At 31.0% G+C, this 230686-nt stretch carries 202 protein-coding genes, 7 tRNA genes, 1 other RNA gene and 1 pseudogene (2 of these 211 cut by a window edge); 91 read left to right on the forward strand and 120 right to left on the reverse strand.

Annotation, left to right across the window (positions count from 1 at the left end; translation table 11 throughout):
- Positions 1–497, reverse strand: the start of a protein-coding gene (locus ACZ49Z_RS17920; RefSeq protein WP_464305668.1) for a TonB-dependent receptor. 1657 nt of this gene lie to the left of the window's left edge; the window shows 497 of its 2154 coding nt (coding positions 1–497); it begins with the start codon at positions 495–497; its stop codon lies off the left edge, out of view.
- Positions 498–573: 76 nt separating this feature from the next.
- On the opposite strand from ACZ49Z_RS17920, the gene ACZ49Z_RS17925 reads away from it, so the two are divergent.
- The 5 genes from ACZ49Z_RS17925 (at position 574) to ACZ49Z_RS17945 (ending at position 5530) form a co-directional block, all read left to right on the forward strand.
- Positions 574–1881, forward strand: a complete 1308-nt coding sequence (locus ACZ49Z_RS17925) for a PKD domain-containing protein (protein WP_464305669.1) — start codon at positions 574–576, stop codon at positions 1879–1881.
- A gap of 86 nt (positions 1882–1967) precedes the next feature.
- A complete protein-coding gene (locus ACZ49Z_RS17930) occupies positions 1968–2882 on the forward strand; it encodes a glutaminase (RefSeq protein ID WP_464305670.1) in 915 nt (304 codons plus the stop codon).
- Between the two features lie 11 nt (positions 2883–2893).
- A complete protein-coding gene (locus tag ACZ49Z_RS17935) occupies positions 2894–3784 on the forward strand; it encodes a tetratricopeptide repeat protein (RefSeq protein WP_464305671.1) in 891 nt (296 codons plus the stop codon).
- 65 nt (positions 3785–3849) lie between these two features.
- Entirely contained in the window at positions 3850–4377 is a 528-nt protein-coding gene (locus tag ACZ49Z_RS17940) for an IS1096 element passenger TnpR family protein (protein ID WP_464305672.1), read from the forward strand.
- A 94-nt stretch (positions 4378–4471) separates the two neighbouring features.
- Positions 4472–5530, forward strand: coding sequence for a nucleoid-associated protein (locus tag ACZ49Z_RS17945; protein WP_464305673.1), 1059 nt, complete (start codon positions 4472–4474; stop codon positions 5528–5530).
- A 160-nt stretch (positions 5531–5690) separates the two neighbouring features.
- Here ACZ49Z_RS17945 and clpB read toward each other — a convergent pair whose 3' ends face one another.
- Positions 5691–8279 carry an ATP-dependent chaperone ClpB gene (gene clpB, locus ACZ49Z_RS17950; RefSeq protein ID WP_464305674.1) on the reverse strand — a complete coding sequence of 863 codons (2589 nt, stop codon included), beginning with the start codon at positions 8277–8279 and terminating at the stop codon, positions 5691–5693.
- A gap of 214 nt (positions 8280–8493) precedes the next feature.
- Between clpB and ACZ49Z_RS17955 the strand changes: the two genes are divergently transcribed.
- Together ACZ49Z_RS17955 and ytxJ are read left to right on the forward strand one after the other, a co-directional pair.
- Entirely contained in the window at positions 8494–9420 is a 927-nt protein-coding gene (locus tag ACZ49Z_RS17955) for an archaemetzincin (protein ID WP_464305675.1), read from the forward strand.
- A gap of 183 nt (positions 9421–9603) precedes the next feature.
- Positions 9604–10002, forward strand: a complete 399-nt coding sequence (gene ytxJ / locus ACZ49Z_RS17960) for a bacillithiol system redox-active protein YtxJ (protein ID WP_464305676.1) — start codon at positions 9604–9606, stop codon at positions 10000–10002.
- A 31-nt stretch (positions 10003–10033) separates the two neighbouring features.
- Here the strand turns inward: ytxJ and ACZ49Z_RS17965 are convergent, their stop codons facing one another.
- The 4 genes from ACZ49Z_RS17965 to ACZ49Z_RS17980 form a co-directional block, all read right to left on the reverse strand.
- Positions 10034–11704 carry an IS1182 family transposase gene (locus tag ACZ49Z_RS17965; protein WP_464304835.1) on the reverse strand — a complete coding sequence of 557 codons (1671 nt, stop codon included), beginning with the start codon at positions 11702–11704 and terminating at the stop codon, positions 10034–10036.
- 104 nt (positions 11705–11808) lie between these two features.
- Positions 11809–13275 (reverse strand): N-acetylmuramoyl-L-alanine amidase, encoded by a 1467-nt coding sequence (locus ACZ49Z_RS17970; RefSeq protein ID WP_464305677.1) that lies wholly within the window; start codon positions 13273–13275, stop codon positions 11809–11811.
- Positions 13276–13281: 6 nt separating this feature from the next.
- Positions 13282–14142, reverse strand: coding sequence for a TolB-like translocation protein (locus ACZ49Z_RS17975; protein WP_464305678.1), 861 nt, complete (start codon positions 14140–14142; stop codon positions 13282–13284).
- Between the two features lie 136 nt (positions 14143–14278).
- A complete protein-coding gene (locus ACZ49Z_RS17980; protein WP_464305679.1) occupies positions 14279–15460 on the reverse strand; it encodes a hypothetical protein in 1182 nt (393 codons plus the stop codon).
- A gap of 168 nt (positions 15461–15628) precedes the next feature.
- On the opposite strand from ACZ49Z_RS17980, the gene ACZ49Z_RS17985 reads away from it, so the two are divergent.
- The 5 genes from ACZ49Z_RS17985 to ACZ49Z_RS18005 all read left to right on the forward strand — a co-directional run bounded on the left by ACZ49Z_RS17985 (position 15629) and on the right by ACZ49Z_RS18005 (position 20986).
- Positions 15629–16183, forward strand: coding sequence for a hypothetical protein (locus ACZ49Z_RS17985; RefSeq protein ID WP_464305680.1), 555 nt, complete (start codon positions 15629–15631; stop codon positions 16181–16183).
- Positions 16184–16405: 222 nt separating this feature from the next.
- Positions 16406–18184 carry a 1-deoxy-D-xylulose-5-phosphate synthase gene (locus ACZ49Z_RS17990; protein ID WP_464305681.1) on the forward strand — a complete coding sequence of 593 codons (1779 nt, stop codon included), beginning with the start codon at positions 16406–16408 and terminating at the stop codon, positions 18182–18184.
- Positions 18181–19125 (forward strand): DUF3078 domain-containing protein, encoded by a 945-nt coding sequence (locus ACZ49Z_RS17995; protein WP_464305682.1) that lies wholly within the window; start codon positions 18181–18183, stop codon positions 19123–19125. Before ACZ49Z_RS17990 ends, ACZ49Z_RS17995 begins: the two co-directional genes overlap by 4 nt.
- 173 nt (positions 19126–19298) lie before the next feature.
- On the forward strand, positions 19299–20555 hold the full coding sequence (locus ACZ49Z_RS18000) for a Y-family DNA polymerase (RefSeq protein ID WP_464305683.1): 1257 nt from the start codon (positions 19299–19301) through the stop codon (positions 20553–20555).
- Positions 20549–20986, forward strand: coding sequence for a LexA family protein (locus ACZ49Z_RS18005; RefSeq protein ID WP_464305684.1), 438 nt, complete (start codon positions 20549–20551; stop codon positions 20984–20986). The genes ACZ49Z_RS18000 and ACZ49Z_RS18005 overlap by 7 nt, the downstream gene beginning before the upstream one ends.
- A 272-nt stretch (positions 20987–21258) precedes the next feature.
- Here the strand turns inward: ACZ49Z_RS18005 and ACZ49Z_RS18010 are convergent, their stop codons facing one another.
- Positions 21259–23685, reverse strand: coding sequence for a DUF4114 domain-containing protein (locus ACZ49Z_RS18010; protein WP_464305685.1), 2427 nt, complete (start codon positions 23683–23685; stop codon positions 21259–21261).
- Between the two features lie 331 nt (positions 23686–24016).
- Here ACZ49Z_RS18010 and ACZ49Z_RS18015 point away from each other — a divergent pair, with 331 nt between their 5' ends.
- The 6 genes from ACZ49Z_RS18015 (at position 24017) to ACZ49Z_RS18040 (ending at position 32347) form a co-directional block, all read left to right on the forward strand.
- Positions 24017–25021, forward strand: coding sequence for an SAM-dependent methyltransferase (locus ACZ49Z_RS18015; protein ID WP_464305686.1), 1005 nt, complete (start codon positions 24017–24019; stop codon positions 25019–25021).
- Between the two features lie 85 nt (positions 25022–25106).
- A complete protein-coding gene (locus ACZ49Z_RS18020; RefSeq protein ID WP_464305687.1) occupies positions 25107–28010 on the forward strand; it encodes a response regulator in 2904 nt (967 codons plus the stop codon).
- 302 nt (positions 28011–28312) lie between these two features.
- Positions 28313–29065 carry a hypothetical protein gene (locus ACZ49Z_RS18025; RefSeq protein WP_464305688.1) on the forward strand — a complete coding sequence of 251 codons (753 nt, stop codon included), beginning with the start codon at positions 28313–28315 and terminating at the stop codon, positions 29063–29065.
- Positions 29066–29080: 15 nt separating this feature from the next.
- On the forward strand, positions 29081–29857 hold the full coding sequence (locus tag ACZ49Z_RS18030) for a hypothetical protein (RefSeq protein WP_464305689.1): 777 nt from the start codon (positions 29081–29083) through the stop codon (positions 29855–29857).
- Between the two features lie 106 nt (positions 29858–29963).
- Entirely contained in the window at positions 29964–31229 is a 1266-nt protein-coding gene (locus tag ACZ49Z_RS18035; RefSeq protein ID WP_464305690.1) for an OmpA family protein, read from the forward strand.
- Positions 31230–31237: 8 nt separating this feature from the next.
- Complete coding sequence (locus ACZ49Z_RS18040; protein ID WP_464305691.1) at positions 31238–32347, forward strand: hypothetical protein; 1110 nt, start codon at positions 31238–31240, stop codon at positions 32345–32347.
- Positions 32348–32405: 58 nt separating this feature from the next.
- On the opposite strand, the gene ACZ49Z_RS18045 is transcribed toward ACZ49Z_RS18040, so the two are convergent.
- Positions 32406–32846, reverse strand: coding sequence for an Hsp20/alpha crystallin family protein (locus ACZ49Z_RS18045; RefSeq protein WP_464305692.1), 441 nt, complete (start codon positions 32844–32846; stop codon positions 32406–32408).
- 166 nt (positions 32847–33012) lie between these two features.
- Positions 33013–33423, reverse strand: a pseudogene (locus ACZ49Z_RS18050) (TerB family tellurite resistance protein); the annotation flags it as partial.
- 66 nt (positions 33424–33489) lie between these two features.
- Here ACZ49Z_RS18050 and ACZ49Z_RS18055 point away from each other — a divergent pair.
- From ACZ49Z_RS18055 to ribB, 13 genes are all read left to right on the forward strand, one after another.
- Entirely contained in the window at positions 33490–33912 is a 423-nt protein-coding gene (locus ACZ49Z_RS18055) for a DUF1456 family protein (protein ID WP_464305693.1), read from the forward strand.
- 312 nt (positions 33913–34224) lie between these two features.
- The gene (locus tag ACZ49Z_RS18060; protein WP_464305694.1) at positions 34225–36153 is read left to right on the forward strand and encodes a BatA domain-containing protein; all 1929 of its coding nucleotides are present in this window, start codon (positions 34225–34227) and stop codon (positions 36151–36153) included.
- Positions 36150–37409, forward strand: coding sequence for a dihydroorotase (locus ACZ49Z_RS18065; RefSeq protein WP_464305695.1), 1260 nt, complete (start codon positions 36150–36152; stop codon positions 37407–37409). Before ACZ49Z_RS18060 ends, ACZ49Z_RS18065 begins: the two co-directional genes overlap by 4 nt.
- Before the next feature lie 9 nt (positions 37410–37418).
- Positions 37419–37742 (forward strand): DUF4870 domain-containing protein, encoded by a 324-nt coding sequence (locus ACZ49Z_RS18070; protein WP_464305696.1) that lies wholly within the window; start codon positions 37419–37421, stop codon positions 37740–37742.
- Complete coding sequence (locus tag ACZ49Z_RS18075; RefSeq protein WP_464305697.1) at positions 37743–38012, forward strand: hypothetical protein; 270 nt, start codon at positions 37743–37745, stop codon at positions 38010–38012. It abuts the gene before it with no gap.
- A gap of 137 nt (positions 38013–38149) precedes the next feature.
- A complete protein-coding gene (locus ACZ49Z_RS18080; RefSeq protein WP_464305698.1) occupies positions 38150–38698 on the forward strand; it encodes a hypothetical protein in 549 nt (182 codons plus the stop codon).
- Positions 38699–38767: 69 nt separating this feature from the next.
- Complete coding sequence (locus ACZ49Z_RS18085; protein WP_464305699.1) at positions 38768–39412, forward strand: alpha/beta hydrolase; 645 nt, start codon at positions 38768–38770, stop codon at positions 39410–39412.
- An 89-nt stretch (positions 39413–39501) separates the two neighbouring features.
- Complete coding sequence (gene tpx / locus ACZ49Z_RS18090) at positions 39502–39999, forward strand: thiol peroxidase (RefSeq protein WP_464305700.1); 498 nt, start codon at positions 39502–39504, stop codon at positions 39997–39999.
- 7 nt (positions 40000–40006) lie between these two features.
- On the forward strand, positions 40007–40381 hold the full coding sequence (locus ACZ49Z_RS18095) for a diacylglycerol kinase family protein (protein WP_464305701.1): 375 nt from the start codon (positions 40007–40009) through the stop codon (positions 40379–40381).
- Positions 40382–40413: 32 nt separating this feature from the next.
- Entirely contained in the window at positions 40414–42879 is a 2466-nt protein-coding gene (locus ACZ49Z_RS18100) for an FtsK/SpoIIIE family DNA translocase (RefSeq protein WP_464305702.1), read from the forward strand.
- Between the two features lie 10 nt (positions 42880–42889).
- Entirely contained in the window at positions 42890–43534 is a 645-nt protein-coding gene (gene lolA1 / locus ACZ49Z_RS18105; protein ID WP_464305703.1) for an outer membrane lipoprotein periplasmic chaperone LolA1, read from the forward strand.
- 7 nt (positions 43535–43541) lie between these two features.
- Positions 43542–44990, forward strand: a complete 1449-nt coding sequence (locus ACZ49Z_RS18110; RefSeq protein ID WP_464305704.1) for an LptF/LptG family permease — start codon at positions 43542–43544, stop codon at positions 44988–44990.
- On the forward strand, positions 44990–46126 hold the full coding sequence (ribB, locus tag ACZ49Z_RS18115) for a 3,4-dihydroxy-2-butanone-4-phosphate synthase (protein WP_464305705.1): 1137 nt from the start codon (positions 44990–44992) through the stop codon (positions 46124–46126). Before ACZ49Z_RS18110 ends, ribB begins: the two co-directional genes overlap by 1 nt.
- A gap of 3 nt (positions 46127–46129) precedes the next feature.
- Here the strand turns inward: ribB and ACZ49Z_RS18120 are convergent, their stop codons facing one another.
- Positions 46130–46882: a sulfite exporter TauE/SafE family protein gene (locus ACZ49Z_RS18120; RefSeq protein WP_464305706.1), complete on the reverse strand. Its 753-nt coding sequence runs from the start codon at positions 46880–46882 to the stop codon at positions 46130–46132.
- 200 nt (positions 46883–47082) lie between these two features.
- Here ACZ49Z_RS18120 and ACZ49Z_RS18125 point away from each other — a divergent pair, with 200 nt between their 5' ends.
- The 9 genes from ACZ49Z_RS18125 to ACZ49Z_RS18165 all read left to right on the forward strand — a co-directional run bounded on the left by ACZ49Z_RS18125 (position 47083) and on the right by ACZ49Z_RS18165 (position 53579).
- Entirely contained in the window at positions 47083–48105 is a 1023-nt protein-coding gene (locus ACZ49Z_RS18125; RefSeq protein ID WP_464305707.1) for a M28 family metallopeptidase, read from the forward strand.
- 161 nt (positions 48106–48266) lie between these two features.
- On the forward strand, positions 48267–49226 hold the full coding sequence (locus ACZ49Z_RS18130) for a S41 family peptidase (protein WP_464305708.1): 960 nt from the start codon (positions 48267–48269) through the stop codon (positions 49224–49226).
- Between the two features lie 8 nt (positions 49227–49234).
- Positions 49235–49768, forward strand: coding sequence for an HD domain-containing protein (locus tag ACZ49Z_RS18135; RefSeq protein WP_464305709.1), 534 nt, complete (start codon positions 49235–49237; stop codon positions 49766–49768).
- Between the two features lies 1 nt (position 49769).
- The gene (blaOXA, locus tag ACZ49Z_RS18140) at positions 49770–50612 is read left to right on the forward strand and encodes a class D beta-lactamase (protein WP_464305710.1); all 843 of its coding nucleotides are present in this window, start codon (positions 49770–49772) and stop codon (positions 50610–50612) included.
- 126 nt (positions 50613–50738) lie between these two features.
- Complete coding sequence (locus ACZ49Z_RS18145; protein WP_464305711.1) at positions 50739–51122, forward strand: hypothetical protein; 384 nt, start codon at positions 50739–50741, stop codon at positions 51120–51122.
- 37 nt (positions 51123–51159) lie between these two features.
- Positions 51160–51888 (forward strand): helix-turn-helix transcriptional regulator, encoded by a 729-nt coding sequence (locus tag ACZ49Z_RS18150; RefSeq protein ID WP_464305712.1) that lies wholly within the window; start codon positions 51160–51162, stop codon positions 51886–51888.
- Positions 51889–51924: 36 nt separating this feature from the next.
- Positions 51925–52383 (forward strand): GyrI-like domain-containing protein, encoded by a 459-nt coding sequence (locus tag ACZ49Z_RS18155; protein WP_464305713.1) that lies wholly within the window; start codon positions 51925–51927, stop codon positions 52381–52383.
- The gene (locus tag ACZ49Z_RS18160) at positions 52380–52724 is read left to right on the forward strand and encodes a DUF1801 domain-containing protein (RefSeq protein WP_464305714.1); all 345 of its coding nucleotides are present in this window, start codon (positions 52380–52382) and stop codon (positions 52722–52724) included. The genes ACZ49Z_RS18155 and ACZ49Z_RS18160 overlap by 4 nt, the downstream gene beginning before the upstream one ends.
- 57 nt (positions 52725–52781) lie before the next feature.
- The gene (locus ACZ49Z_RS18165; RefSeq protein WP_464305715.1) at positions 52782–53579 is read left to right on the forward strand and encodes an alpha/beta hydrolase; all 798 of its coding nucleotides are present in this window, start codon (positions 52782–52784) and stop codon (positions 53577–53579) included.
- A gap of 40 nt (positions 53580–53619) precedes the next feature.
- On the opposite strand, the gene ACZ49Z_RS18170 is transcribed toward ACZ49Z_RS18165, so the two are convergent.
- From ACZ49Z_RS18170 to ACZ49Z_RS18195, 6 genes are all read right to left on the reverse strand, one after another.
- A complete protein-coding gene (locus ACZ49Z_RS18170) occupies positions 53620–54525 on the reverse strand; it encodes a ribonuclease Z (protein WP_464305716.1) in 906 nt (301 codons plus the stop codon).
- Positions 54526–54599: 74 nt separating this feature from the next.
- On the reverse strand, positions 54600–54932 hold the full coding sequence (locus ACZ49Z_RS18175) for a ribonuclease Z (RefSeq protein WP_464305717.1): 333 nt from the start codon (positions 54930–54932) through the stop codon (positions 54600–54602).
- 245 nt (positions 54933–55177) lie between these two features.
- Positions 55178–55507, reverse strand: a complete 330-nt coding sequence (locus ACZ49Z_RS18180; protein ID WP_464305718.1) for a hypothetical protein — start codon at positions 55505–55507, stop codon at positions 55178–55180.
- On the reverse strand, positions 55508–56437 hold the full coding sequence (locus tag ACZ49Z_RS18185; RefSeq protein WP_464305719.1) for an aspartate carbamoyltransferase catalytic subunit: 930 nt from the start codon (positions 56435–56437) through the stop codon (positions 55508–55510).
- 19 nt (positions 56438–56456) lie between these two features.
- A complete protein-coding gene (gene pyrR / locus ACZ49Z_RS18190; RefSeq protein ID WP_464305720.1) occupies positions 56457–56999 on the reverse strand; it encodes a bifunctional pyr operon transcriptional regulator/uracil phosphoribosyltransferase PyrR in 543 nt (180 codons plus the stop codon).
- Positions 57000–57088: 89 nt separating this feature from the next.
- Positions 57089–58708 (reverse strand): ABC-F family ATP-binding cassette domain-containing protein, encoded by a 1620-nt coding sequence (locus tag ACZ49Z_RS18195; RefSeq protein WP_464305721.1) that lies wholly within the window; start codon positions 58706–58708, stop codon positions 57089–57091.
- Between the two features lie 160 nt (positions 58709–58868).
- Here ACZ49Z_RS18195 and ACZ49Z_RS18200 point away from each other — a divergent pair, with 160 nt between their 5' ends.
- Complete coding sequence (locus tag ACZ49Z_RS18200) at positions 58869–60275, forward strand: TlpA family protein disulfide reductase (protein ID WP_464305722.1); 1407 nt, start codon at positions 58869–58871, stop codon at positions 60273–60275.
- 104 nt (positions 60276–60379) lie between these two features.
- On the opposite strand, the gene fsa is transcribed toward ACZ49Z_RS18200, so the two are convergent.
- From fsa to ffs, 4 genes are all read right to left on the reverse strand, one after another.
- Positions 60380–61036, reverse strand: coding sequence for a fructose-6-phosphate aldolase (fsa, locus tag ACZ49Z_RS18205; protein ID WP_464305723.1), 657 nt, complete (start codon positions 61034–61036; stop codon positions 60380–60382).
- A 78-nt stretch (positions 61037–61114) separates the two neighbouring features.
- A complete protein-coding gene (locus ACZ49Z_RS18210; RefSeq protein WP_464305724.1) occupies positions 61115–61756 on the reverse strand; it encodes a hypothetical protein in 642 nt (213 codons plus the stop codon).
- A 5-nt stretch (positions 61757–61761) separates the two neighbouring features.
- Positions 61762–62565, reverse strand: a complete 804-nt coding sequence (locus ACZ49Z_RS18215; protein WP_464305725.1) for an SDR family oxidoreductase — start codon at positions 62563–62565, stop codon at positions 61762–61764.
- A 105-nt stretch (positions 62566–62670) separates the two neighbouring features.
- An RNA gene (gene ffs / locus ACZ49Z_RS18220) (signal recognition particle sRNA small type) lies at positions 62671–62769 on the reverse strand.
- Between the two features lie 88 nt (positions 62770–62857).
- On the opposite strand from ffs, the gene ACZ49Z_RS18225 reads away from it, so the two are divergent.
- A complete protein-coding gene (locus ACZ49Z_RS18225; RefSeq protein ID WP_464305726.1) occupies positions 62858–63934 on the forward strand; it encodes a glutaminyl-peptide cyclotransferase in 1077 nt (358 codons plus the stop codon).
- A complete protein-coding gene (locus ACZ49Z_RS18230) occupies positions 63934–64632 on the forward strand; it encodes a carboxypeptidase-like regulatory domain-containing protein (protein ID WP_464305727.1) in 699 nt (232 codons plus the stop codon). The genes ACZ49Z_RS18225 and ACZ49Z_RS18230 overlap by 1 nt, the downstream gene beginning before the upstream one ends.
- A gap of 43 nt (positions 64633–64675) precedes the next feature.
- Here ACZ49Z_RS18230 and ACZ49Z_RS18235 read toward each other — a convergent pair whose 3' ends face one another.
- The 5 genes from ACZ49Z_RS18235 to ACZ49Z_RS18255 form a co-directional block, all read right to left on the reverse strand.
- Complete coding sequence (locus ACZ49Z_RS18235) at positions 64676–65170, reverse strand: hypothetical protein (protein WP_464305728.1); 495 nt, start codon at positions 65168–65170, stop codon at positions 64676–64678.
- Between the two features lie 63 nt (positions 65171–65233).
- On the reverse strand, positions 65234–65599 hold the full coding sequence (locus tag ACZ49Z_RS18240) for a hypothetical protein (protein ID WP_464305729.1): 366 nt from the start codon (positions 65597–65599) through the stop codon (positions 65234–65236).
- Positions 65600–65688: 89 nt separating this feature from the next.
- The gene (locus ACZ49Z_RS18245; RefSeq protein ID WP_464305730.1) at positions 65689–66201 is read right to left on the reverse strand and encodes a DUF4442 domain-containing protein; all 513 of its coding nucleotides are present in this window, start codon (positions 66199–66201) and stop codon (positions 65689–65691) included.
- 4 nt (positions 66202–66205) lie between these two features.
- Positions 66206–67156, reverse strand: coding sequence for an NAD(P)H-dependent flavin oxidoreductase (locus tag ACZ49Z_RS18250; protein WP_464305731.1), 951 nt, complete (start codon positions 67154–67156; stop codon positions 66206–66208).
- Between the two features lie 78 nt (positions 67157–67234).
- Positions 67235–67861 carry a hypothetical protein gene (locus tag ACZ49Z_RS18255; RefSeq protein WP_464305732.1) on the reverse strand — a complete coding sequence of 209 codons (627 nt, stop codon included), beginning with the start codon at positions 67859–67861 and terminating at the stop codon, positions 67235–67237.
- Between the two features lie 470 nt (positions 67862–68331).
- Here ACZ49Z_RS18255 and ACZ49Z_RS18260 point away from each other — a divergent pair, with 470 nt between their 5' ends.
- The 6 genes from ACZ49Z_RS18260 to ACZ49Z_RS18285 all read left to right on the forward strand — a co-directional run bounded on the left by ACZ49Z_RS18260 (position 68332) and on the right by ACZ49Z_RS18285 (position 79080).
- Positions 68332–72024 carry a glycosyl hydrolase family 18 protein gene (locus tag ACZ49Z_RS18260; protein WP_464305733.1) on the forward strand — a complete coding sequence of 1231 codons (3693 nt, stop codon included), beginning with the start codon at positions 68332–68334 and terminating at the stop codon, positions 72022–72024.
- Between the two features lie 194 nt (positions 72025–72218).
- On the forward strand, positions 72219–74750 hold the full coding sequence (locus ACZ49Z_RS18265; RefSeq protein ID WP_464305734.1) for a zinc-dependent metalloprotease: 2532 nt from the start codon (positions 72219–72221) through the stop codon (positions 74748–74750).
- Between the two features lie 207 nt (positions 74751–74957).
- Positions 74958–76475, forward strand: a complete 1518-nt coding sequence (locus ACZ49Z_RS18270; RefSeq protein ID WP_464305735.1) for a TROVE domain-containing protein — start codon at positions 74958–74960, stop codon at positions 76473–76475.
- A gap of 91 nt (positions 76476–76566) precedes the next feature.
- On the forward strand, positions 76567–77187 hold the full coding sequence (locus ACZ49Z_RS18275; RefSeq protein ID WP_464305736.1) for a hypothetical protein: 621 nt from the start codon (positions 76567–76569) through the stop codon (positions 77185–77187).
- A 520-nt stretch (positions 77188–77707) separates the two neighbouring features.
- Complete coding sequence (locus ACZ49Z_RS18280; RefSeq protein WP_464305737.1) at positions 77708–78133, forward strand: hypothetical protein; 426 nt, start codon at positions 77708–77710, stop codon at positions 78131–78133.
- 449 nt (positions 78134–78582) lie between these two features.
- Complete coding sequence (locus ACZ49Z_RS18285) at positions 78583–79080, forward strand: hypothetical protein (protein WP_464305738.1); 498 nt, start codon at positions 78583–78585, stop codon at positions 79078–79080.
- Between the two features lie 478 nt (positions 79081–79558).
- Here ACZ49Z_RS18285 and ACZ49Z_RS18290 read toward each other — a convergent pair whose 3' ends face one another.
- The 4 genes from ACZ49Z_RS18290 to ACZ49Z_RS18305 form a co-directional block, all read right to left on the reverse strand.
- Positions 79559–80665, reverse strand: coding sequence for an AAA family ATPase (locus ACZ49Z_RS18290; RefSeq protein WP_464305739.1), 1107 nt, complete (start codon positions 80663–80665; stop codon positions 79559–79561).
- Complete coding sequence (locus ACZ49Z_RS18295; RefSeq protein WP_464305740.1) at positions 80646–81356, reverse strand: RNA ligase family protein; 711 nt, start codon at positions 81354–81356, stop codon at positions 80646–80648. Before ACZ49Z_RS18295 ends, ACZ49Z_RS18290 begins: the two co-directional genes overlap by 20 nt.
- Positions 81357–81586: 230 nt before the next feature.
- Entirely contained in the window at positions 81587–82309 is a 723-nt protein-coding gene (locus tag ACZ49Z_RS18300; RefSeq protein ID WP_464305741.1) for a sterol desaturase family protein, read from the reverse strand.
- A gap of 79 nt (positions 82310–82388) precedes the next feature.
- Complete coding sequence (locus ACZ49Z_RS18305; RefSeq protein ID WP_464305742.1) at positions 82389–82964, reverse strand: Crp/Fnr family transcriptional regulator; 576 nt, start codon at positions 82962–82964, stop codon at positions 82389–82391.
- An 87-nt stretch (positions 82965–83051) separates the two neighbouring features.
- Here ACZ49Z_RS18305 and ACZ49Z_RS18310 point away from each other — a divergent pair, with 87 nt between their 5' ends.
- Positions 83052–83567, forward strand: a complete 516-nt coding sequence (locus ACZ49Z_RS18310; RefSeq protein WP_464305743.1) for a hypothetical protein — start codon at positions 83052–83054, stop codon at positions 83565–83567.
- Positions 83568–83782: 215 nt separating this feature from the next.
- Here the strand turns inward: ACZ49Z_RS18310 and ACZ49Z_RS18315 are convergent, their stop codons facing one another.
- On the reverse strand, positions 83783–84799 hold the full coding sequence (locus ACZ49Z_RS18315; protein ID WP_464305744.1) for an alkaline phosphatase D family protein: 1017 nt from the start codon (positions 84797–84799) through the stop codon (positions 83783–83785).
- Between the two features lie 354 nt (positions 84800–85153).
- On the opposite strand from ACZ49Z_RS18315, the gene ACZ49Z_RS18320 reads away from it, so the two are divergent.
- The 19 genes from ACZ49Z_RS18320 (at position 85154) to ACZ49Z_RS18410 (ending at position 99042) form a co-directional block, all read left to right on the forward strand.
- Positions 85154–85738, forward strand: a complete 585-nt coding sequence (locus ACZ49Z_RS18320) for an aspartyl/asparaginyl beta-hydroxylase domain-containing protein (RefSeq protein ID WP_464305745.1) — start codon at positions 85154–85156, stop codon at positions 85736–85738.
- Positions 85739–85805: 67 nt separating this feature from the next.
- Positions 85806–86540, forward strand: coding sequence for a hypothetical protein (locus tag ACZ49Z_RS18325; RefSeq protein WP_464305746.1), 735 nt, complete (start codon positions 85806–85808; stop codon positions 86538–86540).
- Between the two features lie 47 nt (positions 86541–86587).
- On the forward strand, positions 86588–87262 hold the full coding sequence (locus tag ACZ49Z_RS18330; protein ID WP_464305747.1) for a hypothetical protein: 675 nt from the start codon (positions 86588–86590) through the stop codon (positions 87260–87262).
- A gap of 38 nt (positions 87263–87300) precedes the next feature.
- The gene (locus ACZ49Z_RS18335; protein WP_464305748.1) at positions 87301–87477 is read left to right on the forward strand and encodes a hypothetical protein; all 177 of its coding nucleotides are present in this window, start codon (positions 87301–87303) and stop codon (positions 87475–87477) included.
- Between the two features lie 316 nt (positions 87478–87793).
- Entirely contained in the window at positions 87794–88039 is a 246-nt protein-coding gene (locus ACZ49Z_RS18340) for a type II toxin-antitoxin system ParD family antitoxin (protein WP_464305749.1), read from the forward strand.
- Positions 88039–88332: a type II toxin-antitoxin system RelE/ParE family toxin gene (locus tag ACZ49Z_RS18345; RefSeq protein ID WP_464305750.1), complete on the forward strand. Its 294-nt coding sequence runs from the start codon at positions 88039–88041 to the stop codon at positions 88330–88332. Before ACZ49Z_RS18340 ends, ACZ49Z_RS18345 begins: the two co-directional genes overlap by 1 nt.
- A 139-nt stretch (positions 88333–88471) precedes the next feature.
- The gene (locus tag ACZ49Z_RS18350) at positions 88472–89755 is read left to right on the forward strand and encodes a methyltransferase domain-containing protein (RefSeq protein WP_464305751.1); all 1284 of its coding nucleotides are present in this window, start codon (positions 88472–88474) and stop codon (positions 89753–89755) included.
- A gap of 24 nt (positions 89756–89779) precedes the next feature.
- Positions 89780–90964, forward strand: coding sequence for a hypothetical protein (locus tag ACZ49Z_RS18355; protein WP_464305752.1), 1185 nt, complete (start codon positions 89780–89782; stop codon positions 90962–90964).
- A gap of 716 nt (positions 90965–91680) precedes the next feature.
- Positions 91681–92619 carry a phosphatase domain-containing protein gene (locus ACZ49Z_RS18360; RefSeq protein ID WP_464305753.1) on the forward strand — a complete coding sequence of 313 codons (939 nt, stop codon included), beginning with the start codon at positions 91681–91683 and terminating at the stop codon, positions 92617–92619.
- Between the two features lie 157 nt (positions 92620–92776).
- Positions 92777–93112 (forward strand): hypothetical protein, encoded by a 336-nt coding sequence (locus ACZ49Z_RS18365; RefSeq protein WP_464305754.1) that lies wholly within the window; start codon positions 92777–92779, stop codon positions 93110–93112.
- Between the two features lie 93 nt (positions 93113–93205).
- Complete coding sequence (locus tag ACZ49Z_RS18370; RefSeq protein WP_464305755.1) at positions 93206–93496, forward strand: hypothetical protein; 291 nt, start codon at positions 93206–93208, stop codon at positions 93494–93496.
- Positions 93497–93657: 161 nt separating this feature from the next.
- The gene (locus ACZ49Z_RS18375) at positions 93658–94677 is read left to right on the forward strand and encodes an RNA ligase (RefSeq protein WP_464305756.1); all 1020 of its coding nucleotides are present in this window, start codon (positions 93658–93660) and stop codon (positions 94675–94677) included.
- A 127-nt stretch (positions 94678–94804) separates the two neighbouring features.
- Entirely contained in the window at positions 94805–95512 is a 708-nt protein-coding gene (locus tag ACZ49Z_RS18380) for a DUF434 domain-containing protein (protein WP_464305757.1), read from the forward strand.
- Positions 95513–95519: 7 nt separating this feature from the next.
- Positions 95520–96197, forward strand: coding sequence for a hypothetical protein (locus ACZ49Z_RS18385; protein WP_464305758.1), 678 nt, complete (start codon positions 95520–95522; stop codon positions 96195–96197).
- A 9-nt stretch (positions 96198–96206) separates the two neighbouring features.
- On the forward strand, positions 96207–97580 hold the full coding sequence (locus ACZ49Z_RS18390; RefSeq protein WP_464305759.1) for an SDR family oxidoreductase: 1374 nt from the start codon (positions 96207–96209) through the stop codon (positions 97578–97580).
- 80 nt (positions 97581–97660) lie between these two features.
- A tRNA-Trp gene (locus ACZ49Z_RS18395) sits at positions 97661–97730 on the forward strand.
- Positions 97731–97743: 13 nt separating this feature from the next.
- Positions 97744–97814: transfer RNA gene (locus tag ACZ49Z_RS18400), tRNA-Ser, on the forward strand.
- 74 nt (positions 97815–97888) lie between these two features.
- A complete protein-coding gene (locus tag ACZ49Z_RS18405; protein ID WP_464305760.1) occupies positions 97889–98110 on the forward strand; it encodes a hypothetical protein in 222 nt (73 codons plus the stop codon).
- A 131-nt stretch (positions 98111–98241) separates the two neighbouring features.
- Positions 98242–99042 carry a TatD family hydrolase gene (locus tag ACZ49Z_RS18410; RefSeq protein WP_464305761.1) on the forward strand — a complete coding sequence of 267 codons (801 nt, stop codon included), beginning with the start codon at positions 98242–98244 and terminating at the stop codon, positions 99040–99042.
- Here ACZ49Z_RS18410 and ACZ49Z_RS18415 read toward each other — a convergent pair.
- The 4 genes from ACZ49Z_RS18415 to ACZ49Z_RS18430 are packed head-to-tail and all read right to left on the reverse strand — an operon-like array spanning position 99039 to position 101832.
- Entirely contained in the window at positions 99039–99833 is a 795-nt protein-coding gene (locus ACZ49Z_RS18415; RefSeq protein ID WP_464305762.1) for a sensor histidine kinase, read from the reverse strand. The two genes, ACZ49Z_RS18410 and ACZ49Z_RS18415, sit on opposite strands and share 4 nt — an antisense overlap.
- A gap of 3 nt (positions 99834–99836) precedes the next feature.
- Positions 99837–100427, reverse strand: coding sequence for a hypothetical protein (locus tag ACZ49Z_RS18420; RefSeq protein ID WP_464305763.1), 591 nt, complete (start codon positions 100425–100427; stop codon positions 99837–99839).
- Positions 100428–100429: 2 nt separating this feature from the next.
- On the reverse strand, positions 100430–101197 hold the full coding sequence (locus ACZ49Z_RS18425) for a hypothetical protein (protein ID WP_464305764.1): 768 nt from the start codon (positions 101195–101197) through the stop codon (positions 100430–100432).
- Between the two features lie 5 nt (positions 101198–101202).
- Positions 101203–101832, reverse strand: a complete 630-nt coding sequence (locus ACZ49Z_RS18430) for a response regulator transcription factor (RefSeq protein WP_464305765.1) — start codon at positions 101830–101832, stop codon at positions 101203–101205.
- Between the two features lie 253 nt (positions 101833–102085).
- On the opposite strand from ACZ49Z_RS18430, the gene ACZ49Z_RS18435 reads away from it, so the two are divergent.
- From ACZ49Z_RS18435 to ACZ49Z_RS18455, 5 genes are all read left to right on the forward strand, one after another.
- On the forward strand, positions 102086–103048 hold the full coding sequence (locus ACZ49Z_RS18435) for a hypothetical protein (RefSeq protein ID WP_464305766.1): 963 nt from the start codon (positions 102086–102088) through the stop codon (positions 103046–103048).
- 94 nt (positions 103049–103142) lie between these two features.
- Positions 103143–103316 (forward strand): hypothetical protein, encoded by a 174-nt coding sequence (locus tag ACZ49Z_RS18440; protein ID WP_464305767.1) that lies wholly within the window; start codon positions 103143–103145, stop codon positions 103314–103316.
- Positions 103317–103373: 57 nt separating this feature from the next.
- Positions 103374–104132, forward strand: a complete 759-nt coding sequence (locus ACZ49Z_RS18445) for a hypothetical protein (protein ID WP_464305768.1) — start codon at positions 103374–103376, stop codon at positions 104130–104132.
- A 6-nt stretch (positions 104133–104138) separates the two neighbouring features.
- A complete protein-coding gene (locus ACZ49Z_RS18450) occupies positions 104139–105443 on the forward strand; it encodes a hypothetical protein (RefSeq protein WP_464305769.1) in 1305 nt (434 codons plus the stop codon).
- 151 nt (positions 105444–105594) lie between these two features.
- A complete protein-coding gene (locus ACZ49Z_RS18455) occupies positions 105595–105888 on the forward strand; it encodes a hypothetical protein (RefSeq protein ID WP_464305770.1) in 294 nt (97 codons plus the stop codon).
- Between the two features lie 192 nt (positions 105889–106080).
- Here ACZ49Z_RS18455 and ACZ49Z_RS18460 read toward each other — a convergent pair whose 3' ends face one another.
- Complete coding sequence (locus ACZ49Z_RS18460) at positions 106081–106569, reverse strand: P-loop nucleotide/nucleoside kinase family protein (RefSeq protein WP_464305771.1); 489 nt, start codon at positions 106567–106569, stop codon at positions 106081–106083.
- Positions 106570–106818: 249 nt separating this feature from the next.
- On the opposite strand from ACZ49Z_RS18460, the gene ACZ49Z_RS18465 reads away from it, so the two are divergent.
- Positions 106819–110943 (forward strand): collagenase, encoded by a 4125-nt coding sequence (locus ACZ49Z_RS18465; protein WP_464305772.1) that lies wholly within the window; start codon positions 106819–106821, stop codon positions 110941–110943.
- 91 nt (positions 110944–111034) lie between these two features.
- On the forward strand, positions 111035–114067 hold the full coding sequence (locus ACZ49Z_RS18470) for a M43 family zinc metalloprotease (protein ID WP_464305773.1): 3033 nt from the start codon (positions 111035–111037) through the stop codon (positions 114065–114067).
- Positions 114068–114142: 75 nt separating this feature from the next.
- Here the strand turns inward: ACZ49Z_RS18470 and acs are convergent, their stop codons facing one another.
- From acs to ACZ49Z_RS18505, 7 genes are all read right to left on the reverse strand, one after another.
- Positions 114143–116050: an acetate--CoA ligase gene (acs, locus tag ACZ49Z_RS18475; RefSeq protein ID WP_464305774.1), complete on the reverse strand. Its 1908-nt coding sequence runs from the start codon at positions 116048–116050 to the stop codon at positions 114143–114145.
- A gap of 117 nt (positions 116051–116167) precedes the next feature.
- The gene (locus tag ACZ49Z_RS18480) at positions 116168–116530 is read right to left on the reverse strand and encodes a response regulator transcription factor (protein WP_464305775.1); all 363 of its coding nucleotides are present in this window, start codon (positions 116528–116530) and stop codon (positions 116168–116170) included.
- Between the two features lie 11 nt (positions 116531–116541).
- Positions 116542–119238, reverse strand: coding sequence for an ATP-binding protein (locus ACZ49Z_RS18485; RefSeq protein ID WP_464305776.1), 2697 nt, complete (start codon positions 119236–119238; stop codon positions 116542–116544).
- Between the two features lie 300 nt (positions 119239–119538).
- Complete coding sequence (locus ACZ49Z_RS18490) at positions 119539–121293, reverse strand: sodium:solute symporter family protein (RefSeq protein ID WP_464305777.1); 1755 nt, start codon at positions 121291–121293, stop codon at positions 119539–119541.
- A gap of 22 nt (positions 121294–121315) precedes the next feature.
- Positions 121316–121573, reverse strand: a complete 258-nt coding sequence (locus tag ACZ49Z_RS18495; RefSeq protein ID WP_464305778.1) for a DUF4212 domain-containing protein — start codon at positions 121571–121573, stop codon at positions 121316–121318.
- A gap of 23 nt (positions 121574–121596) precedes the next feature.
- Complete coding sequence (locus ACZ49Z_RS18500; protein ID WP_464305779.1) at positions 121597–122832, reverse strand: hypothetical protein; 1236 nt, start codon at positions 122830–122832, stop codon at positions 121597–121599.
- A 99-nt stretch (positions 122833–122931) separates the two neighbouring features.
- Positions 122932–123351, reverse strand: coding sequence for a transposase (locus tag ACZ49Z_RS18505; protein WP_464305780.1), 420 nt, complete (start codon positions 123349–123351; stop codon positions 122932–122934).
- 502 nt (positions 123352–123853) lie between these two features.
- Here ACZ49Z_RS18505 and ACZ49Z_RS18510 point away from each other — a divergent pair.
- On the forward strand, positions 123854–124750 hold the full coding sequence (locus ACZ49Z_RS18510) for a hypothetical protein (RefSeq protein WP_464305781.1): 897 nt from the start codon (positions 123854–123856) through the stop codon (positions 124748–124750).
- A gap of 495 nt (positions 124751–125245) precedes the next feature.
- On the opposite strand, the gene ACZ49Z_RS18515 is transcribed toward ACZ49Z_RS18510, so the two are convergent.
- The 10 genes from ACZ49Z_RS18515 to ACZ49Z_RS18560 all read right to left on the reverse strand — a co-directional run bounded on the left by ACZ49Z_RS18515 (position 125246) and on the right by ACZ49Z_RS18560 (position 132512).
- A complete protein-coding gene (locus ACZ49Z_RS18515) occupies positions 125246–125521 on the reverse strand; it encodes a GNAT family N-acetyltransferase (RefSeq protein WP_464305782.1) in 276 nt (91 codons plus the stop codon).
- Between the two features lie 35 nt (positions 125522–125556).
- Entirely contained in the window at positions 125557–126057 is a 501-nt protein-coding gene (locus ACZ49Z_RS18520; RefSeq protein ID WP_464305783.1) for a peroxiredoxin family protein, read from the reverse strand.
- An 85-nt stretch (positions 126058–126142) separates the two neighbouring features.
- Complete coding sequence (msrA, locus tag ACZ49Z_RS18525) at positions 126143–126682, reverse strand: peptide-methionine (S)-S-oxide reductase MsrA (protein ID WP_464305784.1); 540 nt, start codon at positions 126680–126682, stop codon at positions 126143–126145.
- An 18-nt stretch (positions 126683–126700) separates the two neighbouring features.
- The gene (msrA, locus tag ACZ49Z_RS18530) at positions 126701–127153 is read right to left on the reverse strand and encodes a peptide-methionine (S)-S-oxide reductase MsrA (RefSeq protein WP_464305785.1); all 453 of its coding nucleotides are present in this window, start codon (positions 127151–127153) and stop codon (positions 126701–126703) included.
- 18 nt (positions 127154–127171) lie between these two features.
- Positions 127172–127612 carry a peptide-methionine (R)-S-oxide reductase MsrB gene (msrB, locus tag ACZ49Z_RS18535; RefSeq protein ID WP_464308081.1) on the reverse strand — a complete coding sequence of 147 codons (441 nt, stop codon included), beginning with the start codon at positions 127610–127612 and terminating at the stop codon, positions 127172–127174.
- Positions 127613–127874: 262 nt separating this feature from the next.
- Positions 127875–128696 carry an AraC family transcriptional regulator gene (locus ACZ49Z_RS18540; protein WP_464305786.1) on the reverse strand — a complete coding sequence of 274 codons (822 nt, stop codon included), beginning with the start codon at positions 128694–128696 and terminating at the stop codon, positions 127875–127877.
- The gene (locus tag ACZ49Z_RS18545) at positions 128686–129369 is read right to left on the reverse strand and encodes an aspartate/glutamate racemase family protein (RefSeq protein ID WP_464305787.1); all 684 of its coding nucleotides are present in this window, start codon (positions 129367–129369) and stop codon (positions 128686–128688) included. The genes ACZ49Z_RS18540 and ACZ49Z_RS18545 overlap by 11 nt, the downstream gene beginning before the upstream one ends.
- The gene (locus ACZ49Z_RS18550; protein ID WP_464305788.1) at positions 129369–130313 is read right to left on the reverse strand and encodes an L-histidine N(alpha)-methyltransferase; all 945 of its coding nucleotides are present in this window, start codon (positions 130311–130313) and stop codon (positions 129369–129371) included. Before ACZ49Z_RS18550 ends, ACZ49Z_RS18545 begins: the two co-directional genes overlap by 1 nt.
- 200 nt (positions 130314–130513) lie before the next feature.
- Positions 130514–131977, reverse strand: a complete 1464-nt coding sequence (locus ACZ49Z_RS18555; protein ID WP_464305789.1) for a BCCT family transporter — start codon at positions 131975–131977, stop codon at positions 130514–130516.
- Positions 131970–132512 (reverse strand): hypothetical protein, encoded by a 543-nt coding sequence (locus tag ACZ49Z_RS18560; protein ID WP_464305790.1) that lies wholly within the window; start codon positions 132510–132512, stop codon positions 131970–131972. The genes ACZ49Z_RS18555 and ACZ49Z_RS18560 overlap by 8 nt, the downstream gene beginning before the upstream one ends.
- 516 nt (positions 132513–133028) lie before the next feature.
- On the opposite strand from ACZ49Z_RS18560, the gene ACZ49Z_RS18565 reads away from it, so the two are divergent.
- Complete coding sequence (locus ACZ49Z_RS18565; RefSeq protein WP_464305791.1) at positions 133029–133832, forward strand: helix-turn-helix domain-containing protein; 804 nt, start codon at positions 133029–133031, stop codon at positions 133830–133832.
- 447 nt (positions 133833–134279) lie between these two features.
- Here the strand turns inward: ACZ49Z_RS18565 and ACZ49Z_RS18570 are convergent, their stop codons facing one another.
- The 19 genes from ACZ49Z_RS18570 to ACZ49Z_RS18660 form a co-directional block, all read right to left on the reverse strand.
- Positions 134280–135734: an aldo/keto reductase gene (locus tag ACZ49Z_RS18570; protein ID WP_464305792.1), complete on the reverse strand. Its 1455-nt coding sequence runs from the start codon at positions 135732–135734 to the stop codon at positions 134280–134282.
- Between the two features lie 84 nt (positions 135735–135818).
- Positions 135819–136280: a carboxymuconolactone decarboxylase family protein gene (locus ACZ49Z_RS18575; RefSeq protein ID WP_464305793.1), complete on the reverse strand. Its 462-nt coding sequence runs from the start codon at positions 136278–136280 to the stop codon at positions 135819–135821.
- A gap of 48 nt (positions 136281–136328) precedes the next feature.
- Entirely contained in the window at positions 136329–137552 is a 1224-nt protein-coding gene (locus ACZ49Z_RS18580; RefSeq protein WP_464305794.1) for a bifunctional alpha/beta hydrolase/OsmC family protein, read from the reverse strand.
- Positions 137553–137608: 56 nt separating this feature from the next.
- Positions 137609–137842: a putative signal transducing protein gene (locus ACZ49Z_RS18585; RefSeq protein WP_464305795.1), complete on the reverse strand. Its 234-nt coding sequence runs from the start codon at positions 137840–137842 to the stop codon at positions 137609–137611.
- Between the two features lie 17 nt (positions 137843–137859).
- A complete protein-coding gene (egtB, locus tag ACZ49Z_RS18590; RefSeq protein WP_464305796.1) occupies positions 137860–139017 on the reverse strand; it encodes an ergothioneine biosynthesis protein EgtB in 1158 nt (385 codons plus the stop codon).
- Positions 139018–139111: 94 nt separating this feature from the next.
- Positions 139112–139687, reverse strand: coding sequence for a uracil-DNA glycosylase family protein (locus ACZ49Z_RS18595; RefSeq protein ID WP_464305797.1), 576 nt, complete (start codon positions 139685–139687; stop codon positions 139112–139114).
- 87 nt (positions 139688–139774) lie between these two features.
- Entirely contained in the window at positions 139775–140152 is a 378-nt protein-coding gene (locus ACZ49Z_RS18600) for a DUF427 domain-containing protein (RefSeq protein WP_464305798.1), read from the reverse strand.
- A 2-nt stretch (positions 140153–140154) separates the two neighbouring features.
- Positions 140155–140598, reverse strand: a complete 444-nt coding sequence (locus ACZ49Z_RS18605; protein WP_464305799.1) for a GreA/GreB family elongation factor — start codon at positions 140596–140598, stop codon at positions 140155–140157.
- A gap of 12 nt (positions 140599–140610) precedes the next feature.
- Positions 140611–141333 (reverse strand): hypothetical protein, encoded by a 723-nt coding sequence (locus ACZ49Z_RS18610; protein ID WP_464305800.1) that lies wholly within the window; start codon positions 141331–141333, stop codon positions 140611–140613.
- 3 nt (positions 141334–141336) lie between these two features.
- Positions 141337–141630, reverse strand: coding sequence for an antibiotic biosynthesis monooxygenase family protein (locus ACZ49Z_RS18615; RefSeq protein WP_464305801.1), 294 nt, complete (start codon positions 141628–141630; stop codon positions 141337–141339).
- Positions 141631–141651: 21 nt separating this feature from the next.
- Entirely contained in the window at positions 141652–142626 is a 975-nt protein-coding gene (locus ACZ49Z_RS18620) for a bifunctional methionine sulfoxide reductase B/A protein (RefSeq protein WP_464305802.1), read from the reverse strand.
- A gap of 10 nt (positions 142627–142636) precedes the next feature.
- Positions 142637–142912, reverse strand: coding sequence for a hypothetical protein (locus ACZ49Z_RS18625; RefSeq protein ID WP_464305803.1), 276 nt, complete (start codon positions 142910–142912; stop codon positions 142637–142639).
- Positions 142913–142920: 8 nt separating this feature from the next.
- On the reverse strand, positions 142921–143382 hold the full coding sequence (locus ACZ49Z_RS18630; protein ID WP_464305804.1) for a TlpA family protein disulfide reductase: 462 nt from the start codon (positions 143380–143382) through the stop codon (positions 142921–142923).
- 401 nt (positions 143383–143783) lie between these two features.
- Positions 143784–145697 carry an OmpA family protein gene (locus ACZ49Z_RS18635; RefSeq protein WP_464305805.1) on the reverse strand — a complete coding sequence of 638 codons (1914 nt, stop codon included), beginning with the start codon at positions 145695–145697 and terminating at the stop codon, positions 143784–143786.
- A gap of 12 nt (positions 145698–145709) precedes the next feature.
- Positions 145710–146615: a PorP/SprF family type IX secretion system membrane protein gene (locus ACZ49Z_RS18640; protein ID WP_464305806.1), complete on the reverse strand. Its 906-nt coding sequence runs from the start codon at positions 146613–146615 to the stop codon at positions 145710–145712.
- 19 nt (positions 146616–146634) lie between these two features.
- The gene (locus tag ACZ49Z_RS18645) at positions 146635–147291 is read right to left on the reverse strand and encodes a gliding motility-associated C-terminal domain-containing protein (protein ID WP_464305807.1); all 657 of its coding nucleotides are present in this window, start codon (positions 147289–147291) and stop codon (positions 146635–146637) included.
- Positions 147284–147472 (reverse strand): hypothetical protein, encoded by a 189-nt coding sequence (locus ACZ49Z_RS18650; protein ID WP_464305808.1) that lies wholly within the window; start codon positions 147470–147472, stop codon positions 147284–147286. The genes ACZ49Z_RS18645 and ACZ49Z_RS18650 overlap by 8 nt, the downstream gene beginning before the upstream one ends.
- A gap of 35 nt (positions 147473–147507) precedes the next feature.
- Positions 147508–148119, reverse strand: a complete 612-nt coding sequence (locus ACZ49Z_RS18655) for a hypothetical protein (RefSeq protein ID WP_464305809.1) — start codon at positions 148117–148119, stop codon at positions 147508–147510.
- Positions 148116–151271 (reverse strand): choice-of-anchor L domain-containing protein, encoded by a 3156-nt coding sequence (locus tag ACZ49Z_RS18660; RefSeq protein ID WP_464305810.1) that lies wholly within the window; start codon positions 151269–151271, stop codon positions 148116–148118. Before ACZ49Z_RS18660 ends, ACZ49Z_RS18655 begins: the two co-directional genes overlap by 4 nt.
- 498 nt (positions 151272–151769) lie before the next feature.
- Here ACZ49Z_RS18660 and ACZ49Z_RS18665 point away from each other — a divergent pair, with 498 nt between their 5' ends.
- Entirely contained in the window at positions 151770–153350 is a 1581-nt protein-coding gene (locus ACZ49Z_RS18665; protein ID WP_464305811.1) for an FMN-binding glutamate synthase family protein, read from the forward strand.
- A gap of 857 nt (positions 153351–154207) precedes the next feature.
- Here ACZ49Z_RS18665 and ACZ49Z_RS18670 read toward each other — a convergent pair.
- A complete protein-coding gene (locus ACZ49Z_RS18670) occupies positions 154208–154468 on the reverse strand; it encodes a helix-turn-helix domain-containing protein (protein WP_464305812.1) in 261 nt (86 codons plus the stop codon).
- A 270-nt stretch (positions 154469–154738) separates the two neighbouring features.
- On the opposite strand from ACZ49Z_RS18670, the gene ACZ49Z_RS18675 reads away from it, so the two are divergent.
- The 9 genes from ACZ49Z_RS18675 to ACZ49Z_RS18715 all read left to right on the forward strand — a co-directional run bounded on the left by ACZ49Z_RS18675 (position 154739) and on the right by ACZ49Z_RS18715 (position 171212).
- Positions 154739–155116 (forward strand): hypothetical protein, encoded by a 378-nt coding sequence (locus ACZ49Z_RS18675; RefSeq protein WP_464305813.1) that lies wholly within the window; start codon positions 154739–154741, stop codon positions 155114–155116.
- Between the two features lie 277 nt (positions 155117–155393).
- Positions 155394–156968: a type I restriction-modification system subunit M gene (locus ACZ49Z_RS18680; protein WP_464305814.1), complete on the forward strand. Its 1575-nt coding sequence runs from the start codon at positions 155394–155396 to the stop codon at positions 156966–156968.
- Positions 156968–158248 carry a restriction endonuclease subunit S gene (locus ACZ49Z_RS18685; RefSeq protein ID WP_464305815.1) on the forward strand — a complete coding sequence of 427 codons (1281 nt, stop codon included), beginning with the start codon at positions 156968–156970 and terminating at the stop codon, positions 158246–158248. Before ACZ49Z_RS18680 ends, ACZ49Z_RS18685 begins: the two co-directional genes overlap by 1 nt.
- Before the next feature lie 473 nt (positions 158249–158721).
- Positions 158722–159417, forward strand: coding sequence for a transposase (locus ACZ49Z_RS18690; RefSeq protein ID WP_464305816.1), 696 nt, complete (start codon positions 158722–158724; stop codon positions 159415–159417).
- On the forward strand, positions 159414–162299 hold the full coding sequence (locus ACZ49Z_RS18695; protein ID WP_464305817.1) for a type I restriction endonuclease subunit R: 2886 nt from the start codon (positions 159414–159416) through the stop codon (positions 162297–162299). Before ACZ49Z_RS18690 ends, ACZ49Z_RS18695 begins: the two co-directional genes overlap by 4 nt.
- A 203-nt stretch (positions 162300–162502) precedes the next feature.
- The gene (locus ACZ49Z_RS18700) at positions 162503–165493 is read left to right on the forward strand and encodes an RNA-directed DNA polymerase (protein WP_464305818.1); all 2991 of its coding nucleotides are present in this window, start codon (positions 162503–162505) and stop codon (positions 165491–165493) included.
- Positions 165494–165537: 44 nt separating this feature from the next.
- Positions 165538–167688 carry an McrB family protein gene (locus tag ACZ49Z_RS18705; RefSeq protein ID WP_464305819.1) on the forward strand — a complete coding sequence of 717 codons (2151 nt, stop codon included), beginning with the start codon at positions 165538–165540 and terminating at the stop codon, positions 167686–167688.
- Positions 167678–168883 (forward strand): McrC family protein, encoded by a 1206-nt coding sequence (locus ACZ49Z_RS18710; RefSeq protein WP_464305820.1) that lies wholly within the window; start codon positions 167678–167680, stop codon positions 168881–168883. The genes ACZ49Z_RS18705 and ACZ49Z_RS18710 overlap by 11 nt, the downstream gene beginning before the upstream one ends.
- Positions 168884–170345: 1462 nt before the next feature.
- Positions 170346–171212 carry a DUF808 domain-containing protein gene (locus tag ACZ49Z_RS18715; protein WP_464305821.1) on the forward strand — a complete coding sequence of 289 codons (867 nt, stop codon included), beginning with the start codon at positions 170346–170348 and terminating at the stop codon, positions 171210–171212.
- A 3-nt stretch (positions 171213–171215) separates the two neighbouring features.
- Here the strand turns inward: ACZ49Z_RS18715 and ACZ49Z_RS18720 are convergent, their stop codons facing one another.
- From ACZ49Z_RS18720 to ACZ49Z_RS18915, 40 genes are all read right to left on the reverse strand, one after another.
- Positions 171216–171536, reverse strand: a complete 321-nt coding sequence (locus tag ACZ49Z_RS18720) for a hypothetical protein (protein WP_464305822.1) — start codon at positions 171534–171536, stop codon at positions 171216–171218.
- Positions 171537–172044: 508 nt separating this feature from the next.
- Complete coding sequence (locus ACZ49Z_RS18725; RefSeq protein WP_464305823.1) at positions 172045–173592, reverse strand: T9SS type A sorting domain-containing protein; 1548 nt, start codon at positions 173590–173592, stop codon at positions 172045–172047.
- 179 nt (positions 173593–173771) lie between these two features.
- Positions 173772–174392 (reverse strand): matrixin family metalloprotease, encoded by a 621-nt coding sequence (locus ACZ49Z_RS18730; protein ID WP_464305824.1) that lies wholly within the window; start codon positions 174390–174392, stop codon positions 173772–173774.
- Between the two features lie 31 nt (positions 174393–174423).
- Entirely contained in the window at positions 174424–175242 is an 819-nt protein-coding gene (locus ACZ49Z_RS18735) for a hypothetical protein (protein ID WP_464305825.1), read from the reverse strand.
- 179 nt (positions 175243–175421) lie between these two features.
- Positions 175422–176924, reverse strand: a complete 1503-nt coding sequence (locus tag ACZ49Z_RS18740) for an FAD-dependent oxidoreductase (protein WP_464305826.1) — start codon at positions 176922–176924, stop codon at positions 175422–175424.
- A gap of 219 nt (positions 176925–177143) precedes the next feature.
- Positions 177144–178367, reverse strand: a complete 1224-nt coding sequence (locus ACZ49Z_RS18745; protein WP_464305827.1) for a sensor histidine kinase — start codon at positions 178365–178367, stop codon at positions 177144–177146.
- A gap of 364 nt (positions 178368–178731) precedes the next feature.
- A complete protein-coding gene (locus ACZ49Z_RS18750) occupies positions 178732–180879 on the reverse strand; it encodes a S46 family peptidase (protein ID WP_464305828.1) in 2148 nt (715 codons plus the stop codon).
- Between the two features lie 167 nt (positions 180880–181046).
- Positions 181047–182213: a hypothetical protein gene (locus tag ACZ49Z_RS18755; RefSeq protein WP_464305829.1), complete on the reverse strand. Its 1167-nt coding sequence runs from the start codon at positions 182211–182213 to the stop codon at positions 181047–181049.
- Positions 182214–182341: 128 nt separating this feature from the next.
- The gene (locus ACZ49Z_RS18760; protein WP_464305830.1) at positions 182342–183364 is read right to left on the reverse strand and encodes a tetratricopeptide repeat protein; all 1023 of its coding nucleotides are present in this window, start codon (positions 183362–183364) and stop codon (positions 182342–182344) included.
- The gene (locus ACZ49Z_RS18765; RefSeq protein ID WP_464305831.1) at positions 183342–184553 is read right to left on the reverse strand and encodes a hypothetical protein; all 1212 of its coding nucleotides are present in this window, start codon (positions 184551–184553) and stop codon (positions 183342–183344) included. Before ACZ49Z_RS18765 ends, ACZ49Z_RS18760 begins: the two co-directional genes overlap by 23 nt.
- The gene (locus ACZ49Z_RS18770) at positions 184528–187113 is read right to left on the reverse strand and encodes a ribosomal protein L7/L12 (protein WP_464305832.1); all 2586 of its coding nucleotides are present in this window, start codon (positions 187111–187113) and stop codon (positions 184528–184530) included. Before ACZ49Z_RS18770 ends, ACZ49Z_RS18765 begins: the two co-directional genes overlap by 26 nt.
- 5 nt (positions 187114–187118) lie before the next feature.
- Positions 187119–187820 (reverse strand): hypothetical protein, encoded by a 702-nt coding sequence (locus ACZ49Z_RS18775; protein WP_464305833.1) that lies wholly within the window; start codon positions 187818–187820, stop codon positions 187119–187121.
- Entirely contained in the window at positions 187820–188953 is a 1134-nt protein-coding gene (locus ACZ49Z_RS18780) for an AAA family ATPase (protein ID WP_464305834.1), read from the reverse strand. Before ACZ49Z_RS18780 ends, ACZ49Z_RS18775 begins: the two co-directional genes overlap by 1 nt.
- A gap of 17 nt (positions 188954–188970) precedes the next feature.
- Entirely contained in the window at positions 188971–189597 is a 627-nt protein-coding gene (locus tag ACZ49Z_RS18785; RefSeq protein WP_464305835.1) for a hypothetical protein, read from the reverse strand.
- A gap of 66 nt (positions 189598–189663) precedes the next feature.
- The gene (locus tag ACZ49Z_RS18790) at positions 189664–190617 is read right to left on the reverse strand and encodes a restriction endonuclease (protein WP_464305836.1); all 954 of its coding nucleotides are present in this window, start codon (positions 190615–190617) and stop codon (positions 189664–189666) included.
- Positions 190618–190658: 41 nt separating this feature from the next.
- Positions 190659–191162, reverse strand: a complete 504-nt coding sequence (locus ACZ49Z_RS18795) for an endonuclease V (protein WP_464305837.1) — start codon at positions 191160–191162, stop codon at positions 190659–190661.
- Positions 191163–191389: 227 nt separating this feature from the next.
- Positions 191390–191938: a 3'-5' exonuclease gene (locus ACZ49Z_RS18800; RefSeq protein ID WP_464305838.1), complete on the reverse strand. Its 549-nt coding sequence runs from the start codon at positions 191936–191938 to the stop codon at positions 191390–191392.
- Positions 191935–192186, reverse strand: coding sequence for a hypothetical protein (locus ACZ49Z_RS18805; RefSeq protein WP_464305839.1), 252 nt, complete (start codon positions 192184–192186; stop codon positions 191935–191937). The genes ACZ49Z_RS18800 and ACZ49Z_RS18805 overlap by 4 nt, the downstream gene beginning before the upstream one ends.
- 49 nt (positions 192187–192235) lie before the next feature.
- Complete coding sequence (locus tag ACZ49Z_RS18810; RefSeq protein ID WP_464305840.1) at positions 192236–194479, reverse strand: TerD family protein; 2244 nt, start codon at positions 194477–194479, stop codon at positions 192236–192238.
- A 562-nt stretch (positions 194480–195041) separates the two neighbouring features.
- Positions 195042–196139: a slipin family protein gene (locus ACZ49Z_RS18815; protein ID WP_464305841.1), complete on the reverse strand. Its 1098-nt coding sequence runs from the start codon at positions 196137–196139 to the stop codon at positions 195042–195044.
- A 605-nt stretch (positions 196140–196744) separates the two neighbouring features.
- Positions 196745–197188: a hypothetical protein gene (locus tag ACZ49Z_RS18820; RefSeq protein ID WP_464305842.1), complete on the reverse strand. Its 444-nt coding sequence runs from the start codon at positions 197186–197188 to the stop codon at positions 196745–196747.
- A gap of 379 nt (positions 197189–197567) precedes the next feature.
- On the reverse strand, positions 197568–197963 hold the full coding sequence (locus ACZ49Z_RS18825) for a hypothetical protein (protein ID WP_464305843.1): 396 nt from the start codon (positions 197961–197963) through the stop codon (positions 197568–197570).
- Between the two features lie 233 nt (positions 197964–198196).
- Positions 198197–198982, reverse strand: coding sequence for a hypothetical protein (locus tag ACZ49Z_RS18830; protein ID WP_464305844.1), 786 nt, complete (start codon positions 198980–198982; stop codon positions 198197–198199).
- Positions 198983–198985: 3 nt separating this feature from the next.
- The gene (locus ACZ49Z_RS18835) at positions 198986–199303 is read right to left on the reverse strand and encodes a hypothetical protein (protein ID WP_464305845.1); all 318 of its coding nucleotides are present in this window, start codon (positions 199301–199303) and stop codon (positions 198986–198988) included.
- Positions 199304–199405: 102 nt separating this feature from the next.
- The gene (locus ACZ49Z_RS18840; protein ID WP_464305846.1) at positions 199406–200185 is read right to left on the reverse strand and encodes an ATP-grasp domain-containing protein; all 780 of its coding nucleotides are present in this window, start codon (positions 200183–200185) and stop codon (positions 199406–199408) included.
- A gap of 201 nt (positions 200186–200386) precedes the next feature.
- Positions 200387–201208, reverse strand: a complete 822-nt coding sequence (locus ACZ49Z_RS18845; protein WP_464305847.1) for an ATP-grasp domain-containing protein — start codon at positions 201206–201208, stop codon at positions 200387–200389.
- A 4-nt stretch (positions 201209–201212) separates the two neighbouring features.
- Positions 201213–202223 (reverse strand): RNA ligase, Rnl2 family, encoded by a 1011-nt coding sequence (locus ACZ49Z_RS18850; protein ID WP_464305848.1) that lies wholly within the window; start codon positions 202221–202223, stop codon positions 201213–201215.
- A gap of 185 nt (positions 202224–202408) precedes the next feature.
- Positions 202409–202480: transfer RNA gene (locus ACZ49Z_RS18855), tRNA-Met, on the reverse strand.
- Positions 202481–202565: 85 nt separating this feature from the next.
- A tRNA-Pro gene (locus tag ACZ49Z_RS18860) sits at positions 202566–202638 on the reverse strand.
- Positions 202639–202797: 159 nt separating this feature from the next.
- Positions 202798–202869 (reverse strand) — tRNA-Glu (locus tag ACZ49Z_RS18865).
- 133 nt (positions 202870–203002) lie between these two features.
- Positions 203003–203074: transfer RNA gene (locus ACZ49Z_RS18870), tRNA-Asp, on the reverse strand.
- Positions 203075–203096: 22 nt separating this feature from the next.
- Positions 203097–203183 (reverse strand) — tRNA-Ser (locus tag ACZ49Z_RS18875).
- A 68-nt stretch (positions 203184–203251) separates the two neighbouring features.
- On the reverse strand, positions 203252–203386 hold the full coding sequence (locus ACZ49Z_RS18880; RefSeq protein ID WP_464305849.1) for a hypothetical protein: 135 nt from the start codon (positions 203384–203386) through the stop codon (positions 203252–203254).
- Between the two features lie 708 nt (positions 203387–204094).
- Positions 204095–205177 carry a radical SAM protein gene (locus ACZ49Z_RS18885; RefSeq protein ID WP_464305850.1) on the reverse strand — a complete coding sequence of 361 codons (1083 nt, stop codon included), beginning with the start codon at positions 205175–205177 and terminating at the stop codon, positions 204095–204097.
- The gene (locus ACZ49Z_RS18890) at positions 205167–205580 is read right to left on the reverse strand and encodes a hypothetical protein (protein ID WP_464305851.1); all 414 of its coding nucleotides are present in this window, start codon (positions 205578–205580) and stop codon (positions 205167–205169) included. The genes ACZ49Z_RS18885 and ACZ49Z_RS18890 overlap by 11 nt, the downstream gene beginning before the upstream one ends.
- Positions 205577–205972, reverse strand: coding sequence for a hypothetical protein (locus tag ACZ49Z_RS18895; protein WP_464305852.1), 396 nt, complete (start codon positions 205970–205972; stop codon positions 205577–205579). The genes ACZ49Z_RS18890 and ACZ49Z_RS18895 overlap by 4 nt, the downstream gene beginning before the upstream one ends.
- Positions 205956–208163, reverse strand: a complete 2208-nt coding sequence (locus ACZ49Z_RS18900; protein ID WP_464305853.1) for an NACHT domain-containing protein — start codon at positions 208161–208163, stop codon at positions 205956–205958. Before ACZ49Z_RS18900 ends, ACZ49Z_RS18895 begins: the two co-directional genes overlap by 17 nt.
- A gap of 5 nt (positions 208164–208168) precedes the next feature.
- Positions 208169–208447 (reverse strand): hypothetical protein, encoded by a 279-nt coding sequence (locus tag ACZ49Z_RS18905; protein ID WP_464305854.1) that lies wholly within the window; start codon positions 208445–208447, stop codon positions 208169–208171.
- Between the two features lie 1569 nt (positions 208448–210016).
- The gene (locus ACZ49Z_RS18910) at positions 210017–215086 is read right to left on the reverse strand and encodes a DUF5724 domain-containing protein (protein WP_464305855.1); all 5070 of its coding nucleotides are present in this window, start codon (positions 215084–215086) and stop codon (positions 210017–210019) included.
- Between the two features lie 46 nt (positions 215087–215132).
- On the reverse strand, positions 215133–215567 hold the full coding sequence (locus ACZ49Z_RS18915) for a hypothetical protein (RefSeq protein ID WP_464305856.1): 435 nt from the start codon (positions 215565–215567) through the stop codon (positions 215133–215135).
- A gap of 526 nt (positions 215568–216093) precedes the next feature.
- Between ACZ49Z_RS18915 and ACZ49Z_RS18920 the strand changes: the two genes are divergently transcribed.
- Positions 216094–216258: a hypothetical protein gene (locus tag ACZ49Z_RS18920; protein ID WP_464305857.1), complete on the forward strand. Its 165-nt coding sequence runs from the start codon at positions 216094–216096 to the stop codon at positions 216256–216258.
- Positions 216259–216338: 80 nt separating this feature from the next.
- On the opposite strand, the gene ACZ49Z_RS18925 is transcribed toward ACZ49Z_RS18920, so the two are convergent.
- From ACZ49Z_RS18925 to ACZ49Z_RS18940, 4 genes are all read right to left on the reverse strand, one after another.
- Positions 216339–216557, reverse strand: a complete 219-nt coding sequence (locus ACZ49Z_RS18925; RefSeq protein ID WP_464305858.1) for a hypothetical protein — start codon at positions 216555–216557, stop codon at positions 216339–216341.
- Positions 216558–216779: 222 nt separating this feature from the next.
- Positions 216780–218750 carry an MGH1-like glycoside hydrolase domain-containing protein gene (locus tag ACZ49Z_RS18930; RefSeq protein ID WP_464305859.1) on the reverse strand — a complete coding sequence of 657 codons (1971 nt, stop codon included), beginning with the start codon at positions 218748–218750 and terminating at the stop codon, positions 216780–216782.
- 52 nt (positions 218751–218802) lie between these two features.
- A complete protein-coding gene (gene lhpI, locus ACZ49Z_RS18935; RefSeq protein WP_464305860.1) occupies positions 218803–219759 on the reverse strand; it encodes a bifunctional Delta(1)-pyrroline-2-carboxylate/Delta(1)-piperideine-2-carboxylate reductase in 957 nt (318 codons plus the stop codon).
- A 127-nt stretch (positions 219760–219886) separates the two neighbouring features.
- Complete coding sequence (locus tag ACZ49Z_RS18940; protein WP_464305861.1) at positions 219887–220945, reverse strand: DNA polymerase beta superfamily protein; 1059 nt, start codon at positions 220943–220945, stop codon at positions 219887–219889.
- Between the two features lie 264 nt (positions 220946–221209).
- Here ACZ49Z_RS18940 and ACZ49Z_RS18945 point away from each other — a divergent pair, with 264 nt between their 5' ends.
- Together ACZ49Z_RS18945 and ACZ49Z_RS18950 are read left to right on the forward strand one after the other, a co-directional pair.
- Positions 221210–223501: an ATP-binding response regulator gene (locus ACZ49Z_RS18945; RefSeq protein WP_464305862.1), complete on the forward strand. Its 2292-nt coding sequence runs from the start codon at positions 221210–221212 to the stop codon at positions 223499–223501.
- Between the two features lie 496 nt (positions 223502–223997).
- Positions 223998–227762 carry a PAS domain S-box protein gene (locus ACZ49Z_RS18950; RefSeq protein WP_464305863.1) on the forward strand — a complete coding sequence of 1255 codons (3765 nt, stop codon included), beginning with the start codon at positions 223998–224000 and terminating at the stop codon, positions 227760–227762.
- On the opposite strand, the gene ACZ49Z_RS18955 is transcribed toward ACZ49Z_RS18950, so the two are convergent.
- The 4 genes from ACZ49Z_RS18955 to ACZ49Z_RS18970 form a co-directional block, all read right to left on the reverse strand.
- A complete protein-coding gene (locus tag ACZ49Z_RS18955; protein ID WP_464305864.1) occupies positions 227759–228520 on the reverse strand; it encodes a tRNA(His) guanylyltransferase Thg1 family protein in 762 nt (253 codons plus the stop codon). The genes ACZ49Z_RS18950 and ACZ49Z_RS18955 overlap by 4 nt on opposite strands.
- Positions 228510–228944: an AAA family ATPase gene (locus tag ACZ49Z_RS18960; RefSeq protein ID WP_464305865.1), complete on the reverse strand. Its 435-nt coding sequence runs from the start codon at positions 228942–228944 to the stop codon at positions 228510–228512. The genes ACZ49Z_RS18955 and ACZ49Z_RS18960 overlap by 11 nt, the downstream gene beginning before the upstream one ends.
- Positions 228945–228948: 4 nt before the next feature.
- On the reverse strand, positions 228949–229902 hold the full coding sequence (locus tag ACZ49Z_RS18965; protein ID WP_464305866.1) for an MBL fold metallo-hydrolase: 954 nt from the start codon (positions 229900–229902) through the stop codon (positions 228949–228951).
- 153 nt (positions 229903–230055) lie between these two features.
- On the reverse strand, positions 230056–230686 hold the 3' portion of the coding sequence (locus tag ACZ49Z_RS18970) for a hypothetical protein (RefSeq protein WP_464305867.1). 305 nt of this gene lie beyond the right edge of the window; only the last 631 of its 936 coding nucleotides appear in the window; its start codon lies beyond the right edge, outside the window; the stop codon is at positions 230056–230058.

Consider the following 230686-nt stretch of genomic DNA (forward strand, 5'->3'; position numbering starts at 1 on the left):
GTTTCATCAGACTCTCCACCACGAACAAACAATCTTCCACTCTCTCCTACTGTTTGTGTTCCTGGCAATGTTTCTAATGCTGCAATTATATTCCCAGCAGAACCCGCTGTTGTCACTATATCTAAAGGTTTTAATGCCGTGTTTTTAGAATTATCGCCTGCACTAAATGTTCCAGCAGAAACCACAACAGCATCGAGTGTATTGATGTTTTCTTTTAATACATAGGTCTTAGTCTTATAATTTTCAATCATAATTTCTTCTGTGATTGTTTCATAGGACATAAAGCTAATTTGTAAAATTTGAAGTCCTTTTTTAGTAGTTTCAAACTTAAAATTTCCATTTTCATCTGAAATTGCTCCATCATAAGATCCTTTAATATAAATATTCGCTCCAGAAAATGATGTTCCAAATTCATCTATAATCTTTCCAGAAATAGTTGTTTGCGAAAATCCTATTGAACTAAAGATTAAAACGAATAGACTAAATAATGTTTTCATTTTTTATATTTTTCTAATTTGACGAAGCAAAAATCTTTCAAAATAGTCCCTAAATAAATTTATAATTGCCGAATTGTTGAATTCTATTCCTGAAATGTTGGCTACTTTTTATAAAAAAACTATTTTTGAAAACCAAAACACTATTTTACAAGCTATTATGAGATTAAAATACTACTTATTGACTTTTACATATGTTTTCTTTTTGCAATATTCATTTTCTCAAGAGAAAGTGCTTTTTGTGGGAAACAGCATGACATATTTTAATAACATGCCTAATCTTTTTCAAGAAATTGCAAATGATAAAGGAAAAAATGTTCAAGCTGAATATTATGCCCCAGGAGGAACTGGTTTTGTGAATCATTATGTAGATAATAATGTGTTTAATCTTTTTGAAAACAATATTTGGGATGTGGTTATACTACAACCTGGAACAGGAGAATCTGCTGGTGCATCATGGCCAGTAAACACAACTATAGAAAGAGGTCAAAAATTAATAGATTCGATAAAAAAATACAGTCCTTGCGCAAAGATTTTCCTTTATGAAATTCCGTATGGCATTAAAGCAACCAATGGAATACCAGATTATAATGATTATCAAAACGTGCAAACAAAGATAAAAGATTCAATAACTAAAATGGCAAACGCACTAGAAATTCCGTTTGTTCCCGCAGGTGAAAGTGCAAGAATGCATTTAACGAGCCAACAAGATTTATTATTACATAATGGTTATAATGATGTTCATCCAAATTTAAATGGTTCTTATCTTGTTGCTAGTTCCATGTTTGCAGCCATTTATCAAGAAGAAGTTTCAGTTTCCAATTATTTAGGAGGTGTTACGCAAGCTAATGCAACCTATTTTCAAAATATAGCAGATCAAATAGTATTACCAAATAAGGGAAATTGGTTCATTAACACCTTTAATCTTCATGCCGATTTTGATACCCAAATTAATAATTTTACAGTCAATTTCACAAACAATTCAGTCAATTATGATAGCTTAGAATGGGATTTTGGTGATGGAACAATAACCACAGACGAAAATCCAACACATGTTTTCACTACAGATGGTGTTAAAACAATTCAATTGAAAGCTATAAAAAATGGCTGTGAAGAGATTATTACAAAACAAATTACAATTGGTACTTTATCTCATGTAAGTTTTAATAGAAACGAAATAAAACTATATCCAAATCCAGCAACAAATGTACTTCATCTTTCAAATAATGATTCCTTCACCTTTAAAATTATAAATTCCTTAGGACAAATTGTCTATGAAGATATTTCTAATGTTTCCGAATATAGTGTTCCAATTTCATTTTTAAATAGTGGCATCTATTTTATTATTACAAATCAAAACCAGAAAGTAAAATTCATAAAAGAATAAACTTTATTTCGTTTGTTAATAGAAAAAAAAGTATTCCCTTTTTTCAAATGTAGATTTAACTATTTTTGCTTTTAAACTAAAAGAATATGGAATACCAAAATATAATCAATGCTATTTATGATGAAGTAAAGTTGTTAAAAGACAAAGGTCATGTTGCAGATTATATTCCTGAGTTAGCAAAAGTTAATCCCTCAAAATTTGGGATTGCTTTGTTAGACAAAAAAGAACATATATATACGGTTGGAGATGCAAACGAAACATTTTCAATTCAAAGTATTTCAAAAGTAATTACTACATCACTAATTTTTTCTAAAATTGGAAATGAGTTATGGAAAAGAGTTGGTTTTGAACCTTCGGGTAATTCTTTCAACTCTTTAGTACAGTTAGAATATGAAAATGGAATTCCAAGAAACCCTTTTATCAATGCAGGTGCATTGGTTATTGCCGATATGATGTTGGAACATTTTGAAAGTCCAAAAGAATATTTGTTAAATTTTATTAGAGAACTTTCAAATAATGATGCCATTCAATACAATGAAAATGTAGCACAATCTGAAAAAGAAAATGGCTATAGAAATGCCGCATTAGTCAACTTTATTAAATCGTTTGATAATATTAAAAATAAGCCCGAAGACGTGTTAGATTTTTATTATCATCAATGTTCGATAGAAATGAGTTGTATCGATTTAGCACATCTTTTTCAAGTATTTGCAAAAAACGGCATTATTCCAAAAAGCAAAACCTCTTTTTTAACCACAAGTCAATGCAAAAGAATGAATGCATTAATGCAAATGTGCGGTTTCTATGATCAAGCTGGAGAATTCACTTTCAAAGTAGGTTTACCCGGCAAAAGTGGCGTTGGTGGAGGTGTTGTTGCAATTTTCCCAAACAATTATACGGTTGCTGTTTGGAGCCCAAAATTAAACAAAAAAGGAAACTCCTATTATGGTTTAGAAACCCTAGAAAGATTAACAACAATTACAGAAGCATCAATTTTTTAATATAAAACTAAATGAAGAAAATCATATTCATAATTTTATTCCTACCCTTAATTCATTTCGGACAAGAATTTGAGCAAGAATTCAATAAATTGATTAAACAAAAAGATAGAGATAAACTAAAAATTAATCTTTTACTAAACGAATGGCAAAAAAAATCACCGAATGATATTGAATATTATATTGCTGCTTTTAATTTTTATTATATCGAATCGAAGCAAGAAATATTATCGTTAACATCTGTAAAACCAAACAATGATGAAGAAGCATTTGTTTTAAACGATTCTTTAAACAATGAAGTTGGTTATTTATATGGAAGAGAATCAAAAAATGACTCTCTCTTTCATCTTTCACAAAAAACAATCGACAAAGGTATTGCATTATTTCCTAATCGGTTAGATTTACGCTTTGGCAAAACCCATACTTTAGGTGACTATGAAGATTATGATGCCTTTACCGAAAGCATACTCAACACAATTGACTATGGAAAAAAAATAAACCATGAATGGTTATGGTCTAAAAATAAAAAAATGGAAGAACCAATAAACTTCTTTATAGACGCCATTCAACGCTATCAAAACACCCTTTATCAAGCAGCATCAGACACTAATTTTAAAAAAGTAGCTAAAAAAATGTATGATACTTTTCCAGAAGATATTTATACTATTTCTAGCTATGGAATTACTTTTTTAATAGATAATAAAAACAAAGAAGCGCTTGAGTTATATTTAAAAGCCGAGAAAATAAACCCAGAAGATACTATTGTTTTAAACAATATTGGATTAATTTATGAACGACTACAAGACAAGAAAAAAGCAATACAATATTATAGCAAAATGTACGATGCTGGTGATGAAGAAACTAAATTGATGGCAACAGAGAAAATAAACAAATTAAAAGAATAAAACCCCATTCAAAAACGTATATCGTAAATTATGCTTACTTTTGCGTTTCCTAAAATTTCAAGATTATGATTTATAAATTCCGAGCAATACTCGATGCAGAAGAAGATATTTTTAGAGATATTGCAATTGAAAAAGAAGCTACCTTAGAAGATTTACATAATGCCATCGTTAATGCCTTTGGGTTTGATGGTACAGAAATGGCTGCTTTTTACACTTGCGATGAAAACTGGAACCAAGATGAAGAAATTCCTTTGTTCGACACAGGAGATGTTCCGGGGGAAATGAGAATAATGAACGATTTTATTTTAGAAGATAACTTAGATAAACACCAAACTAAAATCATCTATGTATATGACTTCTTTAATATGTGGACGTTTTTGGTAGAACTAGCTGCAATTGAGGAAAAAGAAGATGGAGAATCGTATCCTGCTTTATTATTTTCGCATGGAGAAATTCCTGCAATGGCTCAAGATAAATCCTTTGAAGCAGAATTTAATGAGGATTTTAATGATGATTATGACGATGAAGATTTCGATATGTTTGATGGTGACGATAGTTTTGAAGACTTCGGAATTGAAGACAATTGGAACTAAAAAATAGAACTAAGAAAAAGAAATCTAAAATTAAAAAACACAGAACATATTATGAGGCTAATCACCTTTGTTTATGTTCTTTATTCTTAAAAAAATGATAAATTTATTTAACACGCATATTGAAAACCTTTCTATTCATAGAGTTGGTAACAAAAGTAGAAACGAAGCCATATTTTTATCTGAAAATCCATATGGATTAAATGACGAAGTAATGCCTTTACTAAAAGAATATTTCTTTAAACCGTTTCGTGAGAAAGAAGAAAACTATTATCAATTTGCTCATGAAGTAGATTTAGAATATAATGAAATGTATAATTTGGCCACACAAATTTTTGAAAATCCTGACCAAATTCATGCTGTTTCAAAAAAGATTACCCATCATCTTTTTGAACAATCCAATCATCCTCACATTAAAAATGGAGAAGTTTATGTAACCTATTTTACTAATGTTTCTATTGATAATAATGTGGTTGATGCTATTGGTGTTTTTAAAAGTGAGATAAAAACCGATTTTCTTCAATTTGAAGAAAAAGGAAGCAACCTTGAAATGATTCTTCAACAAGGAATCAACTTAAATAAATTAGACAAAGGTTGCATCATCTTTAATCATAAAAAGGAAGAAGGATACAAAATACTAACTGTAGATAGTAACCGCTATGATGCTCGTTATTGGTTAGAACATTTCCTTTCGGTAGATGTTTTTCAAGATGAAAATTTTATGACGAAGAAATACTTGAAGTTTTGTCAAGATTTTGCTAAAGATGTAGTTCTTCCAGCAGAAGACAAACAACAAGAAGTATTATTTATGAATAGAGCTGTAAATCATTTTGCTAAAAATGATGAGTTTGAAGAAACCGCTTTCCTAAATGAAGTAATGCAAAATCCAGAATTTATTCCAGAGTTTAAAAATTACAAAGTAGATAAAGGTGCAAAATATAGCATTGAAGATGTTTCTAATTTTCCTATTGCAAATGCAGCCGTTACAGACGCAAGAAAGAAAATGAAAAATGTTATCGAACTTGATACTAATATTCAAATTAAACTTGATTTCATTAATACTGAAAGTGCAGAAAAATTTGTTGAAAAAGGATGGGACGAAGAAAAACAAATGTATTATTATCTTATTTACTTTAATAAAGAACAAAAAAGTTAATATTCTAAATATTCAATTTATTTAAATCCTCAATTAGAAATAGTTGAGGATTTTTTGTTGCATACTTACTATAAAAAAACACCTCACATTTTTTCACAAATGCAAGGTGCTTTCAACCAATTAACTAAATTTATATAAAAAAACTTTACTTTCTAAGTGATTATTGATTTCTAAAAACCAATTTTCCATCAAAGCTATCTAGGAGAATAATACTATCATTAGAAATAGCTCCAGAAAGAATTTCTTTCGATAACTGATTTAACACTTCTCTTTGAATTACTCTTTTTACGGGTCTTGCTCCAAATTCTGCATCATATCCTTTCAATGCTAAATAATCTATCGCTTCTGGAGTTGCGTCCATAGTGATATTTTGATGCGCTAACATTCTTATTAATCCTTTCAATTGTAAACCAACAATCTGACGAATATTATCCTTTGTTAGTGGTGTAAACATTACAATTTCATCTATACGATTAATAAATTCTGGTCGCACTATTTGTTTTAACTGTCCTAATACTTCAATTTTTGCAGCTTCTGTTACTGCTTCGATACCTCCTTTAAGATTTTCGAATTTCTCCTGTATTATATGACTTCCCATGTTTGATGTCATAATAATGATTGTGTTTTTGAAATCGGCCAAACGCCCCTTATTATCTGTAAGACGACCTTCATCAAGCACTTGTAACAAAATATTAAAAGTATCAGGGTGTGCTTTTTCAATTTCATCTAATAACACCACAGAGTAAGGTCTTCTTCTAACCGCTTCTGTTAGTTGCCCACCTTCATCATAACCTACATATCCTGGAGGTGCTCCCACCAATCGGCTCACACTGTGACGTTCTTGATATTCACTCATATCAATTCTTGTAATGGCATTTTCATCATCAAAAAGATATTCAGCCAAAGCTTTTGCCAATTCTGTTTTCCCAACACCTGTTGTTCCAAGAAACAAGAACGATCCTAAAGGTTTTTTAACATCTTGCAAACCTGCACGACTTCTTCGAACAGCATCAGAAATTGCTTCAATAGCTTCTTCTTGCCCAACAACGCGTTTATGCAATTCGTCTTCTAATCTCAATAATTTTTCACGATCACTTTGAAGCATTTTGGTAACAGGAATTCCAGTCCATTTTGCAACAACCTCAGCTATATCTTCACTAGTTACTTCTTCTTTAATTAAAGAACTTCCAGATTGATTTTCTTGCAACGTAATTTGCAAAGCATCTAATTTTTCTTGGGCTTCTTTAATTTTACCGTAACGAATTTCTGCTACTTTTCCATAATCGCCTTCACGTTCTGCACGCTCTGCTTCTCCTTTGTAGTCCTCAATTTCTTGCTTGATATTTTGAATAGCATCTACAACGTCTTTTTCCGATTTCCATTTAGCAAAAATTTCATTGCGCTCTTCTTTCAAATTAGCTAATTCTAATCCAAGCGCTTTTAACTTAGCTTCATCTTGCTCACGCTTAATCGCCTCAATTTCAATTTCTAATTGCATAATTTTACGATCCAAAACATCTAATTCTTCTGGTTTTGAATTAATCTCCATACGCAATTTCGAAGCCGCTTCATCCATTAAATCAATCGCTTTGTCTGGAAGAAAACGATTTGTAATATAGCGTTGTGAAAGTTCAACTGCCGCAATGATTGCATCGTCTTTAATACGCACTTTATGATGTGTTTCATATTTTTCTTTAATACCACGAAGAATAGAAATGGCACTTTCTGTATCGGGTTCGTCAACATTCACTTTTTGGAAACGACGTTCTAAAGCTTTATCTTTTTCAAAATATTTTTGATATTCATCTAAAGTTGTTGCCCCAATTGCTCTCAATTCTCCGCGAGCTAATGCTGGCTTTAAAATATTGGCAGCATCCATAGCTCCTTCTCCTCCTCCAGCACCAACAAGTGTGTGAATTTCATCTATGAAAAGCACTATATCTCCTTCTGCTGAAGTAACTTCTTTTACCACCGACTTTAATCGTTCTTCAAATTCTCCTTTATATTTTGCACCAGCAATTAATGCTCCCATATCTAAAGAAAAAATGATTTTATCTTTTAGATTTTCTGGCACATCCCCATCTACAATTCTATGTGCCAAACCTTCTGCTATGGCAGTTTTTCCAACGCCAGGTTCTCCAATTAACATTGGATTATTTTTTGTTCTACGTGTTAGAATTTGTAAAACTCTGCGTATTTCTTCATCACGACCAATTACTGGATCTAACTTTCCATTTTTAGCTAAATCACAAAGGTTTTTTGCATATTTATTGAGTGCATTATAGGTCTCTTCAGCAGAAGCAGAAGTTACTCTTTCTCCTTTTCTAAGTTCTGTAATAGCACTTTCTAATCCCTTTTCGGTTACGCCTTGGTCTTTTAAGATTTGTGCAATTTTACTTTTCGATTTAAAAATGGCCAATACTAAATGTTCTATAGAAACAAATTCATCATTCATTTTTTTAGCAATGATAGATGCTTCATTCAAAGCTGCACCTGCTTCTCTTGATAACAAAATTTCACCTCCAGAAACTTTTGGAAAACTTTGCAAAGTACTGTCAATTATTTTCTTGAATAAATCAACATTTACGTTTAATTTTTTTAGTAAAAAAGGTGTTACATTTTCATCTACTTCAAGTATTCCTTTAAAAATATGCTCGTTTTCTATTTGTTGATGCCCTAATCCTTGTGCATTTTGCTGTGCTTGCTGAATGGCTTCTTGGGATTTAATTGTATAATTATTAAAATTCATCTTGTTTTATTTATTTAATGTAGGTTAATATTTTTTGTGTTTGTAAATTTTATAGTGTTGTTTTAAATTTTCAATTGTATCTAGTCAATTTACGTTCCAATCCAATTTATACGTCAAAATGTCTTGCAATTATTACTTTTTTTAATATTCAGCACAAAAAACAAGTCAATTTGGCTCATTTTTTGCTATATTGTCTTAAACAATACCCCTATTTATGAAGCCAATTTTTATACTTTTATTCTTCGCTGTACTATTCTCTTGTGATAAAAAAACAAATAATACAGAAACAGTAGCAAAACATGTTAAACTTGAAAAAGGAAACTTAAAGCTACCAAATTATGAAGCGCTATTAGACTTAAATATGATATTAGAAACACCCAAACCTGGAGAATGGCTATATAGCCATTATGAAGAAGGACAATCTTATAGCGACTATTTAAAATTGAATCCTGTGGCTCCTTTTGAAGATATGAAAACAATTTATATTCAACCTATAGGAAAATTTACAGATTGGGAACAAAAAGTAATAAACTGGAATACAGAGTATATTGAACTTTTTTTTAACTTAAAAACCATTCAACTTCCTCCAATTTCAGAAAAAAGTATTCCGAAAAACAAACAAAGAATTCATTATGGAAATGAACAACTAGATGCTAGTTATATTATTAATACTATGCTTCCTAAAAAAACTCCCAAAGATGGCATCGTCATTATGGGGTTAACAGCAAAAGACTTATATCCTAAACCTTCTTGGAATTTTGTTTTTGGATTAGCTAGTTATACAAAAAGAACAGGTGTTTCATCTATTGCTAGATACTCTGAAGAAGAACTAAATGAAAGCAATTATACTAAATGCTTAATGAGACTCATGAAAACTGCTAGTCACGAAATTAGCCACATGTTCACGATTAAACATTGCACTTATGCTATTTGCTTAATGAATGGTTCTAATAATTTAGATGAATCTGATTCGAGACCAAACGCACTTTGTTCTGAATGTTTATCGAAATTATCATGGAATTTAAATTTTGATAATGTTAATCGGTTAAATAAACTAATTGCATTTATGGAGACACATCGTTTAAATGAAGATGCTTCTGTTTTAAAGAAACAAAGAGATGTTATGCTTCTTAAGCCCTAATTAAGCATTTGAATTCTATTACGAAAAATAGCTGCTTTCTATTTGCATCTATTTCTCTCATAACAAAATCTAATACCTAATTTGTGTTAAAAAATAGTTTCAGGATTTTTTGCTATATAAATATGTAAAAAAGCTAATTTAAAAGTTGTTGTATTTCTATAACTTTGTAACAAATAAATAATTATGAGTTTTTTAAAAAATATTTTTGGCGGAAATAATTCAAATGAAAAAGAAGCTAGTAAAGAAGAACCTAAGTTTTATACACTAAATGATAGTAAACAATTAGATGAAATAGATCATAATTCTAATGAACGCGTTGTAGTTCTATTTAAACACAGCACTAGATGCAGTATTAGTAGGTTTGCATTGAAACGCTTTGATGAAGCCTATAATTTTACAGATGAGGAAATGGAATGGTATTTACTAGATTTACTAAATTTTAGAGAAGTATCTAATGAAATTGCAACTCGTTATAATATTGTTCATCAATCTCCTCAAATTATAGTTATAAAAAATGGAAAAGCTATTTATACCGCTTCTCATGATGCTATTGTATTGGAAGATTTAAAACAGTTTGTATAAAAAAGGGGCTGTCCGAAAAGGACAGCTTTTTTTATGTAGCTATTTTTAAGCTATTTTGTTTTGAAGAAAAAATAATAGCAAAATAACTTTGAGTTACTTTAACAAGGCAAATTTTAGTTTTAAAATAGGCTAGATAAGTGTGAATTTTGGTTTTGAAAACAAATTTTGGCAAGTCTGTCTTGAATGCATTCATTTTTCTAAAGTTGTGTCCAAGGGCCATTAGTAAAAACTCTAATGTTACTTTTTTTAAACCCTTCATTGTGAATCGATTGAATTTATTATTGCTTTTAAGTTGACCAAAAACTGCTTCTACCTCTATTGGACGTTTACTTCGATGTTTTAGTCCTTTTTCACTCATTAGTAGCTTTCTTGCTTTTTCTTTTAATTCATTTAATCGATGATTGACTGATAAAATTCTATTACCTTTTGCTTGATGACATTGACTTCGTAAAGGACATCCTTGGCATCTTTTGGCTTGATAATATGTAATTTGTGATTCATATCCAGTACTGGTTTCACGTTTTCCTACTCCTGTTTTTTGCATAATTTGCCCCATTGGACAAACATAAAAATCGTGTTCTTCGTTGTAGAATAAGTTTTGAACAAGAAAAGGATTGTTTTTTATCTTTCTTTTTTGTTCTTGATGAAAATAGTTGTATTTAACATAAGCATCAGCCTTTTTTTCTTCAAGCATTTGATAATTTTCTTCACTGCCATAACCTGCATCTGCAACGATTTCCTTGCTCTGTTTTTGATAGGCTTTTTCAAAACCTTCAAGATGAGAACTTAAGGTTGTAGTGTCATTTGTTGTTTGATGAATAGAAACATGTGTAATAAATTGGTTTTCAGTAGATATTTGTGGATTGTAAGCAGGTTTTAATTGACCGTTTTTCATATGATCTTCTTTCATTCTCATAAAGGTAGCTTCGGGATCTGTTTTACTATAGGAGTTCCTGTTTCCCATTGTAACCAAGTCTTTTTCATATTTTTCAAGCTTTGGAAGATGTTCCTCTTGAAGTTTTTGCAATTCTCTTGCCTGTTTTTTGGTAGGTTCTTTGAGTTTTTTATTAAGAATCGAAAGCTTTTCTTTTAAACTTTCTGAATCAATCGATTTTGGTAATTCTTCTATATTTAGTTCTTGATTATCAGATTGAATACTGTTTTCAATAGTTGATAGAATATGATTAATTTTAATTTCTAGTTTTTCTTTATATTTCTCAACGGAACCTCTCCATACAAAAGTATATTTATTAGCTTTGGATTCTATTTTTGTACCATCAATATACTGAATGTCTAAGCTAACATATCCCATTTTTACAAGCATTTTTACTACTTCTGCAAAAAGAGTTTGGATATGATTTTTTAAAACTTTACCCCTAAAATCGTTTATCGTTCTAAAATCAGGAGTCGAGTTGCCCGAAATATACATAAAATGAATGTTCTCCTGAAGTGCTTTTGCAATTTTTCTGCAAGAATATACATTAGATAAATAACTGTAAAACAAAACCTTAATCATCATTCTTGGATGGTAAGCTGAAGTACCACCTCCTTTATATTTTTTCAATATTTCACTTATATCTAACTGATTAACAACTTGTTCCACTAAGTGAACTGGATGGTTTTGCGGTATTCTATCGAAAATATTGATAGGAAATAACTCTGGAGAATTGCCTGTTTGATTTTTAAAAACTATCTTAGCCATTGTGTATTTTTGTCTCAACTCTAAGATACTAATTTTAGAGAAAAAATACAAATAAAAAAGGCTGTCCTTACTTTTTGGACAGCCTCTTAGTGTAAAACAACTCTTTATTTTTTAACAAACTTCCTTAGATATTCTTTATTGTTAATCCTAAAATTTATAAAATATATCCCACTGGCAAATTCAGAAATATTTATTTTTTGTATTAATAATTCTTCGCTAGGGTTTAGTTTAACATTTTGAATGTGTTTTCCTGAAATATCATAAATATCTAAATTTACATTTCCATTTAGAACGTTATTCACTTCAAATGTAATTTCATTTGTTGCTGGATTTGGGTAAAGTGTAATTTCATTTATAAAATTAACATCTTCAACTATTCCATTTTTTGCATCACAATTTGTAGCAGTTACACTTCTATTCCCATTTGAATTATTTGTTGTTCCCGAACCGTTTTTTGCTTTAATATAATAAGTATAAACAGCACCTGCATTAATTAAATAGGTATTCAAAAATGAATTGCCTGTAACATTACTTGCATATAAATTCCCGTTTCTATAAATATCATAGGAGGTAGCTCCTGAAGAAGTCGTCCATGTAAGATTAATAGCACTCGTAGTTCCGCTACAAGTTGCGGAAGCTGTTAATGTAAAAGCACCTGGAACGCAAGAAGCTGTTCTCGTTAAAGTTCCATTAGAATTGTTAGTCGCCCCTGAGGCATTTTTTGCTTTAATAGAATATGTATAAGTAGTACCTGTAGTAACATATGTGTTCAAGAATGATGTGCCTGCAATATCACTTGCATACAAAGAACCATTTCTATAAATATCATATGACGTTGCATTGGCTGAAGAAGTCCAATTTAAGTTGATTCTACTATCATTATTAACACATTCTGGAGTTGCTGTTAATGAAAAACTACCTGGCAGAGCTACTCCACTACATGTAATATTTAAACTCGATTTTAAAGAATTAAAATAGGATAATGCAAATTTATCTCTCCAAGCATTATTATTTAGCTTTGAAGCATCGGTTGTGTTATCTACAAATCCAATTTCATTCAAACAAGCCGTTGCAGATGAATACCTTAAAACACCTAAATGATAGGATAAATAAGAATTATCTTCCACACAACGTCTATTGTTAAAAGAACCATTACTTACCATATCTGTTTGTATTTTTTTAGAGAAATTTATATCTGGTGTGGTATTAGTGTCATCATAGGTGCAATAAAAAGTCTCTGTTCCAGTTCCTCCGCCTGCATTACAATGAATACTAATAAGCCTGTCTGCATTCCAATTGTTTGCCATTTGAGCTCTTTGCGTAACAGATGTCCAACCATTTATATTTGTTGTTCTGGTCATATTGACTGTTACTGTAGCACAACTATTTTGAATTAATGCTTTTGTTTTTAAGCCTACAGCTAAAGCTGTTTCTATTTCTGTTGCAGTTCTTCCGTCTGGATTGTTACTTGTTGAAGCACCATATCCATGACCTGGATCAATAACTATTATTTGCGCATTTAAACAAAATGAAAATGCCAATAAAGCGAGTAATATATATAGATTTTTCATAGCGTCTTATTGAATGTTAAATGAATATATTCGACCTGTTTTATCATCGGAAAATAGAATTTTATTATCTTCAATGAATGATGGGAACATTTCTGAAAACACTTCTGTATTTGTAATTTTTTTTTGGTTATACTTTTCAGAATTATAAATATAAATTTCAGAATTATCTATAGTATGCCCATCAGAACTTTGATCTAAAAATCCTATCAAATAATTATCATTTGGAGACCACGATGTTGCTATACCTGTACCAATTTTTATTGCTTTTTCTCTTCCATAAATATCATATACGTATATATCTGATCCTTTATGTACTGCAACTTTTTTTGAATCATGAGATACTATTGCATTATAAAATTGTCCATCATCTTGGGTTACAACCCAATCTTTTTGAGTAATTAAATCCTTCGCATGAATTTTTAAAGTTGTTATATTAGTATAAACAATAATTTGTGATTCATCCTCTTTATTAAAACCATTAAAGGAAGGTAAGTAATTATGGTTAATTTCTGACAGTTCTATAATTTGCTTAGTATCTATAGAATAACTATATGCCTTTGAGTTTATGTAATAATCTTCTTTGTTTTTTTGTTTGAAATAGAATGATTTACTATCCTTGTTCCAACAATACCCATAACCACTTCCTTCCTTTTCAGAAATCTGATTAATTTCATGAGTACTTAAGTTTAACAAAAAAACTCCATTAAAATGTTCTTTGGTTACCAAGGCATATTTCCCGTTAGGAGATACAACAGGGTTTGTGAAATAACCTTCCATATTGATTCTTTCAAGATTTTTTAATTCCTGAGCATTGCCTAGTGTAACACTAAAAGCAAATAGAAAATAGAAAAATAGTTTTGTTTTCATGTTTGTTTGTTTTATATTATACAATTGTAAATTTAACATTTTAGCAAAAAAAATATTAAACTAAATATAAAAAAAACATTAAAACAAAAAAGCACATTATAGACATAATGTGCTTTTTACTATTAAGTTAGTTATACTATCTCCTAAACTTGTTATTAGTAATAATACTTTTCAGCTTTGCTTTAAGGTCTTCACCAGTATCAAAAATCATCTGTTCATTATTTGGAAAAGGAACTGCTCTTCTTTCAAAATACGGATAATAATCCGATTCACAAGCTCTTTTATCGCCATTATAATTAGCATAAATATAATCGAAAACAAATTCGCTACTTATTGGGAAAGTATCTATTAACTGATTGTTTCTAAAATCTATATAATCAACTTTTGCTGTTACCTGACACGATTTGAATTGTGTAAATTCATAGATACTTACAGAAATTGTTTTAAAATTATCAACTTTTATTGCATTTCCAAGACTGTCTTTTACAACATTTCCATTAGAATCTAACAAAGTTTTTGTACCATCTTTTAATTGTTTTTCTTTTATGAATTGTTTTTCACGAACTTGTTCTGGTGAAATAACAATGTTTCTAAAATTAACAATCATTCCATAATCGTATTTGATATTTTTCTGACGATTATTGTGATAAACCGTCCATTTATCATTAATTCCATAGGTACTAAAATCTAATAAATCATCTTGTAAGCGAACAGGAATAACCATATTCGTTTCATTTTTAGTATAAACATGAACAAAATCGGTTCCTTTTAATTGTGCATCATCAATTAATGAGCGAACGTCTTTATAATTTGGGTTTAATTGGTCTAAATAATTTAAATCATCAAAAGCCTGACGAAAATCTATTTTATTTTTAGAGGTCATTAATTTTTTTGCATTGCTATATAAATAATCTGATAATTTAATTTTACTACTAATAATTTCATCAGAATAATCTTCCATAGGAAAAATTGCATCTCTACCTTCTTTCAATAATGGCAAAGGCAATAACGGTCTAATTCTTTCTTGTCTATTTCTTAGTTGATTATACAAACTAAAGATACGCTCGTAATTGACTGGATTATTTTCTTTAATCAATAAATTTAGAGTCGATTCATCTCTTGCTTTTGCTTTTGCAAACGACTCTTCTAATAAATAAACATAGTCTTGTTTTCCTTTAGAAGCTTTGTTAGTCCGTAATGCATCTATTGCTTTTTCAATTGCTCCATCATAATTTCCATTACTAAGCATTGATTGTGTTTGTTTTACACCGCAACTAACAATTATAAGTGATAAAATAATTAAAGTAATTTTTTTCATAAATAAATCATTTTGACAAAGATACTATTTTTTAAAAGCAAGAAAGTGCATTGCTATATCTTTTTGTTTTTTAGTTTTAGACAAAAAGAATGCCAAAAAACAAATTAAAACAAAGAATTGGTATATTTTTTGATAACTATAAAAAAAGAATTTCAATGTTAATGTATTATGAAAAAATTAAATTTATCTATTCCAAAACCTTGTGATGAAGATTGGAATAAAATGCTTCCAGACGAAAAAGGAAAATTTTGCCAATCGTGTTGCAAGAAAGTGTTCGATTTTACCAATAGTAGTACAGAAGAAATTACAGCTATATTTTCAAATAACCCAACTGCAAAGATTTGTGGTCGTTTTAAAAAAGAGCAATTAGAAAGTATTAAAATTGAAGTTCCAGAAATTCTTTTATTTAATCAAACCACATTTAAAAAATCTTTTCTATTAGCCTTGTTTGTGGTAATGGGCACCACACTTTTTAGCTGTAAAGATGCTAATAATAATGTGCAGGCTATAGAAAAAATAGTTGTAATTAAAGATCATGTCGCTAAAAATAGTGACACTACTAATACAGTAATTATAGCAGATACTGTAATTAAAGAATGCAAAACAATCAAGCATGAAAAACAAAATATTACACCACCAGAAGAGCCTATATTAATAGAAGAGCCTGAAATTATGGGAGATATTGTGATGGGGCTACCAGTTATGCCAGAAATTGAAGATTAATCAAGAAAAAAATATTCTATTTTCAAATAATTTAAAAACACACTACTTGATTGGTCAAAATTATTCTAATTTCATCCTAATACTCCAATGCTATTAATCACATAATTCTACAGTAATATCCAAACTGATCGTTATTTTTCAAAACATATCTTTCACCTATAAAAATCAACTCCATAAGACATCATTTTGTATTTATAAATGCTATTTTTGCATTTTGATATTATGCTAAACACACTTCTAAATACAATTAACAATCCCACCGATTTAAGAACGCTTTCTGAAAATCAATTGCCACAGCTTTCACAAGAACTGAGAGATTTTATAATTGATATTATTTCTCGAAAAGGAGGTCATCTTGGAGCAAGCCTTGGTGTTGTGGAACTTACAGTTGCTTTACATTATGTTTTTAATACACCAATAGATCAATTAGTTTGGGATGTTGGACATCAGGCCTATGTTCATAAAATTTTAACCGAAAGAAAAGACGTTTTTCATACCAATAGAGAATTAAACGGAATTTCTGGATTTCCAAAAAGAAGTGAAAGTATTTATGATACTTTTGGTGTGGGTCATTCCTCTACCTCTATCTCCGCTGCATTAGGAATGGCAATGGCTTCCTTATTAAAAGGAGAAACAGAAAAACAACATATTGCTGTTATTGGGGATGCTTCAATTGCTAGTGGAATGGCTTTTGAAGGCTTAAACCATGCAGGTGTTACCGATGCAAATTTATTAGTTATTTTAAATGATAATGCCATTGGAATTGACCCAAGCATTGGTGCTTTAAAGAATTATTTAACTGCTGTTAAAGAAGGTAAAAATCCTAGACAAAATAATATTATTAAATCGCTTAATTTTGATTACTCTGGACCAATTGACGGGCATGATTTACCAAAATTAATTTCAGAATTGAAGCGATTAAAAGAAAAAAAAGGTCCTAAATTTCTACATGTTATAACCACAAAAGGGAAAGGCTTGCAACTTGCTGAAGAAGACCAAGTGAGGTATCATGCCCCTGGAAAATTTGAAGCAAAAACAGGAAAAATTTATCCAAAAAACGAAGATGGTTTACCTCCTAAATTTCAAGATGTATTTGGACATACTTTAGTAGAATTAGCTAAACAAAATGAAAAAATAATTGGCATTACCCCTGCAATGCCAACTGGTAGCTCTATGAAGTTTATGATGGATGCATTTCCTAAACGTGCTTTCGATGTTGGTATTGCAGAACAGCATGCTGTCACGCTTGCTGCAGGAATGGCAACACAAGGAATGGTCGTTTTCTGTAATGTATATTCTACTTTTCTGCAACGTGCCTATGACCAAGTGATTCATGATGTTGCTCTACAAAAATTACCTGTAATATTTTGTTTGGATAGAGCAGGTCTTGTTGGCGAAGATGGAGCAACACATCATGGTGTTTTTGATATTGCCTATCTAAATTGTATTCCCGACTTAATTATAATGGCTCCAAAAGACGAAATTGAACTTCGAAATAGTATGTACACTGCTCAATTAGGACTAAACAAACCCATTGCTATTCGCTATCCAAGAGGTAGAGGTGAAATTCAAAATTGGAAAAAACCATTTGAAAAAATAGCAATCGGAAAAGCAATAAAACTAAAACCAGGAACAGCAATAGCTGTTTTATCTACAGGGATAATGGCTACAAATGTTGAAAAAGCTATTAGTAATTGTGATCATCCTGAAAAAGTAGCTCACTATCATTTTCCTTTCATAAAGCCTATTGATGAAAATACCTTGTCTGAAATATATGCAACCTATAAAAACATAATTACAATTGAAGATGGGACGATTGTTGGAGGATTTGGATCAATTATAAACAAACACGCTCAAAATATCAATAATAAACTAAATATTATTAATATGGGGATTCCTGATAATTTTATAGAACATGGAAGTATTGATGAATTACAACAAATTTGTAAAATCGACGTTAAAAATATTATTAACCAATTAAATATCCTATTTCAACCATGAAAAAAGCCTACCTACTAGGATTTTTATTATTTATTGTTCAATACAATTTTAGTCAAATTATAAGAACTCAATTACCAGATACAATTTCATACTGGTCAAAAACAAATAAAGTGGGTTTAGATATTTCCCAAATTACTTTTGTAAACTGGAATGCAGGAGGAAACACCTCAATTTCTGGTTTAGCAAAGGGCAATTTTGTTCGTGAATATTCTAAAAAACATTTAAATTGGAAAAATGAATTAATTTTTCGTTACGGAATTAATAAACAAGAAGGGCAAGAAGTTAGAAAAACAGACGACCAATTACAGATAAACTCTACCTTCGGGTATAAAAGAGATACTGTTTCCCATTGGCTTTATAGTGGAAAACTTAGTTTTAACACACAATTTGCCAATGGATATAAATATCCAAATACAGAAAATCCAATTTCGAAACCATTTGCGCCAGCCTATTTTTTCTTAGGTATTGGTAGTGAATATTCTAGAAAAGATTTAAACCTGAATCTCTATTTATCTCCTTTAACCCAAAAAACAACCATGGTTCTAGATAGAAAACTAGCAAATGAAGGTGCGTTTGGTGTTAATGCCGCAATTATTGATCCAACAACAGGCGAGATTATTGAAAAAGGAAGAAATTTCCGCACAGAAGTTGGTATTTTAATAACCAACCAATGGGAAAAAGAAATTTACAAAAACATCAACCTAGAACATCGTATAAGTCTATACTCTGATTATCTTAATAATTTTGGAAATATTGATATTGATTGGCAATTGCAATTAAACATGACCATTAATGAATATGTGAGAGCTAATATTGGTACTCATATAATTTATGATGATGATATAAAGGCAAAAGAAGAAATAGATGGTGAACAAATTGTTGTTGGTCCAAAACTTCAATTGAAACAGCTCCTAGGTATAGGCATCGTTTATACTTTCTAAAAAAATAGAGAAATTGATTCTTTTTTTTATACTCGTATTATATTGAACTCTTTTAAAAAGGCCTATAACAAGGCTATAAAATTAAAATTTCAAGCAATATAATACGAGTTTTTTTTATTAACATTAACTTTTGATTACTTTATTTTGTTCTAGATATAAGCTAATTTTACAAAATGTATGCTTTAATCGACTGTAATAACTTCTACGCTTCTTGCGAACGTGTTTTCCAACCGCAATATAATGGAAAACCAATTGTTGTGCTTTCTAACAACGATGGTTGTATTATCTCTCGAAGTGATGAAGCAAAAAAACTAGGAATCCCAATGGGAGCTCCAGAATTTAAATATCGTGAATTATTAAAACAGCATAATGTAATTGTATTCTCTTCAAATTATCCATTATATGGAGATCTTAGCCAAAGAGTAATGAAAATACTAGAATCCTATTGTCCTTCTGTGGAAATCTATAGCATCGATGAAGCTTTTTTAGATTTTAGAGGAATGTCAATAGACAACTTTAATGACTATGGTATTCAAATTAAAAAAACAATTCAAAAATGGGTAAGCATCCCTACATCTATAGGTTTTGCACCAAGCAAAGCACTGTCTAAAATTGCGAATAAAATAGCACGAAAATTTCCAGAACACACCAAAGGTGTTTATATTATAGATACAGAAGAGAAGAGAATAAAAGCCTTAAAATGGACCAAAATAGACGATATTTGGGGAATTGGTTTTCGATTGAGTAAAAAAATGAAAGCAAAAAACATACTAACTGCTTTCGATTTTGTTCAACCCTATAATGAAGTTTTTATAAAAAAAGAAATGGGAATTACAGGTTTACGATTAAAATATGAACTCGAAGGAAAATCAGTAATCGATATTGAAGAGCCAAAAAACAAAAAAAGCATTGCTATTACACGTAGTTTTAAACAAGACATCAAGAATATTTTAGAACTAAAAGAGCGTGTTTCTACATTCGCCATGGTTTGCGGAGAAAAACTTCGAAAACAAAAATCCTGTTGCTATAACATTATTGTTTACTTAAGAAAAGATAAATACCAAAACGCTCAATATAATTTCTATAGAATGGAAACACTTCCATTTGCCACAAATTCTGGAATCACAATAAGTAATACAGCTATTAAAATGCTACATGAAATTTATCAAGAAGGAAGCATTTATAAAAAAGCAGGTGTCATTGTAACCCAAATTATTCCAGAAAACGAAAAACAATTTCATTTGTTTGAAGAAGAAAATCCAAAACACCAACTCTTAATGAAAATAATGGATGATTTTCAAGAAAAAACAGGAGAACGAAAGATAAAACTAGCCAATCAAGATTTAAAAGCTACATGGATCATGAAACAAAATCATCTCTCAAATAAATATACAACGGATATTAACGAAATATTACGAGTAAAATGCTAAATAAAAAATTAAAATTTCTCCTACCCGATTTTGAAAATAGTAATGAGTTGCCTTTTGTTCCTGAAGGTATAAAAGCAGGATTTCCTTCTCCTGCTGCCGATTTTGAAGGAACAAGAATTAGCCTAGACGCCATACTTATTAAAAATAAAGAAGCCACTTTTTACGCAAAAGCCAATGGTGATTCTATGACCGGTGCAGGCATTGACGATGGTGATATTCTGGTTATAGATAGAAGTTTAGAACCTTCTGATGGCAAAGTTGCAATTTGTTTTATTGATGGAGAATTTACTGTAAAGAGAATAAAATTTATAAATAAAATACTCTTTTTACAACCAGAAAATGAAGCATATCAACCTATAGAAGTAAAAGAAGACGATGACTTTACAGTTTGGGGAATTGTTACCTTCGTTATAAAAAAACTTACTGCTTAAAAATTGATACGTCATCAATGCCAAAACATTTTTATTATCCCATATTAGAATTTGTAGTGAGAAAAATAAATGGATGCTAAATACGATAATTTTGTTCCATAAATATAGGATTAGTTGCATTGAAAATATAAAGCTTAATAATCAAGCAAATGTAACATAACAATTTTTCATAAATTATAGTTTTAGATGTATGATTTGAAATGATATAAACTAAAAAAACTTCCTAAACTATTTTAAAAAAATTTAGGAAGCTAATCAAACAAAAAACATTATTAATTAACAATAAACTTACTAGAGTATACATTATTTGAAGATGTAATAATTTCATATAAATAAGCACCATTTGACAAATTATCCGAACTAAAAACAACCGATCTTTTATCATCATTCGTTTTTAGAATCGCATTATAAACAGGTCTTCCTAACATATCATACACACTTAGTGTTATAGATTCTGTTTCTTCTGGTGCAACGATTAAAGTCTCATTCGTAAAAGGATTAGGATAATTTATCAAACTTTCAAATGAAGAAGCAAATGTTGAAACAGGTTTTATGCCTAATGAAACTTTAGAAATATTTAAAACTGTATTTATTGAACTGGCATAATTTCCTCTAATTGAAAAAATAACTGTTCTTAAATTATCTATTCCTTGATAAGCACCCTCCAAGTTAGAAAACATTTCAAATGGAATTTCAATATTTTGAGAGATTCCATTTGTTGATGGAACAGTAAAAGTATATCTATTATTCCAATCATCAAGATTATCTGGAACGATAGAAACTTCTATAGTAGTATTACTAGTTAAAACAAAATTTAACCCTGTATAATTAGCTGCATCTAATGTTAAATCTCCTGGTAAAAAATTTCTAAACACATTACATGTTCCATATATTGACCCTTGCAAACTAATTGATCGTTCTATATCATATACCGATTCATCTAATGCATCAATTTGCTCAACAATATCAAAGTAATCGATATTTGTTTGTTCAGGAACATCATAATCAATTCCCCATGATCCGTCTGCTAAATATAATGCATCATAAATACTAGAACCGTCATAAATAAGAGCCACACCAATATCGAAAAGAAAACCTGTATTAACGACAATAGTTTCATAATAGTCCCCTGAGAGGACTATCTGTTGCGACATAGATGCTGTATCCATTTGTTCAGTTTGTCTTAAATTAGCATTCATTGTAATTGATGTTGCTCCAACTTTGTTAATAATATTCATATGAAGCTGTTGATTACGATAAAAAGCAGAACTAACAAAAACAGAAGGAACTCTTTCTATTTGGCTATTCGAAACCAATGTTTTTTCTTCTTCTAATTTAGCAAGTATATGATTAACAATATGACAAACTTGTCCCATTGACACACCCCAAACTTGAAAATTCTTAAAATTACCAGTCGGATAAGCTCCAATATTCCAAAAACTAAGCAATTCATTTTCTGTTGTCCCTTCGAGAATAGAAAAGCTAATTGCATATTCGTTATTACCATCTGGTTTTTCAATAATCGCAAAAATCATTTCATGTCCAGACAAAGTTACTGGTCTAGTATCCTTCAAAATCGAACCATTAAGGCGGTCGCAAATACTTTTCGAATGGTCATATATTCTATTTGTTGTTGTTGTTACTAAAGCGGCAGAAACTCTATCTGTTCCTAAATAATAATCTAATGAAAAAGCGTCTTCTGCATTTGCATAATTAATTAAATCTGAAGAGGTTGCAATATGTGGAAATTCGTTCGAGCCCATCCCTGTCTCTGGAAAATAGTTACCTAACGAATTTGCGTTTTTTAAATTCATTTTATCAAACTTAACTTGACGTTGTTTTTGATCGGGATAATTTTTATTTTTTAATCTATTCATGTTTCTAGCTGCAATTGCTTCAGATAGATCGCCATTACTTTCAAACCCTCCTAAATTTGACGAGAAAACATTCGTAGAAGATTCAATATTTATATTATTAACAGTCTTCATATTATTATATGAACTTGCAGTTACATAAAAAAGAGCATCATTAAAATCGTGGTCACACCAAGACATTTCTCTATTAATATCTTCAAATCCAAGCACAATTAATTCATTTACATCATCTTTAATTAAAACATTGTGCTGCCTTTTTGAAACATTACTTTCTGGATTAAAATCTGGATTTGAAAATAATTTCCAATAGCCATAACCAACAGAGTTACCATTCCAACCATTACTAATTAACACCCAGCCTATAGCAGTTCCTGCTGGAAAAACCCCTAAACTAACTTTATCACCAGGAAGCAATCCTCCTCCACTCCCTAAACGAGATGCGTTTGGAAAAATAATTGTAATATCGTTATCTAAAGGAGGAGAAGTAATTGGATTTGATGCATCATAGGTATAATAACCTAAAACATTTCTAAATCCAGCACCTTCACTAACAAAAGTTACAAAAACTTCCGACTGAGAAAGTAATACCAAATCTGTATCATAGCCCGAAGTAATATAATGTGGATTATAGGTAGGAACTTGAAATGTTTCTGATAGTGCAGAATCAATTAGTTCAAAAGTAGAGACACTAATATTATCGCCAGGAGTAACCAAATAATTAGGTGTTCCATTTGAAGAATAAGTTCCTAAATATTGAAAATTTTGAGAAAATCCTGTAAATGTTATTAATAATAACAAATATATTGTAGCCGTATTTTTTTTCATAATCTAATGCTTTTAGTCATTATTTTTACGCTAAATTATTTTGTTTTATCCCATTTTTTTATTTTTTTCGTTCAATAGAAAAAAAGTTTAGATGAAATATCATCTCCCTTTAGATAAATATCATTATGCTAAAAACAGGTAAAACTACCTATAAATAAAGCCTAATTATATTATAAATTTGTCACGAAAATAAAAAGTAATACAAATCGCAATCCCTAATTGATAGTTCCGACAAACTACTTCACAAATAAAAGCAAATAGGCAAAAGCTTAAAGGGATTGTGAATTTGTATAACCTACTTGAAAAAAAAATAGTATGTTTGAAATAAAACATGTCACACAAAGCGATACTTCAAAATATAGGGTCTATTTTCAAAAAAGAAGAAAATGATTTTCTAGAATTAACAGAAGCAATTAATAGTTATAAAGAAATCACCTATTCTCTTTCAAACCTTGACCATGAAAATGAAAACAATAAATCTAATATTTATTTTAATAACGGAGAAGCATTAGGAACAACTTGGGCCGCAATGTGCATTGAAGATATTATTAGAACAAAAATTTTTATTAAAAGTGTTTTTAATGCCCTCGAAATTTTAAAAGAAAAAGAATCCAGACCAATTCACATACTTTATGCAGGAACTGGGCCATTTGCAACATTATTATTACCTGTATTTGCGACCTATAGCCCTAATGAAGTAAAAGCCACTCTTTTAGAAATTAACCAAGAAAGTTTCTATAGCGTAAAGCAAGTAATTAGTAAACTAGGCTTTGATGAGCATATTATTTCCTATGAAAATGAAGATGCAACTACTTTCAGAATTAACAAAGAAACACCTATTGATATTATTTTAAGTGAAACATTACAATGTGGTTTAGTTAAAGAACAACAAATCCCAATTACACTTAATTTATTAAATCAAGTTCCAGAAAATACAATTTTAATTCCAGAAATGCTTGCTTTGGATATTTGTTTACTTAACTTGAATGCCTTCAATAGTAGAACAGAAAACGCACCAGAAAACGAATATTTGCTTGTTTTAGAACAACTCATAAAAATCGATAACACTAGCCATAAAAAATTCCAATTAGATACTACTTCTGAAACAAAAATCCTTTCCGAAAAAGAAATAACCATTCATCCGAAAGATACCATACAGTTTGAGACATTGGCATTGATTACTAGAATAACTGTTTTTGGAAACAATAAAATTCAAATTAACGAAAGCGGTTTAACTTCTCCTATTCTACTAAACGTTTTTAACAATTTAACTACAGAAAAAAAAATCAATATTTCCTATAAAATTGACAAAGAGCCTGGGTATGTAATTCATTAATAAGATATGTAACCTTAATTTTGTTACATTATTCAATTGCATCATTTTTATTTTTTTGTATAATTGTCATTTACAAACAATCAGCATGAAAAAAATAGTATTTTTTTTAACTCTTATTATTAGTTTTAAAGCAATTGCACAAGGAGGATCGCAAATAGATTCTATTAGACAACGCATCAAAGGATCTCAATCCGATTCTTTAAAAGCGATTGAATATTTAGAAATTGCAAATCGTCACAAACAAAAAGATTCTGTCTTTAAAAATTTATCATTAAGTCTTGATTTTGCTAGAAAAGCAAAGATTCCAAAATACATTTCAAACTCAAGAGTTAACCTTTCCAATTGGTATAACAATTATGTCTCTAGACAAGCTTCTGTAAACGAACATTTAGGTGCAATTGCAGAATTGGAAAAATTTGATTTTAAATCTGGCATTGCCAATCATTATATTCGATTAGGCTATCGCTATAACTCTACGAATCAAGACTCAGCCAATTTATTTATCAATAAAGGAGTGGTTTTAGCAAAACAAGCAAAAGATGACAATGTAATTCTTACAGGCTTGTTAGCATTAGGAAATAGAGCCTTTTATAACTTAGACTTTGAGAAAGCATTAGCCCTTTATATTGAAGGTGAAGAAATTTGTAGAAAAAATGAAAAACTAACCAATTCCATCAAACATGCTAGCTTTTTAGAATATATAGGCTATGTGATGCAACGTACCAAACAGCATCAAAAAGCCATCTATTATTTTAAAGAAAGCATGAAAATTTATGAAAAAAATGCTAATGCCAAGCATATTGCTAATATGCAGACTAATATTGCTGAGGAATATTTTCAAAAGAAAGAATATGAAAAAGTGATTCCTCTTTTAAACAAAACCATTCAATATAATAATACCTATAATATTCAAAAGAATGTCAATCTAGGTGCCTATTTAAAAAGAGCTTATTGTTATGGAAAAATAGGAAAACCAGAACAAGCAGAGAAAGATTATTTAAAAGCAATCAGTTTAGCAAAATTAGATCAAAATAGTCATCATTTAACGAATGCTTATATCAGTTTGGGTGATTTTTATAGACAGGAAAAAAAATATGCTCTTTCTGAAGAAAATTATTTACTCGCTGAAATAGAAGCCAAAAAAAGAAAGGATACCGAATCTTTAGAAAAAATATACAAAGGATTGGCAAATATTAAAGGAGCAGAAAAGGAATTTGAAACAGCACTTTCTTATGCTGCTAAGGCTTCGCAAGAGTCAGAAAAACAAAGCGAAATGAATCTAAATGAAAAAATTGTGGCTTTGGAGAAAAAATATGAATCTGAAAAAAAAGAACAAGAAATTGCTTTGCTCACTTCTAAACATCAAGTAGCAGAAAAACAAAAATATATTTATATCGTCATTTCTTTACTACTTTTAGCAACTGGATTCTTTTTGTTTTTTGGTTACAAAAATAAAATTAGAACGGCTCAAAAACTAGAAGAATTAAACACCTTAAAATCACGTTTCTTTGCTAATATTTCGCACGAATTCAGAACACCACTTACCCTTATTAAAAGTCCGGTGCAACAACTTCAAAAAAACGCAACAACTGAACAAGAAAAACACCTAGAACTAATTGACAGGAACGCGAATAGAATGCTGGAATTAGTAGATCAGTTATTAGAACTTTCCAAAATAGACAGTGGCCAATTACAACTGATAGTAAAAGAAGGAAATCTGAATAATTTTCTACATAGTATTGCTGAACCTTTTGAATATTTAGCACAAGAATCGAATAAAAAACTAGAACTTGAGTTCGATATTCCTAATGAAAATTATCCTTTTGATAAAGACGTTTTAGAAAAAATCACTACTAATTTACTTCATAATGCTATCAAGTACAGTGATGAAGCTTCAACCATTAAAGGACTATTTTCAGTTGATAACCAATTTCTTAAAGTAAGTATCAGCAATTCTAATGCAACACTCACAAAAACCGATTTACAAAAACTTTTCGAACGTTTTTATCAAAAAAACACCAATCAAACGGGTGCAGGTATTGGTTTAGCTTTAGTAAAAGAACTCATTACTTTATATGAAGGCACTATTCATACAAATTTAGAAAATGATCTGTTAACTATTACTTTTGAAATTCCATTACAAACACACCTTAAAAATGTAGTTATAGGCCATACCAATGATAATGAACCTATAAGTGCTACAGCAGTATCGAAAGAACCAAATGAAGTAAATGATGAATTGCCTATTCTATTAATCGCTGATGACAATGCTTCTATACGAAATGTTCTTAAAGATATTTTCAAAGAAGAATTTAAAATTCATGAAGCTGAAAATGGTGAAGAGGCTTTAAAAATAGCTGAAAAAGAAATTCCAGATTGTATTATTTCAGATATTATGATGCCAAAAATAGACGGTTTAGAATTTACCAAACAAATAAAAACAAATGAATTAACTTCTTTTATTCCTGTCATTTTACTAACGGCAAAAACGACTCCAGAAACAAAATTACAAGCTATAAAAAATCAAGCAGATGGTTTTTTAACCAAACCGTTTCAACATGATTTATTGAAAGAATTGGTATACCAACAAATTAACGAAAGAAAAAAATTACAGAAAAGATACAGTCAGGAACTGATTTTAAAACCAACCGAAATTGTTATCGATTCTGTAGATGAAAAATTTATTACTCGAATAGAAGAAGTAATTCATACAGAAATTACCAATCAAGATTTCAATGCGGAAGCTTTCGCTGAAAAAATGCATGTGAGTCGCATGCAATTACATCGAAAATTAAAATCATTATTTGGTGTGACCACTACCGAATTTATTCGAAATGAACGTTTAAAAATAGCAGTCGAATTATTAAAAAACGAAAAACTTTCTATTTCAGAAATTGCCTACTCTGTTGGTTTTAATGATGTCTATTATTTCTCCAAATGCTTTAAAGATTTGTATCAAAAAGCACCTTCTGAATATTATAAAAAATAAAAAAAACTATCTATAAAAACCCCGTAAAGCCTCATTTTAGAGGCTTTTTTTTGTTTGTTACAATGTTACAAAGGCCTGTTACATTATCACAAAACAACTTTTGAATTACGCTGTACTTTTGGAAAACAAACTGAGACAAAAATGGCTGATAAAAAGAAATACAATTACGAAGGTAAATTACAAAAGATACCTTCTCAAAAAATTCTAATTAACATTAACCATCTCGAAAAAGGAGAATACGAACTTAATATTATTCACAAAAATAAAGTCTTAAAAAAAACAAATTTCAAAAAAAAATGATCATGAAAACAATCCAAACATTTTTCCTAGTAAGCTGCTTTTTAGTATTATTATCCTGTAACAATGACGATGATGCTACACCACAAGATGCTTTCCCAACCGAACTTAAACTGACAGATTATACCAATGCCGTTAACAATAAAACAGTGACTCTAACTTACAATAATGATAACACTATTGCTAGTATTACTATTCAAGATAATCAAGGGCTAAAAACCAAACAATATGCATATACCAATGGGAAAATAACCAGTGTAGCCAATTCTGGTTTTCTTTCTGGACCAGAGATTCGTACGTTTGTATATAATGCTTCTGGAAAATTATCTTCTATTATTGATGATGCGAGTGGAACAACCGAAACTTTCCCGATTACATATAATTCATCTACAAATACGTATACACTTACTGATGGTGGCGATACCAATACCGTTGTTTTAGATGCTAGTGACAACCCAACCACTTACTCCAACACTTTTGTTACATCTGATTTAATCCTAACATTAGATAGTTCGAATTCAGGTATATTCAAAAATGTGACACCACAAATCGCATTGCAATTCGATTTAGGTTTATATGTTGGCCATCTCTTTTATTTTTTCAACCAAAAGCAAATCAATCATTTCCAATTTGGAGTACAAGATTTTGACTTTGTTCATACAAGAGACTCTGAAAACAATATTACAACTGTAGTGTATAACTTTAGCGGTGGTGGAAGCCAACTAGATGTTACCTACGAAAAAAGAAATCGATTCTAAATACATTAATGAGTTATGAAAAAGTATATATTAAAATCCGTTTTTATTATTGTAGCACTTGTAGTATGGAGTTGCAATAATGACGATGATAGCCAATCGATTTGGTTACCTGTAAACATGGAAATCATTTATCCAGCTTCAGCAGCCTCTTACCAAACGTTAGATATCTGTTATACCAATGAATTTTTAATTCAAAATGTAACCCGTAATCTTTCTGGAGGCACTAAAATAAGTTACGATTGTGCTTATAATGACCTTCAATTACTTTCCAATTTGAAAATTACAGACTTGCCTTCTGGAGAAGAAACCAATTATCAAATTTCATATACTAATGGAATTGTAACTAAAATTACAGTTAACCAGTCTGGTTCAAGTACAGAATATAATATTGATCATGATGCTAATACGAATCTTTATCGATACAACTTTCCTTACACTTGGAAATTCAATTCAGAAAATAATTTCGAATATTATTTTTTCTCAAATGATAAAACGCTACAAGTAACCTATGAATCGGGAAATGGCTTCAATCATTTTATGAAATCTCAACCTGCTTTAGCTATTTTAGATAGTTATTTTAGAGAAAATTTTTTTCAAGATTTGTACTTTCTAAGCACTCAAAATGTAAAAGAAACACGCTATGAAGACTTGGTATCATCAGATGTCATAGAATCGCATTTTACACATACTTTCGATACTCATAATCATATTTCTAAGACTGAAATTAGAATAAATACAGACACCAACCCTTTCATGATAAAGAAGATAACGTATCAGGAAAAGAAATTTTAATTAAGTAGAAAAATAAATCGCTTGTATGATACTTAAAGAAAAATAGTTTCATTAGTTCAAACAAAATAATGACTTTCAACCTATTAACTAAAAAAAAACTAAAATTATGAAAATTAAAAACTATAATATCGTTTTACTGCTTCTTTTAGGCACCCAAATTTGTAATGCACAATTAATTGATAAGTTAAAGAAAAAAGCGGAAAGAGCAGCGGAAAGAACAGTTGAGCGAAGAGTAGAAAGAGAAACAGAAAAAAAGACTGATCAAGCTATGGATAGTGTTTTTGGATCAGATAAAAAAAAGACTAAAAAAGAAAAAAAATCAAGTAAAGAAAGTTCCGGATCTTCTTCATCTTCTTCAACTAAAAAAGGTCAAGATATCGTTACAGGAAGTAGTTTTTTTCCAAATGGAGATATCCTATTTTCTGATGATTTTAACCAAGATAATTTTGGTGATTTCCCAGCGAATTGGGACACGAATTCGGGTGGAGAAATTATAAAAGTGGGGCAAAACAAGGCTTTCAAATTAAATCCAAACGGAACCTATGCTGCTAAAACAAATAAATTACCAGAAAATTATGCTTTAGAATTTGATTTGGTTACAGAAAATTTGGATTACAAAGGGCTATCTGGTTCTCAGTTTGGTATAAACTTTTCTAGTGAACAAACTTTAAACAGGCCTAAAAATGGTGGTAAATTTAGCTTCTCCTTGTGGAAAGGATCAACTGTTTGTAATCAAATAAATGTGCAAAATTGGGGAAAAACAAATGCCAAAATTGACAATAACATTCCCTTCAAAATGCAAGAAAAATTGAATACTTCTACACATTTTACTGTAGTTGTAAATGGGAATCGTTTGCGTGTTTTTATTGATAATGAAAAAGCAATTGATTTACCTTCTTTCTTAAGTAATAATTTTGGTAACTATATTCAATTTTATTTAAAAGGAACCGATCCAAAAGAAAACCATATTGCAGCTATTGCAAATGTAAAAATAACGGAAGAAGGAGAAGATTTACGCTCGTTAATTCTAAAAGGAGGTTTCTCAACTACAAAAATTTTATTTGATTCTGGCTCGGATAAAATCAAAAAAGAATCATATGAATTTTTAGATAAAATGGCAAAAGTACTACAAGACGACAAGACCCTTCGTTTGAATATTATTGGTCACACCGATAGCGATGGAGATTCGGTAAAAAATATGACTTTATCTAAATCGAGAGCAGCTTCAGTAATGAACTATTTTATTGATAACAAAGGATTAGACAAATCTCGCTTTATGTATCAAGGAAGAGGTGAAAACGAACCCGTTGCTGATAATAATTCTGCTGAAGGAAAAGCTAAAAACAGACGTGTAGAGTTTCAAAAAATATAATATTAGAAATGAAATTAGCAGTCAAAATTATACTCGGTCTAGGTGCAACAGCCGCATTAGGAATGGTTACAGGTGTCATTCCAAATCCTTTTGAAATACCTACAGATGTTCCCCTTCATTTACAACACGAAATGAAAGTAGTCTGGAATTATGACGGCAAACAGCAATCCGTACCCACTATTGATCAAGGTACTCCTTTTGATGATTCTAAATATTTTGATTTAAAGGCAAAAATTGCCATTAATCCTATTGAACCTCACGGTATCTTTAAGTTTGATTTTGAAATAGAACAATATATTTCCATCAACAATCAATCTGGAAATTTCACCTATAAGGTAAATAGTAATGATAACTCTATGTACATTCATGGAACAGATATTGAAAACAACGACTTGTTCCAACCGTTAAAAAACAATCCGTATGTGCAGCAGTATAAAATTAATTTTATCATTCGTAATGCTCAGAATGATTGGTATGCATTTGTAGAACATCAGGAAAAAGGAAAAATCTGTATTAAAATGCCTTCTGGTTTTACTTTTTCAAATGTATTTACAGATATGTATAGTAAAAGTTTAGAAGTTTTAAATAGTGCCAAAGCAAATGCGAACACCGTTACCAATTCTAGTCCTCTAGAACCTTACAGCGGTACATTTACAGATAATGATGGTTCTCAAAAAAGAATTACTTTTTGGTTTGCCAAAGAGGAAGCTCAATTTCCAACGGGTGTTCCTCTAATGGGATTTGGAGTAGGTGTTTTTAAAGATGTATTAGAAAAAAGACAAAAATTTTTAGCGGTAACCGAGGCTGAAGATGGCGTTTCTAAATTATTGCACCTTGAACAAATTGAAGAATGGGGAATTAATACAGACGGTTATAAAATACTATCGTTTGATTTTCATTTACCATCTGGTAAAGCTAAAACGGAGAATATTGTCAATTGGTTGAAAGGAAAACAAGATGAAATCGCACAGTTAAGAGCTGCAAGAAAAAATTGTCCACCACACCAAACAGGAAGTGATTGTAGAAAAAAATATGAAAAGAGAATTAAGGAAGTACAAGATGAAATTGCTTCTAGAGCACAAGAGTTGGCAACACAAATGATGCCTCCCATGAAGTAAAAAAAAGCCTAATGAAATGTTGTGTTCATTAGGCTTTTCACTTAAATCAATCATCTAATCAACTACCAATCGCTATATAACGTTTTGGTTTTGGTAATGCTTCTTCTTTTTTTGGAAGCGTTAGACGTAAAACCCCATCTTGATAATTAGCACTAATATCGTCTTCGTTTACCGTTTCTGGTAGAGTAAAAGAGCGTTTAAAGGATGAAAAGCTAAATTCTTTACGAGTATATTTCCCATTGTCACTTGTTTCTTCTGATTCATTTTTTCTCTCAGATGAAATAGATAACACTTTTTCATCTACTTCTATTTTAAAATCTTCTCTTTTTAAACCTGGCGATGCTAATTCAATTTTAAACTCTGTTTCTGTTTCTTTAATATTAACAGCGGGAACTGTTGAATTTGAAAAACCTTGAACACCACCCACAAAATCTGGTTTAAAAAACTCTTCCATTACTGATGGAAAAAACAATTTCGGATTTGATTTTACTAAGTTCATATCTATATTTTTATAGTTAAACATGTATTTTATTTTGACTAGTATAATACAAACTGTATTCCAAAACGAAAAAAAGTCAAAATGTCTTTACTAAGCGTTATAGAAAAGACATTTTGACCTAAATTTTAAGATTTTTTTAAAATATAACTGACTAAATTACAGTGTTTTAATTATGTTGTTCTGCAAATACAGATAACAAAGTCTGCCCATCAACCATTCGGTTTGGAGAATTTTTCATTAAATATAAAACGCGCTTCATCGCATAAGGATTTAAACCCATATTAATGCCAATTTCATTAATTTTAATTTGTTCACGATCATGCAAAACACCATCTGAGTGCATCAATAAAGCTAATCTATAAAATTGACAAATTCTATTAAATTCATCTTTAATAACCACTTTCTCCGCTTTTTTATCAAAAAGTTTTAAAAAAGTTGCCTTATCAATTTCTAATTCTTGAGAAACCATCTCAATGAAATCATATTCTCTATCATGCAGTTCTCCATCAATAAGAGCAAAAGAAATCATCTCCTGAAGCAAACTAATTTTTTCCTGATAATCTTCCATATTTCTACATTCTTTTTTGTAAAAATAATAATTCTAAATTTAATTAAATATCTTTGACCTCAATATTTTATAATCATGACAAATAACGATATTTTTAAAAAGCTAAGGGTTGCACTTCAATTACGTGATGATCAAATTGTTGAAATTTTAAAATTAGTAGATTTTAGAGTTTCAAAAGGAGAGTTAGGGAACATATTCAGAAATGAAAATCATCCTAACTATGTTGAGTGTGGAGATCAATTGTTGCGTAACTTCCTAAATGGACTTGTCATTCATTTACGAGGAACCAAAGAAGAGCCAAAAAATCCACTAGATGTTATTAAGTCACATAAAAAATCGGTTCCAACAGAAAAGAAAGAAGAGAAACCTAAATTTGATGGACAAAAAAAGTCTGCAACTACCTTCAAGCCGAATTACAAGAAAAAAAACGAACCAAAAAAAACTCCAGTTATAGAAAAAGTGAATTTTAAAAACGGAAAGAAAAAACCGAAAGAATGATTTTCATAGGCTTTATAACTCTACTTCCTTTAATTGCATTATTTTATGATGGATATTTAAAGAACGGAATAAAAGGAGGTCTTATAAATCTATTTCTATTTGGAGTAGTTTCATTTATAGCTAGTTTACTCTTAAAACAATTCCTTTTGAGTTTTGTTTTTGCAATACCCTTTCTATTCGTATTTTTAATATTACACAAAAGCACTCAAAAAAATAAATAATAACAACGCTATACTTTTAATTGAAAACCATAAGAATTTTGTATTTTTGGACGTTGATTAAATAATACATTATACATAAAAAATAAAATAAATGCAGTTTAAACATCCAGAGATTTTATACTTCCTATTTTTATTGGTAATTCCAATTTTAGTGCATTTATTTCAATTGCGTAGATTTAAGAAACAATACTTTACTAATGTAAAATTACTTCGCCAATTACAACAAAACACTCGAAAGAGTAGCACAATAAAAAAGTGGTTACTTTTAGCCACTAGATTACTACTACTTGCGCTATTAATATTTGCTTTTGCACAACCTTTTTTTAATGCAAAAGAAGCAAAAAGTAAAGAAAATGAGCTAATAATTCTAGTGGACAACTCCTTTTCAATGCAAGCTAAAGGAAGTAAAGGAGAATTATTAAAAAGAAGCATACAAGAACTACTAGAATCATTACCCGATACTCAAAGTTTCTCACTTTTAACAAATAATGAAGTATTTTGGGATGTTGATATCAAAACCATACAACGAGAACTTCAAAAAATAGACTATTCGGCACTTCCTTTTGAATTGGACTATTTATTAACGCAGGTTGCAACAAAAAAACCAAATACTCAAAAAGATTATATTATTATTACAGATGCTATTGCTACAAATTCCAAAAAAATAGCAGACATTAGTAAAAATAACGAAGTCTATTTCATACATCCACAAGCAGAAAACAAAAACAACATTAGTATAGAAAATGTGCACTTATCGCAAATCTTAGACGCTTTCTATGAAATTAAAATAGATTTAAAAAGCTATGGTGAAACAGAAGAAACTATTCCTGTAGCTGTTTATAACAATGAAACGCTAATTGCGAAATCGCAAGTTACATTTGATAAGACAGAAAAAGAATTAAAAATTAATATTCCAAAAAGTGCATTTCATGGAAAAGTAACGCTACAAGATAACAGCTTGCAATATGACAATGATTATTATTTTAGCATTTCTGAACCCAAAAAACAAAATGCCATTGTAATTGGAACAGTTGAAAAAAACAAATTCATAAATAAAATTTTAACTGAAGATGAATTTGTAATAACCAATACGGAATTAACCCAACTCAACTATAATAAAATTGACGAACAGCAAACCATAATTCTTAATGAAATTGCAGAAATTCCTCAAGCTTTAGCAACAACACTACTTTCTTTCTATAATAAAGGAGGAAATATTATCGTAATACCTTCTGAAGAAAACAGCATACAAAACATGAATGGTTTTTTAAAGAATTTTGGTTCTTTTCAATTTTTAAACAAAATACTAACCGAAAAACAAATCACAAAGATTAGTTTCAGCCATCCAGTCTATAAAAATGTTTTCGAAAAAAAAGTAACCAATTTCCAATACCCAAAAGTCACTCAATCTTTTTCAACCTCTGGAAACGGTTTACCAATATTACAATTTGAAGACAATACTAATTTTGTTGTTGGTATTACTAACAAAATCGGAAACTTATATGTTTTTACAGCACCAATAAACAAACAAAATTCCAATCTACAAAATTCGCCTTTAATTGTGCCTACCCTATTCAATATGGCTCAATCAAAAAACGCTACAAAAACGAACACTTACACCATTGGAAATAACGAAACATTAATAATTGATGCCGTTCTATCCAAAGACGAAGTAGTAAGCATAACTAAAAAAGATCATAGCTTCATTCCACAACAACAAATAATTAGTTCCAAAGTGAAACTTAATTTTGGAGATTATCCAGAACTTTCAGGGAACTATGATGTAATGCAAGCTAAAAAAAGTCTACAACAAATTAGCTTTAACTATCCAAGAACAGAAAGCGATTTGAACAACACAAACACAACACTCTTTGAGAAAGCTACAACTGTAAACAATGTATCTACTATTCTTAACGACTTACACTCTAAAAGAACAGACACAGCGTTATGGAAATGGTTTATCATTGGCACATTACTTTTCTTATTGATTGAACTACTAATTCAAAAATTCGTAAAATGACACCCGTTTTAATTAAAAAAGCAACTATAATTGACAAAAAAAGTGCTTTTCACAACCAAACAGTAGATATAAAAATTGAAAATGGCATAATTACAGAAATTGCCAAAGAAATCGCTTCAAATAATGGTTTTGAAGTTATAGAGAAAGAAAATCTGCACGTTTCACAAGGTTGGTTTGATTCCTCTGTTTCCTTTGGTGAACCTGGTTATGAAGATAGAGAAACTATTGAAAATGGCTTGAAAGTAGCTGCAAAAAGTGGTTTTACAGCAATTGCACTTCAACCTAATAGTCTCCCAATAATCGACAACCAATCGCATATTAAATTTGTTTTAGACAAAGCTAAAAATAAAGCCACCACATTATTTCCTATTGGAGCACTAACAAAAAACAGTGAAGGACAAGATTTAGCCGAACTATTCGATATGAAAAATGCAGGAGCAATTGCTTTTGGAGATTATAAAAGAGCAATACAAGATGCGAATATTCAAAAAATAGCATTACAATATGTGCAAGATTTTGATGGATTGATAATCACCTATTGTCAAGATAATTCATTAAAAGGAAAAGGGATTGTTAACGAAGGAATTGCTTCTACCCGTTTAGGCCTAAAGGGAATTCCAAGTCTAGCCGAAGAATTACACATTGCACGCAATTTATTTTTATTAGAATATACCGGTGGGAAATTACATATTCCAACCATTTCTACACAAAAATCAATTGCACTAATAAAAGAAGCAAAAGCAAAAGGACTACAAGTTACTTGCAGTGTTGCTATTCATAATTTAGTACTAAATGAGGAGATATTAACAGGTTTCGATTCAAGGTATAAAGTAGCTCCACCATTGCGCGATGAAGCAACAAGAAAAGCATTAATAGAAGCTGTTTTAGACAATACTATAGATTGTATAACCTCCGATCATAATCCGTTAGATATTGAACTCAAAAAATTAGAGTTCGACATGGCAAAAGATGGAACAATAGGTCTAGAAAGTGCTTTTGGAGCCTTATTAACAATACTACCACTAGAAATAGTCATTGAAAAATTAACCAATGCCAAAACAATTTTTGGCATAACTCAAAACACCATTGCAGTAAATACTATTGCAGAACTAAGTTTGTTCACACCAAACGAAGAAGGAACATTTACTAAAGAAAACATACTATCAAAATCTAAAAATTCTGCTTTTCTAGGGCAAAGAACCTTAGGAAAAGCATACGGGATTTACAATAACGGAAAGTTATTACTTAACAATTAATTATTTACAATGAATGATATAAATAAAGGTAAAAACGCGGCCATAGTAAGCTACTTAACAATAATTGGAAGTATCATTGCAATTTTCATGAATCAAGACGAAAACAAAAGTGAATTTGCTAGTTTTCACAACCGACAAGCATTAGGTATTTTTCTAACATGGGCAATATTAGGCTATTTTGTAGGAAACTTTGATAGCTGGATTATTTCAACAGCACTATATGTAATGATTTTTATGCTTTGGATTTTTGGATTTCTAGGCGCTTTAAATGGAGAAAGAAAATTAGTTCCAATTGTTGGTGATTTTTTTCAAAAAATATTTAAAAGCCTGTAAGTGAATAAAATACTAAACAGAAAAGAACAAAATATTGCAAATATAATAGTATTATCTATAATAACTATATCTTTTTTTTGGGGAAATAATTCTGAAATAAAACGTAAAAAAGAAGAAAGAAAACAAAAATTAGAACTATCATTTGATGGATATGTTACTAACATTATTTTAGATTCTTTAAATCATTCAAGAAAAGCAACAACAAAAACAATAATTATTAATAATAACTTATTTATTAGAGAGGAAGAAAATAGTTTTTTTTTTCAATAAAGTAAAACTTGGAGATTATTTAGTAAAAAAAGAAAACGACAGTATGGCTAGAATCAATGCTACATTTTATAACTTTTTAGAAAATTACTAATCGTATTACACATCGAAATCTAGATTTTCACTTTAAAAATTCATAAATGAACCCCTTTAAAAATAGCAAAATAAAAGCCAAGATTGATATAAGTGATCTTTTTGAACTAAAAAGTAAAGGGATTTTTATTATTGTTTTACTATTTCCTTTTGCTTTATTACTAAGTGCTATTAATACTGTTTATCATAATACACTAGATATAGCAAATGGATTAACAATGTTAATTTGTTTCTTATCATGTACAATATTGATAGGTATTCCGCTTCTAAAAAAAGGCATCACAGTAGATTATCAAAAAAACTGTTACAACTACTTAATTCTTGGTAATACTATAATCTACAAATATAACTTTATACCAAACGATTATAATAAACTAATAATTACTGAAAAAGAGTTTTCAAAATTTAATACCAATATTAACATAGATAACACAACTCCAACATTCAACTATCCAATTTATAAATTTGTTGCTCAAAAAAAAAATTCACAGAAAAATATCTTTACAGTCGATAACCAAGTAGAAAAAAACAGATTGAAAGACTTCTTAGAAAAAGAAACCAATTTAAGGTATGGCACCTCCAAGCAATTAGATTGAAAAAAAAAACATCAAACCCTTGTAAATAAAAATTTAGTAATAATTTTAAAAAAATCGAATACATCAAAAATGAAACTACACTATCTAATTAGAGAACCTAAAATAAAACAAGAACAAAATCCAGTAATCATCTTATTGCACGGTTATGGAAGTAATGAAGAAGACCTATTTTCTTTCTCAACAGAATTACCAGAAGAGTATTATATAATTTCTGTACGTGCTCCCTACGATTTAAAACCCTACGGACACGCTTGGTATGCTATTCATTTTGATGCCGATGAAAACAAATTTTCAGACGATGTACAGGCGAGAGAATCAAGAGATTTAATCGCTACATTCATTGATGAAATTACAACGAAATATCCAATAGACAAAACTAAAGTAACACTAGTAGGATTCAGTCAAGGTACCATTCTAAGTTATGCTACTGCACTATCCTATCCTGAAAAAATTGCTAGAGTTGTTGCACTAAGCGGCTATTTAAATGAGCAAATACTTGTAGAGAATTATCAAACAAAAAATAACAAGCACCTACAATTTTTTATTTCTCACGGAACAGTAGATCAGGTTATTCCTTTAGATTGGGCAAAAAAAGCCAAACCTTTCCTTGAAAGTTTAGGATTAAAAGCCGAATACAAAGAATACCCTGTCGGTCATGGAGTTGCACCACAGAACTTTTATGATTTTAGAAATTGGTTAGAACAAACAAAGTAAAACAAAATAACATTCAAAAATTAAGGTTCAAACCATAAATGGCAATTCAATAATATTTATTACTTTTGAACCTCATTAAAAAAGACACTATGGCAACAATAACATTAGGAGGGAATCCAATACATACGAACGGAGAATTACCAACTGTAGGAACAAAAGCTCCAGATTTCAAATTAACGAATACCGATTTAGGAGCTGTTACATTAGCAGATTTTGCAGGAAGCAAATTAGTTTTAAATATTTTCCCAAGCGTAGATACTGGTACTTGTGCAACATCTGTGCGAGAATTCAATGCAAAAGCTAGCCAGTTAGAAAACACAAAAGTATTATGCATTTCTCGTGATTTACCATTTGCGCAAAAACGTTTTTGTGGAGCAGAAGGATTAGAAAAAGTTGTTAACCTTTCCGATTTCAATACAGGAAGTTTTGGAAAAGATTATGGTTTAGAAATCACTGACGGACCTTTAGCGGGTTTACACTCAAGAGTAGTTATTATTGTTGATGAAAACGGAGTAGTTAAATATACAGAACAAGTGGCAGAAATTGCTAACGAACCCAATTATGAATCTGCATTAGCTGCATTATAATTAATGTATGAGTTTCGAAAAAGATAATACATTCTTTACAGGCAGATTAAAAAGCATCATTTTCGCTATTAAAGGAGCATTTAAACTGGCAACAACTGAACATAGTATTATGGTTCAGTTGTCGTTAGGTTTATTAATGACAATAGCAGGAATCTATTTTCAAATTACTAAAGAAGAATGGCTTGTTCAAACATTAGCCATTGGATTAGTACTAAGTATTGAAGGTTTAAACACAGCAGTCGAGAAAATTGCAGACTTCATTCACCCTGACTACCATGAACGCATTGGATTCATTAAAGATATAGCTGCCGGAGCAGTGTTATTTGCTGCTTTTACAGCAATAATTATTGGTGTAATAATTTATACACCCTATTTATTTTAAATTCTCTATTTTTGTAAAATAGTGTTCCCTAAATGGCAAAAAAAAGTAAACAAGATTCAAAAAAAGCAGCTTCAACAATAGAAAAGAAACCATTTCAACTATCTAGACAACAAAAATTCATTTTTGGTGTTTTGCTAGTATTGCTTTCGATTTCTTTGTTACTATCTTTTATTTCCTATTTTATTACAGGAAATCATGACCAAAGTCAAGTAACCAATTTATTAGATAGGGAAATCCAACCTGATAATTGGTTAGGAAAATTTGGTGGAAGTTTGGCTAATTTTTTTCTATATGAAGGTTTTGGCGTTGCTTCTTTCATCTTAATTCGATTTTTCACTTTAACTGGTATTTATCTCATTCTAGATATTTCATTGAACAAATTAAAAAGAATACTTTTCTGGGATTTATATCTTATTATTATCTTATCAATACTTTTCGGTTTCTTCTGGGATTTTGTACCTGCACTTTCAGGAACAGTAGGTTTTGAAATGAACTTATTTATTCAAGATTATATTGGAAAAATAGGAACACTATTCACGCTTATCTTTGGTGTAATTTTATTTTTAATATTTAAAGTAAAAATGTCACCCGATAGTATAAAAAGCTTTTTTGAAAAACCAATTCAGCCCGAGGACGAAAAACTAATTGAGAACGAAAAAATCGAAGATAACAAATCAATAATCAACAACAAGCCAGTTGAAGATGATGATTTTACCATTACAGAAGATGATGATATTATTTCAAATTTTGAAGTAAAAACAATATCTAACTTTGAAATTAATAAAGAAACATTAAAGCCTACCATATCAAACGCATCCGAATTATCATTAAATAGTAAGCCAAAAAAAGAAAATCCAGATATTGAATTAAGTACTAATATAACTCAAAAAGAAGATCAAATAATAGATAATGATTTTGTTATTGAAAAAGTAGCTGAAGAAGAAATAATTGAAGAAAATTTAGCTTCAAGATTAGTTAAAGATTTTGGAGAATTTGATCATACATTAGAACTTTCTAACTATCAATTCCCTCCAATTGAATTATTAAAAGATTATGCAACTGGTGGTATTACAATAAATCAAACAGAACTTGAAGACAATAAAAATCGAATTGTAGAAACATTAAAAAACTACAATATTGGAATTACACAGATAAAAGCTACTGTTGGGCCAACTGTAACTCTTTACGAAATTGTGCCAGATGCAGGTATTCGTATTTCCAAAATCAAAAACTTAGAAGACGATATTGCCTTATCTTTAGCAGCATTAGGTATTCGTATCATTGCTCCAATACCAGGAAAAGGAACTATTGGTATTGAAGTTCCAAACAACAAACCAACTTTGGTCTCAATGAAGAGTGTTATTTCTTCCCCAAGGTTTCAAGAAGCAGAAATGGAACTCCCTATAGCCTTAGGAAAAACCATTTCTAATGAAACATTTGTTGTTGATTTAGCAAAAATGCCCCACTTATTAATGGCTGGAGCAACAGGACAAGGAAAATCAGTTGGATTAAATGCTATATTAGCCTCTCTCTTATACAAAAAACACCCAGCAGAAGTAAAATTTGTATTAGTAGATCCTAAAAAAGTTGAACTTACACTTTTTAATAAAATAGAACGTCATTATTTAGCAAAACTTCCAGATAATGAAGATGCCATAATAACAGACAATACAAAAGTTATCAACACATTGAACTCTTTGTGTATAGAAATGGATAACCGTTACTCACTATTAAAAGATGCAATGGTTCGAAATATTAAAGAATACAATGAAAAATTCAGATTACGTAGATTGAATCCTGAAAACGGACATCGATTTCTACCCTATATTGTCCTCGTTGTAGATGAATTTGCCGATTTAATTATGACTGCTGGTAAAGAAGTAGAAACGCCAATTGCGCGTTTAGCTCAGTTAGCTAGGGCTATTGGTATTCATTTAATAATAGCAACTCAAAGACCATCGGTAAACGTAATAACAGGTATGATTAAAGCCAATTTCCCTGCTCGTATTGCCTTTAGAGTAATGTCTAAAATTGATTCTAGGACAATTCTAGATGCAGGAGGTGCAGATCAACTCATTGGACGTGGAGATTTATTATATACCAATGGAAATGACATGGTGCGTGTGCAATGTGCATTCATAGACACACCCGAAGTGGAGAAAGTTTGTGACTTCATTGGAGGTCAGAAAGCTTATCCTGATGCTTATTTACTTCCAGAATATATTGGAGAAGAGAATGGCACGAATCTTGATATAAACATTTCAGAAAGAGATACACTTTTTAGAGAAGCTGCAGAAGTAATAGTCACAGCGCAACAAGGAAGTGCATCATTAATACAACGAAAATTAAAATTAGGTTACAATAGAGCTGGAAGAATTATTGACCAATTAGAAGCGGCTGGAATTGTAGGTCCATTTGAGGGAAGTAAGGCTAGGTCTGTTTTAATATCTGATTTAGTAGCATTAGAACATTTTTTAAATAACGAACAAAATAATTAATTAATACACAATGAATAATTTTTTTAAATTAGTATGTTTTCTTTTAATCGGTTTTTCAACCCAAGCACAAGACGCTGCTAAAGCTAAAAGTTTATTAGATGATGTTACAGCTAAAGTAAAAAGCTATGACAACATAGTTATAGAGTTTAAATATGCAATTAGCAATCCGAAAGAAAATATAAACCAAGAAAGCAAAGGAAATGTAACTCTAAAAGACAACTTATATAATTTAAACTTCATGGGAGTTACCAAAATATTTGATGGTAAAAAAGTATATACAATTGTTCCAGAAGACGAAGAAATTTCTATTTCTAAATTTGATGAAAATGATGACAATGCTATTACGCCTTCAAAAATGTTAACTTTCTTCAATTCAGGATACAAGTATGCGTGGGATATTCTTCAAGATGTTAAAGGAAGAAAAATCCAATACATAAAACTAACACCAATTAGTTCTAAAGACCAAAGAAAAGAAATACTTTTAGGAATAGATGTACAAACAAAAAACATCTATAATCTGATTGAAACTGGTAAAAATGGAACAAGAACTACATTAACTGTTAATTCTTTTAAAACAAATCAACCTATTTCAAAAAATCATTTTACTTTTACAGAGTCAAAATATCCTAATTACTATATCAATAGATTAGACTAAGAACAAAGTGAAATTATTAGATAAATACATTGTCAAATCCTTCATGATTACATTTACTTCGGTATTTGTAATCCTTTTTTTTATATTCGTTTTACAAGGAATTTGGTTATTCATAGCAGAACTGGCTGGAAAGGATTTAGATTTCTTTACTGTTTTTAAGTTCCTATCATTTTATGCACCAACTATTGTACCGATGGTTTTACCACTATCTGTACTCCTTGCTTCTATCATGACTTTTGGTAGTTTTGCAGAAAACTACGAATTTGCTGCAATGAAATCCTCTGGAATTTCATTGCAAAGAGCCATGAGAATGCTAACAATAGTTATCTTCATATTAAGCATTGTATCTTTCTTTTTTGCAAATAATGTGATTCCTAAAGCACAATATAAATTTCTTAATCTGCGAAAAACTATTGTACAACAAAGACCTGCGATGGCTATTGCCGAAGGGCAATTTAATCCAATTGGAACGACAATCAACATCAAAGTAGAAAAGAAATCGGGAGATAATGGTGAATTTCTAGATGATGTGACAATGCATATTAAAAATGTGAATGCTGGTTTAGGTGCAAATACTGTTATTAAAGCCAAGAAAGGAATTCTAAAAAGCGATATTAATTCTAATTATCTTCAATTAGAACTATTAGACGGTAATTACTACGAAAATGTAATTCCAAAGAAATATGAAGACAGAGACAAACATCCTTTTGCAAAAAGTAGTTTCAAAAAATACGTTTTAAATTTAGATTTAACTAAATTAGATGGCAACACGACAGATAATAATGACATTACATCTGAAAAAATGCTAACATTAAACGAATTAAATTATACAATAGACTCCCTACAAAACAGTTACAACAAAGATGTTGTTTCATTTGCTGACAATATTGTGCAACGTAACGATTATGTTTTTCAATTAAAAAGAGAACAAAACATAGCTAAAGAAGCAATAGTAAAAGACTTACTATCAATTTTTACTCTTACGGAAAAACAAAAGATATTAGAAATGGCTAAGAGTAATACTTCTAGCAATGAATTTAGTATTAATAATAGTAAATCCGATTTAGAATACAAAAAGAAAAACATCAATGCGCATTGGATTGTTGTACATGAAAAGTTTGTAATTGCTTTTTCATGTTTACTCATGTTCTTCATTGGAGCACCCCTTGGTGCAATCATTAGAAAAGGAGGAATTGGTTTGCCTATTGTTTTTGCAATTATCATATTCATTACTTTTCACTTTATAAACACCTTTGGAAGAAAAATTGCCCAAGAAGATTCAATCACACCTTTACTAGGAATGTGGATGTCTTCAATAGTATTAACACCTTTAGCTATATTTTTAACCTATAGAGCCACAAACGACATAGGCATCATGATTAACTTTGATTTTATTGTTGATCCATTTAAAAAGCTAATTTCAATATTTTCAAAAAAAACAACCAAACTACAATAATGTCAAACAACAAAATACAACTAAATACAATAGAAGAAGCTATAGAAGATATCCGTCAAGGAAAAATCATTATAGTAGTAGATGATGAAGACAGAGAAAATGAAGGCGATTTTTTAGCTGCTGCTGAAAAATGTACCCCAGAAATGATCAATTTCATGGCTACACACGGAAGAGGCTTAATTTGTACACCATTAACTGAAAGTCGTTGCAAAGAACTCGATTTACACACAATGGTTCGTAATAATACGGATCACATGGAAACTGCTTTTACTGTTTCTGTAGATTTAAAAGGACATGGAGTAACAACAGGCATCTCTGCGGCCGATAGATCAAAAACAGTAATTTCCTTAATAGACAAAGACACTAAACCCTATGATTTAGCTAGACCTGGACACATTTTCCCATTAATTGCAAAACAAGGTGGTGTATTAAGAAGAACTGGTCATACAGAAGCTGCAATTGATTTTGCAAGATTAGCTGGTTTTAAACCTGCTGGTGTAATTTGTGAAATTATGAATGAAGATGGCACTATGGCTCGTTTACCAGAACTTGTAGAAGTCGCAAAAAAATTCGATTTAAAACTTGTTTCAATTGAAGATTTAGTTGCTTACAGAATGCAGCATGATAGTCTAATTCAGAAAAAAGAGGATTTTGAAATTCAAACCCGCTTTGGTTCCTATAGATTAAGAGCATATCTTCAAACTACAAACAAACAAGTGCATTTAGCATTAACTAAAGGAACTTGGAGTAATGGTGAAACCATCCTAACAAGGATTAATTCAACTTTAGTAAACAATGACATTTTAGGAACGTTAACCAACGATGCTGATAAAAGGCTAGACGTAATGTTTAAAAAAATTGAAGAAGAAGGAAGAGGTGCAATTATTTTTATTAATCAAGAAGTAAAATCTTTAGAATTACTAACACGATTAACAGAATTAAAAGAACTTCAAGAGAGTGGTACTTTTAAAGCTCCACAAATTAAAATGGACAACAAAGACTTTGGAATTGGAGCACAAATTCTTCATGATATAGATATTTCAAAAATTAAACTTTTATCCAACAGTTCAGACCAAACAAAAAGAGTTGGTATGATTGGTTATGGTTTAGAAATCACAGAATATGTACATTTCTAATTATTAGAAAAACCACAATTTTATAGCTAAAGATGATACTGTAACAATTAAAAACCATTTAATTACAGTATCATCTTTTTTTACAGACCAACGACTAGCAAACCAAGCACCAGTAGCATTCCCAATTGTAAGAATAAAAGCCAAAGTATAATTTATTTTATTCTCTAAAGCAAAAACAATAACTGCACCAATAGTATAGACCCAAACAACAAAAACTTTAGTTGCATTCGATTTTAATAATGATAAACCATTCAAATAAGGTAAAATAAGCAGCATTAAAAATCCTATCCCTGCATTTATAAATCCACCATAAATACCTAAGAAAAAAAACACAACAATAGCTATATATAACGATTTCCCAGTTGTTTTTTCAAAACCTTCTAAATAATTTTTCTTTGGACCAAAAACAATAGTTAATAAAACCATCATCATTATTACCGATAAAATTCTATTAAATAATTCTCCATCAATATCTACAGCCAATTTTGCACCTATAAAAGAACCCAATAACGCAGAAATTCCCAAATATAAACTAAAAGGATAAGTTGATACCCCTTTACTTTTAAATCCTCTAACCGCTGCAAAAGTTTGCACTAAAATAGCAATTCTATTAGTTCCATTTGCCACTGGTGCAGGCAAACCTAAAAAAATTAACGTAGGAAGTGTTAATAAAGTTCCTCCTCCAGCAATAGTATTTAAAAACCCAGCAACAAAACCTATAGGGATTAATAAAAGATATTCTAATTCAAAATTCATACAATAGTAAATTGGCTTGCAAAGATATACTAATCCATCAATGATTTGGTAACATTTTGAAAGTAGCATATCAAATTAACCTTCAAAAACAATAGTTATTTTGTCTAGTAGATTTTTATAAAAATTTGTTAAGAAAGATTAACATTTGCTAATAAATAACCTATTTTTACTTTTTATTGAATTTTTAACCAAATATAAGAATGAAGAAGATTTTAATTTCTGGGGCAATACTTACTTTACTTTTAGCTAGTTGTAGTTCCGTTCCAAAAGCTAAAAAAGAAGCTGATGTTTCAAAATATATGAATAGCATAACCGCTTCAGAATTGAGCACACATTTACACATTGTAGCCTCAGATGAAATGGGTGGAAGAGACACAGGAACAGAAGAGCAAAAAAAAGCAGGAAAATATCTTATTGAGCAATACAAAAAAATGGGAATTAGCTTCCCAGAAATAGCAAAAGATTGGTATCAAAAAGTACCTTCTGAATTTATGGCGAGAGGCTTTGCACCAAAATTAAATGATTCAGAAAATATTTGGGCCTTCATTAAAGGCAGTGAAAAACCAGATGAAATCCTAGTCATTTCAGCTCATTATGACCATGTTGGAACAAAAAATGGAGAAGTCTATAATGGTGCCGATGATGATGGTTCTGGAACTGTTGCACTATTAGAAATTGCACAAGCATTTAAACAAGCTGTAAAAGAAGGATATACTCCAAAACGTTCTATACTTTTCCTTCATGTAACTGGTGAAGAACATGGTTTACATGGCTCTCGATATTATTCAGAAAACCCACTATTTCCACTTTCAAATACAATTGCAGACATTAATATTGATATGATTGGAAGACGCGATTTATTGCATCCAGATACTAATAATTATGTTTATGTTATTGGTTCTGATAGATTAAGTACAGAACTACATACTATTAACGAAGAAGCTAATAAAAAATATACTCAATTAGAATTAGATTATAAATATAATGACCGAAATGATCCTGAAAAGATCTATTATCGTTCTGATCATTATAATTTTGCAAAACACGGAATACCTTCAATCTTTTTCTTTAATGGTGTTCATGCAGACTATCACATGCCAACTGATACTCCCGATAAAATTGAATATGATGCTTTAACAAAAAGAGCACAGCTTGCCTTTGCTTTAGCTTGGGAACTAGCCAATAGAGAAGAAAGAATTAAAGTGGACAGAGACGGAAAATAGTCTTGTCTTCTAGAAAAATACTGATTGTCATTCTGTACAAATTTGGAAGCTTTATTATGTTTCAATCGTTTGTCAGAATGACTTTTTTTTAGCCTTCTCTCCTACTTTTTTATATATTTGAATAAATAATGGTTTTCCTAAACTATATCATTACATATTCAATGATCAAAAATTATACTTATTTACTAACTCTACTTGTTTTTACAGCATGTTCTAAAAAAGAAACTTACAAATTAGCTCCTGAGGTAAAAGAATATTTAGATGAAGTAATTACCATTTTAGAGCATAATTCAGTTAATAAATACAACATTGAATGGCATGTTTTCAGAAAAGAAATCTATACACATGCAAGACAAGCAAAAACAATTGAGGAAACTTACCCAACAATCAATTTCGCTATAACAAAATTAAATGATAAACATAGTTATTTTGCTCCAAATAAAATTTCTGAAAAAGAGATTGAAGAAAAAGAATTGCCTGTTCTTAATGATGAAATCGTTCCTGACTCCATTGGTTACATTCGGATTCCGTTCTGTATTGGAGGAGAACAAACAATTCAAACTTATATACAAAACACAACAAATAAAATCATAAAACAAGATAGCCCCAAAATAAAAGGTTGGATTGTTGATTTAAGAGGCAATTTTGGAGGCAACATGTGGCCAATGCTCACCGCAATAGGACCAATATTAGGAAATGGGGAAATTGGTTATTTTATAAATGCCGAAAAGGAGTCTTCTGCTTGGAAATATGAAAACGGAAAAGTTTATCTACAGAATACAATTGTTGAAGAAACAAAAATTGTATATCATTTAATAAAAAAAGACCCTAAGGTAGCAGTACTTATAGACAATGTCACTGCAAGTTCCGGAGAAGCTATAACAGTAGCTTTTAAAAACAGAAAAAATACGCGTTTTTTTGGAGAACCAACTTTTGGTGTCTCCACTGGGAATAAATCCTACACTTTAAGTGATGGTTCAAGAATAAACTTAACCGAATCAATTTTTGCAGATAGAAATAAAATCAAATATGGAAAATCTATTTTCCCAGATGTAGAATGCAAAAGTAGTGAAGCAATAAATAAAGCAACACAATGGTTAAATAAAATTACGATTCAATAAAAAATATTATGCAAACATTATATCAGAAAGCCTTACTATTTGCTGCTAATAAACATACGGAAGCTAAACAATTATTAACGGGTACCCAATTACCTTATATTGTTCATCTAAGTAATGTAGCTATGGAAATACTTGTTACCTCACAGCATTCTGAAAATTTTGATATAAATTTTGCCATTCAAATTGCACTACTTCATGATACTATCGAAGATACTGCAACTACATTTAATGACATTCAAACACATTTTAATAAAGAAATTGCAGAAGCTGTTTTAGCATTAACCAAAAATGAAGATTTAGAGAAAAAAGAACAAATGATTGATAGTCTAAACCGTATAAAGAAGTTAAAAAAAGAAGTTGCAGCGGTCAAACTAGCCGATAGAATCACAAATTTACAATCGCCTCCAAAACAATGGAATAAAGACAAAATAAAAAGCTATCATAGTGAAGCACTATTAATTTTAGAAACACTCTCTGGAACCAATAAATATTTAGAAAACCGTCTTCAAGCAAAAATTGAAGACTATAAAAACTATTTTTAGCATGAATAAAATTGTATTTTTATTTTTCTTATTTATCTCTTGTAAAGAAAAACAAGTAATTAACCCAACTACTACAGTTGAAAACAGAAATGATCAAACACAAAAAATCAAAACAGATGCCTTTCAAAAAATTATTGATTCAGCAGATGTAAAAGGATCTATTCTTATTTATGATGCAAAAGAAAATAGTTACTATTCTAATAATTTTGATTGGGCTTCTACAGGAAAACTTCCTGCATCAACATTTAAAATTCCTAACTCCATTATTGCACTAGAAACAGGTATCATTGAAAGTGATAGTAGTGTTCTTAAATGGGATGGAAAAATTAGAGATATGGAAAATTGGAATCAGGATTTAACTTTAAAAGAAGCTTTTCATTATTCTTGTGTTCCATGCTATCAAGAAATTGCACGAAAAATAGGTCTAGAAAAAATGAAAAGCTATGTTAACCAATTTAATTATGGTAACATTCAAATAGATTCTACCACATTAGACAATTTTTGGCTTAAAGGAACATCAAAAATTAATCAATTTCAACAAATTGAGTTTCTAAAAAAATATTATGACAATTCACTTCCGATTAGTAAAAGAACTGGACTAATAATAAAAGATATGATAATTATTGAAAAAAACAATAACTATCAATTAAGTGGAAAAACAGGTTTTTCAATTGAGCAAGGTTATAATGGTTGGTTTGTGGGCTATTTAGAAAAAGATAATCGCGTGTATTATTTTGCAACAAATATAGAGCCTAAAACAACGTTTAACAGAGAGCAATTTGTTTCAATGCGAAAAGAAATAACAATAAAAGCATTAAGAAATTTAAAGATAATTGCTCAATAATTTTTTTTTCGAGACAACCAATCCTCTTAAATTTCAGTCCAAAAATCATAAAAATTAACTATATTTGTTCTAGCTATTACTAAACAAAAACCCAAATTATTTAACCTACTAATTGATAATAGCATCATGAAACGCATATTACAACTTGGACTGTTGTTAATGTTAACAGCATTAATGGCGTTCACTAACCCTGAAGAAAATCATTGTAAAATTGCTCATAGGGGCACATTTGTTTATGGCAGTGGCTCAACCTTTGTGAAAGTCGTTATAAATGAAAATGAACACACAGAATATCATAACAACGGGAAATACTATATTAAATCAACAATTAAGTGGATCAATAATTGTGAATTCGTAGTCAGTTTTAGAGAAATAACTGTTCCAGATTTTGAATATAGCACAGCCGATCAAATGTATGTTAAAATTAACAGTGTTGAAAAAAAAGAAATTAACTTCACTGCAACTATTAATAGAAAAAGTTGGAGTGGAAAATTAATTAAAATTAAATAGTTTTCTTTAGTTTTAACAATTCTATAATTGTCTAAAAATGGAGGAAAACGAAAAACCACGCATTGCAAGACTCACGTCTATCGTTACACAACTACAATCTAAAAAACTTGTAACCGCTAAGTCTTTGTCTGAAAAATTTAAGGTAAGCGTTCGCACTATTTATAGAGATATTCGCACGCTTGAAAATTCGGGAATACCCATTATTACGCAAGAAGGCAAAGGCTACTCTTTAATGGAAGGTTTTCAATTACCACCAATAATGTTCACCGAAAATGAAGCCAATGCCTTAATTACTGCAGAAAAACTAATCAGTCAAAACAAAGACCTCTCATTAGTTGAAAATTATACTAATGCCATTACAAAAATAAAATCGGTTTTAAGGTATTCACAAAAAGAATCTACCGACATTCTAAATGAACGCATTCTGTTTAGAACAAATGTAGAAAAAACAAGGACAAGTCATCATTTAATGACCTTACAATCGGCAATAACAAAATTACAATTAACAACAATCCATTATATATCATTACAAAATGAACACACTACTCGAACAATAGAACCATTTGCCCTATACAGTACGCAAGAAAACTGGATTTTAATTGCTTTTTGTAGGCTACGCAATGAATATCGTTCTTTTCGAATTGATTTAATTGAACAATTGAAATTAGAAAATGAAACTTTTGAATCGCATAAAATGACCCTTCAAGACTATTTTGAAATTTGCAGACAAAAATATCTAAATAGCCCTGACATACCCTTGTCATAGACCTACTCTACTTTTGTAACATTAAAATTTACAAAAATGGAAAATACAAATATTGAAACAATCCACATTGTTGGTATTGCAACGAGAACTACCAATGAGAATCAACAAGCAGCAAAAGACATTCCGTTACTTTGGGAAAAATTCATTAGAGAAGATATTGCTAACAAAATTTCCAATAAAACAAATGACAACATTTATGCAATATACTCAGATTATGAAAGTGATCATACCAAACCATATACAATCTATATTGGCTGTCCTGTTATGTCTTTAGATAATATTCCTGAAAATTTGGTATCAAAAACAATTTTTAAAGGAAATTATACTAAATTTATTGCTAAAGGAGATTATAAGCAAGGAAGTGTTTACAATGAATGGATAAAAATTTGGAACACCCCCTTAGACCGAAAATATACAACCGATTTTGAAATTTATGATGAAAAATCGAAAAATCCAGCCGAAGCAGAAATACCCATTTATATATCGATTAAATGAAAGCTTTAGAACAATTTTATTTAGCACAAGAAGAACCTAATAGAAGTATATTTTTAGCATTGAGAGATTGTATTCTTTCTCTCGATGCTGAAATATCAGAAGAATGGAAATATAAACTACCCTTTTTCTATTATAAAAAAAAGATGTTCTGTTATTTATGGAAAGATAAAAACACAAACGAACCCTATATTGGGATTGTGCGTGGAGAAGCGGTTAATCATCCATTACTTGAGCAAGGCAATAGAAAACGCATGAAAATATTTCGCATAAATACCAATGAAGATATCCCTATAGATGAAATTTCAGTAATTTTAAAACAAGCTCAAAATGCCTATAAATAATTGCATTTAAAATATCTGACTATATTTGTATTTTCTATAAGAAAACATCAGATTCAAATGAAGAAAATGCTAATTACACTATTCACCACCCTACTCCTTTTATATACTACCTCTTGTGTATTGCTCTATTTTTATCAAGAAAAAATACTCTTTTTCCCAGAAAAATTAGACAATGATTATCCATTTCAATTTCAAAATACTTTTGAAGAAATCAATATAGAAGCTAAAGATAGAAGGCTTTTAAATAATTTACTTTTTAAAGCAGATTCTACAAAGGGCGTAATTTTTTATCTTCATGGTAATGCAGGTTCATTAGCTAGTTGGGGCGATGTTGCAAAAACTTATACCGATTTAAATTATGATGTATTTATTACAGACTATAGAGGTTATGGAAAAAGTGAAGGAGAAATTAAAAGTCAAAATCAAATTTTTCAGGACAATCAGATTCTCTACAATGAACTAAAACAAAAGTATAATGAAGATGAAATAACAATTTTAGGTTATTCAATTGGAACTGGTTTTGCAAGTAAACTTGCTTCAGACAACAATCCAAAACAGCTCATTTTGCAAGCTCCCTATTATAGTTTAACCGATTTAATGAAGAATACATATTCTATACTTCCTACTTTTATTTTAAGATACAAATTAGAAACTAACGAATATTTAAAAAAATGTAAAATGCCCATAACTCTTTTTCATGGAAAGAAAGATGAAGTTATTTACTATAATTCTTCCGTGAAACTTCATGAAGAATTTAAATCAAACACCACATTAATTCCACTAGAAAATTTAGGCCATAATGGTATGACAGATAATGAGCAATATAAATTAGCTATAAAAAAGATATTAAACTAAATACAAACTATTGCAATCATAACATATAATTAAGAGACAATTAAAATTCAAATTCCTTACCATCATCTGCAAGCAGTACGTTATCAAAAACAGTTTGAGCTTCTTCTTTAAACAACTCAATATTGCCATAACGAGTAGAATAATGTCCCATCACCAAATTTTTCACATTTGCTTTTTTAGCAATAGTAGCAGCTTGAATAGCAGTGCTATGCATTGTCTTTTCTGCTAAATGCGATTCGGTTTCTAAAAAAGTAGATTCATGATATAATACATCTGAATTTTCTATTATTGGAATAATGCTTTCATCGTATAGAGTATCACTACAAAAAGCATAACTCTTCTCAGGATTAGGCGGAAAAGTTAGTTCTTCATTGGCTATTATAGTTCCATCATCTAAAGTAATATTGCCACCCGATTTTATCTTTTGATAATAACATTTATCTATATTTAAAGCTTCAACTGCAACAATATCTAATTTTCGTTGCGTATTTTTTTCTTTAAATAAATAGCCATTTGTGTAGACTCTATGTTTTAAAGGAATGGTGGTAACAATGACATTATCATCTTCAAAAACAACTTCACTATTTTGAGATTCTAATTCATGAAAAAACAAATTGTAGCCCGTGAAAGAACCAGAAGCCCTCAATTGAAGTAGAATAATTTCTTTTATCCCTTTTGGTCCATAGACATGTAGATCGTTTACACGGTTTAATAGCATAAATGTAGATATCAAACCCACTAAACCATAAAAATGATCTCCATGCAAATGCGAAATGAAAACACGGTTAATGCGGTCAAATTTTATTTTGTGTTTTCTAAGTTGAACTTGTGTACCTTCTCCGCAATCAATAAGAAACATTTGATTTTTTATTTCTAATACTTGCGATGTAGGATTTGTAATAGTACGTGGTGTGGCTGCATAACAACCCAATATTGTTAATTTCATTTATTTAGTATTCAGTAATTAATAAAAAAATCAGTTTCAGTAAAATTGTACTGAAACTGTTACTGCACACTAAATTAAAAGCCTAAATCGCGTTCAATTTCTTCCATCTCTATAATATCTTGTGCCTCTAATACAGAAGGAACCACCGTTAGATAATCGGGTATATCATTAAAATCAATATCATTAGCAACAATAACAAATGATTTTTTAGCACTAACATGTTTCTTGGATAAATCTTTAAAATTAATAATATCATTTAGAGTTACATTTTTATCATGAGAAACATCTAAAATTAGATTTTGATCCTTAAATGTTGTGTATTGGTTTGCAATATTTTCAATAAATGCAATAATATCGCCCCTTGTTTCTTTAAGAATGGTTGTGTGTCCTTTTTTATCTACTTTCATCAAAAATATTTTTTTATCTCTTAAGTTTAAAAATAAGAAAAATTAATGCAATAAAAACAATTAACAATAAAATTGTTTCCTGATATTTTTCAAAGTTGTTTTTTTTAGTTGATGGCTTTGTTCTTTAATTCACTTTTCTACCTTTAATTTATAAAATGCTTTTCAGGATTTAACTCAAATGATTTTACAATCCATTTTAAAGCATTTCCATTATCTCCCATTAACTCAATAAAGTGTACTTAAGTTCAAAGCTGTTGAATACCTATTTGGTTCTTTTTTTCTATATCAAAATACAATGACATAGCTTTTTCATATTCCTTTTGAAGTATGAATATAAATCCGACATTAGATAAGTAATTTATATCTTTTGTTTGATTATAATGATCTTGTAAATCCTTTTTAACTTTTTCAATATCAACATTAAAAAACTTAAATCCAACAGGAATACTATTTACTTCCCTATCCACATAATAGAGCTCAACACCATTTTTTAAGATTTTTGTTTCGCCATTTAAGCATCCAAAAACAATTTGAAAATGGAAAAAGAATATAATGATATATTTAAAAAAATTCACTTATTGCTTAATTTTACTAGCTAATAAATAAATAACCGCCATTCTTATAGCAACACCATTTTCAACTTGATTAAGAATGACTGATTGTTGAGAATCTGCAACATCGGAAGTAATTTCTACTCCTCTATTAATAGGTCCAGGATGCATAATAACAACTTCTTTACTAAGTGAATCTAAAAGATCTTTTGTAACGCCATATTGTTGTGCATATTCTCTTGTTGAAGGAAAATAATTCACATCTAATCGCTCGTTTTGCACACGAAGCATATTGGCAACATCTGCCCATTCTAATGCTTTTCTTAAATTGGGTTCTACTTTTACCCCCAGGGACGCTATGTATTTAGGTATTAATGTGTTTGGGCCACAAACTTTTATTTCAGCACCTTGCATTTGTAGTGCAAAAATATTTGACAAGGCCACTCTTGAATGCAAAATATCTCCAACAATTACAACTTTTTTCCCAGCCACATCTCCTAACTTTTCCCTAATAGTATAACTATCTAATAAAGCCTGTGTTGGATGTTCGTGTGCTCCATCTCCTGCGTTAACAATACTTGCATTCACATTTTGAGATAAGAAATGTGCTGCTCCTGGACTGCTATGACGCATAACCACCATATCTACTTTCATGGAAAGAATATTATTCACAGTATCTATAAGTGTTTCTCCTTTTTTAACAGATGATTGTGCAGCAGAAAAACTAATCACATCGGCAGAAAGCCTTTTTTGAGCTAGTTCAAAAGATAGTTTTGTTCGTGTACTATTCTCAAAAAAGATATTTGCAATAGTAATATCTCTTAGTGAAGGTACTTTTTTAATGGGTCTATTGATTACTTCTTTAAAATGATCGGCTGTTTCAAAGATTAAATCAATATCATTTTTATTAATATGTTTTATTCCTATTAAATGATTTACTGATAATTCTTTCATTTATATTGTTGTGTTGTTGTTATTTTTTTTGTTCTAATAAAACCAAATCTTCTCCATCATTATCTTTCCATTTCACGATAACTCTTTCATTGTTTATAGCATCTACTTGTCTTCCTCTATAATCGGGTTGAATAGGCAAATGCCGACTGAATCTTCTATCTATTAATGTTAATAATTCTATTTCTGAAGGTCTCCCAAACGATTGAATTGCAGTTAATGCAGAACGAATACTTCTTCCTGTATATAATACATCGTCTATAAAAACCACTTTTTTATCTTCAACAATAAAATTAATCTCTGTTTTATTAGCTTCTAAAGGTTTTTCACCTCTTCTAAAGTCATCTCTAAAAAATGTAATGTCTAAAAAACCAAGTTGAACTTCCTTAATACCATATTCTTGCTTTAAAATTGAAGCTAATCGCTCTGCAAGGAATTTACCTCTAGGTTGTATTCCTATTAATATTGTATTCGAAAAGTCTAGATGATTTTCAATAAGTTGGCAAGCCAAACGATGTAGAATAATGTTGACTTCTTTTGCTGTTAGCAATACTTTTTGACTCATGTGTTGCGTAGTTTGAGCAAATTTAAAATTAATATTTCTATTTTCAATTAATCCTATAAAAAAATCCCGAAAAAACGGGATTTTATATTTTATGAATACATTACTTTTCTTTGTTCTTTAATCTTTGGATCGTCTAAATATTCATCAAAAGTCATATATCTATCAATCACACCTTTTGGAGTAATTTCAAGCACTCTGTTTGCAACTGTTTGAGCAAACTCGTGATCATGTGTTGTGAACAATACCGAACCTTTAAAATTCTTTAATGAATTATTAAATGCTGTAATAGATTCCAAGTCTAAATGATTTGTTGGTTCATCTAACATTAATACATTAGCTCTTAAAAGCATCATTCTAGACAACATACAACGCACCTTTTCACCTCCTGATAAAACATTACATTTTTTTAATGCCTCTTCACCTGAAAAAATCATTTTTCCTAGAAAACCTCTAATATATACTTCGTCTCTTTCTTCTTCTGTTTTTGCATATTGACGTAACCAATCTACTAAATTCAAATCTTTATTTTCAAAAAACTCATGATTCTCACTTGGTAAATAGGATTGACTCGTTGTAACTCCCCAATCATATGTTCCTGAGTCTGCTTTTTTATTTCCGTTTAACACTTCATAAAAAGCAGTAGTTGCACGAGAATCTTTAGAAAAAACAATTACCTTGTCTCCTTTTGCCATGTTTAAGTCAACATTACTAAACAATACTTCACCATCTAGAGAAGCGCTTAAACCTTGAACGTTTAAAATTTGATCACCAGCTTCACGTTCTGTTTCAAAAATTATAGCAGGATACCTTCTACTTGACGGCTTGATTTCATCAAGATTAAGTTTATCAATCATTTTTTTACGAGAAGTTGCTTGTTTCGATTTTGCAACGTTAGCACTAAAACGACGAATAAATTCTTCTAATTCTGCTTTTTTCTCTTCTGCTTTTTTGTTTTGTTGTGCTTTTTGTTTCGCTGCTAATTGACTTGATTCATACCAAAAAGTATAATTACCAGAAAAATGGTTGATTTTTCCAAAATCAATATCTGAAACATGTGTACAAACTGCATCTAAAAAGTGACGGTCATGCGATACAACTAAAACTGTATTTTCATAATTAGCAAGGAAATTTTCTAACCAACCAATCGTTTCAAAATCCAAATCATTTGTAGGCTCATCCATGATTAAAACATCTGGGTTGCCGAAAAGAGCTTGCGCTAATAAAACACGTACTTTTAGTTTACCTTCTAATTCACCCATTAGTGTATAATGATAATCTGCAGAAATACCTAAATTAGACAACATTGCACCAGCATCAGAATCTGCATTCCAACCATTCATTTCATCAAACTGCAACTGTAGTTCTCCAATTCTATCAGCATTTTCATCAGTATAATCTAAATATAAAGCATCCATTTCTGCTTTAATAGCATGCAATACTTTATTTCCCATTAATACCGTTTCTAAAACCGTATGTTCATCAAACATATTGTGATTTTGATTTAAAACCGACATACGTTTTCCTGGTTCAAGTATAACTCTTCCAGAAGTTGGATCAATTTCACCTGATAATATTTTCAAAAAAGTTGATTTTCCAGCACCATTGGCACCAATGATACCATAGCAGTTACCTTGTGTAAAGGTTACATTGACTTCATCAAACAAAACACGTTTACCAAACTGAACTGATAAATTCGAAACTGTTAACATTATTATGAGTTTTTATAAAATTGTTGCAAAAGTAGAAAAAAATATGCAGTTTTAACTTCATTATGATGTTTTACTTTATTATGTATATTTTAACGCATCGTTAACAAGTCCTTTAACATGGAAAATTTACTTTTGTTACTGAAATAAATAAATTTATTAAATGTTTAAAAATTACATTAAATACTTTTTGCCTCTTTCTATTGCTGCTTTAACCTCTCTAACTTCTTGTAAGAAAGCATTTGAGCCCGATAATTACACTGCCTATTTTGGTGGTGAAATAATTAATCCGCAGAATAATTTTATATTATTTTCTAAAGATGACACAGTCATTGACACTATTTTTTTAGATGAAAACAATAGATTTCTTCACAAATTTGATTCTTTAGCTCCAGGTTTATACACTTTTATACATCAACCTGAATACCAATATATCTATTTTGATAAAAACGACAGCTTGATGATTCGTTTGAATTCTTTAGATTTTGATAATACTCTTGCGTTTTGTGGTAGAGGAGATGAAAAAAACAATTTCTTAATAGATTTGTTTCTTAAAAATGAACAAGACCGTGCTAATTTATATGACATCTTAGAAAAGGATTTAAATTCATATACAAAATCAATTGATTCGAGTTATAAAAAAATTAAAGCACACTACAATAAAAGAAAATCTGAAATAAACTGGAGCGACAATTTTGATGTTGTTGCTAAAGCTGGATTAAATTTTAACTATTATTATAAAAAAGAATTATATCCTTATGCTCACGAGTATAAAACAGGTGAAAATATTTGCCCAAAACTACCTAAGGAATATTATAAATATAGAGACAGTATTAACTTTAATAATCCTGAATTAGGAAGCTATTCTCCTTTTATAAAGTATGTAGCTACACTTTTAAACAATGTAACTTATGAAAAAGGAAAATGCAAATTAGAAACCAAACATCTAGAGAATAACGTTAGAAAATTAAATATTACTGACACTCTAATAAAAAATCAAAATATAAAGAACATTGTTTTAAATAATATTGCGTATTTATATTTATTGGAAGATCAAAACATGTATAACAATAAAAAATTTATTGATCGCTATATTGAACTTTCAACAGACAAAGAACAACATCGAGAAGTTTTAGAGATTTATAATGCCGTTCAAAATTTAAAAATTGGCAACAAACTACCAAAAGTTTCAATTATTGACAAGAACAATAAAAATATTGACTTTAACAAGGTAATAAATAACCAACAAACGGTAGTTTTTTTCTGGACAACACATGCAGAATCTCATATTAAAACGGTGCACGAAAAAGTGCATAAATTACAGGAGAAGTATCCAAAGGTTAATTTTGTAGCTATCAATATTAATGATACAAATGAAAATTGGCTAGGTGCTTTTGATAAATATAATTTCAAAAATGTTACAGAATTGAAAGCAATTAATTTTGAAGAAATTAAAAAGAATTGGGTTATAACAAAGAACCATAGAACAATTATTCTAAACCCAGATGGCACTATTAAAAATGCTTTTTCAAATATTTTCGATGTCAATTTTGAAAAAGGATTACAATAAATCCAATCCGTCCATTAATAATATAGATTAAACAGAATAATTTTATAAAAAAAGAGATTTTCAATTTGAAAATCTCTTTTTTTATAAAATTTGAAGTAAACTTATTACTTATTTCCTTTTTCAAAATCTGCAATAAATTGAGCCAAACCAATATCGGTTAAAGGATGCTTTAACAAGCCCAAAATTGAAGATAAAGGACCAGTCATAACATCTGCTCCCAATTTTGCGCAGTTCACAACATGCATAGTATGACGTACTGAAGCTGCTAAAATTTGAGTCTCAAACGCATAATTATCATAAATTTGACGAATTTCATCAATTAAATTCAAACCGTCTGTAGAAACATCATCTAACCTACCTAAAAAAGGAGAACAATATGTTGCACCTGCTTTAGCAGCTAATAATGCCTGACCAGCAGAAAAAATCAAAGTAACGTTTGTTTTAATTCCCTTATCTGAAAAGTACTTACAAGCTTTAATTCCTTCTTTTGTCATTGGTAATTTCACAACGATTTGATCATGCAATTCTGCTAATTCCTCACCTTCTCTAATCATTCCGTCATAATCAACCGCATTAACTTCAGCACTTACATCACCATCTACTATATTACAAATATCAACATAATGTTTTAAAATATTGTTTTTACCAGTAATACCTTCCTTTGCCATTAATGACGGATTTGTTGTAACTCCATCCAAAACCCCTAAGGCTTGTGCTTCTTTAATTTGCTCTAAATTAGCCGTGTCAATAAAAAATTTCATACGTTTTGTTTTGTTTAAAATATGTGTGTTGTTTTAAAAATGCAAAATTACTAATTTATATAGCTCAAACAACGATTTTTAATTACTATTCTTATATTTTATTAGATTAGAATACTCATGTATAATTCTCTTTTCTTCTTCCTTCAAATAATCAGATGCAAAAGGAGAACCACAATCTTGATTATTCACTTGATGAACTAACTTACTCTTAATAAAATAACTTCTTTGTTCAACTATTTCATTCTCGGATTCTCTAAACGATTCCTCATAAATTGGATATTTATAATCTATCCATTTTTCAAATACAAAAAACAATGCATCATCAATTAAGTAATATTCTGTCAGTTTCTGATTGGTTTCTGCAAAATTTCTAACTATAATTTTTTCTAATTTTTCATTTGAATAATAACTAACTACTCCACCTTCGGACCTTATATTATAGTCTTTCTGAATTATCGATTTCCAATTTCTATTAGAAATTGAATTAATTCTTTTAAAATTTTCCCTTACAAGTTTTAATTCTTCCTTTAAATAGTCATTATATTCAATATCTACTTCATTATAAGTCTCTTTTAAAACAATAGTATCTAAATTAATCTTTTTAATACTATCATTTACATTTGATATATTATCCTTTAAAACTGTTGTTTTACATATTTTTTTATTTGAATTCGAATTACAACTTAATAAAATAAACAGCAACAACAGAATCAATTTCATAATTTCTATAATTTATAATGATTCATCAATAATTTTTCATAGATAGTATCTGGAAGAATACGTTTTAAAACAATTGAGAACTTTTGCATAAATGCACCAACTTTATAGTGTATTTTAGGATTAGGCGTATTAATAATCTTAAAAATTACTTCAGCCATTTCATTTGGGTTGCTTCCAGAATCCACATGATTGTCCATCATTTTCAAAACACCTCCATATGTTTTTTCATATGCAGAACCTTTAATTACTGGTGCATGATACCTACCCGCTGCAATATTTGTAGCAAAATCCCCTGGAGCCACATTTGCAATACGGATTCCGAATGATCTCACTTCCATATTCATTGCCTCTGTTACTAATTCTAAAGCACCCTTAGAAGCTGAGTAAACACCCCTATATGGCAATCCCATATAGCCCGCAATAGAAGTTATGTTCAAAATTAAACCGCTTTTTTGCAAACGCATTTGTGGCAACACGGCTTTCATTACTTCAATTGGACCGAATAAATTGGTTTCAAAATTATTTTTTATTTCTTCTGTAGGTATTTCTTCTAAAGGCCCTGTAATTCCAACACCTGCATTGTTAATAACAACGTCTATCCTTCCTGCTTTTTCAATTACCATTTTAATAGCAGCCTTTATACTTTCTACATTTCTAACGTCTAATGCTACTAATTCTATTTTAGAATCCTTAATTCTTTCTGGATTTCTGCTTGTTCCAAAAACCGTATATCCTTTTACTACTAAAAATTCACCTATAGCTTTACCAATTCCAGAAGAAGCACCCGTTATAAAAACAACTTTATTCATTATAGTTTATTTGATTATGCATTGCGAAGTTAAGCAACTTTTAGATATAAAAAAATCTCCTTGAAAAAGGAGATTCTTACTATGTTGATTTAATATTTTTCTAAAAAAAGGCAAGCGACCTACATCGCACCGCTACAACCGCTTACCCTTGCTGCGTTCCCACCCTGGGGGAGTCTGCAGGAGCTGGTCGTGTAGGACTTGCCGGTGCAAATATACAAACATTTTATATTTTTGCAAGCCTAATTGTAAATTTAAAAATTCATTGTATATTGTAATATCAAAAAATGAAAAAATGAAAAAATATAAGCTATTAGCTTTCACAGTTTTAAGCACATTAATAATTTCTTGTGGGGACACAAAAAAAGATGAAAAAAAATTATTTTCGATTGATACTACTGCTCTAAAACAGGTTTATCAGCTCAATGAAAGCCTAAAATTGACTTTAAAAAACGAAAAAAACAAGACTATAGATTCTGTAATTTATTATATAAACGATAAAAATATTGGTTCGGTAAAAGGGAACAATCCATTAAATTTAAACTTAGAAAATCAAAAATTAGGTTTCCAGAGTGTGAAAGCATTAATATATTTTGAAGGGAAAACAGTCGATACTACTACCAATTTTACCATTACACCCAATATAGAGCCTAAATTATTAAACTATAAAATTGTAAACACCTATCCTCATGACATAAAAGCCTACACTCAAGGTTTTGAATTTCACAGAGACACTTTATATGAAGGAACTGGAAACGGAGAAGGCAAAGGTACTGGACAAAGGGGAACATCGAGTTTGAGAAAAACCGATTATAAAACAGGGAAAGTCTATAAAACAGTAGAACTTACTCCTAATTATTTTGGTGAAGGTATTACAATATTAAATAATAAAGTGTATCAATTAACTTGGTTGAATAATGAAGGATATGTTTATAATGCTGATACATTTGAAAAAATAAAAACCTTTCAATATTTCAAAAAAATGCAAGGTTGGGGTTTAACCAATGACGGTAAAAATTTATTTATGAGTGAAGGAAGTGAAAAAATCTACATTTTAGACCCTGAAACTTTAAAAGAAATAGATTATTTAAATGTATATACTAAAAGTGCTAAGATTGAAGCCTTAAATGAATTGGAATGGGTAGATGGAAAAATTTGGGCAAATGTCTATGGTAAAGATGCAATTGCAGTTATTGATCCAAAAAATGGAACTGTTGAAGGAATAATTAATTTAAGTGATCTAAAATCGAAAGTAACACAACATCCAGATCTAGATGTTCTGAATGGAATTGCCTATAATTCTAAAACCAAAACGATATTAGTAACAGGAAAAAATTGGGATAAAACATTTGAAATTGTTGTAGAGAAATAATGATTTCCAATAAAATAAATATTTCAATTCCTACTCCATGTCATGAAGATTGGCAAAAAATGACACCTTTGGAAAAAGGAAGGTTTTGCAGTGCTTGTCAAAAACAAGTACATGATTTTACTAAGTCATCAGACAGCCAAATACTTGCTGCTTTTGACAAAAATGAGAATTTATGTGGTCGTTTTTTAATAAGTCAACTCAATCGACCTATTGAAAAACCAAAAAACAAGAAAAAGAAATGGTTAGCAGTAGCAACACTTACTGGTTTTTTAAGTCTAGGAAATCAAGAAATTTTTGCACAAGGTGAACCTATAAGAACAGAACACAGAGAACACAAAAAGCTCTTATCTTCAGAAACAAATAAAGATTCAACTCAAGCGAGAACAATTACTGGAGTAATATCAGATTCTCAAGGATTTTTACCGAGTGCATCTGTAGCAATAAAAGGTACACAAAAAAATACTTTGACAAATTTTGAAGGGAAATTTAGCATTGAAGGCGTTATAAATGATACGCTCGTAATTAATTATATTGGATATAAAACAATTGAAAAAGTAATAACGAACGAAACAAATTATCAGATTACACTTGAAGAAGATTTAGATGTAGTTTACGAATCTGTTATTGCTGGTGGAATTTGTGCAAGAAGATCTTTTCTTGGTCGATTATTTCAAAGTGTTCGCAATTGGTTTAGATAAATTTTAAAAGGAGAAGCTCAAAAACTTCTCCTTTTTCATTTATTTAGACAGAATACAACAATATTTTTTCTTTTGGAAATTCTGAAATAATTTTTTCAGACCATTTTTTTGCTAGACGCATCTCTTCACCCATCATAAAATTCTTTTCATCAGCTTTAAAAAATTCTAAATAAAGCTTAGTATTTGAGCTGTATAATTCTATTTCTAACTCTAATTTATCAATATTTTTAGAATTAGCTTTATAGTTTTTTACTATAGCGCAATGTTTAATATTTTTTAATTCAATTGCTATTTTTTCATCATAGGTTTCCGTATTTCTAACAAAATAGAGCTTGGTTTTGTCTTCATTAATCCCAATTATAGAATTATCTGTCCAAGAATCTAATTCACTAATTTTGTTATTATCTAATTGTGCAAAAGCATTTAATTTGGCAATATTTTTTTTTCTTTTTTCTAATACCTTTTTATTAATTAAAAGTATTGGTAATAAAATAGCTGAGAATAAAGCTATTCCCATTATTAAGTTAGGTATATCCATTTTTATGTATAATTTAAGTTGTTCTCTTTTAAAAAAATTATTAACGAATAATAAATTAAAGAATTACCAAAAATTATGAAATGGAAAAATAATTTGTGAAGCTGAAAAAAATATTGAAAAGTTGTTTTGTTTTTTTCTATTTGAGCTAATTAAACTCGAAAAATAAATTTCTCTTAGTAAAGAATCTACAGCCAAAAAAACAGGAAAATGCTTCTTAATTGAAGTATTATTTTCAATATCGAGACGACCAATAAAATGATTTTCACTTTGAACCTGAAGTGCGTCATCATTATTACTTTGTAAGACCTGATTATAATGAGAACTCCTTTCGTGTTTGCATATTAAATCTAAAGTAGCTTCTGCACTGTTCTCTTTAACAAAAACAGCACAAATAATCAAGAAAAATAAGTACCATAAAGACCTATTCATTATCTACAAATTAACAATCAAATGTAAATACAATTCCATTCAATTTTTAAAAATAAATGTTAATTTTTTTTTAAAAAAAGAGCTAAAAATCAACTCTTTTTAGCTCTTCTCTCTTTATAGTACTTTTTTGTACTAATATATAGTGTTTTATCCAATTCTGTAAAAACAGTAGTTTTACCATCAGTAATATACAATTGTTTCACAAAATCTATGGCATTTTCAACGTTTACCCTATTAATAATAGTTTCAATCTCTTCTTTAGTAAATTCGAAAGTAACGAAAGCATCTTTGTAAGCTGGCCTTCTAAACCGAATTTCAGTCGATTTATCCCAAACTACATAATCTGATCCTAAAATATTCATTAATTGAATCATATAAATTGGATCGGTTGCAGAAAACAAGCTCCCTCCAAACATAGAGCCAACATAGTTCCTATTTTTATAGTTTAAAGGGATTTTAATTTTAACCACATACAAATCATCAGACACAAAGTATAATTTTCCGCAACTTCTTCTATACATCGGAGAAATATTAAACATCACTCTAAACAAAGTCGATTTTTTAAAAAAACGGTTTAGAAATTTAAAAATTTTATCATACATAGCACTACACTGTCAAATGCGTCACAATATCTTTTACTGGTAAGATAGCTTTTGTATGTTCAATACTTGGTCCTGCAACCCAAACTGTTTTATACGTTACTTGTGTAGCCGCTTTTTCGGTTGCTTTCATACCAATATAAAAACGAACCATTTTAACCCATTTTTTTAAAGTCTTATTTTTATTTAAAACACTTTCTAACCAACTTTGTTTTGTTCCTACTTTTTGAACATAGGGTGTATTTATTACTGTGCAAGGAGTTCCAGAAATACGTTCCGTCATAACAATATCTTTCTCTCCATAATCAACGCAAGCTTGTTTATACTCATCAGAAACACCTCCTTCAACAGAAGCAATAAAAGGGCTTCCCACAGAAACACCAATAGCTCCATAACCTAACATTTTATCAACATCTGCCTTACACCCTACTCCACCTGCTGAAATCACTGGTAAAGAAGTACCTTCATTTAATTGTTCTATCAAGGTTTTTGGATCAATTTCACCTCTATGCCCACCTGCTTCATTGTTTACAGCGATTAAAGCATCTGCTTTTAAACTTTCAACCTTTTTTGCAAAAGACAAATCTGTTACATCACAAAACACTTTAACACCCGCTTTGTGTGCTTCTCGAATTGTTTCTTCAGGGCTACCTAATGAAGTAATAATAAAATCAACTTTTTCCTCACACAAAACACGAAGTTGTTCTTTATACTTTACATTCGATTTGTTTACAATTAAATTATAACCGAAACTTCCTCCTGCTACTTTTGCTTCTTTCAATTCTTTAATAGAAGCACGCAATTCTTCTAACGTTCTGTAATTTAAAGCCGGAATACAACCTGCTACTCCACTTTTCATGCCTTCTATTACCATTTTTGTATTCGATACTAAAAACATTGGAGCCATTATAATTGGATGTTTTATACCTAAAAGTGTCGTTAAATTTGCTTTTTCCATTTTTAAATTATTTTAGTCAAATATAGTAAAAAGATTAAAAATAGTATGCATGCATACTATTTTATTTTTTAGAATTAACTATCTTTTTTTTGTCTTCTTTGGAGAAACTCCTTTTAAGAGTATATATTTCAATGTTGTAGTATCAAAAGTAAATGTGTCATTTTGTGATTTATTTTTTAAAATAAAATCACCATTAGATAATAATTCGAACTCGAAACCTTCTCTCCTAATTTTTTCTTGTGTTTCAGAAGCAGTTTTATTTTTATCCAAATATACAGTTTCTACAATATGGTTAGTAGATTGAGTGTTATCAAGTAATAATTCTTTAGTTTCAATGTTCCAAATTTGAGTAATAAAAATTTCTTTATCTTCTTGTTTTAATTTGGTTTTAATCTTATCTTTTTCTTCCCATTGAATGTAATAGAATTTTTTTCCTTTAGTTTGAAATGATTTAAGAGTGAAATTTAAAGGCTTAAAATCATTTGATACATTTTTTCTTACTTCTAAAGTATCCTTAATCTTATCCGAAATAATAAAAAGAACTAGCTTTTTTTGATTTTTTATTGTAATTAATTCTGCTGAAATTAAATCAAGTTTCGCTAAAACTAAATTGTTTGTTATTGTAGATTTCTTATATGTTTTTTTCTTTTGTGAAAAACCAGAGACAAAGAAAACAAGAACTATAATCAAAAATATTTTTTTCATACTTATACATTTAAGAATACCAAAATACGAAAAAAGGTGAATAAAAAATTATTATAGTATCATTATTACTCTAAAAAAACAAATATTATTAAAATAAATTAAACTTTTTATTAAAATATAATCAAATACTCAGCAATAAAAAATACTGTTAAAAAAAACGCACAACATATATATGTAGTTGGTATACAGCAAACAAACGTTTGTTGAAAAAATTAAGCACTTCGTTGAATTTATTTTTACACAATGAAAAGTTACGGTAAATTTAATATTAATAATAGTTGAAAATACATATTTTTTAACATTAATTACACATAAAATATACATTAGTACTTCTTGAGTAAAAAATTACACTGCCAGATTAATCACAAATAATTACTCACAAAATTTATCTTTTTTTTTAAAGGATACATTGTTTTATTACAATAATAACAACAAACAAATAAACATAATAAACACTTAAATATAAACAAATGAAATCTAAAAATCAAAGCACCCCTCGAAGAAGGACAACCAAGCAATTCTTATTGCTTCTAGTACTAATTCCCTTCATTTCCTTATCTAGTTATGCTCAAATAAATGGAGGAGCATCACACTCAACAGCAAATCATAGTAAACAAATTATTGGCTATGTCCCAAATTGGGATGCTTGGAAAGACACCAACCTTCACGTTCCGAAGGCTTCACTAAATCATTATAATATAGACTATTCGCAATATACCATTCTTAATTTTTCCTTTTTTGGTGTAGCTGTAGATGGTTCTTTACATAGTGGCGATTTAAGAAACAAACAAATCTATGCAAATGGACAAATTCAACAACCTGCTGCATTATTACATCCTGATGAATTTAGTAGTCATGACCAAACTTTTGTATTGGGACAACCAAAAACATTTTGGGGCTGGGATGAAAAATTAAGAGCATTAGGCTATGAGCCACATCCAGATGGCGGTTGGAAAGGCTGGATTAAAACAGCCTCCGGTCAACAAGGGAACTGGCCTTTAGTTGAATATGTTGAAGAAAGCATGATTAAAATTGCTCACGATCATGGTGTAAAAGTTATGGCTTCTATTGGTGGTTGGAGTATGTGTAAACACTTTCCAGAAATGGCATCCGACCCAGTTAAAAGAGCACGGTTCATTGCAGATTGTGTTACATTAGTAACTCAATATAAGTTTGATGGTATTGATTTGGATTGGGAATATCCTGGACCATTTTCAGGAATGAACTTTACTGGTACAACAGCAGATTATCATAATTTTACCATATTAGTTTCAGAAATTAGACAAGCTATTGGGCCAAATAAGCTTATTACTGCTGCTATGTCTGCTTCTCCAAATAAATTAGACGGAATTGAATGGAGTGCAATAGATCAATATATGGACTATTATAACATGATGACGTATGATTTTAATGGTGGTTGGTCTGGTATTGCAGGGCATAACTCTCCTTTATATGATTATCCAGGTGCAGAATATGCAAATTTTTCATTAGACGCAACCTACAGAAAATTAGCGGCATTAAATGTAAATCTATCAAAAGTAAACCTTGGTGTAGCCTTCTATGGAAGAGCTGTAAACACAGCAGTTGCACCAGCTTTAGGAGCGCAAACATTAAAAACACAAGTCAATTTCTCAGTTGACGGTCCTGTACAATCAGCCGCAGACATGACACGTTTTGCTGCGATGGAAGGAACTCCTTATTATACTCATTTATTACATGAATTACAAAGCGGACAATGGAACGAACATTGGGATGATGTTGCAAAAGTGCCATATTTAACTCATAAAACAGCAAATTCATTTATAAGCTATGATAATCCTCAATCCATTCAATTAAAAGCACAATACATTAAGGATAAAAACTTGGCAGGTTGTATTGTTTGGGAAGTATTTAGTGACTGGGTTGTAGGTCCTGAAACAAAAAAAATTGGTCGTTACCCGTATTGTCCAGGTACAAAATCTCCTTTGGTAAATGTTATTAATCAAACATTTGCAGGGAGTGTAAACAATACTGCTCCACAATTAGCTATTGTAACACCTACAAATCAACAGGTATTTACACAACAAACATTAGCAAATATTAATTTAAAAGCAACTGCAACAGATAGTAACGGCAGTGTTACTAGTGTAGTTTTTGAAATTGAAGGACAATCATTAAATGGACAGAAAACAGGAAATGATTATAGTGTAACGTTTTTACCTACTGCATTTAAAAATTATTCATTAACTGTTAGAGCAACAGACAATCAAGGAGCTGTTACAACTCAAAATGTTAACTTTACTGTTCAATCACAAGGTGGTAATCAAGGACATGTATTATTATCTGAAAGCATGTGGAATACTCTTTTCCCATATAGATATGGTGCTGTAAATAACGGAAATGGTTGGGTTTTAGATCCTGCAAACGATTTCTTCACTTACCAATCGTTTTTAGATGCTCTAAACAGAATGAGTAACATTAAAGCTGTTTTAAAAAGAAGATGTGGCACAAATGCTTATGTTGTTACACGCATCAATAAAACAACTGGGGAAGCAGTAGAAATTCGTCATGATAGTGACTTTGATGCTCCAATGCATGCTAACAAAGCTATTATCACAAAAGAAGTAGATTATGGAACATTCTTAGAAGAAGGAACTTTAGAAGAAAGAAAAAGAGAATTATCTGCTTTCTTAGCAAATATTGCCCATGAAACAACTGGAGGATGGCCTACAGCTCCAGGAGGACAATTTTCTTGGGGATTACATTTTAGAGAAGAAGTTGGAAGCCCAGCTGGATATAGAGATGAAACAAACGTAAACTATCCTCCTGCTCCAGGTAAATCATATCATGGAAGAGGGCCAATACAATTATCTTGGAATTACAATTACGGACAAGTAAGTGAATATTTATATGGAGATAAAAACGTATTATTAAACGAACCAGAAAAATTAGTTCAAGATGCCGCACTTGCATTTCAAACTGCAATATGGTTTTGGATGACACCACAATATCCAAAGCCTAGTGCACACGATGTTATGGTTAAAAATTGGCAACCTAATCCATTAGACGTAACTAAAAATAGAATTCACGGTCTAGGAATGACAGTTAATGTTATTAATGGTGGTTTAGAATGTGGACAAGGTGTTGAAAAATCGCAAGTATTGGATAGAATTGGATACTACCAACGTTTCTCTGGTGTGTTCACAATAGGAACAGATATGGATGGTGTTCACGACCTTTCAGATTGTGGATGTAAAGACATGAGTAGCTATGGTGGTGACAGCAACGATTTAACAGCCGAAGCATGTGCTCAACAACCAACGATTGCTTTCTCTGCACCAACAAATAATCAAATTATTCAGCAAGCTTCTTTAGCTCCTGTTGCCGTTACTTTAACTGTTGACCCAAAAAACACAACATTAACACAAATTAGTACATCAGTAAATAATCAAACTTTCACAGGTACTTCTTTCAATTGGACACCATCTGCATATGGCAATCACACACTACAAGCAACTGCTACATTTGCAAATGGACAAACAGCAACCGCTACAGTAACAGTAACCATTTGGGATGGAGGTTCTTTAAGTTGTGATGCAATTCCTGCATGGAATCCTGCTTCAATATATGCACAAACCAATACTTTTGTTACCTACCAAAATGTATTATATAAAAACAAATGGTGGACACAAAACGAAACACCTGGAAGCAATGCTGTATGGGAATTTGTAAGAAGCTGTGACGGATCTAATGATGGTTTACATTGTGGGCAATCGGCTTGGTTATCTTCTAAAATATACAACACTGGAGATAAAGCGTTTTATAATCAAAAAATTTATAGAGCAAAATGGTGGACGCAAAATGAAACTCCTGGAACTAATGCTGTTTGGGAATTTGAATCTAACTGTACAACTGTATCACCAAGAAGCCAATCATATACTGTTGTATATCCAACACAAGTTAATGATGAAATTACTTTTGAATTAGAAATTGCAAGAACTGAAATGATTAAAATACAACTACTTGATCTTACAGGCAATTCCGTTAAAGAAATATACAATCAAAATACAGAATCTGGAAAACATATTATTGTCAGAAATGTTAGTGAACTTAGAAAAGGAATCTACATCTACAAAATATTTACAGATAATGATGTACAAACTGGAAAAATCATAAAAAAATAGTTGTTGTTGAATTAGTAATTAAAGCCTCGTTTTCGAAAGAAACGAGGCTTTTTTTTAACAAAAAACACAATTAATCACTTTTAAATCACACAAATGTTAAATAAAATCTAATAATTCATAAGCAAAAAATAGATTCTAAAAAAAATAAAATATTTTTGATTGATATAAACTATACGTTAACAACCAAAAAAATTATGTTTAAAAAAATTACATTAATTTCTACTTGCTTATTCTTGTTATGTAGTATTAACGGTTTCTCCCAAAAAAAAGAAAGAAAGAAGAAATCGAAAGATAAAATTACTACAGAGGTTAAAAAACCAGAAGACAAAAAAGGACCGAAACCATACAATAAAGTGGTAGATTCTACTGCCATTACTCAAAATGGTTTAATTAGAATTCATAAATTAAAAGAGAAATATCTTTTTGAAATTTCCGATTCTTTAATCGGAAAAGAGATCATGACCATTACACGCTATTCTAAAACACCTGCTGGTGGTGGCATTTTTGGTGGAGAAGAAATCAACAGACAAGTTGTAAAGTTTGAAAAAGGACTAAATGACAACATCCTTCTTCGTTCAATTACCTATGTAATCATGACACCCGATGAAGACAAACCTATAACTCAAGCGGTTAAAAACTCTAGTTCTGATCCAATTATAGGTAATTATGAAGTGCTTGCCTATAAAAAAGATACTGCTGGAAATACCACTGGATATGTAATAGACATGACACCTTCTTTTGATGCAGATGTACAAACTTTTTCATTAAGTCCAATTAATAAACAATTATTAAGCATTCAATCATTTCAAAAAGACAGATCGTTTATACAAAGTATCAATAGTTTTCCAATCAATACAGAAATTAGATCGGTAAAAACATTCACAACAGAACCACAACGAATTTCTAGATCACCTAGTCCAAAAATTGGAGTGGATTTACCTTCTGGGTTAGATGCTGGTGTTGTTACCTTAGAGCTCAACACATCGATGCTATTGTTACCTGAAAGACCAATGCGAAAAAGAGCCTTCGACAAACGTGTAGGTTATTTTGCAAATCACTATGATGTTTTTGAAGAAGAATCTCAAAAAGCAGATAAATCCGTTTTTGCAGTACGATGGAGATTAGAACCAAAATCTGAAGAAGATGCAGAAAGACAAAAAAATGGAGAACTAATTGAGCCTAAAAAACCTATTGTTTATTATATTGACCCTGCCACTCCAGACAAATGGAAACCTTATATTAAACAAGGTATCGACGATTGGAAAGAAGCTTTCGAATTTGCTGGTTGGAAAAATGCAATTCGTGGTGAATATTGGCCAGAGAATGACCCAACAATGAGTTTAGAAGATGCACGCTTTTCGGTGTTACGCTATTTTGCTGCAGACATTCCTAATGCCTATGGTCCAAATGTGCATGATCCAAGAACAGGAGAAATATTAGAAAGTCATATTGGCTGGTATCACAATGTAATGAGCTTGTTAAGAGACTGGTATTTAATTCAAACGGCTGCTGTAGATCCTAATGCAAGAAATAAAACTTTTGATGATAAACTTATGGGCGAACTAATTCGTTTCGTGTCTTCACATGAAGTAGGACACACATTAGGATTGCGTCATAATATGGGAGCAAGTTTTGCTACACCAGTTGAAAAACTTAGAGATAAAGCATTCCAAGAAGCAAACGGACATACTTCTTCAATAATGGATTATGCTCGTTTCAACTATGTGGCACAACCAGAAGACGGCATTACTAATTTATTTCCAAGAATTGGAGATTATGATAAATGGGCAATTAAATGGGGCTACTCCTATTTTGATGGAGCAAAAAATGAAGACGAAGAAAAAGCGAAGCTCAATGAAATGACAAAAGAAGCCTATAAAAATCGCCGCTTATGGTTCGGAACAGAAACAAGTCCGTATGATCCAAGGTACCAAACAGAAGATTTAGGTGATAATGCTATGAAAGCATCCGATTATGGCATTAAAAACCTGAAAAGAATTCTTCCTAATTTAATTGAATGGAGTAAAGAAGATGGTGAAGATTATTCAGAATTAGAAGGATTATACGGTTCACTTGTAGGTCAGTTTAGGAGGTATATGGGACACGTTACCAAAAACGTAGGTGGAATTTATGAAACTCCAAAAACCTATGATATGGAAGGTGATCTATATGAAGTTGTCCCTTCTAGTATTCAAAATGAAGCGGTTTCTTTCTTAAACAAAGAATTATTCAACACGCCTACTTGGTTATTAGATCAAAATATTATTGCTAAAATTAATCCAGATAGTGGTGTTGAAGCGATAAAAAGCATTCAAGACAGAACATTATCTAGCCTTTTAGATGGTGATCGATTGGTTCGTTTAATTGAGACATCATCTTTAGACAAAAAAAACTATTCTGTAGATGAATTAATGAGCGATTTAAGAAAAGGCATTTTCTCTGAATTAAAAACAAATGCTCCGATTGATATTTACAGACGAAATCTTCAAAAGTTATTTGTTGAAAATATTATATCTGCTTTAGATAAAGACAAAAAAGCAACAGCACGATTCAACAGAAGAACAATTAAAATTAGCGAGACAGATATTCCTTCAATCGCTAGAGGACAATTATTAGAATTAAAAGCGCAATTAAAAGTTGCTGCAAACTTAAATAAAGACCGTTTAAGTAAATTCCATTTATTAGATTTAGTTTCAAGAATAGAAGCTGCTTTAGATCCAAAATAATTAAAAGAACATCCATTTTAAACCGTTTCATTTTTATGAAGCGGTTTTTTTTATTTTATCAACAAAACAAACAAACTGAAAATCAATGTTTTTTAAAAAAGTAAAACTTTTTTTAAATTATTTTTTTACTACGCAAAATAATTACGCACACCGTTTTGAATATTTGTACCGTCGATAAGCGACATCATTTAATTTAAAATGTAAACCATGAAATTTAATTATTTTAACAAACAGAAAAATGTAACTTCTAATTATGAAGGAGCAAAAGCTTTTACTTTAAATCCAGAAATGGAATTATACACAGCAGTGGTAACAACAGGATTAAATGATGTTACTTACGAAAAAAATACAGATCGTTTGGCTCGCATTCAAAAACTAATTGCGCAATGCAATCCAGAATTCACCGCCAAATTAGCAATCTACGTGCGCAACCAAATGTATATGCGTTCCATTCCAATGGTTTTAACGGTAGAATTAGCCAAGCATACCTATGGAAACAGTATCGTAAAAAACACAGTACAAGGTGTGGTAAAACGTGCCGATGAAATCACCGAATTATTAGCCTATTATCAAATGGCAAATAAAAGAACAGAAACTAAAAAATTAAATCGTTTGTCGAAACAAATTCAAAAAGGTTTAGCAGAATCATTTAATAATTTTGATGAATATCAATTTGCCAAATACAATCGTAATGGAGCTGTAAAATTAAGAGATGCCTTGTTTTTAGTTCATCCAAAAGCAAAAGATGAAAGCCAACAAGCGATTTTCAATAAAATTGCAAGCGATACATTAACCACACCATATACTTGGGAAACCGAATTGTCCGATGTTGGTCAATATAAATATGAGAATGAAGCCGCTAAAAAAGCTGCATTCAAACAAAAGTGGGAAGATTTAATCGATAGTAATCGAATGGGGTATATGGCAACAATGCGTAATCTACGAAATATTATAGAAGCAGAAGTGTCTTTTGCACATATTGATAAAGTTTGTCAATATTTAAGTAATGAAAAGGCTGTAACTAATGCAAAACAATTACCTTTCCGATTTTTAGCAGCCTATCGAGAAATCAAAACATTGAAATCGCGATACACAACAATGATTTTAGAAGCATTGGAAGACGCTGTGATGCAAAGTGCAAAAAACATAAAAGGTTTTGATGGAAACACATCTGTTGTAATTGCTTGTGATGTTTCTGGTTCAATGCAACAGCCTATTGCACCAAACAGCAAAATACAATTATATGATATCGGTTTAATGTTAGGTATGTTAATGCAATCACGATGCAGAAATGTAATTAGTGGAATGTTTGGAGACAAATGGAAAATAATCAATATGTCCAATCGAAATGTATTAGCAAACGTACAAGAATTTTACCGTCGTGAAGGTGAAGTGGGTTATTCTACTAACGGATATTTGGTAATCGAAGACTTAATCAACAGAAAAGAAATTGTTGATAAGGTTATGTTATTTACCGATGTGCAACTATGGAATAGTAACCAAACCAACCATACGTTTGAAAATTCATGGAATAAATACAAACAGATTGCACCAAAAGCAAAATTATATTTATTTGATTTAGCTGGCTATGGACAAGTGCCTTTAAACATCAAAAGAAATGATGTTTACCTAATAGCAGGTTGGTCTGATAAGCTATTTGATGTATTAGATGCGCTTGAAAAAGGAGACAGCATTTTAACAAAAATTAAAGAAATTATCATATAATTTAACAAAATTACAAATTTGGAATAGTATTTGAGGTATTTTCCTCAACCTAAAAAAATAAATTACAAATAGTATTTACATTGAAAAAAGTATGACAACTAAAGAAAAAAATTATTACGAAAACATTACTACAAATTTAATTGGACAAAAAATCTCAGAAGTTTATTATGAAGAAATCAATTATGATGCCATAATTGATTTTTGGGAACATTCTACAGAAATTCATTCTATCGACATGAATGTAATTTTTAAATTAGAAAACGAGAAAATTATACAAATTAAATGGGACAACGAATTTCACTGCTTTGGAGTCAATTTAGAAATTTTAGACAAAATGAAGCCAAAACAAGATGGCATGAAAATTATTAATATTTCAAATCACCCAAATTGGTCAAAAATTTTAAACAAAAAAATAACAGGAATTACTGTTTTTTGGGACATGGTTAACTGTATTGAAAAGACCGAACTTAAAAATAACTCTGAAGGTAAAAGTATAACAAAAAAAATACCGCAAACTTGGGAAATAGACGTTGAAAATGAAAAACTTTGGATTTCAACTTTAGAAATCAATGAGGGCGGACACGATTACTACTGGTCCGATAACCTAACCGTATTTTTTACAGAAGCAAGTCTTCAAAAATATGAATTGATTGAAAATGCTGATGAAAATTACATTCTTCGTGAAGAAATAATCATGAGTAAAGTTAGCTAAGAAAAAAATCAAAAAGAAAAGATGTCGTAGAAAAGAGATCCTTCGAAACTAGTCAGACAGGTAGGTTCGATTCCTACACTTGTTTAAACTATCTAGGATAGTACTCAAGATAGCTTAATGGTAAAAGCAACAAAGCCTTTTTCGCTTTTCACTCTTTTCTTTTTGATTATATTATACAACAAACAAGTATTCTATAAAAGAGCACCTTCTTTTTTATCGCTAGAGTCGTAAGTCCTATCTCATATAGTTAGTAGTAACTATTAAAAAAACTATCTCTTTTTGCTTTTTTCTCCTATTTTTAAATCACTAACGTAAAATAGTTGCGTAGTTAAATAATAGTTTTGCAGCAGAAAATATAAGATGTCGTTATAAGGCGTGTTCCTTCGTTCCAAGATAGAAATTAAAACACCTTTAGACTATTACTCTTATAACCAAAGAGTGCCGTGGTAAAAAGTTACTTCGATTCCAACAAAGACAAACTTTTTACATTTTTTGCCTCTTTATTTTAAATTAAGAATAAATGAATGATAAAGAAATAATAATTAAAAATTTCATAGATAATTTTGTTCATAAGGACAAAAAACAAAGATGCTATTTTGAATTATTAGATCCCAAAAAACGAGGTAAATTCATAAATAATTTGAATCATAAACGTTTTACTTTTTTAAATAGCAAAAAGTTTAAAAAGATAGAAAAAGAGCTTGATAATCTATTAGAAATAGAAAAAAATATAAATTTTAAAAAACAAGAATTTTATTATGTTATTTCAAATCACAATAAATTTGATGATAAATGCATTAAACTTCAAGATTTTTTTAGTGAAATATATTGGTTTGGTTTAGCAACATTGGTAATAAATAATTCTGGTAATAAGGTATTTCTAAAAATGGAACAAGAAAATGGAAAATCAGAAAAATATATTGGTTGCATAAACTATGAAAACTAATCACTAACGACTAGTCACTAATTACAAAAAAACAACAAGTGTCGTAGATAAGTGTTACTTCGCTTTTAACGACGTGGTCGCGGGTTCGAATCCCGTCTCTTCCACAAAGAATAACAAATGGGAGAGTAGCTCAGAGGTAGAGTACGATATGATCACTTATTGCTTTTTGCCTTGTTTTTTTTAACTAATTACTAATCACTAATCACTAAAAAACATCAAGTGTCGTAGAAAAGAAATACTTCGATTAAGGGTACAACGTTTCAGGTTCGATTCCTGATTCCAAGAGGAATGGTGTAATGGTAACACTTTGTAATATAGTATCTTTTCGAAAATTACCTTGGTTTTATTAAGATGGAAGTTAGAAGTAGGAAGAAGGTTTTTTACTATTTAAGTTGTTGTTATTGTGAAAGTAATATTCAGTCTTTTTCTGAAAATAAAATTTAAAAATAATGAAAGTAGACAATGAAACTTATAATTATTCTCGTATCGTGAATAATCAAGAATTCAAATATGAATTAAAAATTATTGCTCGTTTTAATGAAAATTTAGTACAATGTCCAATTTGTGGAGCTTACCAATGTTGCGGAACTAGAGATAAGTTTATTTGGGCAGAATTTGAAAATGAAAAACTAGCAATACATTTTGAAGATGGTGAATTTGAAAATTATTTATCTAATTGGCACTTTGATGGAATTACTGAAGATGAATATAAATCATTGCCTAATTTCCTAAAGGATTTTAATGAATGTAAAGGATGGAATAATGATGATATTAATCCAAATTCAATAATAGATGCTATAGATTTTAAAAATGCAATGGAGGTAATTAAAAATTCGAAAAATGATGAGAATATTGATATATTTTTAACCAATTTTTATCCAATAATTATCGAATTTATTGATAGAGTTATTAAAGAAAATAAAGAGCTCAATATAATAAATCACTAATCACTAAGTACTAAGTACTAAACAAAAGAATGTCGTAGTAAAGTGATACTTCGTCCACATTTGGGGAGGAATAGTGAAGTTGTAAAACCAGCAAGACTATCCAGTTCGACTCTGGCAATGACATGCCCCGTTCACTTTGCGAATTTTACTTCTTTTTCAAAAGAGTGCCGTGGCAAAAAGTTCCTTCGATTTCAACAATGACAAACTTTTTACATTTTTCGCCTCTTTACTTAAACAAAAAACTTCATTTTTGAGCTACAAATGGGATGCTTACAGCAATATTGTGGTTAAGGTTTAGTGTTTCTCTTTTTTTAGAATCAAACAAGCTTCAAAAAACAACTTAAAACCTCTAACCTATTAAACAATAGCAAAAAGACTATAATTAATACCTTTTCGTATATAATTCCTTTTGGGGGTAAACCCAAAACAAATTAAAAAATAAAATCTGTAGCAAAAGGAATATTTGCTACAGATTTTTTTACTTCTCTTCATAATAGTACACCTCATGGGCTTCAAAGAGACTTGGTGGTTGCCATTTTAGTAACATTTTAAACAAAACGGCTTCGGGGACTTTTTTTTCCCGATTATGATTTTGTTGTAACCACTTTTTATATGGTTTTTCAATATAATGAATCACAACTTTGGCTTTATAATCGGTAAATAATTCAATGAGTTGCGCACGCATTAATTGAGACGTATTTGTAGCATTCCAAACAAAATCTTGTCCAGAAGCTAAATACTGTTTGGCTCTTTTTTTGGCTTCTTGCACTACGCTACCATTTCCAGCAGTGTCTGTTGGTGCTACTTTCAATTCAATACGCAAAGCATCTAGCGAAACAATAGGTAAATCTAAATTCTGTTTAATAAAATAATCTTTTCCCATGCCAGGTAATGCCGACAATACATGAACGGTAGCTTTGTAACTATCGAAAGGCTCATAATCAGGATACATTTCGTCTGTATTGAAATAATGAAAACGTCCTTCTGAAGTAGTAAATGCTCTTGGTTTGCCAAAACAATTATGCTCTTCACACATCATTTTAAATAGCGTTACCCTATCTAGCATTTCCTTTTGATCGGCACAGATTCTTCCTAAAACATCCGCTTTTGCTAAAATGTATAACCATAGTGTATTGGTTTCTAAAGCAACTTTTAACAATTCCTTTTCTGGATTTTTCTTTTCCATTAGCCAAATAGGAAATCCGTGATAGCGCACCAAACCAACCAGTTGTTCTCTTTCTTTCACGGTTAATCCTCCTTTTTCAAAAAGAATATTCCGAAAGGTAAACGCTCCTTTTTTAGCATGACCTGGTGATAGTATTCTACCCTTTTCTTCTACAGTAGTACTTCTTTTTTCAATATCATGAGCCAAAGCAGCCGCAAGAAGCATTTCTTGTTCCCAAGGTGCTAATTGTTGAAATTCCTCCAAATCTTGCATGGCTTGTAGTACCATTTGTGTATGTATGGCTACATTCCCTTCTGCATGATGGATGCTATCTTGTGGCACCGATTGCATATCGGCTACCCAAGGAAACTCTTTTTCAAGAGCTTCCCAATTGCTATAATTATTTGTAAGTGTCCACATTTCTTTCCCAATTTAAATTTGCTCTTTTCCAGTTTCTTGTCCAATGTTCGTCTGTTTTTACATGATTCTTTCGAACATATTTAAAAACATTTTTGTAGAAATCATCTACTAAATAAGCGTTTGTATTTCTTGCCACTACACCTTCCATAGTACATGGTTGTTTGGTAAAGGTATCCAAGGAATCAAAACGACTGGGTTGCGCAATTGTGTTTAATATTTTTTCTTTAAAACTAGCTTGTGTTTCTTCTCTTGGTTGAATCATATCCAAAACTGGAACTGTAGGCAATTCAAGTAAATTAGCATAAAAAACAACTTCTTCCCAAGATAACCAATACTCCTTATGTCTTACTGCAAATACGTAAAAATGTTTGTCGATATTGGGATACTCAATGGAATGAATTGCATATAGATTCTCTCCAAAAATTTCCAAATCATTTAACTCATTACGTATGAATTGCCAGTATTCTTTAAGATAATTTGCCCAAGGATGTAGCGTGGGTGCAGCATGCGATCGTGAAAAAACACCATACTGATTGAGACAGGTGTTTTCACCGTCTAATTTTTCCGTGATTAGTAATTCAGGAATTTGTTGTATATAGTCCCAATAGTCATGACTGATTCTGTCATCGCTGGTTGTTCCAGGTGAAAAGGGAAAGTGATACGTTCTATTGTATTTTTTTGATAAACTCATTTGTGTAATTTTTATATAATATTGACATAACAAAACTTCCTCATAGTTTATGAGGTGAAGTCAATGGGGTTATATAAAAAGTATTACACTGTAAATAGTCTTAAAAGGTTGAAAACTTGATTTATCAATTCTAAAGTGCAAAAGTAGTCTTTTTTTTAATTTAAAAGACGATTTTACTAATTTCACTAATTATTTTGTAAAAATTAGTGAAATTAGTATTCAATAAACTCTTATTCTTTATGCACATCTTTAAACTGCATCATGTCTAATAGCCGTTGTTCTTTTTCATTGTCGAATCCGCAAGTAGATTGAAACTCTTTTGGATTTTCATAGGTTCCAAACAACATATCCCACCAAACAATATCTCCATAATTATTAGTATGTTTATTGTATTCGTGGTGAATGCGATGCATTTCTGGTCGTTGAAAAATATAACCAATCCATTGCGGTGTTTTTACATTCGTATGATAAAAAAACTCTCCCAAAGCTGTAAACAAAGTATAAATCGCACCTGCTTCGACACTTAATCCTAAAGTAGTAAAAACTAAAAGACTACCAATAATGGAATTTATTGTCATTTCTAACGGATGCTTATAGAACGAAGTAATAACTTCTAAACGCTGTGGACTATGGTGTATTTGGTGAAAATGTGTCCAAAGAAAATCGATTTTATGTCTCCATCTGTGCCACCAATAAAAAATAAAAGTGGCAATAAAATAGGCAATCAAACCACCAAAAAAAGGATTCACATGCGCTGATAAATGAAATAATGAAATTTTTGATAACCAAATCTCCCAAGTATATCCTGCCAGTGTTACCACTCCTAATTGAATGAAGTTAACAGCCAATACACGAATGGTCCAAGTAGGTACTTCTGGTAATTCCCACCCAGGAATTAGGCGTTCTAATATAAAGCAGAAGCCAAATACAATAAAAATAATAAGTAATGTCATGATAATTTGTTTAACAATTCAATACCACAAAAGTATCGAGACAACTATCTTCGATTGATGCACCTAAGTTAACAAATCACTACAAAATTCTTTTTCTTATTCTGCTTAAGGATTGAGGTTTTACGCCAACATAAGAAGCAATAAGATATTGTGGAATACGTTGTGCCAAATCTTTATAATGCGTTAAAAAATAACGATAACGTTCTTCGGGCGAATAACGGTGTACTGTTAAAAGTTGGTTCACCATAATAATAAAACGATGTTCAATAATAATTCGACCTAATAAATTGGCACTGGGAGCCGTTTGATACAATCGTTGCAAAGCATCATAATCAATCACTAAAAACTCACAATCTTCAAGCGCTTGTATGTTTTGAATGGACGGTTGTTTTGAAATAAAACTAGCATAATCGGCTACAAATTCTCCTTCTTTTGTAAATTCTAATGTAGATTCTTCCTCATTTCTGAACACAAAATAACGCACCAAACCTTTGGTCAGAAATCCTAATCGGTAGTTTATAGCTGTAGCTTGTAAAAAATACTCGTTCTTTTTTAAAGAAAAAGGCTGAAATGCTTTTCTAAACAATTGTTCTTCTTCTGGCTGTAGCGAAGTAATTTGTTTTAAAGTAGTTAAAAGTTTTTCAAAGGAATCCATGGTACAATACTACGGAAAATTGAGAGGAATAAAAATATGTTAAAGAATTTAATTTTTATAAATTTACATTCTTAACTTTTAATGATTATGGATCAACTCACTTATAAAATAAACTTAAAACCAGATGATGTTACTAATTTTAATAAATACTTTCCTAGCAAGATAACAAAAAAACATTTAAATAATGGTTTCTTAATATTTGTTGGTTTAGCAATAATTGCATATTTTTTTAAGGTTTTAATCTATTTTCTATCTTTAGTTTTTGTTTTAGTTTTAATACTATTTTTTTACTTATATATAAATCAAAAAAAACAAAAAAAATCGAATTTAAAGAATAAAGATAAACTTTATAATAATGAGTGTTTAATTACTATAAATTTTGATAAGATCGTATATGGTATAAATAATATGGAATTTAAAAACTTAGTACATATAGTAGAAGATGAAAAGGTTTACTTTTTTAAGTATCAAAAACAATTTAAAAAAAGGTATGTCTATATAATTATTCCAAAAAGAGATATCAATAATCTTGAATTTAAAAACTTTATATTAAAAGTTCAAGAAAAACATTCTTTTAGTTGGGAAAAACTAAATGAAGAATAAAACAGTACAAACTTATTTGATCTAATTCTTCCTACTTTAGATTTTTTTTATGGGATGCTTACTACATGACAAGATTATGGCTTTGGGCTTATTTTTTAGACCTGAACTTTACATAAAAACAAATCCTTTTTTTTATCCTTATTATTAAATCAATATTATTTTTATATAACACTTATTTTTTACAAAATAGTTCGTAATAATTAGTAAAATTTTAATTAATATACTTGCTTCATTTCACCCAAAACAACTCCCTCATTTCCAACAATTTTAAATACTACTTCTTTTTCTTTAAAATTAAATGTAACCAATCCAAAGCTTTTAGATGTTATCACCTCTCCTACTCTATAAGGGTTAGGTTCTCCTGAAAAATTGGTACTTGAATGTGTCAAACCACTACTAGTGAAATCAATTACTGGATAGGACAAACCATTCACTTCTTTTTTAGAAAATTCCGAAATATGTCGGTCGCCCGATAAAAGAATCACTCCTTTAGCATTCGAATCTACTAATAAGCGTTCTAATTTATCCACTTCATGGGGAAAATTGCCCCAAGTTTCATAGCCATGCTCATTAGAAAATACTTGAATGCTACTCACAATAACGTTAAAATCGGCTGTACTATTTTTTAATTGTTCCTCCAACCATTTCCATTGGGTTGCACCTAAAATGGTTCCTTCTCCATAAACATTGGGTTGGAATCGTTTTCTAGTTACAGTATCTTTTGTTAGTGCCGTTCTAAAATAACGCGTATCCAAAACTAGGACTTTTACTGTTCCTTCCGCTAACGTATAATCGTGAACAGCATAAACGCCTTCTTGTTCGCGTCTCGGGCTATCTTTGGCAACACCCATAAAATCTAAAAAGGTTTGCTGACTTTCTTTTTTGGCTTTAAATTCTATTCCTCCATCATTTAGACCGTAATCATGGTCGTCCCATGTGCCAATTACAGGAACCGTTGCTTTTAATTCTTGATATCCTTTCACTGCATTTTGAGCATCATATATTTTTTTTAGCTTAACCATGTTATCGGTATCTGCATACACAATATCGCCTCCCCAAATCCAAACATCTGGATTTTCGTTTAGCACATCGTCCCACAAAAGATTCTCAACTTTGTGCTTGTTGCACGAACCGAACGCAATGGTAAAATGGAATTGGTTTTCCTCTTGTGCATAAATTGAAAAGGAAACTACTAGAAAAAGGATGTATAAAAACGGAAGTACTTTTTTCATTTTGAATAGTATTTGTAGTACAAAAATAGCGTTTACAATTGGCTTTTTAGAAAAAAACAGCAATTTAACGCTGGCTTCAATTATAAAAGAACAAATTACAATAAAGAAGTGTTTTCTACACACAACTTAAATACTGTGACAATTCCAAATCTGTTTTCAAAAACGTCACGATTTCTGTGACAAAATGCATTTTATTTTAAATTTGCCACATTTTCTGTGACAAAAAGCATTCTTGCTATAAAAAAGTCACAAAGAAAACACGTATTTATACCTATTGCATGCTAAAATTAGAAAGATTAGATTTGTGATAAACAAAAAAGAATCATTCAATGCAATTGAACTAAACTATTCATCATGGAAACCAAAAAACAATTTAAAGATAGGATACAATTACCCTTTACGTTCGATGTTTCAAAAATGCTTGAAGAAGCACAAGCCTTAAAGCAAGAGCATTATGAATATTACAAAGTGATTCAATTGCGTGCTCCAGCACATTTGGTAGATACATCCTTGCCTTTTCCTCCACCAGCAAGCGATTATGCCGATGGTTCTTGGACTGATTGGTTAGATACTCCTTCATTAGAAAAATCGCCCTATTTAAAAAGTATCATTGATACCTTTAGTCAATATACAACGGTTAATTTGGTTCGATTATTATTTTTAGCCCCTAATTCTGTGGTTAAGGAACACACCGACCCAACATTAGGCTTGGAAGAAGAAAAATCGATGATTCGACTAACCATTCCTATAGATAATAATGAGGGCGTTTCGTTCTATTTAAATGATACCTTAGTCCCCATGAAAGTAGGAGAATGTTGGTATCTACGCTTAACAGATAGTCATCGTGTTATTAATGATGGTGCTACAGATCGTATTAATTTAACGATAGATGTGATTCCTAATGATAAGATTATTGAGTTGATTGAGAAGGGGCAGTAAATTCATTTTTAATCTACGAAAAATAATTGCGTAGTATAAAATTACATTTGTTTTATAAAATTAACAAATGGACTTAGCTGCAATTATTTCAGAAGCTTATGAGATATTTAATTATCCAAAACCAATTAGCATAAATAACGTTTGTACTAACGATTGTTGCATGAATCCTGAAGAAGCTAAATTATTAATAGAACTTCCTTTAAACGAAATTCCTGTTTCATTAATCCATCAATACAATGATAACGCTCAAGCTTTATCTTTAGATATAAATGAATTCAAATATTTCTTACCAAGATATTTAGAACTAATAGCGTCTTATGAATTTACATCAGCTATAGATAATTCATTAAGCTTGAAAAATTTAAATTTTAAAACCAAATCACTTTGGCAAAATGAAAAGGAAAAAGAATGTATTATTAATTTTTCATTAGTATTCTTTCAAGATTATTTGCAATCTTCAATTTGCTATAAAAATCAAGACTTACTTGAAATTTTGATTCTATTTTATACTGCTGAAATTTCAATTGAACCTTTATTATATATTTTGACAAATATTTTAGATACAGTTGCGATTATGTCAGTTGAACATTTGGTAATGAATGAAATAAATAATAGACGTACAAAAATAAGTGGAGGATTTATTACTCCTGAATTCTCAGATAAAATAATGGAGTGGTTAAGAAATAACAAAAACAATATTCTAAAAGCAATAGAATATCACATTTTTGAGAATACTTTATCTGAAGACGATTTACAACGTTTGAGTTATATGTATGATTTTTTGAGAATAAATGAGTACTAGTAATTGCGTAGCGAGGAAATAAATTTGTATTAAACAATTAATAAAAAATGAAAATAGAACTTATCCCAGTACTTGAAGTAACCTATTTTGATCAAGAAATTGAAACACCTAAATGTGGAGGACCTTATTGGGAACATCCTCATGAATGGGAATTTTATAAAATTAAGTGTTTACAAAAAGCAGGATTTAAAGATGAATTTATACCTTTTGAAAAAGCATCCAATTTTTATAGAGCAATCGATATTTCAGAAGATAATTTATTAAAGATTGTTAATGATCATTTAGACACTGTTGGAAATGATAATTGGGATGAAAACGATGTTATTCCCTTAGTTGGAGGTTATGTTTTAAGAATTAATGACGAGAACAAACTCTTCCCTCAATGTTGTTGTGATTTAAGCATTATTGAAAATTGGGAATCCATCATAAAAAAAGAAGAGAAAGGTCAGTTTTATATTGGACATCCAACTCCTAAAGTGGAAATTAAAGACAATGTAATAAACTTCATTTGTAATTTAGGAGATGAAAGATTTACACCACCAGTAGATGATGTTATTAGGGTTAACTTTTCTGATTTGACTTTAGCATATAAAAAAGCTTTAGAAGAACTTAAAATTTTAGAAGAAAAATTAAAGAATATTGAAAACAAATTGAAATATAAACCCAAAGAAGCTGCACTAACAAATATTTTAATTTATCAGAAATCTGAGTTAGATAATTAAATTTTAAAGTAAAAGTTAATTAAACATTTACAGTACTAATGAACTATATAAATGATGAGTATTTTCTAGACCATAAATCTAAAATAATTTATAAAAAATCAATAATTTCTCATGAAAAGATAACTGATTTAAATGAAAATGAAGTCTTAGAATTAATAAAAATGAAGATATCCAATTATGTATTCATTCAGAACAAAACAAACTTGATTGGATAGAAAGAAACAAGACAGACGGAATACTAGAGAGAATAAAAAATCATATAAATCATTGGGATAATCAAAAAGATTTTACTGAATTTGAAAGTGGTTATTGTTATTTTGCTGAATTATGGAAAATGGATGATGGAGAAAAACTGATTCTTTTGTATTATCGACATTAAGAAAATCTAAATACTACAATTGAAAACAGTAGCACACTATTACTGTCTCTATTTTTAATAACAAAGTTTTATTTCGCTCAAATCTAATTCAAAAAAATAAAAAATAAATTGTTCACAATACCATAAATTGGTATTTTTACGTAAAAAAGAATATGGCACGAAATACATCAATATTGTTAGGTGATTATTTTGAAAAATTCATAAACGAACAAATTGCTTCTGGAAAATACAATTCAGTGAGTGAAGTGGTGAGAACAGCTTTACGTCTTTTTGAAGAAGAAGAAAACAAAACAAAATCACTCATAAACGAACTTGAAATTGGGGAAAAAAGCGACAAAATAAAAAACTTTGACCGTAATAAAAACCTAGAAAAACTTAAAGCTAACTTTAAGAAATAATGTCAAACTATATCATTAGTGCAAAAGCACTTGAAGACATTAATAGTATTTGGATATACACAGCAGAAAATTGGTCTATAGAACAAGCTGATCGCTATTACAATTTAATTATTGACGAAATAGAATATATTGCGCAACATTTTGAAATGGCACGAGATTTTGGAAGCATTAGAAAGGCTTATCGATTTTCTAAAGTGAAATCGCATATAATTTTTTTTAAGAAAAACAAGAATAATGTAATTGAAGTCATTAGAGTGTTACACGAAAAAATGAATATTGAAAATAGATTGTAAGGGTAGTGAATTGCTGTTCAAAGCTAAAATTTCATGAATACTACCTAATTTGAGTTTAATTATTACAACAAAAACAACCTACGCAAAATAATTACGCACCACTACTCCACCTTTGTATCAGAAATTAAAAACAAAGGTTATGCAAATTATAATACAATCTAAAAACAATCATTTACTAGACATACTCTACAAAAATCCTGCAACCGATTTAGGTTTATATTGTAAAGAATTGCGTAATGGTGTCTTAATTGGAAATGCAGTGAGTGCAAACGAATACCACTGTTTGTTCCAAGATACTAAAAACAGCTATTTACCAGACGAAGACAATCCAATCGATTTTCAAAGCTATTGCAGTCCGTTATTGGCATTGAACATGGCAACGGAATTTTTCAATCATTTGTTCAAAAGCAACGAAACATTAAAAAACACAACTTTGTCTTGGTTAGGAAAAACCTATGCTGAAATTGATACTTTACCAGCAAATATAGTAGTGCCAACATTTTATATCGATTCGGGTTGGTATAAAAATGGAACTTTCTTGTTGTCAAAGTACATTGACGGGATTACGGTTACACCAAAAATAGGAAACAATTATAGTTTAAAAGTAGAAGGGAAAACCATTAGAGAAACCTTGCATAAGTTTTCGGTTGTCGCATTGTTTTGTCATTTTACCAATAAACATTCTGAGTACATGTACATTGATGATTATTTCATTCAAAAGCACATTACAATATTGGCTAATTTACCAAATGTTCCTTATTTTGTGTATTATTTGTTCATCAAACGATTAATGCGTTCACCAGAACAGTTTAGAACCTTCAAACCGCAATTAGAAGCTTATTTTAACAACACAATTCAGTTTGTTTTTACCGATACGCATCAATCTCGTAAAGAATTTATTTGCAATAGAATTGAGAATAACGAAGCTGTTTTAGATTTTGGATGTGGAAACTTACAATATTTCAAGAAATTACGTAAAAGTGGTTTCACAGCAGAATATTTGGCACACGATGAAGAGGATTTTGAAGACACCGTAGATAAAATAATTGGCTATGAAAATGTAGAGAACTTGCATTGGATAGCCAATAAAGAAGACTTAATTGGTTTTGAAGGACAAGTAATCTTGAGTGAAGTTATCGAACACAATACATTAGAAGAAGCTACGGAATTGTTGTATTGGATAAAAGAGAACATTCATTTTACAACCTTGTTTATCACGACTCCTAATAGCGAATTCAACGTAAACTATGAAATGACAGAAGAATTTCGTCATGACGACCACGATTTCGAATTAACGAAACAAGAATTCATCAACTTAATCGCTTCGATATTTCCAAATAAAACGGAATATCATGGCATTGGAGATTGCGTTAACGGAGTTTATCCAACAAGCGCTATGATTGTTTACAACGCTAATCACTAATTACTCATCACTAATCACTAAAAAATGATCGACATAAAAATAAAAAAAAGAATAGAATGGTTCAGTAACAATCAAATAAACGATTTTGCACCAACCATTTCACCAGCTCCGAAATATATGGAAAGTAACGAAATAGAAAGCATCCGTCAAGCTGTAAAATACTTCTTACGCAAAAACCAAAATGAAATTGTAATACAAAAGAAGTACATGGGTTCCTATTGTAGTATTTATTTAAAACGAAATTTAGCAGACACCTATTTTATTTCTAGAAACGGACATAAAATAGAACATATCGATTTGGAAATAGCTAAAAATAGTTTGAAAGAGCTACACCAAAAAATGCTAATTCAATATCCTGATTTTGATACGCTAATTATCGCTTCAGAATTATTGCCATGGAGCATTTTAGGAGGTGGATTAATCGAAAGAGAATACAATGCCTATCATGACGCTTTGGAAACACATACCAATTATTTAGAAAATAGTAATTTGTATCGTAAAATTAATACAGTTAAAGCTTCAGAAAGCTATATTAAGTATCTTGAAGACAAGAAAGTATTGAAAAATAAAGAGTTAAAAGAAAAATATCCAAGTCACGTTATAAGACAATACGATGCTATTGCTAATTTGAAAGTAGTCGATATTCCAAAACAAAAGGAATCATTAGCCATTTTTAAAAAACAAATTGATACGTTTGGTAAAGAAGATAGTTTACATTTTAAACCCTTCAATATTTTAAAAGTAGTACATAATGACGGTAAAGAAACGCTTCCGAATAGTAATTTAACCTATACATTAGTAAATGACGATGTCTTTTTACATTTGAATTTTACACCCGAAAATGAAGCCGATAATTCAGCTAAAATATATGATTTTTTTAATACGTTAACTACTGAAAATGAGGAAGGTATTATGATAAAACCAGCGAAAAGTTATGTAAAAGGATTGCCACCTTGCTTTAAAGTAAGAAACAACAATTATCTCACGATGATTTACGGAATCAATTTTAATGCTAATTTTGACTATTATTTAGAACGCAGGAACATCAAAAGAAAGTTAGAACAATCAATTAACGGTTGGGAAATTAACCAACAAATGCTGGAAATTCCATACAAAGCTTTAAATGCAGAGAATTATTTGATGAAACTCTTGCTTTTAAAACGAATCAATAACGAGGAAATAGAAAAGACCTTAGATCCAAGGTTATAAGTCTTTTTACCGTCAGTTCGAGTGTTTTTGTGGAGTGTAACGGAATAAAAATGTATTGAGAACTTGTGTACTGAATACAAAAGCTTCTCGATACGCTTCGCACTCGAAGAGACGTTGATGGTGTAAAGAAAGAAAATTAAATCATAACCGTCAGTTCGAGTGTTTTTGTGGAGTGTAACGGAATAAAAATGTATTGAGAACTTGTGTACTGAATACAAAAGCTTCTCGATACGCTTCGCACTCGAAGAGACGTTGATGGTGTAAAGAAAGAAAATTAAATCATAACCGTCAGTTCGAGTATTTTTGTGGAGTGTAACGGAATAAAAATGTATCGAGAACTCGTGTACTGAATACAAAAACTTCTCGATACGCTTCGCACTCGAAGAGACGTTGATGGTGTAAAGAAACAAAATTAAATCATAACCGTCAGTTCGAGTATTTTTGTGGAGAGAAGCGGAACAAAAAATGTATTTAGAACTCGTGTACTGAATACAAAAACTTCTCGATACGCTTCGCACTCGAAGTGACGTTGATGGTGTAAAGAAAAAAAATTAAATCATAACCGTCAGTTCGAGTGTTTTTTATGGAATGCGAACAGCGATTTCATAAAAAATATATCGAGAACTCGTGTACTGAAAACAAGAATTTTTAGATATGTCCCGATGTTAATCGGGATGACGAAAATCGAAAAAATTAGAAATAAAACAATAACATGAATGAGTAGTACAATTCGTGTTCAAAAAAAATATAAAATGAAAAAAACACCAAAACTAACACTACTAATAGGTTGTCCAGCATCTGGAAAAAGTACGTTTGCCGAATGGCTTGTAAAATCAGAGCCAAAAACATTTCGAGTAAGTCGTGATGAAATCCGATTTTCACAATTCCAGGAAAAAACAGATGATACTGTAGAGAAAATGATTACTAAAATGGTTCATGAGCAAGTGAAAACGCTATTATCTAACGGCTGGAATGTAGTTTTGGATAATTGTCATACCAAAAAAGACTATATCAAGACAGCCATTAAAGAATATAGTGATTTAGCCAACATTGAATTCAAATTGTTTGACGTTCCTTTAGACGAACTGTTAGATCGTAACGCAAAACGTACTCGAGTAGTACCAAAACCAGTTATTGAAAACATGTTCAAACAATTGGAAAACCTGAAAACGAATTTCGATTTCGAACCAATAAAAAAAATTAGACGAAAAGATTTAGAATACGGAGCGCAAGATACTTCATTACCAAAAGCTATAATTTGTGATTTAGATGGAACATTAGCCTTAATGAACGGAAGAAACCCTTTTGATGCTAGTAAATGTGATGAAGATTTGTTGAATGAACCCGTTGCGAATATCTTAAAAAATTATAAAAACATAGGACATACAATTATTTTACTTTCAGGAAGAGAAGATAAATACAAAGAACCTACGTTACGATTTTTGGAAAAATACAACATTGAATACGATCATTTATTCATGCGAAAAAGTAAAGACAGCCGAAAAGATAGCGTAATTAAAACGGAATTATTCGATACCGAAATTCGTAACAAATATTTCATCGAATTTGTATTAGACGATAGAAACCAAGTAGTTGATATGTGGAGAAATGATTTAAAACTACCTTGTTTCCAAGTATATTACGGGAATTTTTAAAAACTTTACACCTGTCAGGTTTCAAAACCCTAACAGGTATTATGACACAATCTTGTCACCCTGTAAGGGTCTCATTAGTAATTCCGCAAACAAATATGTGAGCAACTAATGAGATGCTTCCAGCATGACAAGTTTGAGTGTGAAAATTAAGCATCTCATGAAAAATACTAACATTCCTTATCACTTCTTCGGTTCTGTCGATTCATTGGATTATGATGTGGTTTTCTTCATTGAGAAAATGCCAGAAACCATTGCTGATAAATTAGCTTTAAGTAAAAAATTAAGCGCTCAATTAGTTGAAAAATATCCAACCAAAACAATCAATGCCAATCTTGCGGTTTGTGAAAACGGTCAAATTATTCAGGTTTACAAAGGAACAGCGGACGAATTGAATAATGCTATTCTAAGAACCTATCATTTGCATCAACAAGATTTTGATAATCAAATTACTTACGTTGTAAAAAGAGATGTTCACTTAAAAATGATTCGTTGATTGCGAATGTTGTTATCTTTTGTATCTAAAACACAGTATAGAACAATCGTAAAAAAGGCTTTAAAACAAAATATTCATACTAAAATAGAAACTTTGAAGGCAATTGATTTTAATACAGTTGAAGATTTTGGTAAAGGAAGTAATGCTTTAGATTTGAAGAAATCAATGGCTTTTCAATTGGGGCAAACACTTGCTTTATATGAAGATGTAGAATTGTATAGTAAGCAAGAGATTGTTACCTATTTTCCAGAATTAGAACCCTATTTAATCCGCTTTCCAAATACAGAAATGGAAACGATTCAACAGTTTGTTACTCAATTTATTGCTGTTCTTGAATTAGAAGTGACAAAAATGAAAGTTACAGAAGAGTTATTAAATAAATAACCACAATCTTTGTCGCCTTATAAAGGTCTCATTAGTAATTCCGCAAACAAATATGTGAGCAACTAATGAGATGCTTCCAGCATGACAAGTTTATGGATGATTTTATTGCGCAAAATAATTACGCACATCGTTTTCATCTTTGTACCGTAAAATAATAAGAAATGAATACTACGTTACTAAACCAAATGATTTTGGAAGGTTATATCAAGAGCAACAAACATCCTGAGCAGGATTTGTACATTTATAACTATACTCAAACAACACAGTTTGAAAGACTTTGGAACGAAGTAACCTTAGCCTGTCGTGGCATTATTATGGATGGTAATCAAAATATTGTTGCGAGACCTTTTCCTAAGTTTTTCAATTTAGGCGAACAAGAAGGTGTTGAAATTCCAAAGACCTCTTTTGAAGTGTATGACAAAATGGATGGTTCACTAGGTATTTTATATTGGATTGAAAAAATACCATATATAGCAAGTAGAGGTTCTTTTACTAGCGAGCAAGCCATTAAAGCAACGGAAATGTTACATTCGACTTATAAAAAAATTTGGTCACGTTTAGATACATCCAAAACCTACCTTTTTGAAATTATTTATCCAGAAAATAGAATTGTTTTAGATTATGGTGCTACAGAAGCTTTGGTTTTATTAGGTATCATTGATACGCAAACAGGTGTAGAATTATCTTTAGAAGACATTGGTTTCCCAATCGTTGAAAAATATGATGGTATTAACGACATTGAAACTTTAAAAAGTTTACAAAATGATAACAAAGAAGGTTTTGTAATCAAGTTTGAAAATGGTTTCCGATTGAAAGTGAAATTTGATGAATACGTTCGTTTGCATCGTATCATTACCCAATTATCTAGTATTGATATTTGGCAACATTTAAAAGAGAAACAACCTTTAGATGCTATGCTAGAGCACGTTCCAGACGAGTTTTATAACTGGGTAAAAAATGTAATTAAAACTTTAAATAAAGAATTTCAACTAATTGAAAAACAATGCAAAAAAGATTTTAAAATATTAGAAACACGTAAAGAAACAGCAGCTTATTTTTATACTTGTCAATTTCCAGCAGTTTTGTTTTTAATGCTAGATAACAAAAGTTACGATCATGAAATTTGGAAAAGAATTCGTCCTACTTTTGAAAAACCATTTATGAATAGCGAAGAAGAATAAACAATGTTTTTGAATTATGTTAGTATCTAAGCCCAAATGTTGTTTTCACGTCACTTCGAGTTTTTCAAAATTTCTAATTTTGAAAAGTATCGAGAAGCCATTTTAAATGAATTTTAATTTTTAAAAGATGTCAAAACAAAGCAATAGAGGAAAAGAAGCCAAAGACGATTTCTTTTTTGGTACACCCAAATTCAAAGAAAGCCTAAAAGAAGCCCTGATTGATATGAATTATCTATTAACCAGAGGTTATTCTGAGAAAAATGCCTTGTTTACTGTAGGAACACGCTATAAATTAGCCAGTCGCCAACAAAAAGCAGTACAAGGCATGAGTGCTTCCAATGAACAATTAAGGATTCGTAAAGTAAAAGAAGTAGTATTTGGGGCCTTGGAAAACAAAACAGTAGTAATTGATGGATTCAATATTCTAATTTTATTAGAAAGTACGTTGTCTAATGCCTATATTTTCAAAGGACAAGACCATTGTTATCGCGATTTATCGAGTGTTCATGGGAATTATAAGACGGTCAGTCAAACAGAAAAGGCTATTGATTTAGTAGTCGATTTTTACAATGAAAGTAAATTACAGCAACTAGTTTGGATTTTTGATAAACAAGTTTCAAACAGTGGTAGGATAAAAGCTAAAATAGAAGCCAAAGCAATAGAACAGCAAGTAAATTGGCAAGTAATCTTAGAAGATAATGCAGATCAAGCCCTTGTAAACTCCAATCAAATAGTAGCCTCTTCTGACGGAATTGTATTGGATAAAGCGATTAATTGGTTTAATTTGGCAACCTATTTAATTGAAACAAAAATAGACAGTAAAACGATTTTTTAACCAGATAATGATCACCCAAGAAAACCTACATAAAACACTAGTAGCAGCAAAAGCCTTTCTTTCAGAAGATTGGAAAAGTAAATATTATGCTTTTTTACAAGATGAGATGATGTCTTTTTTTGCCAAACAATTGTTTATTCAATTAAACTCGACATCAAGCGAAACCAGATTGCCCTATTTTGAAGAAGAAATACAACAAGATTTTGCAAAAGCTTTGAACCAATTTAAAATGGTGTTTGCTAATGACAATGAGTTTGTTGAACCAAAAATTGTTAGTCAACTACTTGAAAAAACTCCTTTTAAAGAGCTATTATTACTCATGGGACAACGCATCACTTCAGCTAGCGTACAAGATGAAAAGGCTATTCCTCCTTTGCGAAATATACTATTAGAGAGTTGCTTTCTGCCTTTAAACAAAGAAACAACAGTAGTAGTAAAAGCTTGGGAAAAGCATGTAGGTCGTTATCCAGAAAGCATTTTTGAAACGGTAAAAGGCAATCAGAAAGAAAAAGAAATCACGATAAGTAAACAAATCGATTATATCATAGAAAATCAAACCTGGTGGAATGTTTTTTTTCATTATAAACATGGTTTAGTATATGAAATTAGAATTGCAAACGGACAAGGCATGCGATGGAGTAGCGATGGAAAACAATTTATAGGTTTTTTGGAACAATTTTTATAAGTTTAAGCAATGAATAAAGAAAATATAAACTATCAATTTACGCAAGAAGAATGGGACAATTGTCTCAAAGTATTGACGATTTTAAAAGATAATCCTTTCGAAAACCCAGATAATATTCGTTTTGCTAGTTTGATTACCAAAATACATAAAAACGCAAAGAAAAGTCAGCGTACAGTTAATTATAGCTCTAAAAAAGCAACTGATTTAGAAACCATTTTACAAACCACTTTGTCTCAAAAAGCAGTAGCAGGTAAAACATTATATACAGATAAACAAAAGGAAGCGCAACTTGTTTTTACTCCTTTACAATTAGCTAAAAATTGTTATTGTTGTAATACGACTTATAAAATGGCTCACGAATTTTATAATCGTTTGTGTCCTAATTGTGCTCAAGAAAATTATGAAAAACGGTTTCAAAATACCAATCTCGAAAACCGTAACATAATACTAACTGGTGGTCGTGTAAAAGTAGGATTTGCAACAGCCTTACGATTATTGCGAAACAAAGCTAATGTAGTAGTCACAACTCGTTTTCCAGCCTTAGCATTAGAACAGTTTCAAGCAGAAAAAGATTATGACACTTGGAAAGACAATTTGACCCTTTACGGCTTAGATTTAAGGAATTTACAAGCCATAAGCGATTTTGTTGCCTTTTATAAATCAAACTATGATTCTTTAGATATACTAATTAACAATGCAGCACAAACCATTAAATATACAGATGAGTATTATTTGCCTTTATTAAAAAAAGAAGAAAAGTTATTAATTGATTATAAAAATAACAAACAATTGATTGCCAATGCAACACCCATTTCAAAAGAAATAAAAGCCTTAGAATACAATCCTTCAGAAAGTACAGCAATACAATTATCAAGATTTGGGCAACCAGTAGATACTAGAGAAAAAACAAGTTGGAACTCAACCTTAGAAGAAGTATCCCTGCATGAATTAGTCGAAGTCAATTTAATCAATCAAATGGCTCCTTATTATTTGATAAAAGAATTAAAACCTTTATTTTTAGCCTCTAATTTTAAGGAAAAGTTTATTATTAATGTTACTTCTTCTGAAGGGATTTTTAGTTATACCAATAAAACGATATTTCATCCACATACTAATATGACTAAAGCAGCTTTAAATATGTTAACCTTAACATCTGGAAAAGAATTTGCAAAGGAAAATATTTATATGAGTTGTGTTGATGTAGGCTGGATTTCAACAGGAGCAAGAGAAGAGTTACGAAAAAAGCAATTTGAACAAGGGTACATTCCACCATTAGATTCCGTTGATGGAGCTAGTAGAATAATGGATCCAATAAGTCAAGGTATAGCTGGTAATTATTTATTTGGTGTCTTACTTAAAAATTATAAAGTGTCACCTTGGTAAAAATAAAACACTGTAGTTTAAGTGGAAAAACGACTGGTCTGCAACCTTTAGTTTCAGGTTCGAGCCCTGATAGTGTTATGAAGGTGTTAGTTTAATTGGAAAAATGTCCATACCAAATGGGATATGCAAGTTCGAGTCTTGTACACCTTCCAAAAAATAAATGGGAATAATAGTTCAATTGGAAAACGTCAGATTGCTAATCTGAAGATGTGAGTTCGAATCTTACTTATTCTCATTTTTATAAAAAATACATCTAGCGTAAAATAATTGAGCACTTCATTTTGAACATTTGTTGAAAATAAAAACAAATGAAAAACCTCTATAACAAAGGACCTTATCGTGGTTATGAATATGCTAAACATTTGAGACCTTTTAGTAAGAAATTAGGGAATAGAAAATGGCGCGTTAAGGTTGACGCTGTTGTACAAGAAGCACTTGCTTTGGAGCAAAACAATACAAATGCAATTAGAAATCCTGCAATCAAAAAGAAACCTAAGAAAAATATTAAAGTTAAAATAAAAGGGGTATAATGACATAATCTTTTCTGTTTATACAAGCTATAGTTCTTACAAACAATTAGAAGATGCTATAAAAAGAAATAATGTTATTGCAGTCCTATTTAAAACAAACAAGAAAACTCCATCAGGGAGATATTACCAATATGAAAAATTACATAGACATCGGAATCAACCTAACGAATAGGCAATTCCAGAATGATACAGACACTATCATTCAAAATGCTTTAGACAATGACGTATCGCAAATGATACTGACAGGAACAAGTGTACAGGGTAGTAAAACCGCAGCTACAATAGCAAAAGAATACCCTTCTACCCTATTTTCAACCGCAGGCATTCATCCGCATGATGCTAAAAGTTTTAATAACCAAAGTATTTCAGAACTTCGAAAATTAGTACAATTACCACACGTAGTTGCTGTTGGAGAATGCGGACTCGATTTTGACCGGGATTTTTCACCACGAGACCGACAAGAAAAGTGTTATCGAACGCAATTAGCATTAGCAGTCGAAGTACAAAAACCACTTTTTTTACATGAAAGAGCATCTTTTACTCGTTTTATGGCTGTCACCAAAGATTTTTTACCCCAATTACCTAAAGCAGTTGTACATTGTTTTACTGGTACATTGGCTGAAGCCAAAACCTATCTCGATCATGGTTTTTATATTGGTTTTACAGGAGGCATTAGTGATTCCAAACGCTTTGCTCATTTAGAAGAAGTAGTGCGTTATGTTCCTTTAGACAAAATACTGATAGAAACGGATGCGCCTTTTATGTTGCCTAAAAATGTACCCAAAACAAGTCTTACCAAGTATCACGAACGTAGAAATGAACCTGCTTTTCTACCTTATGTTGCACAAACTGTTGCTAGTTTTAAAGGAATTTCTTTGGAAGAAGTAGCTTTGGTAACTACAAAAAATGCAAAAGAATTCTTTAGGATTTAAGTTGTAAAGGTATATTGAAATAACAAACGAGTTCCTTTTGTTGTTTTAATAATTTCAAATTTACCATCAATTTTTTCCATTCTTAATTCCATATTGATTAAGCCATTTCCTTTTTTAATTGCCTCAGACAAGCCAATGCCATCATCAATTACCTCAATCTTAAAATCAACTGATGTTTGTTTAAATTGAATGTTTATGTTTTTTGATTGACTGTGTTTATAAACATTATGAACCGCCTCTTTAACTACTAAGAAAAGATTTCTTCTAGCTTTTACAGGCAAATTGGTTTCGCTCTCTATTATATTGGAATCCAATTGTAATGTTATTCCTGTTTTATCTAAAAAACGCTCAACATACAAACTAGTATAGTCTATAAAGTTACCAATAGTATCATGCTGAGAATTTAAACTCCAAAGAATTTCTCGCATAGCCAAATTCATATCTTCCGAAGTAGTAATAATGACTTCTAAATCTTCAATATAACTTTCCTCTTTAATTTTATATTTTAAGAATTCAGCTTGTAACTTTATAGCCGAAATTCCAGCACCTAAATCATCATGCATATCTTGTGAGATACGCTCTCTTTCCACTTGTATCGCTTTTTGACGCTCTAATTCCTTTTGTAATAATTGATTTTGGAACTCACTCTCCTTAATTTTATTTTCCTGCTGCTGAATCAGTTGCTTTTTATTATAAGCAAAAACAACCATAATGATAAACCCAACAAAAAGAAGCATTACAATGATAGCAATGATGTAAGTAAGTTTAATATCTTGTGGAAGTTCGTTCATACTTTAAATTTTACAGAAAAGACCTTTCAAAAATAAGCAATAAGATAGAATAGTAGTTATTTGGTAACCTAAATTAATCTGTCTTAAAAAATTATTATCATTGATATCTAACCAATACATAGGAATTAATCTAAAAAGAAAAATAACAGACCAAATTAACAAAGAAGTACTGAACCAAAAGGCTTGTTTTTTTAAAAGTGAGTTTTCGTCAACATGTTTTAGTTGGTTAAATAACCATTGTAATGCAAAAACTATATAAATAAGATTCATAACTGTACCAGCTTGCGTTGAATATTCTTCAAGACCTTCTAATCTATAAAAGTAAAGACAACAAATAAATGCAATACCACCAAGAGTATACATTATTTTATTATTCCCATTTTTTTGATTTCCAAAATAAAAGGTGAAAAAGAGAGTATAGAATAATGGAGAACTATTGTAAATCTCTCTAGATACTATTTCAACAAAAAAACCAATTTCAATGATAACAACTGATAAAAAATAAATATATAACAAATTTTGCCTTGAAACTTTATTAAAAAATGAAGTTCCAAGACAAGATAATAGGAGTATAAAATAAATAGTAAGTAACATATTTAACAAGTCCCTCCAGGTGGATTAGTTGGTGGACATAATTGAAAGGTATCGAAATATTTAACAATAGAACTATTAGGATCAATTTTACTGTAATAGTTTGATCCCTTGTTTCCAAAACACATAATGAAGGAAAATTTATTATGTAATGTTTCGTATTCAGGGCTATTAATTATAGAAGGAATAAAGTAGATGTATTCCTCATCAGTTGGTGTAAAATTATCAAAGTTTTTTGCATATGGAATGGTAATTTTACGAGTGTTATTTTTTTGCAGATTATTAGAAAGTATTTCTAAATTAGCATCTAAATCTTTCCCACAATGCAATTTAAATTGATTGGAAAAATCAATTAATTCACTTTCTGTTATAGACTTTAATTTTTGATTTACACAATCAATTAGATAAATTTTATTATTGACCAAATAGGCTATTTCAAAATTACCATTATATTCAACAAGTTTAATTACCGTATCTATTTTTTGATTAATAGATTCTTTCAATAAAGTGGATTTGACCTCAAAAATTTTATTTAATTTGGAATGACCTGAAAAGTACCTATTAAATATCTTTCTATAATTGGAAGCAACAAAAGGAGGAATTTCATTTTTTTCACCCGAATCATAATAATGAGGAAAGAAACTCTTCTTATTGCCTGAAATTAGAAGTGTAAATTTTTGAATTGTTTCTAAATCTAATTTAGTAATAGCTTTATTAACATACCCTTTTTCAATTAGATATAAAATCTCATTTAAGTATTGGTTGTGTTCCATAATTTCTAGTTTTTTTGGTTTAGTTTATTTATTGCTTCAATTTTGTTGTTTACTTGTAGTTTTTTGTAAATGTTACCAATGTGTTTCTTAATAGTATCAATCGTAACACACTTTGTATCGGCTATTTCTTTGTATAATAAACCTTCTGCTAATAATTCTAAAACTTCTTTCTCAGTAGGGGTTAGTAAGGCTATACTTTGTATTTGAACTTTCGATTCTTGAAAATGGTGTAAAACACGCTTGGCAATACTAAAACTCATCGGTGCACCTCCTTTATGCGCTTCTTGTATGGCTTGTATAATTTTATCCATCGGTTCTCCTTTTACGAGATAACCACTAGCACCTGCACGCAAAGCTGAAAATATTTTCTCATCATTTTCAAAACTGGTACACATGATAAACTGTGTTTGAGGCATCGTTTCTGTCAATTGAAACACAATATCAATACCTGATAGATCTTGTAGTTGAATGTCCATTAAAACCACGTCTGGTTCTAAATCTTCTAATTCTTGCAAAGCCGTTTTACCATTATAAAATTGAGCTACACATTCCATATCTTTTTGAAAATCGATGATCTTCTTCAAAGCTTGGTTATAGTTTTTATCATCTTCTACTATGGCAATTCTAATTTTCATGTTGTTACATTTTCAGGACAAAGTTGAGCAATAAACAAATCATACACAATTACCCTTTTGGGTGATATTGAGGAAATTAGTACTAAATGTACAAATCTTAAAAGAAATAAACTATTTAAAAAAAGAATTGGAATGTAACCAATATCACCCGAAAGGGTAATTGATTGGTATAGTGTTGTGTAGATACCTTTGGAGCATAACTAAAACTTTAAAATCATAAAAAAAACAGTAATCAACTAAAAATTTATAAAATATGACATTAGAAGAACAAATCAAAAAATTAGTTGCCGAATTTGAGGCAAAAAGTAAAGAAGTTGCAAAGCAATTAAATACTTATACTGATGAAATTGAGAAAAAAGAAGAAGTACTACAAGATAATGGAACTTTATTCAGCATCAAAAATGATAAATATACTTATAATTTTGAATGGAAAGAAGTTTCTTTTCATGTGCCTGTACCAGAAATTGGAAAAAATCAACAACGTGTAGTTTTAAAACTTCCAGAAATCACAATGGAAAATCGAGAAATTATTTTTGATGTACCCACTACTCGTATGGTTAATAAAAAGATTGGTGAAAAACCAGAAATAACTTGTGGTTGGAAAATGACTAAACTTGGATTTGGAATGAAAACTAAAACTTGGCAATGCACAACAAAATGGACACCAATTATTACAGCAATTCCTGAAGTTGTAATGAAAGAACATAAAATAATTACTAAAATTCCAAGAATAGTTTTTAAAAATAAGGACCTTATTTATGATATGCCTAGCATAACAATTAGAATGAAATTAGTAAAATTTAATTGTTTAGTAATCACAAGTGTTAATTATGATGGAGAAGAGGAAGCTATAGAAACAACATCTAAAAAAATTGAGTCAAAACAAGCAGAATTAAATGCGCTATCATCTAGTTTCGAAAACCAACTAGAATCATTAACCATACAGATGATAAATGAAGAGTTCGATACAGCTGAATTAAAAGTTAGGGAACAATTTAAACCAATTTCTTCTGATTATGAAAGGTCTATTGAGGAATGTAAAAATACTATTCGAGATTTGAAAAATAATAATGCATTAGATGCATTAAAAGTAGAAGAAAATAAACTTAATGACTTGATTGCTAAATTAGAAAAAGCTATCGAACCGATGGAAAAGATTTTGTCGGACCTATTAAAAGACAGGCTTAATGCCATTAAAGAAGTTGAAAACAAATAAACAATTAGCTACCAATGCTATAAATTATTACTAGTTTGTAACCAATCTGAAAACCCAAGTAGTTTTCAGATTGATACCTACTTAATTAAGTTAAATGCAAAATTTTGCAAATACTTATGACAAATCTAATTTTCAAGATGTTTTATTCTTAGGAGAAAGCCAGATAATAAATAATCTTTCTTCAATAACTTTTCAATTAAAAAAAATAAATATCAAATCTTTTAAAAGAATGATTTTAACAGTTACAAAATATCACCCGAAAGGGTAATTGATTGGTATAGTGCTGTATAAACACCTTTGAAACATCAACAAATACAACAATATCATGATAACAACAGCAATTAAAGAAAAATGTCATTCATTGAAATTTAATGAAAAAGAACAAAAAGAGTTATTAATTAAAAATTCATATACATTGCGAAAATTAATAGGAGTATTAGGAATTTTATTGCCCGTTTTATTGCCATTACTTTTACTCTTTACAGATGGATTCACAGAAGTATTACCATCTATAAGTCATTATTATTATACAAAATCAGGTCCGTTGTTTATTGCAATAATGTCTTTATTAGCTATTTTTTTTATAATATATAAAGAAAAATGTACAGACTTTATTATTTCATCAATTACTGGTATGGCTGCATTAATTGTTGTTCTACTACCAACAGATAGTTTGTTACAAGGATGTTTAAATATTTCGGAAAATCATATAGTTACTATTTTAGAAAAAAATCCTACTAGAGAAACCTTTCATTATATAGCAGCAGCAATTTTCTTATTGTCCTTAGCCTATATGTCATTATTTCGCTTTACAAAAACTAGTGAAGGATATGAAAAAGCTGAAATGCAATTAAGATTTAGACATAAATTATACAGAACCCTTGGAGTGATAATGCTTCTATCTATAGTAATTATCTTTTTAGGAAGCGACTATTTTAATAAAATTGTTCCAAATTCATTTCATGATTTTCATAAAGAACACAATCTAACCTTTTGGTTTGAAACTGTTGCTGTGGAATGTTTTGGTATTGCTTGGTTAGTCAAAGGAGGAGAAAACAAGTTAAAAAATAACATAAAAAACTAGAACATTATGAAAACTACAACTAGCATCCTTTATTTTTTATTCTTTGGAATTATTGGCTACAGCCAAGTAAAAACCAAAATAATAACTGTTGATTTAAGTAAATTAAAAACTAATAGTGTAAGGGTTGATGAAAATGTTTTACAAGATATTTTCAAATCATCAAGTAATTGTAATTGCATTAAAAAAAATAAAAGTAATTGGCTTTCTGTTAAATCAAAAGAAATGATTTCAATACAATTAATTAATGGAAACCCTTTAAAATATGATTACAAAATTGACTCAAAAAATATTATTCTTCATAATAATGATGCAAATGAAATTGTTGAAATAAAGGAAAGTGTTTCTGATAATTTTTTAATAAATAATTATAAAGCAATTAAAACACCACCTTTACTACAAAATATTATTGATTCAAATTTAAAATTAATAACGTTAATTAACAGTCTAAATGTTAAAGTAGATGCTAAATATGAAATTCTAAAAAGGAAGAATTCTATTTTAAAGGATGATTTTGAAATGGATAGAAAAATCTATATAGAAGAAGCTAAAAATAACAGTACACTTATTTTTACATTACTACAAGATTTAGAACAATTAAAAAATGATACTAAATATTCTACTGTTAATAAAATGCTACTGGAAACAAAAATAAAAGCAGAAAAAAGTATTGATAATATTATTGATAAGTTTTACAATATCGATTTAGATATTTACACTTTACCAATTGATATTCAAGGTCAAAATATTGATGCCATAGAATTTAAATTGAAACGTTTTGACAAAGAAACAAAAGAAGAAGATGTCAATTTTGCATCTAAGCCCTATAATATTTGGATTAAAGGGGGTTTAAAAATTGATGTCAGTGCAGGGATATTTTTTAGTTCAGTTTATGATCGTGAATTTGACACAAAGGATGATTTGACAGTTCCAGGAAATAAAATTATTACTTTAAAAAATAGAGGTGACTATGATTTTGCTTTTGGTTCTACTGTAAATACTTATATAAGAATGAATTCTTGGATAGTCCCTTCAATCAATTTTGGAGCAGCTCTAACTGCCAATCAAAAGTTTCAATTTTTGTTAGGTGTTGGAGCTATATTAGGGAAACAAGAGCGTATTATTTTTACAACAGGTCTTGCTATGGGAAAAGTAGAAAGAATTGCAGATTCCTATAATATTGGTAATTCTTATAACCTTGGTGATTCAGGAACAATACCAACGCAAACTCAATTCAAATTTGGACACTTTTTTGGAATAACTTATAATTTATCGAAAGTTAAAAAAATAAGTTTAGAGAAAGGAATTGAATAAAATATAAGCACATTTTACAAAATACAAATTTCACTCCTACGTAAAATAATTACGCAGGAGTGTTTTTATTTTGTACCATAATCTAATAGGCAAAGTATTGCTTTGAAAATGAAGAACCATCTTTGTTTCCAAAACAATAAATAATTAAAAAATGAATATTAAAATTCAAAAACTATTAGCAGGAGAAACCATTGTTTCTCGAGAAGCGGGCAACAGCATGTTGCCTATTTTAAAGTCCAAGCAAGCTGTTCGATTAGCTCCCACAACTTGGGAAGCATGTAACGTTGGTGATATAGTGTATTGTAAAGTAAGAGGTAATGTTTTTACCCATTTGGTTAAAGGTAAAAACGAGAAACGCGGTTTACAAATTGGCAATAATCACGGACATATCAACGGTTGGACCAAGCAAGTATATGGAAAAGTAATTGAGATTCTCAAGGACTAGTCCCTATCTTTTTTTAAAATTTATACTCATGAAAAAAGTCACTTTAATAATAAAATGACTTTTAAAATACTTAAGTGTTATAGCAGTTATTTATTAACGATTTTTCTATTTTTTACAAATTTCCATTATAATTACTAGTAGATCGTTAACTTTTTTACCTAAATAATTATCCATTTTTCTCATATAATACTATCAAACTTTAATGTGTACACCATTTTGCATTTCTTCTTGAGTTGGGGTTTCAAACCATGTTTCCATAAAATCAAAATCTGCTCTACTAACATTAAATTCATATCCTATCCCCTTCTCTTCATTACGCTTTAAAATTCTTTCCCATCTCTTTTCTTTAGAAGTGTCTAAAAAATGCAAGGTAATTTTATACCCTCTACTATTTGCAAAATTTTTAAATTTTTCTCTATGTGATTTTTTAGCCAAACCCAGATCTAAAATTGCATCAATATCTGAAGCTTCCAACTGTTCAATCATGTCTAATATTATACTTTCTGATCGTTCAATACGTTCTAAAAACCATTCTAATCCATCTTGCTGTTTTTTATCTGGTAGAAATAATGTTTTATTCCATTTATCAATAGAAAAAATTACCCCTTTAGTTTTATTTTTTAAAGAATATGAGTAAGTAGTTTTTCCAGATCCTGTATTACCTAGTATTAAATGTATCATAAATAATGATTTTAATCAATTGTTATTTTTTTATTGCAAACTAATAAAAAGTGTATATTTTTTACACATTAAACAAAAATTACATTAAAAATATAAAAATTTAAGAAAAATTATTGTAAAAAAAAGAAAAGATGGTAAAATACTATCACATAATGCTAACATACTACAAGTCCACCTTTTAAAAACAATATAATTTTGTTTTTATAACCTTGACAAAGTTAAAAACATTAACAAACAACTATCACAAACATGAAAACTATTATTAAAAAAGGCTTATTATTCCTTTCTTTTGGAATATTAAGCGCTATGGGGTACTCTCAAAATGTACCACCTAAGGAAATCCCCATCTCAAAAGAACAACAACACACTTGCTCAAGAGGAGTACCACTTGTAACACACTTTTCAGCAAACAATAACAAAGCAGCCATGAATTGCCCTTCATCAATGGCAGCTTGGTCTGCTTATAGTGGTAATGCATTAGTACAACAATTAAAATCTGCAACAGACTACGACAGTTGTTTAAGGTCTTTATTTAGTTTTGATTCTTCCTCTGGTCCAACATTGTTCTCTAATTATAATGTTGATGCAGTAGCTAGAGCAATGTATGCTATTTCGATTTCGCATGATGGAACCTTAAATAGTGGAATGTTAGGGTTAACTACCTATTTACATGCTGCTACATATCATGATTTTTTTCAAACGTCTATAACTCTAGATGCTAATGCGAAAACACAATATGGCTATGCAGTAGAATCATTTGCTAATAATGCTCATTTATGGGATTTAACAAGTGATGCGTTAGCAATACTCGATGAATACATGATTTTATGCGATCTTGAAGGTGTTAGACACAAACCCTTTGCTATTAATGTAATGAAGACTGCTATACGTAAATTAACTATTGACGACAACTGGCTCTCCATCGCTAATGATAATCAGTTAATGCAAAAATATGTCACAGCATATAATCGAATGTTCTTCCTAATGTTTAGAGGTATTCAACCTATAGATGTTCCATTTGAAAGTGCTTTAAATAACGATACCGATTTTTTTAATTTACTTTCAAACTTAGCAAAAGACAGTCAAATAAGAAATAATAACACACTTGTACTACTAGCAGACAATGCCGTTGGTGAAATGGCTAGAATGATGACAAGTAATGTCTTAAAACCAAAAGTAGAACCAAAATTAGCTTCAATAGCTAGTGGTTTAACTCGATTAACACCAAATTGGTACCGAATTATAAAAGCTATAAATGAAGGTGGTAATTGCTCAACATACAATCTATGTGAAAATATGACTACTGTTCGTGCAGAAATAGATACCATGTTATTCCCAAATACTTTTACATTTGATGATGGTAAACTAACTGTAAGAACACCTTTAAGTTATGAAACTGTCTTGCCACTATATTATGCCTCTAAACAAGTACAAGCACAAGTATTCCGGTTTTTAGAGACAGATCAACCTGTTGCCAATGACCCTAATATCAACTTAAATATGGTTCTTTATGGCTCATTAGCAAACTACCAAGACTGGCAAACATTACTCAATGGTTTGGATTCTAATAATGGGGGAATGTATATTGAAAATGGTGCAACTTTCTACACCTATGAAAGAACTAAGGCAGAAAGTACCTTTACTTTAGAAGAATTGTTTAGACATGAATATGTGCATTATCTTCAGGGGCGTTATATGGTTAATGGCTCTTGGGGATCTTCTCCAATTTATGCCAACAACAGATTAGTATGGTTTGAAGAAGGAATGGCGGAACACTTTGCGGGTAGTACAGATTCTGATGGCGTTACAATTAGAGAAAGTCAAGGGAGTGCTATAAAAAATGAAGGAGCAAGCCAATATATGAGTGTTTCACAAATTTTGAGTGCAGATTATAATAATGGGTTTAAATTTTACCGTTATGGAAACATGCTTTGGTCATATTGGTTTAAAAATGATATGACAACAGCTAAAGAAATTGTAAATTTAGTTAGAGCCGATAATATTTCTGGATATGATGCTAAAATTAATCAATTAAAATCGAACAGTAATCTCCAAACCGCATATACCAATTATTTAAACAATGTTGTAATAAACCCTGCAAATTGGTGGTCTGTTAACACTCCATGGAGAGATGATAAACTTTTAACAGTGGGTACTCCTTCTGATATTCTAACTGAATTTACTACTTTAACAGGAAGAACCGGTACAGCTACTACTGATGCAACCAATTCTGTAAAACGTTTCAGTATAACTGGCACCTTAACAGGCGGCAGTTTTAATAGCAATTTAGATAATTTAATAAAACAGTTAAACACCAGTGCAACAATAAATAACTTTAAGTACTTAACCGCATATTACAAAAATGTATCTGGTAATAATGCTACCTATATCATCTCTGGTCCTTTGAGAAATGCAAGTATTCCAGATACTGCAACACCTCAATTCTCAACACTAACTACAGCAACCATTTCTGGAGGTACAGTAAAATTTAAAAACGAATCTACTGGGTACATAAAAGCATACAACTGGAGTTTTCCTGGAGGAACACCGAGCACTAGTACACTTGCCGAGCCAACTGTAGTATATAACACACCAGGCACATATAACGTTCAACTAACGGTTACAGGTAAAAACAACAGTACGAACAATGCAACAAAAAGTAACTACATCACAATTTATCAAAAACCAAATTTAAATTATTGTGCTGCTAATGTAAGTTATGATTATACAAATATTGCTAACGTGAACTTCGCAAATATTAATAACAATTCTACAGGATTTCCTTTAAATGGATATGCAGATTTTACAAATATTCTTGGCGAAACAACAATTGGACAAACTTATACTTTAAAAGTATCACCAGAACTAACATGGCCAGATAATAATGTTAACGTTTGGATAGACTGGAATCAAAATGGTGTATTTACAGATTCTGGAGAAAAAGTGCTTAGCCAAGCAGGAACTACTATAGCCGCTAATGTTACAGTACCTTCCAATGCTATTGCTGGTGTTACTAGAATGCGTGTGAGATATTCTTATGGAAAAACATCTGATCCATGTGGCACAGATAACTATATGGGAGAAGTTGAAGATTATTCAATACTTGTAAAATCTAACGGACAATCAACGACAATTGCAAAACCTACAAATTTAACGGCTATAGCAAACAACACTGCCCTTCAAGCTGTATTAACTTGGACAGACAATGCTAATAATGAAACCGGATATACTGTTGAAAGAGCTACAGGTTCTGGTACATATACAGTTATTGCTAATTTAGCAGCAAATACTAATTCATATACTAATACAGGGCTTACAATTGGCAACACCTATTCATACAGAGTGAGAGCAAATGCAAACAACCTCAACTCAGATTATTCAAATATTGCCAATGTAACACTCACAAGTAACACACCTGCTTATTGTACAGCATCTGGAAATAATCAATATGAATATATTAAGAATGTAACTTTAGGTAATTTCACAAACATTTCAGGAGCAGATGCAAATGGCTATGGTAATTATACAGGTCAAACTATTACTTTAACTCCTAATGCTCCAACAACAATTACACTAACACCTGGTTTTTCAAACTCAGCTTATACAGAATCATGGTCGGTTTGGATTGATTATAATAAGAATACTATTTTTGATGCTTCTGAATTAGTGGTTTCTAATCTTTCATCTAATGGGGTAGTTTCTAAATCTTTTACCATTCCGAGCACTGCTTCAGGAACAACAAGAATGAGAATAGCCATGAAATACAATTCAGTACCAACATCAGCATGTGGAAATATTGGGGATGGTGAAGTTGAAGATTATACCGTAAACTTTTCTGAACAACAAGCAAACACTTTAGCTACTCCAACAAATATTGGTACTGCTGGAATATATGGTACAGGATTTTACGCTTCTTGGACACAAGTAAATGCTGCTACAAATTATGAAGTACAATTATTTCAATCTAATACTTGGACAACAGTAGGAACTTCTAGTACCTATTACTTATGGATTCCTAAACAAGGAACAACAACTAGTTATAGATTTAGAGTGAGAGCAACAAATGCAACTGACGTAAGTGATTGGAGCAATTTTGTAGATGTCTCTTTAACAGGAACAGCAAAATTGTCTGAGGTAATTGAAACTACAACTATTACAATGTATCCAAATCCTGCTATAGACACCATTTATTTTACCACAAATTTAGAAGAAACTAAAAATCTAACTATCACTATTTATGACAGTTTTGGCAAATGGATTGACACTATCCAAAATCAGAATAGTTATTCTGTTCAAAAATTAGCGAAAGGACTTTATTTCGTAAAATTTACTACAGAAACATTCGAAGAGACAAAGAAACTGCTCATAGAATAAAAACACTTAACATTTAACAACAAAAAAGAGGCTGTCAATAAAGATAGCCTCACATTAACTATAACTATATTATAAACAAAAACCAATTAACATGAAAAAAAGAATTTTATCCTTAGCGCTTATTATTATGAGTAGCATAGGTGTCTTAGCACAATCTACGCATCACTGTAGAGCTAAAGAAGAAAATGATGTTTTTTTTAACAAAAACCCCAAAGCACTCAAACAACGAGCGCAATTTGAAACATTCACAAAGAATTTCACCAAGAACAAAAGCAGTAACAAAGCGGGAGAGTCATACACAATTCCTGTGGTTTTTCATATTTATGGAGACGTTCAAAGTGGAAAAACTGTAACCTATAACAAAATCGTTGCAGCATTAAATGCTTTAAATGATGATTTTAATGGGTTAAATAGTGATTATAATACGGTTGAACCTTTTTTTCAACCAAGAAGGGCAACAATGAATATTCAATTCAAATTGGCAAAAATTGATCCAAATGGAGGTAGCACTTCAGGAGTAATTTTTCACCCAACTCGAAATGGATACGGTAACGGTGGTGGTTATGATAACCAAATTGCAGCCGATGCTTGGGACAATAAAAAATATATGAATGTATACATTCAAAATGACTTGTATAATGATGGAAGCCTAACCAATTCAGGTGTAGCTTGGTATCCTGATAGTTCTATGACAAATGCCAATTTAGCACGTGTTGTTTTTAATGGTGCCTATCTGTATGGAAATGGCGACAGCGAATTTGCTTCTACACTTACACATGAATTTGGACATTTCTTAAACTTAATCCACACTTTTGAAGGAGGCTGTTCTGGTACAGACCAAGTTGCAGACACTCCTAGTGAGGATGGATACCACACACTATCTTGTACTCCAGGTACTAATTGTTCAGGTGAAAAAGTAAACATTGAAAACTATATGGGTTATAATGGTGCTAGAGGCTGTTACAAAATGTTTACTCAAGGACAAGTAGCTAGAATGTTAGCCGCTTTACAACATCCTGCAAGAATTACATTATGGCAACCACAAAACCTAATTGATACTGGTGTAAACGCAAATGGAAGTTCTATAGTTTCTTCAAAATCTGTATTAAAAGAAGCAATTGCAAACAATGGTACATTTACAGATAACAGTATTATTAGTATTGTGGGTTCAAAAACTTTTGCTGTTACTAGCGGCACAATGACACAAGGTGTTCACTACACCCATACTTTCCCAAATGGAATTACTCCTGTTTTAACAGTTAGTGGAAACAATACAATTACATTAACATTAACAGGACAGAGCAACAACCATGCAGCAGCAAACAATACAACAGGCGGAATTACCTTTTTAGCCACTGCCTTTTCTGGTGGAACAACAGGAGTCATTTCAACTAATTTGAATTTTAACTTTCAATTTTATGACCCATATGGGATATTTTATGTAAACATGGCTGATGTTACTGCTTCAGACGCAGCACAATGGACTTATTTTACAATTGAGAAAGGCGATGATGCTGCTTTTGGAACTTGGAGATATGCTGCAAATCATTACAAATTAGAAACTTATGGTAAAAAACTAGTTTGTGTAGCAAATTCAAGAAACATATCAGTTTTAAATGCTGGAACAGTAATTAGTCAAACCAGTAATTTCACTCCTCCAGGTGCATATCCTGATCAATTAGATCTAAGGACACCTTCCTATACAAATTGGGATGGCAAAACCGCTTATATAGGTTTTGAATATACTATCGACGGGAATCCTTGCTATGGTTGGTTTAAAGTTATTGCAACAAGTAATGGATCTGGTTATACGGTTACTGAATACGCCTATAACACACAACCTTTTGGTGCAATTACTGCTGGCTCAACAACAAACGGAACAACTGTTGCTGCACCAACAAATTTAACAGCTACAGCAAACAACACTGCACTACAAGTTGTATTATCATGGACAGACAATGCTAATAATGAAACTGGATATACTGTTGAAAGAGCTACAGGTTCTGGTACATATGCTGTTATTGCTAATTTAGCAGCGAATGCAAATTCATATACTAACACTGGACTCACAACTGGCAACACCTATTCTTACAGAGTGAGAGCAAATGCAAACACAATTACCTCAGATTATTCAAATGTAGCTAGTGCAACATTAACCAATAATACTTCTGCATATTGTAGTGCCTCTGGAAATAATCAATATGAGTATATTAAGACTGTTACTTTAGGTAATTTTACAAACACTTCTGGAGCAGATGCAAATGGCTATGGTAATTATACTGGTCAAACTATTACTTTAACTCCAAACACATCTGCAACAATTAGCTTAACACCTGGCTTTTCTGGATCAGCCTATACCGAATCTTGGTCGGTTTGGATTGATTATAATAAGAATAATATTTTTGACGCTTCAGAATTAGTGATTTCTAATCTTTCATCTAACGGTGCTGTTTCTAAATCTTTTACCATTCCAAGTACTGCTTCAGGAACAACAAGAATGAGAGTTGCTATGAAATATTATTCAGCTGCAACAACTGCGTGTGGTAATTTAGGAGATGCCGAAGTAGAGGATTATACAGTAAACTTCTCTGGGCAACAGCAAAATACTTTAGCAACACCTACTAATATTGGAGACTCTGGTATATATTCTGTTGGTTTCTATGCTTCTTGGACACAAGTGAGTGCTGCTACAAATTATGAAGTACAATTATTTCAATCTAATACATGGACAACAGTGGGAACTTCTAACACCTATTACTTATGGATTCCTAAACAAGGAACTACTACTAGTTACAGATTTAGAGTGAGAGCAACTAATGCAACTGGTGCAAGTGCTTGGAGTAATTTTGCAGACATTTCGTTAACAGGTGCAGCTAAACTTAGTAGTGAAAATCACACTTCATCAATATCAATGTATCCTAACCCAGCTGTTGACATTGTGTATTTTTCAAATCAAGAAGACACAAAAAACACTACTATTATGATTTATGATAGCTTTGGAAAACTAATTGATACAATTAAAAATCAAAATAGTTATTCGGTACAAAAACTGAATAAAGGACTTTATTTTGTAAAAATAGTTACAGATACTTTTGAAGAAACAAAAACACTTTCTGTAAAATAAAACCTATTTAAAAAAAACAAATGAGGCTACCCTTTTTGGATAGCCTCATTTTTTATGTAAAAAATTATTTCAAAATTACAATTTACCATTTTTAATTTCTTCTACACATTCTGGATTCAATAAAGTAGAAGTATCTCCAAAGTTTTCAAAATCACCTTCAGCAATTTTTCTTAAAATTCTTCTCATAATTTTTCCTGAACGCGTTTTAGGTAAAGTATTTACAAACTGAATTTTTTCTAATTTGGCTATAGGTCCAATTTGGTCGGAAATTAAATGATTAATTTCATTAGATAAATTATCCCTATCTCTACTTTCTCCAGATTCTTTTAAAATAACAAAACCATATAAAGCATTTCCTTTCACATCATGTGGATACCCTACAATTGCACTTTCAGCAATAGCTGGATGTTCATTGATTGTGTCTTCAATTGGAGCCGTACCTAGATTATGCCCCGAAACAATGATTACATCATCTACTCTACCTGTTATCCTATAATACCCAACCTCATCTCTTAATGCTCCATCACCCGTGAAATATTTACCTGGAAATGCTGTAAAATAAGTCTCTTTATAGCGTTGATGATCGCCCCAAATGGTTCTTGCCATTGATGGCCAAGGAAATTTAATACATAAACTTCCCGTTACCTGATTCCCTTCAATTTCATTTCGTAATTCATCCATTAAAACAGGTTGAATTCCAGGTAATGGTAGCGATGCATAGGTTGGTTTTGTTGGTGTTACAAAAGGAATTGGAGAAATCATAACACCACCTGTTTCTGTTTGCCACCATGTATCTACTAACGGACAACGTTTTCCTCCTACATGATCATTATACCAATGCCAAGCTTCCTCATTAATAGGTTCTCCTACAGAACCTATCACTTTTAAGCTTGACAAAGGAAATCGTTGAACATATTCTACATTTTCTTTTGCTAATGCTCTAATAGCTGTTGGAGCGGTATAAAATTGAGTCACTTTGTGTTTCTCAATTACTTCCCAAAAGCGGCTAAAATCAGGATAAGAAGGAACACCTTCAAACATCACAGTTGTTGCTCCATTCAATAATGGTCCATATAAAATATAGGAATGTCCTGTTATCCATCCTATATCGGCAGTACACCAATAAATATCATCTTCTTCATAATCAAAAACATTTTTGAATGTATATGCTGTGTAAACCATGTATCCAGCTGTAGTATGCACCATACCTTTAGGTTTGCCCGTAGAACCAGAAGTATATAATATAAACAAAGGATCTTCAGCATCCATTACTTCAGCAACGTTTGTACCCAAAGCAGCATCTAAAAGAGGTTGTAACCATATATCTCTCTCTTCTTTCATGTTTATTTTTGCATCTGTGCGCTTAACAACCAATACTTTTTCTACACTTGGGCAACTAAACAAAGCTTCATCTACGATACCTTTTAAATCTATAACTTTATTTCCTCTAAATCCGCCATCAGAAGTAATAACCATCTTACACTCGCTATCATTAATACGAGTGGATAATGCTGATGAAGAAAAACCTGCAAAAACTACTGAATGTATGGCTCCAATTCTAGCACATGCTAATACTGCAATAGCCAATTCAGGAATCATAGGTAAATAAATACAAACCCTATCGCCTTTTTTTATACCTTGCTCTTTTAAAACATTAGCCATTTTTGCAACGCGAACATACAAATCATTATAGGAAATATGTTGTGCTTCTTCTTCAGGATTGTTTGGTTCAAAAATAATTGCAGTTTTATCCCCTCTTTTGTTTAAATGTCTATCAATACAGTTTTTTACAATATTTACTTTAGCGTTTACAAACCATTGAAATTGAGCTTTTTCCATATCAAACTCAAAGACTTTATCCCATTGTTGGTACCAAGTAAAATTTTCATCAGCTATTTTATCCCAAAATTTCCTTGGCTCTCTAACTGATTTCCTATGCATTTTAAAATAATTCTCTAGGTCTTTAATTTTATAATAGCTCATCTTTATTTATTATCTATTGTGTTGTAAATATAAGTATTCTTTAAAAAAAAATAAATTTATTCTTGCTAATTTACTATAGTTATCAATTAATGTGTTAAAAAAACACTTTAATCTTAATTATTCTAATAATTCTTTTACTTTCTCTATTAATTTTTTGAGAGAAAAAGGTTTAGTTAAATAAGCACTTGCACCTAATTCTAATCCTTTTTGAATATCTGCTTCTTTATTTTTTGCCGAAAGAAAAATAACTTTACAATTACTTAATTTTCTTTCTTTTTTTATTTCTTCTAAAGTTGCATATCCATCAACATTGGGCATCATTACATCTAAAAGAATAATGTCTGGAATATGAGTTTTTAAAATATCTAATGCTTCTTGACCATCTCTTGCAATAAAAACATCAAAATTATTCTTTTTAAAAGCATATTCGAGCGACATAATTATATTGGGTTCATCATCCACGATAAGTATCTTCTTCATCTTTTTTCACTTTAGTTATCATACCCCATATTTGGTAGTGTAAAAGTAAAACATGCACCGCAATTTTCATTGTTTTCTGCCCAAATTTTTCCATGATGCAATTCTACAATTTGTTTGCAAATTGCTAATCCTAATCCGCTACCAATTGGCTTTTTAATATTTTGATTATCAGACTGATAAAATTTATCAAATATATTTTCTAAATCTTTTTCCTCAACACCTTTTCCATTATCCTTTATAATAATTTCAAAAAAACCTTCTTTTTTATTTATTGTTATGCTTATTATTCCGTCATTTTCTGGACAAAACTTAATTGCATTCGATAATAAATTAGTAATTACTTGAACTATTCTGTCCTCATCATAAACGATAAAGAATGGGGTTTTATTTTCAAAACACAATACTATATTTTTATTCTTCAATAATTGCTGAAGTGGCTCTATTGTTTTCACAAAAGTATTGGTTAAATCTTGTCTTGTGAGATTTAATTTTTGTTTGCCTGTTTCAAATTTTTCTAAATCCAAAATTTTATCAATCAATCTATTTAAACGATCCGACTCTGAAATAATATTTTGCAAAAATTGTTTTTTTAATTCTTCTGGAATTTCTTCATCGTCAAACAATATTTCACTGGCTGCTCGGATTGCTGTTATTGGTGTTCGCAATTCATGGGTAACTGTATCTAAAAAAGCGTCTTTTTGTTTGTCTTTTGCTACCAAGGTTTCGTTTGCTTGTTGCAATTGAGCTGTTATTTCTTTTAATTCTCTGGAGGTTTCTGTTAGTTTTTTATTTATCAAAATATTCTCATTAGACTCTTCTAATATTTTCAAAACTTCAGACAGGGTAACTTTTTCTTCTTTAACAACACTTGAAATTAGAATTTTTGCAGATGCAGTTCCAATATGTCCTGTTAGTAAATTCTCTGCAAACTTTACTAAACGAGCATCGGCTAATTCTTGATTTTTATCAAAATTGTATTTAGTATTAAAAATAGCCATAGCTCTTTGTGTTCTTTCAACTCCTAAAAATTTTATTAATACTTTCTCAATATCACTAGTATAGGCAGTTCCTTTCCATACGAATGCATTTTCATGATTGGTACTGTATCTATCTATATCTATATACATTTCTGCATAGTTTCGCTCACGATAATTACCTTTAAAACTTACAGATACTGCAAAATAGGTCATCGCATTAAAAAGTAAGCTCCAAAAAAAAGCATGGGCAATTGGTGATAAATAATCTAACCCAAATAGTGCCAAAGGTTTCAAAAACGTTATATTAAATATACCATTACTTATAAAAGCATGGTCTGTGTTTGTAACTCCGAAAGAATACGGAATTAATAAGGTATAAAAACAGACTCCAAACCCTATTAAAATACCCCAAATAGCTCCCAAACGAGAACCTCTTCTCCAAAATAATGCACCAAAAAATGCTGGAGCCAATTGACCAATAATAACAAAAGAAACTAAACCTATGGAGCCTAAACTGTAATCTAACGCAAAAAAACGGTAGATAAGATAAGATGCTATAATTAATGAAAATATTCCAACTTTACGAATAGTTACAATTTTTTTATTGTTTATTGCTTGTTCTTCATTTTTTAAACGTCCTAAAAATGTATATGGAATTAACAAATTATTACTCAACATTGTAGATAAACTGATACTCGAAACAATAATCATGGATATAGCGGCTGAAAAACCTCCTAAAAAAACCATTGTTGTTAAAAATGTATGATTGAAATATTGAGGAATTAATAACGAGAACGTATCTGCATTTTTAACTTCTCCTTCGAAAAGTACATTTCCACCCCATGCAATTGGAAAAACAAACACATTAAAAACAAATAAATAAAGAGGAAACAACCACAAGGCAGTTTTAATGTGTCGCTCTCTATTGTTTTCTACAACAGCTACTTGAAATTGTCTTGGCAAAAGAAAAATAGCAAACAAAGATAATAGGCAGAGAAAAAACCAATTTATGCCTTGTTCCAAACTTCCTATGGTGTTTTTTTCTTTAAATTTTTTTAAAACTGATGCTTGAGCATAGAGGTCACTAAAACCATCAAAAACATAATAGGTAACATAGATCCCAATAACTACAAAAAAAATTAATTTTAATAGACTTTCCATTGCTACAGCAGTAATAATACCCTTGCGTTTTTCGGAAGCGTCAACATAGCGAGTACCATAATAAGAAGCAAAAAGAGCTAAAGCAACAGCAACATAGGTAGTGGTATCTACAAAAACAAATGAACTTTCAGTTGACTTTGTAACCACATGAAATGTTTCAGATATAGCTTTCAATTGCAAAGCAATATAAGGCAAAATAGCTGCTAAACAGATAAAGGTTACTAATGCCCCTAGAAACCTACTATTGCCATAGCGCAAAGAAATAAAATCAGCTATACTTGATACGTTATTCAATCTGGAAATACGAATAATTTTTCGAAGTATAATTATCCAAGCAGGAATAATGATAATAGGACCAATATAGATCGTTAAATAATTCAAACCCGAGTTCGCAGCAACACCAATACTTCCATAATAGGTCCAGGCAGTACAATACACCGCTAGTGAAAAAGAATAAACATAAGGATTACTCGCCCATCTTAAATTTCTCTTTTTTTCTGCCCAATGAGCAATTAAAAATAAAAAAGTTAAATAAACCAATAGTATTATAATTAAGACTATGCTACTCATGATATCGATTTACAATTATTAGAGATACTAGAATAGAAATTGCCCATATTGAGAACACATAGATGTAGAAAATTGGAATACCCAAAAAAGCATCACTACTATCAAACAAAAGCAATAGTGGTAGATTTAATGCTAAAAAAAGAAATAACGATAATACTACTAATTTCTGCTGATGTCGTTTTTTCATGATTTATATTTATTCGCTTAAAAATACAACTTATCTTTTAAAATAAAAAAATCGCCATTACTATAACAGCGATTTTTGAACTAAATAATAATTTGAATAGTATAATGAATTAATTAATGCTCTACAGCTTCCCCAGCTCCTGATGGAATTCTAATGTTTTCTACAATCTCTTGCACATCGCTTGGTGGTGCAGGTGTAAAACTATTAACCAAAAAAGCAACAACAAAATTCATAATCATTGCAATAGTTCCAAACCCTTCTGGTGATATACCAAACCACCAACTGTCTTTTAATCCTGCAACAGCTTCTTTACCTCCATCAAATATTCCAAACTTAAATTTCAACATATAGAAAAGCATCAACAACATTCCTACTACCATACCTGCAACCGCTCCTTCTTTATTCATTTTCTTATGAAATATACCCAATATTATAGCTGGAAAAAAAGATGCAGCTGCTAATCCGAAAGCAAGTGCTACTACTGCCGCCACAAAACCTGGTGGATTAATGCCAAAATACCCAGCAATTATTACAGCTATTGTTGCCGCTCCACGTGCAGCCCACAATTCATTTTTCTCTGATATGTTTGGGTTAATCATTTTCTTAATTAAATCGTGAGAAACAGAAGAAGAAATAACTAACAACAACCCAGCTGCTGTAGATAACGCTGCAGCTAAAGCTCCTGCTGCTACCAAAGCAATTACCCAATTAGGTAGCTTTGCTATTTCAGGATTGGCCAATACCATAATATCATTATCAATTGTTAATTCATTCCCTTTTAATCCTTTAGCTGTTACTGACGCAAGGAAAGCTTCATCTTTTGACTTATCATTATAATATTGAATTTTACCGTCATTATTTTTATCTTCATATTGTAACAAACCTGTTTTTTCCCAGTTAGAAAACCATTGAGGCATCTCTGAATATTTTTTATCGTTAACTGTATCAATAAGGTTTACTTTCGCAAAAACGGCTACCGCAGGTGCTGTTGTATATAAAATAGCTATTAATAACAAAGCCCATCCAGCTGATTTACGAGCATCTCTAACTTTTTTAACTGTAAAAAAACGCACAATAACGTGTGGCAAACCTGCTGTTCCAACCATTAAAGCTAAGGTTATTGCAAAAACATCTGTCATTGACTTTGATCCTGAAGTATATTCTGCAAAACCTAATTCGGTTGACAATCCATTCAACTTATCTAACAAATAGACATCTGTTCCAGCTACTGTTCCTCCCATTCCCAATTGAGGAATTGGATTTCCTGTCATTTGTATTGAAATAAAAATTGCTGGTACCATAAATGCAAAAATCAAAACACAATACTGAGCTACTTGCGTATAGGTAATCCCTTTCATTCCTCCCAAAACGGCATAAAACAACACTATTATCATTCCAATAACCACTCCTGTTTCAATCTCTACTTCCAAAAATCTTGAAAACACTACTCCCACTCCACGCATTTGCCCTGCTACATAAGTAAAAGAGACTATCAATGCACAAAAAACGGCAACGGAGCGAGCTGTTTTAGAATAATAACGCTCACCTATAAAATCTGGAACAGTAAATTTTCCAAATTTCCTCAAATAAGGAGCCAATAATAAAGCTAATAACACATAACCTCCTGTCCATCCCATCAAATAAACTGCTCCATCATATCCAGCAAATGAAATAATTCCTGCCATAGAAATAAAAGAAGCGGCTGACATCCAGTCTGCGGCTGTAGCCATTCCGTTTGCTAAAGGAGAAACTCCTCCTCCTGCTACATAAAACTCTTTTGTTGAACCTGCACGAGACCAAATTGCTATACCAATATATAGTGCAAACGTAATTCCAACAATTAAATATGTCCAATTTTGTACATCCATGATTTTTCTTTTTTTAAATTAATTAATCGTCATACCCATATTTTTTGTCTAATTTGTTCATTAATCGAACATAAACAAAAATCAGTATTACAAATACATATATTGATCCTTGTTGGGCAAACCAAAACCCTAACGGAAACCCTCCAATTTTAATTTCATTCAAAGCGTCTTTAAAAAGGATTCCTGCTCCATAGGAAACAGCAAACCAAATACTCAATAATATTAGAAGGTAGCGAAGGTTTTCCTTCCAATAGGCGGTGGCATTTTTTTGATCTCTCATTTTTTATTGTTTTAGTTGTTTTTTTATAGATATATCATTGCTTGAAGTGTAACGGTGTTTACCGCTTTGTTATCTGCATATTTCAACGTCTGATATTCCAAGGTTAATTTTGAATTATGTCCACTTAGATAAACATTCGCCCCAATACCCAATTGAGAGGCATTTTTGTTTAATGCTTCTATTGTTCTGTGGTCATAGGACAAATAAGGTTGGAACTTTGTTTTAGTTTTAACAGGTAGAACATATCCTAAATGTGCATGCAGCATGGTTCCTGTTTCATAGGTTGTGCCCAAGGTAAAATCTTTACCATAATCTGTGTTTTGATATAATGCATAGGCTGTTAGAGCACCTCCATTATTTCCTATAGGCGCATCATAGAAGGCATCTACTGCAAAAATAGATACATTTTCTCCTGATAAATTTCCTGAAGCATCTGCAATTACAGCTCCTTTAGGGTGTGAGAAAAAACCAGCTCCAAGATTAAATATTTTCTTAGTTCCTACGTATGATCCTACTTTATAGGGCAGAAAATTACTTTCAGCATCAAAAAACGCATAATCAAAATAGCCTGAATAGGCTTTTCCAGCTGCTTTAGATCCCAGCAAACGTCTTCCTGTATAAGTAGCAGCTCCATTGTTTACTGGTGTAGTTGTGGCTTGTAAATTATTTGTTTCTGCTTCATTTACAGAAACTCTATATTGAAACTTACCAAAAGAACCTTTTAAGTATATTCCTAAATGACGTGCAAACTGATCAGACAATCCAAGTGTAGCCCATGATTGTCTTTGGTTATCCAAAGTCATGATGTTTAAAGTGCTTTGATTGTTTAAACGCGAAATACCGTTCCAATAATGCAATCCTCCACCAATAGCATGATCTTTACCTAAACTGTATTGTGCCCAAACGTCGTGAAAGAATAGTTGTGAAGCATCTCGGGTGCCTGTTGGACTCATATTATCGGCATTTAAACTGTTCAAGCCAAAATGTGTTAATATTAGAAAATCTTTACTTACTTGTGCATACATTAAAATACGTGCTCTTCGTAAGCTAAAATTTAAATCGGCTTGTTCATTTCCATTGGCATCTAAAGGACGATCCGAATTGTGCTGTGCCCAAAATTGAGCCCAAGAGATAATCCTAAAATATTTAGAACCGTCTTCGTTAATTTTTACTTTTAAACCTCCTTCATAATCGGGTGATCCTTGTGAGAATGCAAAACTTGTTAGAAACAGTCCTACTAAAATTATTATTTTTTTCATCTGTATAAAATTTGATTGCACCTTGTTTTCGATGTATCAAATTTTGTAAATTAATCAATAACCGTAAAAAAATGTATATATTTTTGTAAAGCACTATAGCTAATCTTTAAATCGTTCCCATTTTATAAGCATAAACTTATCACCAAGCTCTGTTATTATCATGCCCGCTCCTGATAATTGTTCTTTAGTTTTTAAGTATTCTAAGAGTTCTGCATGTTTGAGTATCTTATAGCTTGGATGATAATTGGGGTGTGGTGGCTTCTTAATTTTGTATTCCTTTACCCAATTACTAATAGACACATGAGAAACGCCTATTATTCGTTCAATTTCTCTATAGCTTAATCCTTCTAAATAGAGCTGTAAAGCTTTGGTAACATAGTAATCATCAATCTTTTTTCCTATTTTATTAACCGTAAAATAATAGGTACATGATTTACACAGATACCTTTGTCTTTCTTTAATTATGCCACTTTTTACAATGGTGTTTCCACCACATTTTGGACAGGTAATTTCTTCCATGTATATATATTTTGCATAAATATATTAAATTAGCAACTATATAAAACAATTTTTAATAATTATTTATACTAAAAATTATTATTCTTCTATTTTTTACGTTATTTATTTAAATTTATCTCACAAAACAACCTTAACCGAATTAAAGAGCAATCATTAAACACAATATCATCCAAAACTATATTTTATAATGATGTTACTTAATTATATTTGAATTAATTATTAAAATTAGAACTACTACCTTTTATTACTTGATTTTATTGAAGCTAAAAAAATATTAAGATTTAAATTCCAAGTAATGGTTAGTCTCTGAATTTTATCAAAAATTGAAAAGTTATTCTATATTTGCTATGATTTATGCTTTGTACTAACGGTACTAAACTTTCACTAAATATATGTTGTTACTTACAGAATGAACAAACCCCTAATTATTAAAGCTAACTTAAAATTAATTCTCATATTTAGTTTTTTTAGTATTTTCTTATTCGGAGTACTTTCATTTCATATGTATCTAAGATTTATTGAAGAACTGAAATTCGGATTTAATACTAAAATATTCTTTACTTTATGTTTACTTATTGTTCTTTTACTTGTTACTTCGTTATTTACAGTAACATTTTTTTCAAACATTGAGATAAATGAAAAAGAAATCATTATAAGAAAGCTCTTTTATAAAAAAATCATACGAATTGTAAGCATTAAAAAAATAATTCTTTCAGAAGTTACAGAATTCTATGGGGTTTTAGTGGACAGAACACTAATACAATTATTAAATAATGAATGTATTCATTTATATTCTTTTAAATATCATGACTTTTATAAAGTAAAAATCATTTTAAATTGTATCGACAATGTTTTAAAAAATGAAAATTTAAAAATTAAGAATCTCAACTTAAACACTAAATTCCTTAAAAGACAGTCACATAAAATCAAATTAACTAAAGATTCTAAAACATTTAATTTTTCGAACGTTTTATCTTTTTCTGGTATCCTATTTTACAGTTTTATTTCTTTTAATATTTATCATCTAGTCACTAAAAAAAACATCCTAGTCTATGACATATTTATTGCTATATCTGTAATTGTATTGTTCCTCTTTTTACATTCATTTAATACTAATTATTTCATTATAAGTAAAGATTATCTAATTGTAAAAAACACTATTTGCTTTTGGAAAAAAACACATTTTAAAATAAATGAAATTGAATCCATCAATATTCATTATCATAATAGACAATTTGGAAAAACTGTATTAATCAAAACAAAATATTTTAAAAATATTTATTTTAAGTCTGATAATCTTTTAAAAAAACAGTGGATTGATTTTAAAAAGGAAATTAGAGCTAAAAATATAACTGTTTTTGACAACAGTAATTTTATTACGCAAAGAGTAAACTATTAAAGCATTACATTGTTGTCCTATAAAAATAATCGGAACGTTATTTTTATAGGACAACAATGTTTAAAAATTTACTTCACATTAAATCCAAAAATATACTTATATATCGATAAAAATGATAGGCAAAAAAATATCTTGACCTTGAATTTCTTACCAAATAAAAAAGTAAGTTACAATCAAGTAAGCTGCCCTATCCCTTGAAAACAGAGAAAGCCTCTCAATTTAGTGAAGTGCCATTTATTAGAAATTGAAACATCTTAAAAATTATTAGAGCAAAATAGTAGTAGAACTACTAAAAGATATACTCCTATAAGCACTAAAAGCTTTGAAGAAATAAAAAAAACTTTTGATAATTTGTAACAACAATTATTATTTTTGAATATCAAAATATAATTTCCGTTTACAAAATTACCCCATTGAGATGCTGAAACCAGTTCTGCATTACTAAATGGGGTTTTAGTAAGTGTTTAGTATAGGGAGATGTTAAAAATTCTTCGCTTAAGAAAGCTCTTTTAATTTTTCACTTCTATTGACAATTGATTTGATGTATGAACAAATGGCAACGCTTTTCAATTGCTGGGAATGTAAATATTCTATTGTTTTCTCTACTAATTCTTTTCCCACTCCTTTTCCTCTAAGGTTTTTGGGTACTTCCGAATGGGTAAGATAATAGATATCTCCTTTGACTACGTATTCTATTTTTGCAAAATCGTCTCCAATTTTCATTACAAATAATCCCATTTCTGGATGATGCACTATTTCTGAAGTTTTCATTTTGTATCCTTTCTTCTTTGTTTTTTTTACACGTATTATTCAATCGTTTTTAAAAATGCTATAGCTTTTTCTGTATTCAAATGATAATCATTAAAGAGTACACGGTCTTCTTGATCTATAAAGATAAACCATGGTGTTCCTCCTGTTCTATAGTGATACATTATATTTGAAATCTTTTGGGTTGTATTATCACCATTATCTTGTCCAAAAGGGATTTCGAGTTGGTACTTTTTTTGAACCTCTATCATCTTTTCATACGTATTACTACTTTCTCCTTCAAATACAGTTTGAATGGCTAGAAATTGCACCTTATCATTGTCTTTTAATGCTTCAGTCATCGCTTGTAAAGAAGGTAATCCTATACTATGACAACCAGGGCACCAACTTTGAAAACAATAGACCACTTTAAACTTGTTTTTATAATCGGATAAATGAATAGGCTCTATAGGATTTCCTTTTCCATCTATCCATCGTTGCACGTTCCATTCTGGAGCTTTTTGACCTTCTATTCCGTAAGTGTTTTTTTGTGAATTCATTTCTTTGCTTTTAAATTTAAAATACTCATTTCTTTGACCATTACAAACCAATGTTGCTATTGTCAGCAGTATTAATAGTATAGTCTCAAACATTATCTTTCAATCTATTGGCATACATTTTTCTAAGCTTGTTTACTTTTGGTGTAATCACAGCATGGCAATATCCTGCATTAGTATTCTGGTTGTAATAGTCTTGATGATATGCTTCTGCTGGATAAAAAACGGTTAAAGGACTTACTTCTGTAACTATTTCATTATTGAAACTTGGGTTTATAGCCGCTAAAACTTCTGCTGCTATTTCTTTTTGTGTCTCATCATGATAATAAATTACTGACCTATATTGTGTTCCATAGTCAGCTCCTTGCCTGTTCAATGTGGTTGGATCATGACTTGTCATGAAAATGACTAACAATTCTTCATAGGATATCTCTGCTGCATCAAAAGTAACCTGAATTACTTCTGCATGACCCGTGTTTCCATTACAAACCTCTCTATAGGTAGGATTCGTTGTTATTCCTCCTGAATATCCGGAAACCACTTTTTCCACTCCTTTTAATCTTTGTATTACGGCTTCTACACACCAGAAGCAGCCTCCTCCAAACGTAGCTAATTGCATATTTTTCATAGTTTTCCCCTTTATTAATTAGACATTCACGCTACAACTACCGTGATAATCTTGATGGTAATCTTCAGCTTCATAAAATTTATCTAATGCTACAATTTGAGTTGTATATTTTATAACTCCATCTTCATCACTTAGCGCTTTTTCTATACTCTTTTTTTGATCTTCATTCCTGTAAAGGATTATGGATCTATATTGTGAAACAGAATTGGTATTAGAGCTTGAAGTTGTTCCATATTTTAGAATAAAAGTTCTGGTTAATGTTTCTAATGAAATTTTATCTCCATCAAACGCTACATTAACAACTTCTGCATGCCCAGTTCTTCCTCCACAAACATCGGAATAGGTTGGGTCTATAGATTCCCCACCAGCATAACCAGAAACGGCATCTATAACTCCTGGAGTGTCTTGCAAGAATTTCTCTACTCCCCAAAAACAACCTCCTCCAAACGTTGCAAACTGTATATTTTTCATAACTATTTCCTTTCTGTTTTATATTTTTTTCATTGCTATTGAATTGATGCAATATCGTAGGCCACTTGGTTCTGGTCCATCTTGAAAAACATGTCCCAAATGACTGTCACACACATTACACATAACTTCTACTCTAACCATTCCAAAAGAATTGTCTTTATGATATTGAATGGCGTTTTCTTTGATTGGCAATGTAAAACTAGGCCAACCTGTTCCTGAATTAAATTTTTCATTAGAATCAAACAATTCATTATCACAACAAATACACCCATATTTTCCAGGTTCATATCTTGAACAATGTTCGCCAGAAAAACGAGCTTCTGTCCCTTTTTTTCTTGTGATGTAAAATTCTTCTTCTGTAAGTTGTTGTTTCCATTCTGCATCAGTTTTTTCAACTCTTCGCTCTGGTACAGGATTTCCTTTACTTGCAAATTCTAGTACATCGTTCCATTTTAATATTTTGTTTCTCATAACTTTAATATCCTTTCTTTTATAGTACAAATTTAGCTCTATACTCTTTCTTTTTAATAATTTAGAATTCCTAACATGTTGTAAATTATTCCTAATACCCTTTGTGATAAAAAGAGCATGATTTAATGAATAAAAAAAACAACATTAGCAATACAATCATTTAGAATTAAGCTAAGTAAAATTATAAATAAAAAAAGAGTTGCTACTTACTGTAACAACCCTTTTACTTGTGTTTTTTTCCCTTATCTATTTATTCCGTTCGTATAGCTGTAGGTGATTTACCAGTTTGCTTTTTTATGAAATTACTAAAAGCTTGCACATCGTTAAAAGAAAGTTCATCTGCAATTTCTTGTATTGGTAGGGTTGTATATTTTAATAATCTCTTTGCTTCTAATAATCTCCTATTCGTAATAATTTCAATAGGTGATTTATCAATGTGCATTTTAAAAAAATTGGATAATGTTTTGGGTGACTTAAATAGCATATTAGCATAAGCCGTTACAGTTGTTTTTGTTTTATAGTGTTTTTCTACCAAAAAATTAAACTCTCTTATGATTCCTATTGCCTTTGCTTCAGTCCCTATATTTATATTTTGTTTTATATAGATCCTCACAGAAAGAATCAAAAATCTTTTCAGTAATGATGTAAGCATTTCAAGCGAATAATCATCTGTTTGATCAATTTCCATTTCAAATACTTGCCATAGGAGTTCAAACATCTTTTGGTTACTATCGGCTATTTGTATTTTGGGCACTGTTGCTGCTCCAAAAAACAAAAGTCCTTTACAACCAACATCACTATCATGATTCTCAACACAATAGAATGGCTGATTAAATTGTATTACACGTAACTTTTCAAATTCTATTTTTTGTATCGTGTGAAAGCTAGTTGTGAAAAGAAAACAATTCTTTTCTATTACATAGGGTTGATTGTCTATTTCAACTTCTGCTTTTTCCCCTATATTCCAAATAACTGATAGTCCTGTTTTTAAATCCTGATTAAACATATACATTCTTTCAGGAACAATTTCTGAAACAAACAGGTATTCTTCTAATTTTCCTTTAAATATCATTTTCTTTTTTGGCGTTTAAAAGTTGAATGGCTGCTTCAATTTGTAACTGAACGAGATCTACAATCTTTGGATTTTGATTTTTAGGTATTGCTAATTCTGTACAAGCCAATATGGGGATACTTTTAGGGCATTGATGTTCTACAATCTCATAGAAATTACAATCCAAAACCGCTTCACCATTGTATATTTTCTTTCTTAGAGTGTCTATTGCAGTTTTAGTAGTAGAGTCTAAGCTTGAAACCTTAACTTTATTCTGCAATAGTACATTTTGTATGTAGTCTCCATTCATAGTGTACCAACTTCCTAAAACGGTAACGTCATTAATTTTACTCTTTATCAAATGCTTGACTAATAATTCCAATGGATGAATTATTTTAAAAGTGAATCTGTTTTCTAGCAGAATGAAATCAATCGTTTGGTGTAAAGTAATATTTGGAATTAGTAAATGAGTCACTTTTAACTGCTCAAAATGATGCAGTAAAGGAATAATTACCTTTTTAAGTATCTCAAATTTATCAGGCAAATGAGGATTAATTGTATTAAAATCTGCATTTAATAGTATAAACGGACACGTACTATAGCCACCAAACACAGCATTGTATTGTTGGTTAAGTTTTTCTATATAATAGACCGTAGATTTAGACCCTAATCCTAAAATTCCTAATGTATTCATTAATTTCTAATTAATATATAATCAGCAAAAAGAGATTGACTATCCATAATTTTATATTCCCAAGTAATATCTGTTTTAGATAGAATTTGCTTTATTACTTCATCATCGTATTTTCGTGATACTTCAGTATGAATCAATTCGTTTTCTTCAAAATGAAATTGATGATCTCCTAATTTTACGATTTGCTTTTTTAAGCTTTTAATATAACTCTTTGCTATACCCACTTCTTCATCATATATTGGAGCATGAATGAAATTATGACGATTAAAATCTGCTCCTAATTCATTATTTATTCTGTCGAGTAAATTCAAATTAAACGCAGCCGTAACACCCTGACTGTCATTATAAGCAGGAAGCACTATTTCTGTGGTCTTTTTTAAATCTACTCCCAATACTATTTTATCACCTTTGCGAATATTGGCTCCCAATTGGTAAATAAATTCAGTGGCTTGTTTGTCGGTCAGGTTTCCAATATTTGAGCCTAAAAAGAGGATAATTTTAACGGTATGATCCTGTTTTAAATTTTCTAAAGCCTTAAAATAATCGCTATGATTAGGTTTAACAACTAAACTTGGAAATTCCTTTTTTAAAAATACTTCTAAACCATTCAAAGCATTGTGAGAAATATCTACTGGCAAATATTCAAAATCGTATTCTTTTTCTAACAGTGCTTTTAGTAGATGAATCGTTTTGGTACCGTCTCCTGCTCCAAGTTCTATTATACTATATTTTTGATTTTTATTGAGTTGTAGAGCCGAGAGAATATTTTTTGTTTTATCGCGAAAAATTTCCATTTCTGCTCGGGTTAAATAATATTCTGGTAGTCCCATTATTTGAACAAACAACTCATCCCCTTTCTTATCATAAAAGTATTTTGATGGCAATGCTTTTTCCGCAAACTTACTTAGTCCTTCAACTACTTCTTTTTTGAATTTTTCTAACATTCTCTTTATTTAAATTATTTTAATTACCAATTCGTGTGACAACATCCCAAAGCGACAAAATGGGTGTTATACTCACTTTTTGATGTGTTTATTCCCTATGAATTTTTACTAATGTAATTGGAAACATCTATGCGTTTTTTTATTCTTTTTTGAGAAAGAAGAATTTAATCTTTTGGTAATCCGAATTTTGTTTTTGATTTTCATTTTATAGATTTTTGAAATAATTTTAGAATAAAAGCAACAATTATATATAAGTATAATAGGCTAAAAGGCAAGGCTAGAATGGTCAATAAATTACTAATTGCAGAAAGCAAATCAGTTGTTCCAATGGCAGACAATCCTATTGCAGTAGTCGTAATTACAATGCCCCAAAACAATTTATGAGCTCTGGATGGATTTTCCTTTCCTTTATCGCTAAACATTCCTAAAACAAAAATAGCAGAATCTACAGAGTTAATAATAGATACTAAAACCAATATTGCTGCTAAAAACACCGTAATAAATGACAACGGATAATGCTCTAAAAAAACAAATAATGATGTAAATAAATTATTGAACTGATTCCTATCGGAATGGCTAATTATTTCGAAAGCACTATTAGCAAAAACAGAAAACCAAACCATAGTGGCAAAGGCAGGAACAATAATAGTGGCTATTAAAAACGCTCTAACCGTTCTTCCTTTGGATATTCTTGCAATAAAAATACCCGTAAAAGGTACCCAAGCCAACCAAAATGCCCAATAAAAAACGGTCCACTCATTTGTAAATTGCTCAGAAGTTTTAAAATTTCCAAAAGAAAGACTCATTTCAAAAAAATATAGTATATAATGATATATTGCGGTTATTGTATTTTGGAAATAGTCTTGAAAATTTAGAAAACAACCAACGAACAACAGTAGTAATAAAGAAACAGTCATATCAAAATCGGCTAGATACTTTATAACTTTTGCAATACCTGTTAGAGCAGAGAGTGTACCAATTACTCCTATTGCTAAAACGGTCAATAAAATAGTATTAAACCCTAAGTCTAAATTGAAATATTGATTAATGCCTCCGATGAATTGTCCCGTTCCTAATCCTAATGAGGCAATGACTCCAGCTATTGTTATAATAATAATCAGAATTGGAATGACTTTCTTAATAGCATTGTACTTTGTATTTGCCACTATAGCGGTTAAAAAATTAGCTTCTTTTTGAGTGTACAGATTATATGCCACTATTAAACCAAACAAGCTATACATTGCCCACGGAGTAAAACCCCAATGAAAAAATGTGTATTGAAGTGATGTTTGTTCCAAATTAAAAACAGAAACTGGTGGATTTTGCAAATAATAGATTGGTTCTTGCACTGCCCTTAGCAACAATCCCGATCCCATTCCTGTGCTATACAATAAAGCAATCCATGAAAAATAGGAATATTCCGGTTTTGTGTCGCCCAACTTTTTCCTACCAAATGGAATAAGAATAATTAAAAAAGAACACAAAACGATAAAGACTCCAAATAGTAAATAAAAATTTTTACATTTTTCAAGAATTAAGGTGTTCAGATAACTAAGAGTATAAACCATTTTTTCAGGGATCAAAAGACCAACAAGGCAAAATAGTACACTAAATAGAATCCCAACAAGGAATAATGTGTTTTTGTTATATTGCTTATTACTCAAAATTCACTCTTTTTAATCTATCATCTTTTATTATACTCGTTACGAGCCATACGTATTCCTTTTTTTCCTTATCAAACCCTAAAGCTTTAAAAGAGTTCCCAAATGGACAAGCTGGCATATCTGCATATCCAATTCGCAATTCATATCTTTCTGGATTTTGATTGAAAACATCTTTGAAAATTTTAGGCATACCATATTTCATTGGAGAAGTATCTTCGCAAACATACTTATCTACAGAGGTTTTTAATTTTTCTGAAATTGCTGTTGTCTCATGATAATGAGTCCCCATTAAATCTATTAAAAGCCCCTTGCTTCCAGTTTGTTTATTCTTTATGGTAAATAAATATTGAGAATCAACTGCGTTTTCTGTAATTTCAAATTGAAAGGCATTTTCTATCTCAAAATCATCTGATGCTAAATATACATTAGTATTCGTATTGATTAATGTATTAGCTTCAACAATATAATCATCGTTATATCCTTTTGCTCTTAATTCACTAACCGCTCCTAGTAGGTTATTTTCGTTTAATTTCATAGGTGTTACATTTATTAGTCATTGGGCGAATATCATGTGGTATAATTAATTGTCTGTTTCACTTTACTTCATGCTGCTTTTCTTTTACTAACATAACTTTACTTCAGTGTCAAAAAAATTAAAAGAAGTCACTATTATTTTTTTTAACCTAAATTACTCATTAGACTTTGTTATGAGAGAAAGGGATGCAAAATAGTTGTGAAGTACGGAAGTTTTAACCCACAAATGTAGCATTAGCTACATTGAGGACGCAAAACGGAGTACTAAAGCAAATATAAGTAGCCACTTTTCGTAATAGAATTCTAATGAGTAATTTGGGTTTAAGTAAAATCATAATAAAACTCCATCCTTCTACTTTTTTATAAATTTAAAATTGAATAATTTAATTTTATGCACTTAATAAGTATATTTGTTCAAAATTAACACTAATGTTCCTGTGATCTATTGCACATTTTTCCTTTAGCTGTTATATTTTTCTTTTTTTTATTTAATCATAATTTTTAAAAGCGCCAAAACATGGAAGTTAGTAAAAACTTCATTTTCAATTATATCAATTCACTCGAATTTACAACAAAAAATAGTAAAACATATCAATTAATTTGGGTTGTTTGTGACCAATGCGAATTAGAAATTAATTTTCAAAATATTAAAATTGAGCCCTACTCCTTAATTTTTCTAGCACCTGGAGAGGTTTACATGAGCTGTAAAACACAAAAAATAACAAAATATATTCAATTTGATGGAGATTATTTTTCATCTTCAATCTCCCTAATTAAAAGTTTCTATAACAATCATTTATTCGATTCTATCAACCAAACAACAATCATTACCATTCTTGATGATCTATCAAAAAAAAGAATATCAGAATGTATTAGCCATATAGAGAATGAATCTCAAAATCCCATAAAAAAAGGAATTCAAATAAAATCGATGATAGACAGTATTCTTGTGGATTCTTTTGACATTCGTTTTTCTGAAAGTTACCGATTCTTAAAAGGCTTTGACGATTTACTACAAAAACAATACAAAGAATTACACACAGTTGAGGAATATGCAAAACAATTAAATATTAGCCCAAAAGGATTGCTTAAAGCACTTTATAATTTAAAAGCAGCAAAACCTAGCAAAGTAATTGGTAGTAAATTATTACTAGAAGCCAAAAAAATGTTGGCACTAACAAACAAATCTGCTGTAGATATTACTTATGAACTAGGATTTAATGACCCTGCTTATTTTGCTCGATTTTTTAAAAAGAACACAGGACTAACACCTCAACAGTTCAGAAACCAATATAAAAACTATAACAATGAAAGTTACTAGTTGACTATTTTAATTACATCAATGCTTTTAAAAAAGTATTCAATATCATTCCTTATAACGTAATATTTTTTGAACACAACAAACTGTCACAAACAAAAAACATTACTTTTTTAATTATATTTGAAAAGTGTTGCATTTTTTTTACAAACTAACATTCTAATTAATTTTGAAAAAATAATAAAATCGCAGCTAACATTAATTTTCAATGCACTGATTTTTTATTATCAATAAACATTTATGTGTTTGTCCTTGACTGGAGTGAATCATTACAACAACTGCAAACCAAAAGAAAAATATCAATTAAAAAAAACTAAACTTATAAGGATATGAACAATAATATGGTATTATAAATACGTTTGAGTACTAAGGTAAATATAAAGCAGCCATTTTTCGTAGTAGAATTCTAATATGTAATTTGGGGTAAATTAAGATATTAATTTTATCCCATTAATTCCATTTTAGCTTTTTTCGTTCTTCCCAATATGCAGTCGAGTTACTTGCTAAAGATTTTAATTGTTCCATCTCTTCTTTACTTAATTGAAACGTGTTTGCTTTTAAATTTTGTTTTAAATGCATTGTATTATTGGCACCACTTAAAACCTTGCATCCTTTAAAACTATCCATACAATAGCGTAGTGCAATAGCATCATTCGTTACATTATATTTTTGAGCTAATTGAGTAAGTATCTTTTGAGTTTCTCTATAATTAGTAAACGTTTCTGAAAGAATTCTTCCATTAGCTAACGCTTCTTTTATGATGATGTTTTTATCTGCAATCCAATCGCTTATCGTTAATAAACTTTGATCCAAAACATTAAAAGTTACCTGAAAACTGGTAAACAAAGGCTTACCTTCTATTTCTATTAAAAGTGCTTTTTTAATAACTTCTATTTGCTCCACTCCACTAGTTGACAGACCTATTTGGATATTGTTTTCCTTTTTTAGTTCATATAATCGTTCAATAACGTCATTGTCATTTAACACCTTACTGTCTGGTGTTACAGAATGAATTTGATACAGCCTTAAATTAGGTAATAGTTTTTTAGATTTTTCCCATTGTCTATTCAATGTTGCAATAGAATGCTCTTTCTGCTCATGAACAATAGCCTTAAAATCAAAGTTTGCTACATAGGTATAGCCCCATTTTGTTGCAATTTGAATGTTATTTAAACTTCTATCTTTTATAAGTTCAATTAGCATATCTTCAGCTATACCATACCCAGGCGAAGAATCAAAATATGTTACCCCTAATGCTATGGCTTCTTTCAAAAAATCTAATCCTTGCTGCTTATAGTGCTCCAAATCAAAATTTTCAGATAAATCTGTTTTGCTTTCATTAACATTAATATAAACTGGTCTTCCAATGGCTGCAGTTCCTAGTCCGATTACAGATGTTTTCAAATGATCTAATTTTTTATGATTTGCAGATTTAGAGAACTTTTCTAATACTAATTTTAATTTTGGATTAATATAGTTTTCGCAAAATGGCTTTTCTGGATTGGATTGATAATAATTTAATTGATCTTCAATGTTCAATTTGAAGGCTACAAAAGACAACACCTGAGTAATTATTACATCACTAAAATCTTTTTGCAATACGTTTAAAGCATCAATAGCTCTATCTTTTTGCTCCTCATTAAAAAAATAGATTGCAGAGCGGTATTTTTCACGCATGGAATGAACGGACGTACAACTATGCGTATGCAAATGAATTTCTATAAGCGTTTCAAGTGCAATGATGTCGGAGTCAAAAGTGATTAGTACTGCTTCCGAAAATGGGGTCGCTTCCCCATCGGAATGAATCCAACCTTGGAGAACCTCTTCCACACCAACCAACGATTGAAAAATGGCTTCTGTGCACCAATGGCAACTACCTCCAATACCTATTTTTGCTTTATTCATTATAATATTCCTACTATTTTTTGTGGTTCTATTTTATTTTTTTTTAACATCAAAATACAACATTACAAATAACTATTTTTTATATTATTTCAATGTAGGTATTTGCCCTTGAGCTAATTTAATTCTTGTCCATAAATTCATATTTATGGTTATATAGGCAATTTCTGCAATTTCTTCTTCTGTAAAAAAAACGGTAAGCTTTTGATGAAATTCATTAAAGTTAGAGCTTGTTCCTTCATTCAACACATCAGTATATTCTAATGCCGCTTTTTCTTTTTCAGAAAACAATTCTGAGTGCCAATAACTTCCTAAATTATCAATTTTTGCTTGTAGAATATCCAACTTTCTTGCTGTTTCCTGATGTAGAATGCTACAATAACTACATTTGTTTATCGTTGCCACTCTAAGCCTAATGAGTTGTGCTAACTCTTTATCTAATTTCAAATCTGCGGTATAGCCATAGGCTTTTGCCATGGCGACAGCAATAGTCATGAATTCAGAATCAGAAGGGTCAAAATTAGTATTTATAAATTTTATATTTTCCATAATTTCCTAAATTGATTTTATTACATTATTTGTTTTTGATGATAAAAGTTATACCAATTGAGTATCAAAATATACTTTGTTAGAAACTGTTTTGTGCACTGGACATTTAGATGCTATTTCTTTTAACTTGTCTTTCTGTTCATCGGTAAGATTTCCTACCAGTTTAATTTTCTTAGTAATATGATCCAACTGTCCCATTTCTTCAATATCAAGATTCAATTCGGAAGCGTGTTTTTTAGAATAACTCAAATAGACAAACACCTCTTTTAAATCCCATTGTTTTCTCTGTGCATATAATTTTAATGTTAAAACGGTGCAAGAACCAATGGCTGCATTCAAAAGTTCGTAGGGAGACAATCCTAAATCATCACCTCCAAAATCTTTGGGTTCATCTCCCAATATATGGTGTGTACTCGTATAAATATGATTAGTAAACGGCACCATCGTTTCATGATATACCAACACTTGTTCTCCGTTAGTATCTTTCAAAATCTCTGAGGTATTCTCTTTAATTTCTACGTACCTACTCACCCAATTTCCAATAATTTGTGCTACATAAATTGCATCTTCTTTTTTACTAATCAAATGATCTGCTCCATTTAGGCTAATAAAACTTTTTGGATGCATCGCTTTGTGATATAAGGAAGCTGCATTTTCAATCCCTACGATTGTATCGTGAGGAGAATGCATAATTAATAGTGGTTTTCTCATTTTTTTCACTTCCTCTTCCAAAATATAGTTTTCTAAGTCGTCTAGAAACTGCTTTTTAATTTTAAAAGGTCTTCCACCAATAGATAAAGTCGCTTCACCTTTCTCCAAAATAGTACCTTCTAGGTTTCCAAAATGTTTTGTTACATGTTTCACAAAAGAAGGAGCAGCAATAGAAACAACAGCTTGAATACTTTGAAGCTTATTGGCACTAATAATAGCGGCAGCAGCACCCAAAGAATGACCAATCAGAATAGAAGGTGCTACATAATGCTCTGTTAAAAAAGTAGCAACGTCTATAATATCTGAAACATTATTAGAAAAAGAGGTTTCGCTAAAATCGCCTTCACTATGTCCTAAACCAGTAAAGTCAAAATTAAGTACACTGATTCCCTGATTCGTTAGCTCATTAGAAATATTTCTAACAACAGCTAAACTAGAAGAACAGGTAAAGCAATGTGCAAAAATGGCAATATTATTAATTTGTCCATTAATAGGCGTAATAAGATGTGCTGCTAAATTTTCTCCATCTCTGTTTTTTATATGCAAGTTAATTTTATTCATACTTTACTTCAGTTTTTAAATTTTAATAGACAATTAAACCCCTATTTTTGAATATATTACAAAGTCAATTTTCCAGTTTCAAAATCATTAATTTTCTTCTGAGCAAGCTCAAAATCAGCTTCATTCACTTTTAATATTACTGGATTAACTCCACCTGAAGCCACAACCCAAGGTTCTATTAAAGCCATATTTTCATTTTCAACAAAAACTTGGATATCATTCCTTTCAAGCAAATTTTTTAAATTCATAGCTTCAAAATAGTCTCCTCTAAATACATTTTTCATCGTCATTATCTTATTTTTATTTATTATTTTTTTACTAATCTAATACCACAATAATGCCAACGCATATTGGTTTGAAAGAAATTTCGATAGGTTTTTCTACTATGCCCTTCTGGCGTGGCTACAGAAGCCCCTCGAAGCACCATTTGGTTAACCATAAATTTCCCATTATATTCCCCTAAGGCACCTTCTGCTTTATCAAACTTTGGATAGGGTAAATAAGCACTATTAGTCCATTCCCAAAGTGTTCCCCACATAAAATGTTCAGAAGCAATTTCCCATTCAAACTCTGTTGGCAAACGCATTCCCATATATTCCGCAAACGCAAAAGCTTCATAAAAACTAATATGTTTTACGGGTTCATTGAGAGGAATTTTTTCTAATCCATTCTTGTCATAATGGAACCATTCTCCGTCAATATTATGCCAATACAATGGAGCCGTTATGTCATTATTATTAATCCAATGCCAACCTTCATCATGCCATAAATTAAAATTCTGATAACCTCCATTTTCAATAAATGCTATATAAGCTTCGTTGGTAACCAATTGGTTTGCTATCTCAAAAGCGTTTAAATATACCTTGTGAACACCTAACTCATTATCAAAACAAAAAGATTGCTCTTGATGCCCTATAGTATATATTCCCTCTTCAATACTTATGAAATTTGGCTCAACCTTATCTTCAACCGTGCCTACAATGCTGGAAACGATAGGGAAAGTGGGCTGATGTCCTAAAATATATTTAATATCATAAACAAATAATTCTTGATGTTGTTCTTCATGGTTGATTCCTACAGCTATAATATCTAAGATTTCTTCTTCCAAATCAAGCTCTAAAAACGTTTCCATAGCTTTAGTAACATAGTCTCTATAAGCATAAACTTCTTCAACTGACGGTCTTGTCATTACCCCTCGCAAGGGACGTAAAACTCTTTTTCCAACATTGTTATAATAACTATTAAACAGATACGAAAAATCAGCATTAAAAACTTTGTAATCTGCTACATACTTTGTTAACACAAAGGCTTCCCAAAACCAAGTGGTATGAGCCAAATGCCATTTGGGAGGTGAAACAAAATCAATCGGTTGCACAGAGTAATCTTCAATTAATAAAGGCGCACATAATTTTTCAAAATTGGCTCTTACGTTTAAAAATTTATTTCGTAGATCTAAGATATTCATTTGCTTGTAGGTAATTTTTATATTTTGTTAAACATTTAAATAATTCATTAAAAGGAATTGTCACACAAAAGTTTCTTGAGCTCTACCCTTTTGTTTACTTTAAAATAGTAGCTACCCTTTTCTTTAATTCTGGAATTACACTTTCTAAAAACCATTTGTTTTTCCCATGCCATCTAAAATTAAGAGGAGACGGATGTACTAAAGGAAAATACTTTGGTAAAAACTCTTGATAACTAATGACCGTTTCAGTCAAATTTTTATATGGATTATCTTTTAAATAATAATCCTGAGCATACTTTCCAACGAGAATAATTAATTCTATGCTTTCCATCTGCTTGATTATTTTATCATGCCATTGTGGGGCACATTCTTTTCTTGGTGGCAAGTCTCCAGATTTTCCTTTACCAGGAAAACAAAAACCCATTGGCATAATGGCAAATAATTCTGAATTATAGAACTGTTCTCGTGTAACACCAAGCCATGCTCTTAAATTATCACCACTCAAATCATCAAAAGGAATCCCCTTGTCATGCGCTTTTTGCCCAGGAGCTTGGGCTATAATAAGAATTCTACTTTCACTAGAAAATTGAAGAATTGGTCGCGGTCTATTTGGCAAAAAGCTCTCGCAAATTAAACAATCAGCTATAGTATTCTTTAATTTTTCAATCATTTTTGGTCTCTAGATACAATTTTGAATAAACTTTTATTTTTTAGCCACAATGCTAATAGACTATTTTAGTAAACCTATAACATGGAATTATGCAATTACTTTTACGCCATTCCAAAACGCAACATAATCTTTTATTTGACTAGCTTTTTCAGATGGATTGGGATAATACCATGCAGCGTCCAAATTGGTATTGCCATTCACTTCAATAGTATAGTAGGAAGCTAATCCTTTCCATGGGCAAGTTGAGTGTGTACTACTTTCTTTAAAAAATGCTCTTTTTAAACTACTTGGTGGAAAATAATGATTGTTTTCTATAATAATGGTTTCATTACTTTCTGCTATTATTTCTCCGTTATATATTGCTTTCATATCTAGATCTTTATTTGTTTTTTTATTGGTCATATGGCACCGTCTTATTTTCATTGCTGTTTGCCTCCAACAAACAATCGATAGTGGCGATTTCATACTTAATAAATTTCCTCAATTTTAAATTCATTCCCATTAAAACTACAACTGTCTCCTTTTTTCTTTCCCTTCATACATTGATAAATAGGTGCACTAGTTGATATGCTAATAAAATTTTTACCATCAAATGAAAAATTACCATCGGCAGTAGCAACAACCATATAGTTACTATTCACTTTTATAACAGCTCCTGGTTCAACCACTTCAGAAGGGGTAAAACTTAATGCTTCAATTGCTTCAAGATGATGATGATGATCATGCACTTGCCTATCTAATTGCATTCTTAATCGATCGTCTTGCCTATGATGTGACTGATCGTCTTGGTCAATAACATCATTTCTATTAAGCATTGTTCCTTTTACAAAATCTAATAATTTTTCTTCTGTAATTTCAATAGTATGTGTTTCATTTTCAATTAAAAATTGCTTCAAGTCTTTTTTGTTCATGATCTAATTCTTTTATAGTTCTTTTTTTAGTTCTTGTATTCTATGAAAAATTAAAGGTGGAAAATTGCCATGATAAATTTCGCATTCACTACATTTTTTTAATGATAAAGGGTCTTCATTTTCTATTTCTTTAGCAGGAAAAATGCTAAAAACTAATTCATGATAAATTAATGTATTATAGAAGTCTTTGTCTTCTTTATCTAATTTTGAATTTTTATTCTTTTGTAATATTAGTTTAGCACTGTTTATAATGCTCAATATTTCCCTTACACCATCAATTTTCAATATATCATCATCAGAATGTATATTTACATTCATTTCCTCTATATCTTGAAAAAAATGCTTAATGGCTCTTTTTCCAAAAATTATAGTACTATTGTCTTTTGATTCTTTCTCATAACTAAAACTTTTTATATTATTTTGAAAAAAAGAATACAATTCATGTATTTGTTCAAGATCATGCCTAATTATAGATTGTCTATTATCTTCATTGACTTGATTTTGAATAATCGTATTAGCGTCTAATTGTGCTTTTAAGGCTAGATAAATAAGAATAGACCCTATTAGCTGAGATACGGGAGAAGTTATACCTCCAATTGTATCACCAACGGTTCCATATGCTCCCAAAGTCTCTAAATTAAAAAAGGACAGCGTAAAGGGTAATACAAAAATTAATAAAGTCCCTAAAATTAAAGTCCACTTTGCATATAGATGTACAGTTTTATCTTGCTTCATCTTTTATTTAGTGTGTCTTTCAAAAACTTCTCCTACTGAAACGTCATAACTTTCAAATATTTCTGTCTTTCCTCTTTCTTTATATTTTTTATGCTCTGGATGTTCATCCCAAATTAGAAAAGAATCTTTATCTTTAAAATAGACAACTAGCATATTATGACCATCCGCTCCATTATATACTTCATGACCATCATAACCTTCAATCATTGAAACGTATTTTCTAGCATGGCTATACAATCTTTCAAATTCTTCTTGAAATTTTGGATTAACTTTATATTTAAACGCTGCAACTATCATACTTTTTCATTTATTTGCAAATTATTCTTTCAATTTATCTTTATAAAGCGCTTTAAATTTTCTCAACTTTGGATTAATTACTGCTGCACAATACCTGTTATTATCACTGTTTTCATTATAATAATTTTGATGATAATCCTCAGCTTCATAAAAATGTTCAAAAGGAGCCAATTCAGTTACAATCTCATTATCAAAAGTATTTTGTAGCTCACTAATAATACGCATTGCACTATTTTTCTCTTCTTCATTTCTATAAAAAACTACACTGCGATACTGCGTTCCAACGTCTGCTCCTTGTTGGTTTAAGGTAGTTGGATCGTGTGTTGTTAGATGTATCCTGACCAAATCATCATACGAAATTTCTTCAGGATTATAGGTAAATTCTATTACTTCAGCATGTCCTGTAACTCCTGCACACACTTCTCTGTAGGTTGGGTTAGCCAATTTTCCACCACTATAACCACTAGCCACATTAGTAACCCCTTTTAAATTTTGAAAAATAGCTTCTGTACACCAAAAACAACCACCACCAAACGTTGCTTTTTGCAATTTACTTTCTGTTTTTTTTAATGCCACGGCATTCATACAATAACGCAATCCACTTGGCATAGGACCATCTTGAAAAACATGTCCTAAATGAGCATCACAAGTGTTACAAGTGGTTTCAATACGATACATACCATGACTCATATCTTTATGATAGGCAATCGCATTTTGTTTTATAGGCTGCGTGAAAGAAGGCCATCCCGTTCCACTGTCAAACTTCTCAGAGGCATCAAACAACAATGTATCACAACACACACAGGCATAAATTCCTGGTTCAAATAGCGTACACAAATCTGAGCTATGCGCTCGTTCGGTTCCTTTATTTCTCGTTACATAAAATTGCTCCTCTGTTAAGATAGATTTCCATTCTTCGGGTGTTTTTTCAACTCTTTTATCAGGTAAAAGATTTCCTTTATTTGCATATTTAATTACATCGAGCCATTTTAGCATAACAATATATTTAGTTTTGAAGTTTATATTTTACTTTACATTGGCTACAAACCGTTTCTTCATTATCCTTATGAGAATACTTAATACCTCCTAAATTCAAATCGGCATAATTTTGTATCCAACCTCTGTTAGCGTCTATATCATTAATAGAAATTCCATGATTTTTTATAGCTTCATAAAAATTACCCGAATACTCTTGAAATCCCCAACAATTAGGACAATATCCTTCAGGAGTTTCTACTTTTCCACTTGTAAACCATGTTTTTATTGACTGAAAAATATCCATATTTAATGCTATTTTAATTTGGTTAATTCTTGAATTTTTAAATCTAATCGTAACAAAGCATTATTAGGATCCGAACCAAAAATGCTATAATTTAAGTGATTGTCTTTATCAACTAAAATCCAATGAGGTGTTCCACCAGCTTCATAATCGATAAAAGTTGTGTTATAATTCTTATCTCTAAAGTAAGGAAAATTTAAATAAAATTCTGATTTACAACTTATTAATTGTTCATCCGTAAAGTCAACTCCTTCAAAATTGGTATGAATTCCAACAACGTTAATTTTATCTTTATATTCAAGATTTACCCAATTTGCAAAAGGCAATGCTCTTCCTTTGCATCCGGGACAACCTAAATTAAAAAACAAAATTAATAATGGTTTTCCCTTAAAATCTTTCAATTGAGGTACGGTTGTTGCTTCGATTTTTTCCAAACTCCAATCGGGTAATTGAAGACCAATTTTTACACTCATATATTTCTTTTTTACAAAGTTATACATTTGCTAAAAGAAAAGATTGTACATTTTTCCTAAAGTGTTTTCAATTTAACCCAAATTTCAAGAAAGTATTGTTCTTTCTTGAAATTTAGGTTTAACTATTTAAAAAAGCAAAAACTTACTTTTTTATTCATGCAATACAACACCCGCCCATTATTCTTAGCAGGCAATAGAAATAATTAAAATAGTGAATTAGGTACTTAGATTATTAACAAAAAGGAAGAATCGCTAAACTAAAAAAGGAACTTCTATAAAACATGAAGAAGCTGTATTGCCACAAAGGCATACAACTTCCTCAATTAACCAAACAAAAAAAACAAATCGATACAAAAAAATCTAAAAACGCACCGATTTTACTATTAATATTTTTAAAATAATTATTGTAATATTATGAATTCACTTCTTCTATTCTCTTGATGTTTCTCTTCTGTACAAGAAACCCCATCTATACATTCATTCACTGGTTGTGTTTCACCGAATCCTTTTGCTGAGATTCGATTAGATGCAATACCTTTTTTAATAAAATAGGCTCTAGTTGCTTTTGCTCGTTTATCCGAAAGCAATAAATTATAAGCATGTGTTTGTCTGCTATCGGTATGAGAGCGTATGTCTATTTTCATATTTGGATTTTCTAATAAAACCAGATATACTTTTTCCAATTGAAGCATTGCATCTTCTCTAATATCAAACTTGTCTGTATCAAAATAGATCATTGGGATATCGAGCATTTTGGCAAGATCCAATCCGTCCTTTAGAAGCTGTTTGTTTTTTCGAAGTTTAATGGTAACAGGATCTAATGACTTACCTTCGGCAACTATTCTAACTTCTTTGGTTTCAAAATCTTTTGCTTCTACTTTTAGAAAATATTCTTGTGGAGTGGCTAACTCAATTATAAAATTACCATTCAACAAATGAACTTCTTTTATCAATTCCATAGCGGCATTATATACACTAATTTTCACACTATCTATAGGCTCTTTAGAAAATTCATCTATAACAATCCCAGATAAATCGACTGTAATAGGTTGTATTTTCTCTTCAAGAATACCATAAATATCATCATAGCCCAATCCACCTTCTCTATTAGAACTTAAAAATCCTTTTTGCGTACTAGTATCTAGGGAAAAAGCAAAATCATCTTTAGCGCTATTAACAGGTATTCCTAAATTTTCTACTTCATTAAACATGCCTTCTGCATCTATAGCGGCAGCAAAAACGTCTAACCCTCCTAGCCCTAGATGTCCTGTTGATGAAAAATAAAGAACATTATCTTTACTTATGTATGGAAAACTTTCTCTAGCTTCTGTGTTTATTTTTTTTCCCAAGTTTTCAGGTGTACCATAGGTACCATTATCATTAATAGTGACCCTATACAAATCGGTTTCTCCAAACCCGCCTGGTCTGTTAGAAGTAAAATACAAATATTTTCCATCAGGACTTACTGCAGGGTGTGCATTACTATAATTATCATCATTAAAAGGCAAAACAGTAATGTTATCCCAATTGCCATCTACATAGGTGGCTTTAAATATTTTAAGATTAATTATTTTTCTGTTTCGCTCCTTTCTAATTTCATTATTTCTCGTAAAGTAAACCGTTTTACCATCTGGGGAGAATGCAGGGCTCGATTCATTAAATGGTGTATTAAGCTTTCCGTCCCATTTATCAGGCTTTTGAAATTTAAAATCATCCAATTTTGCAGCTGCATATAGGTTACTATTGGCTTGATTGTCCCATTTTGTTTTTTTAGTAAACAAATCGTTAGTCTCTCTGGTAGATGTAAAAATTAACTGATCCTTCCATAAAACAGCTCCATAATCTGAAAATTCAGAATTAATAGATAATTCTTGCAATATAAATTTCCTTGATTTTTTCTTTATATCTTCTAGATAATCTACATTATTTCTAAAGGCTATTGCTCTTGAATCTAAGGCAGACATGGCACTAAACCGTTGCATAATGGTATTAGCTTCTTCATATTTTCCTGTCGATTTTAAACTTTGTGCATATTTATATAATGTTTCTTTAGGCAACTCTTTTTTCATTGCATAGAGCTGAGAATACCATTGACATGCCTTTTCTAAATCTCCGCTGTAGTAATAGGAATTCCCAAGCTTCTCAAACAATTCAACCGATTTATAGCCCTTTTCTGCAACTTTTTCAAAAATTTTTATTGCTTCAACATAAGCATAATTATCATAACTTTCATTTGCTTCTGTGACTTGTCGCTTTTGTGCTAACAAAAACAAAGGAAGTAGATAACAGGCTATCAAAAAAAGTGTATTCTTCATATTGGTTTATTCTTAAAAAAATCGTGGTGAAATCAAATTTTTAGTCTTTTTAGAAAACTCATATCGGATAAAAAACTCATGAGATCCATTATTATAATTACCTAAGCTGTGTGTATCTCTATCATAGGAATATCCTAATAGCAATGATTTTGAAAGCTGAAAGCCTAACAAACCACTAATGGCTGCTTGCCATCGATAACTTGCTCCCAAATGAAACTTTTCGTAGGCTAAAAAATTAAGATTAATATCCACTTGTAATGGGCTTCCTTTTACCCATTTTGCCAACACATTTGGTTTGCATTTAAAGGAATCATTCAAATCCCAAACATAACCTCCCATAACATAAAAGTGCAATCGTTCTCTTTCAAATTGTGTTGTTCCCAATTGATTACGGTTTTCAATTAAATTGGGTACCGATATGCCCCAATAGGAATGTTCCGAATAGCCATAAATACCTGCACCTATATTGGGCAACGTTCCCGAATCATATTGATTTGCAGGATCGTCTAGGACATAACTATTCAATTTACCATAGTCTATATTGACTTTACTAATGCTTCCTTTTAATCCAAAAGCAAACTTATAGGTATCTGACAAATAAATACTATGTGACACATCTACCGAAAAAGTTGTTCTATCTTGTGGTCCTGCAATATCCTTAATAAATGAGCCGCCCAACCCTAATGTTTTGGTAATTGGACTATGAACAGACAAAGTATTGGTCACAGGTGCACCATCCATGCCTACCCATTGATTGCGGTGCAAAAGCAAAGCACTCAACATATCTCTAGATCCTGCATAAGCAGGATTCAAGAGCATTGTGTTATACATATATTGTGTAAATTGCGCATCTTGTTGAGCCCTTCCCGAATGCCCTAAAAAAAACACTAGGATAGCTATAAAATGAAAATGTTTCATGATTTTTCTTTTTCTTCTTTTATCGATTAAGGTATAAGTATCCTTTTTTAACAACAGGTTGATTATGACAGTCCATATATTGAAAAATGTAGTAATAGGTACCTATTGGAAGCCCTTCGCTTGCACTAACAGTAAGTGAAGCATTTGCTCTTCCTTCAAAACGTCTATCCAGATTGTTATAGCCATGCACTTCATAAACTAAAGTTCCCCAACGATTGAATATTTGCATCGTATTATCGGGATAATAATCCACTCCTTCAACTATTAAATAATCATTAATACTATCGTTATTTGCTGTTACATTGTTGAATATTTTTAGTTCATTTGTTATAATCTCAATTGTAACAGTAGCTGTATCACAATTTCCTGGGTTCAACGCTTCACATATAGTATATTGTAATGTATAATTACCTGGAATTACTGTAGCATCTAAAGTAATACTTCCATCTGTTGCTATAGTAATGCCATTTTGTGTCACACTTGTAAGTACAACTAAAGAAGAATTTGTTATAGAAGCCCCATCTAAAAGATCGTTATCTAAAACATTCCCCATAAAAATTTCACAAGGTTGTAATACAAAATCATCATCCTCAGCACAAATTGATGCATCAACAGTAAAAGTCTTGCAAGTAAAACACGTTGGGTCACTTGCATTGCGAACACAAATACTATGCACAAATACTATGTGAACCACTATCCAAACTAATCTCTAAACCAACAACCGACAAACCACTAAAACTAGGCTGTATTGTTGTGCCATAAACACCATTATCCAAACTAATCTCTAAACCAACAACCGAAGAGGTAATCGATACACTACCTGAATTGACTGCACAGGTAGGCCTTATAGAATTCACCAATTGTAAAAGTCACACGTTGGCTGCACAAACATTTAATGCAACCGGCTCATTTGGTAGGCTGCACAACATTTAATGCAGCTCATTTGGTGCTGTCGCAACAGGATCAAAGGTCTTGCAAGTAAAACACGTCTTACAAATACTATGTAAAACAAACCACTAAAACTCGTTGGGTTTTGCCGAAACACTCTTCTGAATTCACCGCAAATAATGCTATGTGAACCACTTACAAGACAAACCACTAAACCACTCGAACCACTAAAACTCGTTGTTGTACCATAAACACCATTATCCAAACTAATCTCTAAACCAGCAACCGAAGAGGTAATCGATACACTACCTGAATTCACCGCACACGTTGGTTGTATAATACTTATAGTAGGCTCATTTGGTGCTGTCGCTACTGGATTCACTGTAAAGGTCTTGCAAGTAAAACATGTAGGGTCACTTGCATTGCGAACGCAAATACTATGCGAACCACTCGACAAACCACTAAAACTCGTTGTTGTGCCATAAACACCATTATCCAAACTAATCTCTAAACCAGCAACCGAAGAGGTAATCGATACACTACCTGAATTCACCGCACACGTTGGTTGTATAATACTTATAGTAGGCTCATTTGGTGCTGTCGCTACTGGATTCACTGTAAAGGTCTTGCAAGTAAAACATTAGGGTCACTTGCATTGCGAACACAAATACTATGCGAACCACTAGACAAACCACTAAAACTCGTTGTTGTGCCATAAACGCCATTATCCAAACTAATCTCTAAACCAACAACCGAAGACGTTACCGATACACTACCTGAATTCACTGCACAGGTAGGCTGTATAATGCTTATAGTAGGCTCATTTGGGGCTGTCGCAACAGGATCAATTGTAAAAGTCTTGCAAGTAAAACACGTTGGATCACTTGCATTGCGAACACAAATACTATGCGAACCACTAGACAAACCACTAAAACTCGTTGTTGTACCATAAACACCATTATCCAAACTAATCTCTAAACCAACAACCGAAGAGGTAATCGATACACTACCTGAATTGACTGCACAGGTAGGCTGTATAATGCTTATAGTAGGCTCATTTGGGGCTGTCGCTACAGGATCAATTGTAAAAGTCTTGCAGGTAAAACACGTTGGGTTGCTTGCTCTTCTCACGCAAATACTATGTGAACCACTAGACAAACCACTAAAACTCGTTGTTGTACCATAAACACCATTATCCAAACTAATCTCTAAACCAGCAACCGAAGACGTTACCGAAACACTACCTGAATTCACCGCACACGTTGGCTGCACAACATTTAATGCAGGCTCATTTGGTGCTGTCGCAACAGGATCAACAGTAAAAGTCTTACAAGTAAAACACGTTGGGTTACTTGCTCTTCTCACGCAAATACTATGTGAACCACTAGACAAACCACTAAAACTCGTTGTTGTACCATAAACACCATTATCCAAACTAATCTCTAAACCAGCAACCGAAGAGGTAATCGATACACTACCTGAATTCACCGCACACGTTGGTTGTATAATACTTATAGTAGGCTCATTTGGTGCTGTCGCTACTGGATTCACTGTAAAGGTCTTGCAAGTAAAACATGTAGGGTCACTTGCATTGCGAACGCAAATACTATGCGAACCACTCGACAAACCACTAAAACTCGTTGTTGTACCATAAACACCATTATCCAAACTAATCTCTAAACCAACAACCGAAGACGTTACCGATACACTACCTGAATTGACCGCACACGTTGGCTGTATAATACTTATAGTAGGCTCATTTGGTGCTGTCGCTACAGGATCAATTGTAAAGGTCTTGCAGGTAAAACACGTTGGGTTACTTGCTCTTCTCACGCAAATACTATGTGAACCACTAGACAAACCACTAAAACTCGTTGTTGTACCATAAACACCATTATCCAAACTAATCTCTAAACCAACAACCGAAGACGTTACCGATACACTACCTGAATTGACCGCACACGTTGGCTGTATAATACTTATAGTAGGCTCATTTGGTGCTGTCGCTACAGGATTAATAGTAAAAATTGTTTTACAATTAGTACACGTTGGTTCACTTACTCTTCTCACGCAAATTGTATGCGAACCACTAGACAAACCACTAAAACTCGATGTTGTGCCATAAACGCCATTATCCAAACTAATCTCTAAACCAGCAACCGAAGACGTTACCGATACACTACCTGAATTCACCGCACAGGTTGGCTGTATAATACTTATTGTAGGCGATGCTGGTGAAGTTGGCACTGCATTTATAGTAATTGTTCCTGTACAAGCTGTTGGACAACTTGGATTCCCTTGGCTACGAGCACAAATAACATAGGAACCTGGTGATAAATTTGTAAAAACACCACTGGTCTGAAAAGTTCCATTATTCAAACTATATTCTATACCATTAGGAGGATTAGAAATCGTAATCGTTCCATAGGTAACTGCACATGTAGGCTGAGTCACGCTATAAGAGGGCACTTGTGGAGGATTAGGACACAAAGGTGCAACCGATGCCGTATTATTAGATAAATCGGGATCAGGATCTACAGCACTAATGGTTGCCGTATTTGTATAGGAACCAGAAGGGTTAACGATAGCATTGATTACCAAAGTTGGATTGGTATTTTTTATCAATGTTCCTAAACTCCAAACACCAGAAACCGCATTATAACTCCCCTGTGAAGCAGTATGACTCACATAAGTATAGCCCGAAGGTAATAAATCGGTAACATTAGTATTAGTCGCATCATAGGGACCATAATTTCCAGCAGTTAAAGTAAACTGCACCGTACTCCCAATTGGTGGCGTCATGTTGTTCATTGTTTTTGTAATAAAAACATCAGCACCATTCACTCCTTTAATTTCATCAATAAAAACACCACAATCCCTTTGCTCATCACTAGCATCAGCAATGGCAATTTTAAAAGTATAAGTAGCCCCTGGAGTAAGATTTTTTAAATCATAGGTAATCAATTTTGTAATTGCGTTGAATTCCACAAAAACAGGGAAAGGCCCAGGTTGTGGATTCGTATTTTCAAGATAAAGACCTTGTCCATCAATTGCAGTCGTGTGTCCATTATTCACATATATCGCAGCTTGAGAAAAATCTAAAGGACTTGGCACAAAAATAGGGTTCAAATATGCACTTGCTTGAAAACCTCTAACACCAGAATTGACCGTATTAATGCGTGTAGGGTTTCCATTAGGCAGTCGTGCCATATTAAATTTCCCCGCAATACCAGGTCCCGATACAAAAAAACCAAAAGTATCATCATAGGGAGTACCCACCCAATCAGGATATTCCTCAGAACCAAACTGATAGCGTATTCTTAATGCGGTTGTTGAAGGATGCAAAGTCACGCTAAAGCTATAGACCAAAGCATCAAAGCGAGCATTAGGATTAATGGCTGTTAAATCAGGATCATCATAGGTAACACCCCCAGCAGGAGCATTTGAAGTATAAGGCCATTGGTTTCTTTGACTTAAATCGACAGTGGCATTACCCGTCGAAAAATAGACCCCATTGGCTGCATCTAGACCCGCATTAATACCGTTAGTATAACTTGCAATTTGTAAACTTCTATTTCCTGCTGCCAAATTACCTCCCGATATGGTTAGCCCAGTGCCCTGTAGCACACTATTAATCTGCGTATTACTAGGACCAGCAACATAATTTACCTGTCCAAACAGATTGGTTTGATTAAAGAGCATAATGAAGAAAATAACAATAGAAAAAACAGCTCTTCTTCGTTTAATTTTCAAGATTAAATCCGTCATAATAACTTGTTTGTATTTTTATTAATTGTTTGAACAAATTAACAACTTGTTTGCAGATACAAAACTAAACTTATGATTTACAAGACTTTGATACTATATTATTCAAAACCTGTACTATTTTACCCACTTTTACACTTTTTCTGTAATTTTCAAAAAAACTAGCATCAATTACTATTGTAAAAAAATATTCATCTAGAAATTACATCTGCTTAAAAAAAGACAAAAAACCACGTTTTTTTAGGATAAAACATTGGGAATTACAAAGTTGTTTGTTTTCCTATAAAGCAATCATCAACATTTCATCAACCAGCATCAATAATTACTAGTCGTTGTGCTATGAATTTACTAGACAAAAAGGTGTTGTATACTTCCAAATTTTAATAATGATAAGGTGTTACTATTCCACTTCTTTCATTAATTTTAAAAAAATCTGCTTTTAAAATCGCGTTAAAACGACTACATTTGATATTCATCCTGATAAAAACAAAAGAATAGAATATGAGAAAAGCATTCTTAGTAATTAGTATTACCATCTTGGCAGTAATAGCTATATTGATTTATATTGATTGGAAATTCAGTTTATTACTTGCAATATTCATTCCTTTAATTTTAATGGGGTTGTATGATATGTACCAATCCAAACACACCATTAAGCGAAATTTCCCATTACTTGGAAGAATGCGATATTTATTGGAAGATTTAGGACCAGAAATGCGTCAATATTTTATAGAAACCGATACCGAAGGAAAACCATTCAATCGATTGCAACGTAGCATGGTCTATTCTAGAAGCAAAAAAGAAACCGATTCTAAACCTTTTGGAACACAGTTAAACACCTATACTGAAGGATATGAATGGATCAATCATAGTATTAGAGCCATAGCCTTCGACAAGCTAGATCATAATCCTAGAATTAAAATTGGTTCATCCCAATGCACAAAACCTTATTTTGCAAGCATGTTTAATATTAGTGCCATGAGTTATGGTAGTTTGAGTAAAAATGCCATTATAGCCCTAAATAATGGAGCAAAAGAAGGCGGTTTTTTTCATAATACTGGAGAAGGTGGTCTTTCTCCCTATCATTTGCAAGGAGGTGATGTGGTTTGGAATATTGGTACAGGTTATTTTAGTTGCAGGAACAATGACGGTAGCTTTAATGTTGTCGAATTTGAAAAAAGAGCCACACTAGACCAAGTGAAAATGATTGAGATAAAATTTTCGCAAGGTGCCAAACCTGGTCATGGTGGTATTTTACCCAAAGAAAAAGTAACCGATGAAATTGCAGCGATTCGTTTGGTTGAAAAAGGACACGATATTATTTCACCTCCCACTCATTCTGCTTTTACTACACCATTAGAAATGATGGATTTTGTGCGCCTATTGCGTGAAAAATCTGGAGGCAAACCCATTGGAATGAAAATATGCATTGGCAACAAAGCCGAATTTATTGCCATTTGCAAAGCCATGGTCGCTACCAAAACCTATGTCGATTTTATTACCGTTGATGGTGGTGAAGGAGGAACAGGTGCTGCTCCACCAGAATATTCAGACCACGTGGGTATGCCATTGCGCGATGCTATAGCTTTTGTCTATGATTGTTTGAACGGTTTTGCCATTAAAGAAGAAATTAAAATTATTGCGAGTGGAAAAGTGATTTCTGGTTTCGATATTATTCGCAACCTTTCCATTGGTGCCGATCTCTGCAATTCGGCACGTGGAATGATGTTTGCATTAGGATGCATTCAAGCCCTTGAATGTCATGCTAACACCTGCCCCACAGGTGTTGCCACACAAGACCCGAAACTAACCAAAGGATTAGTCCCTGAAGACAAGAGCATACGCGTTGCCCGTTATCAAAAAGAAACAGTAAAAAGTGCCGTTGACTTAATGGCTTCTGCGGGCATAGCCCACCCAGACGATGTTACAAGAGATTGTGTAACCACACGAATTGACAATCACAAAATAGCAACCTTTGCACAACGCTATCCCGAATTGGAAAAAGGTTGTTTGTTAAACACCGAAACGGTTCCGAAAGAATTTACCTATTTTTGGAAAAAAGCAAGTGTAGAACGTTTTTAGATTCTTGTTGTCGGTTGTCTGTTATCGGTTCTCTGTTCTCAGATAACGGACAACCTACAACCTACAACCCACAACCTACAAACCACAACCTACAACGGACAACAGGCAACGGACAACCTACAACGGACAACCTAGAACGGACAACCCACAACCACAACTAGGCTCGCAGATTTTGCAGATTTACGCAGATTTTCTAAACGCAAATTTGTCATCTTGTAAAGGTCGCATTGACTTGATTACATAGGTTTATGGAGCTACTAATGGGATGCTTACAGCATGACAAGATGGTGGATGTTCTCTATTTTCGGTTTTCTGTTCTCGGTTATCTGTTCTCAGATAACGGACAACCTACAACCTTCAACGGACAACCTACAACCCACAACGGACAACCCACAACTAGGCTCGCTGATTTTTCAGATTTACGCAGATTTTCTAAACGCAGACTTGTCACCTTGTAAAGGTCGCATTGACTTGATTACATAGGTTTATGGAGCTACTAATGGGATGCTTACAGCATGACAAGATGGTGGATGTTCTCTGTTTTCGGTTATCGGTTCTCGGTTATCTGTTCTCGGTTATCTGTTCTCGGTTCTCAGATAACGGACAACCTACAACGGACAACCCACAACTAGGCTCGCTGATTTTTCAGATTTACGCAGATTTTCTAAACGCAGACTTGTCACCTTGTAAAGGTCGCATTGACTTGATTACATAGGTTTATGGAGCTACTAATGGGATGCTTACAGCATCACAAGATGGTGGATGTTTTCTGTTCTCGGTTATCTGTTATCGGTTATCAGGTAACGGACAACCCACAACAGACAACGGACAACCCACAACCCTCAACAGACAACAAATTAACCGTCGTTTTTTTCAATAATTTTGTCCAATAGCTGCTGGTTAAAAAAACTTTTAGGATAGTGATACCGTCCTCCTATTTTGGTAAAAGGAATCTCGTTAGTTTTGCGTAGTCGGTAGAGTTTGCTTTCACTAAAATGAAAACGTTGCTTTATGTCTGCGCTGTCCAACCATTCTTCTTCTTGATGGGATAGTGTATTTAAAACAATTGCTTTTAACATAGCTAATTCTTGTTTTAAATATTCTATTTGTTTCTTCATTTGCATAACGAACTTGCTTTAATATGGAACATTATTTTTTAGGGATTCTTGTGCTGCTGAAGCTACTTTTTAGTCAACAAGGGGTTTTATTATAAGCATCTTCATAAAACGAATTTCATTTTGCGTTATTTTAGTACAATTAGTTAAAATAATAATAAATTCGCTATAAAAATCAATACAACAATTATACCATTACACTATTAAAACATGTTTGTATTTTAATCACAAAAAACAACAAGTTTGTATTTTATTATTACTAATTGATTGTTAATGGCAAAGGCATACCTTGTTCTCTGTTATCGGTTATCGGTTATCTGTTATCTGTTATCTGTTCTCAGGCAACGGACAACTCACAACGGACAACTCACAACGGACAACTCACAACCGACAACTCACAACCGACAACGGACAACCCACAACTCACAACCCACAACTCACAACCCACAACCTACAACCCACAACCTACAACCCACAACTCACAACCCACAACTCACAACGGACAACTCACAACGGACAACTCACAACCCACAACTCACAACTCACAACTCACAACTCACAACCCACAACGAACAACCCACAACGAACAACCCACAACGAACAACCCACAACGAACAACCCACAACGAACAACTCACAACCCACAACTTAAAAAACCAGAATACGTTTTCCCGCAAGGATGTTGTTTTTTGCTGTTGTATCTTTGGCTACTAAACCGAAAAAACTTTAACAATTAGTATAGAAAAAATGTATTCTCGTTTTTAGGAATTGGTTTACATTGCAATTGTTTGAAATCGGATTAAAAACAGGTAGAAATACCTATATATCTCTTGCCGAAATGGTTTATTTTTGGTAGGTTTGAGGATTAAACTTTAATTCATTTTAAATTAACTTCAACAATAAAGAATATTGTTATAACCCGCTTATTAATGGCAGTAGAACAGAAACAACAATTAGAACAACAACTTTGGAATATAGCCAATACCCTTCGCGGGAAAATGGACGCTGACGATTTTAGGGATTATATCTTAGGTTTTATTTTTTACAAGTACTTGAGTAGAAAAATGGAATTGTATGCTAATGAAATCTTAGCACCTGATTGGTTAACTTTTCAAGAAATTGAAAAGCATGCTGAAAAAGACTTGCTGATGCAAGAAGTAAAACAACTTGCCATAGATAAATTAGGTTTCTTTTTAGAGCCTGGAGAATTGTTTTCTGAATTGGCTAAAAGAGGCAATTCTGGTGGTAAAAACAATTTTATTTTAGGGGATTTAGCCAAAATATTGTCGCATATTGAACAAAGTACCATGGGATCAGAGAGCGAAGAAGACTTTGTAAACCTCTTCTCTGATTTGGATTTGACGTCACATAAACTCGGTAAATCAGAAACGGATAAAAACGAACTAATTGTTAAAGTATTGACGCATTTAGACGCTATCGATTTTGAGTTGGAAAATACGGAAAGCGATGTGTTAGGTGATGCTTACGAATACTTAATTGGGCAGTTTGCGAGTGGTGCAGGAAAGAAGGCAGGAGAGTTTTATACCCCACAGCAAGTCAGTAGTATTTTGGCACAATTGGTAACGGTGGGTAAAGACAAATTGAAAAGCGTTTACGACCCTACTTGTGGTTCGGGTTCGTTGTTGTTGCGTGTAGCCAAAGAAGTAAAAGACGTGAGTTTCTTTTACGGACAAGAAATGAATCCTACGACTTATAACCTGTGTCGTATGAACATGATTATGCACAACGTGCATTACAAGCGTTTTGATATTAAAAACGAAGATACTTTAGAACGCCCACAACATTATGATATGCGTTTTGAAGCCATAGTAGCCAATCCTCCTTTCTCTGCAAAATGGAGTGCGAGTCCTTTGTTTATGAACGACGACCGTTTCTCTGCCTATGGAAAACTGGCACCAAGTAGTAAAGCCGACTTTGCTTTTGTGCAACACATGATTCATCAATTGGATGAAAATGGAACTATGGCTATCGTATTGCCACATGGGGTTTTGTTTAGAGGCGCTGCCGAAGGACACATTCGGGAGTATTTAATTAAAGACAAAAACTATTTGGATGCAGTTATTGGCTTACCGGCTAATATATTTTACGGCACCAGCATACCTACTTGTATTTTGGTGTTAAAGAAAAACCGTACCCATGCAGAAGATGTTTTGTTTATAGATGCCAGCCAACATTTTGAAAAAGTAAAAACACAAAATGTACTGCGCAAGCAAGACATTGATAAAATAATAGACACCTATAAAAACCGCACAGCGGAAGACAAATATTCCTGTAGAGTAGCCATTCATGGCGACTCAAATTCCATTGCCGATAATGATTATAATTTAAACATACCGCGTTATGTAGATACCTTTGAAGAAGAAGAAAAAATAGACCTACAAGCCATAGCCAACGCACTACGTGAACTGGAAGTACAAAGCAAGAACACAGATGCTACCATTGCTGCTTTTTGTAAAGAATTAAACATTGAAACCCCTTTCTAATGAGTACTGAAATTTTACATAAAGCGACTAAAAAAGCATTAGTACCAAAATTGCGTTTTCCTGAGTTTGATGGAGAATGGAAAGAATGTCAATTAAATGATGTTACAAAATACATAAAAGGATTTGCATTTAAATCGGAAGATTATCAAGAAAAAGGTGTAAGGATTGTCAGAGTTTCTGATTTATCTACTGATAGAATTAAGAATGATAATGAGAAAGTTTATATTGATGAATCAAAGTCTAAATTATATGATAAATATAAATTAAACTCAGGAAATATTATTATAACAACTGTTGGGTCTAAGCCAGAAATGATTGAATCTGCTGTAGGTAGAGGTATTTATATTCATAATGACAATGAAGGTTTATTAAATCAAAATATGTTAAAATTTGAAAACATTAAAAATGTTGATAATGGATATATTATTGGTCTAATAAATTCAAAAAGATATCAACACTTTATGAAAAGTATTGCAAGAGGAAATGCAAACCAATCTAATATTACAGTTGTTGATTTGTTACAATTTCAAATCACAATACCAGCCTTTCCCGAACAACAAAAAATAGCTTCTTTTTTAAGTGCGGTCGATGAAAAAATACAACAGTTAACTCGTAAAAAAGAACTACTAGTACAATACAAAAAAGGCGTGATGCAACAATTGTTCTCTGGTAAATTGAGGTTTAAGGATGATAAAGGTAATGATTTTCCGGAGTGGGAAATGAAAAGATTGGGGGAAGTTTCAGAGAGAGTAACTAGAAAAAACAAAGAGAATAACTTAAATGTTTTGACTATTTCGGCTCAACTTGGATTAGTAAGTCAACTGGAATATTTTAATAAATCTGTTTCTGCAAAAAATGTAACAAATTATTATCTACTAGAAAGAAATGAATTTGCTTATAATAAAAGTTATTCAAATGGTTACCCTATGGGAGCTATTAAAAAGTTAAGCAAATACGATAAAGGGGTAGTTTCAACTTTGTATATATGTTTTCAATTTAATAATGACGTTTCTCTGGATTTTATGGAGCATTATTTCGAATTTGGTAAACAGAATAATGAGCTTGAAAAAGTTGCACAAGAAGGAGCAAGAAATCATGGGCTTTTAAATATTGGAGTAAATGACTTTTTTAATATTCAATTAGAGTTACCATCTATAAAAGAACAACAAAAAATCGCTGATTTTTTATCGAGTATCGATGTTAAAATAGAAAATGTTAACCAACAATTAAATCAAGCACAACAGTTTAAAAAAGGTTTGTTGCAACAACTATTTGTGTAAGGACGCGATGTATCGGGTCTGATAATGTAATAATGAATAAATGGTGAAATAGTGCAGAATTAGAGACGCGATAAATCGCGTCTAATAATGTGATAATAGAGAAATGGTGAAATAGTGCAGAATTAGAGACGCGATAAATCGCGTCTAATAATGTAATAATGGATAAATGGTGAAATGGTGCAGAATTAAAGACGCGATACATCGCATCTAATAATGTGATAATAGAGAAATGGTGAAAATAGTGCAGAATTAGAGACGCGATAAATCGCGTCTAATAATGTAATAATAGAGAAATGGTGAAAATGGTGCAGAATGAATAAATCGCGTGCATAATGTAATAATAGAGAAATGGTGATAATAGTCGAATTAGAGACTAAATCGCGTCTAATAATGTAATAATAGAGAAATGGTGAAAATAGTGCAGAATTAGAGACGCGATAAATCGCGTCTGTACGGATTAATTATAAAGAAATATGAAAAAATTTCAAAATAAATATCGAATTCCCTCAGCCCGATTGCAAAATTGGGATTATGGTGCTAATGGTGCTTATTTCATCACGATATGTACACACAAAATGCAGCATTATTTTGGGCAAGTTGTAAATAATGAAATGCATTTAAATTCATTAGGCCAAATAGCATACGATGTATGGGAATCTATACCTAATCAATTTCCATATGTAGCATTGGGAAATTTTGTAATAATGCCCAATCATATGCATGGAATATTAATTATCGAAAAAAAATCCGTAGAGCCGCGATTTATCGCGGCTCATGATATAGAAGCGCGATTTATCGCGGCTGATGATATAGAAGCGCGATTTATCGCGGCTGATGATATAGAGACGCGATTAATCGCGTCTGTACCGAGAGGATTTGCAGGAGATGAAAATATAGAAGCGCAATCAATCGCCACCACACAGGAAAAAGGAGGATTTGCTGGGGATATGAATCCCATGCTGCAAGATAATATATCTAGAATAATTAGATGGTATAAAGGAAGATGTAGTTTTGAAATGCGAAAAATTCATACCGATTTTAATTGGCATTCTCGTTTTTACGATCATATCATAAGGAATTCAAGCTCCTTTGAAAGAATACAAAATTACATCGAAAATAATCCCTTAAAATGGGATGAAGATAAATTTTATAAAGAAGCACTCGTATGAATCAAAAAACCGAAGCGCAAATAGAAAGAGAACTCATTCTGCAATTGCAGGCATTGGGTTATGAAGTAGTATCTATTTTAGATAGCCCTTCTCTACTCCATAATTTAAAAAAGCAATTAGAACTTTTTAATGCCACTGTGTTTTCAGATAAAGAATTTGACGCGATTGTGAATCATCTTTCTAAAGGCGGTGTGTATGAAAAAGCAAAAACATTACGCGATTATTTTCAACTGACCAAAGAAGATGGTACTTCCTTTTACGTGCGTTTTTTTAATGATAAAGAATGGAATGAAAATAAGTACCAAGTAACCCATCAAATTAGCCAAGAAGGAAGTTATAAAAACCGTTACGATGTGACCCTTTTAGTAAATGGTTTACCCTTAGTTCAAATAGAATTAAAAAGAAAAGGTACAGAAATAAAAGAAGCTTTCAATCAAATAAACCGCTATCAAAAACATTCCTTTTGGAGTAATTATGGTTTGTTTCAATACGTACAACTGTTCGTTATTAGTAATGCAGTAAATACAAAGTATTTAGCCAATAACGAATTACAATCGGTAAAACAAACGTTCTTTTGGTCAGACTTTAATAACAAAAACATTACTGAGTTAACCGCTTTTACAGCTGCTTTCTTGAATCCGGATCATTTGGGTAAAATGATTTCAAAATACATTGTGATTAACGAAACCTTTAAAAACATGATGGTGTTGCGTCCGTATCAATACTATGCTACGGAAGCTATTATTCATCAAGTGCAACATTCAGATGATAATGCTTATATCTGGCATACCACTGGTTCGGGTAAGACTTTAACTTCCTTTAAAGCAAGTCAGCTTTTAATGGATTTACCCCATGTACACAAGGTAGTTTTTGTTGTAGACCGAAAAGATTTGGACTACCAAACCATGAATGAATTTAATGCCTTTAAAAAAGATAGTGTAGATGTTACCGATAGTACGAAGTCATTGGTTCGCCAATTAACCGACGATTCTAAGTTGGTTTTAACTACGATTCAAAAATTAAATAACGCGATATCACATCGTCATCAGAAAAGCCTCCTTCATTTACAAGACAAAAAGATAGTATTTATTTTTGATGAATGCCATAGAAGTCAGTTTGGTGATACCCATGAAGCAATTACTTCATTTTTTAATAAAAGTCAGTTAATCGGTTTTACGGGTACGCCCATTTTTGCAGAGAATTCCTCAAAAAACCACTTGGGGAAAAGGACAACGAAAGACTTGTTTGGTAATTGCTTGCATAAATATGTAATTACCGATGCGATTAAAGACCAGAATGTATTGCGCTTTGGAATTGAATATATTGGACGCTATAAAAACAAAAGCAATACCTTTATTGATATTGATGTAGAAGATATTGATAAAAAGGAAGTATTAGATTCCCCACAACGTATTGAAAAGATTGTGGATTATATTATTAAATACCATGATCAAAAGACATTTAATAGAGCCTATTCTGCTTTGTTTGCTGTGAGTAGTATTGATACTGTAATTCAGTATTATGATTTTTTTCAAAAGAAAAAAGAAGCAGGTGAACACGATTTACGAATTGCCACCATATTTACGTTTGGAACGAATGAAGCTTCTAGTGATGCACAAGATTATTTACCCGAAGAGTATAACGAGCCGCTGTATCACAAAGCCGCTGAACCTGAAGCAACGTATCAAAAATCGGATCATACCCGAGATAAATTAGACCAATACATTGCTGATTACAATAAAATGTTTCAAGTTAACTATTCTACTAAGGATGGAAAAGAATTTGAAAATTACTTTAAAAACATAAGCCAACGCTTAAAAGAGCGTGAAAAGAAAAACTTCAACGATGCCAAAGACCGTTTGGATATCGTACTCGTAGTGAATATGATGCTCACTGGTTTTGATGCTAAAAAGGTAAATACACTATATGTTGATAAGAATCTAAAACAGCATAGTTTAATACAGGCGTATTCTAGAACGAATAGAATTTTTGGGGAACAGAAATCGCAAGGAAATATCTTAGCTTTTAGAAACTTGAAAAAAGCAACCGATGATGCTATTACGTTATTCTCAAATAAAGAAGCTATTGAAGTGGTAACGCTTCCAAATTATGACAAAATTTTAGAAAAATTTAATGAAGCGCTCCAATTACTTCGAGAAATAGTACCTACTTACCCTGATGTAGATGAGCTACTAAGTGAAGACGACCAAGCAAAATTTGTGATTGCCTTCCGTAGATTGCTTCGCAGTATGAATGTATTGCAATCCTTTGCTGATTTTGATTGGGAGGATTTACCAATTGATTTGGATGAATTTAAAGGGTATGAAACCAAATATTTGGATTTAAAAGATAGTGTCGCTCAAAATCAACAAAAAAACAAAGTGTCTATCTTAAATGATATCGACTTTGAACTAGAGTTAATTCACCGCGACCAAATTAATGTTGCCTATATCTTACGCTTGTTGGCCGAATTAAAAGAAGCGACACCTTCGGAAGCTGAAAAACAAAGAAAAGCGATTACCGATTTATTAGGGGGCGAAATTAAATTGAGAAGCAAACGCGAATTAATTGAAAAGTTTATTGCTGAAAACTTGCCTAATATTAAAAATGGTGATGAGATAGAGGATGCATTTGAAAAATTCTGGCAAGAACAAAAAGTTTTAGCACTAGGTAAAATTTGTGAGGAGGAGCATTTAGATAAAAGACAATTTAAAGCATTGATTGATGCTTATATCTACAGTGGTAGAGAACCAATAAAAGATGAGGTTTTCCAATGTTTGGATAATCGTCCTAGTATTTTACAAGCACGTGCAATTGGCGATCGTATTATTGCTAAAATGAAGCAGTTTGTAGCCACTTTTGAGGAGGGAATGGTGGCGTAATGTATTAAATAATGAATATTACTATGAGAATAATGTTTAATAGAAACCTGCTGTTGCCTACGTTGATGAATGGGCAGGTTGGTGTGGCTTCGACAGGCTCAGCCACCACGACAGGCTCAGCTAGCGAGAAAGGCTATGAAGTTGAGGATGAGAGGTTGGGTATGGTTGCGGAGAATAAGGTTGAATATAAAAAGGGATAGATTATGGATGGATTTAGCAACAATAACATTATGGGAGTTTTTTCAAAAGAAGAAATATTATATACGTATCGTAAAGTTAAAAGAGAACTTTACAACGAAAAAGAAAATATTTATTTAGAAGATATCGTCACATTTGAAGAAAATATTTTTGAAAATATTGAGTTTTTATTAAATATTCTAAACAGCAATTCTAATTTTTTATTAAATGAATTTATTAATAAAAAGGAAAATATAGGAAGTCCAAATTTTATTTTTAAAAGTATCAAAATAGAAGAAAAAGAAAATTTAAAAGTAAAAAAAACTGCTGAAAATTTTCAAAGAGAACTATTTGATTTTAATGATGTCGATTTTCGATTTACAGGAACCGTATCTGTTTTTTTTCAAGTAATTGGGGGGTTATGGTTAAATAGAATAGGATATAAATTAGATCAACTTTTTCCAGATAATATTTATGGTTGTAGACTAAAAAGATTTGACGAAGACTTGGTTGATTTACCGTACTACAAACAGAACCATTCACTATATAAGCCATATTATAATGATTATAGAAAGTGGCAAAATGATCTTTTTGATAAAATTGAATTTCTGAAAAATAAAGATATAGTAGTTATAACTTCTGATTTAAAAAAATACTACCATTCTATTGAAGTCCAATTATTAAAAAATGTAGTAAATAAATTAATTACTGAAAATAAGATTAATGTTAGCAATCATGATATATTATTAAATGATTTATTATTTGATATGATAAATAAATTTAATGAAATTAATAATTCAAGCTACTTAGATTTTTTTGAAGAAAACAAATTGAATCACAAAGAATTTGGTTTGCCTTTAACCTTAAACGTTTCAAGAGTTTTAGCAAATATTTATTTATTAGATTTTGACAAAGATATTATACAAAATGTAAAACCAATATACTATGGGCGTTATGTAGATGACTTAATCATTGCTGTAGAATATAACAGTGATAAAGATAACCTCAGTTTTAAAAAAGTTTTGAGCTCACTAAAAAAATTCAGGATTAGTGAAGATGGAAAATTGACAAGTGTAAAAAAGGATAATTTTAACTTATATTTTAATGCAACTAAGGAAAACATTTTTCTTTTCAATAATAATAAAGACAAAGTTGAATTAAATCATATAAGAAAAACTATTAATAAAAGTTCAAGTGAATGGAAATTATTACCTGACACCTCTGACTATGATGATAAAAATGATTTAGACCTATTTCAAAGCATAAATAATGAATGTATTGAAGTAAATAGCTTAAGAAAATCAAGTGGGTTAATTTTAAAAAGAAATAAATTTATTAAAGAAATTCTGAGTTTTGAAAGTGATATTAAAAATTTTGATAAAAAAACTTGGTCAAAAAGACTTGATAATTTTCTAAATGTAACTTTTGATTTTATATTTGACATTCAAAATTTTATTGATTTAAATAAATATATCCCTAGGTTATTTGGCTTATTAATAAATAGTGATAACAATGAAATTATTAAAAATTTCATCGATGAATTATCCAAAGTTTTACTTCTATTAGAACATAAAACAAGTAATGCTGATAATATAACAAATATGAATAAATTCTATATCGCCAAAGAATTTATTTACAAAAAAATACATGAAAATTTAATTTGTCACAATGCACTAGACAAAATAAACAATGAGTATATTCTAAGATTGTTAAGCTATGAATTAATTATATCTAATGAATTTTTAAATAATGTAGTTAGATATTTTAATACTGATTTACATATCATACCTTTTAAAAATTGTTATTTTAAATATGAAGAATATGTCGAATACATTGTTAGTAGTTTAGATGAAAATGAAGTTGATTTTTTAACTAGCTTATTTTTTAATCCATATTTAAAGGATTTCATAGGTAATAAGACTCATTCGAATAAGTGCGATTGTAAATATAACGATTGTAATAAGTTTTGTTTTAAAATATTCGATGGTTCTGGATTTTATTTCTATACTAGACGAATTTCTCTATTAGAACTTTCAGTTGCCTTTAAAAATAATGTTCTGACTGATTACTATGATTTTTCAGAACTTGCTAAAAGATATTATCACAAATTTACAATTAATTTTAAAGACCATATAACTCATCAATTTATTGATTTTAATGAGACAGTAAATAAAAAAAATCCCAGAGTTTGCAACACTCATTTCTTAACTAATAATGAATCATTTGATGCTATGGTAAGGCAGTTAACCGAACCAGATTTAAATAGGTATGATAGGCTAACAAAAATCGTAAATGATATAATTAAAAATAAAGAACATATTGATTATGTTGTTTTTCATGAATTATCACTACCAAGACATTATTATATACAAATTGCCGAGAAATTAGGCTTTGTAAACATAAATTTAATTTCTGGTTTAGAATATAAAATTGACAATCAAAAAAACATAGCAGATAATCAATTGATTTACGTTTTAAAAGTTGATAATAAATCTGCAGGTAGCATAGCATTATATCAATCAAAAAATGTAGGAGCAATTCATGAAAATAGTGAAATCTACAATAAAGCAGGTTTACAAATTGAACCTAGATATAAAAATAAATTAATAATAAAACATAACGACTTCATTTTTAGCGGTATGATTTGTAATGATTTATTAGATATTAACAATAGATCATTTTTAAGAGGCAATATAGATGCTTTATTTGTTATTGCTTGGAATCAAGATATTGAAACATATCAACACCTTGTTAAATCTGCTACTCTAGATATTCATTGTTATGTTTCTTTGTGTAATAATAAAAAATATGGAGATACTAGAATTAGAGCACCATATAAGGAAGAATGGAAAAGAGACATGCAAAAAATTCATGGAGGAGAATTAGATAATTTTATGGTCTCTGAATTGAATATTAAAGAATTAAGGGATTTTCAATCAAATAAAGTACCACCTCGTATGCCTTTTAAACCTTTTCCTACTGGCTTTGAAATTTCAAAAGAAAGAAAGAAAAAATAATTAAAGACTTAAATTTTAAAGCAAAAAAAACTAAAAATAAATTCATGAAATTAAACGAAGTACTAGAAAATATAGATGTCTGGAAAGGCTGGGTAAATTCTTACAAAAGATATGTTCCTCAATTCATAGAAGAAGCAAAACATAAAGAAAAATGGGAAGATTGGGACAAAGATGTATTTAGAGAATATTTTGAACAAGCAAGAGACCAATGTGTTTCATCACTTCAGCAAGGCTATTTTACGCATGCAGAAAAAGACAAATTAAGAGCGAATTGGGGAGAATTAGCTCCTTTGTTTAAGCAAATATCAGAAAGTCAAACCATTCCATTATATGATGTTTATAAAAAAATAGAAGATACTATTAGAAGATATACAACTCAACATAGAAGGGCTTCAACCTATAGATTAATTGCTGGATTACAGCCTGAATTATTATGTACGATTGTAAATCAAGGAAATTTATATGAATTATTTGTTATGCTCAAAAATAATGTTGAGGAACCAATTGCTAATTATACTGGAAATTGGTATAAAGATAGTTTTACTATTGCCCAATATTATAAAGAAAATTCAGAAACTATAAAAGATATGGATTTAATAGCCTATCCTTGGCAAACAATAGTTTATTTTAAAGAAGAAAAAGAAATTACAAATAATGAAATGAGCGAAGCAAATACTGATTCAAAAGGTTATAACAGTCTTAACCAAATACTTTACGGTCCTCCAGGAACAGGAAAAACCTATCATACTATTAATAAAGCTATAGCAATTTGCAATCCTAGTTTTAATCTAAACCAAGAAAGAAAACTAGTCAAAGAAGAATTTGATAAATTAGTCAAAGACGGTCAAATTGTGTTTACTACTTTCCATCAAAGTATGTCATACGAAGATTTTATTGAAGGGATAAAGCCCGTTATGAAAGGAGAAGAAGAAAATGAAGTAGGCTATGAAATTCAGGATGGTCTTTTTAAAGTAGCTTGTGCGCATGCTGCCTATAATTGCTACAAAGCATATAAAAAAGATAATAAGCCAACCTCAACCTATAGTTTTGATGAATTGTATGAGGCTTTTATTGAAAACATTCAATCCTTAATGGAAGCTGGCACTCCTCCTATTTTTAAAACCTTAACAGGAAAAGAAATTACAGTTATTAAAATAACGAGTACGGGGTCTATAAAAGCCAGAGCTTACAATTCGGTTGCCAAAAGAAACCCAGCCCCCTTAACCAAAGAGAATCTTCAAAAATTATATGATAAATTTGAAACGATTGATGCAATAAAAAACCTCAAACAAGTTGAAGAAACCGTTGAAGTGACTCCTAGAATAACAGAATTTTATGCTGTTTTTAAAGGCTTAAAAGCATTTGAAAAAGAGGAATTTAAACCTGAAACAGATGAAACAGCATTAGATTTTATAACCTTAGAAGAAAAAATAAGAAACTTTAACGAAAGGGTTTATAACCGTGCAATTAAAGAACATGGATTGAATGCTGAACCTGTTGTTCTGATCATTGACGAAATCAACCGAGGCAATGTATCCCAAATCTTTGGAGAACTGATTACCTTAATAGAAGATAGCAAACGTTTAGGAAATGACGAAGCCTTAGAAATTACACTACCCTATAGTAAAAAGAAATTTGGGGTACCTCCTAATTTGTATATCATTGGTACCATGAACACTGCAGATCGAAGTGTGGAAGCTTTAGACACTGCTTTGCGTCGTCGTTTTTGTTTTGAGGAAATGATGCCTGATTATGAGGTTTTAGAAAATAAAAATATAGAAGGAATTGAGTTGGCTGAATTGTTAAAAACAATAAATAATCGCATTGAAGTATTGCTAGACCGTGACCATACCATAGGGCATTCCTATTTTCTAAACGTGCATTCTTTAGAAGATTTAAAAAACACTTTTAAAAACAATATCATTCCGTTGCTACAGGAGTATTTTTATAATGATTATGGCAAGATAGGCTTGGTTTTAGGAAAAAGTTTTGTTAGAGCAAATGCTATGACTGCTAAAAACGATACTTCTATTTTTGCAGATTTTTACACTAAAAATGAGATAGACATTATTAAGTCCTACGAATTAATTCCTTTTGAAGCAATCACGGATATTAAAAAGGCTTGTCTTGATCTTTTGGGGAAAACAACGAATACTATCAATGAACTAACGAATCTTGAAGCCAGTGTCAACTAATTGTATTCAAGTTTTTGAGCATAGCTTTCTTCCCATTGAAAAAGGAAAATTGGAACAGCGTCATTTTGTGGCTTTGTCTCAACTGAATGCCTTGCACAATGATAAGTATTTTGATATACGGCATAATGGTATTAAATTTAAGCAGTATGTTGGGGTTATTCAGGTCAATGGTTTAACGATTGAAATTTTGCCTAAAATAGACAATGATGGGAAAGATGAAAGTGATTGGCACAAAGTTTTGATTGACATGCTTCGGGTAACTCGAAAACTAAAAGTCCAGCAAGTAGATGAAGCCCATGTTAAGAAACAACAGGTCCATCTGTTAGATATTTATTTTGAATGGTTTTTACATGAAGTACAACTCCTACTCCATCAAGGATTAATCAAGAAGTACTATAAAGAAACTTCTAATGTGAAAGCGTTAAAAGGAAAACTAGAATTTGCCAAACACATTAGTCAAAATTTGGTACACAAAGAACGCTTTTATACCACGCATCAGGTGTATGATAAAGACCATTTGGTGCATCAAATTTTAGGGCAGGCTTTGGAAATTGTAAGTAATTTATCTAAAGGGAATTATTTGTACAGTAAGTGCAAAACCATTCAACTTGATTTTCCTGAAGTGAAAACCATACAAGCGAATGAGCAGACGTTTTCAAAAATACCCAACACTAGAAAAACCGCTCCTTATACAACCGCTTTAAAAATTGCCCGACTTATTATTTTAAACTATGCACCTAATGTGCAACGCGGCAGTGAAAAAATGATTGCCTTGCTCTTTGATATGAATGTGCTTTGGGAAGAATATATTTTGGTACGTTTGAAACAAGCCGGTAAAGATATAACGGTTTTAGGACAAAGAAGAAAAGTGTTTTGGGAAGGCATTCCTTTAAAACCTGATATAGTTATTGAAAAGGGCAACGAAACATTTATAATCGATACCAAGTGGAAAAATATAGGGTATTCTAATCCTTCCACTCAAGATTTACGACAAATGTTTGTGTATAATGAGTATTGGGGTTCTAAAAAAGCGATGTTGTTATACCCTAGTATTTCTAGTTCTTTTGATGGTTTTAAAGCCTTTACAGGTAAAGTGCAAAAATGTGGATTGGGAAAGGTTTCTATTTTTAAAAAGAATACTAATGAATTAGATGAAAACATTGGTACAAAGTTATTGGAATGGTTTGGGGTTTAGATTCCTCCTCACGTCGGAAGGACAAGATTGGGGGAATGTTGAATTGTTCTCGGCTATCTGTTATCTGTTGTCTGTTCTCTGTTGTCTGTTCTCTGTTTTCGGTTTTCAGTTTTCGGTTTTCTGTTCTCAGATTACGGACAACCCACAACCTACAACCTACAACCTACAACGGACAACGGACAACCCACAACGGACAACCTACAACGGACAACCTACAACTAGGCTCGCAGATTTTGCAGATTTACGCTGATTTTCTAAACGCAGACTTGTCACCTTGTAAAGGTCGCATTGACTTGATTACATAGGTTTATGGAGCTACTAATGGGATGCTTACAGCATGACAAGATGGTGGATGTTCTCTATTTTCGGTTTTCTGTTCTCGGTTATCTGTTCTCAGATAACGGACAACCTACAACCCACAACAGACAACGGACAACAGACAACGGACAACGGACAACCCACAACTAGGCTCGCTGATTTTGCAGATTTATGCTGATTTTCTAATCGCAAACTTGTCACCTTGTAAAGGTCGTATTGACTTGATTATATAGGTTTGTGGAGCTACTAATGGGATGCTTACAGCATGACAAGATGGTGGATGTTCTCTGTTTTCGGTTTTCTGTTTTCGGTTTTCTGTTTTCTGTTCTCAGATTACGGACAACTCACAACCCACAACCTACAACGGACAACGGACAACAGACAACGGACACCCCACAACTAGGCTCGCTGATTTTGCAGATTTACGCAGATTTTCTAAACGCAAACTTGTCACCTTGTAAAGGTCGCATTGACTTGATTACATAGGTTTATGGAGCTACTAATGGGATGCTTACAGCATGACAAGATGGTGGATGTTCTCTGTTATCTGTTATCTGTTCTCGGTTCTCGGTTTTCTGTTCTCGGTTTTCTGTTCTCGGTTCTCGGTTCTCGGTTTTCTGTTTTTCAGTTGTCTGTTCTCAGATTACGGACAACCTACAACCCACAACCCACAACCCACAACCTACAACCTACAACAGACAACTCACAACCCACAACCCACAACCCACAACCTTCAACCTACAACGGACGACGGACGACGGACAACCCACAACCTACAACCTACAACCTACAACCTACAACCTACAACCTACAACCCACAACAGACAACGGACAACAAAAAGCTAAGCACTAATGCTTGTAGAAAATATCCTTCAGAAGTTCTTTGCAATAAGCTAAGGAATAAGAAATAATTGTATCTTTGTCGCCGAACTATTACAAATAATTCCTGTACTAGATCAGGTTTAGCATTATTTTTAAAGACAACACTAAATGGGGTTTCTGAAACGTATTGAAAATGACTATTTTGTGCTATTCTGTTAGTTGTTTTTAACAAGGTCTGGGGCTGTTTTTGTTTTATTGTGGCGTTAATTGTATCTAGTGCATAAAGAATAAAAAAGGTTTTAATTTAAAAATTGATAAAAAAATGGCATCGGGAATATTTGCGTTGTTAGATGATATTGCAGCACTCATGGATGATGTGGCTGTGATGAGTAAGGTTGCTTCTAAAAAAACAGCTGGAATTTTGGGTGATGACTTAGCGGTAAATGCTGAGAAAGCATCGGGTTTTGTATCTTCTAGAGAGATTCCTGTTTTATGGGCAATTACCAAAGGTTCTTTTCTTAACAAGCTTATTATTTTACCACTTGCTTTTTTGTTAAGCTATTTTGTGCCTTGGTTAATTGTACTTATACTTATTCTAGGTGCGGTCTATTTGGCTTATGAAGCTGCTGAAAAAATATATGAATATGTTGTGCCACACCCAAAAGAAGAAAATACAACCGATGATAGTAATCTTTCACCTGAAGCTGTTTTAGCACAGGAAAAAGCCAAAGTAAAATCGGCAATCGTTACAGATTTTATCTTATCGGTAGAAATTGTTATTATCGCTTTAGGTACGGTATTAGAGAAGCCAATCCTGACACAAATAGTTGTGGTTTGTATTATTGCATTCCTTGCTACAGTTGGTGTATATGGTATTGTTGCGGCTATAGTGCGCATGGACGATGTGGGTTTAGTGTTAACTCGAAGAAAAAGTGCTGTGTCACAATTTTTTGGCAATCTTTTGATACAAACACTACCGTTAATAATTAAAGGATTGGCTATTGTTGGTACTTTAGCGCTAATTTTGGTTGCTGGTGGTATTTTTGTGCATAATATTGAAATGGTGCATCATGCTGTGGAGGGACTGCCTGCAATTGTTGGTGAATTTATTGCTGGCGTTGTTGGTGGAATTCTGAGCTTTTTGGTGGTTAAAGGTGGTGGATTGCTTTGGAAAGTAATTAAAAAATAGAGACTATTTTAATGTTTGATTGTTAATATTTTTTTGTGGTGAAATAGGCATGTTGTTTTTCTGATTGACCACACAACCTATAACAGACAACGGACAACCTAAGGTTAATGGGATTCCTCCTTGCGTCGGAATGACAAGAATGGGGTAATGATTGATTGTTATTTTTTTTTTTGTGGTAAAATAGGCATGTTGTTTTTCTGATTGACCACACAACCTATAACAGACAACGGACAACCTAAGGTTAATGAGATTCCTCCTTGCGTCGGAATGACAAGATTGGGGTAATGATTGATTGTTATTTTTTTTTTGTGGTAAAATAGGCATGTTGTTTTTCTGATTGACCACACAACCTATAACAGACAACGGACAACCTAAGGTTAATGGGATTCCTCCTTGCGTCGGAATGACAAGATTGGGGTAATGATTGATTGTTATTTTTTTTTTGTGGTAAAATAGGCATGTTGTTTTTCTGATTGACCACACAACCTATAACAGACAACGGACAACCTAAGGTTAATGGGATTCCTCCTTGCGTCGGAATGACAAGAATGGGGTAATGATTGATTGTTAATGATTAATGGTTGATTGTTAATATTTTTTTGTGGTGAAATAGGCATGTTGTTTTTCTGATTGACCACACAACCTATAACAGACAACCTATAACATACAACCTATAACAGACAACAGTTAACGGACAACAGACAACAGACAACAGACAACAGACAACAGACAACGGACAACGGACATCATCCTCAAAAAAAATAGTATTGATTCGTATATAAAACGCCCTAAAGTAGTATTTTAGGGCGTTTTTTTATTTTATTATTGGCTGTTATTGTTTAACAAACTTATTACTAGAGATCATTACTCCTTCTTTATAGGTTTTAATAAAATAGACTCCTTCTTTTAAAGTTGAAATAGTAATGCTTTTTTCTTTTGATGTGATTATTCTTTTTCCTTGGAGATTATATATTTCTACTGTATCGAAATTATTTTTAGATTGAATATTTATAACTGAAGATGCTGGATTTGGAAAAATTACCAACGAATCTTTATCTTCTAGAGTATTAGCTTTCATTTTACCAAAGCCTAAATCATCTTTAGGATCTAAAACATCTGTACTTTGATATATAATATTGGTAGTTTTAGTTGTTGCGCATCCTGTATTCATATCTGTAACTATAACTGTGTATGGATAGTTACCGTTTTGATTTTTAACAATTCCTATTTGATTGGCTGTACTAATTACTGTACCTGTTGTGGTTGTGCCCTCATACCATTTGTATGTATAATTTCCTGCTGGTAATCCTTTTACTTTTCTAATTGCTGTTTGCCCTGGTTGATTTATTAGGTTTACACCAAAATTAAAGTCGGGTTTCCCTGTTACAATAATTTTTTGAGATTGCTCTAACCAGCTATTATTAGGCCCTGAATTAATGGCTAACTTTACCATATATTCTGTTGTTACTCCTTGTGGAGAGGTAAATGCATATTTTTCTTGCAGATCTATTAATCCAAACGAAGGTAGGATATTGTTCCATTCGAAATGCCAATCTACGCCGTTACCATTTGCATCTATTTTATAAATTCCTAAGAAATAGGCGATATTATCATTATGGTCTAATTGTGTATCTACTGTGCCTTTTGCATCCATCATTAAAGGATCTCCACTACAAACGTGTGCTGGATTCCCCGACAAGGCATTTACACCGTTTAGTGCCAGTGCAATACTACTTTGTGCTAATGGTCCAGACATTGTAACATTATCAATATAAACACTACCACTACCTGATGCACTCATGTATGGAATAAATAATAATTGTGTATAATTTTTTGTTGGTGTAAAAGAAACATTTACTTGATTAGACCAAGTAGAAGAATTGCTACTAATTGTAGATACTATTTGGCTATCATTGGTTGGAAGAACACTATTTATACCGTTATTGTTTATAATATAGGAAGCGGGATCGCCTGTAAAATTGACTGTAGCGCTATTTGTAGCAATAACATAAAATTTACCAAACCCTCCTATTGTTTTATAAAAATAACTTAGATTATAGGTTTGACCAGCTTCCATTGGGTAATACATAAAAAAGGAATCTCCTTTTCTAACATTACTATATAGTGTTTGAGATAATCTCACAAATCGATCTCCATGAGGTGTTGTTCCATAGGGTCCGTTATAAGATTCGTGTATTACTTCTGGTTCTCCAGTATGTGCGTACCAAGAAGGACCTAAATGTAGTTTGGTAAACGACTCACTTCCAAAGCCCCCAACTCCATAATGGGTTTCAAAACTTCCATTAATTAATTCATATGGCCTCTGTGCATTTGCAAATAAACCTACAAAAAGCAAACTTGTAATAACTATTTTTTTCATTATAATATGTTTTATTTATATTACAAAATTAGACCTAACTATGGGATAGATTTCGCGTTATTGAACCTGTTTTATTAAGGTGAAATACCCCTTTTTATAAAAAAATAATTTGTTGTTTGCACTTTAAACATCAAATTTATAGACTAATTTATATTCTACTTGTTAATTGAAAGTAGTTTCTATTGGATTTTTTGTTTGCATGTCTTGCAAAGTGCTAAAGAAGCATTGTCTATTGTTGTTATATTTTCTACGGCATCGGTCATGACGCAATTTTTATTGGGACAATGAGGTAATCCTAAATTGTGTCCTAACTCATGTATTGTGACTTTTTTTATCCTTGTAAAGTGTCTTTTTTTATCTTTATGTTGTAATCTAAAAGAGGAAACAATGCTACTTGTTCCGGGACAGTAGGCAAGCCCCATAATACCCCAATCTTCATATTTATATGTTGGTTGTTTGGTTTTTCCTGTTTTGTCTCTCTTTGTTGTGGAAATGTCTTTATGGGTGAGTCCTAGCACATAATCTATTGAATCGGAGTGTATCTTCTTTTGAATTTTTATGAGACTATCTGCTCTATATCGTGCCGATTTTACTTGTATGAAGGCTTCTTGCGGTAAGTCTATTGCTGGAAGTATAATGGTTTTAACGTTATAAAAATTGGTGATGGTTTGTGCCAATGTGTCTGTTTTCTCTTTTGAAAATCCTTTATAGGGCTGTAATGCAACTAAGGTTGTGTGGCTTACTTTTTTTTGTTGGCAGGCAACTAGGAATAATAATCCCCAAAAAAGGATTTTTCTCATGATTATTTTGATTTTTGTTTGCTTATCTAATTCAAAGCTCGAATTTACTGCATAAAAGTACTAAAAAGAATATTGCTAAAATGCTTATTGTTATGGATAATGCTTTATTTTTTTGAGGCTTTTCTAAAGTGGTTTTTAAAAATTGTAGTGATACAAAATCTTTATTTACCCACTCTTGAGCTTTATATACAAAAACGGCATTAAGGATAAAAAGATGACAGGCTGTTACTATTCTGGCATGAAAAAATTCATTCGAATGCAATGCAACTATATAGGAAGCAACGTGCACAACCAATACAGTAACTTTAGGCAAAAGAAATTTGTTGTCTATTAACAACACTCCCACTAACCAACAACCATAGATTAATTGCAAGGTAACTGGAGCATTATAGCCAAAAATGAGTACTTCTTGATTAGAAGAGAGTGCTGTAGTTGTACCGTTTAAATAATAAACAAAAAGTCCAATGGTTAAAGCTATTGTTGGTACTAAATTATAATAGGCTTTTTTAGAAAGTAACGAAAGTAAAAAACCACCCGATTGAAACAGAAAGAATATTGCAAATGCGATATCGAAAATAAATAGTTCAATTTTAAAAAAAGTATTCAGTTTTAAAGTAATGCATATTAGATTGAATAATGTTTCTAGTATTAATAGTCTTTTAATATCTGATGTTAGATAATTTTTATTAAAAAAAGGAATCAGTAATAAAGGGAAAAGTAAGCTTATAAAAATCTCGCTATAAACACTTTTTTGAACACTATATTGGATGAAAAAACAGTAAAGTAGGCTTAAAACAAAAAAAAGTAAAGTAGTAAAAATTTGGTATTTTATATTTCTAATTGAGGTCATTTTATTTTTTTTAAAGTATGAGATTATAAATCTATTGGTGTTACATTATGAATTACAATGTGACACCAATGATTTGAAGACTTTGTGATTAGAATGTACTGTAAAAAAAAGACTGTATTCTTGTACATTCAAATCACAAAAGACATTACACTATTTTAATATTATTTGAGATTGTAACGTTATGCTTCAACCAGATAGTCGTTAACTATTTCGGAACAAATTAATGCATTTTCCATGCATCTTTCAATTGTTGAGGGTACTGTCCATTTCTGATTGTCATCGTTCACCCATTCTCCTGAAATGAAAACATTATTGGAAAGTGCAGAGGTAATTTGCACATTATTATTATAATTCGGGTTAATTAATTCATTTTCGAATGCCCAGAAATACTTACTTCCATCTTTTTCTGTAACGATTGGTCCAAGATGCCAATGTTTGTATTCTTCGAGAGTGGTTTCTGAATAATGAAGGTATTGTGCTCCTATACCAATATTTAAACGTCCATTTATACAATCTTTATAGTGATCTTGTAATCCCATTTGATACACAAGTTCATCTTCTACCTCATTCAACGTACATTCTATTAGAGGTTTATTATATAGAGCCCCTTTATTTTTTTCGGTCTTTGTAGCTGTAATAGAAATGGTTAGTTTATTGTTATTGAGGAACTTTTTGTTGGCATATTTTTCACTATGATACAATTTATAGCTTAGTCCCCAAGCAGAGTCTGCAATGATTCCAATAGTTTTATCTTTAAATAGTGCTGGAATTTCTTTAAAATGCATTTGAAAACCGTGACTTTTTATATGATTAACCGATACTTTATTTGCTATTTCTGGCAATAGCGATATGACTTGCTTTGGAGGAATTGCGAGTATAAAGACGTCTGCTTCTATTATCTTGTTATTTTTCGAAATAGCGTTTACTGCTGCACCTTCTTTAATAGTCAGTTGCGCTATACCTTCATTAAAATGAAAGTTAACTCCTTTTTCTTTTAAAAAAGCATACCAAGGTTGAATTAATGCATCGGAGATTGGTCCATTGAGAGTGATACTTGTTGTATTTGTTCTATTATATACTTTTTTCTTAGATAGATTTTTATAATTAAATAATAGCAAAAAATCGCTTGTTTTTGTTTTTTCATTCCCACCTATCCATGTGGATAAAATTTTAAGAATAAAATTAGCTAACTCAGGTCTTTTATCAAATTCTAAATAGTCGGACACAGGTTGGTTATAAATGTCTTTTTCTCTCTTTTTTACAGCCAATTTAGACCTAAACCAATAAATGTCCTTTAAAGGTATTCCTGAAAAAAACAGGGCATTTGCCGATTTTACATTGTCTATTAATTGTGCTATTGGGTTGAAGAATTTTCTATTAAAATTCATAAACTTTTGTTCATTTGCCCAATAAAACTGAACATTATTGATTGGTTCAATATTTTTTAAAAGACTACTTCCTTTATATTCAATTTCTTGTAGTGTAGTAATGAAATTAATATTTGAAGCAAACATTTGCCTGTGAGTGAGTTCGGTTGGTAAATCATTTTGAAATGTTCCTTTACATTTTCCTCCCGGTTGGTCCTTTGTTTCATAAACAGTAACCGAATTCCCTTTTTTAATTAGTTCGTGCGCTAATTTGAGTCCTGTTATCCCAGAACCAAAAATTACAATCTTCTTCATTTGTTTATTTTATATGTATGCATACAAAATTAAACAATTCTTGTTAAGACTTAATAAAAATAAGAAAAAAATAATTGACGAAAAGATCTTTTTAATCGTACTTAAACGAATAAAAAAAATTACTATTGTCTTTAACTTTCAGAAACGTTGTTTGTTGAGTCTAAAGACAAGCTTAATAGCATTATCTTTATTTTCCTAAAGCACTAATAATGAATAAAATTAAACCGTTTCTAGTTTGCCTTTTTTTGCCAAAGTAAAACAAAAACAAACACCACTCTCTTTATTTGCTTTCTCTTTTAGGTATATTGTGCCTCCAGTGCGTTCTATTATTGCTTTAACTGTTGCTAATCCTATTCCTGTGCTTTTAGATTCGTTTTTGCATAGGGTTTCGAATAAATCGAATACTTTTTCCCAATATTTTTCTGGTATGCCTGGCCCATCATCTTCATAGACAAAGGAGTATTCTTTTTCATTTTCTTCAAAACTAATTAACACATTACATTCATTTTTATTAGTATGTTTGATGGTGTTGGAAATTAGGTTTTGAAATATTTGTATGAATCCAATTTTAGAATGATGGATCGTTAGATTGCAATTTTGAAGTGTACAATGGACTGGAATTTCTAAATTGCCATTGCTAAGGACATAATGTATTGTAGTCTCTATGTTGAAATTTTCAAATGCAATTTGACTATTGTTTAAATTTGAATATGCTAAAACACCGCTAATTAGGAAGTCCATATAATCTAGTCGAGCATTAATGAGGGTTGTCCAGTTTTCTATCTCTGTATCTTTTATAAGGTCTTTGTAGTCTTCCTTTATGAAACTAATTAAGGTACTTATGCCCCGAATGGGAGTTTTTAGATCATGGGTGAGACGGTGCGCAAAATCATTTAGTTGGCTATTTTTTTTGCTAATTATTTCATTTTTCTCTTCTAATTGTTTGTTTTTTATTCTTAATTCTAATAGTGTCATCACTTGATTTCCTAATGCTACCAAGCTTTCTTTTTGACTTTTTGTGAGGTCTTGTCTTGGCTTGGTGTCTATGACACAAAGTGTCCCTAAAGAATAACCTTCTTTGGTGTTTAGAGGAACACCTGCATAAAATTTCACATTAGGGTCTCCAGTGGTTAATGGGTTATCTTGAAACCGTTTGTCTTTGGTTGCATCTGGAATGATGAATAATTCGTGAGGTCTATTTATTGCATGTGCACAAAAGGCTAAATCTCTTGGAGTTTCTGTTGCTTCGAGTCCATAACGTGATTTGAACCATTGCCTATTGGAATCTATTAAACTTACCAATGCGATTGGTGTTCCGCAAATTGTGGCTGCAATTTTTGTTAACGCGTCATATTCTTCTTCTGGCAAAGTATCTAATATATCATACTCCGTTAAGGCTTTAGAACGTAGGTCTTCATTTTGAGGAATTTGGGGCTTTTCCATATTTGTACTCTTTTATTTATGCTGACAGTTTTGATATTAATGAGCATCGATAATTGTTTTAAAAGAATATAGATACTCTTTCTTATCTCCTGTCTTGAATAAAGTTAACTATTTTTTCTTAATAGTTCCTAAAAAAATTTCAAGATATTAATTACAAATAGCTTTTTATCAACTATTTACAACTAATAAAAATAACAACCACATACAAATACTTTAATTCCTTTGGGTTTTATATAATGATCTCTTGCATGGTCTAATTTGGTAAACAATAACTGGATTTGGTCATTGTGTGCTTTTTTTATGATTAGAAACAAAAAAGACTGCCTTTTCAGGCAGCCTTCATAATACTATTTTCTTTCAATTATTATTTCACAATCGACATTTCATCTACAATGTGTTTTGCTCCTGAGAAATTCTCGATTACCCATAACACATAGCGAATATCAACATTGATTGTTCTTTGTAGATTTTTATCAAAAATAACATCTCCTGCCATCGCTTCGATGTTTCCATCAAATGCTAAACCGATTAATTCTCCTTTACCGTTTAATACAGGTGATCCTGAGTTTCCTCCAGTAATATCATTGTCTGTTAAGAAATTAACGTGTAAAGAACCGTCTTTGTCTGCATAACGACCAAATTCTTTTTTAGCATTCATTTCTAATACTCTTGTTGGCAAATCAAATTCTAAATCTCCTTTTTTGTATTTTTTTACTTGTCCATCTAAGGTTGTATAGTTGTTGATTTTTGCATCATTGCGTTTGTCTGCTGGTAAAGCACGTACTTTTCCATATGTTAAACGCAATGTAGAGTTAGCATCTGGATATTTAATTTCTCCTATTTTAGATTCTCTCAATCCTTCTACTAATAGGCGGAAAGAAGCTTCAAAATCGTTTTGTGCTTTTAATAGCTCGTCACTTTTTAATAAATAGTGTGCTACTAATTCATTACTTAAAACATATAAAGGATCATTTTTTAGTGCTTCTTCTGTTGGTGCATCTAAAAATGCTTTCACCTTTTCAATAGATGTAAAAATACTTGAATCGAAAGTTGCGTTTACATAGTTTGTGAAATCTCCATTGTTTTCTTTAGCTAATTTTTCAACTATGGGAGCAATAGTGTATCCTGCTTTTTTGCTATATAGATTTAACTGAGCTGCTAAAATATCTTTTTCTGCTGGTAGATGTATTTCTTTATGCATAGCAGTAATCATTTCTAAAAGTGCTGGAGCCATTTGTGCTCTTCTTGCTTCATCTGCTTTTACATAATTTTCCAATTGTCTTCCTAAGCTTCTCCCTATTGTTCCAAAAGTTGATGTTCTGAACAATTGCACTAAATAATTGTCGTGTCTTGCTTTTTCATTGGTCATTGCATAATAGGCATTAATTGTAGGTACTACATTACCATATTTTGCTTTGTTTGCAGATTTATTTGCCCATTTGTGAAATTTATCTTCTTGTGCTGCTTTTGTTTTGGCTGTTTCAAATTTTGTTAACGCATCAATCATTCCTTGACGGTTTTTCCAGTAGTTGGCGACACCTGCAAATTTTGAGGCATAAATAAGGTTTAATTCCTCACTTTGCGTCATGTATTTTTTCATGTTGTCCATTCCTGTTTTTGAACCTTCAACCCAAGCTGGATAAGCAAATTTTACGTTTTGCTCAATTCCTCCTGCTGGCATCCAACGATTGGTTCTTCCTGGATAGCCTAAAATCATGGCAAAGTCATTTTCTGTAACACCACCAATGTTTACTGGTAAATGGTGTTTTGGTTGCAAAGGCACATTGCTTGTTGCATATTCTGCTGGGTTTCCATTGGCATCTGCATATACTCTAAACATTGAGAAATCGGCAGTATGACGAGGCCATTCCCAGTTGTCTGTGTCGCCACCAAATTTACCTAGACTCTCTGGTGGTGTTCCCACTAGACGAACGTCTTTATAATCTTGATAAACGAAATAATAATACTCATTTCCTTGAAAAAATGGACGCACCGAAACAGTATATTTTCCACCTTCGTTGTTCTCTTTTTCGATTTTTGCAATTTCTTGGTTAATTGCTTTTTCTCTATCTGCTTCGCTCATACTTGGATTTACAACGGATAGAATTCTTTTAGTGCAGTCGTCCATACGAACAAAGAAGCGAACGAACAAGCTTGATGGTTTCAACTCTTCTGCTCTACTCTTTGCCCAGTAACCGTCTTTGAGGTAGTTTTTTCCTGCCGATGATAATTCTGCAATAGCATCATAACCGCAATGGTGATTAGTTAAAACTAATCCGTCTTTTGAAATCATTTCAGCTGTACAACCACCGTTAAATTGAACGATAGCATCTTTTAAACTATGGTTATTAATGCTATAAATTTCTTCGGCTGTTAATTGCAAGCCCATTTTTTGCATGTCGCGGTGGTTTAATCGTTCAATGAACATTAAGAACCACATACCTTCATCTGCTTTTACCGAAGCTGGCACAAGCATAATGGTTGCGATAAGCGATAATAAAATTTTTTTCATATTAAATAATTCTTTTAGTTGTGCGAAGATAATTTTTTTAAAAAAAATGGGAATGCTCAAGATAAATAAAAACAATATATTTAAGATAATATTAACGTTGTTGGCATCTATTTATTCCCTGATACTTGTAACTTTTTTTTTTGTGATGATAACAAAAGTGTGTGGTTTTACTCTTCTTCTATCAATTCCCATATTCTTTGATTATAATTGTCTTTGGTTATTCCTGTTAGTTTTTCGAGGGTTGCATAATATTTTTCATTTCCTGCTTCGAATGGACCAACATTTAATAGCTCCCAAACTCCTTCAAATCCTTTTTCTTTTTCTATTTTTTTTACCAACAAAGCATTCACAATATAATCGGCACTATTATTATATCCGTTGGTTAGGAAGTTTAATCGTTTTTCTTTTACAGCTTTCCAATCGGTATTTCTATTATTAGCGACTTGTTCTTTAAAGGCTTTAAAAATTTCTTGCCAAGTGAGCCCCCAACTTCCTCCATAAATATAAGCACAACCTTCATCGACAGGTTTGTTTACTTCGCTTCTTGGAACAACTAAACTTAGTCTATCGTGCCACAGATCGTGCGGGTCGAAATGGTTAAAAGTAGCATTATCATTGCCCAAAACAATAATTTTATGATCTTTATCGGTAGCACTCCAAATACTTTCTGCTCTTCCATTATATTCTACTTTATATTGTATGCCTATTAACTTTTGCAGTGCCATTATATTTTCGCAACAATAAAATGTTGTGGTTTTATTTTCTATTTTGAGTTTCTTATCAAAAAAAGAAGTTAATTTGATGTACTCCTTAATTTTAGCATTATTTATAGTGGTTTGATAATGAAATGTAGTGTTTTGTATTGTTTTGGTCTTCCAGTCTTTAGTATTTCTTATGAAGGGTGAAGAAAATAGAAAGGTATTTTCTTTTTTGTGTGCGATTATTTCAAAACTTGCTCTAAGAAATGGTGTTTCATTAGTTATACCAATGTAGGCTATTTGTAAATAGTATGCTTCATTGCTCAATGGGACACAATTTGTTAGATAGGGTTTATAAAAAAAATCATCATTCAATTCTTTATCTTTCTCTACTCCTTTCATTTCATCTAGGAGAAGATATGTAACTACATTTTCAGAATGGAGAATTAATTTATTTTGGTCATTGGGTTGTTCTTTTGCTTTTAAAAACTGATTTAATGAAGTGACTAATTGAGTCGCTACAAGACTATCTTTTGGCATTCGGATGTTGCCATTGATTTTTATGTTGTGCGTTTGTGCGAAAGCTGAAAAAGAAGCAAAAGCAAGTGCTAAAGTGAGTATAGATTTTAAATTCATTTTGTTTTGTTTTTTAGTTGTTTACAAATCTATGCGAATAGCTATACTAAAAAGGTTAATGACTTTTAAATCTTGTTAAGCACTTGTTATTGTTTTACTTATATTTTCTTAATTCTAACAACTTCTTTTTAATTTCTTCTTTTATTCAACTTAAACCGTAAGGCATCTTTAGTAAAAGTCGTATTTTGAACATTTAAATAGTTTAATTCGGAAACAATTTCTGGGCTTTTATGAATATATTGTGCCACAATTTCATACGAGATGTCTCTGATTCTTTTGTTCATTTTATCACTTTTTCCAAACTGCTTTTTTATTACTTGTAAAAATATTCTCTTATTATTGTCGTTTGTTTTGGTATCATAAATAATTTGAATTTCTTGGTCTATTTCTTTTTTCTTTTGTAAAAATTGAAAATAATTAGACAGACATTCTTCCCTTTGAAATCCCTTTTCCCAACCGTCTAATAGTAATTCTTGTGCTTCTTTGGGTGCTTTTATTTTTTCACGCAAAATTTGCGCTGCTTTAACATATTGACCACTAATTACATTATCATCGGCTACTTTATAATAGGCTTTATGTGCTTTTTCTTTGTTGTTTAATTTGACATACATATCCCCTACTTTTTCATAGTTATTCAGTTTTTCATAAAGATCTAGCGCTTTTTTATAAGCTTTTCCTTTTTCAAAACATTCTGCTGCTTTGTTTTCATTTTTCAAATATTTTAAATTAACAGCTGCTGCTTCTAGGTAAAATTCTCCCTCATATAATACATTAGCAGCTGTATAATTATCCTTTAGCAATTTCATATACACATGAGCCGCTTTTTTGTATTCTTTATTCTTGATATATTCTTGTGCTAAATCACGGTATTTTTGTTCTATTCTATTAAAAATACTGGTTTCTAACAAAACATTTGAACCCAAGCCATTATCTGATCTATTAATACTTTCTCCTGAATTACTTAATCTCTTTAATACTTTATACAAGACCAGAGAAATTACAACTGTTGTAAGCATTAAAATTACAAAATCATTACTTCCTAAATAGAATCCAGAAATTAAAGAATATATTACTTTCGTGAGGAGGATTATGAATACTACATCCATAACCTTCTTTTCAAAAGAACGTTTATTTTCCATCTTTGTCTTCATCTTTAAATATATCTTTTTCTATATTGAACAAATCATTAATTAATGATACTATAAAAATTAAAGTCAATATAGAATACCATTTTGTAAGTCCGAAGTTAGCATACATAAAACTAATTAAATAATACAATGAAACCACAAGAATCAAAACCATTAGTACTTTATTTATTGTTGCAGATTTTCCTTTAAAATCGAACTTGGATCGCATCCCTAAACGAATGATGCCACCAATAGAAATTGCAACAAATAGAAAAAGTACAAACTTATTCCCCGTTGAGGATACTAAATAATCATCGGACAGACTTTTTGAATGGGAAATGCTGTAGTTAGCAAAATACTTAATAATGTTAAACAGAATAAAAACCCCTATAACTAACAAAATAATATTCACAATCTTTGAACTTTTTTCGCTCGCATTTTGAGCAATGGGATTGCCTGCATTGTCTGTCCATCCAAAAAAACGAGAAAAAGATTCTTTAAAACTACCTCCAAATTGAAACACTCCAGAATGATCTCCTCTAGCTGTTCCCAATGTATCTAATGGTAAAGCATATTTCATCGCAGCTTCTGGATTTTTATCCATAAACGCTAAAAACTTTTCCATTTCCTTTTTATTACCTGCCATGAGTTTTTTCATATCAAAAGGCAGGTTTTCTAAATATTCTTGTTCAGATATTGGTTCTTCTAAGGCTTTTAAAATAGTTTCTTCATCATATTCTACATGAACTGATTGTAACTGCTTAGGTATAAAAACACTTGGATAAGGTGTTTTTAGTTTCACATTTATCTGACGAATAGGATTTAGAATTTTACCCCAATCAATCGCTTCTTCAAGTTCTATTAAACCCAATTCTGGATGTAAAAAATGAAAATTAGCCCCTAAAATCTTGTTTGCCTCTTCTTTGCTTATAAAAGGGGTAATTGTTGTAAATTCTGGAATAAAAATCTTTTCTTCATAACATTGAATTCTCAAATGTGGATACTCTTTCTTAATTGCCTCAACAGGAAGTATTACCAAACACCCATAGAGTTCGTTTGCCTTTTTACCAGATATTGGATAACATATATAATCACTTATAGCAATTTCCAAGATTTGCAATTGTTGCAACCATACTAGTGGATGGTCTCCTTTAATGAGAATCCCTGAAAGAGGGTACAAATTTTTTCTACACGGTTGCAACGTTAGCTTCATAATCTATAATATGTTGGATAAACGGTTTATAATACTTTTCATGAAAATCTTCTGTTGGGATTGTTTTTAAATTACTTCCTTCTGGCAAAAAATAAGGATTACCTGTAAAATCATTATCTGTTGCCATTGCTGAAGGAAAATTAGCAACAAAAGGAATATACATTTTTGGAATTTGGGTATTACTGCTCTCTAATGTCAAAATTCCATTGTTACAACTGATACTACTTCCATCTTTTGTGATAAAATGAGTCGTTTCGATATAACAAGTTGCTCCTAAGTTTTCTAAATCTGTTTTATATTTTTGTGCCTCTTCATTAGTTATGTTTTCAACAATTACTTTATTGAAATTATCCACCATCATTTTCGCTTCACCTAAACCATAATTAAAATTCTCTTTTAGAAATTTAATTATATTAATTTGATTTTTATTTGCTTTTTTTAATACTAAGGTAACTCTCTTTCCTAAGACCAAAAAGCGATCTAAACGATTACTATAATACTCTATAAATGTGTTGGATTGCAAAGCAAATTTGTTACATTGAACCACATCATTAAAATTATGGTGATATTGATTTACTTCGGTTCTATTCCTCTTAATTCTAACCGTTTTAAGGTTATTCATGACAACATAGGTTTTACTCGTATGTTTAAAATCCTTTACAAACAGATTGTTTTTTAAACTATATTGTTTAAAACAGTCTTTTACAGCTTCATGAGATGTTACTATGCAATCAAAATCATTTGTAATCTTATAGAAAAATTCACCATCCGAAAAATACACGTTTTGTTCTTTTGAAAAGAGTTTTAAATCCAATTCTGTATTAATTGTTATTTCTTTTGAAATAGTTGTCTTTTGCTCCAAATCATAAAAAGACAGTCTTTTTTCTTCAGCTAACCAATTTACCAAAATCATAGCATCCTTTTTATCCTTAAACATTGTAAATTGTCCTTTTGTAAAAGGAATGGAACTCGCTACTTTTTCAAAACCTTTCGTTAAGGGTTGGTCTTGAAAAACAAACAAATTGGAATTAATAAACATATAAAAAATACTTTCATAATGAAAAACAGTATTATAATTGCGCTCTACAGGATACAAAATAGGAATTTCACTTTGACTGTTTGAACGTTTTGCTTTTGCCTTTGCTCTTGGTTTTGGAGGATTACTCCATAATTCCTCTAATGATAGCTGTATCTTTTTAACATGATTACGTGTTCTGTTCTTTATCTTATAAATATCTATAGTTCCCAAAAAATCTGTTGTAATGACGAAGTTTATCTTGTCATACGCTTCATTGATAACATTTAAAAAAGGAACAGACTCAAAACTTTCTGTAGTAGTTATAACAAATAATTCTACTTCATTAAAGGTTTGATACTCCGTTTCTAAAAAAGTTTGCAATCCTTCAGCACCATTTAAAACACTACTCAACTGATTTTGACTATGAATCACCTGAAGAATAGTATCTAATTTTATAGATAAAAAATCATTTCCAAAAGTATATACCACGCACTCTATATCCGTCTTTGGATGTTTAGCAATGGCTAATGCTGTTGCCAAAGCTACTATTTTTGGATTTCCCCAATTTTTTAACGAAACATCGAGCAACAAAACACGTACTTTTTTATTGTCTTGTGGAGGAATTTCTCGTTGAATGTATAAGGCTTCATTATTAGCTAAACGCGACAAAAAAACAAGATCATCATTGGCAAACTCAGACAATAATAGTCTATCAAAATCTCCTTTATTTGTTAAATCAGAAACACCCCCTAGAGGTTGTTGACTTGGTACATTATGATGAAAAGGAATATTTAATCCAGACCAGATGCGTTGTATTAAACTACCTATTTGAAACGTTTTTTCTTCTTGTATTAATTCTTCAATAAAATCAATCGCTTTATTTGATTGAACTGGTTGACTTACAACTTCTTCATCTATTTCTTCAATTTTTTCAGGTTCGGGTAGAACAGTTAAAGCTTTTAATAAAGACTCTTTGGTTGGAAACTTTTGCTTTAATAAAGCAATCGTCCTAAAATCTTTTATAAAATTGGCTTCGTTGAATGGAATTGATCCAATTATTTCTATATAATCACCTGTAATGGCTGCAAATTCACCAATTAGCTTTTTAGCTACTTCACTACCCACTCTATTATGGCATTTTTCAAAAATAGTTTTGAAAAGCAAAATACGATTGTCACCTGTTTTATATTCCTCAGGTAAGCTCGCAAGTATCTTTAAAAAATCAAATGCAGCACCTGTTCGATACAAATTAGCATTAGGGAAAGAGGAAACGGTTTCTTTTGATTTTGCATAATCATATAATGAATTCAAAGTAGCTTCACTATTTGGATTGGTTGCCACAATAGCTAACAACAATGAACCAAAAGGCGGAATACAATCATCCGAAAGTAATTCTAAAACTTCTGTAACATATTCTTTATACGCTATCGATGTACCATCTAAAGATTCAAAAATGTAACGAAAATTATCCGATTCGTCAAAATAGAAATTACATTTCCAAAAGTAGTCTTCGTATTGCTGAAAATATTTTTTAAAATCCATTTTTCTTAATCATTTATCGTTAATCGAAACGAACTAAGGGTTAAAGGTTTACATTCATTGATTGGAAATGACACATAAGTACTATTACTTTGAAACAAAAGCATACAATCATTATTAGGGTTGAGTTCCTTTTTTATCATTGGGAACAAAATTTCGAATTCCAAGGCATAGCCTGTTGGAAACAAACAATTGTCTTTTAACCAATAGGTTTGTCCTTGAACTGGTAATAAAGGCATTCCTAAAAACAAAATGCTGTCTTCAATGATTATCCATTTTAAGTTTTGCAAACGTACTTTAGGTAAAGCTTCAATATATTCTTTAATTTCTTCTATTTTGGTAATAAGACCAAAAGCTTGTTGCTCCACATTACTTTTTACTATCTTGATGTCAATTTTGTCATGAATACCAAAATAATTCATATTATAATTTGGCAAATCAATAGGCAATGCATTCAAAATAGGCATCCATAACAAAGCGGAAGGCAATTTTTTAGAGGGCACTAGTTTATCCTTGCGAAACAACAATTGCTCCTTCAATTCATACACTATAATGTGCGGAATTTGTAGTAACACGGTATCGTTGATTTGTTCAGTAGTAAAGTCTTTAATAAAAACTCTTTCTCCTTCAAAAGCCAATTTCAGGTTGTCCCAATGACGAATTGGAGCCAAATAGTCCAAATGACTTTTTTCTAATTCCACATAGTACATTATGCAAATGTTTTAAGCATTTTCTGCCACAATTGTTCAATTTCCTCTTGAATATACTTCTTTTGTTCTGGATTTTTAATCCAATCGCATCTTGTTTGTACGTAGCGCAATTTATCTTTTATAATATTCTGCTCTTCAAATGACAAAGTACCACTATTCCATTTTTCAGCTAAATATTTCACTTCTTTCATCACTTCTTCAGCATCAGGTACTTTATTGTACATGGCTTGAGGATGTGGCTTTTCACTGGAATCTTTTTCTATAACATGATTTACGATACCTTCTAAAACTTCCATTTGTTCTTCGGTATCCCAAATGTATTTTAATACCCATAAATCAGATAAAATAGCGGTATCTCTACCACAAATAAAAGCACTGGCTGCAATTAAATTTTGAATTTTAACCGCTCTACGATCTGAAACATTGATACCCGCATTACGCAAAGAGTGAATTAAATCGACATATTCTTTACGAATAGGAGCCAAATCTACTTTTCGAGTTGCTGCTTGCAATGCTCTTATCTCATCAGCTTTAATGGTTGGAGTTGTTTCTGCCGTTTTATTCTCTAATTTCCAACCCGCCAAAAGTACTTCGTTCAATAAATCAGGATCCACATAATCACATTTCACGCGAATTAAAAAACGGTCTAACAAGGCATTTAATGCTTCATCTTCGGGCAACAAATTACTCGCTCCCACAAACATTAAGGCTGGTAATTTCTTTGTTTCTTTACCTCTACGGAATATTTTTTCGTTCAAAGCCATCAATAAACTATTCAAAATAGCCGAATTGGCATTGAAAATCTCATCTAAAAAAACCATAGACGCTTCTGGCATCATGGCTTCGGTATTGGTGACTAATTCACCATCTTTTAATTTTCGAATATCAAAAGGTCCAAAAATTTCATTAGGTTCTGTAAAACGGGTTAATAAATATTCGAAGTTTTTACCATCTTCGATACCATTTGATAAGGCTCTTACAATCGCACTCTTTGCAGTACCTGGAGGACCTAACAAAAAGGCATTTTCTCTCGCCAATAAGCTAATACCTAGCAAATCGACTATTTCATTTTTACCAATGAAGGTTTCTTTTATATGTTTTAAAAGGGCGTTTAAAGTATCTAATGTGTTCATTTATATCAATAAATAATTTATAATTCGTTCCAAAAAATCGTTTTAAAATCGCCAAAATTGGCTAAAAGCAAAGGTTTAATTATTTCTAAATTACCTCTGTTTTTATCTTTTTTTTCCACTACTCTATCTAAAAATAATTGGGTCATACAATCGTCTGATAAAACAACGCTATGATCCAAATTTTCTAAGTCCATATCATATCCTATTCCTGAATAGGAAAACTGTTTAAGCTTTTGTTCCAAGACAGGAAGAATTATATCATCTGCATCCATGTGTTGCAATTGCAAAAGCAATAGCGGCAAAAAGCGCAGACACAAATCGGCTGAAAGCATTGCTGATGGTGTAATGGCTTTGCCAAAGTCTGGAAATAACGTACTTATTTTACTAGCGGTATCTTCTCTATTTAAGACCAATTGCGTTGCGAAATAAACTATCTTACTTCCCCATAACGCTGCTGATTCATCAAAATCAGGAGCTTGAAAAGGATAATTGAGTTTCTCTTTTTCATATTCATCCCTTAGAAGTTCAATAACTTCTTTTTCTTCCTCCTTTGAAATATCTAACTTCTTATCATAGATAATCGCATGTTCTCGGGTTCGTAAATGATAAATAGTATCTAAAAAAGGTGTTTTTTTGTCGGTCATTGTTTTTTTTTAATTTAAAATAATTTTGTCTGACACTAATTTCACGAAACATCTATTATTATATAGTCAGTATCTTTTGTTATTTCTTTTCTGTTCGTTAATCAATTTGTCAATCTTTTTATTCCAATAAGTTCCCAAATATGTATTTAAAAGTTTCATAAAATCAGAAATATCTATCAATTCAATACTTGGATTATTTTTCTCAAACTTTCTCGATTCTGAAGAAAACTTTGACGATGTGATTAAAATTCCTTTTGTTGCTTTCCTATCATGCACAACACCTAATAAATTTCTAACATCTCTTATTCCAATTGTCTGTTTTATATATCTTTTGCATTGAATTACAACCTTTTCTTTTTGCCCTAATTCTATTTTTTCAGCATTTACATCAATACCACCATCATAACTAGTTTGTGTTACAAAAACTTTGTAATTCATTCTTTCAAATAAAGCTGCTGTCAAGTACTCAAAATCAACTGGGTCTAAGTTCCAGAATATTTCTTTAGGATGTTTGTAATTAATATATCTTGCTCTGATTATTGTTGCACTATCACTTAGGGCATTTAAACAATTGTCTGGAAGCATCATACAATTCGCTAAAAAATAGGCATCAATTGCTCTTATTGCTTCATTCGGAAAATGAGGTAATAAATCTAAAACCCACGTGAGCCCTTCCCAGACTTCTCCTTTGTTTGTTAAAAATTTTGTCAAAACTCGTCTGTTATACTCTGTTTTTGAATTATTTGAAGCTAAGTATATCTGATCTCCCTTTTTTGAAATTAGATTCTTGACATAGAACTCATCTGAGCCATAAGTACTATTATGAATTAAGAATCTCCGTAAAATTGAACGTATTTCATCATCAGTCCTTTGTTCAATTGTATCAAGATATTCATTCATTAACTCTTCTGTTGGAAAGTAATTATTTGGATATAAGCAATTAAAGTCTTTTGAAATTAATTTATCTAAAAAGTCTGTCAAATTTAAGTCTTTTGCGTATATAATATCATCTAGATTCATCGTCTTTTTTTGCTTTGTTCATATTTCAAAAATTTAAAAACTTAATCCTCCTTCGTAATTTGATCCATTAACTTTAATAAATAAGGCAAACGATAGTCTCCATACATATTTTTTATATGTATTGCCGCTACTTCTTTGTCTAAACCAATTGAAGAAACAAATAGCGGATTTTTACTTTCTCCTCTTAAAATTTCAACTACAGTTTCTTTATTGCTTTGAAAAGATGTTTTTGCAACTCCTATGATAGGAAACTTTTTATCCAATGCTTCATACAAATGTCCACCAAGACCATATTTCCCTTCATTATCCACATATATGTATCCATCAATAATTATAATTCCTATTGCATCTAATGAAACTGTTTGTAAAGCATTTAGAATGCAAGGCAATTCTCTTTTGTAAAAAGAACCTGGTTCATACTCCATCACGTCTTTAGTAATATGAGTTACTACATTACTTGGGTTTTCACTTTGCCAATTTTCAAAAAATAGCAAAACAGTTTTAGCATAATCGGTTTTATAATGGACATCTATGGTTAAAATCATATTGGTTACGGTTAAAAAACAAATATATAATATTATTGTAAATCATTTCGCTCCTCCGGAGCTTGTGTTATCTTGTTATTCCTGTTATAAATAGAACGCTCCTCTGGAGCATCTAAAAACTTTAAAAAACCTTTACCAAAGAAAATCAAGTCAAAGATTACTTCAGTAAAGGCACATCAAGAGTATTTTTATTATTGTTAAGCTAATCACTAAGGACGAATCACTAATCACTCATTCTCAAGACACCAATGTAAAATTTTAGCAATATTCTTGGCATCATCTACACCTCTGTGGTGTGTTCCTTCTAATGGAATATTTAAAATTTCCAACGCTCCGTTCATACCTACTTTTTTATTCAGTCCTTTCACTTCACTAAACCATTCTTTAACGTTGATGTGATGACTTCCCATTGGGTAATTAATTTTCCTAAAAGAACATTGTTTTTTCAGCATGTTCAAATCGTACTGACCGTAACTTGCCCAAGTGTATTGATCGGGTTGGTATTCCCGTTCCAGCATTTCAATAGCATCTTCAAAAGACATTCCTTCCTTATCCAATAATTCTTGCGTAATTGTGGTCAGTTCTGTACAAAACGGACTTACCGTGGAATGTTCTGGTTTAATAAGGATACCTTTATTTTTGGTAATCGCTCCAGAAAGAGTATCTAATTCGCAAATACCTATTTCTATTATTTCATTAACTTGCCCTTTAGGTACAGGACCATTCCAGCAAGTCGCTTCTAAATCTATGATGATTATTTTTTCTGTTGTTTTCATTTTTTATTTTTCATTGCTATAAAGATGGAATCAAATGCTATTGCATTTTTGTTTTTCTCATTCTTTACTTTCATTTCTTCTAATTTTACTTTAGCCATGTGTTTGTGTATGTCATCCAAAAAAGCATTTTTGGCTGGTTTACTCTTACTTTGGCTATTTAAACCTATTATAGTAAATACTAAACTTATTGCCTGTATTATATTTACTATTGCGTGTAACGTATTTTTATTTGTATTCTCTTTTTTCATTATTTCTAAGTTTTTTTTAAACCTCGAAATAAGAATTCCGAGGTTTTAATTAATCTACTAACAACTGCGTTACAGCAGCTGCATTTATTGCCCATTTTTGATCGTAAACTTCATCAGCATCTGGTGCCTCTACAATTTGTAAATTTTGAGCCTTTGCTTTTATAGTTAACAAACTACCAATATTCAATTTGCTCGATAATTTCGCTAATAGAGCTTGAACACCTTTGTAATCCAAACCTTGTACTACTTGTCCACCAAAGGTCATTTCTAACCAAACGATTTCTCTTTTGGCTACATCAAGCACACCAAAAACTAAACCTTTTGCTACGTTTTGAGTTACTCTCACTTGATGATCTACACAAGATGGATCATAAGCTACACCAGATCGCTCTGAAATAGTCATTGGATACTTACTATTCATCCAACCTACAATTAAGTTGGGTGAAATACTTCCGTTACTATAGGCATTACAAGTAAAGGTTACATATTTGGCTCCAGCATAAGCTAGTACATTTACATCGATATTGATATATTCGGCTGTACCAATTTGATTTGGAATATGAATAATATCACCACTATGTGTACAACCTGTTGCTTGCAATTGGCTATACGAACAAATCTCAGTTCTATTATCATATGCAATATGACAACTCAAGTCCATATCCAAGTGTTGTGCAGGTAAACCTTGTCCCCATTGCATAAACAATCTTACTGTATTTCCTTCTATTGGAAAACGAGTTCCCATTAAGGCTACTGGTAAATCCTGAATGGTTTCACTCCTATCGCCTATAGCTACTGGCATATTGAATAATTGCGGATCAATATAAATTGTTTTGTTCTCATTCTTTTGAGCTGCAAATCGTTTCTCCATCGCTAACAAGCATAAATCTTCAATTTTGCTTTGCATTGCTTTTAATTGGTCTTCGTTGTACAACCATAACAATCTATTTGGTCCAATTTTCTTGTTTACTCCACCTAAAGGTTTCACACTTCTTTGAATACCTCTATCAAAATAATTTTGCGCATACATGTTCAACGTAAACACCAAACGAGCAGGTACTTTATCAATAATAGCAGTAAAAGCCGCTATCGTTTCGTTAGGTCCAAACCATAACATGTTAGAGAACAAAGAACGAGCAAACAAACCTGGTCGTTCTTGCAATAAAGCAAATGTTTTATTTGCATCAGAACGCAAACGATAATAATTTACTCTTCCTTGCCATACTTCATACGTTTGGTTATAAAATACATCTAACAAGGTTTTCAAAGCTTCAAATCCTTTTCTCTTGCTATATTCTGGCAAACGCAAAGCTCTAATAAAACGCACCCACATTGCTCTTTTTGGATGCATCATTTCACATGCTTTTTCTGCTTCTAATGGTAAATTATTCAACCATGTAGCTACCATTAAACATTCTTTTCTTGAATATTTTAATTTCAAATCTATTGCTGTAATCAATTTCGCTTTCGCACTATTATCAGCAGCAACAAAGAAATGTTGGTTATTACTAGCAATTCTATTGATAATCGTTTTTGGTTCAATGATCTGTAATAAATTGGTTTTCTTGTACCATAAATAACGTAAAATATCCGTTGGAGAAGTAAAAAGAGCACTTGCCTTTTCTTCTTTATCCAAGTCAATTAACGTATCAATCACTAACATCATCGTTTCCTTAATTCCAATTTTCACTTCGCTTGGCAATGGCAAATAAGACAACAATCCCTTCAAACTATCCACTTGTGTAGCATCTAAAGCGGTTTTAGAGCTTAGTAACGAATGATAAAATTCGTTTAACTCTTTCTCAGTCCAAAGCTCCAATACTTTCATTTTACTACCTTGTCCTTCTTGTTTAGTAGTATCAAACTCAAATGGAGTACCGCAATAAGGACAACCATTATATCGCTCTAATGGAAACGTATTCGCAGGAATAATATGTCCACATGCTAAAGTGGTTCCTTTATTAGTTTTAAAAACATTCGCAAAAAAAGTCGTGATATGATCATACAAAGACTCTCCTGTTGGAATTTCCCAGTTTTTTACCAAGGGTGTCCAGTTTTTGTTAACACCTAGTACTTCTTTTATGATGTCTTGAATTTCTAACTTATATTTTGGATGTACTGTATTAATAGCTTGTAAAGCTTCTTCTGAAAAAGCAAATCCTAACTTGGCTACATTGGCTACTAATACGGATGTTGGTCCTGTTATAGTTGTGGCATTTCCAGTGATAAACTCACTTGGAATGTATACTGCGTTTTGACGCAAACTGATTTTTAATAATTCGTTTGTTTTCATTGTTTTTATTTTTAAAAAATTAGATAATGGTGCTTCTAGTTCTAACCGTGAATTTGAAGTAAGAAGCACTTGACCTTAATTCTAGAAGATAATAGACTAACTAGTTTGACAAATTTTAAGTTTGTGGTTGAAGTAAGTTAGTTTTGACCTTCTATAGTGGAGCAGATGGGATTCGAACCCATGACCTGGGCGTTAAAAGCGCTGAAGTAAGTTTGAATTGACCAAAACGCTATTTGAAAATGTACCAACATTTTTGGACTCGAACCAAGACTTCCGAAGAAGTCTAACCTGATTGAAGTATGTTGCTATTGTCCAACTAGTTCTGATGTTTTGATAATGTATAAACTAACCTGCTCTACCGCTGAGCTACTGCCCCAAAAGATGAATCAACTGATAATCGCACAAGTGTGTTTCTGAAAGGAAGTTTGAAGTAACTTATACTTGACCTTGTTGACTCATTTTTAGTATTTAAAAGAACGTTTTTATTTCTTTACAAAGATTTCATTACGAGTACGCAATTATTTTACGTAGCTTAAAAATCTTTTATTTTATTTAATTTTATTTACTTCACAAAAATCTCTTTTAATTGACCAATGATGTTTCCACTTCCAGAGATCGTAATTTCACCAATCTTATCAGCAATTTTCTCTACATATTCCATTTCTTTCAATTTCCAAAGCATTTCGTTTTCTTCCATTAATTTGGCTGTGTTCAGCAAACTTCTTGTGGAAGCTGTTTCCTCACGTCTCATAATGCTATTGGCTTGTGCTTTTTTCTCAGCAACCAATACCTGATTCATGATTTCTTTCATGTCTCCTGGTAAAATAACATCACGAATTCCAACAGTAGTAACGGTTAATCCTAAAGCTTCTATTTTGGCTTTAGTATCTTCTAAAATTACATCAGCAATCGTATCTTTTTTACTCAACAATTCGTCTAAAGTGAAGTCACCCACAAAAGCTCTCAAAGCCAACTGCATCGTTACATACAATTGTTTGTCATAGTCTTTATTGTTTACCAATGCTTTAATAGCATCAACTACCTGATACGTAACAAAGAAATTGATTCGCAAAGCCGCTTTGTCCTTGGTCAACAATTCTTGTCCTGAGATTTCCAATTGTTGTTGTCTGATATCTACTTTTTTTATTTCAATAGGAATAGTATTGTTCCAAAACGAGTAAGTACCTGCTTCCACAATTGAATTGAATTTTCCATCTATGAATAATAATCCTTTTTCATTATTATTTACTTGAAAGTTTCTTACTAGTGCTCTTACTCTTACCTCATCTAATAATTGTCTTGGTATTTCTTTTTCTATCTCAACCTTTGTTATGTCGGTAATTGTAAATTTACAGGCATATATTCCTTTCCAAAAAGCATATTTCCCTTTTGTTAAAACCTCTCTGAAATGATTTTCAACATACATGAATGCAATGTGATAATCTGGTACTTCAACCACCTCAAGTAAACTTGCTAACACTTCATTTTGTAACAGAATGTTTAAATCAATATTTGGAGTAAAAGGTTTTGTTTGATCATATATTTCAACTTTTTTATTTCCTATAATCCAATGTTTTCCTTCTTCCAAAACAGTAATCAACTTCCTGTTTTCAAATACCAAACCTACTTGGTAAGCATCTATTGTAATTCTTTTTATCATATTTTCTATATTTTTAATCTGAATTTAATCGGATGTTATTTTCTTTATTCTCTTCTCTCTTTTTAAATAAGAAAACGTTTTGCCTTTGTTCTCCAAAAAGGACGGAAAAAAGGAAGCTAAAAGAAGTACTAAAATGGTGTTGTATTATTTTTTACGAGCCATAAGAATAGTACGTAAGCAAATACAAAAGCAAATTAGTTGTTCCAATAACAAACTCAATCTTCAGGTCTTTTTGTGAGTGTTCCTCCTTGGTATTGCTAAAAAGGTTTTACTAACAAAGACAAGCTGTTTTCTTTGATTCATTCTTTTTAACGAGAGAATGTACTCAACCTATAATCGCATTGAATTGCGTGCGGGATTCGAACCCTTATTAATGTGCAAGAACCAAAATCTTGTGCGTCTACCATTTTCGCCATACTACATTGTAGCAACAGGATTCGAACCTGTAAAACATTTGGTGATTGTTTTTTGGAAAACAACCGAAAACCTCCAAATCAAGTTGCATAGTAAACCATCATACGCAATTGCGAAACGAATACTACAATAGTGCTATACAGAAACACCCAACAGGACTTGTTTGATATTTTTAGTATTTAAAAGAACGTTTATTTTAAATCATTTGGATCAATACTTGTTCCAATCGTGTCGCATTTTTGTCTTAATTCTTCTCTTGTTAGTAAGCCAATTCTAAAACATCTTAAGAGAAAAAAATAAGTAGCATCAACTAATTCCTTTCTAAAATCATTTTTCTCTCTTTTATATTGCAATACAGGTAGTCTTGGTTTACCATTACTAAACTCACATTTTCCATTACAAATAGGACAAAATTCATGTATAACAGTTCCGTGATCTTCTGTCCATTCTTTTTGAGCAGTATAGAGCTTATCAAATCGATTTTTATATTCATCTATAGCTTTTAGAGATCCAACAACTTCATTAATCCAAAAATCAATATTTGCATATTGTCCAACAACATGATGTGTATAGGCAGTTGTAAACTTTCTCAATTGTTTGGTTATCAAATCTGATTTTTCAAAAGTATAGATCATTTTAAGTCTAATTTTAAGTTTTAAATACTACCTAACATTTTATTTCTTTACAAAGATTTCATTACAAGTACGCAATTATTTTACGTAGCTTAAAAATCTTTTATTTTATTTAATTATCAACTACTTAAAACAAAATAGCCTTTACTTTTAAAGAACGGAAAAAGAGAAGTTAAAAGAAGTGTTGCAATGGTTTTCTATTTCATTCACCCTATTGTACTGGCAAATAATACAAACAGAAAAGCAAAACAGCAGTTCCAGAAACGTACACCTTTTTCAGGTCTTTAGATAGTGTTTCTTTATTAAAAAGAAAGGTCTCTTTGCAAAGGCTAATTGTTTTTATAGTAATTTTAAAAGAACGTTTTATTACTAATTCTATGAACTAAATACCGTAAAGCATTTTTTTATATTCATAATCAGTAATCTTTTCCTTAATAGTTACTTTAGCTAAATTCACTTTGATATAATGTGATGTAAGACAATCAGATACTTCTGTAGCAACTTCATGTCCATTAACACAGGTTTTATTCATTCCACTTAAACCAGAACTACCACAACAACCCGAGAAACGATTACAATCTTTATGATTTTTAAAAAAATAAGCATCAATTGCTATCACTATTTCTTTGCCACTGTTTTCATGATTAGTAATGGAGAACTTATTTTTCGCTATCATATCCACACCATCCTCAAATCGTAAAGCAGTGGCATTCAATTCTGTTAAATCATCAGTCAATTTTGCATTACATGTTTTACAATAAAGTCGAATCGTTTTCATATCATTTTATTTTCTGATACAAAGATTTCAACAGTAGTACGCAACTATTCTACGTAGTACAAAAAATATATAAATTATTCTCAATATTGTCCTGTTCTAAACATCTCATTCGAAACTCCACTAACAAAATAATTTATTAATCAATATATACACTACATCCAACGGATTGAAATCCGTTGCTTCACAATATGTCGTCTCTACGAGACTTTCATGTATAACCATTAATAATTAATTTAGTCATTAATAAATGTAATAACAGTTTCCAGATAAGCTTCTCTTACCGCTTCAAATCGGTTAATATTTGGAATGTGATTTACTTCCAGTAAATACTTCTTACCGTCTTTACCTACTATGTAATCATTTCCAATCATATCCATTCGCAAAGCTTTTTGAATGTGTAACGTATCGGCTAATAATTCAGTATCAATTGGCATAAAACCAGCACTCTCAGGATGGATGGATTTTAACCACGTTTCCCCTTCTAGTTTAATTTGCCAATGTTTATTGCCAATCACCATAATCCGAACCGCTTCCCCTTCATAATAAGGTTCAATAGTTGCAGTGTTTTCACTTTCCCATTCCCCTGTAAAACGATGTTTGTTTTCGCCACAATGCCAATTGCCCCACTTAGCAATCGTATCTTCTGTTGCGTTCATTGACGCTCCTGCACTAATAAATCCTCTTGGTGCACTAAACTGTGAAAGTGACAAGGCTTTTACCAAACAAGGAATTTTCAAACGACAATCGAGCATACCCATGGCATTAGGGAAACACGCTCCATTCCAAATGGCTAAACCAGCAATAAAATCAAAATCATCATCATAAATACCATAATAGACAACCTTATCAACAGGTAACATACCTACTCCATTCGCTTTTTCCATATATAAGACTTGATCTTTTACAATAATTTTTGGTATAGCTTGGTGCCAAATTATACCTCCTGTATAATTAGATCTTATTACTTCATATTCTAGCTGTTCGATGCCAATTAAGGCTATTCTATTATAGGTTTTCATAACTTATCGTTTTAATCGCTCTTGATGGGCTTTATCTCTTTGATCTATGGCTCCAAAGGGACTTCCTTTGCAATAGCCAATATTCACAAAACCATTCTCTTCTGTAATAAGGGACTCTTTCTTAGTAACCGCTCCTGTATATTTGGAACCATAATTCCCTTCTAATTGTCCTGTTGCTGGATTTAAATCGCCCCATTTGGGTGTTTTTCCATTATAAATGGGTTCTACGAAATAAATAATTCCTGTTATTCTTGATTTCATTAAAAATCTACCCGTTTCGTCTGTATTCGTTAAAAATCGTTTTAGTATATCTTGTCGCATTTTTTTATTTTTTAAATTGTTGTTTTTTTGTTGTTTTTTAAACCACATAGGTTGCCCCACGTCACTTCGAGTGCGAAGCGTATCGAGATTTTTTTTTACATTTTATCTATTCGAAAAGTAGAGATACAAAGCTTTAATAACACTTTTTACATCGGTATTGGTATAAAAACCAGAACTGTTAATGCAGTTTGTTTCTACAATTTTCCAACCATTTGATGTTAAACAAATGTCCATAACGAAAGCTTCTTCCAAATTATAAAGAGCAATCATTTCTTTGGCAAAAGCAATTCCTTCAGCAGCAACACTGGCTTCAAAAGCAAAATCTCCATTAAACTTATAATAACCAGCATCTATAATTTGTCCGCCTACAATCCAAACTCTTGCTTCCTTTATTGTAATCTTAGGTTCAGAAACTTGTATTTCAGAATCTTTTGTAATTGAAAGTTTTGAATTTGCTAATGCCTCAATAATAAAATCTTCCCATTCTTCTTTTTCAAATACTTTTCCTGTAAAAATTTTAGCTTCTTTGTAAGGCTTTATGAATTTCTTCTCTCCTTTTTGCCAAACCAAATCATCTGTTAGTTTTCCAATCTTTATTTCATCATTCAACAAATGTGAACCATAATAACGAGCATACACTTCATACAAATGATTACCTCCGTAAAACGAACCTGGAAACCAGTCACTATATTGTTTTGCTAATCGTGCCATTGTAACCGAACCATATACAAAAACATCTTTTCGATTGGCTTTCATAGCAATTTCGGTATCGCTTGGTTTTATATCTATAGCCTCATAGGCTATTCCTAATTCTTCCAATGCATCAAAAATTTTATAATGATCGGGATCTAAATAGATATTGGCTTGGACTAAAAAAAACATGTTTTCTAAATTTTAATTGTTGTTTACACATAAGCACATAAAGTTCTCGATACATTTTAACTACGTTACTCTTCGTTAAAACACTCGAACTGACGAAGGGCTAAGTACTATTCACTAAGCACTATTCACTAATTACCTCAAAACCAATACGCTCCATCTGCATCACTTCGATTGCGAAGCGTATCGAAAAGCTTTTACTACCTATGCTTCTATTCTGTCTTTTATTACTTTTATTAACTCTAGTTTTACGGCTTCTGGAAAACCAGTTATTCCTGGTATATCGTTGTATTCTACTATAAATTCATTTCCTTCTTCATCCATTAGGACATCTAAAGCGAGAATATCTGCTTTTAAATGATGGCTCACTTTTCTAATTCTTGTTTGCCAAATTGGACTTACTTCAATCAGTTGAAATTCGTTTGTTAACACATTCGATTTCCAAAATTGTCCTTTGCGTTGCATTGCCCAAACTTTATCATTAACAATCAAATAGCGTATATCTAACTGATAATCTATATAAGGTTCGATAGTACTATAATCATTGGTTACAAACAACAAATCTTGAATATCTTGCCATTTTTCTGCATCTTGAACCAATACTTTGCCGTAACCGCCATGATAATTACCTACTTTAACCACAAATGGAAATGGCATTGCAATGTTTTTCAATAATCTAGAATGCGTAACGACTTGAAAAGGAATTACAGGCATTTCTAAATTCGATAAAACATGTAACATAGACAAACGATCATAACCTTGCAACAACGTTTCAGCGCTATTTATACAAACTACATTGGAACTCTTTATGATTTCTAAAGCCGTTCTATGTTTCCAGTTAGGTGGAATAGCACCCAACCTCCAAATGATTAAATCAGGTGCGCATACTCCTTCACTATCAACAACAAAGAGTTTTTTGTCTTTCAGTATAAAATCTGAATCTTGAATTTTCTTCTGAACTACAGTAAACTCAGGAAGATAATCTTGCCAATATTTTTCTCCATTCAGTACTAAAATTGTTTTCATTTTTTCACACTTTAAACGTCATAAACTCTTCTTTTATTAAACTTAAAGCTTTGTTATTGACTCTTTTGTTAATACTCTTTTGTTCTTCTTTCTCTAATGTTTCCAAAGCGTTTGGATAGTCTTTTTTAAAATCTACCATAACGTCTTGTGAAAACAATCCCGTTAACTTCCCTATTATCTTGGGATTAAATTCTCCTTCTTTGCTCAACACATTATACAATCTGTTAATGGTTATATACTGCTGCATTTGTTCCAAAACTATTTGTGATGCTTCTGAAAAACAAACTTCTTTGTGCTCTTTTTTAGGCTTATTGTTTTTGCCTACTTCTGCCCATTTTTCATTTTTATTCTTCAAAATCAATCGTGATCCGTTTCCAAAATACTTAGGTACATTCGGTTTAATAATGACCCCTTCACAAATATTTGTTTCTATTCTTGGTAAACCCAACCATTCTGGAATCAAAGAATTGAATTCATTTGGATAACGCAATGCTTCTTCTAAAGTACCTTCAAACAAGGTTTTTGCATAGAAGAATCCTGTTTTTTCAAACACACTATTTGCCGAATCAACCGTTAAATAATGTGTCCCATTTACTTTAATATCAAAAGCATAAAAATCATTTTCAGGGCTATACTCTACTCCTTTTTGCACTTTGATAGCATTTTTTACAGCAGGCACTTCTTTGTGATTGTAATTCCCTCCAAACAATTCTCCAAAAATCACAATGAACTTTGTCTCTTGAAATTCGGACTGAATGACTTTAAATGCGTTTTTTACTTTTTCAGTGTACTTTTCCAATACTTCATGTGCATTGTAAAAAGTCTCTTCTTCTGTTACGAAATCGGTACGCTTTGCAATTTTTATCGTTTCTCCATCTGTATAGAATGAGAAGTTTGCTCCGTGTACTTTTTCTTGTACTATGTAGGTTTCTTTTTCAAAACCGTGCATAATAATTTGTTCCAAAACTTGTTTTTGGTATGTATTTTCTATTGAGTTATATTTTCTAAATTCCATTTTTTCTATTTTTTTATTTTTATTACTTTTTTTTAGACATCACTTCGAATGCGAAGCCTATCGAGAAGCTTCTTCTGCTAAAAACTAGTTCTCGATACATTTTTTATAAAATTGCTGTTCGCATTTTCTAAAAAACACTCGAACTGACATACTGCTAAGCACTCTTCACTAAGCACTAAGCACTTAAACACCAGAAGGAATCGAACCTTCATCTTCAGCATATGTTGCTGCTGCTCTACCCTTTGAGCTATAGCATTTTGTTGATTCGTCAGGATTCGAACCCAAACAAAGAGAGTCAAAATCTTACTATGCACTATTCACTAATCACTAGTTACTACACAGTCTGGGAAGCAGGACTCGAACCTACAACCTCTCGCATCCAAAGCGAGTAAACAACCAATCGTTATCTTCCCAGCGGTTACTCAAAGTCAAGTCTTTTTGAGAGACAGTCAAAAAAACCATCCTTTGAGTGGGTGTTCCTTTCTAAGAACGTTTGTTGATTTGTCAGGATTCGAACCTGAACAAAGAGAGTCAAAGTCTCTTATGCTAACCCATTACATCACAAATCAATTTGTACTCCGTACGAGAATCGAACTCGTATTTACTGCTCGAAAGGCAGTTGTCCTAACCGTTAGACGAACGGAGCATTTTGTACAGGAAGAGAGAATCGAACGCTCAAAATTCAGAGTCTAAGTCTGACGTGTTTACCCGTTTCGCCATTCCTATATTTCATTACTAAGTACTTTTGACTAATTACTAATTACTAAGTACTTGTTAAGCGGCTTATACGAGAATCGAACTCGTAGCTCCCGAGAGACAGTCGGGAAGGTTAACCATTACCCCAATAAGCCAAAATCCCTTTCTAAAGACTAGCGGAGAGCAAGGGAATTGAACCCTCATTACCCTGTAAGTAAACCGATTAGCAGTCGGGTGTAACAAACCAATATTTACCTACTCTCCAAATTACAAAACACAAAAAAAGCACCTCGTTAAAGGTGCTTCATGTTTACAAATAAGATACTATTATCTCATTGCCTGTATTGATGCACCTGCCTATTTATTCCTGCTGCAAAGTCGAAACTTGGCTTAACTGAAAAACTACGCTCTAGTGAAATTAAATTCATTCCTTGTTGTCCGTTATATTGTATATCTAGTGTTCTCATGTTCTTATTTTTTTAATTGTTAGTACTTAGTGGATAGTCCTTAGTACATAACGATTGTTATTAATTTTTAATTTTTAACTTTTAGTTATTAATTTTTAACTTTTAGTTTTTAGTTATTAATTTTTAGTTTTTAACTTTTAACTAACTTCTCTTTCAAAATTTCTGCTGCAAAGATAAAGTCAAAAAAAGTTAACTTCCAAATATTTTTTTAAATTATTTTATTGATTTTCAATTAGTTATACTTAATTTTAAACAAAGAAAACCCTGTCCGTTTTACAACCGATATTCTTAAATCATCCAAATGACTGTCTCTCATTTGCTTAGCTTTCAAGTCTTATTTTGTTTTATTTTTATTAAACATTAAACATTTTTTTTATTTTTTTTAAAATTCTTTTCTATTCACTAATCACTAATCACTAAATCCTAAACAACAAAAAAAGCGCCCTCTTGTGAAGGACGCTTGTATATTTTGGGTTCGTAAAAATTACTTTTCTATTCTTTTAAAACCTTATAAACACTGCAAACGACCTATAGCCCCTAGCTGGAAATTCTCCTGCTAAACGGTAGTTACTATCTTTTGATAGAATTGCTATATGTTGTCTTTGTGTTTTCATTATGGGCGCAAATATAAAAATAAATTTTATGTAACAAAAAATTCTTATTGATCTATTTAATTTTTCACCTATTCTACATAAATTTTGGATATTTCTAATTTCTATTTTGAAAATCAAAACCTAACCTTTCATCTTTCCAATCACATTGTGATAATTCTTCGATAAATGGACAACCTCCCATGCAAGTTTTTTGAAAAGAACAAGAAAAGCATCCGTTATTCAAAATATTATTTCTATACTTTTTAAAAAACTCGTTATTCTGCCATATATCTAACATACTTACTTTTTTCAAATCTCCATACCAATCATTATTTGTCATAAATGAACAAGGCATCATCCTTAAATTTTCATCAATAAAAGCTGAAAATCTACCAGCATCGCAACCTTCGTAAAAATTAGAGTTTACATCTAAATATTTTACAACCCCTGAAATACTACAACTATCAAAACCTATTTTTAATACATTTTTATTTTCTTTAACCAAGCTGTAAAACTTCTTTATCTTATCTGAGTCTTTAAGCAATAAAGATAAATCAGGTTTTCTGCCTATAGGCTTATAGTTTAAAAAAATTAAAGAGTTAATACCCTCAAGAAATTTAGGTGGCTCTTCCAACCAAGAAATTGCTGTATCAATAGATTTACTATCGGTTACAAAATGAACATTTGCCTTAATTCCATATTCAAATAATTTTTCAAGATAATTTCTAAAATCGGAATAAGGTTCATAAGCACTTATAGCAACAGAACCACATAGTTCTTTAGTAGCTTTTAATATTTCAGGAGTTAAACCTCTTCCATTCGTTGTATAACAAGGTACAATCCCATATTTTACGGTGGTTTCCAATATTTTTATAAATTCAGGGTGTTGATTTGGATTTCCACCTCCCAAAGCTACTTGGAATACATCTAACTTTTGGGCTTGTTTCATTATAAATTCATAATCTTCAAAAGGCATATGACTTCCTTTAGTAGTCGATTTTCTATAACAAAAACTACAACCTTGGTCACACCAATTAGTAATGCTAATGTCCAAAAGTTCGGGTCCATGTTCAGCCCAAAGTGGCTCGGGAAATCCTTTATCTTCAGCCCTTACAAAATACCCCGTTTTTTTATTAAAAATTACAGAATAGTTTTGTTTAGGATATTTTTTAAAAACTATATTTGGATTACCAACCATCTTCTTGTGCGTTTATGTAAAGATTATTACTCTCGATAATGAATTCATCGGTACAAAAAAAGCTTTCAATATCATTTCGGTCACTACTTAATTGACCTGTATATACTTCCTTACCTTTAGATTCAGCATCTAAAATTAATGGAAGTAATTCTTCTCCATTTTTCCAAAAATAACCAACAACAAACTCCTCAAAAGTTTGATATGTTTCATTTTCATATATTTCTCTGATTGGTGTCATATCATTTTTAAAAGAATAAAATAATTCTCTATAAATATCAATAAATTCAGAATCATTTTTAATTCCTACAGCATCAATAAATTCTTTTAGATTAAATTCTCCATCAGAAATAATCACAAATGAAGTAGATGAACTATTTGTTACAAAATCATATCTAATTTTCATATTTCTTGCTTTAATAATTTAGTAATTCTCTTGTACATGGTTTCAGAGGTAATAAATTGTGGAATATTATAATCTCCATATGAATGATCATCTTTTCTATAAATTCTACAATGCGGGAATTTATTCCTTTTTTTAATTAGTTTTTTAATTGCTTTAGTTTCTAAATTATACTTTTTAAACAGATAAACTTCAAAAGTTTCATATTCAAAAGAATAATATTTATCATATTCATTTTCTACATCAATTAATTCAGAATAAATAGAATTATGAATTCTAGTAAACATATTAAGAGAATATCCTTTTTCGGCTCCAACTATGTCTAAAAATTTTTCTTTAGATAATTTAGGATTCAATAACCAAAAAGCTTTATAAAAATCATAAGCTAATACCATATCTTTGAATAAATTTATTTATTTCATTTTTTAAAACTTCATTTTTAGCATTCATTACTTTTCTTAATTTCAGTGTAGCAATTTCAGTATTCTGAAAATAATATTTCTCGAAAAGTTCTTTTACAATATAGCTTCTATCATTTAAAAACATATAGATTAATAATTCAAATAGTTTGTGTCTATTTTCAGTATTAACCCATCCTGAATATAATTTCTCAGTTAAAAAGCTTAATATGTCATCTTGGTCAATTTTATTATATCTATAATTTGATGTTCCAAAATTTTCAGAAAAGTTTAGTCTATATTCCTCTTCATCCATTTCTAATAGGGAATCAAATAAAAAGTCAATGTTTAAATTTTTTGTATTTCCATTATTTATTAGATTTAAAATTATTTTCTTTTTAGGAATAGATACATCAAATAACAGTTCTTTTAAAGTGCTTTTATCTTCTGTAGAAATATCATCATCTTTTACATTAAAAATACATTTAGCAAAAACATTTTTAAACCATATTTGTGAACTTATGACGCTTTTCAAATCAGTATCAGCAGTTTTCCTTGATTTATAAAATAAAAATGTGCTACAACCCTCCATTAATGGAGATTCTTTCTTTACTTCATTTAATATGAATTCAGTAAACTCGTCTTTAGAATTTACAAATACTTCATTTATTAGAAAATCAGAAATTAAAAAATCTCTAAATTCATCAAAAGTAAAATTTACAACTTCACTAGAACCGAAAATTGAATTACCATACTCAATTAAATCTCGCTTAATTAATATATTTTCATCCAAAAAACGAACATATAATTCCTTATCATCCCGAGAATCTAAAATTTCATCTAAAACAATATTTGTATATTGTTTTTTTTCAATCATCTTCTTTACAACTTTTTTAATAAAGTTTTTAATATCAATCGAACCTATGAGGTTAGAACCATTGGAATTATTTAAACGGTTATTAATTTCAGTAGTCTTTTTTAAATAGTAATTATTAAATAATTCTTCTTTGTATATGTTATCAATAACATCTAATTCCTTATTTTCATAGGTTTCACAAAATATTCTATACAATAAAAAATTTGATAACAGTTGCCTTTTTACATCTTCATCAATATGGCTATAACTAATATTAAAATGGTTAATGTAATTATTAAAGAATTTCTCTAATATTTGACCATCAAGATTTCTTTTCATAAGGGAATCAATAACGGTCAAAGTATTAGAAAAATTAGATTTTTCCAGGTTTAAAAAATTATCTTTGTAGTATTCACTTCTACAACTTAAAACTATTTTTACAAATTCATATTTCTGTATATCAGAAATAAACAATTCTAAACTATTAGAGAAAATTTTAGTGTTGTAGTTCTCGTTTATTCCATCAATAATAATTACAAAATATTCATTTTTTTCTTTACAAATTTCTTCCGCAACATCTAAAATATCAGAAAAAGTAATATTATCATCATCAGGAAAAATTCTTTTTATAATTGATTGCCTTATATCATCAGACTTAATTTCAATACCAGTTAAAAAGACATTAAGGACATTTTTTTTCAGAAGAAAGTTCTCGACAAAATCACATAAGAAATTAGTCTTTCCTTGCCCTGCCATTTCAGTTATCAGAATTACTTTAGATTTAAAATAAATTAAATCATCTACTAAGTCCCTTATTTTAAGTTCAAATCTAGTTTTTATGTTTCCTAATCTAGGATGGTGTTCAATAAATTCTTTTTTCGATTCTAAATGCTGATATAAACGAACAAAAAAATCAAATGAATTATTAATTTCTAAGTTTCTTTTTTCTATTAAAAAATTCTCCAACTCTAATGAAAAAGTAGGTTCAGATTTTTTCTCAAGATTTAGATTCAAATACCTAAAATCTAAAACATCAATTATATCAAATATTTTATCTAAATAAAAAATTGGAGAACAGAAATATCTTAAATAATCTTTTTGATTACCAACTTCCAAAAAAGTATTTTTTAAGTATTTACCAGAATTAATTTGAGTATTAATTTGAGCTTCGTTTTGATTTCTCAAAGCAGAAATTAATTCATCTTTTAAAATAATTCTTTTTTCAATTACGGTTTGATTTTCAACAAGCGTAATTTTAGAGTTTTTGTTTTTGTTGATATTAATTACCTTAATATTTAGCAATTTTATATTCTTAAAAAAATTCAAATTCATTTAGTTTAATCTCTTGTTTTAATTTTTATTTCAGAATCTTCATTTTTATTTACTTTAACAGTATCTCCCTTTGTTACATCAACATCAACATTGCTTCTAATGTTCTTTTTAGTACTTATAAAAGAATTTATTTTATTTTCCGATATAATTACTATTAAGGCAGATAACTGCCCAATAATCGAAATTAAAGGCTCGTCTTCATATTTTGTTAAATACCACTTTATGGAAAGCAGAATCATTCCTATATTTAGAATTATCAAAAGGATTTTTATCGTTTTACTCATTTTATATTTTTATATTTAGATTACAAATATCCCAAAAACGCCCCACACTATTTTACGGCTTCTCGTAAACCCTAAAAATAAATGAATTATAAGGGTACTCTTTCTCAAATGTAAACAAAAAAGAGGTTGTTTTTTTCTTTATTTGTAAGAAAAAGTGAGAAATAGTTGTTTTCAAATCTAAAAAAATACCAAGACTATTTTGCAAGTAGAAATACCTGTTTTTGAATTAATGGAAAATTATTAATGGTTGATGAGAAACCATACTGTCTAAATCTTTACGCGCAAAATTGTCACCCTGTAAAGGGTCGCATTTGCAACTCCGCAATATTGAATAGCAAATGAGATGCTAGCTTTTAATGGTGAATGATAGTGTTATTAATTATTTGTTTGTAATACGTCAGTGATTTTTAGGAAATGCGAAAAGCAATTTCATAAAAAACTTCTATTCCCCTCCTTTGGAGGGGTGTCCGAAGGACGGGGTGGTTAAAATTCCTCTCCGTCTCCTGTTTTATTCTAATGACAAGGTTAAAACCCTGACCTACAATATATATCGAACTCTAAAATTAATGGTGAATGATAGATGATAAATTATTAATAAAAATTGCTCTTACCCATTAACACAAAACGTGTAAGTTCCAGAGGAACGAACCATTTTGTAGCAACGCGATTTTAATCCGTTGCTTTTTAATGGTGAATGATAGTGTTATAAATTAGTTTTTTGTTTGTAATACGTCAGTGATTTTTAGGAAATGCGAAAAGCAATTTCATAAAAAACTTCTATTCCCCTCCTTTGGAGGGGTGTCCGAAGGACGGGGTGGTTAAAATTCCTCTCCGTCTCCTGTTTTATTCTAATGACAAGGTTAAAACCCTGACCTACAATATATATCGAACTCTAAAATTAATGGTGAATGATAGATGATAAATTATTAATAAAAATTGCTCTTACCCATTAACACAAAACGTGTAAGTTCCAGAGGAACGACCCATTTTGTAGCAACGTGATTTTAATCCGTTGTTTTTTAAATGGTAAATCATTAATGGTTCATTGTTGATAATCTTGTTTGTAAAATTCCAAATAGCATGCCTACAGCAAGACAAGTTTTGAGAATATTGGTTTACGATTAAATAAACACATAGATTTGCAATACAACCTTTAACCTACAACCATAAACTAAAAAACACACTTACTCCATACTTACTCCATACTTACTCCATACTTACTCCATACTTACTCCATACTTACCCCATACTTACTCCATACTTACTCCATAGTAACCCCGTAGATACCCCGTAGATGTGGTACCCCTAAGACAAAGCCTTTTTTGTCATTCAACCCAAATTACACATAACCCTTTGTAATCAAAGAAACAAATACTAAATAATTGCGAAGTACAGAAGTTTTACCCCTCAAAGGTAACAGTAGCTACATTGAGAACGTAAAACAGTGCACTGAAGCAAATATAAAGTAGCCCTTTTTCGTAATAGAATTCTACTGCGCAATTTGGGTTTAACCAAAAAACCTCAGCAATAGTATATTACTGAGGTTTTTTATATCATCTAAATTTGTATTTATGCTACAGGAATCTTTTTGTCGATTTGTGAAAGAATAGTTGGGTCTTGTATCTCATTGTCTTTAGCAAACAAGAGTACTTTCGACATTACTTCTGCCGATTTCGGATCATCATCGGCAAAAGGAATAAACAGTCTACCTCTATGTTGTGAATGAACAGGTAAAATGGATAAATATTTCCCTGGTGTTTGATGCACAACAGCACTACCCAAATGAACACTATAATTTGCCATAGTTCCAGTAATTAAAGCATGTGATTCTTTTACCTCAACATTATTAATTTTAAACAGTCGCAGTGTTTCCCTTAATAAAACAGCACGCATTTCAATAGAAGAATGACTGGCTTCTGGATCTACTCCTCCAACATGGGCTACGCTCACTACAAGATCTACGTCGCGCATTACTTCTGAAAATATTCTTGGGTTAATGTCTTCAAAAGGAATGTTTTTATAATCTTTTAACGAATGAAACTCTATAGTTTCTAGTGTTGGACTTTCTACATCTGCTGGTGAAAACCAATCGGCCATGGCATATAGTTTTACTTGGAAACCTGCTGCATGAAATACTTTTTGCAAGCCTTCTTCATAATCTACTTTCCAGCCTTTATTCTTTAAAAGAGCCAAAGTTTGTTTTGGATGTACTTGATGTCCTGCATAGCGGCGAGAAATGGCTCTTTCGGCTAACTCGTCTGGTGTAGGTACATATAACTCTCTAAAAACTTGTTTGAATGGCTGTACTAACTTGTTATCAAAACAATACGATTGGAAATCTGTCCAAACAGCATTGGCATGCAAATCATAACAATGTGCTATTCTAAATGTTGGTTTTTCATCTAATGGAATAATTTCTCCTGTAGCAGCTACTAAATTACCCGAAGAAAAGAAACCTACTTGTGTATCATTGACTACAAATACTAGTTTTTCTAAATGTTTAGAAATTACTGGATGTTCAAATAAGTTTGTCATTTCGTCTAATGTAAAAGCATCTCCTCTTACCATAGCTTCTTCAAGTCCTTTTCTTGAACGTGACCATTGCTCTCGCATGGTTTTTCTATAACTGGTTAGTTCTATTAGCTCTTTTTCTTTCTTTAATTTGGCAGGTATAGCTTTTAATTTTTTATCACCTTTGGTTACTTCTAAATCGGCTTTACCTTCTTGGTTAATAACTAAGCTAATGGTTACATCATCAAAAGAAATAGCAGTATCTTTTGATAATATTTGCTGTACTTGTTTGGTTTCCATTGCCCACGTTAATCGCATTGGGTCTACATAGCCTGCATTTCGGGCTAAGTTTTCCATAGCAACACTAAGAGCCAAAGCTTCACTGGTTTGTTTCATAGAACCAAACTCTTTGCTTTCTTTTTTAAATTGTTGCAAGTATTCATAGCGCTGTAAAATGTCTTTTTCTGCATTGGTTTTACTAAGTGGTACTAATCCATAAACACGTAAATAATCTTGATCGCGTTTGTCTTTTACCTTTGCAGTTACTTCTCTAATTTTTAAACTTCCAGTTAGAGTATCAGAATATAAGCGTGCTCTTCGGTGTCCGTTTCCATCGGTTATGAATTTGGCTGCATCGTATAATATTTCCCATTTGGCTTTTCCTAATTGTTTATATGATGATACAAACCAGTCTTTATCAACAACTCCGTTTTTAAAGTCTTGCAGGTCTATTGCAGAATATTTGGCTACTTCACTTTCTAATTCGGAATTAACATCGCTATAACTTGATGTTTTAGTATGAGCATGTAACCACCAAATACCTTCATCTAGTCCTTTCCAGTCTAGGTAATTGCTAATTAGTTTTTGCCATTGTGGTGCGTAGATAGCTGCCTGAACCAGACGTTCTTCTGTAAGTTTACTTTTTTGTACTAAGGTGTTAAATGTTTCTTGAGTATCTGTTTGCAATGGGAAGCATCTTTTTAATAAGAAGCTAAATAGTTTTTGCTTACTCATTTCGGTATACCCCCATGAATAAATATAGCCTTTGTATAGATTGGCTTTTCCTACGTTTTCTAGCAGTTCTACAAAGCGATTGGCTCCGTATATTTTTTCTAAACGTTGTACCAAATGGGTTACGGATGTATTGGCATCTCCTCGCTTCACTTCAATATCTAAGAATGTTTTTCTTATTTTATCTATCATTGGCGATAAGAAAGGAAAGTCTTTCATTAAATTAGCACTATCACGCTCTCTACGGTTGTTTTTATCTCCTGTTAATAAAGACAACCTGTTACCATCTAAAATGCCTTCATATAGTTCTCCTTCGGTTATATATTTGTTTTCATAAGCCACACAATACATGTACAAAGGTGGTTTGATAAAGGAATAATTTTCTTTTAGGCCAGATAATTGATACCATCTATATAAGTTCCAAACTTTATGTTGCTGTGCTGTTGTTAATTTATTTAGTGAAATTGCTTCTAAGAACACACCAAAATAAGATTCGCTTTGAAAACCATTGCCGCTTTCTGAACTTCTATAATAATTGTTTTTTTGGGGCTTGTATTTATATTCTAAAACAGATTGAGGCAAATTACTAAAGAGTTTTGAACAGCCATCTATAAGGTACTCTTGTTTTTCTTTGAAAGGAAATTTTAGTTTTAATGCATTTATAATTGTAAACAAAGGATTGGACCAATAGTATTTATCTTTCTTAGGGTTCGGGATTTCATTATGATAATAGAATACATATTCTTCTAATATATCCCTAAATACTTTTCTATCGCAAGCAGTTGCAAAACTTAATAAGAATAAATCTATAGGCTGTAATTCTTCAGTTACATACCAATTTTCCCAAACTGTATGTAATGGGTAATTCTCAAAACGCTCTTCTGGTGTTGCTTTGTCTGTTAATCTTTTTTGCTCATTAAAGTTGTTTCCTAATAGTACTTTTTCTCTAGTATTATCATAATATTCTATTTCATATTCGTAATCTTTATTAGCTTCAAAAAGATTGTATAATCTATTTAATGCTTCTTTGATTGCCTCATACGGTTTTGAAAAACCATATTTGTTTTTTTGGGTTACTTGTGTGTAGAAGGAGTCTTTTGCTATTTCGGGTAAAGCATAAGTAGAAATTGCATTTGGATCATAAAAACCATAGCCATTTTCTTGTGATAATACTTCTATATCATTAGATGGATTTATTTGTTCTAAAAACTTAGATTCTCTTTCGGAAAGGTTGCTTTTTTCTGAAAATGCTTTTATCCATTCTGTTATTTTTTCAGGTAATCTTTCTACTTTTTGAAGTTGTAAAATAAGGTCTAAGGCACTCATTCGTTGTTCAATGTTTCCTTTTTCTATAACTCCTTCTACAAAAGAGATTAAAATGCTATCATCTTGTTTAATTAGCATTTCAATTATATTTTTCTTTAGAGTAGAATTTTTACGTTTTAGTAAGTCTTCAAAAAGGTCTAACTCTGTTTTATTTAATTCTACAGCACTCAATGTACAAATAGCGGAAGCCATTATAGCTTCTCCTCTATCTTTTATTACTTTTGAGGCAAACTCTCTTTGAAATTCTGTTGGTTTTTCTTTTAAAGCAGTCGTATTATCTTTTAAAGCATAAAAAGAATAACAGTAGTATTTTCCTAGTATTTCTCGGGTTATTTTTTCTCTTAAATGAATTGATAGGCTGTCAAAATCGTCTAATATAAGTTGTAAATATTCTTGATTTTCTCCTACTAATGCCATTGCTGAAGCATATAGCGTATCGCGTTCAAATTTAACAGTAAACCAAGAGAATACTTTCCCTTCAAATGTTTTTTCTTTTACAGTGATAGATTGTGTTAAATCATATACTTTTCGAAAAAAGTTGGGATAATCTGGGTTATTTATATAGTATTTTCCTTTTATGTTTGCTTCCAACAAAGCTTTCATTCTATACGATAAAAAAGCAAGTATTTGAAGGTTGTCTGTTTCTAATGCTTTGTAATAAATAGGCATTTCGGTGTAAGGATCGTTGGTTTCACCAGCAAATCGTATGGCTAAACATTTTTTTTCTATGGATCCATTTTCTAATAAATCATGCAAATAGGGTACTGTTTTTTGAATATCTAAAACGCCTTGTACCCATAATGCCATGTAAACTTCGTTATTGTTTTTGCTTTGAATGCCTGCTGGTATACTATCTTGATTGGCAAAATAGTGCGATGCAAATTGAAGAATATTACGCACTGTGGTTTCTTTTTCTGCTTCCCAACCTAGTCCTGTCCAAGTGTCTATTGCTCTTACTACCGATGAAAAACGAGTTAATTTATTTTCAATAATAACGTTTATCATGTATTCTAAGGCTTCTATACTTGTTTCGTCTAACGATTCTAAAACTGTTTGACGCAATCCTTCTTGTCGTTGTGCAGCAAGTAGTAGTTTTTCTACTAGTTCCCAAGAGCTTTTCTTTTCGCTATTTAGTAAGGCCTTAATTATATTTTTTGATACTTTCCCTACTGTTTCTTTATTAAAAATAATATCTTCAATTAATTGATATACTTTTTGATCTCCAGCGTCTATTGCTGCTGACCAAATCATAAACTGGTTTTGAGGATTGGTTATTTCTGTATCATATTTTATTTGTTCCTCTATGGTTAAATTGTAACAGATATTATTTCTATATTGATACAAATAAGATCCTAAAAGTAATGTTCTTAGAAAATTAACTTGGTTTACTAATAAAATTTTATTGTGATTTGGAGCTCTAAATGAACGTCTTGCATATCCTGTTTGATAGGCTTTATAAGGAAGTTTATTCCAAGCTTCTTTTACATATTTGGCATTAATCTCTCCAAAGAAATAAAGTAATAAATCATAATATTCTGGATTATCCCACATAGTATTAGTTACCCATTTTTCAAAAAGAGCAGATTCTTCTGACCCAAGAGAAATGTAATAACTGTTATTGTTTTTTATGGTTACTAATTGCTTTCCAAATTCTGCAACCACTTTTTCAAGTTTATTATTTTGTGCTTGATTTAGTATAAAATCATTGTTTATACATTCTTCTAATTCTCTTTTATAGCGAGCAAGAGGATTTTCAGTTACATTTTTCGCTAATGCAAGTTCAATTGACATAGTAGTATTGATTTTTATATAGTATTGATTTTTTTCTTGTTGTTTGTTACCAATAGCTTCCTGCTAAAAAGGTAAGTCTTATAAAAGCAAGTGCTTTGTTTTCAGATAAATCTATAGTATCAGAAAGTGTTTGAAGCTCATCATCGCCATAAAAGACAGCAAACAATCCGTCTTCATAAGCTAAAAGAGCTGTTTCTTTTGCTTTTTGTAAATCAATTGTATTATGATTATAAAGTGCTCCAAAGCCTATCTTTCCTGTGTCTGTTAAAATAGGTAAATAGTTTTCTTTGGGTAAATGAAGGGTATCTTGATCGTCCCATTCAAAAGAGGAAGTTTTAAATTTTTCAACCTGACTTTCTACAACAGCTTCAAGTAGGTCTTTTAAAGTTACTATTGAGCTAGAAAGCGCTAAACTAATTGTATTATCTTGTAGTATAGGATGTTTTTTTCCTAATTGTTTTACTGAAATTGTGAGTTTCATTTTATTTATATGATTGTAAAATTAAGCTTACAATATAATTATTTTTTAAAGATTTTGAAATGTAAATTTTTAAATTATTTATAATTAATAATAATTTGGTCAGTTTACAGGTAATATTATCTTTTCAATTAATTAAAGAACATTAGAAACTCCAGAAAATTGAACAACAAATGAGATGCTGGCTTTTAGGTAGGGAGACGTAAAATTTTAGGTTAGAGACCTAAACATTTAGGTAGGGTGATGTAAAATTTTAGGTTGGAGACCTAAACTTTTAGGTAGGGTGACGCAAAATTTTAGGTTAGGGACCTAAACATTTAGGTAGGGTGACGTAAAATTTTAGGTTGGAGATCTAAAATTTGGAGGTGTTCAATAAACTGTGTCACTTCATTTTATTCTATCACTAAAATACGCATTTAAATCTCGTTTTACAGCTTTACTGTACATTAAGTTAAAAATCAAATAATTACTTATATCCATTTATTTTTTGAGTAACTTTAGTATCAAATAAATTAAACAAACAAAAATTATGTTAGATCGTATTTTAAATTTAGGAGGAGTTAAAGAATTAGAAAAGAAAGAAAAAAGAACTGTTCAAGGCGGAAGAGCAAAATGCACAAATGAAAATGGGGATTGCGTTCAATATGGACGTTTTTGTGCTGAGCTAGAATGCGTTTGGGGACCTTTGGACTAATACTATTTTTTCTGGTAAAAAAGGTCGTCTAAATTAGGCGACCTTTTGTTTGTTAAAACGTTTTCTTTCTTGTTTGAATGTTAATACCATTCTTCATTGGAGTTTTGATTAATGTCTCTGTTTCCTTTTTTTGAAACTTGTTTTCCTTTTTTTTGAGGCGTAAGTGTTCTTAGTTTTTCTGTTTTTGAAGAACGCTCCTCGTTTTCCCAATAACAAGAGAGGTTTTCGCTTATTGTAAACGAACAAGTATTGCCTAAAAAAAATAGTGCCATTAAAAGGGTTAGATAATTGTTTTCCATGTTTGTTTATTGTTTGTTTGTTACAAAGGAAAACAACTTCTATTAACTAATTATCTAGGTTATGTAAACGAATAGTTATGTTCTTATACTATTCCCAATTCAGAAAACACATTTGCATTGCTCATACCATTTGTGAAAAGCATCACTTTGTTTTTATTTTATATTGAAAAAGCGAGAAAAAAAAGGGCACTTTATTTCAGTAAATTCAAGTAATAAATGGTGTTATTCTTGCAATAATAACAAAAGATAATGTGCCGCAGACCAGCTAAAGTTATAGGCTTCTAGTCCTTTTCCTGAAAGTGGTTGATAGTTTTCTCTAATTGCTGCTCCATCGGTAAGCACACCTTCTGCATTATGAATAAGCTTATAGGCTAATTCATTCGCTTCTTGTGTGTAACCATAATTTTCTAGGCCTTTAATGCCAAAATAGCTTTGGTCTAGCCAAATTGGTCCTCTCCAATACCCATTATCGGGTGCAAATTTTGGTTCATTTACGGCCAAAGTGGGTAAAGGTACATTGGTATTAAAAATGTTGTCGTTTAGCATGTTTAATGTCATGGTCTTAGCTTGTTCTTTTGATGCCACTTTTGCCCATAACGGTAAATAGCCTTCGCAACCCATTACTTTTATTTTTTGCTTTCCGTCTAATGTGGTGTCAAAAAACCATCCTGAATGGTTATCCCAAAATTGTTGTTGTATTTTTGCTTTAAGGGCTACACTTTCAGCTTTCCATTGTTTTGCTTCTGTCTCCAATGCTAGTACTAATGCTATTTTAGACAATTCGTTTTTTTCAAAATATAAAAAAGAATTCAAATCGACACTCTCCTGATTGAGTGAAAATGCAGTTTCATTATTTTTAAGCAACAGACTTCCATCAAAACGCACAGCATTGTCCATTCCGCTTTCCCATTTGGCTGCAATTAAAGTGCCATCGGTAGAACCAAATTCACAAATGCCATCTTGATCATGATCTCTGTTCACATACCACCAATTATGATACTTTTTAAGCTTTGGATACATCTCTTTAAGGAAGTTTTTGTCTTTATCTTTTCGGTATATTTCCCAAACTGCCCAAGCCGCTAAAGGTGATTTTGTATTTCTATAATTGTTTGGTTCTATAAGTGTGTCCCTAAAGATACAATCTGGAATGAATCCGTTTTCATCTTGATAATCGAACATAGCCCTCACTTGATCTTTGGCTAAAGCCGAATCATATCTTGCTAATGCTACCGCATGTTTCCAACTGTCCCAAGCCCAAAAACCATTGAACCATTCATAATGATAGCTAGGAAACAATCCATCATGTTGCAATCCTTCTACAGCTATTCGGGTATTGTTTTGTAGTGTTAAAAGAGTTTTGGCTACCAATTTAGAATAGATAGCTGCATCATAAATTCCTTTTTTCTGTGCAATAACTTTTTGAAGGAGTGCTTCTTTTTCTGATTGAATTTGTCTTATAACCTTTGAAAAATTATGGTTCTTTATTGCTGCTTTTTCTTCTTCCCAAGAATATTGCGGAAAAATAAACGTTATGGCTACTGCTATTGTTTTAGACTCATTGGGCTGCAATGTTATTTCGTTAATGAGAGCCTTATAATTATTGTTTGAGATACTAATAGCATTTGCATTAAAAAATTGAAGATACCCAATAGCATTGCTCTTTTTCGACACTATTTTTAGTGTTTCTTGCTCCTGTGTGAAACGCATTGCGTCTAAAAAACTAGTCCCTTGAAAAACGGGAGAAAGTTTACTTTTTTCTAAACTAGTATTAGTAATTGTTGTTTGTAATATTGCAGAATGTCCAGACAAGAAAAGCAATTCTTGTTTAACATGAATACTTTCATTTTTAAATGTTTGTTCTAAATGACTTAAAAAACTATTTTGAGTTACTCGATTTTCTTTCCAATCAATAACATCATTTCCTTTTTGGTCTAACAATTGTAGCGCAACAAAAGAATTACTCAGCCAAACACCATTTTGTTCCGTTAAGAGATAAGGTCCAGAAAAACCTCCTTTTGGGCTTTCATTATCAAGAAAACCAAATCCAAACCAAGCTCCTTTATCGGAAAACACTAATGATTGCCTGTCATTGGCTTCTTTTGGGTTTCCTTGATAGTTTAAAATATTCTTACTAAATTGTAGGGTATGCATGCTATTCTGTGCCACATTAAATGTGGTATAGAAAAGGAACATACACAAAAATTGTATCTTGGGAAAACAATACATAGACGGGATTTTATTATTGCTAAGAGGTAAATTTTTCATAAAAATAGGAAGCAGCCACTAAGTCTTCGGAAGCATGACCAACCGATTTGAAAAATGTAATTTCTTCGTTAGTTGTTCTTCCTGGTTTGCGATGACTACACAACGCAAACAAATCGGCTTTAATTGCTTCTTCTTTTAGAATTCCATTTTGCAAAGGGATAACAATATCGCCACTTTCCTTTAAACCACCTTGATAAGTATCTATAAATACAGACGATTTTGTTACTGCTTCATCATCGGCTTCTCTTGTGTTTTTTTTATAAGCACCAACCAAGTCCAAGTGTTGTCCTGGCTGTAGCCATTTTCCAAAAACGATAGGATCTGGTGATAATGTAGCACATGAAATTATATCCACCTCCATAATTTTTTCTTCAATATTGGTAATGGCAACACAAGTATATTTTTCTTTTTTTAATGCCTCACAAATGGCTTGTGCTTTTTCGAGGGTTCTTCCCCAAACAAACACTTCTTTTATGGGTCTCACATTTGCATGTGCTTGAATTAGATTTACAGACAATGCTCCTGTTCCAATCATTAATAATGAAGAAGCATCTTCTCTAGACAAATAGCTACTTGCCAAAGCAGAAGTAGCCGCTGTGCGTTTTGTGGTTAAGGATTTTGCTTCTAAAATGGCTTTAATAGTGCCTTTGTGAGCGTCTAAATAGATATAGGTACCTTGAATGGCAGGCATATTATATTTGCCATTATTTGGGCTAACGGTTACAATTTTAACTCCTGCATCTGTCCCAATATTAAAAGCAGGCATTAATAATAAGGTAGAATCATTATTTTCTGTTGGATTTGAAAAATCGTGATGATGCCGCATGGGCACTTCTAAAGTTGCAGAAGCAAAAGCAGTTCGTAATCTTTCTATTAGTTCATTAAAATTGCATTCTTTCTCAATGAAAGCATCAGGAATAAGTTGTATATCGGTCATTGGTATTGAAGATTTTTAATAAAAATAATAGATATTTTTAAATTCGATACCATTTCACCTTAAAGTGGGTAATATAAAATCATTTTGAGGTAATATAGTATCAGTTTCAACTTAAATAGCTCAAAAATCAAGAATAAAGCCTTTCTCTAATATGAATTAATTTTTTAATAGCATTTTCTTCATTGGGCATTGCGGGCAACTCGCTCGTTTGATAGTCTTTTTCAATGTTTGTAATTAAATTTTCTGCCATTGCTAACAGTGCATCATAATCCATTTCTCCAGCTTTTATTGATAATAATTCTTCTCTATTGGCAACACGAATTGAAAGTTCCCCTGTAGTAATAATCTCCCAAGCTGTTTGCAACAACCTAATCGTGTGCATCATGTTTTTAGAATCGTAATGCTTTCCATGTGTTAAATTGGTGTTATACCGTTCTTCATTACGTTTTTCTATCCAGTCCCAATATGCTGCATATTCTTTACAATATTTCGAATAGCCTTCTAAATTGCAAGACAGATAGGCTATTTCTTTTTCACCTATAGGAATAGATGTTAGAGAAACTTCATTAGAGGTCTCGTTTTTAATGATTCCTTTATACTTTTGTGTTTTGTTTTCATCATAAAACAAAGCATACATTCCTTTAGCATTGGGAATATTTATGAGTCCGCAGTGTTCTTGTGTTTTTCCATTTTCTGCTAACCAATCTATTAAAGATACGGTATTATAGCCTTGCAGAATACTACAAAAATGCAATAGACTTTTTCGTTCTTTTGGTATTGGATTAACGATTTTCTTTTTTAATCCTCTAGCTTTTTTTATTTGTGTCATTGCGTATCCGGCAAAACTATCTTTGCATAATTTTGACAAAAAATCTTCTATTTTAAGGCAATCCATTAATGGATTTTTATATAAAATACAATCTTCTGGAGTGGCTAAAATCTCTAAGATATTAGGATTGTTTCTTATTAACAGTTCAACAAAACGTCCAATTTCATAATATACCTCATCATTCGTTTCATTACTAATTTGTGGGATATAGTTTAAACCATAAAACTGTTCTTTTGGCAAATAATAAACCCCTTTAATATCGGTATCAGAAGTTGGTGTATCTAAACCAAAAGAGCGACTTCCAGAGATTACTTCCAAAAGCAACAAGTTTTTATTTTTTATATCTTTTATAGTCATTTTTTCTTATTCTTATTTTATTTTATTTTCAAAAATACCAAATAAAAGTAGCGTTCATTTTTATGCTGTAAAAAAGCAACTAATTTTTCTAAAAAGTGCTATAAAACGATAAAAAGTTACAGTTCATAGTACTTTTAATGTAGCTCATGCGAAAAATTTGTGTTTCTGTATTTTTAAGAATATTTTTATTATAACAAACAAAATATATTCCCTTACAAACAGAATATAGTACAATTTACACTCAACAAATAAACAAACAAAACTATGAAATCGCAATTAAAAACACATTTGTATAAACCAATAGTGGTGAATAGAAAGGTGATACAAGATGTGTGCTATTTTATTTTTTCACATGGAAAACTATTTTTCTATCTAATGCTATTTTTTAACAGTAGTAATCCTTTTGCACAAAACAAAAATATTGATAGTTTATTAAAGGCATCAGAAAAATTTGTGTATAGAGAGTTTGATGCAAAACTTGACCCTTTAATCATTTTTGAACTCATAGCGATTCAGCCTCAAATTAAAGAAGTAAACAAACATGCTTTATCTAATTTTTATATTGCCCATTATTACTATTCCATTTTTGACGATAAAAATGCTGAAAAATACTATAAGCAAGCGCTAAATGAATTTCAAGAAACTAAAAATTGGGGACAATATGTAAATGTTATTAAAGATTTGGTTTCTACCTATCGAAGAGAAGGGAAAAAAGAAGAAATAAAAAATTTATTATTTGAGAGTATTGCCATTAGCAAACAAGAAAACGTGGGCTATCATATTCTAAACACACTTCACGAATTAATCATGTATTATTCTTATGATGTGAATGAACCAGAAGAAGCAATTAAATATGGAGCATTGTTTTTTGACAGACTGTCTTTCTATGATAAACTTAATATATCGTCTTCAGAGTTTATATATACTAAAACAGTTGATGCTAATATTGCTTATTTAGAAATTGGTCATAGCCATTTGAGATTGAAAGACTATAAAAAAGCGAAATATTATTTAGATCTTGCTGAAAAGTTCTTTAATGAATATAATGATTCCGAAAAATTATCAAGAATCTATTCGCATTTGCTTTCATGGTCTATCCTAACCAATCAACCCAAAGGGATTACTTTTAATTATCTCAATCGTTTAAAAACTAATATTCAGGATCAAAACGAAACAGAATTAAAACGATTTAAAATTGCAGTGAATGAAACCACGAATCTTTATGAAATTAAGAAAAATTTAGTTACTACCCAGATTGAGAACAAGCGATTATTGAAATATAACATAATCCTTGCGGTCTGCATTATACTCATTATTATCATTGTTATTTTTATTATTATTATTGTTTACAAGTATTACAAAATACAAAAAGATACTACAGAGAGTTTGGCAAACAAAAACATACTCCTTGAAAAAATAGATGAAGAACGCAACAATTATTTATCTATTATTTCTCATGAACTAAAAACACCTGTCTTCACAATCTCTGGGCTGTCTTCTTTACTCAAGGAAGATAATTATGACTATCAATCTATTACAATGATTAAAGAAACTAGTGATTATTTATTACATTTAATTAAAAACATTTTACTTCTTCCAGATTTAAAAAATGACCCTTCAAGATTAAAAAACACAAAGAAAGATACCTTTAATGTTATTAGCCTAATTGAAAATATTATTAATAATTATCAATTCATCGCCAAACAAAAAAACATTACTATAATTCATGAATGCAATGATCCTTTGTTTGATCAAAACATAATCAGTTACAAACATAAAATATCACAAATAGTTATCAATTTGCTTTTGAATGCTATAAAATTTTCACCAATGGGTGAAACAATTAAGATCATAACCCATATTACAAAATTAGATGATAAAAAAGCCATCTTATTAGATTTCCATATTCAAGATAATGGCGATGGAATTGATCCTTTATTGCATGCTGAAATTTTTGAATACAAGAACAATATTGAGCCTCAAATTGCGGAAAGTGATAATGATTTAAAAGGGTTAGGCGTTGGTTTATATGTCGTTTCACAACTATTAAAAACGCTAAACTCTGAAATTATATTGACTTCTGAGCTTGGAAAGGGAAGTACTTTTTCATTCGCACTGCGTTTAGAAATTGACCTAGGACACAATGGAAAAATTGCAACCTATGAAGTTGTTACTCCTTTAAATATTCTTGCGGTAGATGATAACAAATTAAATCTTTTAGTAACCAAAAAAATAACTGAAAAGTTAGGTTTTAGAGCTTTTACTTGTACAGATCAAGACGATGTATTGGCAATAATTGAAGAAAAGGCAATTGATTTGGTTTTAATGGATATTAATATGCCTAATATTAACGGATATGATTTATCTAAAAAAATTAAAGCTAAAAAAGACATTATAATCATCGCACATACTGCTGGAAACAATGTAACCATGGATGCTCCAAAAACAATTGATGCAAAAATTGATGAAGTAATTGCAAAACCATATAAGGAAGATGAATTGATTCATAAAATTTATACATTTTTTCCTAAAAACTTTAAACCAATTATCAATTAATAAGATTCTATTATTACTAATTCATTTACCTTTTTACCCAAATTATGCATTAGACTTTGTTAAGAAAGAAATAGATGTAAAATAGTTCGAAGTATAGAAGTTTTAACCCTCAAATGTGGCATTAGTTACATTGAGAACATAAAAGGAGTACTGAGGCTAATAGAAAGCAACTATTTTTAGTAATAGAATTCAAATGTTTAATTTAGGTTATACTCAATCGGCTTACATCTGTCTGATAATCATAAACATTATACAAGAAGAATAAGACTCAACTTTTAGTCAAAAATTAGACTATACTAATACTTTTTAAGGTTTATTCTGTATAAAAAAAAACAAAAACTTCTAAATAAGCCATTTAAATAGCAAATTTTAGTTTCAATTGACATTAACCTAAAAAAAAACAGTATTTTTAAGAATCATTTTCACCCCCAAACATGAAATACTTTATAAGTCTAAATACGCTTATAAAGTATGGTGATTTAATCACATGAGTTATATGAAAGATATTGAAAAAGCATATGAAGCGTTATTAAAGAAAACTGAAGAGCAAGAATTAATAATCAAAAACCTTCGCAACAACTTAGAAACTCAAGAAAAATCTGTTAATAAAGGAAATTTAACCTACAAACACATTTATCATGCCCTTTTAGACAACAATGATAGTATTGTTATCTTAATGGATAAAAATTTAAACACACTTTACAGAAGTAAATCTACTGCTTTAATTACAGGTTGGATAGATGAAATTCATGCTGTAACACCAATTGTTAATTACATTCATCCAGATTATTTACACTATGTACAAGAAATGACACAAAAGTCATTAAACGAACCCAAAAAACCAATCCCAATTACGCTACAAATTAAACATAAAAGTGGTAGTTATATTTGGGTAGAAGGAATTATAAACAACAGAATAGATGACCCAACTATTAATGGTATCATTGTTAAACTTAGAGATGTAACAGAAACAAAAAGAATTTTTGAAATAATAAAAGAAGAGAAAGACAAATTTGATAAAATTGCAGCTACTTCCCCTGGTTTAATCTATTCCATGCGTCAAAACAAAGACAATACGCTAAGCTATACTTATGCCAGTGATGCTATTGAAGATATTTACGGTTTTACGTTTGAAGCTGTTAAGAACGATTCTAATAAAATTTTCAATCTCATTCATCCCGACGATTTACAATTCGTTATAGATTCTGTATTAGCTACTAAAACTAAGTTTATACCACTACATTGCATCTATCGCTATTTGCACCCTAAAAAAGGATTAGTTTGGCATGAAGTAAATTCGCTCCCAAAAGTAGAAACAGAAGGAACAGTAATTTGCCATGGAATAACAACAGATATTACAGATCGCATTATAACAGAACAAAAACTCGTAAAAGCTAACAGACTCTATCAATTTATTAGTCATATTAATCAAATGATAGTGCGAACAACAGATGAGAAAACACTGTTTAGAGAAGCATGTTCAATCGCTGTTAATATTGGGAAGTTTAAAATGGTTTGGATTGGTCAAATCGATGAAACAACAAAAAAACTAAAACCAAAGATGATTGCAGGAGAAGATTTTGGTTTTGTTAATGCTATAAAAAAAGTATCCCTCGAAGATATTCCTGAAGGAAATGGACCCAGTGGGAAAGCTATTCGAGAACAAAGAAGCATTATTGTTAATGATATTGAAAACGACGCTTTAATGAATCTTTGGAAAGGCGAAGCCTTAAAAAGAGGATTTTTATCCTTAATGTCTGTTCCTATCAAAAAATTTGACAAAATAATTGGCGCATTTTGTTTTTATGCAAGTGAGAAAAACTTTTTTGATGCTGAAGAAATCGCACTATTAGAAGAAGCAACTTCAGATGTTGGTTTTGCATTAGAAATACTTGAAAAAGAATTGCTTCGAAAAAAAGTCTTAAAAGAATTAATTGAAAGCGAAAACCGATATCATATTCTTACAGAAATATCACCAGTTGGAATATTCCGAACAAATGCACAAGGTTTTACAACCTATGTAAACCCCAGATGGTCCGAAATATCTGGACTCCCTTATGAAAAAGCCTTAGGAAACGGATGGTTAGATGCTGTTCATGAAGAAGATCGAGAATCATTATTAAATGGATGGGAAAACGCAACTGAACAACGAGAACATTCATTGTCTGAATATCGTTTTGTGCGTCCTGATGGAAAAATAATTTGGGTTATTGGACAAGCAATACCCGAGAAAAATGCTCTAAACCAAATTGTTGGCTATGTTGGAACAACAACCAACATTACGGAACGCAAAAGAATTGAAGAAGAGTTTAAAAAATCCTATCAGAAATTAGAATCTATCATTGATGCAATTCCCGATCTACTCATCGAAATAGATAAAGAAGGTATTATCTATAATTATCATTCACATAGAGAAGATTTACTCTATCATTCCACATCTAGAATTATTGGAAAATCTTTCACAGAAGTATTGCCCAACCAAGCTATTAATTCTTTTAAATTGGCGCTTGAAGAAGTGTCTACAAAAGGATTCTCAACAGGGAAACAATACTCGTTAGAACTAGCCAATACAACACATTGGTTTGAACTGTCTATTGCTCCAATGGAAGAAAATAAAAATAATGAAAATCATTTTATTTGCCTTTCCAGAGATATAACCCTAGCTAAACAATCTGAGCAGGAACTACAAAAGAGTAAAGAAAGATATAAAGACATTCTCAATAATTTAGATGCTGGTATTATTGTTCAAGCTGTAGATGGCACCATATTATTAAACAATGTTAAAGCAGCTGAATTGATGGGTTTGGGTGACTTGCATTCTAAAAAAGATTATAATCTAGTGCCCGATTGGATCTTTTTAAACGAAGATAATTCATTAATGCCAAAAGAGAACTATCCTATAAATCAAATATTAGAAGGGAACAAACCAATAAAAAACCTTGTCCTAGGTGTTGCTAAAACTAATGATTTAAATGTCATAACTTGGTTATTATATAATGCTTTTTCTGTTCAAAATTCAGATGGAAAAATCTCTGAAATAGTTTCTAGCTTTATAGACATTACAAAAATGAAACTTTTAGAAAATGAAATATTAAAAGGGAAAGAACAAGCAGAAGCAGCCAACAAAGCAAAAACAGATTTTCTTGCCAATATGAGCCATGAAATTAGAACCCCTCTCAATGGGATTATTGGTTTTACACAATTGTTATTAGAATCTAATTTAGAGAAAACACATTATGAATACATGTCAATTATTAATGAATCGGCAACTTCATTATTAAATATTGTGAATGATGTTTTAGACTTTTCAAAAATAGAATCGGGTAAGTTTGAATTAAACATTGAAGAAGTTGACTTGTTCGACCTCACGCAACAAGTTGTAGATTTATTCAAATATCAAGCAGAACAAAAAAAAATAAAGCTAATACTCCACAAGAGTAAAAAAGTACCACAATATATTTTTGCAGACCAAATTAGATTGAAACAAATACTCATGAACCTTCTAAGTAATGCTCTTAAATTTACTGAATTTGGAGAAATTCAGCTAAACATCAAAGAAATGAGTTCGTCAAATTCTGATCATTCTACCATCTATTTTGCTGTTAATGACACTGGAATTGGTATTAAAACAGACAATAGTGAAAAAATATTCGATTCCTTCGTTCAAGAAGACAACTCTACCAGTAGAAAATTCGGAGGAACAGGTCTTGGATTAGCGATAACAAATCAGCTTCTAGCCTTAATGGGTAGCAAACTTCAATTGAAAAGTAAACTAGGTGAAGGAAGCACCTTCTTTTTTACAATAGCATTTAAAAAAGTATTAAAAAGACAACAAAGATTGCCCGAAAACAAGAACAATGATATTAAAAAACATGAGCCTAAAATTTTTAAGCCTCATAAAATTCTAATAGTTGAAGACAACAAAGTAAACATGCTTTTAGTTAAAACTTTAATTAACAAAATCAATCCTAATGCAACTATTTATGAAGCCCATGATGGTGTAGAAGCTATTGATGTTTTTACAAAACAAACTGTAGATTTAATCTTAATGGATGTTCAAATGCCTAATAAAAACGGGTATGAAGCTACCGCAGAAATTAGAAAAACTGAAAAAGGTTGCAAAATTCCTATCATTGCAATTACCGCTGGAATATTAGCGCATGAAAGAGAAAAATGTTTTGAAGAAGGCATGACCGATTATCTTTCGAAACCTATTAATATTGACGATTTAGAAGCTATTTTAATGAAATGGATGGTTTAATTTTTTTCTATAATTTTAAGAAGATACTCTCTATATTCATCTCGAATGGGTAATTCATTCGCTACAAAAATTTCCTTTCTGGTATATTGAATTTCTTCATTGTTTACAGGATTCATTCCTTTTTTATCTATTGATTCATAGAACATTCCAACCCCTCTTTTTTGCCATGAGGGAACAGCATTATAATTAATTCCATGCTGAAAGAGCAATTCATTTTTATCTGAAACCGAAAGCTTTTCTGTTTTCTTTGTTGCTTCAATGTAGCTATTACCATTATTTCTCAATGTCCAATAGCAATAGGCTGAAAGCGAATTTCTGTGAGCGTCTTCTTGTCTCCAACAAAAATAATCAAGAAGCATTTCCATTGTAGGAATACAAATTGTTCTACAATCTAAAACCGATAACTGATTAAAATACATACTAAAAAAGGCACTCGCTTCTCCTGCTAGAACAGAATTAATTTTTCGTACTTTTCTATTAAAAGTATTGTCGTCTTTGTCTATCAATAATGAAATCTCATCACTTTGCGTATAGGCATATATCACTTTAAAACCTACTGTTAGTAAATGCTTGGTTGTTGCTACCATAGCATCATGAAAACGAATATCGAATGGTTTCTCTAAATCTAAACTTTCTTTAGTTAACTTAGTAAAACCTTTTCCATCCAATCGTACAACAATATAATTATCTGGCAATACATATTGATCAAAAAGAGATTCGTTTTTTCTCATTTTAGAGGCAATAGCTTCAAACTTCATGTACTTCTACTTTAAATTGATTATTTTCTATTTTTACGTTATAAATTTTATCAAAACCTTCGTCATAATTTGGCATCTCTAATTGCTTAAATTTTGACTTTACTCCTATTTCTGGAATTGTTTCTTTTCGTTTTTCATTTCTCTCTAAAGCATCTTGCAAATTGGTTTCAAAATAATAGCACACTATTTCATATTTTTGCTCTTTTAATATCGAAATATATTTTGCTCTTTCTTCAATTGTTACATTGGTATTATCAATTACAAATCGAGATTGGGTGGCGAAACAATATTCCATTAACTTTTGTTGTTTATTGCGTGTGTTCAATAAATCTAAGCTCACCCTAATATGACTATTAAAGAAATTTTCTTTATAAAACGAGCTTTTTCCACTGGCTGGAATGCCTATAAAAATAATACACTGCATTGGGCTACTCTTTAAAATTCCCTTCAAAAGCTTTATAAAAATCCTCCTTTATTAATGCTACATCTTCTTCTGTATATTTTCTAGAAAAATGTACAGGAATAGCTCTTTTTACGTTCGATTCTAACATTATTTTTCCTGATTGCGAGGCATAACTATGATAATTAAGAATAGCTTTTTCTTTGTCTTCCTCTTTATAAAACGTTTCAATTAGTACCATATCACAATCATAAAATAATTGTTTGATTTTATTATGGTTTTCTTGATGAGCTGCATGGTCTAAAATAACGCCTAAAGTATTTCCTTTTTCAACCTTTAAATAATGAAATAATTCTGCTGCTATATGTTCTTTTGTTTCAACCTCAATAATTTTAGTAACAGCGTTACTCACATAAGCTAATTTCAACTCATTAATCCACTTTCCTGGTTTATAGGGAATTTTTGTTACATCAATATTTATGCTGTCATTATCTTTAAAATAATAAGCAATAACGTCAGTTTTGTGATCTAAAATTATAAAATTAACTATTACTCTTTCATCATCATATAAAGTGGTTCTATCTTCTAAAGGTTCTAACTCCCAATCGGCAGGTTTCATTTCATATACTTTAATTAAATCTTCTGAAATTATTTCCCTAATTTCATAGACTACAGCATCATTTTCTACCAAGTTCCATGTAAAAGATTTTAATTTTGCTTGCACTTGCAATGCTATATTTTTTGGACCACATATAATATATCGCTCTTTTGATCCCACTTGATGTCGCATAATTTGATCAAAATTAATAAAATGATCTATATGTGTGTGCGATATAAAAATTGCCCTAGCATTCATACAATCCTTTACTGTTAACAAACTCGCTTCTCCACAATCTACAATGTAATTCCATTTGCAATTATCAGGATAAATCGCAATAGATATATCTTCTCCAAATTTACTCTTTACTTCTGCTTGTAGCATTTTAACAATTTAAATGAAATCTATTTCTATATTATTTTAATCTATTTAAAAAAAATCTTTCCAAAAATAAAACATTTCTTACCAATCAAAATTAAAAAACAAAAAAAGACTGTTCTTTTAAAAAAAACAGTCTTTTAAAGATAGATAAATGTTTTAAAAACTTGGTTTCAACATAAAATCATAAATTGCAAAATGTGTAGCAGCAGTGGTCGTCGTGTTTAATAAAAAGGATGCATTTGGCAAAGCACATGCAGTAATACCAACATTACTCGATATAATATTAGAACTGCTACCCACTATCCAGTTATTCCCACAACAATCATCATAGTACAAGCCTAATTCTTCTGTTGTAAAAGTAGGATCAATACTTTTATAGGAATTTTTACCTACATAGCTCCCTCCAATACCGGGTAATGCATATTTGAAGACATCTCCTTTTCTAGACCCGCAGATGTAGCTTGTATTTCCAGATATTGCGAACAGGAAAGCATCTTTAATAATTAGTCCATTATATTGAGGGGTTGGTCCCACAGGTGCAAATGCAACACATCCCCCAGTAGCAATATCGACCTTCATAATTTGAGAGGAATTTTCTTTTATTGCATAAAAATCTCCTGTACTTCCATCATTTTCAATATCTTGAAGAGGAAAATCAGAATTTACAATAACAGAAGCAAGTCCCGATGCAATATCGACATTCAAAATACTTTGAGGAAAATTTGAGTTTATACCTGTTACTGCTATTGCCTTTCCAAGATTTCCAGGAAAGTCACATAATCCTGTA

The organism is Flavobacterium sp. KY-23415 (genome assembly GCF_055384985.1).

What these genes read in the sequence shown, in the direction of transcription:
- ACZ49Z_RS17930 (WP_464305670.1), top strand. Translation starts at nt 1,968, where the DNA reads ATGGAATACCAAAATATAATCAATGCTATTTATGATGAAGTAAAGTTG.
- ACZ49Z_RS17935 (WP_464305671.1), top strand. Translation starts at nt 2,894, where the DNA reads ATGAAGAAAATCATATTCATAATTTTATTCCTACCCTTAATTCATTTC.
- ACZ49Z_RS17940 (WP_464305672.1), top strand. Translation starts at nt 3,850, where the DNA reads ATGATTTATAAATTCCGAGCAATACTCGATGCAGAAGAAGATATTTTT.
- ACZ49Z_RS17945 (WP_464305673.1), top strand. Translation starts at nt 4,472, where the DNA reads ATGATAAATTTATTTAACACGCATATTGAAAACCTTTCTATTCATAGA.
- clpB (WP_464305674.1), bottom strand. Translation starts at nt 8,279, where the DNA reads ATGAATTTTAATAATTATACAATTAAATCCCAAGAAGCCATTCAGCAA.
- ACZ49Z_RS17955 (WP_464305675.1), top strand. Translation starts at nt 8,494, where the DNA reads ATGAAGCCAATTTTTATACTTTTATTCTTCGCTGTACTATTCTCTTGT.
- ytxJ (WP_464305676.1), top strand. Translation starts at nt 9,604, where the DNA reads ATGAGTTTTTTAAAAAATATTTTTGGCGGAAATAATTCAAATGAAAAA.
- ACZ49Z_RS17965 (WP_464304835.1), bottom strand. Translation starts at nt 11,704, where the DNA reads ATGGCTAAGATAGTTTTTAAAAATCAAACAGGCAATTCTCCAGAGTTA.
- ACZ49Z_RS17970 (WP_464305677.1), bottom strand. Translation starts at nt 13,275, where the DNA reads ATGAAAAATCTATATATATTACTCGCTTTATTGGCATTTTCATTTTGT.
- ACZ49Z_RS17975 (WP_464305678.1), bottom strand. Translation starts at nt 14,142, where the DNA reads ATGAAAACAAAACTATTTTTCTATTTTCTATTTGCTTTTAGTGTTACA.
- ACZ49Z_RS17980 (WP_464305679.1), bottom strand. Translation starts at nt 15,460, where the DNA reads ATGAAAAAAATTACTTTAATTATTTTATCACTTATAATTGTTAGTTGC.
- ACZ49Z_RS17985 (WP_464305680.1), top strand. Translation starts at nt 15,629, where the DNA reads ATGAAAAAATTAAATTTATCTATTCCAAAACCTTGTGATGAAGATTGG.
- ACZ49Z_RS17990 (WP_464305681.1), top strand. Translation starts at nt 16,406, where the DNA reads ATGCTAAACACACTTCTAAATACAATTAACAATCCCACCGATTTAAGA.
- ACZ49Z_RS17995 (WP_464305682.1), top strand. Translation starts at nt 18,181, where the DNA reads ATGAAAAAAGCCTACCTACTAGGATTTTTATTATTTATTGTTCAATAC.
- ACZ49Z_RS18000 (WP_464305683.1), top strand. Translation starts at nt 19,299, where the DNA reads ATGTATGCTTTAATCGACTGTAATAACTTCTACGCTTCTTGCGAACGT.
- ACZ49Z_RS18005 (WP_464305684.1), top strand. Translation starts at nt 20,549, where the DNA reads ATGCTAAATAAAAAATTAAAATTTCTCCTACCCGATTTTGAAAATAGT.
- ACZ49Z_RS18010 (WP_464305685.1), bottom strand. Translation starts at nt 23,685, where the DNA reads ATGAAAAAAAATACGGCTACAATATATTTGTTATTATTAATAACATTT.
- ACZ49Z_RS18015 (WP_464305686.1), top strand. Translation starts at nt 24,017, where the DNA reads ATGTCACACAAAGCGATACTTCAAAATATAGGGTCTATTTTCAAAAAA.
- ACZ49Z_RS18020 (WP_464305687.1), top strand. Translation starts at nt 25,107, where the DNA reads ATGAAAAAAATAGTATTTTTTTTAACTCTTATTATTAGTTTTAAAGCA.
- ACZ49Z_RS18025 (WP_464305688.1), top strand. Translation starts at nt 28,313, where the DNA reads ATGAAAACAATCCAAACATTTTTCCTAGTAAGCTGCTTTTTAGTATTA.
- ACZ49Z_RS18030 (WP_464305689.1), top strand. Translation starts at nt 29,081, where the DNA reads ATGAAAAAGTATATATTAAAATCCGTTTTTATTATTGTAGCACTTGTA.
- ACZ49Z_RS18035 (WP_464305690.1), top strand. Translation starts at nt 29,964, where the DNA reads ATGAAAATTAAAAACTATAATATCGTTTTACTGCTTCTTTTAGGCACC.
- ACZ49Z_RS18040 (WP_464305691.1), top strand. Translation starts at nt 31,238, where the DNA reads ATGAAATTAGCAGTCAAAATTATACTCGGTCTAGGTGCAACAGCCGCA.
- ACZ49Z_RS18045 (WP_464305692.1), bottom strand. Translation starts at nt 32,846, where the DNA reads ATGAACTTAGTAAAATCAAATCCGAAATTGTTTTTTCCATCAGTAATG.
- ACZ49Z_RS18055 (WP_464305693.1), top strand. Translation starts at nt 33,490, where the DNA reads ATGACAAATAACGATATTTTTAAAAAGCTAAGGGTTGCACTTCAATTA.
- ACZ49Z_RS18060 (WP_464305694.1), top strand. Translation starts at nt 34,225, where the DNA reads ATGCAGTTTAAACATCCAGAGATTTTATACTTCCTATTTTTATTGGTA.
- ACZ49Z_RS18065 (WP_464305695.1), top strand. Translation starts at nt 36,150, where the DNA reads ATGACACCCGTTTTAATTAAAAAAGCAACTATAATTGACAAAAAAAGT.
- ACZ49Z_RS18070 (WP_464305696.1), top strand. Translation starts at nt 37,419, where the DNA reads ATGAATGATATAAATAAAGGTAAAAACGCGGCCATAGTAAGCTACTTA.
- ACZ49Z_RS18080 (WP_464305698.1), top strand. Translation starts at nt 38,150, where the DNA reads ATGAACCCCTTTAAAAATAGCAAAATAAAAGCCAAGATTGATATAAGT.
- ACZ49Z_RS18085 (WP_464305699.1), top strand. Translation starts at nt 38,768, where the DNA reads ATGAAACTACACTATCTAATTAGAGAACCTAAAATAAAACAAGAACAA.
- tpx (WP_464305700.1), top strand. Translation starts at nt 39,502, where the DNA reads ATGGCAACAATAACATTAGGAGGGAATCCAATACATACGAACGGAGAA.
- ACZ49Z_RS18095 (WP_464305701.1), top strand. Translation starts at nt 40,007, where the DNA reads ATGAGTTTCGAAAAAGATAATACATTCTTTACAGGCAGATTAAAAAGC.
- ACZ49Z_RS18100 (WP_464305702.1), top strand. Translation starts at nt 40,414, where the DNA reads ATGGCAAAAAAAAGTAAACAAGATTCAAAAAAAGCAGCTTCAACAATA.
- lolA1 (WP_464305703.1), top strand. Translation starts at nt 42,890, where the DNA reads ATGAATAATTTTTTTAAATTAGTATGTTTTCTTTTAATCGGTTTTTCA.
- ribB (WP_464305705.1), top strand. Translation starts at nt 44,990, where the DNA reads ATGTCAAACAACAAAATACAACTAAATACAATAGAAGAAGCTATAGAA.
- ACZ49Z_RS18120 (WP_464305706.1), bottom strand. Translation starts at nt 46,882, where the DNA reads ATGAATTTTGAATTAGAATATCTTTTATTAATCCCTATAGGTTTTGTT.
- ACZ49Z_RS18125 (WP_464305707.1), top strand. Translation starts at nt 47,083, where the DNA reads ATGAAGAAGATTTTAATTTCTGGGGCAATACTTACTTTACTTTTAGCT.
- ACZ49Z_RS18130 (WP_464305708.1), top strand. Translation starts at nt 48,267, where the DNA reads ATGATCAAAAATTATACTTATTTACTAACTCTACTTGTTTTTACAGCA.
- ACZ49Z_RS18135 (WP_464305709.1), top strand. Translation starts at nt 49,235, where the DNA reads ATGCAAACATTATATCAGAAAGCCTTACTATTTGCTGCTAATAAACAT.
- blaOXA (WP_464305710.1), top strand. Translation starts at nt 49,770, where the DNA reads ATGAATAAAATTGTATTTTTATTTTTCTTATTTATCTCTTGTAAAGAA.
- ACZ49Z_RS18145 (WP_464305711.1), top strand. Translation starts at nt 50,739, where the DNA reads ATGAAACGCATATTACAACTTGGACTGTTGTTAATGTTAACAGCATTA.
- ACZ49Z_RS18150 (WP_464305712.1), top strand. Translation starts at nt 51,160, where the DNA reads ATGGAGGAAAACGAAAAACCACGCATTGCAAGACTCACGTCTATCGTT.
- ACZ49Z_RS18155 (WP_464305713.1), top strand. Translation starts at nt 51,925, where the DNA reads ATGGAAAATACAAATATTGAAACAATCCACATTGTTGGTATTGCAACG.
- ACZ49Z_RS18160 (WP_464305714.1), top strand. Translation starts at nt 52,380, where the DNA reads ATGAAAGCTTTAGAACAATTTTATTTAGCACAAGAAGAACCTAATAGA.
- ACZ49Z_RS18165 (WP_464305715.1), top strand. Translation starts at nt 52,782, where the DNA reads ATGAAGAAAATGCTAATTACACTATTCACCACCCTACTCCTTTTATAT.
- ACZ49Z_RS18170 (WP_464305716.1), bottom strand. Translation starts at nt 54,525, where the DNA reads ATGAAATTAACAATATTGGGTTGTTATGCAGCCACACCACGTACTATT.
- ACZ49Z_RS18175 (WP_464305717.1), bottom strand. Translation starts at nt 54,932, where the DNA reads ATGAAAGTAGATAAAAAAGGACACACAACCATTCTTAAAGAAACAAGG.
- ACZ49Z_RS18185 (WP_464305719.1), bottom strand. Translation starts at nt 56,437, where the DNA reads ATGAAAGAATTATCAGTAAATCATTTAATAGGAATAAAACATATTAAT.
- pyrR (WP_464305720.1), bottom strand. Translation starts at nt 56,999, where the DNA reads ATGAGTCAAAAAGTATTGCTAACAGCAAAAGAAGTCAACATTATTCTA.
- ACZ49Z_RS18195 (WP_464305721.1), bottom strand. Translation starts at nt 58,708, where the DNA reads ATGTTAACAGTTTCGAATTTATCAGTTCAGTTTGGTAAACGTGTTTTG.
- ACZ49Z_RS18200 (WP_464305722.1), top strand. Translation starts at nt 58,869, where the DNA reads ATGTTTAAAAATTACATTAAATACTTTTTGCCTCTTTCTATTGCTGCT.
- fsa (WP_464305723.1), bottom strand. Translation starts at nt 61,036, where the DNA reads ATGAAATTTTTTATTGACACGGCTAATTTAGAGCAAATTAAAGAAGCA.
- ACZ49Z_RS18210 (WP_464305724.1), bottom strand. Translation starts at nt 61,756, where the DNA reads ATGAAATTGATTCTGTTGTTGCTGTTTATTTTATTAAGTTGTAATTCG.
- ACZ49Z_RS18215 (WP_464305725.1), bottom strand. Translation starts at nt 62,565, where the DNA reads ATGAATAAAGTTGTTTTTATAACGGGTGCTTCTTCTGGAATTGGTAAA.
- ACZ49Z_RS18225 (WP_464305726.1), top strand. Translation starts at nt 62,858, where the DNA reads ATGAAAAAATATAAGCTATTAGCTTTCACAGTTTTAAGCACATTAATA.
- ACZ49Z_RS18230 (WP_464305727.1), top strand. Translation starts at nt 63,934, where the DNA reads ATGATTTCCAATAAAATAAATATTTCAATTCCTACTCCATGTCATGAA.
- ACZ49Z_RS18235 (WP_464305728.1), bottom strand. Translation starts at nt 65,170, where the DNA reads ATGGATATACCTAACTTAATAATGGGAATAGCTTTATTCTCAGCTATT.
- ACZ49Z_RS18240 (WP_464305729.1), bottom strand. Translation starts at nt 65,599, where the DNA reads ATGAATAGGTCTTTATGGTACTTATTTTTCTTGATTATTTGTGCTGTT.
- ACZ49Z_RS18245 (WP_464305730.1), bottom strand. Translation starts at nt 66,201, where the DNA reads ATGTATGATAAAATTTTTAAATTTCTAAACCGTTTTTTTAAAAAATCG.
- ACZ49Z_RS18250 (WP_464305731.1), bottom strand. Translation starts at nt 67,156, where the DNA reads ATGGAAAAAGCAAATTTAACGACACTTTTAGGTATAAAACATCCAATT.
- ACZ49Z_RS18255 (WP_464305732.1), bottom strand. Translation starts at nt 67,861, where the DNA reads ATGAAAAAAATATTTTTGATTATAGTTCTTGTTTTCTTTGTCTCTGGT.
- ACZ49Z_RS18260 (WP_464305733.1), top strand. Translation starts at nt 68,332, where the DNA reads ATGAAATCTAAAAATCAAAGCACCCCTCGAAGAAGGACAACCAAGCAA.
- ACZ49Z_RS18265 (WP_464305734.1), top strand. Translation starts at nt 72,219, where the DNA reads ATGTTTAAAAAAATTACATTAATTTCTACTTGCTTATTCTTGTTATGT.
- ACZ49Z_RS18270 (WP_464305735.1), top strand. Translation starts at nt 74,958, where the DNA reads ATGAAATTTAATTATTTTAACAAACAGAAAAATGTAACTTCTAATTAT.
- ACZ49Z_RS18275 (WP_464305736.1), top strand. Translation starts at nt 76,567, where the DNA reads ATGACAACTAAAGAAAAAAATTATTACGAAAACATTACTACAAATTTA.
- ACZ49Z_RS18280 (WP_464305737.1), top strand. Translation starts at nt 77,708, where the DNA reads ATGAATGATAAAGAAATAATAATTAAAAATTTCATAGATAATTTTGTT.
- ACZ49Z_RS18285 (WP_464305738.1), top strand. Translation starts at nt 78,583, where the DNA reads ATGAAAGTAGACAATGAAACTTATAATTATTCTCGTATCGTGAATAAT.
- ACZ49Z_RS18290 (WP_464305739.1), bottom strand. Translation starts at nt 80,665, where the DNA reads ATGTGGACACTTACAAATAATTATAGCAATTGGGAAGCTCTTGAAAAA.
- ACZ49Z_RS18295 (WP_464305740.1), bottom strand. Translation starts at nt 81,356, where the DNA reads ATGAGTTTATCAAAAAAATACAATAGAACGTATCACTTTCCCTTTTCA.
- ACZ49Z_RS18300 (WP_464305741.1), bottom strand. Translation starts at nt 82,309, where the DNA reads ATGACATTACTTATTATTTTTATTGTATTTGGCTTCTGCTTTATATTA.
- ACZ49Z_RS18305 (WP_464305742.1), bottom strand. Translation starts at nt 82,964, where the DNA reads ATGGATTCCTTTGAAAAACTTTTAACTACTTTAAAACAAATTACTTCG.
- ACZ49Z_RS18310 (WP_464305743.1), top strand. Translation starts at nt 83,052, where the DNA reads ATGGATCAACTCACTTATAAAATAAACTTAAAACCAGATGATGTTACT.
- ACZ49Z_RS18315 (WP_464305744.1), bottom strand. Translation starts at nt 84,799, where the DNA reads ATGAAAAAAGTACTTCCGTTTTTATACATCCTTTTTCTAGTAGTTTCC.
- ACZ49Z_RS18320 (WP_464305745.1), top strand. Translation starts at nt 85,154, where the DNA reads ATGGAAACCAAAAAACAATTTAAAGATAGGATACAATTACCCTTTACG.
- ACZ49Z_RS18325 (WP_464305746.1), top strand. Translation starts at nt 85,806, where the DNA reads ATGGACTTAGCTGCAATTATTTCAGAAGCTTATGAGATATTTAATTAT.
- ACZ49Z_RS18330 (WP_464305747.1), top strand. Translation starts at nt 86,588, where the DNA reads ATGAAAATAGAACTTATCCCAGTACTTGAAGTAACCTATTTTGATCAA.
- ACZ49Z_RS18335 (WP_464305748.1), top strand. Translation starts at nt 87,301, where the DNA reads ATGAACTATATAAATGATGAGTATTTTCTAGACCATAAATCTAAAATA.
- ACZ49Z_RS18340 (WP_464305749.1), top strand. Translation starts at nt 87,794, where the DNA reads ATGGCACGAAATACATCAATATTGTTAGGTGATTATTTTGAAAAATTC.
- ACZ49Z_RS18345 (WP_464305750.1), top strand. Translation starts at nt 88,039, where the DNA reads ATGTCAAACTATATCATTAGTGCAAAAGCACTTGAAGACATTAATAGT.
- ACZ49Z_RS18350 (WP_464305751.1), top strand. Translation starts at nt 88,472, where the DNA reads ATGCAAATTATAATACAATCTAAAAACAATCATTTACTAGACATACTC.
- ACZ49Z_RS18355 (WP_464305752.1), top strand. Translation starts at nt 89,780, where the DNA reads ATGATCGACATAAAAATAAAAAAAAGAATAGAATGGTTCAGTAACAAT.
- ACZ49Z_RS18360 (WP_464305753.1), top strand. Translation starts at nt 91,681, where the DNA reads ATGAGTAGTACAATTCGTGTTCAAAAAAAATATAAAATGAAAAAAACA.
- ACZ49Z_RS18365 (WP_464305754.1), top strand. Translation starts at nt 92,777, where the DNA reads ATGAAAAATACTAACATTCCTTATCACTTCTTCGGTTCTGTCGATTCA.
- ACZ49Z_RS18375 (WP_464305756.1), top strand. Translation starts at nt 93,658, where the DNA reads ATGAATACTACGTTACTAAACCAAATGATTTTGGAAGGTTATATCAAG.
- ACZ49Z_RS18380 (WP_464305757.1), top strand. Translation starts at nt 94,805, where the DNA reads ATGTCAAAACAAAGCAATAGAGGAAAAGAAGCCAAAGACGATTTCTTT.
- ACZ49Z_RS18385 (WP_464305758.1), top strand. Translation starts at nt 95,520, where the DNA reads ATGATCACCCAAGAAAACCTACATAAAACACTAGTAGCAGCAAAAGCC.
- ACZ49Z_RS18390 (WP_464305759.1), top strand. Translation starts at nt 96,207, where the DNA reads ATGAATAAAGAAAATATAAACTATCAATTTACGCAAGAAGAATGGGAC.
- ACZ49Z_RS18405 (WP_464305760.1), top strand. Translation starts at nt 97,889, where the DNA reads ATGAAAAACCTCTATAACAAAGGACCTTATCGTGGTTATGAATATGCT.
- ACZ49Z_RS18410 (WP_464305761.1), top strand. Translation starts at nt 98,242, where the DNA reads ATGAAAAATTACATAGACATCGGAATCAACCTAACGAATAGGCAATTC.
- ACZ49Z_RS18415 (WP_464305762.1), bottom strand. Translation starts at nt 99,833, where the DNA reads ATGAACGAACTTCCACAAGATATTAAACTTACTTACATCATTGCTATC.
- ACZ49Z_RS18420 (WP_464305763.1), bottom strand. Translation starts at nt 100,427, where the DNA reads ATGTTACTTACTATTTATTTTATACTCCTATTATCTTGTCTTGGAACT.
- ACZ49Z_RS18425 (WP_464305764.1), bottom strand. Translation starts at nt 101,197, where the DNA reads ATGGAACACAACCAATACTTAAATGAGATTTTATATCTAATTGAAAAA.
- ACZ49Z_RS18430 (WP_464305765.1), bottom strand. Translation starts at nt 101,832, where the DNA reads ATGAAAATTAGAATTGCCATAGTAGAAGATGATAAAAACTATAACCAA.
- ACZ49Z_RS18435 (WP_464305766.1), top strand. Translation starts at nt 102,086, where the DNA reads ATGACATTAGAAGAACAAATCAAAAAATTAGTTGCCGAATTTGAGGCA.
- ACZ49Z_RS18440 (WP_464305767.1), top strand. Translation starts at nt 103,143, where the DNA reads ATGCAAAATTTTGCAAATACTTATGACAAATCTAATTTTCAAGATGTT.
- ACZ49Z_RS18445 (WP_464305768.1), top strand. Translation starts at nt 103,374, where the DNA reads ATGATAACAACAGCAATTAAAGAAAAATGTCATTCATTGAAATTTAAT.
- ACZ49Z_RS18450 (WP_464305769.1), top strand. Translation starts at nt 104,139, where the DNA reads ATGAAAACTACAACTAGCATCCTTTATTTTTTATTCTTTGGAATTATT.
- ACZ49Z_RS18455 (WP_464305770.1), top strand. Translation starts at nt 105,595, where the DNA reads ATGAATATTAAAATTCAAAAACTATTAGCAGGAGAAACCATTGTTTCT.
- ACZ49Z_RS18460 (WP_464305771.1), bottom strand. Translation starts at nt 106,569, where the DNA reads ATGATACATTTAATACTAGGTAATACAGGATCTGGAAAAACTACTTAC.
- ACZ49Z_RS18465 (WP_464305772.1), top strand. Translation starts at nt 106,819, where the DNA reads ATGAAAACTATTATTAAAAAAGGCTTATTATTCCTTTCTTTTGGAATA.
- ACZ49Z_RS18470 (WP_464305773.1), top strand. Translation starts at nt 111,035, where the DNA reads ATGAAAAAAAGAATTTTATCCTTAGCGCTTATTATTATGAGTAGCATA.
- acs (WP_464305774.1), bottom strand. Translation starts at nt 116,050, where the DNA reads ATGAGCTATTATAAAATTAAAGACCTAGAGAATTATTTTAAAATGCAT.
- ACZ49Z_RS18480 (WP_464305775.1), bottom strand. Translation starts at nt 116,530, where the DNA reads ATGAAGAAGATACTTATCGTGGATGATGAACCCAATATAATTATGTCG.
- ACZ49Z_RS18485 (WP_464305776.1), bottom strand. Translation starts at nt 119,238, where the DNA reads ATGAGTAGCATAGTCTTAATTATAATACTATTGGTTTATTTAACTTTT.
- ACZ49Z_RS18490 (WP_464305777.1), bottom strand. Translation starts at nt 121,293, where the DNA reads ATGGATGTACAAAATTGGACATATTTAATTGTTGGAATTACGTTTGCA.
- ACZ49Z_RS18495 (WP_464305778.1), bottom strand. Translation starts at nt 121,573, where the DNA reads ATGAGAGATCAAAAAAATGCCACCGCCTATTGGAAGGAAAACCTTCGC.
- ACZ49Z_RS18500 (WP_464305779.1), bottom strand. Translation starts at nt 122,832, where the DNA reads ATGAAAAAAATAATAATTTTAGTAGGACTGTTTCTAACAAGTTTTGCA.
- ACZ49Z_RS18505 (WP_464305780.1), bottom strand. Translation starts at nt 123,351, where the DNA reads ATGGAAGAAATTACCTGTCCAAAATGTGGTGGAAACACCATTGTAAAA.
- ACZ49Z_RS18510 (WP_464305781.1), top strand. Translation starts at nt 123,854, where the DNA reads ATGTATCTAAGATTTATTGAAGAACTGAAATTCGGATTTAATACTAAA.
- ACZ49Z_RS18515 (WP_464305782.1), bottom strand. Translation starts at nt 125,521, where the DNA reads ATGAAAACTTCAGAAATAGTGCATCATCCAGAAATGGGATTATTTGTA.
- ACZ49Z_RS18520 (WP_464305783.1), bottom strand. Translation starts at nt 126,057, where the DNA reads ATGAATTCACAAAAAAACACTTACGGAATAGAAGGTCAAAAAGCTCCA.
- msrA (WP_464305784.1), bottom strand. Translation starts at nt 126,682, where the DNA reads ATGAAAAATATGCAATTAGCTACGTTTGGAGGAGGCTGCTTCTGGTGT.
- msrA (WP_464305785.1), bottom strand. Translation starts at nt 127,153, where the DNA reads ATGAAAAATATACAGTTTGCAACGTTTGGAGGAGGTTGTTTTTGGGGA.
- ACZ49Z_RS18540 (WP_464305786.1), bottom strand. Translation starts at nt 128,696, where the DNA reads ATGATATTTAAAGGAAAATTAGAAGAATACCTGTTTGTTTCAGAAATT.
- ACZ49Z_RS18545 (WP_464305787.1), bottom strand. Translation starts at nt 129,369, where the DNA reads ATGAATACATTAGGAATTTTAGGATTAGGGTCTAAATCTACGGTCTAT.
- ACZ49Z_RS18550 (WP_464305788.1), bottom strand. Translation starts at nt 130,313, where the DNA reads ATGTTAGAAAAATTCAAAAAAGAAGTAGTTGAAGGACTAAGTAAGTTT.
- ACZ49Z_RS18560 (WP_464305790.1), bottom strand. Translation starts at nt 132,512, where the DNA reads ATGAAATTAAACGAAAATAACCTACTAGGAGCGGTTAGTGAATTAAGA.
- ACZ49Z_RS18565 (WP_464305791.1), top strand. Translation starts at nt 133,029, where the DNA reads ATGGAAGTTAGTAAAAACTTCATTTTCAATTATATCAATTCACTCGAA.
- ACZ49Z_RS18570 (WP_464305792.1), bottom strand. Translation starts at nt 135,734, where the DNA reads ATGAATAAAGCAAAAATAGGTATTGGAGGTAGTTGCCATTGGTGCACA.
- ACZ49Z_RS18575 (WP_464305793.1), bottom strand. Translation starts at nt 136,280, where the DNA reads ATGGAAAATATAAAATTTATAAATACTAATTTTGACCCTTCTGATTCT.
- ACZ49Z_RS18580 (WP_464305794.1), bottom strand. Translation starts at nt 137,552, where the DNA reads ATGAATAAAATTAACTTGCATATAAAAAACAGAGATGGAGAAAATTTA.
- ACZ49Z_RS18585 (WP_464305795.1), bottom strand. Translation starts at nt 137,842, where the DNA reads ATGACGATGAAAAATGTATTTAGAGGAGACTATTTTGAAGCTATGAAT.
- egtB (WP_464305796.1), bottom strand. Translation starts at nt 139,017, where the DNA reads ATGAATATCTTAGATCTACGAAATAAATTTTTAAACGTAAGAGCCAAT.
- ACZ49Z_RS18595 (WP_464305797.1), bottom strand. Translation starts at nt 139,687, where the DNA reads ATGATTGAAAAATTAAAGAATACTATAGCTGATTGTTTAATTTGCGAG.
- ACZ49Z_RS18600 (WP_464305798.1), bottom strand. Translation starts at nt 140,152, where the DNA reads ATGAAATCGCCACTATCGATTGTTTGTTGGAGGCAAACAGCAATGAAA.
- ACZ49Z_RS18605 (WP_464305799.1), bottom strand. Translation starts at nt 140,598, where the DNA reads ATGAACAAAAAAGACTTGAAGCAATTTTTAATTGAAAATGAAACACAT.
- ACZ49Z_RS18610 (WP_464305800.1), bottom strand. Translation starts at nt 141,333, where the DNA reads ATGAAGCAAGATAAAACTGTACATCTATATGCAAAGTGGACTTTAATT.
- ACZ49Z_RS18615 (WP_464305801.1), bottom strand. Translation starts at nt 141,630, where the DNA reads ATGATAGTTGCAGCGTTTAAATATAAAGTTAATCCAAAATTTCAAGAA.
- ACZ49Z_RS18620 (WP_464305802.1), bottom strand. Translation starts at nt 142,626, where the DNA reads ATGCTAAAATGGCTCGATGTAATTAAATATGCAAATAAAGGAAATCTT.
- ACZ49Z_RS18625 (WP_464305803.1), bottom strand. Translation starts at nt 142,912, where the DNA reads ATGGATATTTTTCAGTCAATAAAAACATGGTTTACAAGTGGAAAAGTA.
- ACZ49Z_RS18630 (WP_464305804.1), bottom strand. Translation starts at nt 143,382, where the DNA reads ATGAGTGTAAAAATTGGTCTTCAATTACCCGATTGGAGTTTGGAAAAA.
- ACZ49Z_RS18635 (WP_464305805.1), bottom strand. Translation starts at nt 145,697, where the DNA reads ATGAAGAATACACTTTTTTTGATAGCCTGTTATCTACTTCCTTTGTTT.
- ACZ49Z_RS18640 (WP_464305806.1), bottom strand. Translation starts at nt 146,615, where the DNA reads ATGAAACATTTTCATTTTATAGCTATCCTAGTGTTTTTTTTAGGGCAT.
- ACZ49Z_RS18660 (WP_464305810.1), bottom strand. Translation starts at nt 151,271, where the DNA reads ATGACGGATTTAATCTTGAAAATTAAACGAAGAAGAGCTGTTTTTTCT.
- ACZ49Z_RS18665 (WP_464305811.1), top strand. Translation starts at nt 151,770, where the DNA reads ATGAGAAAAGCATTCTTAGTAATTAGTATTACCATCTTGGCAGTAATA.
- ACZ49Z_RS18670 (WP_464305812.1), bottom strand. Translation starts at nt 154,468, where the DNA reads ATGAAGAAACAAATAGAATATTTAAAACAAGAATTAGCTATGTTAAAA.
- ACZ49Z_RS18675 (WP_464305813.1), top strand. Translation starts at nt 154,739, where the DNA reads ATGGCAAAGGCATACCTTGTTCTCTGTTATCGGTTATCGGTTATCTGT.
- ACZ49Z_RS18680 (WP_464305814.1), top strand. Translation starts at nt 155,394, where the DNA reads ATGGCAGTAGAACAGAAACAACAATTAGAACAACAACTTTGGAATATA.
- ACZ49Z_RS18685 (WP_464305815.1), top strand. Translation starts at nt 156,968, where the DNA reads ATGAGTACTGAAATTTTACATAAAGCGACTAAAAAAGCATTAGTACCA.
- ACZ49Z_RS18690 (WP_464305816.1), top strand. Translation starts at nt 158,722, where the DNA reads ATGAAAAAATTTCAAAATAAATATCGAATTCCCTCAGCCCGATTGCAA.
- ACZ49Z_RS18695 (WP_464305817.1), top strand. Translation starts at nt 159,414, where the DNA reads ATGAATCAAAAAACCGAAGCGCAAATAGAAAGAGAACTCATTCTGCAA.
- ACZ49Z_RS18700 (WP_464305818.1), top strand. Translation starts at nt 162,503, where the DNA reads ATGGATGGATTTAGCAACAATAACATTATGGGAGTTTTTTCAAAAGAA.
- ACZ49Z_RS18705 (WP_464305819.1), top strand. Translation starts at nt 165,538, where the DNA reads ATGAAATTAAACGAAGTACTAGAAAATATAGATGTCTGGAAAGGCTGG.
- ACZ49Z_RS18715 (WP_464305821.1), top strand. Translation starts at nt 170,346, where the DNA reads ATGGCATCGGGAATATTTGCGTTGTTAGATGATATTGCAGCACTCATG.
- ACZ49Z_RS18720 (WP_464305822.1), bottom strand. Translation starts at nt 171,536, where the DNA reads ATGCCTATTTTACCACAAAAAAAAAATAACAATCAATCATTACCCCAA.
- ACZ49Z_RS18725 (WP_464305823.1), bottom strand. Translation starts at nt 173,592, where the DNA reads ATGAAAAAAATAGTTATTACAAGTTTGCTTTTTGTAGGTTTATTTGCA.
- ACZ49Z_RS18730 (WP_464305824.1), bottom strand. Translation starts at nt 174,392, where the DNA reads ATGAGAAAAATCCTTTTTTGGGGATTATTATTCCTAGTTGCCTGCCAA.
- ACZ49Z_RS18735 (WP_464305825.1), bottom strand. Translation starts at nt 175,242, where the DNA reads ATGACCTCAATTAGAAATATAAAATACCAAATTTTTACTACTTTACTT.
- ACZ49Z_RS18740 (WP_464305826.1), bottom strand. Translation starts at nt 176,924, where the DNA reads ATGAAGAAGATTGTAATTTTTGGTTCTGGGATAACAGGACTCAAATTA.
- ACZ49Z_RS18745 (WP_464305827.1), bottom strand. Translation starts at nt 178,367, where the DNA reads ATGGAAAAGCCCCAAATTCCTCAAAATGAAGACCTACGTTCTAAAGCC.
- ACZ49Z_RS18750 (WP_464305828.1), bottom strand. Translation starts at nt 180,879, where the DNA reads ATGAAAAAAATTTTATTATCGCTTATCGCAACCATTATGCTTGTGCCA.
- ACZ49Z_RS18755 (WP_464305829.1), bottom strand. Translation starts at nt 182,213, where the DNA reads ATGAATTTAAAATCTATACTCACTTTAGCACTTGCTTTTGCTTCTTTT.
- ACZ49Z_RS18760 (WP_464305830.1), bottom strand. Translation starts at nt 183,364, where the DNA reads ATGAAGACAAAGATGGAAAATAAACGTTCTTTTGAAAAGAAGGTTATG.
- ACZ49Z_RS18765 (WP_464305831.1), bottom strand. Translation starts at nt 184,553, where the DNA reads ATGAAGCTAACGTTGCAACCGTGTAGAAAAAATTTGTACCCTCTTTCA.
- ACZ49Z_RS18770 (WP_464305832.1), bottom strand. Translation starts at nt 187,113, where the DNA reads ATGGATTTTAAAAAATATTTTCAGCAATACGAAGACTACTTTTGGAAA.
- ACZ49Z_RS18775 (WP_464305833.1), bottom strand. Translation starts at nt 187,820, where the DNA reads ATGTACTATGTGGAATTAGAAAAAAGTCATTTGGACTATTTGGCTCCA.
- ACZ49Z_RS18780 (WP_464305834.1), bottom strand. Translation starts at nt 188,953, where the DNA reads ATGAACACATTAGATACTTTAAACGCCCTTTTAAAACATATAAAAGAA.
- ACZ49Z_RS18785 (WP_464305835.1), bottom strand. Translation starts at nt 189,597, where the DNA reads ATGACCGACAAAAAAACACCTTTTTTAGATACTATTTATCATTTACGA.
- ACZ49Z_RS18790 (WP_464305836.1), bottom strand. Translation starts at nt 190,617, where the DNA reads ATGAATCTAGATGATATTATATACGCAAAAGACTTAAATTTGACAGAC.
- ACZ49Z_RS18795 (WP_464305837.1), bottom strand. Translation starts at nt 191,162, where the DNA reads ATGATTTTAACCATAGATGTCCATTATAAAACCGATTATGCTAAAACT.
- ACZ49Z_RS18800 (WP_464305838.1), bottom strand. Translation starts at nt 191,938, where the DNA reads ATGAAAACAACAGAAAAAATAATCATCATAGATTTAGAAGCGACTTGC.
- ACZ49Z_RS18805 (WP_464305839.1), bottom strand. Translation starts at nt 192,186, where the DNA reads ATGAAAAAAGAGAATACAAATAAAAATACGTTACACGCAATAGTAAAT.
- ACZ49Z_RS18810 (WP_464305840.1), bottom strand. Translation starts at nt 194,479, where the DNA reads ATGAAAACAAACGAATTATTAAAAATCAGTTTGCGTCAAAACGCAGTA.
- ACZ49Z_RS18815 (WP_464305841.1), bottom strand. Translation starts at nt 196,139, where the DNA reads ATGATAAAAAGAATTACAATAGATGCTTACCAAGTAGGTTTGGTATTT.
- ACZ49Z_RS18820 (WP_464305842.1), bottom strand. Translation starts at nt 197,188, where the DNA reads ATGATCTATACTTTTGAAAAATCAGATTTGATAACCAAACAATTGAGA.
- ACZ49Z_RS18825 (WP_464305843.1), bottom strand. Translation starts at nt 197,963, where the DNA reads ATGAAAACGATTCGACTTTATTGTAAAACATGTAATGCAAAATTGACT.
- ACZ49Z_RS18830 (WP_464305844.1), bottom strand. Translation starts at nt 198,982, where the DNA reads ATGAAAACCTATAATAGAATAGCCTTAATTGGCATCGAACAGCTAGAA.
- ACZ49Z_RS18835 (WP_464305845.1), bottom strand. Translation starts at nt 199,303, where the DNA reads ATGCGACAAGATATACTAAAACGATTTTTAACGAATACAGACGAAACG.
- ACZ49Z_RS18840 (WP_464305846.1), bottom strand. Translation starts at nt 200,185, where the DNA reads ATGTTTTTTTTAGTCCAAGCCAATATCTATTTAGATCCCGATCATTAT.
- ACZ49Z_RS18845 (WP_464305847.1), bottom strand. Translation starts at nt 201,208, where the DNA reads ATGAAAACAATTTTAGTACTGAATGGAGAAAAATATTGGCAAGATTAT.
- ACZ49Z_RS18850 (WP_464305848.1), bottom strand. Translation starts at nt 202,223, where the DNA reads ATGGAATTTAGAAAATATAACTCAATAGAAAATACATACCAAAAACAA.
- ACZ49Z_RS18880 (WP_464305849.1), bottom strand. Translation starts at nt 203,386, where the DNA reads ATGAGAACACTAGATATACAATATAACGGACAACAAGGAATGAATTTA.
- ACZ49Z_RS18885 (WP_464305850.1), bottom strand. Translation starts at nt 205,177, where the DNA reads ATGGTTGGTAATCCAAATATAGTTTTTAAAAAATATCCTAAACAAAAC.
- ACZ49Z_RS18890 (WP_464305851.1), bottom strand. Translation starts at nt 205,580, where the DNA reads ATGAAAATTAGATATGATTTTGTAACAAATAGTTCATCTACTTCATTT.
- ACZ49Z_RS18895 (WP_464305852.1), bottom strand. Translation starts at nt 205,972, where the DNA reads ATGGTATTAGCTTATGATTTTTATAAAGCTTTTTGGTTATTGAATCCT.
- ACZ49Z_RS18900 (WP_464305853.1), bottom strand. Translation starts at nt 208,163, where the DNA reads ATGAATTTGAATTTTTTTAAGAATATAAAATTGCTAAATATTAAGGTA.
- ACZ49Z_RS18905 (WP_464305854.1), bottom strand. Translation starts at nt 208,447, where the DNA reads ATGAGTAAAACGATAAAAATCCTTTTGATAATTCTAAATATAGGAATG.
- ACZ49Z_RS18910 (WP_464305855.1), bottom strand. Translation starts at nt 215,086, where the DNA reads ATGTCAATTGAACTTGCATTAGCGAAAAATGTAACTGAAAATCCTCTT.
- ACZ49Z_RS18915 (WP_464305856.1), bottom strand. Translation starts at nt 215,567, where the DNA reads ATGAAACTCACAATTTCAGTAAAACAATTAGGAAAAAAACATCCTATA.
- ACZ49Z_RS18920 (WP_464305857.1), top strand. Translation starts at nt 216,094, where the DNA reads ATGTTAGATCGTATTTTAAATTTAGGAGGAGTTAAAGAATTAGAAAAG.
- ACZ49Z_RS18925 (WP_464305858.1), bottom strand. Translation starts at nt 216,557, where the DNA reads ATGGAAAACAATTATCTAACCCTTTTAATGGCACTATTTTTTTTAGGC.
- ACZ49Z_RS18930 (WP_464305859.1), bottom strand. Translation starts at nt 218,750, where the DNA reads ATGTTCCTTTTCTATACCACATTTAATGTGGCACAGAATAGCATGCAT.
- lhpI (WP_464305860.1), bottom strand. Translation starts at nt 219,759, where the DNA reads ATGACCGATATACAACTTATTCCTGATGCTTTCATTGAGAAAGAATGC.
- ACZ49Z_RS18940 (WP_464305861.1), bottom strand. Translation starts at nt 220,945, where the DNA reads ATGACTATAAAAGATATAAAAAATAAAAACTTGTTGCTTTTGGAAGTA.
- ACZ49Z_RS18945 (WP_464305862.1), top strand. Translation starts at nt 221,210, where the DNA reads ATGAAATCGCAATTAAAAACACATTTGTATAAACCAATAGTGGTGAAT.
- ACZ49Z_RS18950 (WP_464305863.1), top strand. Translation starts at nt 223,998, where the DNA reads ATGAAAGATATTGAAAAAGCATATGAAGCGTTATTAAAGAAAACTGAA.
- ACZ49Z_RS18955 (WP_464305864.1), bottom strand. Translation starts at nt 228,520, where the DNA reads ATGAAGTTTGAAGCTATTGCCTCTAAAATGAGAAAAAACGAATCTCTT.
- ACZ49Z_RS18960 (WP_464305865.1), bottom strand. Translation starts at nt 228,944, where the DNA reads ATGCAGTGTATTATTTTTATAGGCATTCCAGCCAGTGGAAAAAGCTCG.
- ACZ49Z_RS18965 (WP_464305866.1), bottom strand. Translation starts at nt 229,902, where the DNA reads ATGCTACAAGCAGAAGTAAAGAGTAAATTTGGAGAAGATATATCTATT.